The sequence below is a fragment of the Paenibacillus sp. JNUCC 34 genome, assembly GCF_058269055.1.
The window spans coordinates 4257869-4445000 of sequence record NZ_CM177770.1 but is presented as its reverse complement, the minus strand read 5'-3'; the positions used below and the strand labels follow the sequence as shown (position 1 = coordinate 4445000).

Below are 187132 nucleotides of genomic sequence, written 5' to 3'. Positions count from 1 at the left end.
CAGTTCGGTCCCTATCTGTCGTGGGCGTAGGAAATTTGAGAGGAGCTGTCCTTAGTACGAGAGGACCGGGATGGACGTACCGCTGGTGCACCAGTTGTTCCGCCAGGAGCATGGCTGGGTAGCTACGTACGGAAGGGATAAGCGCTGAAAGCATCTAAGCGTGAAGCCCCCCTCAAGATGAGATTTCCCAACTAGTAAGACCCCTTGAAGACGACGAGGTAGATAGGTTGGAGGTGGAAGTGCAGCAATGCATGGAGCTGACCAATACTAATCGGTCGAGGGCTTATCCTAAAAGTTTCACGAAGTGAAGCTTGCATCGAAAGCATACGCTTTGAACTACGGTGTGAGGTACTTCGGAAACACTATTCGCAAATAACGTTTCGTATCTAGTTTTCAAGTGATCAAACACTTGATCCGTTTGGTGGCGATAGCGGAAGGGTTCCACGCGTACCCATCCCGAACACGACCGTTAAGCCTTCCAGCGCCGATGGTACTTGGACCGAAGGGTCCCGGGAGAGTAGGACGTCGCCAAGCGGTTACATATTCCCTGATAGCTCAGTTGGTAGAGCACTCGACTGTTAATCGAGTTGTCACAGGTTCGAGTCCTGTTCGGGGAGCCATTACGGAGAGGTGTCCGAGTTGGCCGAAGGAGCACGATTGGAAATCGTGTAGGCGCCAAAAGCGTCTCGAGGGTTCGAATCCCTCTCTCTCCGCCAGCTAGGATTTATATATAAGGCCCGTTGGTCAAGGGGTTAAGACACCTCCCTTTCACGGAGGTAACAGGGGTTCGAATCCCCTACGGGTCACCACTTTCTTAAATTCATACCAGTATGGAGGCTTAGCTCAGCTGGGAGAGCATCTGCCTTACAAGCAGAGGGTCGGGGGTTCGAACCCCTCAGCCTCCACCATATATACACCTTTTAATGACGCGGGGTGGAGCAGTTCGGTAGCTCGTCGGGCTCATAACCCGAAGGTCGTAGGTTCAAATCCTGCCCCCGCAACCAATTTTATCGCTACATAACAGCGATAGTGCCTCGTGGAACTGTGGTGTAGAGGCCTAACATGCCTGCCTGTCACGCAGGAGATCGCGGGTTCGAATCCCGTCAGTTCCGCCATTTTCATGCTTTGCATGAGCCATTAGCTCAGTTGGTAGAGCACCTGACTTTTAATCAGGGTGTCGAAGGTTCGAGTCCTTCATGGCTCACCATCTTTGCTTAAAATGTTAATTGAATATGTTTTTTTGCGGACGTGGCTCAGCGGTAGAGCATCGCCTTGCCAAGGCGAGGGTCGCGGGTTCGATTCCCGTCGTCCGCTCCATGATTTGCGCCCTTAGCTCAGCTGGATAGAGCGTTTGACTACGAATCAAAAGGCCGGGAGTTCGAATCTCTCAGGGCGCGCCATTTTATTATCAGACGAATAATAGATGGTAACATCCTCTTCCGAAGAGGTTGTTTTTATTTTAAGCCGGTGTGGCGGAATTGGCAGACGCGCGCGACTCAAAATCGTGAGGGAAACCGTGGGGGTTCGAGTCCCTTCACCGGCATATCATTTTGCTAGACAATCTTGTAATTTTGAGTATACAGATGCTATAATATTCTTATCGTATCTATATTAACGGGACGTAGCTCAGCTTGGTAGAGCACCTGGTTTGGGACCAGGGGGTCGCATGTTCAAATCGTGTCGTCCCGATTCATGAAGAATCCATTGATCAGAATTTTTCTGAGCAATGGATTCTTTTCTGTTATCCCTAAGTGCGGTCTGTCTTCTTTGAGGTACATCGATAAGACGTTTTTCTGTTATCCCTATCTAAAAGTCCAAGTTCTTCACGTATGACTCATGAAAAGTTTTGAATAAATGGGTGATGAACAGGTCAAACTATGAAAAACATTGGACAGAAGGGGATTAATTTGAATATTTTCCAGATAAAAAAACAATTCAGGAAACGATGGAGACGATGGAGACGGGCCATATGGACCTGTACTCTCATCTTGATCATAGGGGGCGTTGTCTGGGCTGGTCAGACTTTGCCTGATCAAATGAAAAAGCTTTTAACTCAGATGACGGATGACTCACCTATTGCCTTGGAGACACTCAATTATCTACAAAACGGCGGTGATGGGGACTCAGAGGAACAACGGGTCTTTATGCAGCAGTTGAACGACTCCCAGGGAAAAAGAGTAGTACATTTACGAACTTCATATGTATGTGGTGTGGAGGAACAGATACTTGGCAGCCTTGATACCGACAGTGTATACACACTCCTAAACAACAATCCGTCCTGGAAGGGAAGAATGGATGACAACGGTGAAGTATGGCTAGAAGAAACGGTATCCGACGACTTGTCACCGACTTGCAAGGAACAAGCTTATATGAGTGTCGATGTTAATGGAAACCTGACGCTTTTTGACGGGCCTCCACAAGAGGAAAAGGTGCTGAGAACCTTTTTTCAGCTGGATATCGGTTCGATGGAATCATCTTTGCCAAAAGATGTATTGAAGCAACTTCAGGACGGCATACGAATTCAAGATATCGATGAGTATAACAGCGTGTTGTCGACGTTTAGCGATTATGCAAGGGATATGGCTGAAAATGTAATGAAAGCTCATTGATACGATCTGAGCTTTTTTTGTAGAAAGAGCTGTATGGTAATGAATATACTTTGTAGATAAGGAGACGCCTCAGGTGTCTTCTTATTTTCGTCTACAGAAAATTTGGATGGATGGAAAGGTTCAAAGTTTTTCCTCATCTGATGCCGATCTTTTGTTATAATGGGGAGAACGATACATATGTTCGCTTCAGAGGAGAGATTAGGTTTGCGCATATTGGGAATCGACCCCGGAATCGCGATTGTCGGTTTTGGGTTTGTAGATAAGGTAGGTAGCAAGGTAACACCAGTTCAATACGGATGTATCCAGACAGAAGCACATACTCCGGAGGAAGAGCGGCTGAATCATGTATATGAAGGCATGGTGCAATTGATCGATAAGTACCAACCGGAAGCGGTCGCATTTGAGAAATTGTTTTTTAACAGGAATGTAACGACGGCCATGTCCGTCTCCCAAGCCCGTGGCGTGCTTATTTTAGCTGCAGTACAGCGGGGGCTCCCTATCGCGGAGTATACACCGATGCAGGTTAAGCAGGCGATTGTAGGGTACGGAAAAGCTGAGAAGAAGCAGGTACAGGAAATGGTAAGAATGTTCTTGAAGCTGCAAAGTGTTCCAAAGCCTGATGATGTGGCGGATGCATTGGCGGTAGCGATTTGCCATGCCCATTCGTATACATTGAATTCAAAGTTAAATGAGGTACTGCGAAAATGATAGATTTTTTACGGGGACAGCTTGTCCATATAGAAAATGAATATATTGTTCTAGACGTCCAGGGGGTCGGATATCGAGTTTTTTGCCCGAATCCGTTCGCCTTTGCTAAAGTCGAAGGACCGATTACGGTTTTTACCCACCATCATGTGCGTGAAGATGCTATGCTTTTGTTCGGCTTTCCGACAAGAGAGGAACAGAAGCTTTTTAGAAAGCTCATCGAGGTTTCGGGTATCGGTCCGCGTGTTGCCCTAGGTATTTTGGGAGGCGGATCGCCTGATCATGTCGTGTCGGCTATTTACCAGGAGAACATTTCTTTTCTCGTGAAGCTACCGGGTATCGGTAAAAAGACTGCGCAGCGGATGATTTTAGACCTGAAGGATAAACTCGAGGGTTTTGGAAGTGTTGCATACACCACGGGTCTGTTTGCGGTCAATGACATCGAGTCGGACGATAGCTCGGCATGGGCTGAAGCACGTGAGGGATTGAAGGCTCTCGGTTATACGGATGGTGAGTTGGATAAGGTATGGCTTAAAATTAAGGAAACAACAGCAGGAGAATCCGTGGATGTATTGATGAAACGGGCACTGCAGTTATTATATGCCGGTTAAGATGTCGGTTACAGAAAGGAGTTGTTGAGCAGTGGATGACCGTATCATAACGGCCAACTTGATGATGGAAGATCAGGCTGTAGAACTTAGTCTGCGTCCCCGTTACTTAGCAGAATATATTGGCCAGAATCAGGTCAAAGAAAATTTGCATATATACATTGAAGCAGCCAAAATGCGTAAAGAAGCATTGGACCACGTGCTTTTGTACGGACCACCGGGTCTCGGAAAAACGACTCTTGCGAACATTATTGCTAATGAGCTGGGTGTCAATCTGCGAACCACATCTGGACCTGCGATTGAACGTCCAGGAGATTTAGCAGCCCTTCTTACAAATCTACAGGAGGGGGATGTGCTGTTCATTGATGAAATTCATCGTCTGCACCGTACTGTTGAGGAAGTCATGTACCCGGCGATGGAAGATTTTGCTCTGGATATAATGATTGGGAAAGGTCCGAGTGCACGTTCCGTTCGACTTGACCTACCGCCTTTTACATTAATCGGTGCTACTACCCGCGCAGGACTTCTGTCTGCACCGCTCCGGGACCGCTTCGGTGTGGTAAGCCGCTTGGAATTTTACACGGTGGACGAGCTGAGTTATATCGTATCCCGGGGTGCAGATATTTTTGGAATAGAGATATTGGGGGAGGCCTCCAATGAGATTGCGCTGCGTTCAAGGGGGACACCAAGGATAGCTAACCGTCTTTTAAAGCGTGTGCGTGACTACGCACAGGTACGTGGCGATGGTATGATTACACCGGATATTGCCCAAGAAGCGCTTAAAATGCTTCAGGTGGATCCGATGGGGCTGGATGTGGTCGACCATAAGATGCTTAACGCGATGATTCGCAGCTTTCGAGGCGGGCCGGTTGGACTCGATACGATAGCCGCTACGATTGGTGAAGAGAGCCAGACTATTGAAGACGTGTACGAACCATATCTGCTTCAGATTGGATTCCTCCAACGGACTCCAAGGGGGCGTGTCGTTACTCCAGCTGCATACAGCCATTTAGGCATTCCATATCCGGAAGACCGTCGATAAACATGGACTTCCGTGTGGAAGCCATCATGATAATGAACGATATAAATGACTTTTCCGTCCATTCTTACAACGCAGGAGGAATTAACCAATGACAACAAAGAAATGGAATCGAAGCATCCGCACTTGGTGTGCCAAGGGTTTGCTCGCCGTCGTCGTGGCTGGGAGCGTATGGTATGCACCAGCTGCATCTGCTGCAGCACCTTCTCTGGATAACATAAGGGTGGCAATGTTTCTGGATCTTGGAACTAAATATAAGTCCACGACTCCAGCTGTAACGTTGGAGTCGTCGGAATCTTTTAATGCATCGATAATTACATCTGGAGGATCACAAGGATTGCTCTCGTTTACGGGGTCTCAGAAAGTTCGTTTAAGTGTGGATTCCTACCGTGTAAAAGTGCTCGAGACGAAGGATTGGAAGACCGCATCCGAGGCAGCGAAGAAATTACAGGCGACGGCAGATAAGCCGCTGCTGTTCTTATCCGAGAGTAGTAACGGAAATGTATTTCAGTTATATTCAGGTGTGTACTCCAGTGAACAGGCCGCTAAAGAAGCTGCTACGAGAACAGCTAAGACAGTTGCGGCCTATTTGAATGGCCAGACTCCTGCAGTAAAAGGGTCTTTGCATCTGACAGCTGGACAATTTGATTCTGAGGCTGCCGCCGAGAAGGTTCGGAGAACTTTCGTGGATTCAGGGATCGATGCGGTAAATGTTATTGTGCCGACCGGAAGCGATGTTAAATATGCTGTGTGGGTCGGTGAGGCTGCGAACACAGCTGAATTGGCGGCGCTTAAAAGTTCAGTTCAAGCTGTTTCGGCGGTACCGCTGGATGAAGTCGGCAGAGATGCTGTTGGTCTAATGATAAGACAAGATGTAGGACTTAACCTGGCACAGGCACAGCCAGTCGCTCATTATGTGATGGCAGGAACAGGGGCCAAGCTATGGGTAGAAACCTCTTCAAATGCAGGTATTCAAGTGATGGAGCGCTCTGAACGAAAATATAGAGGCGCATTCGAGATCGGTACGAAGAATGGTCAACTTTATCTTGTAAACGAGCTGCCGTTCGAGCAGTATTTGTATTCCGTAGTTGGTGCAGAAGTGCCTTCTTCATGGGGTAGTGAAGCATTGAAGGCACAATCGGTTGCTGCACGGAGTTATGCTCTGTTCCAGGGAAACAAGTTTGAAGTGGCCCACGTGGTAGATACGACACTCAGTCAGGCTTACAGTGGAATAGGCACAGAACAAGGAAGCATCACCCAAGCGGTTGATGCCACTAAGGGCGAAGTTCTGATGAGCAATAATAAGCTTGTTGAGGCGGTGTTCTCATCCAACAGTGGAGGGATGACAGCGGATCCTTCTGAAGTGTGGAACAGTGCGAATGATTTATTTGCAGCTGTAGAAAGTCCTGGTGATAAATCTTCACAGGCTGCCCTGAAACAGTGGTATCATATCCTTTTGCCAAATGGGGTCACAGGTTACGTGCGTGAAGATAACGTCAAGGAAACAGGTGCAGCAACAGCAGCTGGTCTTCGGATCATGACAGTTACCGCGAAGGATACCAACATTCGGCCGCTGCCTCTCATCCAATCCACTGTAAAGCCGGCTGCTCAGATGAATCCGGGCGATACAGCAGTTATATTGGATAAGGTAAATGAATCGAACAGCTATGAATGGGTAAGAGGTCCCTTCACGTCTTCCGAATTACTTCAGTCCTTGAAGGATAAGACCAGTTCGAGTCTGCCTTCATCGATTAATACGCTGGAAGTTACCCAAAGAGGACCATCGGGCCGAGCTGTACAAGTAACGGCAAACGGACAAATTCTGGATGTTAAATACCCGGATTTGTATCGGTCTGCTTTTAACGGACTTCCGAGCACCATGTTTGATATTGAACCTACCGGAAGTTATACTGTATTGGGCGCTAACGGTGTAGCATCAACCCTTTCAGGCGGTCAGAATGTCTCTGTTATTTCAGCTGATGGAGTACAAAATACTTCTAGCGCCGGTTCTGTTGTGTTGAATGGAGACAGTAAAGCCAGAGTCATTGACAAGACGGCCGGATTCAAATTTACAGGCAAAGGCTTCGGGCACGGGCTGGGTCTTTCTCAATGGGGAGCCAAGGGAATGGCCGATGAAGGGTATGATTATAAGGAGATTTTGCAACACTATTATCGCAACTCAACTATTATTAAGGACTGACCACGATGAATGTAGACTTGTATGACTTTGAATTGCCGGAACATTTAATTGCGCAAACTCCACTGCTTGACCGTAGTTCTTCAAGGTTGTTGACTGTGAGTAAAGAGGATGGTGCGTTATCTCATCAAGTGTTCGGAGATATTGTGAATCATCTGCGGCCTGGCGATACGCTAGTGCTTAACGATACTAAAGTTATTCCTGCCCGGCTTTTTGGCGCTAAGGAAGATACGGGAGCCAAGGCTGAGGTGCTTCTGCTTAAAGCACTAGGTGAGGACCGCTGGGAAGCACTCGTAAAGCCTGGAAAGAGGCTAAAAAAGGGGAGCGTTATCACGTTTGGCGAAGGTAAACTGCGCGCAATCATTGAAGAAGAGGGGGAGTTGGGCGCAAGGGTTTTGTCCTTTTCTTACGATGGAATCTTTCAGGAAATATTAGATTCTCTCGGACAGATGCCACTGCCTCCTTACATTAAAGAGAAGTTGGATGACCGTGATCGATACCAGACCGTATATGCCAAACATGAAGGCTCAGCCGCTGCCCCGACAGCGGGACTTCATTTTACGGAAGAACTGCTTGATCGTATTCGAAAGCAAGGCGTCGATATCGCTTTTATAACACTTCATGTGGGTCTGGGTACTTTTCGTCCCATGTCTGTTGATCAGGTGGAAGACCATGTCATGCATGAAGAATATTATGTTCTGTCTCAAGAAACAGCTGACTTGCTGAATGAGACCAAGCGCAGAGGCGGACGAGTTATTGCTGTTGGAACAACTTCATGCAGAACATTAGAGACCGTAGGAAACCAGTGTCAGGGCGGGCTCCTACGTGAGAGCAGTGGTTGGACGAGCATTTTTATATACCCGGGTTATGAGTTCAAAGTGGTGGATGCATTAATTACAAACTTCCATCTTCCGAAATCTACACTCGTTATGCTTGTAAGTGCTTTAGCTGGCAGGGATCATATTCTTGAAGCTTATAAGGAAGCTGTAGAGCGGGAATACCGTTTCTTTAGCTTTGGAGACGCTATGTTTATTTATTAATTTCGGAGGTTTATTAAAATGGCAGCAGCTATCACCTATGAACATATCAAAACATGTAAGCAGTCGGGCGCAAGACTAGGCCGCGTACACACACCACACGGTGTAATCGAAACACCGACATTCATGCCTGTAGGAACACTGGCAACGGTTAAGACGATGAGCCCGGAAGAACTAAAGGCGATGGATGCACAAATAATTTTGAGCAATACCTACCATTTGTTCCTTCGACCAGGCCACGACATTATTAAAGAAGCAGGCGGTCTGCATAAATTTATGAACTGGGATCGCCCAATTTTGACGGACAGTGGTGGTTTTCAAGTATTTAGTTTGGCTGAGATGCGAAAAATAACTGAAGAAGGCGTTAACTTCCGCTCCCATCTGAACGGAGATAAGCTGTTTATTTCTCCAGAAGTCGCAATGGAAATTCAAAATGCACTTGGTTCAGATATTATGATGGCATTTGATGAATGCCCTCCTTATCCGGCGGAGTATGATTATGTCAAGAAATCTACGGAACGTACTTCACGGTGGGCTGAGCGCTGCTTAAAGAGCCATGCCCGTCCGCATGATCAGGGCCTGTTCGCTATCGTTCAAGGGGGCATGTATGAGGACCTGCGGCGCCAGAGCGCGCGTGATTTGACTTCCATGGATTTCCCGGGTTATGCTATTGGTGGACTTAGTGTGGGAGAATCCAAGCAGCTTATGTATGAAGTGCTGGATTACACGGTACCCCTGCTTCCGGACAATAAACCGCGTTACCTGATGGGGGTCGGCTCGCCTGATGCTTTGCTGGAAGGCTCTATCCGGGGTGTGGACATGTTCGATTGTGTGCTTCCAACGCGGATCGCCCGCAACGGAACGACGATGACAAGTCAAGGCCGTCTTGTCGTTCGGAATGCCCAGTACGCCAGGGATTTTGGACCGCTTGATCCGGAGTGTGATTGCTATACATGCCGTCACTACTCTCGTGCTTATCTGCGCCATTTGATTAAGAGTGATGAAACGTTTGGTCTTCGGCTTACAACGTATCATAATCTCCATTTTCTTCTTAATCTGATGCGCAACGTGCGGCAAAGCATTATGGAAGATCGCTTGCTTGATTTCCGCGATGAGTTTTTTGAAAAGTACGGCCTGCACGATAATGAAAAAGGTTTTTAAGATTAAAGCCATCATGGGAAGTCCATGAAGGGGGGGAAAGATATGTTTGAAATTGCAGCAGCACCGACACAAGGCGGCGGAATAGTGGGTTTAATTCTGCCCTTCGTATTGATGTTCGTCATCTTCTACTTTCTGCTTATCCGTCCACAGCAGAAAAAGCAGAAGACTCGTAATTCTATGCTTGGCGCTTTGAAAAAAGGTGATAAGGTAGTTACAATCGGCGGTCTTCACGGCACAATTATGGAGATTACTGACGATGTAGTGGTGTTGAGAGTGAACGACGTCACGAAACTGACGTTTGATCGTAGCTCGGTCAGCCACAGCGTCAATACCGATTCCGAGGCATAAATGAATCTCTTCCTGAAGCTCCAAGCTTTAGGTAAAGCACGAAAAAGCCTGGTTCCTATTTGGAACCAGGCTTTTCTTGTTAATATAAATGCTATCCCGTCATCTTAGTGTAATAAAGGGACTGAGTTGCTTTTTTGTCTGTGAGCTTTCCTAAATATATCCCTACTGAGGAAGCCAACAAGCCTAGAAGTGTTCCTGCCATCATATCAGACAACCAGTGAATGCCTAAGTAGAAGATGCTAAATATAATGATAACTGCACTTATGCCGGTAATAATCGCCCAACGTCTATTTCCTGAACGGAACGCCAGTACAGCCATGGTCACTGACAAAGAAGTGTGAAGGCTTGGGAAGCAGTTATCTAAACCTGATAATGGGCGATAAACCGACTCAAAGTTCGGAAATACTTCAAGCATATAAAAAGTCACGCCTGCAGGCTGATAGGACCAAGTTTCATTAACTGGAAAGAACAAGAAGAAAGGGATCGCGATCGTGTAATTAATTAGAATCGCATAACAGGTAGCATACACATGAGCTTTGTTATGTTGAATGAGGTATACCCCGATAGATCCGATAATCAGTGCTTGGAATACAAGCAGGTAAAAATAAGCAAGAACCGGTGTGATCCAGGGACTATAAAAGATTTCCTGTACATGTTTCACAAAAAAACCTTCTAACTGGAAAATCATGGGGGTAAAATCATTTGGAGATATAAAATGTTCTTGTTCGAACTGCAGCTCATATTTATTCAACAAAAGAATTGCCGCCATGGCCGCAAAAAGTATGAAAAAGCGCGGGGTTGTGAAGAGTTCTCGAACAAGTGTAAAAAGTGCTTTGAACGGGTTCTGAAGAGTCCCAATCCACAGGAGCACGATCACATTAAGTGTAGTGAACAGAGTTATGGTAGTCATAGATTGATATAACAATGAAACAAAAGCCTCCTCTTTCCTAAATCATTAATGAACAATGTTACCAGTGTAACACAGTTTCGGGAAAGAGGATTAACAATTTATTTACGTAAATTTACACCAAACATGCCACCGATGGAACCTGCAACTACAACCGCGGCAATAAGTGTAAGATCTCCCCATGATATAGAACTGTCTAGAGCGAGAAAACCGATAACAATTAACATAATTCCATATAACAGACCTGTGAGACAGCCGTAATACCAGCCTTTGTTTCCTGCACGCTTACCACTTACACTACCGCCAAATGCAGCGGCAACTCCATGTACGAGAAACGTGTACAAGGATAAGTCATCCTCAGAGAGATTGCTCGCCCAGAGGAGCAATGACAGCCCCAAAGCGCCTAGAAACATCCACATGAATGAATACAGCAATCCGGAAAGAATCGGATTGTTGATCCGTAAAGAGAAAACGCGTCGGATCGGTTCCAATAAATCAGCCCCCTTACTAAACTTCAATTATTAATCATTGTATGGCCAAGCCTCCACAGTTAGTACTATCTATGATGTTCTGAATGATTACCATTAATTAATCATGATATACCGAATGGAAAGTGGGGCCAGGGGCAGAATAGCAGTACCTTGAACATGTCCAATCACTTGGGAGGGAATACCATTGACCACACATATCACACTCCTTATTTTCCGGACAATTTTGATGTACGGGGTTATTTTTATAACCTTGCGTATTATGGGAAAAAGAGAAATCGGAAAGCTATCTATCTTTGACCTGGTTATTTCCATTATGATTGCAGAAATTGCCGTCTTTGTGCTAGAAGATTTGAAAAAGCCGCTTGTTGACGGAATCATACCCATTGCGGTACTTGTTACTATTCAGGTAGGACTTGCTTATTGGGGATTGAAGAGTCGCAAGGTGCGGCTGCTAGCAGACGGAAAGCCCAGCATTATTGTGTCCAAAGGGAAGCTGCATCGTAAAGAAATGAACAAGTTACGTTATAACCTTGATGATTTGATGCAGCAGCTCAGGGGGAAGGATATCACTAGCGTGGCTGACGTTGAATTCGCGATTCTCGAAACGTCTGGTCAATTGACGGTTATACCTAAAGAATCATCGAGCAGTTCAAGCAGCAGCTCCTCTTCTTCTGTTTTGGATAAATCCCTAAACAACAAGTTCAAGAATGTCAAGGATACGGACAGTCGAATCGAGATACCATACAGCAAAATAACATATGAAGGTCTACCAATCCCCTTAATTATGGATGGTAAGGTTCAGGATGAAAACTTGGCACTGATCGATAAGACGAGATTTTGGCTGAAAAATGAAATTCAAAAACATGGAGCCAGAGATTTCAAGGAAGTATTCTTGTGTTCCATGGACCATAAAGGAAAAGTGTATGTTGATCGTAACGACTAAAATTTAATGCAGCCTTCCTGCATTATCGGTTAAACCATTTACCGATTACCGGTATCCGTACCAAGTCCCGGAATGTTATAAGCTTCATCATGAATACGACGATAAGATACAAGATCACTCCTGCAGCAGCGGCCGAAAAAAACTGAAGCCATGGTAATGCGGTAAAGGGAATATGACGATATCCGAACAAAATACCAGCTCCCATAATGAGCATCACGGCTGCTGTTTTAATGATGTCGAGCAGCTTGAATCGAAACCCGATCAACCGGGATATACTGTACCCATGAAGTACCGTTACAGCAATACTGTTTACGATGATGGCAATAACTGCGCCTTTGATGCCGAACTCAGGATTAGAGGATAAATACAGAATGAGTCCCATTTTGATCAAAGCACCGATCAATGTGTTCATCAAAGCTCTGCCCGGCCGGTCCAGCGCCTGTAGTGCAGCCTGGAGCGGTGCCTGTACATAAAGAAACAGTGCGAAAGGAGCCATAATCTTGAGCATGACACTGATTTCCGCATTGCCATACAGTAGCAAACAGAGGGGTTCGGCCAAAATGTACATGATGACGGCAAAAGGTGCTCCAGTTACAAGAGCCAGACGAAGCGCCTGATTCATCCGTTTATGGATGGTTGCCCGGTCTTTTCTGGCCGCTGCCTCTGAAAGGGAAGGGACAAGAGCAACGGCAAGTGACATCGTAATCGCCCCAGGCAACAGTAAGAGCGGGATGACCATACCTTGTAGAGCTCCATATTGTGCTGTTGCTACGGATGTAGCTATACCAGCCAGCGCCAGACTTCGAGCTGTAATAATGGATTCCATCAAATAGGAAATGGACCCAACCATCTTCCCGCCAGTGACTGGAACGGCAATGCCAAGCATGCGTTTAAGGATGTTACGGTTCTGGGTTGGCGTATGAAGATTATGTTGCTCATCGGTGTGTGAATTCTGAACTGCATTTGGTCTGCGCCGTTCATCTCGTGCATATTGCCAAAGCAGAACAAACATGCCGATAAGTTCCCCGACAGCGGTTCCAAGCATAGCTCCTGCAGCTCCGTATGCCAATCCCTTCGGCATCAATAGATGAGCAAACCAGAGCATGCACACGATCCTGACAATCGTTTCAATGATGGATGACGTTGCGGACGGAATCATATTCTGCTTCCCTTGAAAATATCCGCGGTAAACAGCGGAGACGGCTATAATGATAATCATTGGAGTCATACTGATAAAAGTTTGGTAGACCCGTTCATCAGGCAGAATTACACTTGTTACCCATGGAGCCAGCAGGAGACTAATGAACATAAATAGAGTTCCGGCTATCACGGTTAGAGCCAGACTGGTCCGTAGTATTTGCTTAGAGTAGTCGCTCTTTCCAGCACCCTCTGCCTCAGCCACCATTTTTGCAATGGCAAGGGGGACTCCGCCCGTGATGATTGTGACGAGAACGATAAAGAATGGGTAGCCGAGCTGGTAAATGCCGACACCCTCCGATCCGATGATCCGCGGAAGGGCGATACGAGGAATAAATCCGAGAAGCCGGTTTATAATTCCAGCCGCTAACAGAATCATGGTACCTTTAATAAATGATTGTTTGTTCAATGCTCATCCCACTCCCTGGTAAAAAGAATCCTAAACCCTGCCCTACTGATAAGGATATGCCCTACCTGTCCCATCTGATGCTTTACTTTTTTTGATAACCATGGTACGAAAAGAAGGGAAATGATATTTTCAGTCGAATGTAAAGCTAAAGACAACGGGGAGGAGGCGACAAAACATGGGAATGGAATCTATGAGTGATGAAGAATTGGCCAGCATGATTGAAATGATCTGTTCCAGCAAGGCTGAGGAATTCCGTATGATCGGATACGAGTACGTGACTGTTGACGATGTCTGGAATTGTGTAAGCAGCAAATACAAGAAGCAGGGCATGCCTTCTCTTCATAAACTGGTAAATGATGTTCTGTCATTGAAAGCCACCAGTCTCATGAACTATATGACAATATCAGCATATAAGGGATCTTCTTTCGACTAACGAAGGATGATCTCTTTTGTTTTGGAAATCTTCGGTTATTTTCACGAAGTCGACAATTAATGATAAATTGACGGGGTTTTGAGGCATGGCTATAATAGGAATATTGAGAAATAGAAAGGGGAACTAGGGACGGCATGAAGAGAATTATTAGTTTCATCGTTACCGTACTCGTGGTCACCGGTATCATGGTTGTAACGAGCCCAGGATTAATAAAAGACGTTCGTTTAGGTTTGGATCTTAAGGGCGGCTTTGAAATCTTGTATGAGGCACAACCACTGATAGAAGGTCAGCAGGTGACAAAAGAAGCCCTGCAAGAGACCGCTAAGAGTTTACAAAAACGCGCAGACGCATTGGGAACGACTGAACCGGAGGTAACACCGGAAGGGACTAACCGAATTCGTCTAAAGGTCGCAGGCGTAACTGACGAGGCAGAGGTCCGCAAGACGATGAAAGAACCAGCGAACCTTACGTTCCGTAGTAACGACGGTTGTAAAGAGGGAGAAGAGTTTTGTAAAATTGAGCTTCGGGGTAACGATTTTGTAGAAAACGGAGCCTCTGTGGTCTACGATAACTTGAATCAGCCTATGATCGACATTAAGGTAAGAGATAAAGCTCAATTTGCTGAAATTACAGAACGTCTTCTTGGACAAGAACTTGCTATCTTTATGGATGACGAGCTGCTGTCTGCTCCGACGGTACGGAATGTATTAACAGACGGCTCTGCACAAATTACCGGCTCGTACTCGATTGATGAAGCCAAAAAAATTCGTGATACCATTAACCTTGGCGCACTTCCGCTGAAACTGACGGAGAAATACTCTCAAAGTGTAGGCGCTACATTGGGAATGGAATCTCTTACTAAGACCTTAGAAGCGGGGTTAATTGCTTCTGCGTTAATCCTGATCTTTATGATTGGTATGTATCGTATTCCAGGTTTGCTTGCCAGCTTTGCGCTTATTTTGCATACTTGGCTCCTTATTTTGATTTTCGTTTTTGCTAATTTCACACTAACGTTGCCTGGTATTGCTGCATTTATTCTGGGTATCGGGATGGCAGTTGACGCTAACATCATCACTTACGAACGGATTCGCGAAGAAATGCGTACCGGTAAGAGTATCGCATCATCCGTTAAAGTGGGTGGTAAAGCCTCATTCCGTACAATTATGGATTCCAACGTAACGACAATCATCGTTGCAGCGGTTATGTTTGGATTTGGTACAGGTGCTGTCAAAGGCTTTGCGATTGTGCTTATCTTGGAGATTATCGTGAGTATTGCCACGAACGTATACTTCTCCCGTTTCTTGCTCAATCTGCTAGTTAAGATCGGTTGGGCTAGCAAACCGAAGCATTTTGGCGTAAAGGAGAGTGACATACGTGCACTTTAAAAATTTTAACTTTGTAGGTGCCAGCCGGTATTTCTATACATTCTCCATTATTCTTACCATTGTTGGCGCGATTTTCCTTGCTTCGGTTGGTCTGGATTACGGTGTTGATTTCCGTTCCGGCTCTAATGTGGACATTACTACATCCAAGACGCTTACTGTGGAACAACTCGAACCCATTTTGAAGGAAGTGGGTATTGGAGAAGATGCAAGCATTACACCGGGTAACGATCGGGTGAATATCCGATTCAGTCAGGTACTGACTGAATCTCAGGATCTAGCTTTGAAGGCTGGTATTCAAAAACTGGACAAGTCAGCATCAATGGAGATAAATACGGTTGATCCTGAGATGGCGAAAGAATTAGGGCTAAATGCAGTTTATGCAGTGCTGCTGTCTTGTGTCGGGATCATCATTTATGTAAGTATCCGCTTCGAATGGCGTTTTGCCATTGCTGCGATCATAGCACTATTGCATGACGCCTTTGTCGTTATCAGTGTATTCTCGATTTTCCGCTTGGAAGTGAATATAACTTTCATCATCGCTATTTTGACGGTCATCGGTTATTCCATTAACGATACTATCGTTATATTTGACCGGATCCGTGAAAATATGCGTTTTACTAAGCTCAAAAAGCATTCCGATCTCGTTGAGCTGGTAAACCGGAGCTTGTCTCAAACGATTGCCCGCTCCTTGTATACTGCGCTGTCGGTATTTATTGCGGCGTTCTTCATGCTCATACTTGGCGGCGAGTCAATACAGATGTTCTCACTGGCTATCGTTATCGGTCTTCTGTTCGGTGCGTATTCCTCGATCTTTATTGCAAGTCCGCTGTGGCTGCTGCTGAAGGGTAAAAATGTTGGAAAAGCTAAAGCCCCGAAACCATCTAAATCAGGGATCTAAGATTGGCAGTAAGGAATATGTGTTAAAAGGTCAGTTAACATTTTATTAAAAATGAAAGCCGCGTCGTAGGCGACGCGGCTTTCTAAGTTATCGGTGTATGGCTGCAATAGAGCATATCTGAGGGGGGCCTCATGTGAATAACGAACGCTTGTCTCATACAGATACAGCTGTTTGGACCGGAATAATAAGTGATTTTTCTGTGGCTATTGGAAAAGGAGCTGCCGGGTATATCTCTGGAAGCAGAGCTCTTATGGGTGATGCACTGCATTCAGCCGCCAACGCAGCCACATTGCTTGCGGACCGTTTCCCTTGGTCTGGAGGACGGAAGCTATCTAGAGGTAATGGGATGAGGTCTTCGGGACAACAAGCTCAACCTTTTATCTCTATCTTATTTTCGGTAATCATATTAATGAGCGGACTTCAAATTGCCGTCTCTGCCTTAAAGGATCTCTCATCTGGAACACCGGAGGCTCCGGGTCGGCTAGCACTTATAGCTGTATTAGTATCACTCGCTGTGAATCAGGCTGTTTTTCAATACCAGTATCATCAGTCCAAAAAAAACAATGACCGCCGGATTGAAGTCCACTCTGAAAACTATCGATTCGGATTATATTCTTCGTTAATTGTCCTGATCAGCTTGTGCCTCACGATGGCAGGAGCGTATTTTGGGATACAGGCTCTGTTATATATGGATTCTATTGCAGCACTTATCGTATCGGCGTTAGTGCTCAGAAAGGGTTACATTCTTATTGTTCGTTCGGTGTATGGTACTTTATCGGAGGAACCTCGTCACGAGAAGTGCGCCGATTATCTCGATACTATACAGCGCGTCCATGGTGTCATTACAATTGAAGATTTGAAGGCTCAGGAGCACGGACAAGTGCGTCAGATAAGCCTCGATGTGAAGGTTAGTGTGAATCCGCGTATAACTGTCTGGGAAGCTCATGAGATTGCGGACAGGATTCGAAAGCTGCTACTGCACCGATTTATACATGTTACGGAAGCGAACGTGATTGTAGTTCCTTACGAGCCTGGCTATCCATACAAATCGAATTATGATTTGATGGACAACGATCTGCCGACATTACCACAGTAATTGTACATCAGGACAAACTGGCAAAGCGGTATTGAAGCAGGAAGAAAGGTGAACTATTGTGCTGTATTCCAAATATGAATGGCGAACGCTTTCGGCTGATGCAGAGATATCCGGCCAGCTCGCAAAAGAACTGTCGGTCTCTCCGCTCATAGCCTCTTTAATGGCCGCCAGAGGAATCACCTCTCCAGAGGATGGGGAGCTGTTTTTAAACGGAACGTTTGATCTCACACATGATCCGTTTCTGATGCTCGGCATGAACGAAGCGGTCCCCCGAATCCGCAAAGCGCTGGAAGACAAAGAGCATATATTAATTTATGGGGATTATGATGCAGATGGTGTATCCAGCACCTCGCTTATGATTTTTTTAATGCGACACCTGGGTGCCTCATATGATATTTATATACCTCATCGTTCCAACGAGGGTTACGGGCTTCACAATCATGCACTCGATTGGGCGCATCAGCAGGGTGTAAGTCTTGTAATTACCGTGGATACAGGAATAAGTGCGGTTGAACAAATCGCTTATGCGAATGAGCTTGGTATGGATGTCATTGTAACCGACCATCATGAGCCGCCCGAGCAACTTCCCGATGCTTACGCGCTTATCAATCCGAAAATACCGGCCTGTCCTTATCCCTTTAAGGGTTTAGCTGGTGTAGGTGTTGCTTACAAGTTAGCACAGGCTCTTGTGGGAACTCCTCCACAGGAATGGCTTGAAATTGTATCTATTGGGACGATCGCAGATCTTATGCCACTGGAAGGTGAGAATCGTATACTGGTTAAGAACGGACTGTTGTCGATGAGACGGACCCGATACGCTGGTATACGAGCTCTTCTTGAGGTCGGTGGGGTACATGTGGATCAGGTAACTGCCGTTAATGTGGCATTTGCCATGGCTCCAAGAATTAATGCTAGCGGTCGACTCGATCATGCCGGAAGAGCCGTAACTCTTCTAACGACAAATCATCAGGATGAAGCCGAGCAGCTTGCATGGGAACTGGATGCTCTGAATAAGAACCGACAGCAGGTCGTAGAGCAGATTGTACAAGAATCGATGGATATGATTCAAAAACGCTGGGGGTATGATCAGCTGCCGCCAGTCATTGTTCTGGCTGGTGAAGGTTGGAATGTCGGTGTGGTGGGCATTGTAGCTTCCAAAATACTGGAGCGCTTTTACAGACCGGTTGTTATACTCGGGATCGACCCGGATACCGGCAATTGTAAGGGGTCAGCTCGCTCTATTTCAGGATTTGATATCTACGAAGCGCTAAGCTCCTGTAAGGACGTTATGCAACACTTTGGCGGACACCCAGCTGCAGCAGGAATGAGTCTTCACATGGATAGACTGGCAGAATTTGAAGAAGGTCTGTGTTCATTTGCGGATGTCGTGTTAAGGGAAGAACATTTTATCCCAATTTATCATGCGGATCTAGAGTGCTGTATTGCCGATGTTCCGCTTAAGGTCATCGATGAGATCGAGATGCTTGGACCTTTTGGTATGTCCAATGCGGTGCCGAAAATGGTCTTTCGTGGTATGGAAGTGATCGAAGTACGTAAAATGGGCAAAGAGAACAAACATCTAAAGCTGCGTTTTCACCAGAACGGTGACCGACTGGATGCTGTTGCATTTGGATTAGGCCATCTGGCGGATGTGCTCCCGGAAGGGACGAAGGTAGACGTGTTGGGAGAGCTTTCGGTGAATGAATGGAATGGCAGCCGGAAGCCGCAGCTGATGATACAGGACATGAGTGTGCCCTATCAGCAGGTGTTTGACTACCGCGGTGTGAAAGAGCCTATAATCGAGTTGAAGCGGTGGAGAGAGAGTTTAGAGCCTCATTTAAACTGCTCTGCAGCCCGTTCGGCTGTCGTATTTTCACAAGATTCACATGATGCTATAAAAAGTCATTTGTATGATATGTCCCTTTGGGTATATGATAGGAATGCTGGCATTTTGCCGATGAATCCAGTCGCGGAAAAAGGCGGCTGTGAGTCAATTTCTGTGTTGTTTGTGCTCAACGTACCGGAGTCACCGGAACAGCTTGATTCTTTGTTGTCATCGTTCCGCTCCGTGCCTAATATATTTTTGCTGCATCCGGTTCGTAGCAAACGGGATCAACTGCAAATACCGACTCGGGATCAGTTTAAAAAGCTGTATGTCATGCTTGCCGGTCTAGGCTCAAAGCCGATTTCCGAAAACGAAGTAATCACTCGAATGAACAGACAGTCGTCACTTTCTCAGCGGATGCTCCTGAAAGTGCTGGATGTTTTCGAAGAACTGGTATTCATTGAGCGTTCCCAAGGTATGATTACTTTTGTAACGAAGCCGGATAAAAAGCCGCTTGATGCTTCCCGTCATTTTAGGGAACTGAGTGAATTAGCAGAGATGGAGCAGCATTTGCTGCACGCAAGCACCGCGCAATTAACCCATTGGATGATGGCCCGTTCAAAAGGTGCATCGTAAATGACAGTCATCTGACTTAGGAGGAGATTTATTTGGATTTTAAGGATTATATTCGCGTTATTCCGGATTTCCCGCAGCCGGGAATCAGCTTTAAAGACATTACAACGCTGCTTAAGAATGGTGAGGCCTATCGGAGTTCAATCAATGAATTGAAAAAGATGGTGGAACATCTTAAGATCGACGTTATCGCTGGTCCAGAGGCACGCGGTTTTGTAGTTGGAGCCCCGCTAGCTTACGCGTTGGGTGTTGGTTTTACACCGATCCGCAAGAGCGGCAAGCTGCCTTACGAAACGATTGAAGCAGGGTATGACCTCGAGTACGGAAAAGATAAACTGGCTATGCATACCGATGCTATTGAAAAAGGACAGAATGTTCTCATTGCCGATGATCTGCTCGCTACAGGTGGAACAATTGCGACCTCAGTAAACCTGGTTCACCAACTGGGCGGCAATGTTGTTGGAGCGGCGTTTATGATTGAGCTTACAGAGCTTAACGGTCGTGACAAATTGCAAGGGATAGATGTATTTACACTTATGCATTACGAATAAGCACTACCATATTTCAACGGATTTTCCCGGGAAATAATAACAAAGTCTTACAACAAATGAAGAGGGCGTCCCAGGTCAATGGACCTTTTGGGACGCCCTTTTTGTATTGTTATACCAGTACATACAAGCTCAAGAAATATTGATTAATCTTGGATTTTTTCAACGATAGGCTGCTCTTCAGCTTTTTCATTGGAGAGCCCCGAAATTTCAAACAGTTTAAATAAGATAGCCAGGACCATACCCACAAGTGTAGCAAGTGCCATCCCTTTAAGCTCTACGTTACCAAATTTCAATGTAATACCGCTGATTCCGACAACCAAAACGAGTGTAGCCAGGATCATATTACTTGCTTTGGAGAAGTCGACACGCTCTTCAACAAATATACGTAGACCTGAGGCTGCGATTACACCGAACAGAAGCATCGACACGCCTCCCATAACCGGTCTTGGTATGTTAGCGATAACAGCAGAGAATGTACCCGAGAAAGACAGGAAAATAGCGATCACGGCTGCTCCACCAATAACGCGTACGGAGTAAACCTTTGTCAGCGCCATAACGCCGATATTCTCACCATAGGTTGTATTCGGTGTTGATCCAACAAAGCCGGATAGAATCGTGGAAATACCGTTTCCGAGAAGAGAGCGGTGAAGTCCGGGATCCTTGGACAAATCTTTGCCAACGATGTTGCTTGTTACGAGCAGGTGGCCAATATGCTCAACGATTACGACGATTGAAACCGGGATAATTGTGAGAATGGCGGCCAAATCCCACTCTGGAGTTATGATCGTAGGTTTGGAGAAAAAGCTTGCTCCGGTAATTTTTTCGGTTTCAACGATACCCATCGCAAAAGAAAGTGCATAACCTGTAACGATACCGATCAGGATATGGATAATCTTTGGGAAACCACGGAACAGGATAGAGCCGAAAACAGTAACACCTAGTGTTACAAGGGAGATGGTGATGGTGGTCGGGTCCATAGACCAAGTTGCGGCTTCAGCTGGATCGCTTGGAGGAAGAAATCCAGACATGTCAGCTGCGACCGGAACAAGTTCCAGACCGATCATGGCAATGATTGCACCCATTACAGCTGGCGGGAATACAAAGTCAATCCAGCTAGTGCCGGCAAATTTGATGATCAGGGCAATCAGGCAAAAGATAACACCAGTAACGATAAACGCCCCTAGCGCTTTCCCATAGTTCTCGCCTGGATTGCCTTGGAGCACAAGAGCGACCGGTGCGAGGAAGGCAAAGCTGGAACCTAGATAAGCAGGGATCTTCCCTTTACATAACAGAATATAAAGCAGGGTACCGATTCCGTTCATCAACAGGATCATTCCTGGATCCACACCGAAAATATTCGGCACAAGCACGGTGCTCCCAAACATGGCGAACAAATGCTGCAAGCTTAGCAGGAACCCCGGGCCAAACGGAAGCTTCTCATTGACTTGAATTTCGCGTTGCAAACTAATTCACTCCTCAAGGACTTTTTTAATCATTACATACCGTTCTTTCATGATCTTTAATAGATTAAATACAATCGATTTTTTTTTCAACTATATTTTTTCTCGATTCGTCAAAAAATACAGCACCTTACAAATATTGTCGAATCACACTACTGGACATGACTGAAAATAACCATGAACCTTGATATTAAAGCGCAATGACCATGTGCGCAGTGTTGACGTGAACCGCTGTAAGCGTCATAATAATAGGAATAACATTCGATGAGGGAACCTGCACGTTTTGACAAAGGGCGGGTTTTATTTTATATACGAAAGGAAAGAGAAAGGACTCAGAATGGGCATAGAGCGATTACTCGAAAAGGCTGGCGCCTATATTAAAGAACCCGATCTTCTCCGCATCCAGGAAGCATATGAATTTGCGGAGCGAGCCCATCATGGACAGGTGCGGAAATCGGGAGAACCTTATATTCTTCATCCGCTCGCGGTAGCCGACATCGTTGTTAACATGCAAATGGACACGTTGTCTATTATTGCTGCGCTACTGCACGATGTCGTTGAGGATACAACCGTTTCCTTGGAACAGATCCGCGAGAAGTTCAACGATACATGCGCCATGCTGGTAGATGGATTAACGAAGCTGGAACGTATTAAGTTTGGTTCTAAGGAAGAACAGCAGAACGAAAACTATCGTAAAATGTTCATTGCGATGGCCAGGGATATCCGTGTTATCGTTATAAAGTTGGCAGACCGTCTTCATAATATGAGAACACTGAAGTACCAATCTGAGGAAAGCCAGCGGCGTATTTCTCATGAAACGCTTGAGATTTTTTGTCCCATTGCCCACCGTCTCGGTATTTCAGCGATCAAATGGGAGATGGAGGATATAGCGCTCCGTTATCTGAACCCGCAGCAATATTACCGCATTGCCAATCTGATGCATAAGAAACGTGCGGAGCGGGAGCAGTACATTGATAACGTTATTGACCGGATCCAGGAAAAGCTCGATGAGATGGGTATTCAGGCTGATCTATCCGGTAGACCGAAGCACATCTATAGTGTTTTTAATAAAATGTCTGTTAAAAACAAGCAGTTTAACGAGATTTATGATCTTCTTGCCATCCGGATTATTGTAGATAACATTAAGGATTGTTATGCGACATTAGGCATCATTCACACGTTGTGGAAGCCCATGCCGGGTCGGTTTAAAGATTACATTGCTATGCCGAAGGCGAATATGTATCAGTCACTGCATACAACAGTGGTGGGACCGAATGGGGAACCGACTGAGGTACAAATACGAACTGTTGACATGCATCGCACAGCGGAATACGGTATTGCGGCCCACTGGGCATACAAGGAAGGCTCTGGCGGAGCAGGTAACTTTGATAACAAAATGACCTTTTTTCGTGAAATTTTGGAGCTGCAGCATGAAGCGAAAGATGCCTCAGAATTTGTAGAATCGCTTAAAATGGACTTTTTCTCGGACTTGGTATTTGTGTTCACTCCAAAAGGCGAGGTTATCGAGCTTCCTGCGGGATCCGTTCCGCTTGATTTCGCTTATCGGATTCATACAGAGGTTGGTAACCGGACGATCGGAGCTAAAGTGAACGGGCGAATCGTTCCGTTGGATCACCAATTAAAGACCGGTGATATTATCGAAATTCTGACTTCGAAACATTCTTATGGTCCAAGCCAGGACTGGCTGAAAATCGCTCAATCTTCCCACGCGAGAAGTAAGATCAAGCAGTGGTTTAAGAAAGAAAAGCGGGAAGAGAACGTGGAGAAGGGCCGAGACATGCTGGAGCGGGAATTGAAGCGTCTCGGTGTTGAAGTTTCGGAGTGGATGAGTGACGACAAACTGATTGAGGTTGCCAAGAAGTTTGCTTTTAATGATATTGAGGATATGCTATCAGCCGTTGGCTTTGCAGGAATTACAGCAGCCCAGATTTGTACCCGCCTGACCGAAAAGCTTCGCAAGGAGCAGGAGGAAGCAAATTTTCTGGAGCTAACGTCCGAGATAAAAGAAATTAAGGCTGCACCGGAGAGACGGAGCCGTCCGACCAACGGTGTCCGGGTTAAGGGAATCGATAATCTGCTGGTTCGCTTTGCACGGTGCTGCAATCCGGTTCCGGGAGATGACATTGTCGGTTATGTTACTCGTGGCCGCGGTGTCTCCGTGCATCGCTCGGACTGTGCGAACCTGCCTGCTACCGGTGATGGTGAGGAAGCCGCGCGTGTTATTGAGGTGGAGTGGGAATCAACCGTGGAAGCCAATTATAGTGTTGATATTGAGGTGACCGGCCATGACCGTAACGGCCTTCTCAATGAGGTGCTTCAGGCTGTATCGGAGAGTAAAACGAACATATCCGCTGTCACCGGCCGATCGGATAAAAATAAGATGGCCATGATCCATATGACCATTCTGATTCGTAACACCGATCATCTTCATTCGGTTGTAGAGCGAATTAAACGTGTGAAGGACGTTTACACCGTTCACCGTATTATGCAGTAAGTTGATTATATTGAGGTGAAGCGTTGTACGGCCGCATTGCCGTGCTTATAATAACTACGCGGTCTGTCTTCCCTGTAAAGGAGGCTGGCCGCGATTTTTTTTGAAGGAGTCTGATATCCATGAAAGTCGTTATACAGAGATGCAAGAATGCGCAAGTTACAGTTAACGAAGAAGTTGTAGGAAGCATTGGTGAAGGGCTAATGGTCTTGGTGGGTGTAACCCATGAAGATGAGGAGAAGGATGCTAAATACTTGGCCGATAAGGTGTCCGGGTTAAGGATATTTGAGGACGAGCATGAAAAGATGAATTTCAGCGTGCTTGACATCGGTGGAGCGATCCTATCGGTGTCCCAATTCACTCTCTATGGTGATACCCGAAAGGGTAAGCGACCTAATTTCATGGCGGCGGCTAAACCGGACAAGGCTGAAATTTTATATGAGGCATTCAATCAGGAATTGGTGGCAAAGGGGCTTCAGGTGGAGACCGGTGTGTTTGGGGCAATGATGGATGTTGCTCTGACCAACTCGGGCCCTGTTACGATCATCATCGATAGTCGTAATTAATTCGAAGGGACATTGTTTGAACAACGCATAGGTTAAAGATAACTGGACATGCTGTGAAACAGAGATGTTTATGGGAATCACAGTGTAAAGGAGTTTTTAACAATGCGACAATCCCCTAAATCCGCTGGTTGGAGTGCGGTATCACTTCTTGAACCCGGTGCTGTCAGAGAGACAGAGAGCATAAATCGTTCAGTTGTGCTTCCTGCGGATCCGATATGGAAGATGGACGTAAAAGCGAGTGATCGGGTGTTTTTGCCGAGAACGTGAAGGAATGGACTTTATTCTTGTAATCGTACACCGGAGGAATGGACATGTCTAAACAAATTCAAGCATATTTCAGTAATGAGGATAAAGCAGAAGGTGCAAGAACGGCGCTTCTGACTTACAAAACCGAAAATCTGGAAGTTGGACAGCTTCAAGAGGCGGTAGGTAGAGGTACCAACATTTTGGTGCCGATAGTACCGTTAAATGCGGCAGGTATGGGTGGTTCAACTACTGGAACGGGATCGGTCGGTGGTGTGGCTGGAACCTCGGGTGCTATAGTGGGTACGCGTGATGTTACTGATCTCGAGCGATCGGAGGATGCTCCTGCCTCTGACTTTGATGAGTGGGTGGATGCAGCGGATTTAATCGATGCGGATTACAGGGAATTAAAGTATGTGTTGTCGGCCAAGGTTAGTGATACGGACTATGAGGATATTGTTCGGATGCTTCGGTCTAACCATGCGTATGTTGAGCGGTTCGACTAATCGAAAAGATACCGCTTTCACACTTGTAATATAACTGTAATGTTCGTATCATGTTTCCTTAATATAAGCTGTTTATAATAACAGCATGACCCCCTTTTTTATATATGTTTTGGACCTACAACATCGGTTTGTAGGTTTTTTTCTTTTCTACAGGGGATTTCGTTGAGTTTTTTTTCTTGACTTTAATGCGGCGGTTCATTACAATCTAAAAATATAATGTTTTGGGTATATTAAAAATAACGATACTGATTCGATGACGGGACCAAGTACTCCATCCCCACAAGACCAGAGAGGAATCCCCTTGGCTGTAAGGATTCCCTTGATGAGTGGACGAATGACCTCCTCGAGAACAGACGGCGAATGACATACCGGTTGCACCGGTGAATGTTTTCAGTAGCCGTTCTGCGCAGCCGGGCGTTATCCGGTTGAAAGCGGAGTAATCCATACAGTAATTTTTAACATTACTGTTCACGTTGGATGATCCGGAATGTGGGTGGCACCACGGGAGATTTCAGTTTATGACAATCCCTCGTCCCAGTTGTTAATACAACAGCTGGAACGAGGGGTTTTTTAGTTTTTCAAGAGAAATTACATAGATCAGTCGGGAACGTTTACCTTGATGGAATCGGTCCCGGACTAATTGGAGGGATGAACGATGGCAAATATCAGATTTGAGAAACCGACAGGTACACAGGATTTCTTGCCGGGCACGGTCGAGAAATGGCAGTTTGTTGAGGATAAGGCCAGAGATTTATGCCGCCGCTACAACTACAGAGAAATACGTACGCCAATCTTCGAGCAGACAGAGCTGTTTGAGCGTGGAGTTGGTGAGACGACGGATATTGTCGAAAAAGAAATGTACACGTTTATGGACAAGGGTGACCGCAGCATGACACTTCGTCCAGAGGGAACAGCCGGTGTAGTTCGGGCATACGTGCAAAACAAATTGTACGGTGAGCCCGATGTTACCAAGCTGTATTACATCGCTCCGATGTTCCGTTATGAGCGCCCTCAGGCAGGCCGCTACCGTCAGTTCCACCAGTTCGGTGTTGAAGTGTTCGGAACGGCTGATCCTGCCATCGATGCGGAAGTTATTGCATTAGGATATTCTTTCACGAAAGAACTGGGTCTGCAGGGTGTAAAGGTGGAGATTAATTCGGTCGGAACCCCAGAAGTACGGGCAGCTTATCGCGATACTCTGCTTTCCTTCCTTACGCCGATGAGAGAGAATCTGTGTTCAGACTGCCAGTCCCGGATGGAACGGAACCCGCTGCGTGTACTGGACTGCAAGAAGGACCAGGATAAGTTCGCTGGAGCGCCATCGATTTTGGACAGTCTGGATGAAGAGTGCAGCACTCATTTTGAAAAGGTAAGAGAATATTTGGATGCCATGGGCGTTGAGTACGAGATTAATCCACGTCTTGTCCGTGGTCTGGATTACTACACACATACAGCGTTCGAATTCAAAGCTCAAGGCATTGGAGCTATCGATACTGTAGGTGGCGGCGGCCGATTTAACGGTTTGGTAGGGGAAATCGGTGGACCGGATCAGCCGGGAATCGGCTTTGGTATTGGTATGGAGCGGATTTTGCTTATACTTGAAAATCAGAAGATTGATCTGCAAGCTGTAAAGCCGCTTGATGTGTATCTTGTAGCATTGGGTGATGCAGCAGAACAGGAAGTAACGAAGATTACTTATAAACTGCGCAGCGAAGGATTCTCTGCAGAACGTGATTACCTTGGCCGTAAAATGAAAGCACAAATGAAGTCGGCTGACCGTCTACAGGCTCGTTATACAGCGATCCTTGGTGATGACGAGTTGTCCCGCGGTGAAATTGCTCTGAAGTCGATGGAAACCGGCGAGCAGCGTACCGTAAAGCTGGATGAATTGCATAAAGAATTAAGTTAGCCTGCCGTATTCGGCTTAATTATAAATAAAGGGGTATGATGAAACCATGAAAAGGACGCATCATTGCGGTCAGTTAACGACCGCCAACATTGGAGAAACCGTGACGTTAAACGGCTGGGTACAGACCCGTCGTGACTTGGGAGGCGTACTCTTCATCGATCTTCGCGACCGCAGCGGAATTATGCAGGTTGTATTCAATCCGGATTTCTCCGGTGACGCACTGGCTGTTGCGGACAAGGTCCGTAGTGAATATGTACTGGCCGTATCCGGTAAAATCGTGAAACGTGCTGCTGAAACCGTAAACCCTAACCTTCCTACAGGGGAGATTGAAGTTCAGGTTACCGAAATTGAAGTATTAAACGCAGCAAAAACACCTCCGTTCTTCATTGAAGATGGCGTGGAAGTTGATGAGCAGCTTCGTTTAAAGTATCGTTATCTGGACTTACGCCGTCCTGAAATGCAGCAGACATTGATGCTTCGGTCAAAAGCGTCCAAAATATTCCGTGATTTTCTTGATGAGGAAGGCTTTGTTGATGTCGAAACACCGATTTTGACAAAAAGTTCGCCGGAAGGCGCACGTGATTACCTGGTACCAAGCCGAGTGCATGCAGGCGAGTTCTTTGCACTGCCGCAATCCCCGCAACTTTATAAACAGTTGCTCATGGTAAGCGGCGTAGAGCGCTATTACCAGATTGCACGTTGTTTCCGTGACGAAGACCTTCGTGCTGACCGTCAGCCTGAATTTACACAGGTCGACATTGAAACTTCGTTCATGGAACGTGACGACCTGCTGAGCATGATGGAGCAGTTGATGGCCCGTCTGTTTAAGGAAACCATAGGAGTTGAGCTCGCGACACCGTTCCAGCGCATCAGCTACGCTGATGCTATGGGTAAATACGGTTCAGACAAACCGGACCTCCGTTTTGGTCTTGAACTGATCGAGATGAATGATATTGTAGCATCCAGTGGTGTAAAAGTGTTTGCTTCCGTCATTGAAAAAGGCGGAGAAGTGAAATGTTTGAACGCCAAAGGCTGCGGTACTTGGACACGTAAAGAAATCGATGAGCTGGGTCCATATGCCGCACGTTACGGAGCCAAAGGCCTTGCTTGGATTCAAGTGAAGGAGGGCGAATTTAAGGGCCCTATCGTGAAGTTCTTTAGCGAGCAGGAGATTGAAGCGATCAAAGAACGTACTGGAGCAGAAGAGGGTGACCTGTTGCTGTTCTCCGCCGATAACAAGAAAGTTGTGGCTGATGTGCTTGGCGCACTTCGTCTCAAAATCGGACGCCAGCTTGGCTTGATCAACGACAATGAGTTCAAGTTTGCGTGGGTTCTAGACTTCCCGCTCTTGAGTTATGACGAAGATCAAAAGCGTTATGTGGCAGAGCATCATCCATTCACTCGTCCAAGGGATGAAGATCTGGAGCTGCTCGACACAGATCCGCTTGCAGTTCGCGCACAAGCTTATGACATTGTATTGAATGGTTATGAAGTGGGCGGCGGATCTATGCGTATTTACAAGCGGGATATTCAAGAAAAAATGTTCGCTGCGCTGGGCTTGTCTCCTGAGGTAGCCAATGAGAAGTTCGGCTACTTGCTGGACGCTTTCGAATATGGTACTCCTCCGCACGGCGGAATCGCATTCGGCTTGGACCGTTTGGTTATGCTGCTGGCTGGACGAACGAACCTGCGTGAGACGATTGCATTCCCGAAAACAGCAAGCGCTACGGATCTTCTTATGGATTCCCCTTCCATGGTTGATGGAGGACAGTTGGAACAGCTCCATATCAAGCTTGCGAAAAAACCGGGTGAAGATAAGAAGTAATGAATATCAGATCATTATTGGGGGAAACGGCTGCATTCCAGCCGTTTCTTGCCTGTTAGGAGGTTGTTAATATGCTGCATCAGTTTTCCCGGACGGAACTGGCAATCGGGCCTGAAGGCCTTGACGTTATGAAAAATAGTACAGTAGCAGTACTCGGTATTGGCGGGGTCGGCTCTATTGCAGTAGAGGCCCTTGCTCGTACTGGGGTCGGCCGTATTATTCTGATCGATAAAGATGTTGTTGATATTACGAACATTAATCGTCAGATTCATGCGTTGACAACAACGGTTGGCCAAAAAAAGGCGGATCTGATGGTGGATCGTGTGAAGTTGATCAATCCGGAATGTGAAGCGATTGCGCTTAATATGTTTTACACCGACGAAACCTATGAAGAATTGTTTAAATATGATCTGGATTATGTGATCGATGCATCGGACACGATTATATATAAAATCCATCTGATCAAGGAATGTCTGAAGCGCGGTATACCGATGATCTCCAGCATGGGAGCCGCCAACAAAATGGATCCGACCAAGTTTCAGGTTGCTGACATATCCAAAACATCTATGGATCCAATTGCCCGGGTTATCCGCACAAAGCTTCGGAAGGAAGGCATTAAGAAGGGTGTGAAGGTTGTATTCTCTCTAGAAGAGCCGATGAAGCCCCGCCAGGATGTCACGGACAAAATTGTGCCAGAGAATGCGCCAGAAATCCGCAAGGCTAAACAGCCTCCAGCAAGTAATGCATTTGTGCCTCCGGTGGCGGGCCTGATTATGGTCAGTGTTACAGTAAAGGAGCTTCTTGAAAGGGCAGGACTATCTTCATAAATGTTTTAAACCATAATGGACGCAGTCCGCTGTAGAAGCGGATATTGCGTCCTTTTATCGTTTAATATAAGCTGCTGCCTGAAAGGTCTGTAGTATATTGAGAGGAGATGTGCTACAATGAATATCCTTTTTGTGTCACGGATGCCCTAAGTGGCGGCGATGCAGAAAAATAGTTCTTAGGAGGTAACTGAAATTGACGGACTCTTTTCAAAGTGCCTATCAAGAAGAAGAGCAGAGACTAAATGAAGCGATCGCCGAGATTGACAAACAGCTTGAGCGACTGCAGAGCATTCCGGTGTATACCGGGCATGATTTCACAGAGCAGGTACTCGAAGCAGGACGTGAGGATCGACGTCAGGCTCTGAAGAAAAGCCAGCCTGAGCCTTATTTCGGACGGTTGGACTTTCAGGAGAACGGTAAGGAGGAGCAAGCGCCGCTCTATATCGGCAAGGTCGGATTTGACCAGGAGAACGCCGGGGAACATCCGATGGTTATCGATTGGCGGGCACCCGTTGCCAGTTTGTTCTATTCATTTACCGGTGGCAGTGATCTCGCCTCATATGAAGCGCCTGAAGGTCTGGTTGAAGGCTTGGTGTACTTGAAACGAAATGTTGTTATTCGTAAGCAAATTCTGGAGCGTGTATCCGATACATACAACCGTGAAAGCGGTGGGCCCGCCGTGTCGGACGAATTTCTCGTCTACCGCCTTGGAGAAAACAAGGATAACCGGCTTAGGGATATCGTATCTACGATTCAGGCCGAGCAGGACAAAATCATCCGTGCGGCCAAGAACACGGCCCTGATTATCCAAGGGGTAGCAGGAAGCGGAAAGACTACTGTGGCGCTTCACCGGTTGGCCTTTTTGCTGTATCAATATAAGGAGCAGGTGTCGGCGGAGAAGATGATTATTTTTGCTCCGAACCATATGTTCCTGGACTACATATCCGACGTGCTTCCTGAGCTCGGTGTGGGTGATATTCAGCAGCGGACGTTCGCAGATTGGGCATCAGAACTTCTGGATGTAAGCATGACGCCTAGTGATGCATCGGAAACACTTGCCTTCTGGTTCGAGACAGAAACGGGACAGGGAACACCAGATATTAATGATGATGTCCGCGGTCGTTATAAAGGCTCTTTAAGACTGATGAATCTGATTGAACGCTGTGTTGAACAACTTGAACAATCTGCGCTGCCAGAGGGGGACTTTTCCCCATGGGATGGGGCTGTCCTTCGTCGGGAAACGATAGCTGAGTGGTTCAACGAAGAGTATAAACCGTATCCTCTTGCGAAGCGGAAAGAGCGGGTTCTTGCCCGGCTGCACCGCTGGGTTGAGATGGAACTGAAAAAAACACCGTCTCAGGCTGTTTTGAAGGAGCGGAAGAAAAAAGCCGCCCAGCGGGAGAAATCCTATGGGAATAAGTGGCCGAAATTCGAACCGCTAGTGCTGTATAAGCAGTTGTTTGGCGCTGCCAAAATAAACGGACTGTGGCCGGAGGAGTTTGATTCAGAAATCCCGAAGGAAGTGTTGAACTCCACCCGTAAAGATCTGAAGAAAAACGTAGTTCGGGAAGAGGATCTTACACCGCTGCTTTATTTCCACTGTTTGATGAATGAAATTACGGGTGAGCAGAGATTTGACCATATCGTTATTGATGAAGCACAGGATTTCTCGCCGTTCCAGGTTGCACTTTTGGATCGCTTCGTAAGGGGGCATTCCTTTACGATATTAGGAGATCTGTCGCAGGGTATCCATGCCTACCGCGGCGTTCATGCCTGGGAAGAGATGAGTACATTATTTGAACCCGAGAGCAGAGCCTACTTTGCATTGACGCGAAGTTACCGATCTACGATGGAGATTATAGAATTTGTAAATGGCATACTGGAAAAAGGTGTGGGGAGTGATCTGCTTGCCGTGCCTGTCTTCCGAAGCGGAGATGCTGTACGGCTTGTACGCTATAACGGGGCGGCAGGCAGAGAGAAGGATCTCCGCCGTGCACTGCGTCATCTCCTCTCGAAGGGGAACTACCGGACCGTTTCGATCTTGACGCGTACACTCCGGGAAGCGAAGGAGCTCCACGAGTTGCTCGCGGCTGAGTGGCCTGAGCTTCATTTGATAGATGGAAGCAAACAAACCTATCAGGGCGGTATATCTGTGCTTCCGGTTTACCTCTCTAAAGGGCTTGAATTTGATGCCGTTATCGTTGCTGACGCAGACAGCGCTCACTATGCGGAAAAAGCATGGGACGCCAAGCTCATGTATGTTGGGTGTACACGTGCATTGCATGAGTTATGGCTGCTAAATGGAGAACAGCTTCCTTCTTATGTCGTGGCAGATCAACCTGAGATCGCATCTCAGGGATGGCCAGATGGTGTCTAACAGTTAGGTTTAGCTACCTAAAGTAAATATGTTTAGTTGCGCTATATAATAGAACCTGGGGCATAAACAGCCTCAGGTTTCTTTTCGTTGATCAGACCGATTTGTTGATAGGAATAGCCTAAATTGTGCAAAGCGATAAATCGTAAGTGAATGAAAGATTGTGATATGATAAGAAAAGCAGATTACGGATCATGACGCTGTTACGCTGTTATGATTCAAACAAGGAAGTGTAATGATGGATTTATTCTCTTTCGGTCGTGAAGAGGATCGCGATTCCCGGCTTCTGGCTGACCGGATGCGTCCTTCCAACCTGGATGAATATATTGGACAAGAACATATTGTAGGGCCGGGTAAACTGCTTCGGCGTGCAATTGAAGCGGATCAAGTATCTTCAATTTTACTGTATGGTCCGCCCGGCTGCGGTAAAACAACGCTCGCTCATATCATTTCGAAACATACCCAAGGGTCATTCGTACGGCTTAATGCAGTAGAAGCTTCTGTTAAGGATGTACGTGAAGTGATTGAACAGGCGCAAAGTAACAAATCATTGTATGGTACAAAGACGATTCTGTTTCTGGATGAGGTACACCGGTTCAACAGCTCCCGTCAGGACGCTCTTCTGCCCGCGGTTGAAAAGGGAACAATCATCTTTATTGGTGCCACTACGGAAAATCCGTTTCATTATGTGAATGGGGCTCTTATGAGCCGCTCAACCTTGTTTCAGCTGCAGTCGCTGAATAAGGAACATTCCTGCATTGCTATGAAGCGTGCGCTTCAGGATAAGGATAGAGGGCTTGGCTTTATGCAACTTCAAGTGGATGAAGAGGCACTGGATCATATCGCATCCATGGCGAACGGTGATATCCGCCGGGCCTTGAATGCCCTGGAATTGGCGGCAATGACGACACCTCCCCTTTCGGATGGCACCGTTCATATAACACTTGAGGTTGCGGAGGAATCAATCCGGCGTCCAACCGTCCGGGCTGATGAGTCAACCCAATATGACGTCCTATCCGCTTTCCACAAAAGCATTCGCGGCTCCAGCGATGCTGCGCTATTCTGGTTTTTATACGCTGTAGAGAAGCTTGGTATGGATCCGATGGTGTTCATTCGCCGTCTGATTGCGGCTAGTAGTGAGGATATCGGGCTTGCTAATCCGCAGGCGATGGTACAAGCTGTCAGTGCATTGGAGGCTTATCGTAACAATGGTTGGCCTGAGGCCAAACTGAACATTGCACAAGCGATTCTTTTTGCTGTGGAGAGCCCGAAATCCAATGCCGTTTACACCGCTATATCACGTGCCATGTCTACTATGGAGGAATTCAAATCGGCTGAGGTTCCGCTCCATTTACGCGATACTCATTATCAAGGAGCCGTCAAACTTGGACATGCGGGATACAAGTATCCTCATGACTATCCTGGACATTACGTGAAGCAGGATTATTTACCGAAGGAGCTTGCGCATCGGGTGTTTTATCAGGCGACAGAACAGGGAAATGAAGCTAAAATATCCCATAACCAACGTTTGCGCAGAGACGAGTAAAGGAATTCGAAACACTTGATTCATTGAATAAATTTCATGTTGTACATCTTGAATGTTACGGTAAGGAAGGGAAATTGTATGGGAAAGAACCTGCTCTTTGTGGGTGCGGGAGGATTCGGTGGTACATTACTCCGCTATGGTCTGGATGAGATAATACCTGCTCCATTAAATGGATTTCCGGCAGCTATCCTGTTCATTAACCTGGCAGGATGTCTATTTCTAGGCTGGTTTTTGACTTACTGCTTATCTTCCGCACATATTTCAACACAGGTTCGTCTGCTCATCGGTACCGGGTTTACGGGGGCGTTTACGACATTCTCAACCTTTACAGTGGATACAGTCAGGTTAATCGGTAACGGTCAGAACGTAGTCGCCGTGATCTATGTAGTCTTAAGTGTTGTTGGCGGTCTGCTCATGTCCTGTATCGGTGTTTGGCTGGGACGGAAGATGTCTTCGAAGCAAGAAGGTGCGGCAGTGTGATTTTGTGGATAGGATTAGGCGGGATAGCCGGAGCGGTTTCCCGTTATTGCGTTGGTATTTGGCTTGGAAAAAAAGCACAGGGGACATTCCCGTGGGCTACGCTTCTCGTAAATTTGGCCGGTTCCATCATACTTGGACTTCTTGCCGGTTATGCGGACCATCTTCCTGAAGCTGTTTACAGAATGCTCGGAACCGGCTTTTGTGGGGCGTTTACCACATTTTCAACCTTTGGTTATGAAGCGGTCACTTTGGCAGGAAACAAGCAATACATACAAGCATTCTTATATGTGCTCATATCGGTTATGCTGGGTCTTGCAGGGGCATGGACAGGACTCTATATAGCGGCTCAGGTTTAGAACTTGTTGTGTGGCCATTATGGGGAGGAAATAAATAATGTACAAATGTAAATTTACAGTATTGATGCTGTCTGCAGGTCTAGTGCTGGGTGGTTGCGGTGCTGAGAAGGTACAAGAGCCGGAAGAGAGCATGCAAGGAACTGAAACGGTTCACGAACATGATTCACAAAACAAGCTTGCTAATGGAGATCTTCAAGAAGCTAGAGCCTCTGCGAAGGAGCTGCCAACGTTCTTGGATGGTAAAAGCGATGAGATGCGCACTATTTATGCACTCGCAGCCCAGGAAAAAGATGTGCTTACCTGGATTCCATGCTACTGTGGCTGCGGTGAAAGTGCAGGGCACAAGAGTAATCTGAACTGCTTCATTAATGAAGTTAAAGAAGACGGCAGCATTGTGTGGGATGATCACGGCACACGCTGTGGTGTTTGTCTGGAAATCGCAGTAGAATCAGCCAAGATGGACAGTGAAGGAAAAAGCTTGACTGAAATCCGCAACACAATCGATGAAAAGTATAAGACGGGTTACGCGAAACCGACTCCTACCCCAATGCCGACAGAAACCAATTAAAATCTTGTGGCTGACCGCCATGTCACGCTGCACCACGATCTGGGAGTTTCGCCTATGATAAATGTTACAGTTAAAATCTATATGTTGTTATATTCTTTGATATGACAACTATATATAGTGCTTAATGGTCGATCGGATCACTCCGGTCTTAAAAGGGAATCCGGTGAAAATCCGGAGCGGTCCCGCCACTGTAACAGTTTCTTGAGGCGAACATAAGAAACAATCTCGTTAACTCCGCCAGTTCGTGAACTGAAGCCAGATACCTGCCATTATGACAACACGGTGTGCCTACGGTTGATAGGAAGTGTTTCGAATGGAAGGGTTGTCTGGTCCGTTTCTACTTGACTGGATTAAACGGTTCTTTATGAAGCATGTATTCCGCCGATTTGCGGCAGCATGCTTTTTTATTGTCCACTTCGATCGTACCGCACACCGTGAGGGGTTGGTTAATACGCCTGTAAAGGTATTTGCCATAGGAGGAATTCGTAATGAAGGTAATCAAGAGGGATGGAACATGTGTGACGTTTGAAGTTACACGGATTATGAGTGCGGTGAATAAAGCTTTTCAGGCTACTGAAGGAACTTCCAGATATGAGGCATCGTCCCGGATCGGTACATTGGTAGAAGCTGAGACGGTTGGCTTGGAGCAAATGTCTGTGGAAGAAATACAAGACCTTGTCATACATTTTTTGAATGAAACCGGTTATAAGCAAACAGCTGAAGCTTATACAGAGTACCGTGAGGCACGTGACAGAGAACGTATAATGCGCGGAGAGCTGTACAAGATCAGCACCAACGTTATCGGTGTTAAAGATCTGGATCTGCTTCGGGAAAATGCCAATTTGAACGGTGAATCTTTCAGTGGGAAAATGAGCCGGATCGGATCGGAATATGCCAAGTGGATGGCGACCAGTTTTATGCTGCCAAAACCGTTGAACGAGGCTGTAAAAAACGGATATGTATATGTACATGACTTAGATCAATATGCACTCGGAACGACCAATTGCATTTTCATTCCATTTGATCGGCTGCTGGCAAATGGCTTTAATACGGGGAACGGTTCGGTCCGTCCTCCACAAAGCATCATGACCGCTATGGCACTGGTAGCCATCATATTTCAGTCTCAGCAGAACAGTCAGTTCGGCGGGGTATCTGGCAATAAGATAGATTGGGATTTGGCGCCTTACGTGGGTAAGTCCTTCCGTAAGCATTTTCGAAAAGGGCTTTCTTATTTCAGTGAAGGCGACATGAACTTAGGAAAAGACATTTCGGACTTGGAGCTGCATATGGATAACCACTCGCTTGAAGAGATTTATCCTCATACATATAAGTTTGCATATGCAGAGACTATAAACGAGACCAAGCAAGCCGCGGAATCTCTGATCCATAATTTGAACACGATGAGCAGTCGGGCTGGGGGGCAAATTCCGTTTACCTCGTTAAATTACGGGATGTGCACTTCTACAGAGGGAAGATTAGTTTCTCATGCACTTCTTGACGCTACAATGAGAGGACTTGGACGTGGAGAGACACCGATATTCCCGCAGCATATTTTTCAATGTAAAAACGGGATTAATCAGGCGGAAGGTGATCCGAACTACGATCTGTTCCTAAAAGCGGTAGAGTGCTCCAGTCGCCGATTATATCCAAATTTTGTAAATGTAGACGCGTCGTTCAATCTTCCCTATTACCGACCGGAAGATCCAGATACGATCATTGCGACTATGGGGTGCCGTACACGAACAATTTCGGACCGTTTCGGCAGAAATCGGTTGAGTGGGAAAGGGAATTTGTCTTTTAACACGATCAACCTCGTACGGCTTGGGATTGAGCATGGCATAGTAATGGATAAGCGACAAGATCCAGATATGAGCGGGTTTTTCGAAAGTTTGGAACGTTATATGAAGATTGCAGTGGAAGGATTGATCCACCGGTATGAAATTCAAGCCAAGCAGCCGGCAAAGGCTTCGGATTTTATGATGCGCGAGGGGGTCTGGGAAGGTGGGGAGAAGCTTGCCCCAGACGATGCGGTCGCAGAACTTATAAAACACGGATCGTTGGCACTTGGTTTTATTGGTCTTGCGGAGTGTTTGAAAGCTTTAACAGGACAACATCATGGCGAAGACGAGATGGTTAGAAAGATGGCGCTCGATATCGTTGGAAGGATGCGTGCTTACTGTGATGCCATGAGCGAGCAGTATGATTTGAACATCACGCTTTTTGCCACTCCAGCAGAAGGGCTGTCCGGAAAATTCACAAAGCTGGACCGAACCACATTTGGCAGTATACCGGGTGTAACCGATCGGGAGTACTATACGAATTCATTTCATATTCCCGTGTATCATCCAGCCGCTGCTTTTCAGAAGGTTCAATGGGAAGCACCATTCCATAAGCTGTGTAATGCGGGTGCGATCTCGTATGTAGAGCTTGACGGCAACGCACGGCAAAATACGGCTGCATTCCGGAATATAGTCCAATTTGCGCTTAAACAAGACATTGGTTATTTTTCCGTTAATCATCCATTGGATCGGTGTCCTGTCTGTGATTACGAAGGAATTATCGGTGCATCTTGCCCAGAATGCGGGGTCGAGGAGGACAAGGTGCTGTTCCATCGTCTACGCAGAGTAACAGGTTATTTAACGGGCAACTATACGGAGCGATTCAATTCAGCCAAACAGGCTGAAGTTAAGGATCGGGTTAAACACCGATGAACATATGCGGCTATATACCGGAAAGCATTAATGAAGGCCAAGGAGTCCGTGCCGTTCTGTTTGTCAGCGGCTGCCGTCATGCTTGTGCCGGGTGCTTCAATACGGCTTCATGGGATTTTGAAGCTGGGGAACCCTTCACTGATGAGTTGAAAACTCGAATTCTAGAGGAAATTGCATGTAATCCTTTGCTGGAAGGAGTTACGTTGTGCGGTGGAGATCCCTTTTTCTCAGCGGAGGAATGCATTAGTTTTCTGTCTGACTTCCGGGAGTGCTGTCCTGATAAAAATGTATGGGCTTATACAGGTTTTACCTTTGAGGCGGTTATGAGACAGCCGAAGCTAAGGCAGCTGGCGCTTCTGTGTGATGTTATTGTTGACGGTAAGTTTATACAACGGGAGAGAGATACTTCATTATCATTTCGTGGAAGCCGGAATCAGCGTCTGGTAAATGTTGCTTCAAGTGTGGAGAAAGGCTGCGTGGTGGAAGTTTCCCTATGATGAAAAGGTCTGAAAACAATAAAGAGGCATGCCCTTCAGGTTACTAGAACCTGTAAGGGGCATGCCTCTTTCGTATGTTGATGCATTGAAACACCGGGATTACCGGTGTTTTTTTCGGTTATCAATTACTTATGGTCACCGGGTGGTCAATAACTTATGCTCGAAATAGGATAATTTTTATCGTTTTAATTCAATTTGTGAACCAAGTGCAAGGTGATGACAATGTATAGTTGAATGATCATTCGGAAAGGAGAACCTCATTGGATATCGATGAATTCAGCAATCTTGTGGATATGTACGGAAAAGCCGTATACGGGTTTTGTTACCGCTTAGCCGGAAATAAAGCGGATGCGGATGATCTGTATCAGGAAACGTTTCTAAAGGCGATGGAGATGCTCCACAAATTGGATGCCAATCACAATCCGAAGTCATATCTGATCTCTATTGCCATCCGCTTGCACAAAAACCATCGCCGGAAATGGGCCCGGAGACAAAGGATAATGCCCAGCGTTGAGTTCAAAGAGGCTGTGGACAAGTTTTGCGGTGGAGTAGAAGCTGGGAAACCGGAGGAAGCGGCGCTATCCGGCGAGCTCAGCCGCATTATCCGTGCAGCCGCAGACAACCTGAACGATAGGTTGAGAATTCCGCTTTATTTGTACTATACCGCAGACATGTCCGTTGAAGAAATTGCGGAGATGCTGAAGATTCCCAAGGGAACCGTAAAAAGCAGACTATTTTTAGCGCGTAAAGCCATGAAAAAGCAATTGGAGGTTGAATCAGATGAAGGAATCCGAGGAGTGGGACTATCTGCTAAAAAATGCTCTGGCTTCCGAGAAGGAGCCGGAAGAGATTCTGAACCAAGCCATCATCCGTAAATATAAGGAGAGAGGAAGAATGAGACACGCTAAACGAAAAAAGCTTACCGTCGGGATAGTAGTTGCTTCAGTCACGCTCGCCCTGTCCATGACGGCTTTTGCAGCTGCGCAATTATTCAACGCCAACCAAGTAGCAGAGCATTTGAAAGAGACGAAGTTGGCCCAAGCCTTTGATAGCCGTGATGCGATCGAAATCAACCAGTCTGCTGATGCCAAAGACTACCGTTTTACCCTCCATGGAATCGTTTCAGGAGCGGGACTCAAGGAATTGGCGAATGGTGCGGAGGGCTTCAATGCCGACCGAACTTATGCCGTCGTTTCCATCGCGAGACAAGATGGTTCTGCCATGCCGTCGACGGCGGATCCGGAATATGGTAAGGAAGCGTTTTTTGTTTCACCGCTTATTAAAGGTCAGAAGCCTTGGGCAGTTAATATCGTGACGATGAATGGCGGCTACAGTGAATTTGTGGCTGATGGCATTATGTACAGGTTGATCGAATGCGACGATATAGAAATGTTCGCGGACAGAGGAGTGTATCTGGCGATAGCCAGCGGTACAAGTTTCTATAGCAATGATGCCTTTGCTTTTCAAGAAAACACAGGCAGTATTCTTCCCAAAGCTGACTATGAGGGAGCCGCCCTTTTGTTTGATCTGTCTTTGGACCCAACCAAGGCGGACCGTGCCAAGGCGGATGCTTATCTTCGTGAATTGACGGAGGAACCTGCAACATCTTCCGCTATACCCAGTGACAAGACTGAATCGGAATTGGCGGATGAAATCGAAGATATGAAAAGGAAAATACCCGAGGGCACGCTCATTCCCGAATCCGTCATAGAAGTGACGCTGAAGGAAGGAGGCAACATTTTTTATGAGTATAACGATTGGAGCGTGACAATTCCCGTTCAGCAGTTGTTCTTGGAAGGGCAGACAGGATATTCCGAGAGTGTCCATTTCAGCGGGGATGGAGCTGAGTATAGAGCGCTTCAATTCTATAGAGATGAGAAGGGCGTTATTACTGGAAGAATAACGATTTTGCCATAGGTATGCCGGATATACGTCTGTCAACTCAAAAAACGTAAGCATTACACAGGAAGCTCACAAGCTGACACCGGATCTAATCGGGGTCAGCTTGTTGGCTTTCGGATCATGTATGGAAAACCTTGAAGCTTGCGACATTCGCGGCTTTTTTTCTTTTACACTAAATTTGACTATTTTGGAACAAAAGATGGAGGCGATATATGGTAACATGATAACGAATTGTATTCCATTATGGACTAGACAGGATAGAAAGGGCGAAAATTGTGGTCTCAAATGTAATTGCTTTTATCGTAATAACTGGCTGCCGTATAGATTTCACAGAAAAGAAGTCTCCATAGGGAGTTAGTTGAAAATTTCGCAATTTCATCTTGATAATGACAATCATTATCATTAATATTAAATGGTATTGTAATTTATTCTGCCTATGATTCAATACAATATAGATGCCCTAAGGGGAAGGAGCGTAACAACACTGCGTCATGTCCATCATGTTAAGAAAATGTATGTTTAGGAGAGAGGAAAAGAATGCTTAGAAGGTTTTTCTCGTATTATCGTCCGCATCGAAGGTTATTTATTATTGATTTTACTTGCGCCGTCTTTGTCGCGATCCTGGAATTGGCGTTTCCCGTAGCTGTTCAATCTTTTATCGATAAGCTTTTACCCACCGGGAATTGGTCGATGATCATAACGGTCAGTATCAGTCTGCTGCTCTTTTACATACTAAGCACGTTCATGCAGTATGTCGTCAATTATTGGGGGCACAAGCTTGGCATTAATATCGAGACCGATATGAGACAAGAGCTATTTCAGCAGTATCAGCGTCAATCCTTCAAGTTCTATAATGATCGCAAGACAGGGCATCTCATGAGCCGGATTACGAACGATCTGATGGATATCGGCGAATTGGCGCACCATGGTCCGGAGGATTTATTCATTGCCATTATGACATTCTTCGGTTCCTTCTTCATCATGCTGCAAATTAATGTTCAATTGGCTCTGATCTCAATCTTCATCTTCCCGTTCCTGTTAATATTGATTCTGTTCACGAATATGAGGATGAATAAAGCTTGGAAGAGAATGTATGCGGAAGTGGCGGAAGTTAACGCACGCGTGGAAGACAGCGTATCTGGTGTTCGAGTTGTGCAATCTTTTACGAACGAAAAGCACGAGGTTTCACTGTTCACCAAAAACAATCTTAAGTTCAGATCGGCCAAACTTCAAGGTTACAAGGTCATGTCATTCAGTTTGTCAGGCGTCTACATTCTCACGCGTTTAATAACGTTGCTCGTATTGATCTATGGCGCATGGATGGTATACCAAGGAACGCTTACGAATGGGGAACTGGTCGCCTTCATTTTATACGTCAACATTCTCTTTAAGCCCGTCGATAAGATCGCGGCGCTGATGGAGATGTATCCGAAAGGAATGGCCGGCTTCAAACGGTTCACGGAAATGATGGACCTCGAGCCGGACGTGCAAAATGCCAAAAACGCCAAGGCTGTATCCTCCCTACGGGGCGATATCCGGTTCGATAACGTCAGCTTCGCTTACAATGATAAACAGAACGTGCTGGATTCCATATCTTTCGAAGTAAATGCAGGAGAAACCGTAGCCTTCGTCGGACCTTCCGGGGCTGGAAAAACCACGATCTCGCAGCTGATTCCGAGATTCTATGACGTAACTGGGGGAAGCCTCACGATAGACGGGATCGATGTGCGCGAGATGACCAAAGAATCTTTGCGAGCACAGATCGGAATGGTACAGCAGGATGTTTTCTTGTTTACTGGTACGTTAAGGGAGAATATTGCTTATGGCAAGCTAAGCGCGACTGAAGAAGAAATCCTGGAAGCTGCGCATAAAGCCAACTTAACCGAGATGATCAGGCAACTGCCGGATGGACTCGATACTCAGATCGGTGAGAGAGGGTTGAAGCTATCTGGTGGACAGAAACAAAGGATTTCCATCGCCAGAACGTTCTTAAAGAATCCGACGATCTTGATCCTGGATGAAGCCACTTCTGCGCTGGATACCGAGACGGAGATGATCATTCAGGAGGCGTTGTCTGAATTAGCAGTAAATCGGACGACAATCATTATCGCCCATCGTTTATCTACGATTAAAAAAGCGGATCGTATCTATGTCGTAACGAACGAAGGCATCGCAGAAGAAGGCAACCATCAAGAATTAATTAATCAGGACGGGATCTTTGCCAGACTGCATGCTGCACAATTTCATTAATTTATAGCTGAGAATCAGTAAATACTAGAGGCAGTCGATGAATTGAATCGGCTGCCTTTTTTAATGATTAACACGACCTCGCAGTTCGACATGGGCCGGACCGCGGTATCCAAACATCCAATGGGACCTCACATAGTTATTTTCGCTAGTTTTTTAGTCTAGAACATGATTCATAGTTTCTGCATAACATAAACTAACTAACTCTTTGTGCCACGCAGGAGAAGGCTGGTGATAGTGATTGAACAGACGAAATAAGAAGAATAAATGGAGTTCAGTACTCCGAAGTCTCGATCTCATCACAGCAACCTTGCTTCTTAATGGACAAGTTACGATTACAGGAGTTTTTCTTCAAACGGGTGGCGCCTTCTCTTTATCTTTGTCTGGGCCAATAACCGGGGGATTTCATACTGAAAGCAAGACCAAAACAGGGAATCTCGTCATCGATATCCTGGATATTTTGGTAGTCGTTTTTCTGCTCAGTGATTCGATTAATATACAAGGCACTTACTTTACTTCAGGGAGGTTTAGCATCGTGGTGGGGGGACCTTTGTTTGGAGGGGATAAAACAGAAGCAAAAAACGTCCCCGGATATGCATCTGATTTTAGAAAGTTCTTAAAACATAAAAATAAGAAAGGTTGATGGATATGGCATTAACCGAATCATCAACGAGTAAAACACCAAAGGGGATTGCTTTCATTTTGGGTGTGTCCGTAGCAAGCTTTATTTTTCTCTTTACTCAGCCTAAAGAAACAGAATTGTCCGCAACAAAAAAACGGAAGTAAGCTCCGCTTATCCAAGGGCTAAATTGTTTTGAATTAATTTAAAGAAGTATCTCCTAAACATGGAAATACTTCTTTTTTATTGATTTTAATCAAGCTACCAACTACAACTGGTCTACAAAATCCAAACAACTTTGAGCGCTTTTTCGAATACGCTTGTAGGACGGAACACTTTCTACGCCGCAACTATTTACAACAAAACAAGTTTTGTCTATTATATAAATAGACCTACATTTGTTTTGTTTGTGATTTATGCTGTAGTGTTGTTTTGGATTCAATAAATGAAAAGAGGAGAAACTATGAAAATACCTGCTTCTACGAATCATAAACCTGTTATTATTTCGGAAAACTATGGGGATGTGGATGGGCGATTCGCTAACAACACAGATGTAAAAGCTCTATCTTTGGGATTGACCCAGTGGAACGGAGAAGGTAAGGCTAATGTTGCCGCCAAAATATGGAGAAACACAGAGGAACAAGGGTCCGGACAATCGGAAGAGATACCTATCCATCGAATTCTGGATTTGTCCATTCTCTTTTGCAGTGCTTTGACGCATTTTACTGAGGCCTATAGATACGAACATTTATATGATCCGCAGAATCCTGTGCTCGATCGGATTGGACTGCAAGGGAATGCCATGACGGTGGCCGTTTGTACGGATAATGATGAGATTAATGAGGATATCAAGCAGTTCAACGAAGCATTGAGCGATAACGGTGAGATGATTGGAGAGCGTCTGCGAACATTATCAAGAACATTAAAGGATTTGGGATATTAAAATGTTTTCCAATCGGTATGTTCGAACAATTATCCTCTCCCGGGTGCTGTTGCAGTTGGGAATTTGGATCCGGAATTATGCTGTCCTTCTTTATGTTACCGAATTGACAAATAATAATCCGGTTGATGTATCCCTGATTTCGGTTGCGGAATTTGCACCGATCTTTCTATTCGGCCTTATTGGTGGGACCTTTGCCGACCGATGGCGGCCGAAGAGAACAATGGTATGGAGCGATTTGTTATCTGGTTTGTCCGTTGGGGCTGTGCTGCTTGCGGTCATGAATGGTGAATGGATTGCGCTTCTCATCGGATCATTTGTTTCTGCCAGCCTGTCTCAATTTTCTCAGCCTTCGGCTATGAAATTGTACAAACGGCATGTGCCAGCTGAACAACTGCAGGGCGTAATGGCGATGTCCCAGACTCTTGTTGCTGTGTTTATGGTTTTGGGTCCGGTCATCGGCACGTTTATTTTTATACAGTTTGGTATTAACGTATCTCTGATCCTCACAACTTCTATGTTCCTAGGGTCTTCCCTTGTATTATCGTCCCTTCCCCGTGATGCGAAGGAACCGAAGTCAGGGGATACCGGCGGCTTCTTAAAGGAGTTGACGGACGGCCTACGCTATATCGGGTCCAATAAAACCTTAAGAACACTTAGTTTGACTTTCTCGGCTGTTGGATTGGCATCAGGACTGACTCAGCCGCTTCAGATCTTCCTTGTCATTGAGAATTTGGGACAGGACAAACAATTTCTGCAGTGGTTGGTTATGGCAAATGGGGCAGCCATGTTGGTAGGCGGAGCTGCCATAATAGCGATAGCCAAAAAGGTGAAGCCACAGCTGTTGCTCCTGGTAGGTTTGCTTGTCAATGCCGTCTGTACGATTGGAATGGGCGCGTCAACGTTAATTTGGCTGACAATTATTCTTTTGGTGATCAGTGGTTTGTTTTACCCTTGTATTCAAGGCGGGATCCAGACGCTTATTATGCGGAACACAGAAGGGGCATTTATTGGCCGGGTATCCGGAGCGATCATGCCTGTTTTTATGGGAATGATGGTGATTGGCATGTTTATATCCGGCTATTTAAAGGATACATTTTCCCTGCTGGAGGTATTTGTGGTGAGTGGTGTTTTTGTGATTATCGGTGCGCTTTTGCTGCTCCCTATTGTTGTTGAGAAAAGAAGTAAAGCGAAAGAGAGGTCCCAGCATCATGACGGATAAGGAGGAGAAATAAATGACTGAACATGAAGAATATTATTTGACATCTGCAAGACAATTGACGGATGCAGAAAAAAAGCTTGTTTGGAAAAAGCCAATATCTCATAAGGCCAGCGAAGAAGAACGGCGCATTAGTAAAGAAGTAAAGCGCAACTGGAATCGCGGGGAAATGAAAATTGCCAATATTCTGTTAGAAGGTGATGCTGGTTCTGGTAAAACACAATTAGCAAAAGCATTATCATCCAATTTCGGGCTGCCCTATACGAAAGTGACCTGTTTTGCGGATATGGATAAATCGGATATTATTGGCGCTATTTTGCCGGTGATTTCTTCTGAACGATTAGAGAAATTAGAGCCCGTGGAGCAAACAGTTTTTAAAGCATTATATGAAAGCGATGGTTTTCAAAGCACAACTGAAATTTTGATGGACGCATTGGGGATTACACAGGAAATGGCTTCCTCAAAAATGAAACAATTATTGGAACTGGCTGCGGATAACGCTCAGGATGAAGCTGTTGAGTATCGTTTTTACGCTTCCGAGATCGTCAGGGCCTTTCAAAAAGGCTATCTGCTGGAAATTCAGGAACCAAACGTGATTCGAGATGCTGCCGTATTGATGGCACTGAATTCTGCATTGGAGCTGGATGGCAGTCTTAATCTTCCAACGGAAATCGTGCACAGGCATCCGGACTTTATAGCGGTGATTACGGCAAACCGCAGTTATGCGGGTTCTCGACCGCTTAACGAGGCGCTGCGTGACAGGGTTCAGCATACGGAGAAGATGGATCTGCCGACCAAGGAGATTATGATTGAGCGCGCAATGGCCAAAATCGGCTACGGAAATGATGAAATGCTGGACGTTCTGGCAAACATCATTATTCTATTGGACCAAACAGCTCGGGCAAATGCCATTAAAGGTGTGGCCGGTATGCGTTCCTATTTCTATTGGGCGGATGCCGTTGCTCAGGGGGCTTCTGCAAGAGAATCCCTTTATCATAAAGTGATCTACAAGATAACAACCGATTCGGAAGAAATCAAACTGCTGGAAGATGCGTTGAAAGACCAAGGTTTGTTGGAAATTTTAGATGAAGTCCCGGTTGAATTAAAAAAAAACGAAATTTAGACGCAGTGGAGATCACAACAGGGGAAAGTAGTATAGACATGGATTCGATTCATGATAAGCTAGCTGAGGAAGATGGTATCCTGTTAAAAAAGTCCGCTGAAAGCGACGACAGCACATCCATCCATTCAGTTGATTCCGCGGATATGGAGAGTACGGATTCGGGCGAGGATGGATCACCGAGGTATCATATGGCCAATCCTGAACCCATGTCGGAGAAGGAGAAGCAAAAGGAAAGGGACTTCCGTAAAAAGCTGAATCGGGTCTCCAGGGAAATCGTGTCCGATTCTATTCATCAGGCTGTTAAGCTGATTGTTCACCGTCCTGAATACGATCCGAACCATCAGGAGGAATATTTAAGTCTGAGTAGGGGGCTTATGCCCGTCGTACGTGAAATTGCCAGAAAAACGCTACCGCTGTTACAGCATGAGGTAACCGCGGAATTTGCCAGGAACCATTACTATGGTTCTAAATTTCAGGCAGACAGCGTGGCCTACCGTGATTTCAGGTATTTTGCCAAGAAACGTCCCCCGACGGAAACCCCTGGTCTTGTGGTCGGTTTAAGGGTGGATGAATCAGCATCGATGGCTGCTTTCGGAAGATTGGAAGCGGCCAAACGAGCGGTTATAGCGGTTTATGAATTTTGTCAAATTTGCGATATTCCGATTCTAATCTATGGGGATACTGCTGATGTTTCCCGATTGGAACAGATGTCCATCTTCGCTTATGCTGATTATGATAAAACGGATTTCCGTGATCGGTTCAGACTAATGGGCATTCGTGCCAGAAGTAATAATCGAGATGGAATGGCTCTAAGAATTATGGCAGAACGGTTAGCTGCTTCCCCGAAACAAACCAAGCTGTTAATTAGCATAAGCGACGGTCAGCCCAAAGCCATGGAAGACTATACCGGAAGTCTTGCCATTCAAGACATGCAGCAGACGATAGCCGAATACGAAAGAAAAGGTATAAAATTTCTGGCAGCAGCCATCGGTCAAGACAAAGATGTCATTAGTCAGATCTATGGAGGCGAAAGATTTCTGGATATTACCAATCTGAATGAGCTACCTGCGAAATTAGTTCGCATCATTTCTCGATATTTATGATATTCATCAAGTAGAACCGGTGAATTTACAGCCACAGCTCACGTGTCATTATTACACGTGGGCTTTTTCAATGTACGCCCAGCATGGGCGTCATCTTTAGGGTGAAAGTCCCGAAAAGGGGCTGGCGAGCGCCTACCGTAGCTAAGGGCAAAGCTGTCCGTCGTGAGCCGGAATCTGAAGGAAGCCGGATGCGCCGGATTACCGAATAGCTGATCCAATATATTGTGGGATAAACAAAAAAATCGCCCTTCAAATAAGGCGACAATGTGAACTTTATATTTTCAACACGTTTATTATACCATAAATTTACATAAAAATCAAGTCTTATCCTGCTCAATCTTGCTGTGCTACAACGGATAAGAGGTGATCCATGATGGAAAAGAAAAGCCTGACCGCTCTTGTCAGCGCGTTCTCACGGGCGTATCACGCCAAGCATAATCAACTGAAAATTTTTGATGATCCAATCGCCATTCAGCTGCTAACCGATCAGGAATACGAGGAGATAGCCTGCAGCATGTCTCAGGCCATATCCTTCTTCCGACCTTCGTTTGTTGGCTCACAGGAGCAGGCGTTGCGCGAGGTCGTCGATTATCAACTATCTCCTTCTCCACTTGGGAGAGCAGCATTTGCCGAACAATCGCTCGCCGTTGCCGCCAGCTTAGGAGCCGAGCAGTATTTGATCTTTGCCGCTGGCTACGACACCTTCGCCTTTCGCCAGCCGGAGTGGGCTGCGAAGCTGCGAATTTTTGAGATCGATCATCCCGTTACGGTAGCAGATAAAAAAAGGCGTGTATCCGTTCTTCCATTGGCCAAGCCGGCAAATCTGCACTGCGTTACTGCTGATTTTTTTAAAGAGGACTGGGTAAGCCGTTTAACAGCCTGCCCGGAATTTGATCGACAACGAATCAGCTTCAGTAGCTTGCTCGGAATCAGCTATTATTTGCCGAAGCAGGTATTCAAGCAGCTATTGTCGTCCATATCCCTGCTGGTCCCAAGCGGCAGCAGCTTTGTCTTTGATTATCCCGATGAGCTTACGCTCACTTCGCAGGCGGGCGAACGGGCGCAGAAGCAAGTAATGATGGCCATGAGTGCGGGTGAACCCATGCAGGCAGGCTATTCCTACACGGAACTGGAGCAATTGCTGGAAGAGGCCAATCTGCTGATCTACGAGCATCTAACCCCGCCCGAGATTACCGCTCAGCTGTTTCAGGCCTATAACTACAGTCAACCCGCTCATCAAATAACGGCATTCGACAACGTTAACTATTGCTTGGCTGTCAAGCCCTAGCGATCGTTCTCGGCATGCCTCGGTTTTGAGTATCCACAGCAGGAACGCGTAGGTTCGGAGGAATGGACTCAGCAGTATAACAATCCAACCACAGCCCAAATCATCGGGAACGGGAGCCGTCTGTAGCAAGAGTCCTCTTCCAGCAACCGCCAGTGCCAAACGTTGGAACAGCAAAAGCAAGCAGGATTCGGCCCCGGCATGAGTACTCGCCTGGCTTCTCTTGCTTGCTCTTGTTTATTATTCAGTCATTGTCCCTATAAGGAAACACATTTCCTCTCTATTTCCCCGAGATCCGGCAGGCTGCGCCATTTACCCTTAATAGGGGACTTTCTCAGCGTATTCGATCGTTCCACCACCGAGACATTCCTCACCTTGGTAGAACACAACGGCTTGTCCGGGTGTAATAGCTTTTTGTGGTTGATTGAAAGCTACATGAAGCGTTCCGTCTTCTCTTGGAGTAACGGTGACCTGCTGATCCGGCTGACGGTAGCGGAATTTGGCCATGCAGGTGAAGGAATCATTGGGCATAGCTTCTTCACCCGCAATCCAGTTGATTCCAGAGGCGATTAAGCCGGTGGAATAGAGACTCGGATGATCACCCTGTACAACATAGAGTACATTGGATTGCAAATCTTTATCGGCAACAAACCATGGCTCACCGGAACCTGAACCACCTATGCCGAGTCCTTGGCGCTGTCCAAGGGTATAATACATTAAGCCGTCGTGATGGCCTTTGACTTCACCTGTAACAACATCCACCATATCCCCGCCTTGTGCCGGAAGATAGTGGCCTAGGAATTCTTTGAAATTACGCTCGCCGATAAAGCAAACACCGGTGCTATCTTTCTTCTTGGCCGTATAAAGACCGGCTTCCTCAGCAAGACGGCGGACTTCCGGCTTAGGCAGATGCCCGATCGGGAACATCGTCTTGGATAGTTGCTCCTGATTCAGCGCGTTCAGAAAGTAGGTTTGGTCTTTGTTGTTGTCCACACCCCGAAGTAGACGGAATTTGCCGTCTTCCTTCACAACACGGGCATAGTGTCCTGTGGCTACATAATCGGCCCCAAGATCCAGAGCCTTGTTTAAAAATTCACCGAATTTAATTTCCCGGTTGCACATCACATCCGGATTCGGTGTTCTACCAGCCTTATATTCATCAAGAAAATAGGAAAATACTTTATCAAAGTATTCCTTTTCAAAATTGACGGTATAGTAAGGGATATCGAGTTGCTCACATACACGGCGGACATCTTCTGCGTCCGCTTCGGCCGTGCAGTAGCCGAGTTCATCGGTGTCGTCCCAGTTTTTCATAAAGATGCCGATCACTTCATAACCCTGCTGTTTCAGTAGCAGTGCTGTTACGGAGGAATCGACTCCCCCGGACATGCCGACAACGATACGGGTGTTTTGTTTATCTTTTGACATCGTTATCACCATTTTCGTATTGAATTGTGCCCATGGACGTATTTTATCACAACCTGGCTTACTTCACACGCCCGGTTTTGTCCACTCCAGGAGAACATTTTTAAAAAATAGCAATGGATTATTACCCATAGGGGGTGTGGTTATGTTACCATATGCACAGGGGATTGATCGGAATAGAGAGATTATGCGACATATCCGTAATATTACAGCCCAATTTCCGCCTCAAACCAACAAAACAGATGAGAAATATCATATATACTAATTTCGAGAGAGGTGTCACCTTTGAAGATTTCAACTAAAGGAAGGTACGGATTGACTATTATGATGGAGTTGGCCGCCAGATTTGGTGAAGGACCGACTTCCCTTAAAAGCATAGCTGAGAAAAATCAATTGTCAGAGCATTATTTGGAACAGTTAATTGCCCCGCTTCGCAATGCGGGCTTGGTAAAGAGTATTCGTGGAGCCTATGGCGGCTATATTCTGTCACGCGAGCCTGTTAGTATTACGGCGGGTGATGTGATCCGTGTATTGGAGGGGCCGATTTCTCCTGTGGATTTTACGGAAGAAGATGATCCGGCCAAACGTGATCTGTGGCTGCGAATCCGCGATAGCATCGCTGAGGTGCTTGATTCCACTACCCTTGATAATCTGATCAACTACCAGGAACAGTCCGCTGCGGACAATTACATGTTCTACATTTAATTTTAAAATCGGCTGATCGATCAATTAACCCATGTGTATCAAGGGATATCTGATTTTATTTTATGATATCCCTTGATAAAATCACATATAAATCACATTTCTTGCATCTACTCCTGTAAAAAGATGAATTTAAAGATGTCAGCGTAATGATTTTTAATTTTTTGATCTGCGTTCTGTTGCATCTTTTCGGTTACATGAGTATGACGTAGTATATGAGGCGTTATCCACTTATATCCTTGTTGATTATTGGCGGGAATTTTTTTAAAACTTACCATTCTTCCTTCATCTCCTAAAATGCTCCATGAAACTTCATTACTTCCTCGATTTTTTTTATCTGTATCACAAATTTATATGCCGATTGGGTTTCTTTAAAAAGCAAAAAAAGAGCTGCATTCACAGCTCCTTTGATTCGCAAATTATTCTGGCATTATCCAAACGATTTCGGCAATACGGACAAGAAACTTCTTATTTCTTTGTTCAAGAACAACATGGTCTTGTTTGACATCGAGGACACATCCGTCGATTCTACCACGTGTGGTTTCCAGAATAACAACATTTCCAATTAGGGACATTAAAGCTTCAACAACGCAAGGATTTACAGGATGGACCACGATAGCGTGAGGCATGTGATGCATATGTGGCTTGTGATGCATATGTGGCATGTGATGCATATGTGGCTTGTGGTGCATATGAGGCATGTGAGGCATCTGAGGCATCTGAGGCATCTGAGGCATCTGAGGCATCATATAACTATTCAAAAAATTCCCTCCCAATTAATTTATACAGCATTCTATGCTGATGCCTACAAAATGAATTGGGCGAATGCCCAGAAATCGAAAATACAACTAGCCAGAAAGATTAGCGGAGCAGACGGTCAAGCCCCCATTTAGTGGACATAGTAAAAATGCAAAAGCATTATTCTCAAATTGATAATTTCGTTGTAAGAAAGGATATAAAATAATATACTAAAGGATGCAAAGTTTGTACCTATCAGCAGCAGGTTTGCTGTGGGGTGTCTCAACAAAAAATCACGTAAAAAATTACAAAGTCGGCGAATCACGGCGAATGAGCACGTGACTTATATATGATATGGTACGAAAAATCCGCAGAAAATAAGGTGAATGAACAATGATGAAAGTTAGCGAAAATACAAATAAGATGTACTACATTTAGGTGACGAATGATGAAATCTATATATTTAGACCACGCCGCTTCATCACCGGTTCATCCGGAAGTAGCGGAAGAGATGATGCGCGTTATGACAAGCCAATATGGCAATGCTTCTAGTGTTCATTCCTACGGGAGAGAAGCTAAAAGAAAGGTTAGCGGGTCGCGAGATGAAATTGCGGCCCTTTTGGGGGCTTTGCCGGACGAGCTGGTGTTTACGGCTGGCGGGACAGAGAGTGACAATTTGGCAATTTTCGGTACGCTGGAAGCGCTGGGGCTTCAGGGCAAACATGTTATTACATCTGCGATTGAGCATCATGCGGTGCTTCATACTTGTGAGGAGCTTGAGAAGAGAGGCTGTGAGGTCACTTATGTGCCTGTAGACAGTGAAGGCCGCGTTGCCGTGGAGGAGATTGCCGGGGCAATTCGGGACAATACCGTCCTGATTACGATTATGTTTGGCAACAATGAAGTAGGAACCGTTCAACCGATCCGGGAGATTGGTGAGCTTGCCCGCAGCAAAGGAATATTTTTTCATACGGACGCGGTTCAAGCACTGGGCTCCGAGTATATTTCCTGCAAGGAATTTCCTGTGGATCTATGGAGCTTCTCCGCCCATAAGATCAATGGTCCTCAAGGGATCGGTGCTCTTGTTGTGAAGCGGGGCACTCCGTTATCCCCAAGGCTGTTCGGAGGACTGCAGGAGAAAAAACGGCGGGCTGGGACAGAAAATATGGCCGGTATAGCCGGGTTTGCAAAAGCTGTACAATTGGCCGTACAAGGACTGGATGAACGGAGAGCACATTACACCAAGCTACGTGAGACGCTTATTGAAGAACTTCGTCATGAAATCGGACAGGATGCCTTTGTTGTGAATGGACACCCTGAATTTTATATGCCTCAAATTTTAAATATCAGCTTTCCTGAAATCAGTACGGAGACGTTGCTAATGAACTTGGATATGGAAGGAATTGCTGCAGCTAGTGGCTCTGCCTGCACTTCAGGCTCTCTCGAAATATCCCATGTACTTCAGGCAATGAATCTTTCTGAAAATGTTTTACGATCAGCGATTCGTTTTAGTTTTGGTTTGGGTAATACTACTCAAGAAATGGAGTACACAGCTCAAAAAATTGGAACCATCCTAAAACGGCTGCGTAAATAAATCCTAAGGGATTTCTCCTTCATGGATTAGGGGGTATGATTTTTTCCATTTCATCCTTTTGAAGACGGTCACGGTTTAACAGGCAATAGCGCTTTAACCGAAGTCCGTTTTCCAAATGATTATAGGGTGAGGAGGTGTCTGTGCATCATGAAACTCCAAGAAATGATTGGACTGGCTGTATTCGACGTGGAGAGTGGCAAGGAAATTGGCAAAATCCACGATTTTATACTAGATAATAATTGGTTAATCACCGGGCTAGAGCTCGAAGGCAAAGCACTTTTTTCCTCTCATGTGAAAACCGTCTCATGGGAAGATATTGCAGCTTATGGAGAAGACGCTGTAATGATCCGAAGTGAAAAGGCTGTTCAAAAAACGGGTGCCGATGATATACCGTTTACGTACCTTTTGGGCCGGCGGAAATTGAAAGAGATGCAGGTACTGACAGAGGACGGCGTTTTGCTCGGACGCATCTCTGATGTTTATTTTGAGCAAGAACAGGGCAATACAATACTAGGATTGGAAATTTCCGACGGTTTTGTATCAGATTTAATTGAAGGTCGCAAATGGCTGCCTTGTACAACGGAAATGGCGATCGGGGAAAATGCTGTCATGGTACCTCCGATGAGCGAACAGCGTCTGGAAAAAGCCATTAATTCTGTGAACGGATAGGGTGAGGAAAGTATATGAAATGTCCAAATTGTAGTTCTAAGGATATCGGGAAGATTGGTTCCCATCAATTTTACTGTTGGGGCTGCTTTATCGAACTGACAGTCAATGGAGAGAAGATGTCTGTCTACCAGGTTGAGGAAGACGGTACGCTTAGCTCGCTGGATGATTTATTTTTCGGTGAAGAATTCCAGCAAGAATTCCCTCCACATATGCATGCATCGAATTAATTTTGCGTACATATAAGTGAGCAATGGAAGAGACTCTCGCTTCCTGCCAACTGGCAGGACGGGAGTTTTTTGAATTCGGGACGGTATAAGCTGTGTTTAAGCAAGAATGTAAGATTAATTTAGGGAGCTCGTACATATACTTACAGGGTAAGCTAGTCCGAAAGGAGAGATTACCCTGTGGAACAACTGACGGCGAACAAGTGGTTCCGTTTCTTGATCTGGCTGCTGCTCGGACTTATCGCCCTCTACTTTGTGTGGCTCTTGCGGCCGTTGTTTCTGGATATTTACCGTTTCTTGAAGGCAGTGCTGGCCCCGTTTCTGGTTGCTATGATCATATCTTATGTGCTGAATCCTATCGTATGCATGCTGTCAGATCGCAAGGTTCCGAGGAGTATCGCTGTACTTCTAATATATGCTGTCTTCCTGACCTGTTTAGCCGTTATTCTGATCAATATGATTCCGATGTTGATCCGACAGATCGAAGAGCTTAATGAACATCTGCCTGAGTTTACGATGCATGCCCAAAGTTTAATGACGAATCTGGACAGCAAGCTGCTGCCTCCTGGTATCCGAACGGGAATGAACAGTTGGTTTTTTCATATGGAAACACGGTTGGCTGACGGGATATCGGGTTTTATGGACAATATCGGGACTACGATCAACATGCTGTTTAATGCGTTTATCATTCCTTTCCTGATCTTTTACATATTAAAAGATTTTGAGGTGTTCCAGCGGACGGCGGTATCCTATCTGCCCCGCAGCCGGAGGAAAGCTATCGTTACTCTGATTAAGGAAATTGACACCGCACTCGGCAATTATATTCGTGGACAATTTCTGGTCTGCCTCATCATTGGGGTGTTCGCATATATCGGTTATATGGTAATAGGAATGCCGTACGCGCTTCTGTTCGCCAGCATTGTTGCCATATTCAACATTGTGCCTTATCTGGGTCCATTTCTGGGAGCGGCGCCTGCACTCTTGATGGCTTCAACGATTTCTTGGAAAATGGTGCTACTTGTCGCGACGATTAATATGATCTGCCAGCTGCTCGAGAGCAACGTCATTTCTCCTCAGGTGGTCGGACGCAAGCTGCATTTACATCCGCTGTTGATCATTTTTGCCCTCCTTGTTGGCGGTCAGGTTGCCGGTACGGTAGGACTCATTCTGGCGGTCCCTGTTTTCGCGGTAATGAAGGTATTACTGCAGCATTTTTTCGCTTATTACGTAAGACGTAAAAGTGACTGATTTACTTGACCCTGACATGCATTGACAGATAGTTTAGGCATCGATATACTTGAAAATATTAGAGTCCATATGAATTGAAATCGATGAGGAAATAAAGTAGGCTGGTGCTTCTTTCCCAGAGAACAGGTTCCTTCGGAATTACATTTCCGGGTGGCTGTGAGAACCTGAAAGCGTCGCGAGCCGAAAAGCTGATTTCCGAGTGTGAGACAAACTCACCGGGTGGCGCCCGTTATCAAGCTGATACAAGGCGATCACCTGATGAGTCAAGGACGATACATTTTCGTGTTTGACATAAACAGGTGATAACCAGGGTGGTACCGCGAGACAATCGTCCCTGATATTTATTCAGGGGCTTTTTTTGTGTTCGGACTGTACTAACAGTAAGACCGAACAATATTGAAACTGGAGGCTATAATAATGAAAGCTAGTGAAATCCGCTCCAAATGGTTGGAGTTCTTTGCAGAAAAAGGACATAAGATTGAGCCGAGTGCATCCCTTGTTCCACATAATGACCCATCTTTGCTGTGGATCAATGCCGGAATGGCACCACTTAAACCTTATTTCGATGGACGGGTGAAGCCGGACAATCCTCGTCTGGCGAACTCTCAGAAATGTATTCGTACCAATGATATTGAAAATATCGGAAAAACGCGCCGTCACCAAACTTTTTTTGAAATGCTGGGTAACTTCTCGATCGGGGACTACTTTAAGGAAGAAGTCATCACATGGGCTTGGGAGTTCCTGACGGACAAAAAATGGATCGGTTTTGACCCGGAGCGCCTATCGGTGACCGTGTATCCTGAAGATGAAGAAGCCTTCAAACTATGGAATGAGAAAATCGGCCTGCCAGAGAGCCGTATCATTAAGCTGGAAGATAATTTTTGGGATATCGGTGAGGGCCCTTGCGGACCTTGTACGGAAATTTTTTATGACCGCGGCGAAGCTTACGGAAATGATTTTTCTGATCCAGAACTTTACCCAGGTGGAGAGAACGAACGTTATCTTGAAGTATGGAACCTTGTGTTCTCCCAATTTAACCATAACAAAGATGGCAGTTATACGCCGCTGCCGAACAAAAATATTGATACTGGTGCTGGTTTGGAACGGTTTGCATCGATTCTGCAGAACGTGGAGTCAAATTTCGATACCGACCTGTTCCAGCCTTTGATTCAGGAAACGGCTGCGCTTGCCGGGATTAAATATAATGAGAATCCAGAATATGACCTTGCCCTGAAAGTCATTGCTGACCACATTCGTACGGTTGCGTTCGCAGTGGGTGACGGTGTAATGCCTTCCAATGAGGGGCGTGGTTATGTTATTCGCCGTCTGCTCCGCCGTGCTGTTCGCTATGGAAAGGTCATCGGTCTTGATAAGCCGTTTATGTACACATTGACTAAAACGGTTGGCGACATCATGGGCGTGTACTACCCAGAAGTGCTGGAGAAGTGCGAGTTTATTGAAAAGGTAATCGCTACGGAAGAAGAGCAGTTCCACAAGACGTTGTCTGATGGATTGAATATTTTGGCGAATATAAGCTCCCAAGCCAAAGAGCAAGGCAAAACGGAGATCAGCGGTACCGATGCGTTTAAATTGTATGACACATACGGCTTCCCATTCGACCTGACGGAGGATTATGCATCAGAACACGGGCTTACTGTTGACCGTGACGGTTTTGATGCTGCCATGAAAGAACAGCGGGAACGTGCCCGAGAAGCCCGTCATGAAACGGAAAGTATGAAGGTACAGGGCGGAGTGCTCTCCAATTACACGGTTAAAAGTGAATTTGTTGGATATAATGACACCGTTCAACAATCGAAAGTCATGGCAATTGTTGTAGATGGCGGATTTGTTGATCACATTGGAGAGGGCCAGTCGGGCCAGATTGTTTTGGATTCTACTCCTTTCTATGCGGAGAGTGGCGGCCAGGTTAGCGACCAAGGAGTACTTGAGAGTGACCGTGTGCAGGCAAGAGTTGAAGGTCTGTTCAAAGCGCCGCATGGACAGCATGTTCATCTTGTAACGGTGGAATCCGGTGAATTAAAAGTGGACGAAATCGTAAAAGCTGAAGTAGACCGTGAGAAACGTCTTGATATTATCAAGAACCATACGGCTACGCACCTTCTCCATAAGGCACTGAAAGAAGTGCTTGGCGAGCATGTGAATCAGGCAGGCTCTCTTGTTGAGCCTCAGCGTCTGCGGTTTGACTTCTCTCATTTCGGAAGCATTACACCGGAGGAGCTATCCCGGATCGAGAAGCGTGTAAACGAGCAGATTTGGAAAGGGACAGCCGTTGTCATTGAAAACAAATCGATTGATGAAGCAAAAGCTATGGGCGCTATGGCGCTTTTTGGTGAAAAATATGGAGACGTTGTACGGGTCGTTCAGGTCGGAGATTACAGTCTTGAGCTTTGTGGCGGCTGCCATGTGGACAACACTTCTCAGATCGGTATTTTTAAATTGCTCGGCGAGAGCGGCATTGGGTCCGGGGTACGCCGGATTGAGGCTGTGACAGGCCGTTTTGCCTATGAGTTTATGGAAGGCCAACTTGATTTGCTTAGACACTCCGCAGGCCTGCTCAAGAGCAATCTGAACGATGTACCTAAACGGATCGAAGCACTGAACCAACAGGTAAAGGATCTCGGCCGTGAGAATGAATCCCTTCAAGGCAAGCTGAGTGCAATCGAAGCCGGTCAGCTTACAGAGCGTGTCGTAACGGCAGGTAATACACAGCTTTTGGCTGCTGAAGTGCAGGTTGGCAGCATGGACGCTCTTCGTACGGTTGCTGATGAACTTAAAGGAAAGCTGCCTGAAGCTGTTATCGTACTTGGCGCTGCGTCCGGAGATAAAGTGAATTTTGTGGTAGCTGTACCTCAAGACCTTGTGAAAAAAGGGCTGCATGCCGGAAAACTTGTTAAAGAAGTAGCGTCCGTCTGCGGCGGAGGCGGTGGAGGTCGTCCGGATATGGCCCAGGCAGGCGGTAAGGATGCCTCCAAAATCAAGGAGGCACTTAAGCGTGCTGAAGAGCTAGTTTCCCAAAGCGTGTAAGTTTAACGTTTTTGCCTTTAATTATTTGGAATCAGGTTTCCTTACAGGTTGAGGAATATGTTATGATAGAAATAGATCAAGCTGGTAAATATTTATTCGACGAAGCATGGTTTAACATGTTCTTCGAAGAAGCGAGGTGTCACACATGGACTCCATGGATAAGACTGTTAAGTTCAATGTAAAAGGTGATGAGAAGGAGGCTTCCGCCCGGGACATTATTTTATCGGTATACGACTCATTGGTTGAAAAGGAATATAACCCGATCAATCAAATCGTCGGCTATCTGTTGTCCGGGGATCCCGCTTATATACCTCGGCACAACAATGCGAGAAGTTTGATCCGGAAGAAAGAACGAGATGAATTGATTGAAGAACTGGTCCGGTTCTACCTAGCCAGTCACCGTTAGGAGTGCAAGGATGAAGATCATGGGATTGGATTACGGGGACCGTCGAATTGGTGTGGCTCTCAGCGATGTGTTCGGTTGGACAGCTCAAGGGCTGGAAGTTATTGAACGTCGCCGGGAGGGCATTGAATTGGAACGGATCACTGCCCTTGTGAAAGAACATGAGGTCGCTGAGATTGTGGTCGGTCTGCCCAAAAATATGAACGGCACGATCGGTTCCCGAGGAGAAATCTGCATGGAATTCGCAGAAGTACTGCGAGAGTCCCTGTGCTTACCCGTTCACCTTTGGGATGAACGGCTTTCTACAGTATCCGCTGAACGGACCCTGTTGGAAGCCGATGTCAGCCGAAAGAAGCGCAAGCAGGTCGTAGATAAGATGGCTGCAAGCTTGATTTTGCAAAACTACTTGGATTCTAAAAGGTAAAGGTGAGGGTGATAACAGATGACGAATGAGCATATTGGAATGGAAGAGGAACCGGAAATTATTTATATCCCTGATGATGAAGGCAATGAAGAGGAATTCGAAGTCATCATGAAATTTGAGGTTGACGGCTCCGATGCGAAATATATGATGGTGGTTCCCATGGAAACGGAAGATGATGAGACCGATGAGGTTTACGCTTTCCGTTACGAGGAAGACGGTGACGACCTGAAATTGTATATGATTGAGGATGACGAGGAATGGAGCATTGTTGAAGAAACGTTTAACACGCTCGTAGAAGAGCTTGACGGGAGCAATGGAAATGACTGATTTTTCTGCTGAACAAGTGGTATGGACCCAAGCGTTGAAGGAAGCATTCGGTGAAAGTGTTGAACTTCAAGATGAGAAGGGGAGCACAACCGTATATGATGTTGCCGCTGAATTCGAAGTAAATGGTCAAGGATATGCCATTTTGGTACAGCCAGACCGTCAGCATGAGGAGTATGAAGTGCTTCGTATTGTTACGGCACAAGACGGAAGTCTGGAGCTTGCCACCATTGATGATGATGATGAATGGGAGAATGTCTCCGAGCTGTATGATGAACTTACATTCCCGGAAGAAGACGAAGATTGATTCGGATTTCTGCTTCTTCCTCAGGAAGTATTAATTTCAAATGAAGTTCTGGAAAGGGCGGACCAGTCCGCCCTTTTTGGTTGTGAAGGAGATGAACACATGAAAAAACTGGCCGTAACGGCATTGGTGTTGATCATCATTGCCGGCGGGGCATTGTTTTACGCTTGGAACGGCATGAAGCCGGTCGCAAGCTCTGATACACCCGTCGAGTTTACGATTGAATCTGGTATGAGCACAGTTCGAATCGCTGAACTGCTGGAGGAAGAAGGGCTTATTAAAAACGCCCTTCTTTTTAAAGGTTACTTGAAGCTGAAAGATGAAGGCAGTCGGTTTATGGCCGGTATATATGAGACAAAACCTGGGGCAACCTATGATCAGCTGATATCGATGCTAAATAACGGAGAGGTGAAGCCTGAGGAGATGATGCGCTTTACGATTCCGGAAGGTTACACGGTGCTTCAGATGGCGGAGACCATTTCCAGCCAGAGTGGTTTGGACGCGAAGGAATTTGTAAAGCTGGCTGATCAGACTTCGGGTTGGGATGGGACTATCGTAAATGAAATTCCAAAAGATGAGGAATTGAGACATCATTTGGAGGGATATTTGTTTCCGGCAACCTATGAGCTGCCTAAAGACAGTACAGAGCAAGAGATTCTCCAAGTAATGCTTAGCCAGTTGGAGAAGAGACTAGATGAAATACCTGACTGGCAAGAGCTGTTGAAGCAGCGGGGGCTGACGGTTCATGAGCTGCTCACGGTCGCCTCCTTGGTAGAACGTGAGGTCGTAGCGGAGAAGGAACGTGCATTGGTGGCAGGTGTTATATATAACCGTCTTGAGCAGGATATGAAGCTTGAGATTGACGCAACTGTGCAATATCTCTTAGATAAGCCTAAGGAGCGACTGCTGTATAAGGATCTGGAAGTAGACAGCCCTTATAACACTTACCGAAATAAAGGACTTCCGCCGGGACCTATCTCAAATCCGAGCCTGGATTCGATTGAGGCCGCGCTTAAACCGGAGAAGTCGGATTATTTATTTTATGTGACCAAAAAGGATGGCACACAGGAACATCTGTTTGCCAAAACCTACAAGGAACATTTGAATAACATCGAGAAGAGCAAGAAAATGGCACAATAGCATTAGGGGGAAATTGCAATGGGTATTAAACCTGAGCTTCTGGCAGCCGCGGGAACTCTGGAGGATGTGGAAGCTTATCTGCAAGCCGGAGCGGATGCCGTATTGGTTGGAGATGACCGCTTTGGTATGAGATTGCCGGGAAGTATGACACTGGATGAAATTCATAAAGCTGCTGAGATGGTACACGCCGTCAGCGGTAAAATCTATGTGAGTCTGAACAACTTAATGACCAATGATCTGCTTCAGGAGCTTTCAGAATATGTTAAGGCTCTGGGTAAGATCGGGGTGGATGCGGTAGAATTTAATGATCCTTCTGTATTATTGGCAGTCAATTCCTTTGCTCCTGGCGTAAAGCTTCATTGGAATGCTGAAATGACATCAACCAACTATTCGACCTCGAACTATTGGGGACGTAGAGGGGCAGCCCGCGTTATCTTGGCCCGAGAATTAAACATGGATGAAATTACGGAAATGAAGCCGAATCTAGAGATTGAAGCTCAAGTCCAGGTTCACGGAATGACAAACATCTACCATTCCAAGCGTCGGTTGGTCAACAGCTACATGTCCCATCAAGGGCGGCCGGTAACGGAAGGTAGTATGGGCAAGGAACGCGGATTGTTTCTTATTGAAGCAGAGCGTGCCGATGAGAAATTTCCGATTTATGAGGATATGAACGGAACACATATTATGAGCTCGAATGATATTTGTATCTTGGAAGATCTTCATATGCTGATGAAAGCTGGTATGGACAGCTTTAAAGTAGAAACATTGCTCAAACCGCGCCACTATAACGAAGCAGTACTTCGTGCATACCGTAAAGCCATTGATCTGTATGAGGCTGCCCCAGGTTCGTATGCTTTTCACGAGGAATGGATGGACGAGATCAGGACACTTCAAGATCCCGAACGGGAGCTTTCTTTTGGATTCTTTTACAAGGAACAAGTTTATTAATAAGATTTCAGTTAAATAGAATGAACTTCTTTAGTTCAGTCTGTAAAAACAAGGAGTGAACAAAAGATGGCAGCTATGGTTCAGCCAACTTACAAGGGCAAGCGTTATCGTTTGGACAAGCCGGAGCTGCTCGCACCGGCAGGTAATCTGGAAAAATTAAAATTTGCAGTCCACTACGGCGCTGATGCAGTTTATATCGGCGGACAGAAATATGGCCTGCGTTCAAATGCCGATAACTTCAGTTTTGAAGAAATGAAAGAAGGCGTTGAATTCGCTAAAAAGTATGGTGCAAAGGTGTTCGTTGCGACCAACATTTATGTCCATAATGAAGATATCGAAGGAATCGAGGCGTATTTACGCAGCCTGCATGAGGCTGGAATTGCTGCTATTATCGTGGCGGATCCTGCTATCATTGAGGTTGCCCAACGGACTGTGCCGGAGATCGAAGTTCACCTGAGTACACAGCAGTCGACACTGAATTGGCAAGCGGTGAAGTTCTGGAAGGAAGAAGGACTTCCACGTGTAGTTCTTGGCCGAGAAACGAGTCTGGAGGAAATAGCCGAGATTAAAAATCATGTGGATATTGAAATCGAGGCTTTCATTCATGGAGCGATGTGCTCGTCTTTCTCCGGACGCTGTGTTCTATCCAACCACTTTACGGACCGGGACTCCAATCGGGGAGGCTGTTGTCAGTCGTGCCGTTGGAAATATGACTTGTTTGAGGATGGCCGTGAGGATTGGGTATCTGAAGAGCAGGCAGCGTTAGATCAGACAGTTCCTGCACCTCCCTCTTTCAAACCGGGCGTAACACAGATCCCGCTGTTCCAATCGGAGGATAATGCGTTTACGATGGGGTCCAAGGATCTGTGTATGCTGGGGCACATTCCCGACTTGATCGAAGTAGGGATTGACAGCTTCAAGATTGAAGGACGCATGAAGTCGATTCATTATGTAGCAACGGTTGTTAATGTTTATCGACAGGCTATTGATTCGTATATGGCTGATCCAGACAATTATGAGTTGAAACCCGAATGGATAGAGGAGCTTAATAAAGCGGCCAATCGTCCGCTAAATACCGGCTTTTTCTATGATACTCCGGATCATGAGGATCATATCTATGAACCGGAAGAGAAAGCGGCGCCTTATGATTTTGCAGGACTTGTCATGGATTATGATTCAGTGAACGGCACAGCACTGATTCAGCAGCGGAATCATTTTAAACCAGGCCAAGAAATAGAGTTCTTTGGTCCAGAAGGAACCTTCTTTAAACAGGTTGTCGGTACGTTAACCGACGAAGAGGGTAATGAGTTGGATGCAGCACGCCATCCTTTACAGTTGGTACGAATGAAAGTGGATCATCCGGTAAAGGGTTTTGATATGATGCGTAAACGTAAATGATCACTTAGTCAATTTATGAAATAGGTATAAATATCTCACATTAACAGGAATCCGGTACCTCGTCAGGTGTCGGATTCTCTTTTTTGTGACAATAAAACTAGGACGTTTGAATTATTTTTGTGTGAAAAGCCAAAGGAAATGCTCCACAACTGTCGAAATAAGAAGTAGTGTATTATTTTTGCCTCATATTCTAAAATTGATAGCGGTGGTGAACAGCAAATGGGAGAAGTTGAACAGCAAGATAGAAAGCCAAAAAAAGAGAAGAAGGTGAAAGAGCAGAAGAACAATAAAACTGTTACTTCCGGATCGAAGGGGGATCGTTCAGGAGGATCTAAGTTGGCTGGATTGATTCGTACTGTCAAGCAGATGCGGGTTAATCCTGCTAACTCGGTCGGCATACGTTTATTTTTGATTTTCTTTATCGCAATTGTTATGTTTGTTGTAGTCCTCGGCTTATTGTCGTACATGAAAGCTAAGGATACGATTGAAAAAAATGCAGCTAATTCCAACCAGCAGACCATTATTCAGACTTCAGAAAAAATAAACATTATTCTGGAGAAGTATGAGAATCTAGGAAGACAAATTTTTTATGATAAAGAGCTGCAAAAGCTTTTGACGTCTTATAATTCAAATAAATTAAGTGACTATGATATGTTCTCTACCCAGAAAGATATCCGTGACAAATTAACCAACCAGATTACTTCCGATGGATACATAAAGGCGATTTATATTATTCCGCCTAAGAAGAACTCCGTCATCGCTGCAGGAGGTACGAGGAAGGATATAGACGGTATACTTAAAGAGCAATGGGTCGCAGAACTTGAAAAGGGTACAAAGACTCTTTGGTTGCCAACCAGAATAGACGAGGGGGCCCCATATTTCACTATTGCCCGTTCTTTAGGTTCAATGAACAATCTGAATGACTCGTATATTTTTGTAATTGAGCTTGCGGAATCGGTTATCAATGAGCATCTGCAAAACATTAATCTCGGTACAGAAGGACAGTTGCAGCTCGTTTCAAGTGATGGCATGATCGTATCGGCTAACGATGAAAAACTGAGCGGTACGGAGTCCCTTATGACATTTATGAAGAATGAGCCTGAGGACAAGAAGAGCGGGAGTCTTAATGCTCATGATGTTAATGCTAACGACGTATTGGCGGTATACAATACACTGGAAGTCAATGATTGGAGACTCGTCGGTACGATTCAGACCGAAGAGCTTACGAAAGATGCAGCAGGTATCCTGACGATTACGATGTGGGCGGCGCTAGCTGATGCTCTTATAGCCATATTGATTGGGGTATGGATGGTTCGAATGATTGCGCGTCCGCTCGGTAAGCTTAACCTGCTTATGAAAGAAGGCGCCAAGGGTAATCTAAACGTTCGTACGAATCATCGTTCGAATGATGAGATCGGTCAGCTTTCTGCTAGCTTTAATGATATGATGGAGCAAATTACACAACTTGTTCAGCAGACCAACAATACAGCTCAGGACGTGCTGAATACAGCAACAGAACTGACTGATGCTTCCAAGAAGACCGCCCTGTCCGCGAAGGAAATTGCAGTGGCTACTGAGGAGATCGCTAATGGAGCAAGTAGCTTAGCTGTAGAAGCTGAACGCGGAAGCGACCTTACAGGCAACATCTCAAGACAGATGGGAATCGTTGTCTCGGCGAATGACGAGATGGGCAAATCCGCCCGTCATGTTGAAAGCTCAAGTGAACTGGGTACAAAACATCTGAGTGATTTGCTGGAAAAAACACACCAGACAGAAGATATGACCCGTACCATGATGCGCAAGGTTGATGGATTGAAGGAAACGACTTCTTCTGTTGTAAAAGTGCTGGATGTACTGCAGAACATTACGAAGCAGACGAATATTTTATCACTGAATGCTACGATTGAAGCTGCACGCGCAGGCGCTGCCGGCCGTGGATTCATGGTTGTAGCGGATGAAATCCGGCAGCTTGCGGATCAATCCCGGCAATCGATTGATATGGTCAGCCAGATCACGGACCGTATCATGACAGAAATGAACGAAACGGTACAAGCTCTTTTGGATGCTAATCCGTTGTTTAAGGCTCAAATGGATTCGGTTAAGGAAACGAATGATATATTCGTCTCCGTTCAGCAGCAGATGGGTGAGTTCATCGAACGACTCGATTCTGTTACAGATTCCATTGAAGGCCTCAATCAGTCACAAATCGTACTCTCTGAAGCGATGGGCAACGTAAGCGCCGTTGCTGAAGAATCATCAGCAACTTCCGAAGAGGTTGCATCCTTGAGCAATGAGCAGCAGAGTGTGAGCAATCAGCTCGTAAATCTGTCTGGCAAACTTGAGAATGTATCAAACGAACTGAAAGCTACACTCTCCCGATTTACACTGTAATTATGACAAGAACTTGGATCTCTCATGGGAGATCCAAGTTTTTTTGTTTAGGTGCCGCTGCAAACGATTGTGATAATGGTAGAGGGGGAATGATGATATAAAAAGGATCGTCAGGAGGGATAAACATGCGAGTTAACCGGCAAAAACGTATATTTTATGGATGGTTAACACTAGCAGTGCTGATGGTTCTACTGGTTTGTCGGCTGGCATGGGTACAATTCGTCATGAAAAATCAAAAGCATCCTGGCAGTCGGCATACTCTGCTTGAAACATCAATGCTTCAGCGTGAGCGGGGCATAGTGCTGGATACCGGGCGGGGACATTTTACCGACCGGAACGGTCTGCCGTTGACCGGTAAGCTGATCTGGTCTGCCGTCCTTTTTCCTATCAAGAATGAAAATAATGATATATCTGATGATTCATTGCTGAAGCTGGCTCATATACTGAATACAGAAGATAAACATTTAAGAGAAGTATGGTTCGACTTGAAAGAGCCAATACTATGGCATGCTCAAGGGACTTACATTCCTCTTGCTCTGAATTCATCTCAGATTGAAGCCATTAAGGAATTGAAATTATCTACTATTCGGGTACTACCGTATGAACAGAGGTATGGAGATAGGGAGACAGGGATGCAGTGGTTAGGCTTTATATCAGGTCAGCGTAAAGAGAACTTATTTTTCCGCGATTATGAAGGGGTAAAGGGAACAAGCGGGCTGGAAAGGACGCTGGATGCTCTTCTTCAGGGAACAGGACCTACAGTTGTTTATTTCCCCGTAGATGGTCGGAATCAAATCATACAAGAGATGAAGCCAATGGTGAAAGCGGGAGATAACCCCTATTATCCGCTACGGGTTACGACAACGGTTGATGCCAAGCTTCAGAAGGGCATTGAGCAGCTGACAGAACAGGCAGGTATGAAGGAAGGAGCTGTGGTTGTACTGGATGTCCGAAATAGCGATGTTCTGGCGATGGTCTCCAGGCCTTTTTATAATCCGGAACAGATACATCCTGAGCAGGGAGAGTGGGAGAACAAAGCGTTAAAGGGAGCGGTGCCCGGGTCGATCTTCAAAATTGTTACGGCTGCAGCTGCACTGGATTCCGGATTAACCTCGAGTAAAGAAACGTTTCACTGTAATGGTGAATTTGGAAAATACGGCTTATCCTGCTGGAAAGCGGGAGGGCACGGAACCCTCAACCTTCGTCAGGGGTTTGCGGAATCTTGTAATGTCGTATTTGCCGAATTGGCTGAACGCCTGACCTCAGGACAAATACAGAATACGGCATTACAGCTTGGATTAGGCCGGACTGTAGGCTGGCAAGCACAGAGTGTATTGGGCATTCCTCTACTGAAGCCGCTAGACCACGAGGAGAGTGGGACTGTTTTTGCAGCCTCTACAGATCCTGGGAATTCTGGTGCTCGTGTACAGACAGCGATTGGGCAAAGGGATACATTGGTTACCCCGCTGCAGGCTGCTAATCTGGTCGTAACGCTACTGAATGATGGGGACGTGATTTCGCCTCGGATTGTCCATCATATATCATACGCGAACGGTCAGCATCTTCAAACCTTGGAGCCTATGAAGCGGTCTTCCGTTGAAGGAACTATTTCCCGGGAAACCGCCCGAACACTTCTGACTTGGATGGAAGACGTTGTTCGAAATGGAACGGGACACTCGCTTAAACATTCGACTTGGCAGCTAGGGGGCAAGTCCGGCACGGCTGAGACCATAGTAAAGGGCCGTCCCCGGAACAACCAATGGTTCGTGGGATACGGCCCTGTGAAACATCCGCGTTATGCGGTAGCAGTGCTGGTGGAGAATATGAATCCGAACAGCAAGCATCAAGCGACGAAGCTGTTTGGTCAAGTCATGGAATTATTGTCTTCTTTTGAGACTTCTGAAGAATGAGCAGCCTGCGGATTTTTCATCTCAAACGGTGACACATCGAATTCTTCTTTTGGCAGTGTAATCCATTGTTGAAGATAACCTTGTTGCAGCAACTCTTTGAGCAGAATCATCAGGACTGGTGAAAGAATCAGACCCGCCACTCCGAAAATCGAGATCGAAATAATCATGAACGACAGCATCAGAAACGCTGAAGATACACCGAGGGATTGACCGGTTATTTTTGGTTCAAGCAGCTGGCGGGTTATCATCACAATAGCCAAAAGGATAGTCAAACCAACGGCAAGGCCCACATTACCGACAATAAAGAGATAAATAATCCACGGAATGAAAATAACCGGCACGCCTAACAGTGGAAGTATATCAAAAATTGCACTCATAAGCGCTAGTGAAAATGCGTTGCCGGTACCAAGGATAAGCAAGCCTATGTATACGAAAACAAATGTGATCGAAATCAGCTTTAATTGTGCCTTTAAATAAGCTCCAATGGCTGAAAATACATTATCCTTCAAAAAGCGAAAAGCTGTTTTAATAGTCTTTGGTGTCTTTTCTTTTGCAACCTTACGCCAGATGCCAATCTCGGAACTAAGGAAAAAGGCGAGGATAATCGCAACACCGAAGTTGGCAATAAAGGTAGTGAAAGAACCCATAAATCCGACGATATAACGGAGAAATGATTCTGCTGCATTTTGAGCAAAGTTGGTAATATCTTTGAAGTATCCATTCATTCGCGTCACCATGTCTGGTGGAAGAGCATCCAACTTGTTTTGTAAATAAATCATTAGAGATGAGAAGTGCTCTTGAAGAGTTCGGGTATGAAGTGGAAGATTATCCTGCAAATTCATTACTTGCGAAACGATAATTGCTCCTGCGCCGAACAGAATGCCCAATATAATAAGGAGAAACAGAAGTACGGCAATCGCTGCTGCAAATGCCTTGGGCAAACCACGACGATGCAGGAACCGGGCCATCGGCTCAATGAGCAAAAATATCAGGAAGGATAGAAAGATTGGAGCGGCAATCTGGTATAGCTTGCTGAACACGTACATAATAAGGTACACCGTCAGCACGATCATCGCTATATCGAAGAAGGTCCTCCAATATTTTTTGTAGAGGGGAAGCATATAAATTATCGGCTCCTTTATACTTTAATAATTGATTCCATTGTACACGATTTGTGAAAAAAACGCCTATTTCTTTATATGCTATGATAAAATAAGAAATAGTGTATTGCCAAAGTAAAAAGAAAAGAGAAGCGGGGAGTTGGCATGCAGACATTACTGCTTTGGTTGTTTTATATTTCATCTTTTTATGCCTTTATTCCCGGGCTTATTACCCGGACTTTTGGTTTTCGAGTATTTCGCAAGGGTACGGGACAGCATGAGTTTGCTCTGACATTTGATGATGGGCCGGATCCCGTGTATACACCTCAGTTGCTCGAGCTTTTGAAGCGTTATGATATGAAAGCGACCTTTTTTCTGGTTGGTTCCCATGCGGAGAAGCATCTGGATGTGGTAAAACAAATTCATGAAGAAGGCCATCTGATTGGAATTCACAACTATATTCACAAGAGCAATTGGCTAATGCGGCCCAAAACAGTACGGATGCAGCTTAAACGGACGGATGACATCATTTACAGTGCTACGGGTGAGCGTCCGACCTTTTATCGACCGCCGTGGGGTATTGTGAATTTATTTGATTTTGTTAAAAACAGTGGCTATCGGATCGTACTATGGTCGTCCATGTTTGGAGATTGGCGCAGCAAGACCGGATCCAATAAACTGGTGAAGCGTATGCTCCGGAAGTTGAAGCCTGGGGAAGTTATGCTCCTACATGATTGCGGAACTACGATGGGAGCGAATCCAGATGCTCCTGAGCAAATGCTGATTGCGTTAGAGCAGGTGCTGGATGAAGCGAAACGTAGAAATCTGAAAAGTATACGGATTGATACGATGATTAATGACGAGAAGAAATCACAAAGGGCTCAACTGTCGATCATGAAGCGTATGGTGGTTTCACTATGGCTATTGTGGGAAAAAGTATTTCATCTATTGTTCCACCTTGAGACCGTAACGCCGAAAGATCCCATGCTACATTTCCGGTCTACTTCCTATCAAGGCAAGACGGTAACGATGGAGGACGGCACCCGTCTGGAAAAAGGAGATCAGGTGCTAGAGCTTCACTTTGACAACAAGAAGTTGTTTCATATCGGCAGTCGGTCCCGTTCGGAAATGCAGCTTGCAATTCAAATGATCAGAGCGGTGCAGAAGGATCTCCCTGCGCTGGCCAACATGGTGCTGGAACGGCCGGAGTATATGGATATCAAAGGTTTATACGCGGTGACAATGATTTCCCGCGGACCGGAACAGTTTGGTTTTCATGTCCAGGATCTGCCGCAGGGGCTGTTTGCAAGTTCAACGCGCATATATCTTAAAATTTTGCTGAGTGTTATTCATCCTAAAGGGCAATCCCGCCTGAAGGAAGGAAGTCAAAAGATGGAACCCAAGTTGCTCATGATGCCGGTGGATGTGTTAATTAACCGTTATGCAGAAAAGGGAAGCCGTCCGTACCGCTCATCCAAGCAGGACAGCGCTGAGGAACATGAATTAAGTGATCTACCCATAGCCAGTGCATCACAAGGTCTATCATCCTAAATAAAACCCGCCCCTTGATTTTCAAGAGGCGGGTTTTATATGTTAGTTCCCGTAATTATTAGATTTTCAGGACGCCGCCGGAGCTTGCGTTCGTTACGAGCTTGGAATAACGGGCAAGGTAGCCTGTCTTCACTTTAGGCTCAAACTCTTTCCAGTGGGTGCGTCGCTCAGCCATTTCTTCGTCGCTGACCTCAAGCTGAATGACACGATTGTTCAGATCTAGCACAATAATGTCTCCGTCTTCAACGAAAGCGATAGGTCCACCTTCAGCTGCCTCTGGAGAGATATGGCCGATACTGATGCCGCGGGAAGCTCCAGAGAAGCGTCCATCGGTAATGAGACCGACTTTGGCTCCAAGACCCATACCTGCGATCTGTGAGGTCGGTGCAAGCATTTCTGGCATGCCTGGTCCGCCTTTAGGACCTTCGTAGCGAATAACAACGACGTTGCCTTCCTTCACTTTGCCGTTTGCAATACCTTCCAGTGCTTCCTCCTGAGAGTTAAAGCAGATGGCAGGACCTTTGTGGTAGCCGCCAACAGAAGGGTCAACCGCACCGACTTTGATGATGGAGCCTTCTGGAGCAAGGTTACCGTACAAGACAGCAAGGCCTCCACGTTCGGAATAAGGTTGGTCGATCGGATGAATAACATTGGTATCCTGGATTTCACATCCTGCCACATTCTCGGCAAGTGTTTTGCCTGTGACGGTAATGCAGTCGCCAAACAGTGCTCCTGGCTTTTTAAGCAGTTCATGGAGTACTGCACTCACGCCGCCAGCAGTATGCACGTCCTCAATGAAATAATCGGAGGCCGGGGCCAGCTTCGAAATATGAGGTACACGGTCTGCCACTTCGTTTATCCGTTCCAGTGGGTAATCAATGCCTGCTTCGTGGGCAAGGGCAAGCGTGTGGAGAACGGTATTGGTTGAGCCGCCCATCGCCATGTCCAGTGCAAATGCATTGTCGATGGCTTCACGGGTTACGATATCACGCGGTTTGAGATCCAGCTTAATAAGCTCCATCAGTTGGCGAGCCGATTGTCTAACAAACTCTCTACGCTCGTCTGCAACTGCAAGAATTGTTCCATTCCCCGGAAGGGCAAGGCCCAGCGCCTCGGCAAGACAGTTCATGGAGTTAGCCGTGAACATTCCAGAGCATGAACCGCATGTTGGACAACCGTACTGTTCCAGTTCAAGCAACTCGCTATCATTAATTTTGCCGACCTGATGGGCACCTACACCCTCAAATACAGAAGTCAGAGACAGTTTGCGTCCTTTGCTGTCGACACCCGCTTTCATTGGACCGCCGCTGACAACGATGGTTGGGATGTTAACACGCAGTGCACCCATCAGCATGCCTGGCGTGATTTTGTCACAGTTCGGGATACAGACCATACCGTCAAACCAGTGGGCCGAAACGACGGTTTCCAAGGAATCTGCAATAATTTCGCGGCTCGGCAGTGAATAACGCATGCCGATGTGTCCCATAGCGATTCCATCGTCTACCCCGATTGTATTGAACTCGAACGGAACGCCGCCAGCTTCACGGATGGCTTCTTTAACGATCTTACCGAATTCTTGAAGATGCACATGGCCTGGAACAATATCGATATAAGAGTTGCACACGGCGATAAACGGTTTGCCAAAATCTTCTTCCTTCACGCCGGCGGCACGCAGCAGACTGCGATGCGGTGCCCGATCAAAACCTTTTTTAATCATGTCTGAACGCATTTTTTTTGCTGTCATGATGTCGGTCTCCCCCCAGATCTTCCATATTGGATTTTACTAGTGCTTTATCGCGGTTCACCGGCAAAGTAGCCGGGTACCGATAATGAACATTTCAGTTTAAATGAGTCTATCACAAAAAGCTATGTTTTTCTACACGATTTTAGTAGAAAGAAAGGGGGCGTCCCAGGTCAACGGACCTTTTAGGACACCCCCTAATTGATATCGAATATTGGAAAATTTATGGTGTTATCTTACAAAAAAACGTCGCATTGCTACATTTTCTAGACGAAGAATTCCCTCTACCGACGGTTCAATGACGGGATGGAACAAGCGCTTAAAAGCGGGCTGGGCAAGAAGGACCGTGCATAGTATAGCAGCAGCGATAAGCAGCATCGCTCCTCCAAAATGCGAGATGGATTCATGAAGACCGGAGAAGTCCATCAGGCGGATAATGAATCCGTGCAGCAAGAACACATACAACGTGCGGCGGCCAAGGTCGGTAATTCGCCCCATTGTCATGGGAACCCAGGCGAGGAATGCGGCGGAAGCAGTTAGTTGTAAAGCGTAAACCGCAATCCGGAACAAGCCTGCATACCACACGTCATGGCCAAGCTCTGCATAGGTCATGCTCCCATAAAGCCATCCTGCTGGAAGATTGCTTCCCCAAACGCTAAACCCAAAAAGCAGGAGGAGCGAGATCGTGGCTGCGATGCCTTTAATCCATGGTTTAAAGCGCAGAGCGAATGTTTCGAATGAAAAATGATACCCTACTAAAAAGAATGGAAAGAAAACAAACGTACGGCTGACACTCAACCAAACACCATCTACCGGCAAGTATCCAGCAATTACACCGAGTACTGCTGCGATGAGAAGCTGCTGCCCTGCCGTTAATTTGCCCATGGATAGTAGCAACAAACGCCAGCATGCATGGCTGAATAGAAACCACAGCAGGAGGTAAGGTGCAAAGAAGGAGCGATGTATATCATCCACATGGAAGAAGACAGCATCCAGTAAAGAATATAAACTTTGAAAAATAACATATTGTAAAGCGATTTGGAGCAGCACTTTCTGGCCGGTTTTACCCATCATTGAACTTTTTGCAAAGTAACCGGTAACGAGAACAAACAAAGGCATATGGAATGAAAAAATCCACAGGTACAATGTGTGAAGACTACCCATCCGGCTAATTAAAGGTTCAATGGCATTACCGACAAACACAGTGACGATAAGAATAAATCGAAGGTTGAGAAAGAAGGTTTCACCTTTCTGTTCAATGGTGCGGTTCATGGTTTCCCTCCATGGCCCTATCTTTTTGAGTTATGCCGGGCCTTTATATATTGCTTGTTTTTCTTGATAAGTCACGTTAAGCTACAATTTAAAATTACTCCGTTTAAGGTTTTGAATAGGTGATAATAATCACAAGGCATGACGCTGCAGCGTTTTCAAATGTGTCAAAGCATTGAATATCCACATGCAGTAAAGTACGTGTTCGAAAGGAGTAATAGAAAGGAAGAAAAAGGAGACATTTCAATATAGAAAGAGTATCATCGAATGAAAGGGAGGGATTCTGCTTGCCGCTTATTCAGGTGAATGGACACTCATCCCCGTGTCGAGGGGTATTGTTCGACAAGGATGGTACTTTGCTTCATTTTATGGCTCTCTGGGGAGGCTGGGCTGATTATGTTCTAAGGTTCATGGAAGAACGTCTGGAGCTTATGGGAGCCGGTTTTACCGTATCTAAAGAGAAGGTGCTCGGAACGACACATGTTTCCGGAGGCGCTATATCGGATTACGATGTTCAAGGGCCGCTTGCGATGGGAACTGTAGAGGAAACGATCGGCATTCTGGCTTGGCAGCTGTACGCTGCGGGAATGCCTTGGAATGAAGCCATCATGCAAGTAAACCAGATTACGAAAAATGCGATGTACCAAATACGCCAGCATAAACCGGCGTTTCCTATGCCGGGATTGGAGACATTTTTGCAGTCGTGCAGGAACGCTTCCTTAGAAATGGCAGTGGTTACTTCGGATACGACCGCAGCGGCACTGGAGCATTTGGAATGGATGGGAATCCGCTCTTATTTCTCAGTGGTAATCGGCCGGGATCAGGTTGAGAATGGTAAACCACACCCTGAAATGGCAGAAAAGGCATGTAGAATGCTTGGATTAGAGCCAGGTGAAGCCGTTATTATTGGAGACAGTAACGGAGACATGCAGATGGCAAGGCAAGCTGGTGCTGCACTGGCTATCGGGCTTTATCAAGGAGAGGCCGAAGGCAATCATCTCATAGATGCCGAGGTCGTCATCTCCGATTATAATGAAATAAAGGTAGTTTATTAGATTCGTTATTTTATGGCGCTGTACGGAGGTGTATGGATTGGAGAACAGGGAAAAGATCGAAAGGTTGGCGACTTGGATAGAAGCAAGTGATTATATCGTCTTTTTTGGGGGAGCAGGAACATCGACAGAAAGTGGAATTCCGGATTTTAGGTCAGCCGCAGGGCTGTATCAAACAGAGCACCACTCTCCGTATCCTCCGGAGGAAATGCTCAGCCATACGTTTTTTATGAATCATCCCGAGGTGTTTTTTGACTTTTACCGCAGTAAAATGCTGCATCCTGATGCGAAGCCCAACGGCTGCCACAAGCTGCTGGCTAGACTTGAGCAGGAAGGTAAGCTTAAGGCCGTCATTACACAAAATATTGACGGTTTGCATCAGACATCCGGAAGCACGGAAGTGCTCGAGCTGCACGGCTCCATTCACCGAAATTTCTGTATGAACTGCTCACGATTCTACTCATTGGAAGATGTTATGGGCATTCAGGAAACGGTTCCGCTTTGTTCAGATTGCGGCGGTGTGATCAAGCCGGATGTTGTATTATATGAAGAAGAACTGGACCAGAAAATTCTGATGCGCTCCATTCAGGAAATATCCACGGCGGATTTACTTATTATCGGCGGTACATCGCTCACGGTACATCCGGCTGCAGAGCTTGTGACTTATTTTCACGGAAGTAAGACAGCTCTGCTCAATGCAGACCCAACCCCTTACGACCATCGAGCCGGCCTGCTCATCGCAGATCGTATCGGTCAGGTCATGACACAGATCAATGACTTGCTTCGCAATAGTATATAGTTAGCCGCATCAATGAAGAAATTCATCGGAAAACGGAAAATGAAGGATAATTTCAGCATTATCCGAAACTTTACATCCCGCATTTCTACTTCGAGAAAAGCGGGTGTTTTGTCTGTCATGGAGTTATTTTAGATACCGGTCATCTCTTTACGGTAACTGGTGGGGGACGTTCCGCAGAATCGCTTGAACTGCCTTGAGAAATATAGCGGATCGGTTAGGCCGACCGAGGCGGAAATCTGCTCGACTGAGAGCTCAGGGCGCTCGCGAAGCAGCCGTTTGGCTTGATCGATCCTTAATTTTAACAGGTATGTCACAGGTGATATGCCTGTTTCTTTTTTGAAAATTCGGGACAGGTATGCGCGGTTATATCCGAGACTTGCGCACATCTGCTCGATAGAGACAGGATGTGCATACTGGGAAGTCATATAGTTAACCATCTGCTTGACCGTTCGTTGCACCTGCGGCTCTACCACCGTTAGCCGGGAAGGTTGAGTGGCGGTGTTCATGATCTCAGCCCAAATGAGGTGCAGGAAGCCGACCGCGGCTGTTTGCGCGCTTTCTTGTTTCATATGGAAACGTTCTTGGATTTGGTGAATATATTCTGGAACTTTGCTGTTTTCGCTTTCATTGATCGTGTTCAGGACTGGGCAACTTGGGAGGAAACCGGCAGACTCCACCAGAGAATGACCTGTTTCTCCAGTGAAAGCGACCCATCGGTATTTCCATGGATCAGAGTGACATGACACATAACTGACGAGCTGACCGGGGTGGATAAGAAAACAGTCACCGGGTCCAAGCTCATAAACATCGGTTTCCGTGCGGAATGTTCCGCGTCCGGATACAATGGCGTGCAGTAAGTAGTAGTCATAGATTTTCGGGCCTAAGGCATGCTCGGGCTTCGTCTGGCTTTCCCCAGCAAAAAGCACATTCAGCTTGCCAAACTCCGCTTGAACCGGATTGGACGATACGGAATAACTTTCCTTTCTCTTCATGGAGGGACCTTCCTTTTTTCATTGGATAAACGTTATGAGAAAACGGTCACAGCTACTTGTAGTTTACAACGCAAGGTCACATTTATCCATATGTATCACACAAGACTGCATTACTCTCTTTACCATAATCTTTTATACTAGGGATATCGGAACTACCATACGTACAGGATGGAGTGATTAACGGATGAATACACAACAGCTAATAAAGATGTTTTTAGAAAAATACGGTGAGGGCAATCATCCGCTTCGGGTGTTTAATGCACCGGGACGCGTAAACCTGATTGGCGAGCATCTGGATTATAACGGAGGGTATGTGCTTCCAGCAGCTCTCGAATTCGGGACAACGCTGATTATCCGGGATCGTGACGATCAGCAGATTTCATTGGCTTCCACGAATATGTCTTACGAAGCAACTCTCTCCATGAAAGATGCTTTTGGCGGGAAAAGCGGCCAGTGGACCGACTATCCGGTAGGCGTCATTCATGAACTGGATAAACTCGGTTATAAACTGACCAAAGGTTATGACCTGCTGTATCACGGTGATATTCCAAACGGAGCAGGACTTTCCTCTTCGGCTTCTATTGAGGTTGTAACCGCTTATGCTCTGTTGTCGATGGCAGGCTGCGAGACAGACACCGTCGAAATTGCGAAGTTGTCTCAGAAAGCGGAAAATCTGTTTGTTGGCGTCAATTCGGGAATCATGGACCAGTTTGCGGTGGCTAATGGACGTAAAGACCACGCTATCTTGCTGATGTGCGATACGTTGGAATATGAATTGGTGCCTTTTGAGACAGGGGCCTACAAAATTGTGATTGCCAATACGAACAAACGAAGAGGTTTGGTGGACTCTAAGTATAATGAACGCCGTGGCGAGTGCGATCAAGCGCTGGAAATTTTGCAAAAGAAAGTTCCATCCCTTCAATACTTGGCTCAGCTGAATCCTGACCAGTTCGTTACCCTGCAGGACAGCATTCTCGACGAAACCGTAAGACGCCGTGCCAAGCATGTGGTGGAAGAAAATCAGCGGGTGCTTGATTCGGTTGAATCACTGAAGAACAACGATCTTGAGGCATTCGGACAATATATGAATCAGTCTCATGATTCTTTGCGCTATTTGTATGAAGTAACCGGAGATGAACTGGACGCGATGGTGGAAGAATTCCAGCTTCAGGAAGGTACTCTGGGAGCACGGATGACCGGTGCCGGTTTCGGCGGTTGTACCGTGGCATTGGTACATGAGGATCATGTCGAGAAGGTAATCGAGGAAGTCACACACCACTATGAAGTCAGAACGGGGCTCAAACCCGAGTTCTATGTGTGCGGCGTTGGTCAAGGTGTACATGAAGTAAAGGAGGCGTAGTAATATGGCGATTTTAGTTACCGGCGGTGCCGGATATATCGGGTCTCATACTGTAGCTGAGCTGCTTACGCGCGGTGAGGAAGTTGTTGTGATCGACAGTCTGGAAACAGGGCATCGGGAAGCTCTTTTGGGTGGAAAGCTCTATGAGGGGGATTTGCGCGACAAGGCGTTGTTGAAAGCGCTGTTCGCCGAGAATAAAATTGATGCTGTTATTCATTTTGCGGCCAGTTCTCTTGTCGGCGAGAGTATGAAGGACCCCGTGAAATATTATGACAACAACGTTAACGGTGCACTATGCCTGCTGGACGCGATGAATGAGGCCGGTGTACGCAAAATCGTATTTTCGTCCACAGCTGCGACGTATGGTGAGCCGGAGAAGGTGCCTATTGAAGAAAAGGACCGCACCCAGCCGACGAATGTATATGGCGAAACGAAGCTGATGATGGAGAGAATGATGTCCTGGTTTGATAAGGTGCTGGGCATTAAATACGTATCTTTGCGTTATTTCAATGCGGCAGGGTCCCATGCTAGCGGCAAAATTGGCGAGGATCATCGTCCGGAAAGTCATCTGATTCCGCTTGTGCTTCAGACGGCTTTGAAACAGCGTGATCACATTTCCGTATTTGGTGAGGATTATCCTACGGCTGATGGTACCTGCATCCGAGACTATATCCATGTAAGTGACCTGGCTGACGCACATATCCGTGCAGTGGATTACCTGCGCCGCGGTGAGGACAGCAATGTGTTCAATTTGGGTAATGGGCTCGGCTTCTCGGTAAAAGAAGTCATCGATACGTCGAAACAGGTAACCGGACGTGACATTCCGGTTGTGATGGAAGCCCGCCGTGCCGGTGATCCGGCTGTTCTGGTCGCCTCGTCCGAGAAGGCTCGCACTGTTCTTGGATGGAGTCCTTCCTACAACAAGCTGGAGGATATCATTGAAAGCGCCTGGAGATGGCATAATAGCCATCCACAGGGGTATGGTGACAACTAAGGGGGACTAACGATGGAAAACCTGACAGCAAGAACTCCCGAAATGGAAGAGACTCTGCACGCGATAGAACGTCTTGTTCTGTTTGCCTTGCGCAAGGGATTAATCCAGGAAGAAGATTACGATTACAGCCGTAACCTGCTCATGGAAGACTTCGGTTTCAGTGAGCCATACGATGGATCGGTGAACGAGGAGATGCTTGACGGCCCGCAGCCGCTGCTGGATATTTTGATCGATTATGCCGCTGTAAATGGAATGATTCCTGAGAATACGGACACTTACCGTGATTTGCTGAACGCCAAAATTATGGGACGTTTGATGGCTCGTCCTTCCGAGGTGGTTCATGCGTTCAATCAGACGGGGCAGAAGCACGGTATCGAAGCGGCAACGAACGATTTTTACAAACTGTGCATCGACTCTAACTACATCAGGATGGACCGGGTGGCTAAAAATGAGTATTGGAAGCATCCGAGTGCGTATGGGGACATCGAAATAACGATCAATCTGTCCAAACCGGAAAAGAGCCCGAAAGAAATCGCTATGGCGAAGCTGCTTCCTCCACCTGTATATCCGAAATGTCAGCTATGTCGTGAGAATGTTGGTTATGCAGGGCGGGTCAATCATCCGGCCCGGCAAAATCTGAGAGTGATTCCGCTGGAATTGAACAAGGAGAAGTGGTTTTTTCAATACTCTCCTTATGTGTACTATAACGAGCATTGTATAGTGCTCCATCATGATCATATTCCGATGAAATTAACAAAAGATACGCTAGCTCGCTTGCTCTGTTTTGTTAAAACGTATCCTCATTATTTCCTTGGGTCAAACGCGGATCTTCCGATTGTTGGCGGATCGATCCTGACACATGATCATTTCCAAGGCGGACGGCATACATTTCCGATTCAAAATGCTCCAAAAGTAGCCGGATTCAAAAATGAGGTCTATCCGGATGTTTCAGTCAGTATTGTCAACTGGCCAATGTCAGTTATCCGTTTATCCTCGAAGGACTCGGACATGCTGCTTGAATGTGCAAATCATATTTATGAATCATGGAAAAGTTACAGTGATCCCTCTGCGGATATCGAGGCGGGCAGCAAGGTGAATGGTCAATGGGTCCGTCACAACACGGTGACTCCGATTGCGCGCCGGAACGATGAGGGCATATACGAGATGGATCTGGTGCTCCGTAACAATCGGACGAACGATGAGTATCCAGAGGGGATTTTTCACCCACATCGCGAAATGCACCATATCAAGAAAGAAAATATCGGCCTGATTGAAGTCATGGGGCTGGCAATACTGCCTGGACGTCTAAAGGTGGAGCTGGATCAAATCGCGGATATTTTGTCAGGAAATGATGCGCTGTATGAAGCGGTACAGTCGGAAGGTCACGCACTTGCGGTTCACCGTGACTGGATTGACCAGTTGAAAGAGCGAACGGGAGCAACAATAACTAAAAGTGAGGCCGTGGATTTGATCCGAAACGAGGTTGGCGGTATTTTCACGACTATACTTGAACAGGCCGGTGTCTATAAGCATACAGCGGAGGGCCGTGAGGCATTCTGCCGCTTCCTCAAAAGTACGGGATATTCAGCTGAGTAATTGCTGGATAATGAAATAACGAAATAGTGACAGCCGCAGTTCCTGTTCGGAACTGCGGCTGTTTGGTTTTGAAAGAACAGGAGAGTATAATTAAATCGTTGATTTCATTATGAGAATAAGTTATTGGAGGTTGAAATGGCATGGGACCTTTTGAGTTTTATAATCCGACAAAATTGTTCTTTGGTAAAGGAAAGCTAAGTACTCTGAAAACAGAAGTACCGAAATATGGACAAAAAGTACTTCTTGTGTATGGTGGAGGCAGCATTAAACGCAGCGGGTTGTATAACCAAGTGGTATCTCTGCTTGGAGAGTGCGGAGCCGAAGTAACTGAACTAAGCGGAGTTGAACCCAATCCGCGCCTGTCGACAGTTCACCGAGGAGTAGAGTTATGCCGCAAGCATCATATTGATCTGATTCTCGCCGTTGGCGGTGGAAGTGTTCTGGACTGCTCCAAGGCGATTGCTGTTGGCGCAAAATACGAAGGCGATATGTGGGATTTTGTGGAGCGTAAGGCAGTTCCTCAGGATGCTCTTCCTCTTGGTACGGTTCTGACGATGGCAGCAACCGGTTCGGAAATGAACGGTGGGTCAGTCATTACCAATGAAGCAACGAAGGAGAAGATGGGCTGGGGCAGCAAGCTGGCATACCCAGCGTTCTCGATCCTTGACCCGGTACATACATTTACATTGCCAAAAGACCAGACGGTTTACGGTATGGTGGATATCATGTCCCATGTGCTCGAGCACTATTTTCATCTAGATACCAATACTCCGATTCAGGATGGCTTCTGTGAGACGATTCTTCGGACCGTTATCGAAACAGCACCTAAACTTATTGATGATCTGGAGAACTTCGAGCTCCGTGAGACGATTATGTACTGCGGAACGATGGCACTGAACGATATGATCAGCATGGGCCTCAGAGGCGACTGGGCCACTCATAACATCGAGCACGCCGTATCTGCGGTATACGATATTCCACATGGCGGAGGTCTTGCGATTCTGTTCCCGAATTGGATGACTTATAATATCGATGTTAATCCAGAGCGCTTCAAACGTCTGGCTGTAAATGTATTCGGCATTGATGAAGCAGGTAAAACAGATAAGGAGGCGGGTCTCGAGGGAATCCAGGCTCTGCGTGATTTCTGGACATCTATCGGGGCACCAAGCACATTGTCTGATTATGATATCGACGGAAGTGATATTGAAGTGATGGCAGATAAAGCAGTACGCTTTGGTCCGTTTGGAAATTTCCGCAAGCTGCAACGGGAAAATGTGGTAGAGATATACAAAATGTCACTTTAGTATAAAAATATTTGAAAACCTGCTCATTCATCATGAGCAGGTTTCTTGTTGTTAAAAATCGAATATAAATAAGTGAGGATCATGTAGATCGAGGTAATTTTTTGAAACGAAGTAAACTTTATTCCGTATTACTTGTTATATACAGTGAGGGATTCTGAAGGAGGCAGTCAAAATGGAGGCGCTGTTTTGGGGATGTCTGATCGGTGGGGTATTGTTTGCCGTTGTGACGGTGCTACTTGGAGATGTTCTAAGTGGAGCGATGGACGGGGTGCTGGATTTTCTGTCCGTTGATTTCTTTAAGCCAGTAGTACTGGCAGCGGGAGTCACTGTTTTTGGAGGTACAGGCATCATGCTGGTAAAGTACACCGGCCTATCCTCAATGCCGCAGGTGGTAATATCTTTGCTTGTTGCTATTCTGTTATCGATCGCGGTGTATTTCGGTTATGTGCGGCCGATGGAGAACAGTGAAAACTCTACAGGATTTTCCATACGCGAACTGCCTGGAAAAATCGGGGAAGTTACGGTCCCGTTGCCGGCTGAAGGTTATGGTGAAGTTATGGTGAGAGTTGGCGCGGGCAATACACTACATATTGCCTCCAGTTTTGACAAAAAGCCAGTGGCTGCCGGGGTCCGGATAGTTGTCGTGGAAGTGGCCGATGGTGTCCTGAGAGTATCCGAGCTGGAAGAGCGAAAGGGAGATGATTATGAACTTACCTGAGTATTTGGTCATACCATCCATTGTTGTAGGGGTCATTATCGTATTGGGTCTGGCTTTTTGGGCCCGTTACAAAACGGTTAGTCCGGATGAAGCGATGATTGTAACTGGGTCGTTTCTTGGCAGTAAAAATATTTCAGAAGATGAGTCCGGGCGTAGAATCAAAATCGTCCGCGGCGGCGGTGCTTTTATTTTACCGGTATTTCAGAAGTCGGAATTTGTTTCACTTTTATCCCACAAGCTTGATGTCATGACGCCAGAGGTTTATACGGAGCAAGGTGTTCCGGTTTTGGCAGACGGGGTGGCGATCATCAAGATTGGAAGCTCTATTGAAGATGTGGCGACAGCAGCCGAGCAGTTCCTAGGTAAACCGATTGAAGCGCTGAAGGGTGAAGCCCAGGAGGTGCTGGAAGGTCATCTGCGTGCCATCCTCGGTTCGATGACTGTCGAGGAAGTATATCGTAACCGGGATAAATTTGCTCAGGAAGTGCAGGGCGTGGCTGCCCGCGATCTGAAAAAAATGGGCCTGCAAATCGTTTCCTTTACCATTAAAGATGTACGCGATAAGCATGGTTACCTGGAGGCGCTTGGTAAGCCGCGGATCGCAACGGTAAAACGTGATGCGGAAATCGCCGAAGCTGAGGCAGTTCGGGATGCTCGTATTCAAAAAGCACGTGCAGAAGAAGAAGGTCAGAAGGCCGAACTGCTGCGCGATACGAACATTGCCGAGGCGGCTAAAGAGAAAGAACTGAAAGTAGCCTCTTTTAAGAGGGATCAGGATACTGCGAAAGCAGAAGCCGACCAGGCATACCATATTCAAGAAGCCAGAGCCAAACAGACGATGGTGGAAGAGCAAATGAAGGTGGAACTCGTCCGAAAAGAGCGGGAAATCGATCTTCAGGACAAAGAAATTGTGGTTCGTCAGAAGCAGTATGATGCGGAAGTGAAGAAAAAAGCCGACGCTGACCGCTACGCGGTTGAGCAGGCTGCGGAGGCGGATAAAGCACGTAAAATGCGAGAAGCTGATGCCTTACAATATTCTATCGAGACTCAGGCCAGAGCTTCTGCTGAGCAGAAACGGTTGGAAGGTCAAGCAGTGGCAGATGCCGAACGCGCCAAAGGTACAGCGGAAGCAGAAGTTATCCGTCTGCGCGGTTTGGCAGAAGCAGATGCAAAAGAAAAGCTGGCTGAAGCATTCCAAAAATTTGGAGAAGCAGCTGTGCTCGACATTATTGTCAAGATGCTGCCTGAGCTTGCCGGCAAAATCGCCCAGCCAATTGCTTCCATTGATAAACTGACGGTAGTAGATACCGGTAAGGGCGAGGGAGCGGCTCGTGTGAGTAATTATGTAACAGAACTGATGTCCACCGCTCCTGAAATGCTGAAAAGTGTATCGGGAATCGATGTCGAGCAGTTGATTCAAAGCTTGACGAAACGTCCTGCGGCTCCGGCCCAGAAGCCGGTTGCTATTGAACCAGAGCGGGTAACGATGGAAGTGGGCGCAGCTAAAGAAGAACAATAACTATCAGCGGACGGCTCTGACTAAAGAGCCGTCCGTTTTTCGCTCCACCTAATGGAAGATACTTGTCTTTGCTGAATCAGCAGTTATCTGTTAGAATTAGCGAGATATATGTGTTATCAAATGGGGTGCGGATGTGAGCAGCTTACGAGTGGCTAAAGTATTGAATAATAATGTAATCATAGCAAAACATCCTCAACATGATGAGGTTGTCGTGATCGGCAAGGGGATCGGTTTTAACCGTAAGACGAATGATATGATAACGCTCTCAGCCGTAGAGAAGATGTTTATTCTGACCAAACCTGAGGAACAGGAGCAGTATAAACAGCTGGTACCCCAGATTGATGAACAGTTAATTGAAGCCATGAATGATATCATCCTCCATGCCACGAAATCCAGTAGTGGGCCGCTGAACGAGCATATACACATTGCTTTGACCGATCATATTGCATTTGCTATTAAACGTCATGCACAAGGTCTTTTAATACATAATCCTTTTTTGTATGAGACAAAGGAATTATATCCTGAAGAATTTGAGATGGCTGAATATGCGGTACAGACGATAAAGAAGCGGATTGGTGTTGATCTTGGGCAAGATGAAGTCGGCTTCATCGCTCTTCATTTTCACGGGGCACTGACAAACCAACATATTTCAGAAGTTAGGAAGTACTCTGAGCTTGTATCGGATCTCGTAAAGGTGGTTGAAGATAAGCTGGCATACAACATTCCTCGGAATTCTCTTGACTACTCCAGATTGATTACTCATCTGCGTTTTGCTTTGGAGAGAATACGGCGTGGAGAATCTGTCGAAGAAGCGGGTGGGCTCGATAGTCTCCTTAAGCGAGAATATCCTGAAATGTATGCGCTCGCCTGGAAGCTAACCAAGATGATGGAACATCGTCTGAAAAAACCGATCTATCCGGCAGAAGCGGGGTATTTGAGTATCCATCTGCAGAGACTTGCTCAAAGAAAAGAGCAAGGTGAATAATTGGTGAATATTTTGTGAGGTATGTCTAATGGACTTGAAACCTGACATTATGGGTGTTACAATACGGACAGTCAATTAACAGAACTACAAATCAACGTGTAACTGATTCGATCAGGCATGAGTGTATAACAGGTCATTTTTGGTTGTTTCTACTCCTTTATGGGTAATCTAACCCATAAAGAATTAGATTTAACCGAATCCTGGTGTATGCTTATGCCTTTTTTTGGTTTGCAGTTTTGCCTCCACACCTTTGATTCGACGACTAGATGGAAGGAGAAATTTTATGTTTAAACGGTTTTTTGGCGTTTTGCAGAGAGTTGGTAAGGCTCTCATGCTGCCAGTTGCCATTCTGCCAGCGGCGGGGCTGCTGCTAGGGCTGGGCAATATGCTGGTCAATCCAGACTTCCTCCAATATGCGCCATGGCTCGATGCAGTCTGGGTTCAATCCGTTGCAACCGTAATGATGAACGCCGGACAGATCGTATTTACGAACTTGTCACTGCTGTTTGCCGTCGGTGTAGCCATCGGATTGGCTGGGGGTGAAGGGGTTGCCGGTCTTGCCGCAATTATCGGTTATCTTGTCATGAACGTGACCATGGGAACGGTGATCGGTGTTACACCGTCCATGATCGGTACCGACAATGCTTATGCAAGCGTGCTCGGCATTCCAACACTGGCAACCGGAGTATTCGGCGGTATCCTTGTCGGTATATTAGCAGCCAGCATGTACAACAGATTTTTCAAAATCGAACTGCCATCCTACCTGGGCTTCTTTGCGGGTAAACGGTTCGTACCAATCATGACAGCAGCTACTTCGGTATTACTGGGCTTGCTAATGACGGTAATCTGGCCACCAATCCAAACGGGATTGAACTCCGCTTCCCACTTCATGCTGGAGCAGAATTTAACACTGTCTGCGTTTGTGTTCGGCGTTGTGGAACGTGGATTGATTCCGTTCGGGTTACATCACATCTTCTATTCTCCGTTCTGGTTTGAGTTCGGTGAATACGTAAACCAGGCTGGACAATTAGTACGTGGGGACCAGAATATTTTTATGGCCCAGCTCCGAGATGGTGTTGAATTTACTGCAGGTACTTTCATGACTGGTAAGTATCCGTTTATGATGTTCGGTCTTCCGGCTGCGGCACTTGCGATTTACCACGAGGCCAGACCAGAACACAAGAAGTATGTTGCGGGTATTATGGGTTCCGCAGCTCTGACTTCCTTCCTGACAGGGATCACAGAGCCGCTCGAATTTTCATTCCTCTTTTTAGCACCGCTTCTGTTTGCGGTTCACGCTGTGTTTGCGGGTCTGTCTTTTATGACCATGCACATTCTGAACACAAAGATTGGTATGACTTTCTCGGGTGGTTTGATCGACTATATGATCTTTGGGGTTATTCCAAACCGTACACCATGGTGGAATGTTATCATCGTTGGTTTGGTTATGGCCGTGATCTACTACTTCGGCTTCCGTTTTGTTATCCGCAAGTTCAATCTGAAAACACCTGGTCGTGAGGAAGCAACCGAGCAGGAAGAGAACAGTGAATCAGGTGGAGGCAGTAAGGATGAATTGCCTTACAATATCCTGAACGCACTTGGCGGACAACCGAACATTGCGCATCTGGATGCTTGTATCACACGTCTCCGTGTCGAAGTAAAAGATAAGGGGAATGTGGATAAAGCTCGTTTGAAAAAGTTGGGCGCTTCTGGTGTACTGGAAGTAGGTAATAATATTCAAGCGATTTTTGGTACCCGTTCGGATACGATTAAATCGCAAATTCAAGACATCATGTCAGGCATTACGCCTGCGCCTTCTGCGACCACAGCCAAGGAGGAACCAGCTGTTGTAGAACAGCAGGCAGCACAGGATGGCGATGCTGTTATCATGGAAGATATCGTCGCTCCGGTTAACGGGGAGTTGATGGATATTTCCAACGTGCCTGATCCGGTATTCTCTGAACGGATGACGGGTGACGGGTTTGCAGTATTGCCACATGATGGAATGATTTCATCGCCGGTTTACGGTAAAGTATTCAATGTATTCCCGAGCAAACATGCGATTGGCATCATGTCGGACGGCGGTAAAGAAGTGCTTGTTCATATTGGTGTAAATACGGTTAAGTTAAAGGGACAAGGCTTTAAAGTGCTTGTTAACGAGGGCGACCTTGTATCGGCTGGTCAGCCAATTATGGAAGTAGATCTGGAGTATGTGAAAGAGCATGCTAAATCGATTATTTCTCCAGTCATCTTCTCCAATCTTCCTGAGGGAGTGTCGGTGACGCTCAATAAAACAGGTGTCGTCAAATCAGGTGAACCCAATATCATTACGATTAAATAGATTTTTTGGGTAAATATTTAAAAATGAAGAAAGAGGGATGAAAAACATGCAAAAAACTTTCAGAATTATCGACGAGGATGGAATCCACGCACGCCCAGCTACAGCTTTGGTGAACACAGCTAACAAATTTAAGGATACAGAATCTTTTGCTGAGGCTAATGGTAAAAAAGTAACTTTAAAATCAATTCTAGGTGTTCTGTCTCTGGGATTGGAGCAAGGCGATACACTTACGCTGATCTCGGAAGGAGCAAGTGAGAACGACGCGCTGTCCGCACTCTCGGACGTTATGATTAACGAAGGGCTGGGCGAACTCAATGAATAATATTAAGGGAATCGCGGCATCGGCAGGTATTGCTATTGCTCGTGCATTTACCTTGGAGCATCCGGATTACACCATAACAACTCAACATGCGGAGGACGTTAACAGTGAGGTTGCGAAGCTGGATGCCGCGCTGGATAAATCCCGTGCAGAGCTGGAAGCAATCAAGGAACAGACCCGTCAAGAGCTGGGTGAAAAGAAGGCTGAGATTTTCGAATCTCACCTTCTGATCCTGGATGATCCTGAGCTTATCACTCCGGTTAAAGATAAAATTGCCGCTGAATCGGTAACTGCAGAATACGCATTGAATGAAACAGCTGAGCAATTCATCAAGATGTTTGAAAACATGAAGAGTGCTTATCTGCAAGAGCGTGCAGCTGATATGCGTGATGTAACAAAGCGTATACTTAAGCATTTGCTTGGACTGAACTATGTAAGTCCGTCAGAGATTAACGAAGAAGTTATTGTCATTGCTGAAGACTTGACACCATCGGATACTGCACAGCTGAATCGTAAATATGTCAAAGGTTTCACAACGAACATTGGCGGACGCACTTCACACTCGGCTATCATGGCTCGCTCACTCGAGATACCTGCAGTCGTCGGAACGAAAAACGTTCTTTCCTTGGTGAAAAACGGTGATCTGATCATTGTCGACGGTCTTGAGGGGAATGTACTGATTAACCCTTCCGAGGCGACGGTTGCGGAATATCGTAGCAAACAGGAGTCTTATGCAAAGCAGGTTGAAGAATGGAGAAAGCTTCGCAATGAGCCTACGGTTTCGAAAGACGGGGTTCATGTTGAGCTTGCAGCTAACATCGGTACGCCAAATGATGTAGCCGGTGTTCTGGATAACGGTGGCGAAGCTGTAGGTCTCTATCGTACGGAGTTTCTGTATATGGGACGTGACAAATTACCTTCCGAAGAAATTCAGTACAATGCCTACAAGACAGTACTTGAGAGAATGGAAGGGAAGCCTGTAGTTGTCCGTACGCTTGATATCGGCGGCGACAAAGAGCTGCCTTATCTGGATCTGCCGAAAGAGATGAATCCGTTCCTTGGATTCCGGGCTGTACGTCTATGTCTGGAGCGTCAGGATATATTCAGAACCCAGCTTCGGGCACTGCTTCGGGCAAGTGTTCATGGCAATTTGCGGATTATGTTCCCAATGATTGCTACACTGGGTGAATTCCGCGAAGCCAAAGCTCTTCTGGAAGAAGAAAAGAGTAAGCTGATCTCTGAAGGTACGGCTGTATCGGAAAACATTCAGCTGGGCATCATGGTGGAGATTCCATCCACGGCTGTTATGGCTGATCAGTTCGCGAAGGAAGTGGACTTCTTCAGTATCGGAACTAATGATCTGATTCAGTACACCATGGCTGCTGACCGGATGAATGAACGGGTATCCTATCTATACCAACCGTACAATCCGGCTATTCTCCGTCTTGTGAAAATGGTTATTGATGCTGCTCACCGTGAAGGCCGCTGGGCCGGCATGTGCGGTGAGATGGCAGGAGACGCTATTGCGATTCCACTGCTGCTCGGTCTTGGCTTGGATGAATTCAGCATGAGTGCAACATCGATCCTCCCAGCGCGCAGCCAGATTTCCCGCCTGTCCCGTGCAGAAATGCAGGAACTTGCGGTAAAAGCGCTGGATATGCGCACAGCAGAAGAAGTTGTTGAGCTTGTGAAACAAGTAACTGCTGAATAAGCAATGAACAAGTTATATGAATGATCAAGGTTTCTGAAATTTTATCAAGGGTATTTCATAGCATCCGTCTTTTATAGACGGGTGCTTTTTTTAATCGTAGACGGAAACCCAAACCGAATGGCGCCGCCTAGCATAAACTGAAAGTGTAGGCGATTTATCAGCTCAAAGAGGTCTGTACTATGAATCAGGCACCAATACTATTAAATGATTCCACTTTAAAAGTGACGGTGATAATGATGAGTATGGACATGATCAATCCTATTACGGATATAAATCTTGGAGTAACTTATGGAAAGAATCAAAGCTACTTCAGCCTGTGGGCACCAACGGCCCGCGTGGTATACCTTGTATTGTATGAGGATGCAGGGAATTATGATGAATCCGGGGCAGTCACGAATCATGATGGCGGACAAGAAATCCGGATGACCCTTGGAGATGAGGGGATTTGGACTTTCATTATTGCCGGAGATATGCAAGGCAAATATTATCTTTACAAAATAGAACAGGATTACGGTGAATACCGGTTTGCTGTAGATCCGTATGCAACAGCAGTGTCAGCCAATGGGTGCCGTGGAGCGATCGTTGATCCGGAAGTCTGTCGTCCGAAGAACTGGGATCTCGATAAGCGGCTTTCATTGATACAGCCGACAGATGCAGTGCTGTATGAACTGCATGTAAGGGATTTTTCTATGTCACCGGATTCCGGTATGAAATATAAAGGGAAGTACAAGGCGTTTACAGAAACGGGTTTAAGTGATGAGCATGGTAACAGCTTGGGGATTGACCATCTGGCTGAGCTGGGCGTAACTCATGTGCATTTACTGCCCATATTTGATTTTAAGACGGTTAATGAGCTTGAGGGAACAGGCCCTGATTATTCGGGGCAAGAATACAACTGGGGTTATGATCCGCAAAATTATAACGTACCAGAGGGTTCTTATTCAACCGATCCGACAAAGCCGGAGGTTCGTATCCGAGAATGTAAAGAAATGATACAGGCACTTCACAATAAGGGTATTAGAGTCATTATGGATGTGGTGTTCAACCATACCTATACCGTAGATGACGGACCGTTCGAACCGATTGTTCCCGGATACTTCTACCGTCAAGATGGGAACGGTGGCCTGTCCAACGGGTCGGGAGTAGGTAATGAACTGGCGACTGAAAAACCGATGGTACGAAAATATATTAAAGATTCACTGCGCTATTGGGCTGAGGAATATCACATGGACGGCTTCCGGTTTGATCTCATGGCACTAATAGATACGACGACCATTTATGAGATCGTAGAAGAGCTTCGACGTGAGGTAAATCCGTCTATTTTAATTTATGGAGAGCCTTGGACAGCAGGGGACAGCCCGCTGCCAAATAAGACTGTCAAGGGAACACAGCAGGGGAAAGGTTTCGCCGTGTTTAACGATCACTATCGTCATGCGATTAAAGGTGACAATGACGGAAGTGGCAAAGGATTTGCTACTGGGGAACCTTGGTGTGCGGGAGCTGTAGCTGAAGGCATGATGGGATCGATCCACGATTTTACCCAAGATGCCTCTGAGACAATCAACTACGTGACTGTGCATGATAATTTAAATTTGTGGGATAAGGTTCTCACCTCCATGGGGAAGGGGGATGAAGCGGGATTACTTCACATTAATAATGGAGCTCCTGCAGATGGCGGAGACATTTGGGAAAAAGTGTCCGATTGCCGGCCTTATTTCGCTGTTTCGGATCACGATATCATGGATTCGGAGCCAGTGCGCCGGAGTTTGCTCGCCAACAGTATTGTGTTATTATCTCAGGGAATTCCGCTTATTCACGCAGGTGACGAACTGCTGAGAAGTAAGTTTGGCGATCATAACAGCTACCGGAGCGGAGATGTGGTTAACGCCATAAGGTGGATAAATAAAGAGCGTTTTCTTCCTGTTTATCAATATTATAAAGGACTGTTGGATCTGCGTCGGGCACATTCAGCTTTCAGGATGTATAATCGTGAGCAGATTGAAAATCATATGGAGATTATTCACTGCGGCGATCAGACGGTGGCTTACCACCTGAATAACCATGCAAATGGAGATAGTTGGAGTGATATTGTTGTCATCGTTAATGGAGGCTGCAACGAAACGATGTTGGATCTGCCTGCTTCACCATATTGCTGGAATGTGGTGGTGAATGAGAAGAAAGCAGGAGTAGAGACGCTTATGACGGTCGACACCTCCGAGATCGCTGTTCCGGGATTGTCAGTGATGGTACTACGTGCAGATAAGCAGCGGCCGAAAAAAAATCTTGTCACCATTGAACTGGAATATGAGCGTGCAGATGACAAGTATGACGGATGGAACTTATGGGTATGGGGTACAGGTGTAAAGGATGGCAAGATTGGTTTTACACAAAAGGATGATGGAGGAGTTACAGCAATAATTCGTGCGGCATCTGATGTGAATCGAATCGGCTGTATTGTCCGCTTGAACGACTGGGAAGCGAGAGAGTGGGACCAAGACCGTTTTATCGTGCTTCCTCCAGGGGAGAAGTTGTTGAAGATCAAGGTGATTAACGGAAGCGGGGAAGGGAGTTCCCTTTCAGATTTAGCCAGTTAAACTAAGCAAAAGGAGCCTTCCGATAATCGGAAGGCTCCTTTTAAGAGATAAGAAAAGTATAAATATCGGAGTAAACGGCATCCTTATCTCGCAAAAAACTACGACTAAGTGTGTTTTCTTATAAAATCAAAGAAAAAATAATTGTTTCACTACCAAGGAAATAGGGTAATGATTAGTTAGACTTTGTTTTCATAATAAGGAGGATGTAAATCATGTCGTCAAAAGGAAACAATGTTCAACTAGCAGCTGAAATTCGGAATGAATTTACGCGGGCTTCACGCCGCCGCATTCGTCAAAATGGAGGTCTTCTCGGAGTTGTATACGGCTCGGATTCGGAAAGCATTCCGGTGTCCGTTAATCTGAAAGAAACAGCAAGACTGTTTCAGACAGGACGTTCCGAAGTGTTTGATCTTAACATTCCAGGATCTGACCCGGTTCCCGTACTGATTAAAGATGTTCAGAAACGTGGAGAAAAAGTAATACACGTCGATTTCCTGCATATTTCGATGAATAAGTCGGTTCGTGTCTCAATTCCTCTGGAGTATCAGGGAGAAGCTATAGGCACGAAAAGTGGCGGTATTTTGCAAATTCAGGAAATAGTGCTTGAAGTTGAAGGAATGCCAGGAGATCTTCCGGTAACGATTGAAGCAGATGTTTCCGGGCTTGAGATTGGCGATAAACTAACAGTTGCTGATCTTAAACTTCCGTCAGGTATAACATTGATGGCAACTGGTGAAGAGATTCTTGCATCAGTTAATATTCCGCGCGCTGTAGTAGCAGCTCAGGTTGACGATGAGAAGGCGGAAGAAGCAAGCGAGACGAAAAGCTAAAAACGGACTTATAATTCAGCCCTCTGGAATAAACCGGAGGGCTTTTTACTGCTGTGATCTATCTTTCACGATCTATAATTCCTTTGTATGTTGACGGGGAATCACCGAAATATTTCTTCCATATAGTCAAGTAGCTACCATCTGCCTGCATGGTCTCCAATGCGTTATCGACCGCAGCTACAAGGTCAGAGTTTCCCTTCGCAAAGACAGCGCATACCTGGTTAACATAGTCCAGGGAATCAGCCGTCTTCACAGGCAAATCGGGGGTTTGCTGTCGCAGATTCAGTATAGATAAACTATCCGTGAGCACGGCATCCACTTTTCGATTCACAAGCAGGTCAGCTGCCTCTGTAAAATCTTTTGTTACTACAGCTTTGGATTTATATTTGACAGCAATCTGCTGATACTCTCCAACCGATTCAACAGCAGCCGTCTTTCCTTTCAAATCGGTAAAAGTCCGGATTTTCTTCTCATTTGACCGTACCACCAGAACTGGGGTAGAGGTCATATACGGATTAGAGAAATCATATAAGGCGCGTCGATTCCGGTTGTCGGCTACTTCGTTAAAAACGGTGTCATATTTCCCTTCTGTTAAACCCGGTAGCAGGTCCTTCCATTTAGCCTCGACAAAGACGGCCTTCATCTCCATATGTTTGGCAACTTCCTCAGCGATCTCGACATCGAATCCAGTCAATCTCCCGCCAGTTCCATGATAGCTGAACGGAGGATAATTGCCTTCTGTCCCGATGCGAAGTGTGTCTTGAAGTGCTGCATTTTGCAAGAGTCCTCCGGTTTTAACCCGAAGCTGACCTACACCCATATTTGGGTTTGGAACTCTGTCGTAACTTTTCTGACCGCACCCCGGAAGTGCAAGTAATATAATAATCACAATCAGCAATGTTTTTATGGAATAATGTTGTCCACCCATTTAATCCATCCTTTCCAGATTGACTCCGATCCATAGTTAAGGATTAGGTTATCCTAAACATCGCGATGTATTCGTTCTATCGAGGGGGATCCATACCAAAAAAAGCTTAATCTGCGCCGGAAATCCGGGGCAGATTAAGCTTTAAGATGAAGTCACATAACTGATGATGGATTTTTAAAGAATAATGATGATTGTTATTTAAATATTAGGATGCTGGTTCCCGAAATGGTTATCTGGCCATCCAGCCACCATCGACACATAGGACGTGACCGTTTATGTAATCAGATGCGGAAGAAGCCAGGAAGACAGCAGGACCTCCGATATCCTTCGGTGTACCCCATCGACCAGCCGGAATGCGGTCTGTGATTGACTGTGTCCGTTCCGGATCTTGGCGTATAGGCGCTGTGTTATCGGTTTCGATGTAGCCTGGAGCGATACCGTTAACTTGAACACCGCTTGCAGCCCACTCGTTAGCAAAAGCTTTTGTAAGACCTGCAACCCCGTGTTTACTTGCAGTATATCCCGGTACATTGATTCCGCCTTGATAAGATAGCATCGAGCAAATATTAATAATCTTTCCGCTGCCTCGGGCGATCATATGGTTTCCGGCGATTTGTGACAGAAGAAATACGCTGTTTAGATTGAGGTCAATAACATCGAGCCAATCCTGGGCGCTATGATCTTTTGCCGGTGTCCGGCGAATGATGCCAGCGTTATTAACGAGAATATCAATATGTCCTGTAAGCTTAAGTGCCTGATCAAAAGTTTCCTGAAGCTTGGAATGATCACTCAGGTCAACTACAATATCATCACCTTGTCTGCCATGTGACCGGACGATTTGTAAGGTTTCTTCACTTGAACTATAGGATACGGCAACAACATCTGCACCTGCAGCAGCAAGAGCAGTAGCGATACCTTGACCAAGCCCGCGGGCAGCTCCGGTAACCAATGCAGTTTTGCCTGTTAAGTCAAAGCTGTTCATAATGGGAAACACTCCTTTTTATTATACATTGCAAGGTATTGTGTTTAAGCATTAGTTTGGCATTTCAATGGAGATGCCGGCATTGCGGAACAGCTCGGCTGTTTCAGCCGGAAGTCCCTGATTCGTAATGATCGATGTCAACTCATCTAATGCGGCAAAAGTACGTAGCGCCGTTTGTCCGAATTTTTGATGATGCGCCACAGCAAACACCTCTCGCGAAGTACTGACCAACGCTTTTTTGAAATCGATCAAATCTCCTGTATAAATGGAAAGGCCATGTTCCAAATGCACCCCTGTGGCCGATACGAAAGCTTTCTGAATGTTTAACTGCTTTACATAATCTACCGACTCGGGACCGGCAAGCATGTTTCGAACACGGTAACCACCGGGAACGACGAGACGGATATTATTTTTGGGCGCCAACTCGCTGATGATATAAACATCGTTGGTAATTACCGTCAATGGCTCATTAGCCAGCCTGCGTGCAATTTCAAGCGTCGTGCTGCCACCATCGAGAGCAATGATATCATCAGGCTGTATATGAAGCAGTGCCAGTTCGGCAATCTCACTTTTCTCATCTGCGTGTTTGGTTAGCGGTTCTTTTGACGGAAGTATGCCGAATTGATCTTTTTGGGCAAGCATCGCTCCGCCATGAATCCGGACAATCAGCCCTTGTTCCTCCAGCTTCGTCAGATCCTCGCGAATCGTCTTCCCGGTAACCTGCAGCTTCTCGCTTAGTTCCGCCACCGTGACTTCCTTATGGGTCAGCAGCAGCTCCATTATGTTTTCGTATCGTCTTATAGGGTTCATTTCATTTTCAACTCTTCCGTTTGAGGATTACTCTTATTTTAATTCTTTCATGGAGACTGGGTCCATATCATCATACTTTTTGTTATCGCCAGCCATTCCCCAAATAAATGTATAATTGCTAGTTCCGACGCCGCTATGAATAGACCAGCTCGGTGAAATAACCGCTTGCTCATTTCTCATGACGATATGGCGAGTTTCTGAAGGTTCACCCATCAGATGGAATACGACAGCATCTTCCGGCAGATCAAAGTACAGATACGCCTCCATACGACGCGGATGGGTGTGGGCTGGCATTGTGTTCCACATATTACCTGTTTTGAGAAAGGTCATTCCCATTACAAGCTGTGCGCTTTGGATGCCATTCTGATGAATGAAACGGTAAATGACGCGGTCGTTCGAATTTTTAATATCGCCAAGTGCACTGGAATCAACTTCTTCAAGAGTAGCTTTGGATGTTGGAAATTCCTTATGTGCTGGTGCAGAGTTCAAATAGAACTTGGCCGGTTGCTTGGCATCAGTGCTTTTAAAAATAACTTCTTTGGTGCCCATGCTAACATACAGACACTCCTTATTATCCAGCTTATATTCTGTTCCGTCTACAACAACCGATCCTTGTCCACCTACGTTGATAATTCCAAGCTCACGGCGCTCCAGAAAGTAGGAAACACCCAATTCTTTAAGATCCGTTTCGAGCTTAACTTCTTTACTTACAGGAGCAGCACCACCAACAATGAGACGATCCTCATGGGAGAGAACCAGTTCCAGCTTGTCAGGGGTAAATAGAGTAGGGATATGAAATTCTTTACGGAGCCGGTCAGTGTCGAATTGTTTGACCTCATTAGGATGTGAAGCGTAACGTCTTTCCATTTTGTATTATCTCCTTCAACCATGTAGTCATGAACAAATGACGTTCATATAAGTACAAATTACTCCATTTACGTTCATATTGCAAGTCATTAGATATAAAATGAACATAATATTCATTTATTTCATATGTGATCAGAGAATTATCTTATTCCGGATAAATAAATTCATCAGCTAACCTTGTATAATTTTGTTGTTGGTGGATGACATAAGCTCTCATGGAATGCCTGACTTCGGGAAAGCTATAGCCGACTAACAAAGGACCTAAGAGCTATTCCTGACGGAAGGATGAACATCATTGAAAAGAGGATCATGGTCTGTCATTGTGGCAGTGGTCAGCTTAAGTCTAACTGTCTGTAGTGCATATATATCCTTGGAAAAAAAAACACCCAATACATGGTTGATGGAACGGCATAGTGATGTACTCCGAATCGCCCACCGGGGAACATCCGGCTATGCCCCGGAAAACACAATGGCCGCATTCGAACATGCATGCAACATGGGGGTTGATATGATTGAGTTGGATGTGCAGCTGAGCAGTGATCGTCATGTGGTTGTTATTCATGATACTAAAGTGAACCGAACAAGTACTGGTAAGGGTCTGGTGCACAAAATGACGTTGAACCAGCTTCAGAAGTTGGATGCGGGTTCTTGGTATGACTCCAGGTTTAAGGGACAAAGGATACCGACGTTGGACGAAATATTGAGGAGATTTGGCGGAAAAATACCGCTTTTGATCGAGATGAAGTCACCTGCAGCTAATCCAGGCATTGAACAAAAGACAGCTGATCTTATACGAAAGTACGGACTTGATAAATTCTCTGGAAAGCATCCAGAACTTATTGTACAGTCTTTTCATATTGATTCACTTCAGCGATTTCATAAGATTCTTCCTGACATTCCTCTCGCTGTGTTGGTATCCAATCCATTGGAACTGACGAATGAACGAATACGGAAGTTTACCACTTTTGCCAATTATGTAAACCCTTCGATTGCTGCCGCAAATGAAAAGAATATCCGAAGAATTCATAATGCAGGTATGAAAGTGTTCGTCTGGGATGTACAGCATTTGCTGGAAATTCCGCCGCTTCTGCAGGCAGGGGTTGATGGAATAATTACGGATTATCCGGATATTGTACCAACACATATTTATTCCTCGAAAGTTTCTGATACACCCCATGCTCCGTAACCTGACCATTCTAGGAAATGAAAAATCGTAAATTTGTACAAAAATATGGATACGGGAAGTCGTTCTAATTAATCCGAGTAATAAAGAGGCTGACAGGCTGAAATATTTTAGCCTGTCAGCCTCTTTGCCTTTGTCTCCTATCCTTAACATTCTATCTTGCTATTTTTCAAGAGTGAGTATACAATGTGAGTAATACAACTTGTACGTACAATATAGAGGTTATGAAACTATTTTCTTTAAAGGTATGTACAAGATAGTGAGTAAGCATTTATTTTAGGAGGCGTTATATTCATGAACATGAAACCGCATTCTTTTTGGTTTGTTACCGGCAGTCAGCATTTATATGGACCTGAAACATTGGAGCAAGTAGCAGAACATTCCCGTATCGTAGCGGCTGAGCTTGATAAAGATCCGGTATTTAGCTATCCGGTCGTGTTTAAACCGATTGTGACAACTCCGGATGAAATATACAATTTGATTCTCGAAGCAAATAGCGACGAGTCCTGTGCAGGAATTATTACGTGGATGCATACCTTTTCTCCTGCAAAAATGTGGATCGCAGGCTTGTCTCAGCTGCAAAAACCGCTTCTTCATTTCCACACTCAATTCAATCGTGATATCCCTTGGGAAACGATGGACATGGATTTCATGAATTTGAACCAATCCGCTCACGGTGACCGTGAATACGGACATATCGGCGCACGACTCGGCATTGCCCGTAAGATTGTAGTGGGGCATTGGGAAGATAGCGAAGTTCGCGGTTCTATTGCGGGCTGGATGAGAACAGCAGCAGCTTATGCAGAGAGCCGCAAGTTGAAAGTAGCCCGGTTTGGGGATAACATGCGTGAAGTTGCGGTTACGGATGGCGATAAAGTTGAAGCGCAAATCAAATTCGGATGGTCTGTGAACGGCTACGGGATCGGTGACCTGGTGAAGATCATGAACGATGTGAGCGACGCTGAAGTGAAATCACTTCTGGAAGTGTACGCTGACCAGTACACAATTACCAAGGAAGGATTGAGCGATGGTCCGGCTCGTGATTCCATTGCTTATCAGGCGCGGATTGAAATCGCTCTGAAACGTTTCCTTCAAGCAGGTAACTTCGGTGCATTTACAACAACGTTCGAAGATCTGCACGGCATGAAGCAGCTTCCAGGCCTCGCGGTACAGCGTTTGATGGAAGCAGGCTATGGCTTCGGTGGAGAAGGCGACTGGAAGACGGCTGCCCTAACACGCGTACTGAAGGTGCTTGCAGATAACAAGAGCACATCCTTTATGGAAGATTACACGTACCATTTCGAGCCGGGCAACCATATGATTCTGGGTTCGCATATGTTGGAAGTATGTCCGAGTATTGCGGCAACGAAGCCATCGATCCAGGTGCATCCGCTAAGCATTGGGGACAAGGAAGATCCTGCTCGCATCGTGTTTGACGGTCAGGACGGACCTGCAGTCAATGCATCTCTTGTCGACATGGGACACCGATTCCGATTGCTTGTCAATGTGGTGGATGGAGTTAAAGTTGAGAAGCCAATGCCGAAGTTGCCTGTTGCCCGCGTGCTGTGGAAACCGCAGCCTTCCTTGCGTGAATCGGCAGAAGCGTGGATTTTGGCAGGAGGCGCTCATCATACCGTTCTCTCATATGCCATTACAGCTGAAAATCTATCAGACTGGGCTGAAATGGTTGGGATCGAAGCCGTCATCATTGATAAAGATACATCGGTTCAGCGTTTCAAAAATGAACTGCGTTGGAGTGACGCTGCATATCGTCTGCGCTAATTTGATCTGACAGCGTTCGCCCATGCTATGATACAATATCGAATAAAGATAAAGAGAGCGAACGTTGGGGTGAGTGAATGAACAATCGAAAGATTCCAAAATATATGCAGCTGAAACATGAGATGTTATCCTGGTTTGAAACTGGACGGCTTGAGCCTGGTCAGCAGGTTCCTTCCGAGAATGAAATCGCTGAGCAGTTCGGGCTGAGTCGGCAGACGGTTCGGCAAACGTTCGGCGAGCTGGAAAAGGACGGATGGCTGGAGCGGATACAGGGCAAAGGGACGTTTGCAAGAAATCCCCAGCGCCGTGAAAGTGAGCAAGTGAAGACTATCGGCATCATAACAACCTATATTTCAGATTATATATTTCCTCATATTGTCCGGGGAGCAGAAGCGGAGCTGCGGAGTCGCGGCTACCGCCTTCTGCTCTCCAGCACGGACAATAACAAAGAGAAGGAGATGGAGAGTCTTCAGCTCATGACGAGCCAGCCGCTGAGCGGGCTTATTATTGAGCCGACCAAGAGTGCTGAGGGCAATCCGAATCTGGGCTATTTTCTGTCTTTGCAGGAAAAGGGTATACCTTTTCTAATGATTAACGAAAAATACCGGGAAATTGAATGTCCCTGCCTTAAGTTGGATGACGAGCTGGGAGGCTACAAAGCCGCGCGTTATTTATTGGAGAATGGACATAAGGTCATTGCCGGCTTCTTTAAAACAGATGACCTTCAGGGTGTAAACCGCCTTAAGGGCTTCCTGAAAGCCCAGCGGGAATATGGTATTGCTGTTTCCCCGGAGCATGTGGTTACGTATACGACTGAGCAAAAAAAAGATTTGCCTTATCGGCATGCGCTACAGCTTCTAGGCAACGCACCAGAAGGACGCCCTACCGCATTTGTCTGCTACAACGACGAGCTCGCGGTCACCTTGACGGAGGCTGCTGCCCAGTGTGGATTACGGGTTCCGGAGGATGTTTCACTTATTGGATTTGATGATTCCAGTTTAGCTGTTGCATCAGGGACCAAACTGACGACACTAACACATCCAAAGACAGTGATGGGGGAAATGGCTGCCAGACAGCTTATAGGCATGATCGAGAAGGCTGAAGTTTACGAAGAAACTTTGTTTGAACCGGAGCTTGTGGAAAGGGATTCTGTAATTGAACGGTTATAGAGGGTATGGAGATCTCATTAAAGATCTCCTGATAGGTTAACTTGTACGTACATTTGTTGTGTGAGAAAGAGAAAGGAGTGAATGTTTATGTTGGAAGCTTTGAAAGAACAGGTGCTGGAAGGTAATCTGGAGCTGCCGAAACATGGACTTGTCACATTTACCTGGGGAAATGTAAGCGGCATCGACCGGGAGAGAGGGTTGTTTGTGATCAAACCGAGCGGAGTTCCCTATGAACAATTGAAATCCTCGGATATGGTTGTCGTTGATTTGGAAGGCAACGTCGTGGAGGGGGATTTAAAACCTTCGTCGGATACCCCGACACATATGGTGTTATATCGTTCATTTCCGAATATTGGCGGTGTAGTTCACACCCATTCGCCGTGGGGAACAAGCTGGGCGCAAGCCGGGCTTCCGCTTCCTGCTTATGGAACAACACACGCGGATTATTTTTACGATGAAATTCCGGTAACGCGTCCCATGACAAAAGAAGAGATTGAAGGCGCTTACGAACTTGAGACTGGAAATGTCATTGTGGAGCGCTTTGCTAACATCGATCCTAATCAAGTACCGGGGGTACTCGTTCATGCCCATGCACCGTTTGTGTGGGGAAAGGATGCTCATAATGCCGTACACAATGCAGTCGTGCTGGAGGAATGTGCAAAAATAGCAGCGCGTACGCTTCAGTTGAACCCGAATGTGGAGCGGATGGATCAGACTCTATTGGATCGCCACTTTTTGAGAAAGCATGGTGCAAACGCATATTACGGACAGAAATTATAATTTGATTTTCGATATCATTAAGAATAATTCACTTATTACGGGAGGGAATCTCATGGGTAAAAAATATACCATTGGCGTTGATTACGGAACGCAATCCGGACGCGCTGTTCTCGTTGATCTGTCGAACGGTCATGAAGTTGCCGATCATGTTACACCATATCCTCACCATGTCATTGATGAGCGTCTGCCGGTGTCAGGCCTAAACCTTGAATATGACTGGGCGCTGCAGCATCCTGATGATTATTTGGAAGTGCTCCGCAACTCGGTACCGGCCGTTATGAAGGAATCCGGAATTGATCCGTCTGACGTCATCGGCATCGGGATTGATTTTACTGCCTGCACGATGCTACCTGTGGATGCATCGGGTGAACCGCTCTGTTTTGATGCGGAGCTTGTTGATCAGCCTCACAGTTGGGTAAAGCTGTGGAAGCATCATGCTGCTCAGTCTGAGGCCGATAAGATTAACCAAATCGCTGAGGAGCGTGGTGAAGCTTTTCTTCCACGTTATGGCGGTAAAATATCTTCGGAATGGATGATTGCGAAGATCTGGCAGATCCTTGACGAGGCTCCAGAAATTTATAACCGCACTGATATGTTCCTGGAAGCAACGGACTGGGTCGTCTCACAGATGACAGGTCATGTGGCTCGAAACAGCTGTACGGCTGGATATAAAGCGATATGGCACAAGCAGGAAGGATACCCGAGCAAGGAGTATTTCAAGACGCTGGATCCACGGCTTGAGAACTTGACTGAAACGAAGCTGCGCGGGGAAGTGACCCCTCTCGGTTCCAATGCAGGAGGATTGACCGAAAAGATGGCCGAAATGATGGGATTGAAGTCGGGAATCGCGGTTGCGGTCGGCAACGTAGATGCTCACGCGGCAGTTCCGGCAGTTGGTGTAGTGACACCAGGCAAATTGGTCATGGCTATGGGAACTTCGATTTGTCACATGCTGCTTGGCACCGAGGAGAGGCAGGTTGAAGGCATGTGCGGTGTTGTGGAGGACGGCATCATTCCAGGTCTGTACGGTTATGAGGCAGGTCAGTCCGCTGTCGGTGATATTTTTGAATGGTATGTGGAGGAAAGTCTTCCGGCTTATGTCAAAGAAGCAGCAGCAGAGGAAGGAATTGGTGTGCACCAGTGGCTGGAAAGAGAAGCATCGGCTTACAAGCCTGGTCAAACCGGGCTGCTGGCACTCGACTGGTGGAACGGTAACCGTTCGGTTTTAGTAGATACCAATCTGACAGGTTTGATCGTAGGAATGACACTGTTAACCAAACCGCAAGAAATATACCGTACACTGCTTGAAGCTACAGCCTTCGGCACACGAAAAATAGTTGATGCTTTCCACTCGAACGGCGTAAATGTTGACGAACTTTATGCTTGCGGGGGTCTCCCACAGAAAAACCGTCTGCTCATGCAAATTTATGCGGATGTTACGAACCGTGAGATTTTTGTTGCGGATTCCAAGCAGACACCGGCACTTGGTGCAGCTATGTTTGCTGCCGTTGCCGCAGGCAAGGAAAGCGGTGGATACGATACCATCATCGATGCAGCTGAGAAGATGGCCCGGGTGAAAGAAGAAACGTTTAAACCGATCCCAGAGAATGTAAAAGTGTATGCTGAGTTGTATCAGGAATACAGCAAGCTGCATGATTATTTCGGCCGCGGCGAGAATGATGTGATGAAACGGTTGAAATCAATTAAGCAGTCGGCAGAGTAGTCTTTCATATCTCCAACAAACAAGAAAAGGAGCCGCCCATAAGTCTTCTGATGACTTATGGGCAGCTCCTTTCTATCGTTTGCGCCGGTAAGGTGACACGATGATAAAAGCTTCCGGGTCTATTATTCTTATAAGCGATTTCAGCCTGGTCAGTTCCATCAGATGGATCTGGTAAAGCAGCTGATCCTGTTGTTGATCGGGATGTATGTCTTCACCTTCTGTCATATGAAGGGGTAGGGACTTTCTGCCAAGCAACATATCAATACGGTTTCGGATTTCCTGAGTGTGAGAACTATGAATGGTAACTTCTCGCTTCAGAGAATAGCCGGAAGTCGCTAATCGGGCAGCCTCAATGGCCATCAAGCAAGCGATAGCAGAATACATAGCCTGTTCCAAACCGAGCAGCAAACCTGCCAGGGACAGGATAAGAACATTGATGACGATACCTGCACCCGAGAGGCGCATGCTGTTGATTATCGCCATAATGGGTGGCGGTATTTTGGGCATGTGCAACAGCATATCCAGTACTGCCCCATGCTTGATACCGATGCCAATGCCAAGGCCTAGAAAGATTCCGCCAAGCCCCGCTGCCGCCGCTCCGCCTTCGATGAGCGGCGGTAGCGGGTGGAGCAGAAGGGAACAGATCGAGAACACGGTAAGTCCTGCAGCAGCCCTGAGTGCCAGATCCCGGTTAGCTTGGAGGAACAAAAAGATGACCAAGGGCAGGTTGAGCAGAAAAAGAAACATACCCGTCTGCAGGCCGGTTATTTGATAGGCCAAGGCTGATATCCCTGTAAGGCCTCCGGCGATGAAGCCGTTCGGCACAAGAAACATATCCAGGCCAAAGGAAGCGATCATGCTTCCAATGATAACCATAAATAACCGCCTGCGGCGTGAAATAACATGTGAATCGCCATGTGTACCGTCTGGAGCAAGAAACGGTTGGTTTGACATTAGGTTAACCGACTCCTCCTTTCTGATATAAATGGAACATGGAGATGAGAGACGATGTTCCGGGTTAAATCACCCCATTGCACCATTATTTCTACATGCTTATGATGAAGTGGGAAAGTGATTAAACCGAACCATCCTCATGTAAAACTATAGAATCAGGCTTCTTTTTCTGCGCATCCTTAAACTTGAACACCCGGTTCAGCAGATTGTAGACATGTTTGGATTCTTTTGTTAGAAGAGGTCCAAGAATAGCAAGGATTAACACATACAATGCCGCGAACGGTTGAATGATGGTCATCAGACCACCGGCTTTACCTAGATTAGCCAATATTATTGAGAATTCTCCGCGCGATACGATCGTCAAACCGATGTTGTTAGAGGACTTGGAAGATAAACCTGCACTTCGTCCTGCGAGCATACCTGCTACGTAATTACCAATCAGTGTTACGACTACTGCAGCGAGTGACAGCCACACAGCACCGCCAAGCTCCATTGGATTAATCGTTAATCCGAAGCTGAAGAAGAAAATCGCCCCAAAGAAATCACGGAAAGGCAGGATGAGGTGCTCAATTCGTTCTCTATGATCGGTTTCAGCCAGCACCAGTCCTAGGAGGAGTGCTCCAATGGCTTCAGCCACATGAATAGTTTCAGAGAAACCTGCCAGTAGAAATAGTGACGCGAATACGACGAGTAAGAACAATTCGTTGGAACGAATGTTCAGCACGCGATTCAGCAAAGGAACTGCCTTGCGTCCAATGATAAGCACTAGCAGCATGAATCCGAGTGCGATCACTGCTGATAAAAGCACGCCTCCAAGCGAGGAAGATCCGCTTAATACAAGTCCTGAAAGAATGGAAATATATACGGCAAGGAATACATCTTCAAACATAATAATACCAAGTATCATTTCGGTTTCCGGATTCGCAGTCCGTTTAAGATCGACAAGCACTTTGGCTACAATCGCACTGGACGAAATGGTTGTTATACCAGCAATGATAAGCGTTTCAGGCAATGGAAAGCCGGACATAAAACCGATCAGGAGGCCAAGTGTAAAGTTGATACCGATATAAATGCTTCCACCAACGGCAATGGAGCGACCGGATTTAATAAGGCGACCGACCGAAAACTCCAGACCGAGATAAAACAGAAGGAACAGTACGCCAATTCGTCCCATAAATTCGATCAGCGGGGCGCTTTCGATAAATCGGAAGTCAAAATGCCACCACTGCATAGCATGAGGTCCAACCGCCATCCCGATAAGAATATAGAAGGGGACGACGGAGAAACGGAGTTTGGAAGAAAGCAACCCCGATAAAGCGATTAAAGCAATTGCTAATCCTACTTCAAATACAAGATGATCCATCTATTCAACCACTTCCATTCAGCAAAATTTGTTTAAACAACCGCTGCTGTTGACGTTCGCCAACAACAACGAGTGTGGAGTCAGCTTTGATGACTACTCCAGGACCGGGGTTAATCTGTTTCCCCTGGTTTCTTTCCACAATAGCGATGATTGTCGCTCCCGATGCCTGGCGTACGCCAAGCTCTCCGATGGATTTTCCAACTCCATAGTAATGAGGTTCGATCCGGTACCATTCTATAATCAGCTCATCCAGAGCCATGTCGATAGTCTCAAGCGCTTTAGGTTTATAAGTTAGACCGCCCACGATGGCGGCAAGCTGCCGTGCCTCGTCGTCATCCATTGAAATCATGGAGATGCTTTCGTCAGGCTCGTCATGATTATAATGGTATATTTCACGTCGGCCATCATCATGTAGGATGATCACAGCTTTATCTCCTCCGCGGGTTTCAACAACAAACTTTTTTCCGATACCCGGTAGATCACTTTCACGTACATACATGGATTAAATCCTCCTAAAGATACACTTTTTTGGTCAACAAAACGGCGAACTCAAATAAGCCTGCAGTATTCGGCCTTTTTTTAGAAGAAATTTGTTAAATTGAAAAATAACGAAACTCAAAAGGGTAGAAGAAAAGTAAATAGAACGCGAGGTTTAGACCGCGCTGAGGGTAGAAAAAATCACACAAACGTAGAGGTGAATTTTATAGGGGATAATATTAAAAGGCGGAGTCGTAAAAGGATGACTGGCAAGTAAGGCAGTCGAGGTCTAGGGACACGGAGAATAAGAAGGCTTGTAAAACAAAACAAGACAATAATAATTTTACCCGCAGCAATCAGCTTGGATGATGAAGGGGTAGTCTTGTGAACAGCGGATGCTTTCACATGCGTATACGTCTCGTGTACAGACCGACCTTGAATGTTCTCGTTCACGTATTGATCCTGAACCGGGAAGTACAGCACAAACGCAGTCAAAAACATGATTCCAAACATTGTAATTTTTCGTAAAACGTTGTAAATTCGCTCCATTTCGTCCCACCTCCTTTCAATCCAACCTTTCTCAATTCATCATAACACATAACTGGATTGATCTCAAAAAGAGATTGATAAATTTAATAAAATACCAAAATAATTACCACAATCTTCTTGATAAGGAAGAGGTCGTCTTTAAACATACGATATTTATAAATCCATGGGTATGACCTCGCAGCGGAGAAGTTCATAAATATTGGAAACCAACTCTCGTTAATTTGCGTAAAGGAATGGTAGCCTGCAAGGTACAGTGAAATCCCGACTGTACCGGGCTCGTGTTACCTTGGCTGACGTACTCGAATCCGCTCTTGAAAGATTCCCTGTTTCAAAGCAAGTTTGCGGCTTAACACCGCAGACGTAAGAGAAATATCTGATTACGATAAGGAGTGGTAGCAATGCCAGATGTTCATTTTCGAAAAATTGATGAAAATACCGTTCTTGAAATTTGTCAATTAAGCAACACCCTTACAGAGGTTCAACGAATAATGGTTTCTGATAATGCGGTTTCTATTGCCCAAGCTCATTTCTCTAAGAATGCATGGTTCAGAGCCATCTATGCTGATGATAAACCGATCGGTTTTATCATGCTGGATCAGGGATCTGATGATGGGACAGATAATGACGGAGTCTATTTATGGCGTTTTATGATCGCTGGGCCCCATCAAGGGAAAGGTTACGGAAAGCAGGCGATTGGATTATTGATTGAACACTTAAAAGGACAAGGAATCCATGAAGTGGTTGCAAGTTGTGGAGAAGGTGAAGGAAGCCCTTTGGGGTTTTACTTGAGCTTAGGGTTTACACCGAACGGAGAAACCTTTGGTGATGAGATCGGGTTAGAACTCAGATTTTAGAAGTAGAATCCGTCAGGAGGAAAAATATGAGCAAACCTGAAATGAACGTGGCATTGGTTGTTGGTCCTGATTGCGATATGGAATCCCAGGCTATACGCAATACACTTGAGTATTTTGGTGTAAGAGTGTTTACATATTGGATTGGCAGACCAAGTGACTTCACAGATGTATTGTCTGGTAATGACTTGTATCCGGATACGGATATGATCGTTTTAAATTTTCACGGGGATGAAGATGGATTTGTCATGCCGGAACTTGGTGAGGACGTCTATGAGGCAGATGAGCCAAGGGGAAATTTCGGCCCAGACGATGTTAGAATCTTTACGCAATTGGATGGAAAAATCGTTATTGGCAATGGATGCATGCTGGGTGCTCCTACGCTCGCGCAAGCATTCCTGGATCGTGGGTGCAAGACCTATATCGGACCGGATGATTATCCGGATGGGAATGCTGCACTTATGTTTGTTTATCGCTTTTTCTATGAAGTTATTCAAAATAAGAAAAGCGTTAATGAAGCTCATCAAATAGCAAAAACAATGGACGAGGAAATGTTGATGTTCCAAATCTATGAAAATAGTGACTAGAAAAGAGTGAGTATACAATTGAAAACAAGATTAATGGTCACATCAGACCTTGAAGAATGTTCATACTTATTTTTAAAGGTTTTTAACGGCGAACCATGGAATGATCAATGGGAATCAATCCAGCACGCACAAAAATATCTTCTGGAATTTATAAATAATCCTGTATTTATCGGGTTTGTTATCGAGCAGAATGATAAAATCATAGGTGCGAGTTTTGGGCATACCAAGAGCTGGTATGCGGGGGAAGAGTACCACATTCATGAATATTTTATTGATACCGATCTACAGCATAGCGGGGTGGGTTCGCAGCTGATGAATGACATCAAAACAGAGCTGGCATCCAGAAATATTCATTGTATTGTGCTGCTTACAGAAAGAGATCTTCCTGCGGAGAAGTTTTATAAGAGGCATGGGTTCGAAGTGAAAAAAGATATTATTTTTATGTACAATGTTTTCTAGTCTAAAAGGAGTAGAAGACAATATACGTTTCGATTGCACTTGATTGTCTAATCATTTCCATTTATAATTGGTTATAACTTTAAAAAATAGGAGTTGTCTTGATGTCGGCGTTTGTTCTTAACTAACCAAATTTCATATGATTCATCCGTTTACTTTAGCAAAAATCCACTTTTAGAGTGGTATATTTGTTATGGAAACCAATGGATGAATCGAAATTAGTTAAGAACACAACGGCCATCCATATACAATCGACTGCAAACAGCCGTGCTCTTAAGCACGGCTTTTGTTTTTTGCAATAATGTAAAAAACAGGTTTTGTTCATCGTTTTTGTCATTTTGACAAAAGTCGATGGAGCAGTCAGCCAATCCCCAAAAGGGACAGAAGATGGACTATACGTTCATTTTCTGTCCCTTTTTTTATTTGGCATAACAATGAGCGTTTAACTGCTTGGATGGCGTGTGTTCTTTTCTAAGGTAACAGAAGCATAACAAAATCGATAATAAGAGAGGGATTACCATGAAAAATTATATCGCAGAAGCAAATGCAAACGTACATCTTCAAGAGGGCTCGGGGGTCATTGAGCAGCTGTTAGTGGAGTGTTATATACAGCCTGGAATTTCCACAAAAGAACTTGCCAAAAAGACGTTTCTACCTGTTCCAGTTGCTACAGCGATCAAAAAGGAACTCATTAAGGCAGGTGCTCTGACACAGGATAGCGGGGTTCGTTGTACACCCGAAGGCGTTACATTTATTGAAGATGAGTTGGGATATGGTGGATTAGACAAAGCCTTATATCAGAAGCTTATGGCCAATGATTTCGATTGGAAGGCTGAGCTTTCGGATCTGCTACAATCACTCACGGACATATTTCAGCAACGGCCACAAGTTAATGTGCAGATTGATCAGTCCAAATGTACAGTAGAAACGAGCCTGCGTCGGGCCATTCTGTGCCTGAGGGAGCATGCGCTGATCGGAAAGAGAATTTTGTGTGTTGGTGATGACGACCTCGTTAGTATATCGCTTGGTTTTTTAATCAAACGATTATTTCCGAACATAAGGAATCAAAGAGCTTTGATTACCGTCGTCGATGTTGATGAGCGATTTTTACAGTATATTCGTAACACAGCTGAGCAGGAGGGAATAGAGGTGATATGCCGCAGTCTGGATTTGCGCCAGCCACTTCCAAAGAAATTATGTGGACAATACGATTGCTTTTTCACGGATCCGCCTTATACGTTGCAAGGCATGACGTTGTTCGTCTCTCGCGGGATAAGCGCATTGAAGAAAGAAAAGGGCTTGCCGATTTTTTTGTCGTACGCACATAAATCCCCTGACTATAACTTGGCAATATTGCGTGAGCTTGTACGTATGGGTTTGTCATTACGAGAGATTATTCCGCATTTCAATAAGTATGAAGGAGCACAGATGATTGGCAATAGTGGACAAATGATTATTCTCAAGACGACGGAGTTGACAGAGCCCATTGTTACGAGCTCCTTTGAGGATGCGCTCTATACAGGTGAGGTAAAGCGAACATTACGCACATACCAGTGTAAGCAGTGTCACGGATCTCTGCTTGTTGGTATTCAGGGAGACTTTCATACGATCGAGGATTTGAAAAATCAAGGATGCCCCCATTGTGAAAATGATACCTTTACATTGATTGCTAAAAAGAATGCATAGCCTGTTCGCATGATCTTATGATGCGTCGATTGCCTTAGATCGGTGAACACCAGTTGAATCAAGTGCAAAAATGAGCAGGTGCCGCGGCACCTGCTCATTTTTCTCCCTTTTACAGCCCATTTTGCGTGATCGTGCCAAAACAATGCGTGACTCCCTCCATATTCGGCGCCGGATACGGATACCGGGACTTTGATTCCTTGGTATGTTCCTTGTGTGTAAATTACCCCGACTGAGGAGCGTTAATTATGAAAACCGAATGGACTCGTAAAATTGCGGCATTTTTTGTAAAATCGGACCCTGAATACGAGAGCTTTATTCATCAGCATGAGGCGAAAAGCCGCAAGGAGATACTACTGTATTTGTCTTACGCCGTCTTGCCCGGTTTGCTGGTCTATTTGCTCATTTATCCACTTCGTCCCCTGCTTATGTCGCTTACTGGACTATCCAGCCACTACGTACAATTTCTTGTTTTGGCAATTATGGCCAGCGGCTGGCATATTCTTTTCCCGTTATTCATGCTAAAATTTTTGGATAAACTTACCTTTAAGTAGTCTCTGGTTTATCTAGGCTTCAGAAAATGGGATACCAAGGGACTGCTTGTTATTTTACCGATTATCACCGTCTTGTTTACTCTCTTGTCGCTGCCCTATATGAAATGGATTTTTCCGCCTTTATCGACATTTCTGGACCAAATGCCTGTGTTTCATATGGGGGAGTGGCATATTTACCAGCAGGGTTATTATGATTTTCCTTGGCCGCTGCTGGTTATCGGGCTTATTGGGAATTTTATCGGGGAGGAAATATATTTCCGTGGATATTTGCTAAAAAAAATCGGTCGACTTCGTTACGACTGGCTGATTCTCAGCGTGCTGTTCCAGTTCTATCATATGTGGCAAGCGCCGATAAATTGGGCATTTATCCCACTGGCAGTTATTATTCCGTGTGAAATTCTGGTCAAGCTGCGAAAAAACCTTTACGGAGCTATTTTGTTTCATGTCTATATTAACACGGTATGGGGTGCTGTTACGCTCTATCTAGTTGGAGTATAATCCTTTTTTGCAATTGAAAGAGAGAGGAATCTGCGAATGCCTTCCCTAAAAATGAAGCTTCCCTTGTTTGCCGCGGCGTTGCTTGCCGGATTTCTCGTAATGGCCGTGTATATTCACCTGGAGACGATTCGGCATCCTTATATCGGAGCGGTACTTGAACACGATGAAATAGGCTGGAGGGTAAGCAGTGTGGACCCTTCGGGCAAGGCGGCGCAAGGGCAAGTAGACCAGGGAGATCGTGCATTGACAGTTGACGGCATGCCAGCGGAAACATGGTCTGCTGGTAAGACGCAGGCTTCTCTGGTCAGGGCCAGTACAGCGGCATTCATACGTAGTGATGGTTCCGTCTACGAATTGCGGATCGAAACGGAAAGCGACGATGTACGGAAAAGCCTGTTGGCCATGCTGCTAGAAGCGCTGCTACTTGCCATTGGCTTGCTGGCTTTCCGCAAAAATCCCGGCTCGCACACGGTTCGCCGATTCCCCATGATGAATTATGTGATGGCGCTGATCATCCTAACTGTGTATTCTACGGAATTGGCTTTGTCGAATTTGCTTCTAGCACTATCCTCCATCTGGCTCCCTTATTTGTTGCTCTCTTTCTGTGTCGCGTTTGTGCTGCGTGCTGTGCCTCTTATGTGGACAAAGGCACTGTTTGTCTTTCGGCTCCTCTGTGCACTGTTCTCCTGCTATGCTCTTTGGGCGATGGTCCAAAATGAGATTCCCAGCTGGCTTCGAGGGACGCTGCATCTTGTCTTCATGCTGACGTTGCTGTTCATCCTGGTTATGGTCCGATTATATTGGAGGTCGTTGGACTCGGTAGAGAAGAACCATGCCCTGGTACTGGTTACTGGGCTGGGCTTCAGCCTTCTGCCCTATCTGCTCCTATATGCGATCCCGGATTTGTTGGGAGACGGGTACTTTCTGGCTCCCGAATACGCGCTCAGCGGCCTTGTACCGCTGTCTGCCATTTTCTTGTATGTTTTGAACAAACGGAGCATGGTGGATATGCAGATATATCTTCCCCGCCTGGTCATCCATACGCTTTATTACGGAGGCGTATTTCTATTGTTTTCCCTGGCATATCGAACAAAACATCCGCTTTGGGTTGTGGTTATATTTGGCGGATTTGCAGCCGGAACCTGGGCTTACCGGAAACATCTTAACCGGTCGGAAAGGAGCGCGGAGGGGCGGAGGAAATGGTTGGATCAACAGAAACTCAAGCTGTCCATCCAGGTGGCAAAGACCCGGAATATCCAGGATATTCTCAGTTTGATGAGCGAGGCGTTGCACCATATTGTGGATGTGGAAGGAATTTGTGTTATATGGCAAGATGAGGAAGGGACACGACCAGTTGTACACGGCACAGGCAAATATGAGAACACCGGAACCGGAGAAGACGCGCGCTGGATGGAGCGAAGCTTTTGGGAAAGGAACTTTGACTTTGAATATGTCGCTTCCATTGCTAGTCATACGGAAAAGGGAGGCAAAGGGTATCTGTGCATGGGGCCCAAGTGCAATTTGTCCATGTTCTCCGCGGAGGAGAAAGGGTTAATTGACGAAATTTGCGTAGAAGCAGTCCGGCTGCTGACCAATGCCAGGCTGTTGGTCGGACTCCACAAGGAATTTCAACGCACCAAGGAGCAAAACGCAGCTTTTGAACGTCATGTCAGCGATATCCGTCAGACGAATCGCCTACTGCTGGAGGCCCAGCAAGCCGAACGTATCCGCCTCTCTTATGCTTTGCATGACCACCTGCTACAAAATTTGATCTTCTTGTCGCGGGATCTGGAGGAACTTGCGGATCAGGGACGAGTGGATTCCAAGCGGATAGCCGCCTGGCTGAAATGCGTCTATGATTCCCAGCAGGAGATTCGGGTGTTGTGTGATGAGCTGTATCCGCATATTGTAGACAAGGCGGATCTGGAGGAGTCCCTGCGATGGCTGCTACGGACAGCCGGAGAGAAAGGCGGCCTGAACGTATCGCTTCATTATCATTGGCCTGCAGAAGCCCCTCCACCTGACCCGATTTTGAAATCCAATCTGTTCCGGATAATCCGTGAACTGGTCCACAATGTCCTAAAGCATGCTGAAGCCAGTCGGCTTGATATCCGATTAAATTTGGAGTCAAATGGGGTGATATGTTGCATCGTAAGTGATGACGGCAAGGGCTTCGACGCAACCGCCTTTCCTGACCAGATCGCCTCCATAGACGGTGGACATCTCGGACTCATCTCCGTTAACAACCAGATCGGTTATCTTGGCGGTGAGATGGACATCCAGTCCAAACCGGGAAAGGGAGCCCTCATTACGCTGCAGCTGCGGCCCCAGCATCATGAGCAACGGGAGGGGAAAAAACATGAAAGACAGTATCAGAGTGATTTTGCTTGACGATCATCCTCTAGTGATGGATGCGTTGAGAAGCCGTCTGGAGGAAGAAGGGGATATCCGCGTGCTCGGAACCTTTGCAGACCCGCGGCGCTTACTGGAGCAAATCGGCTTATCTAAACCAGATGTGCTTGTACTGGATGTTTCCTTGCCCTATATGGACGGCTTCGAACTGACAAAGCAACTAAAGAAGGAGTACGGCTCTTTACTGAAAATCATTATGCTATCCGGATATACCTACGATGAATTCTATCGTAAGGCTTACGAGCTTGGGGTAAACGCCTATTTATCCAAGCAGGCTTCATATGGACAGATTATAAATGCTGTGCGGCAGAGCATGTCCGGTCATATGCTGGTACCGGAGAGATTATTCACGGCTTCCGGGCAGGACAAGCTTACACCTGCGGAACGGGAGGTGCTGGTTCGAGTTGCTCAGGAAATGAGCAATAAGGAGATCGCCCGGGATCTGGCTGTCAGCCAGCGGACGGTGGAATACCATCTAACGGCGATTCTTCAGAAGCTGGGCGTCAAATCGCGGGTGGGTGCCGTCGCTAAAGGCTATGAGCTAGGAATAATGGGTTCTTCTGTGAACGATTCATGATATAGGAGAAGTATTTGATGATAATTATGATGTATTAGTTGAATATAATCATGGGAGGGAAGACGCTTGGAAAATGTTCAGTTGATTGAATTGGATCATGAACTGCTGGAGGGAACGGGGAGTTACTGCCTCAGAAGCAAAAAAAATTCCGAAGGATATACAAACAAAAATAAATGGTTAATGAATAGATTTGAAGAAGGATTAAAATATGTACAATTGTTTGAAAATCAAAAACAAGTAGGTTTTATTGAATACACGGAAGCAGAGTCTTCGTACAGAGTTGTGTCTGCAGATCATTATCTAGTCATTCATTGCTTATGGGTCAGCGTCACAGGAAAAGGTCATGGCACAACACTTATACATAAATGTCTTGAAGATGCACGAAAGCTGGGGAAACAAGGAGTTGTCGTTGTGACCAATTCCGAAACCTCTTGGACACCAAGTAAGGACATCTTTCTTAGAAATAACTTCAAAATCGTTGACACAGCACCATTTGGCTTTGAGTTACTTGTTCATCAGTTTAATGATGACTCTAGTTCCCCTTACTTTCCAACAAATTGGGAAGAACGTCTTAAACCGTTTAATAAGCTAACCATTTTGCGTTCCTTCCAATGCCCTTATGTAGAGATCGCTACCAACAATGTGCTAGAAGGAGCAAATCATCTTGGTATTGAAGCAGAGATTTACGATTTTAACAATCGGGATGAATTGATGAAGATGTCACCTACTCCATACGGTATTTACTCAGTTATTTATAAAGGGCAGCTGATTGCTTATCATAGATTAACCGTTCATTCCGTAATTAAAAGATTAAAACAAATCAATTCAGCGATCTGAAGAGAGCTTTTCAAACATCCACGATTACCGCAAAAGGAATGATCCTGCTTGACATGCTGATCTTGCTCAGGGAATATGATAGAGAATGGATTATCGAGGGTTTAATGCGGGGGCGGTGAAGATTTAAGATGAAAAAATGGATTACGTTTGATCTTGACGGTACATTAATGCAAAATCCGTTTGATGCCTGGGTTTTTCCAGAGGTCGAGACTTTGTTGTCCGAGGAATTGAAACACAGCTGTGATGCCAAAAAGCGATTGTTTCATGCACACCAACAAATGCTGGGGAATGAGCAAATCGTGGCTGCTTACGACTGGGATGATCTCGTAAGGCAACTCATTCAGGAGTTGGGGCTGACACGAGAGATTGACATCGAGGCGCTGGTGGTCGCTCATTCGGTAGAGCCTAAGGTATATCTATTAGACGACACGGTCATTCCTGCATTACGACGGCTTAAAGAGGAAGGATATGATCTGGCAGCTGTAACGAACGGTTATTACAAGTACCAATATCCGGTGATGAAGGCGCTCGGGTTAACGGATTGGCTTGATGTGATTGTGACGCCGGAGCGTACCGGTTATGCGAAGCCAAGCATACGTATGCTAGACAGCCTATTGTCAGAGGGTGAATTGGTTGCACATGTGGGTGACCGGTTGGACCATGATGTCACAATTGCGAATCGGCTTGGCATTGCGTCGGTTTTAATTCATCGGGATTTACCGGAAAATTTGCTTCAATTATTGCCAAAACAGCGTGCGGATCACATAGCCATGAGGCCCGTTTTGAAGGGGCTTGCGGTCTCGGAAAATCCACAACTTGCTGATGAGCCACTACCACGCACGTATCAACCGAACTACGTCATTCGGGATCTTGAGGAATTACTTCATTGTTTGGACATAAAAAAGAGGTAGGTTAGCGAAACTTGTACTATAGCATGACGGTGTAATGTCAGCTGTAGTGCAGGTTTTTTTGAGGTGAGAATGCTCTTTCATTATAATAGGATGGAACGGATGATCTATAATTCACGTAATAGAACAGCAGGTATGATGAAGTTTAAGATAGAAAGGGAGAGTTCCCATGAGTTTTATGGATAAATTCAAAGCCGGTGTTACAGAGGCCGGCAGCAAAGCAAAAACCATAGTGGAAATCAATCGCTTGAAGCTGCAGAACAACAGCAAAAAAAATGATATTGAACAGCAGTATCAAGAGATCGGCAAGCTTGTTTTTGATTCAATAGAAGAAGGAAGCTGGCCGCTTACGAAGGAGCAGCTGGAACCCCAAATCAATCAAATTTTGCAGTTAAAGTGGGGGATTGAACAAAACTTGCTGCAGATTAAAAATTTGGGAGATGAAAAGACATGTAAATCCTGTGGAAACCAGGTGTCAATCAATGACCGATTCTGTTCAAAATGCGGGTATACGTTTGAAATTGAACTTGAACCGATTCAAGTTATCGAATTGAATGAAGGTTCCAGCCATGATGGGGATACTTTGCTTGTTCCTGACCCGCTGAAAAAGAAGGAAGATCAGTAAGTTATTAATTTTAAAAAACGGCCACCGAATAATCGGTGACCGCTTTTTTCAGTTAATCTAAAGCGCTTTTCAATCTTGGAAAGCATCTGATCATGCTTGAGGCAATTCCCAAAAAAGTACCATTCCCAATCCACAAAATCTCTTAATATAGCAGGGTGGTTGTTGCTGGCACAGGCATACATCACCTTTACTGTAGTCTCCGATATTATCTCAAATTCTTCAATACCACAGAAAACCAATATATAGTATTATGTTGTTTATTAGTGGAGGGAGTGATTGAAGCGTATGAAGAGAAAATCGAGTTTATTATCCGTCATAATTGTAACCGCTTTCTTTATTTCTGGGTGTAGTCTTATTGGAAGCCCTTCGGATAAGCGATCCCCCACAATACACAATTCTCAGACCGTAAATATCGTTATATCGAACCTGGGTATGACATTTCCTTCCGGGATGGACGAGAATGACAACCGCTATCTGAATTATATTAAGGAAGAAACCGGGCTTGAAATTAAGGTCACTACACCACCTCCGGAAGTATATAATGAAAAACTTGACGTGATCATGTCCTCGGGCAATTTACCGGATATGATGCATGCCTATCAGCCGGTCTGGTTTGGCAATTATGCGAAGCAGGGTGCGTTTATGCCGCTAGATGACCTGATTGATCAGTATGGACCCAACCTAAAGGAGAAAATTCCCGCAGAGATATGGGACCGGGTACGGTACGGCGGAAAAATTTATGCGGTTCCAAGTCTGAATGAAGTAAGTGGTGTGGAGCTGGTCTATGCGAGAAAGGATTGGCTTGACCGGCTCGGCCTTAAGCCTCCTGTTACGCTGGATGAGTACTATGAGGTCATTAGGGCGTTTACTCAGGATGACCCGGACGGTAATGGTATTGATGATACTATGGGTCTTATTTTTACTGCTAATCTGGGACGGTCGGCTCCGTTCTTCGGTGCATTCGGAACACAGATCAATTCCTGGTTTGAACGGGATGGGAAGCTAGTGAATGGAAACATTCTTCCAGAAACGAAAGAGGCGCTCGCCTATCTGGCGAAGCTTTATAAGGAGGGGCTTCTGGATCGAGAATTCCCATTAAACCTGCAAAACAATTTGTATGAGAAAATTGAAAATGGAACGGTTGGTCTGTTCTCTGCAGCTTGGTATGATACTCGAGGTCCGATTGCTGATAATATGAAGAAAGATCCGAACGCACAGTGGATCGCCTTGGAATATCCGACAGGACCGAACGGCCTGAAGGGAGTCTATGACAAAGACATCATTCGGGGATATAATGTCATTCCTGCCGGATCACAGAACGCTGAATCGGTTATCAAAATGCTAGATTTCATTGTAAGTAACTATAAAACTTTGAAGTTGGGCTTTGAGAACGAAATATGGCGTTTGGAGAATGGCAGGATGGTCACGGACTTTGAGAAGCACGATGAGCATTTATACCGGGGAATTTATCAATCGCTGGTGGATGTACCGGATCCTGTGTTGTTTAGGGAACGATTGGACTCGCTTGGAGATTTTCAATTATACACCAACTTGGAGATGATTAAGAAAAACGTCATTAAAAATGAGTTTTATGGGATACCGACTCCGGCTATGAACAAGTATGACAAAAAGCTAGGTGAGCTGCAAGACATTTTCACGAGGATCATCATGGGGATTGAGCCGATTGAATCTTTTGACACTTACGTAGAGCGATGGAAACAAGAGGGAGGAGAGGAAATTACGAAAGAAGTTAACGAGTGGTACAGAAATAAAGACCGTATGAGGTTGGAGGATGGTCTGAATGAATAATCTGTTCCGCTGGATTCGGGAGCGATTTTCACAAAATATCCAAACAAGGCTGACCGGGTACTTCCTACTGATTTTGCTGCCTCTCGTCATTATCAGCTTGTTTGCGGTTGAGAGGTCACGTGACATTTTGTATGAACAGGCAGTGGAAAGAACTGAAATGGCGTTGGCTTCAGCCCTGAACCACTTCGATCTGGCATTGCAAAATGTGGAGGAGATTTCTACGTTAATTGCAGCTGACCCTGGTATGAATGAACTGCTCAATAAAAATGACACATCCTTTTCTTCAAAATCCATCGTTGACTTCTCGAATATCCTTAGGCAGTTAGCCAATTCCGTTTCTGTCAACCGTTTTGTGTCTCATATTTCTATATATCATCAAGCATCAAACATGTTCATCTCGACCAGTTTTGGCGGCCGGAAGCTGACCTCTGAGCCTCAGCAGGAATGGTTAGTAGAATCGGCTAGAAGAAATGGAACCGGGATTTCCTATATCATGGCAGATTATCCCGTTACAGATGATTTAACATTCGGAAAAATGACGAGTACGGATACGATTTCTTTAATCCGCTCCATGGACTTGTATAATCCGGAACGCCAGTCGAATTTGCTGATCGTGAATTTTAACAGAAGTAAGCTGCTGAATGTTCTCAAAACACTTCTCCCTACGGAGAACAGCCGGATATCCTTACTGAATGAGAAGGGGGATGTCATTATTGAAACAGGCAGTGCCGGAGAACAAGAAGGGCTGTCTGAGAATGAGATGCTGGTTTCAAAAGACTCCGAATATTCCCAGTGGCGGCTTGCTCTGGTTCAGCCGAAGAAAGAGCTTTACCATGAGACTGACCAACTCCGTCTGTATACCTTTACGATTATTGGCATCAGCATTTTGCTTGCCATCATTATTTCATGGGTTATATACAGTGGGATCGCGGCTCCCGTACTGAAATTGTCCCGCGGGATGAAGAGGCTTAGCCATGGAGAAATGAACGTTCACATTGAAGACAAAAGAAAGGATGAATTTGGCTTTCTTATTCATTCTTTTAATCGGATGGTGTCGGATCAGAAGCATTTGATCGAGGACCATTACGAGCAACAGCTCCGTTTGAAGACAACGGAACTGAAATTTTTACAATCTCAGATTAATCCGCATTTTCTATACAATACACTGGATTCAATCTACTGGACGGCAAAAAATTATGAAGCTGAAGAGATTAGCGAAATGGTTATGAACCTGTCGAAGTTTTTCCGCTTAAGCTTGAATAAGGGCAGACAGGTATTTTCGATCGAAGAGAGTATTGTGCATCTTCATTATTATATCCGGATTCAGCAGCTCCGGTTTTTGGACAATTTCACGGTGGAGTACCGGATTGAAGAGGAGAGCAAGGATATTCCCATTTTGAAGCTGCTGCTTCAGCCATTGGTGGAGAATGCGATCATTCACGGTATGGAAGGCAAATCATCAGGCGGTACTCTTATCGTTTCCAGCAGGATTGATCAGCAGAAATATGTCAATATCAGTGTTCAAGATAATGGTCATGGAATCGGGGAGGAAAGGCTGGAATATATCCGCAATGAGCTAAGCCGTATGGGCTCACGCAATTTTCCGTCTCTTTCGCAAGATGAAGAATACATAAAGGATCTGTTTGGTTTGCGCAACGTGTTCACGAGAATGAGACTGTATTACGGTAAGGAGTCGGACATGACACTTGAAAGTTCACCAGGGATGGGGACAACCGTTACGATCTCCATTCCACTTGATCGCTGCGAAATGGAACGAGAGGGGACAACAGAATGAATTTGATGATTGTGGAAGACGAACCCCGGCTAAGAAATTCGCTTGCCAACAATATTCCTTGGGAAGAACATGATATCGAGATTGTGGGTTTGGCATCCAATGGTGTGGAGGCGCTTCAAATGGCGGAACACAAGATGCCGGATATGATGCTTGTTGATGTTCAAATGCCGGAAATGGATGGATTGACGCTGATCAGTAAGCTCAAAGAACGTCAGGTCGGAAGAGCCCTCATCAAGATGATCATATTGAGCGGTCATGATAATTTTGAATTTGCACAACGAGCGATGGAGCACGGAGTATCGAAATATTTGCTTAAACCTGCAGGAGAGTCGGAAATACTGATGGCCGTCCTAGAGGCGAGAGACCAGCTGCGGTTTGATCTGGAGCAGTGGCAAATGACTTCGGAACTGGAACAGAAGTGGAAAGATAATCTTCCGAACTTGCAAAACAATTTTATGATCAACTGGGTTCGCGGCAGATATACGATCAGGGAAGTGCTAGCCAAGAGCAAAGAGCTGTATATGGATATAAAAGAGGATGATCAGCTCGCGGTGGCGGTTATCGATCTTGATCCGATTCCGGTCGATAATACAAGGTTCGGATCGGGAGATACTGAGCTGCTGCAATTTACAATGTATTGTTTGGCTAAGGAAATATTGCCCCATTCTTTCTGCCGGGTATGCACAGACCCGGATTATGATCTGATGCTTGTTTTTGAGGCTGATCCGCTCCGTAATCCGAAGGATGTTATGCTGCATATCAATAGCACAGTCGTTAAGCTGCTGTCCCAGACGAAGGAAATATTAAAATTGACCGCAAGTGCGGGAATTTGTTCCGGCACAGGCGGACTCGAAGACATGGGACAGATGTATTCGCAAGCCTGCAGGGCATTACAGGAGCGGGTCGTGTACGGCCATGACATCGCTATTCCTTACCGGGAAGAACAGAGTACACACAGACAGGATATGTCAGGACTGCCTTCACTGGAGAAGCAGCTTGAAGTTGCGCTCGAAACGGCGGACGAGGACCATGCGATGAGGGCATTATCTCAATTGTGGGAGGAGGGCTTTTCGCAGACCGAGTCATCTGAGGAGTTCCATGAAGCAGTGTTATACATGAACAGTTTGTTTACCCGGATCATCCTTAGGCAGGGATGGAGGATCAGGCATGTGGTGGAAGAGGATATTGTATATTTTCAAAACATTAAGCTGCTAAACACCAAAATGCAAACATGGTCCTGGCTCGTGAGGACGGTTCAGAAGATTTCAGCTTACGTGAGACAGCAGCGCAAGACAACGAGCCATCAGGTTGTAAAGGAAATCCTCTCTCTGATCGATCAGGAGATTGATCAGGACATCACGCTTCATACGGTAGCTGACCGGATGTACGTTAATTCCTCTTACCTGAGCCGTTTGTTCAAACAGGAGATGGGTACGGCCTTCTCAGCATATGTGCTGGAGCAAAAGATGGAACGGGCAAAGCGGGTTTTGCAGAAAGGTCACAAGGTTTATGATGCGGCACGTTTGGTCGGCTACCGTGATGTAAGTTATTTTACGAAAGTGTTTCGTAAGTATTGGGGGGTGAATCCCGGCGAATTCAAATTGTAATTTAGATCAGATTAAAGAAGAAGTCTGGGGCATTCGAGGTGGACTGTAATTAGCCATCTTGGATGCCTCTTTCTTATATTTCTCGCAGAAACGCTGTCGCTCTTTGAAAAGGACGACAAATTCGTTTCTACTTGCATGTCCCCTTGAAGTGAACATCAAATTACCAGAAACAGTAATGAGTGTCGCCTACCCGAACTTCCTCTGTAAAATTAAAATTTATAGTAACAAAGGTACTCATTTCAACGATAAGAGGGGGAAGTATATGAAGCCTGGAACAGATAAGCTGTCCATTCCCCATCCAAAGCGCGGATATATGTCGCGGCTGTGGTCGGATATATGGAGAGAGTGGGACTTGTATTTGCTGCTTGTGCCCGGGATCCTGTTCATTTTGCTGTTTAAGTACACACCTATGTACGGAATTGTTATCGCTTTCAAAGATTTTAATATTTTCTCAGGGTTTGCCGACAGTCCTTGGGTGGGGTTAAAGCATTTTGAGAAGCTGTTTACCCATCCGGATTTTGCACTTGTCCTTAAAAATACCATTATTATTAGTCTACTGAAAATTGTAATTCTATTTCCTCTGCCGATTATTATTGCGCTTATGCTGAACGAGATCAAAAACATGATTTTTAAGCGCTCTGTGCAGACCGTTGTTTATCTTCCACACTTTTTGTCATGGGTTATCGTCAGCGGTTTGTTTATCGATCTGTTATCTACGAATGGTGGGTTGGTCAATAAGTTGCTTGTTTCGCTTAATCTCGAACCCATTGCCTTCTTCCTTGATAACAGTGTGTTCCGGAGTGTTCTGATCACTTCTGCGGGGTGGAAGGAAACCGGCTGGAGCACCATCGTTTATCTTGCGGCCTTTAGTATGATCGATCCGGTGTTGTATGAAGCCGCCAAAATAGACGGAGCCGGGAAATGGAAGCAGTTATGGCATATTACGCTCCCTGGTATTGCCCCAATCATTATTTTGATGTTCATTTTGCGCTTAGGAAACATCCTTGAAGCGGGAACCGAACAGATTCTGACCATGTACAATCCGGTTGTTTATAAAGTTTCTGATGTTATCGGTACGTATGTGTACAGGCAAGGTCTTGGCAATCAGGATTACAGCTTTACGACGGCCGTCGGCCTGTTCGAGGCAGTTATTTCACTCACACTCGTGATCGTTGGCAATAATTTAAGTAAAAAGTACCTGCAGCGTGGAATTTGGTAATGAGAGGAGGGAGCGAACATGAATCAAGGTCACGCCTTGCCCAAGGGAAGCGGTAATAGACCTAATGGAGGAATCAAATATTCATTTGGTGAAAAATGCTTCGCCGTTTTCAATTATTTCTTCTTTGTCTTGATGGGAATTACTACGCTCATTCCTTTTGTGAATTTGATCGCCAAATCCTTAAGCAGCGAGGAAGCGGTCGTCTCCGGAAGTGTTAGTCTGCTGCCGATAGGCATCCAATTTGAAACCTATAAATATGTGCTACAGGATTCTATGTTTCTAACGTCATTAAGAACTTCAGTGCTCCTCACGGTGATCGGAACGCTTTTGAGTCTGACTATGACAACGCTTACCGCTTATCCGTTATCCAAGGTCAGGCTGCGGGGAAGAAAGTGGCTGCTTCTGATGTTTGTGTTCACGATGCTGTTCAGCGGCGGGCTGATTCCAACGTACCTGCTGATGCACAATCTGAACCTGCTCAATACACTCGCGGTGTTGTTTTTGCCCTCAATGATCAGTGTGTATAACATGCTTATTGTAAAAAATTACTTTGAGGCCTTGCCGGACTCGCTTGAGGAATCCGCGAAGCTGGATGGAGCTGGCAATATCCGGATTTTAATCCATATTATGCTGCCGTTGTCCTTGCCGGTTCTTGCAACGATTGCTCTGTTTTTTGCAGTTGCCTTCTGGAATGATTTCTTTGCCGCCATGATCTATATTACTAGTCCGGAACTGAAGCCGCTGCAGTTGTATCTGAAGGAACTGATCGTTTCCTCTAGCGGGGATTTTCTAAAGAACAATGTGGATGCGGCCATTAACACAACACCGCAGTCGATTCAGGCATCATCGATTATGCTGGCTACCATCCCGATTCTGCTCGTATATCCTTTTTTGCAAAAATACTTTGTTAAAGGTGTGCTTGTAGGCTCGGTTAAAGGTTAAACGTCAACTTATTAAAGGCGGTGATGCCCCGGCTACGTAATGGTTTCGTTTCCAAAGGTATCCATTTCAAAAGGAGGTTATACGATGATTAAAAAATCAGCTGTGCTTGCCGTGCTTCTAGGTTTCAGTCTAGCTATTTCTGGATGCGGCGGCGGAGGCGGAGGGTCTGCAAAGCCGGAAACAGGAACAGATACACCGAAGACAGCTTCTCCTGAAGGTCAAAAGGATGACGCCAAGAAGCCGGAAATACGGATGATCATGCAGTATGGCATGTTTGATCCGAGTAAAGAGTTTACAAGTAAGTTAATTACAGAAAAAACCGGGTACGATGTGAAATATGAAATGCTTCCTGCAGAAAACCCTGATGAGAAGCTGAATCTGTTAGTAGCGAATAAAGAAAGCTTTGACGTGATGAAGCTGAACTCCGCTCAATTTTATAATCTCGCAACAGCTGGCGCTCTTGAGCCGATCGATGAACTGCTCGAAGCTCACGGCAATCATATTAACCAAGCGATCAAGCCTGAATCTTGGGGAAGTGCAACGATTGACGGCAAGAAATATGCGATACCGGAAGTGGGTTCGGGTGTTAGCGTAGGAGAAGAGCTTGTTATTCGCCAGGATTGGATGGATGAGCTTGGACTTCAGATGCCGACTACCGCGGATGAGCTCTATACCGTGCTGAAAACGATCAAGGAAAAGAAAAATGTTATTCCGCTGACGGGCAGCAAGGATTCACTTTATGGAGATATTGCAACAACCTTCGGTTTACTGACGGACTGGAAGGACGTTGATGGTAATCTGGTCCATAAAGCTGAGCTTCCGGAGATGAAAGAGTTCATAGCTTTCATGAATAAGCTCTACACTGAAGGATTGATTGACACGGAAATGCCTATAAATACCGCTCAAAAAGCAATCGAGAAATTTACGAGCGGTAAGGCGGCTGCTTATAAGCTAGCCTGGTGGAATGCCGGGACTACAATTTCAGCGCTTGAGAAAAATTTCCCGGAAGCCAAAGTGTCGATTATCCCTTACCTGAAAGGAAAGGACGGCAAGGCTGTGGCTGGTGTTGATGCTAAAACGAGCTGGTTTATCGCAATTCCGAAAGCGTCCAAAAACAAGGAAGAAGCGATGAAGTTTCTGAATGCAAAGATGGAGCCGGAAACGTTTAGGGAACTCGCTATCGGTAAAGAAGGAGTCCATCATGAATTGAAGGATGGCAAGTACTATCCGATCCTGCCTAAATTCAACGACGATCTGGGCAACGGCAGCTCATTCCTTACCGGCGTTGACGAAGAGAAATATCCGATTTATTGGCAGGCCCGAGTTCGTAAAGATCCTGTATTGCAATCTTACTTTGAATCGTTCCAGAAAAATGCGGAAGGCCTCATTACGCTCGATCCGATGTCAAGTGCACCACCAATTGAAGCCATTTCTAAATACACCTTGAAGCTCAGAACGCTTCTGGATGACAACGTGTTGAAATATATAACAGGCTCGGAGCCGCTGGAAGGTTATGATAAATTCCTTGAACAGTGGAGAGCTGAGGGAGGAGCCGATATGGTCAAGGCGGCGAATGAGTGGTACCAGTCCGCCAAATAATGATGACATGACCCGAAAAGCAGTTGCGTGTGCAGCTGCTTTTTTTTCAAAATCAATAATTGTGTGAAAGGTGGTATCGTAATGAATAAAAATTTCCGGAGACGGCTGGCATCACTGTTGAGTCTAACTCTAATCCTTTCTCTGGTGACCCCATGGGGTTCTGGCGTGTCCGCACAGACTAGCGGAACACCTCAACCCGAAAGTGTATCATTGGTTTCTCAAGATGGACAACAACAGCTAATGCTGACAGATATTAATGCGGATGAGAACATACTGGCACAGAAAAGTGATTATTTGGCAGTATTCACAAGCGGAGCCAGAGTTACGGATGATGTTTATGATGAACAAGTGTTCATTAAGACACATGATGTGGCCATTGTAGTGGATGCCTCTGGAATCGTACAGAAGAAATACGGCCCGGATAGTGATCCACCGGCTAACTGGGACTCTGATGTAGATGTCATGATTCCGGAAGGAGGTTACATTGTCATAGCTGGCGGCAGTTCATGGGATGCCTCCGTTCATCAGAAACCGCTTTTTCTTCACTATGGGGTTGGAGATAAAATCAAGTTGATGCGTGGTGATACGGAAGTTACAGCCCGGGATTTTTTGAAGCCGTCTCCTGAGCCGGAGCCAGAACCAAACCCAGAGCCAAATCCAGGTCCTGAGCCGGGAGTGAAGCCTGAGTTGGTTGTGAATACCCCTGCAGAAATCATTGTTACGATTCCTTTGGTTGAAGTCAGCGGTTATGTGAAGAATTACACGGAGGAGAATGACATGAAGATTACGATTAACGATAAGATAACACCGATTGCAGCCGGCGGAAGCTTTCGGATGAACGTGTATCTAAATCCCGGGCCTAACCCGATTACAGTTCGGCTGTTAGATAACCAAGGGGAACTTGCTACCGTTTCGCTGAATGCTGTTTACGATACTTCGGAGCAAACCGAGGATTATATCGAGGTGGAGGCCGCGCCTGCGGACATCACCATAGGTGTACAGGGACCTCGAAAGAGACTGAGTTACATCGATAAAGACATAACTGGCATTGAGAACATTATCGCATTGTTTACGGGCGACTTCGGTGCATCCATTGTAGTTCCTCAGTTCAATGTGGCGGTACAGGTCGATGTAAACAACCGAGTGCTGCAGGTCATCAATCCGTCCGTGAACGGTAACCCCCCAGTATGGGCCGGGCCGACTGAGCTTGCGATACCTGAGGGCGGATATGTGCTAATGGCACAGGATAACAGTTATGCAGGCAATGATATTAAACGGTTCCTGGCTGAAAAATTTAAAGCCGGTGATATAATCAAACTCCGGAAGAACGGAGAAGTAGTAAATGTTAAAGATTTGATGAGTGGAAACGGCTGGATCGCGAAGCTGGTTTTGGATAACGCGCCGATGTACACGGTCATAGAAAACCAAACTTCGGTAACCGGTAGAATTGAAAATATGGACGATCCGTCAGCGATTAGTCTTATGGTCAATGATACAGAAGTTCCTTTTGGTGAAGACGGGACTTTTACTTATCCTTATTCACTGAAAGCAGGCACGAATTACATTGATGTGAAGGTGCTTAAAAATGGTACCGAGCAGGATAAGCGCAGTATTGTTGTATTTAACAGACCCGGATTCACCTCTGACAAGGAAGTGATCCTGTGGGTTGACCAGGCGGCAAATGCGAAGAAATTCCAAACCAGTGAGGATGTACGTGAGTTTCTTAAGCAAGCCAAAGAGGGAGGAACAACAGCGGTTGTATTCGATGTGAAGGGAGTAGAGGGATACGCCTCGTATAAAAAGAATGATCTGACGGGGCGTCCTTACGTAAGCGAAATTACAGCACCGCAAAAAGCCGGAGCGAGTCCCGATCTGGATCTTTTGCAAGAGTTTATTACGCACGGACACGCACTCGGCTTGAAAATTCATGCGGCGATCAATGTTTTTGCCGAGGGTTCGATTGCGCATCAGGAGTTTGCTGTGCTCGACAATCATCTGGATTGGGAAGAACGGGTTCACTTTGCTGAGAATAACGGGGAGATCAAACGACTTCGGGAGAGTGCCAAGCAAGGTTTGGTAGCCTTTGTTAACCCAGCAAATGATGAGGTCAGGGAGTATGAACTGAAGACATTCAAGGAAATTATTAAAAACTATGACGTTGACGGTGTCGTTCATGACCGGGGACGTTATGATAACGAAGGGGCCGATTTCAGTAATGAAACTCGGTTCAAATTCGAACAGTTTTTGTCCGCAAGAGGCAAGCAGCTTGTCGATTGGCCGAATGATATTTTTTATTACGAGAATAATGTCCGTGTGAATGGACCGCTGATTCAGGATTGGTGGGAATTCCGGTCGGGAACGATTCAAAGCTTTTTTGGAGAGGTAAAAGCGATGGTCGATTCCTATGAAGCTGAGTCCGGCAGAGAAATAAAGGTTTCCTCTTATGTCGGGTCATGGTATGAAACATACTTTTTGAATGGCGTGAACTGGGGCAGTAAAAATTTCCGTTTTGACCCTAGGCTTGGTCTGTTGGATGAGTCTGTGTATACGCCTGAATATTACGAAACAGGATACATTGAATATTTGGATTTTCTCATGATTGGTGCTTATCAGACGACCAGCCAAGAGGTCAAAAAGTACATTACACTCGGCAATATCGTAACCAATGGGGAAATTCCGCTGTATGCGGGTATTGCCTTAACGAATGTGCAGACACCTGCTATGCAGCGTGATGTGTTCCAGGCAGGTCTCAGCACCACCAACGGGCTGATGCTGTTTGATGCTTCTCAGGTCAACTGGCCGATTGTGTCAGCAGCACTTCAGGATCGGGAGTGGGTCAAGGATTATCAGCTTGGCACCAGCCTGCCTGGAAATCCGACAGGATTTATGGAGGGTAGCTTCTATAATGTGAATCGGGTAGAAGGCAATATCAATGTCATGACAGAGGAATTCGGTTATTCGACGGGAACCAATCGCTTCGGCGTTGAGGTGGTCGTTAACGCATCCGGCGAAGTAACCCATGTGGTTAACAGAGATCAGGCTATACATTGGAACTGGGGTGCGCCGGAAGAGAACAACAGTGTTATTCCACCAGGAGGGTTCGTTATTTCTACAGTAGATCCTTCGGGGACCCGGACCAATCGGCAGCTTGTTGCTAATGCATACAATAAGGGAGACCAAGTACGTTCAGCGGTGTTAAGCGGACTTCTGGACGATGAAGGAAAGCAGACGGCGAACAGCTCGGTGACGGTGGAAGGCCTTGTAAAAGTACTCGGACCGGGTAATGTCTCAGTACAGTTTAACGGACAGCCGGCGACGGTGAAACCGAACGGAGATTTTACGGCTTCGATTCCGCTTTCAACGGGTTCTAATAGAATAACCTTTGACGTGTATGTGGATCAATTGAAGACGAACAGTAAATCGATTGATATCGTAAGAACTTCGAATGGTGGGGGAACAGAACCAGAAAATCCCGGTAATCCCGGTAACCCTGGCAGTCCCGGCAGTCCCGACAGTCCCGACAGTCCTGTAAGTTCAACCACGCCTTCGGTTCCAACACCTCCTGCAGTGCCTGAGCGGTTGAAGGTTAAACAGGAGACAGGTAAAGACGGCCGTACAGTGACACGCGCTGACGTCAATCTGGAGCAAATGCTTGAGGAAATCGAACAGTTGGCAAAGGGGGAAGCGACATCGCGTAAACTACAATACACCCTGAAGGATACAGGGGATATTGTCGAGATCAACCTGCCAGTTAGCGGATTAATAACAGCGGTTAAGACACTATCAACAGGGGAGATTGTAATAGATACGCCATATGGACATCTCCAAATACCTCTGAGCACCTTACAGAAAGCAGTGTCGGCAGGAAAAAATGCTACAATGCTGACGGTAAGGATCGGAAAGTTAGAAGATCAGCAGGAAAAACGATTGAATGCCCGTTTGGCTCTGGAAGGAACGTCTAAGCTCGGGCAAACGGTACATTTGGAGTTGGTGTTTAAGCAAGGAGAAGCGGAGTTGAAATTCCCTGGCTTTAGTGGGGGACACGCTAAATTTGCAATGAATTTGTCAGGTGGAAGCGATCTGTCCCGAATCTCGGCGTTTAAATACGATCTGGCATCCGACCGAATCGCTTTTGTTCCGTCACGCATCAAAACGAAGGAAGGACAGTCCTATGCCGAACTTATTCTGTCGGATGGTGGTATATTGTCCATAGGAACACGGGAGAAGAGCTTTAATGATTTAAGCGGCCATTGGGCACAGAAAGATATTATGATGCTTGCTTCTAGAGGATTGATTGAAGGCGTAGATTCGGTCCGGTTCGCACCAAATAAACCTGTTACCCGAGCAGAATTCACATCGCTCCTCGTGCGGTCGCTCGGTCTGAAGAAACAGTCCGATTCGGGCGTCTCCTTCAATGATGTGCAGAAGGATGACTGGTTCGCGGATGCCATAGAAACAGCTGGTGGTCTGGGACTTATCGAAGGTTACGCGTATGGAGAATTCCGACCGAATGAGCAGATTACGCGCGAGCAGATGAGTGCATTACTGTGGCGGGCGCTCAAAATGGCAGGTAAAGAGCTCGACACTACTGGAACGAAAGAGACTTTGCAAAGATTCAAGGATGTGGACGCGATTGGAGCATGGTCTGAATCAGCAGTTGCTGCAGTTGTCAAAGCAGGGCTTATGGAAGGACGTTCTGCCAGCCATTTTGTTCCCCAGGCGCACTCGACCCGGGCGGAAGCTGCTGTGGTGTTGAAAAGAATGCTTCAATTGGCAGGTTTCATTGACGGGTAAAAGCTTGGAAGCGATTCGCTAAATAGAAGAGGAATATGAAAAAAGGTATAAGGGGCTGTCTCAAAAGTAAGTTTTTAGAAAAATAACAGGGACATCTCTCATAAATCAAGCAGGCCACTCTAGGATTCTTCCTTGGGCGGCCTGCTTGGTTTTGTGGTGAATGGTCAATAGTTCTACAGTCACATGAAAGGGATGGATTTACGTATGGCTTGGCTTGGTCATGCATGAAGCAACTACCATGATCAAACATGATGTGATTAGTGATGTTGTATGTATTACAACACTGGATGAGCAGAATGCCTGAACCTACTGATATTGTTGTAGATTCTACAACAATCCCTCCTGGAAAGAGGTAAATAAATGATTCCCTATTCGGATTGTTGTATTGCATGCAACAATCCGTCCTTCTCCGCTATATCTCGGTGTATGGTTGCACTTTATACAACACTGACTGAATCCTGTTGGATGATATGAGTAGCTACATCCCACCGTGTATGGAGGATTATAAGTAGTCACATTCTACACATAAGGAGGTTCAATTCATTCAAGTACTGATGTTGTGTCTTTAATCAATTGGACTGCTACAATGGGCAAGCTCTATGTTTTGAGCAAAGGCCAGGAATAATTCAAAAAGGATTATCCGTTTGTTGTGTCCATGCCAGTCCAGCAAAAAAACGGAGGCAAGAGCAATTGTAGGAACGATTCTTACGCGAAGCGCCTTACAACAGACAAAAAGGGGAGTCCGAGGTCAAAGGATCTTTGATATGCTCCCCTTACAGTAACAGGTTTTACTATTTCACCTGTCTACCGTATGGGGAGCATATTACCTTGTGGGACACCCCTATTATAGTTTTAGTGAATTAATCAAAGACGATCTCTTTGCCCTGCTTGCTAGATTCATAGACGCCGCACAAAATTTTCATCATCTCCACACCGTCGCCAACAGGACTGATCGTGGATTGTTTACCTTGACAAACCTCGATGAAATAATCGATTTCATCCTGAAATCCTTGTATAAAGTCAAAGCTTAGATTGTTAATCTGGGGCGTCGTATTCAGGATCGTATTATGCTTCTCGGTGATGATTGTCAGACGGGGCTCGAGCTCCACGCCGCCGTTCTCACCGTACAGCTTTACGGTTAACTCGTCTTCCTTGGCATGGAGAGTGAAGCTGACGTCAACCAGGAGAGAGGCACCACTATCAAACCGGATTAATGCGTTGGCCATATCCTCTACGGTGTTGTGCTCGGCATTATAGTCTGCTGCTTTATAAAAGTTCAGATTTTGAATGTTCGATCGGTTTCCAAGCTTGTTGTAAGTATTTCCGCTGATCGATTTTACTTTTGGTTTGCCCATAAGGTACCAGCATAAATCGATAACGTGAACCCCGACATCGATCAGAGGCCCGCCGCCGGAGCGTTCAATGTCCGAGAACCAACCGCCGGGGTTGCCCAGCCTGCGGATGCAAGAAGCTTTTGCATAATAAATCGGGCCAATATCACCGCTGTCCATGAACTGTTTGACGATTCGTGTGTTGGAGGCATACCGGCGTACGAATCCAACCTGAAGCGTTTTTCCGGATTGCTCTACCGCTTGTTCAACGGCTAACGCTTCATCTACAGATTTGCAGAGAGGCTTCTCCACAAGCACGTTTTTACCGGCCTGAAGGGCAGCTATACTAATTTCTGCGTGTGAGTTGTTCCAAGTGCAGATGCTTACAGCATCAATATCCGGATTTGCAAGGAGCTCTTTGTAGTCGGAATAGACAAAAGGAATATCGTATTTCTCAGCCTTGGCCTGTGCTCGCTCCACTTTCAAATCACATACCGCGTACAGAATGGCTTGCGGATTCTGCTGATAAGATTTCAGGTGCATTTCAGAGATGCTCCCTGCTCCGATGACACCGATGCGTATGACTTCACTCATTGTTTATTCACCTCTGCTATAGATATAGGATACAGACCACGGATTTTTAAATTAAACGGAATGTATGGTCGGCCACTGAAGCTCGATACCTTCTTGAGTCAGTCTCTTCTGGAATTGGGAAAGCTCGGTTTCATTGTTACGAACGGCAGTAGGAAGCAGATTTCGATCCAAGCAATAGCTCGCACAGTAACCGGCAGCCTCCCCGATGTTCCACTCCACTGGATGCAGTCGGTAGCATCCATTCGTAATGTGGGTAACACCGATGTTTTTGCAAGCGGTGAGTACGTTGGTCACCCGTTTCGGAATCAAGCTGCCGAGCGGGATCTGAAAGGGCAGGGAAGATATATCAATATAGGGCTGGCCAGCTGTGCTCGGATGCAGGTCAATGCGGTAACATCCGATGCCAACGGAATCGTGGAACGTCTCCGCTTTTCCACCTGGACGGCTGTCCATAGCTACATGCTGCTCCAGTACGGTAAACTCCGCTTGAATTCTCCTTGATTCACGTATGTAAGGATACATCGCTAGGCCGTCCTCGGTGCCAACGACATCAGGCCTTAGCCGCAGACCGGGATAACCCTGTTTTCCGTCTGGACGAGGCGCTTCGGTCTGCAGCCAATAGAGCAGAGAAAGGCTAAGCTGCTTAGCGCCATATAAGTGGCGACGGCGCTCCTCCTCACTAACATCGATCACAGAGCCTAGCCAGTAGTCGTTCTGGGGCCAATTGATGAGCGAAATCGGGCTCTGGAATGCTCCTTCCTGAAAAAGCTTCTGATTGAGGATTTGCCGGTACATGAACAAAGAAAACTTTTCCGTGTCCGGGAAAATCTCATATCTTACCGGTTCCATCGTTGCAGGTTTTACACCACTAAGACTCAGCAGGTGATCGGGCCAGAACTCAGGTTTGTAATCACGCCAAAATGAATACTGTTCCGGCTTGTCAATGGTATGATCCTCATTCTCCATATAATCAACCGCGTAACAGTAGGTAAAGCCCTGCATATCCATTGGCATTGCTTCCCCATCTACCGCATGTGGTTCACCGGTCTGTGCCTTGGATTCCGCTCCAGTGACATATTCCACGCCTGCAGCTGGAAGAAGATCACCGCATTCTGTTGCATCCAAGTACATAGGTGCATGTAATATCACACGTACATCCGTGTTGAGGCTCTTGACGGTTACGCTGCTGACCTGATCTCCAGTAACTTCGGCCTGCTCTAACACATACTCATACATAATTTTTAATCTTCCGCTGTGTATATAAGGGGCGAGCATTTCTTGTAACACGGCTAGAGCCGTACGGGGCTCATGACACAACCGGCTTACAATCCCGCCTCCGGGATTCAGGTGGATATCTGCTCTGGCCGCTGCAGTTAAGGGAAAGTGATTGCGATAATACTGCCTTACTCCCTCACGAAACTGACGATAGCTGCGCGTGCAGCCAAACGATTCAATCCATGGATGCTCATCTGGCGGTACAGCTTGGCTTGTGAGCTGGCCACCAATCCAGCGGGTCTCTTCTGTCATAATTACGTTTTTTCCTGATTTGGCAGCTGCAAGTGCGGCAGCCGTACCACCGGTGCCGCCTCCGAGAATAACGATGTCCGCATGCAGTTCTTTTACCATCGGCGCAAACGCTCCTTTTTTGCTTGATAGGATAAAAATGCTATCCCCCTTCCATCCTAAGGCTACACGTTAGCCTGATTATGGAATAACTATACTTATTGTAAAAGTTCATCTGCTGGAAATGTACGGGGGGAAGGTGACCTTTTTTGGTAAAATGATGCTTTCTTAAACAATAAGATGAGGTAGATTTCCCGTACATGCACTTCTGGGCCTCTGCCCACATACAATGAACAGACTATAACCGAGCGCGATAAAGGGCCGGTTGCATTGTATTCTGCAGGAGGTGTCCCCAGTGCCTGGACTGTTTACCGCAATTGCTTTGTTCATTAAAGAATTGAGCCTACTCGTCTCGTATGTGAAAAATAATGCGTTTCCCCAGCCCTTGACCGAGGAAGAGGAAGCGAGGCATCTGCTCCTTATGGGGGAAGGTGACCCCAATTCCCGCAACAAGCTCATTGAGCATAACCTCAGGCTGGTGGCCCACATTGTCAAAAAATTCGATAATACGGGCGAGGATCTGGAAGATCTGATTTCGATCGGAACGATCGGTCTGATTAAGGCAATAGAGAGCTTTCGACCAAACAAAGGGACGAAGCTTGCGACATTTGCCGCGCGTTGTATAGAAAATGAGATACTGATGCATCTTCGTTCCCTGAAGAAGACCCGCAAGGACGTATCTCTTCATGATCCGATTGGAACGGATAAAGAGGGCAATGAAATCACATTGATAGATATCCTTGGCTCAGAGGCTGATGATATTGTGGATGCGGTGCAGTTGAAGATTGAAAAGAGCAAGATTTACCGCAATCTGGACATTTTGGACGACCGGGAGAAGGAAGTGGTCATCGGGCGTTTTGGCCTTGAAGCAGGCGGTGAGGAACGGACGCAGCGGGAGATAGCGAAGGAGCTTGGGATTTCGCGTAGCTATGTATCACGGATTGAGAAGCGGGCATTGATGAAGTTGTATCATGAGTTTTATAAGGCAAAAAGGTAGATTGCGATTTTAATATGATCCTACAAAGAACGCCTAAAGCAACTGCGTCTTAACTGAGCAGATACTTTAGGCGTTTTAAACGGTAATTATAATGGGTGTGCCTTTCCGTCAGTTCTTTCTAACCTTACTGTACTTGCCAATAATACATGTAAGTTATTGGAACGGGCGAAATATTCACCCAGACAACATAAAAAGATATAAATATGGAAAGATGAAGAAAATTATTGTTGACAAATTGGAAGCGCATACAATAGAATATTTCCAATAAGACTTTGTTAATAATTTTAACTAACTTAATTTTAACTAACTTAACAAAAGGGGGGACTACTTATTGATTGACAAAGGCCAAACGGGAAACGCCAAGCTGGTGAAGCATATTAACCGAGAAGGCATCCTTCATCAGTTGAAAGAAAACCCCCGGGTATCAAGAGCTGATTTGGCGAAATTAACGGAGTTAAGCCGTCCGTGCGTATCAGCTCTCGTTGACGAGATGATTACGGAAGGCCTAATTAGCGAAGTCGGCGTGGGAGAATCAAAGGGCGGCAGGAAGCCTATCCTCCTCGAATATAACTTTCAAGCTTATGGTGTTATTGGTGCGGTATTCGAAGGCAGCACTCTGCAGCTGGCTATAGCCAATTTGAAAGGGGAGCTGCTGATTCAACGCACGACCAACTTACCTCATCCGATGAATGGCGAGATGGCCATCCAGAGCATCAGGCAAGGGATTGCGGCCCTGCTATTTGAAAGCGGATTCGATAAAGAACGACTGCTTGGCATGGGCCTGGGCTTGCCGGGCATAACCCAGCGAAGCGCCGGAACGGTAAGCTACGCTCCCAGTACGGGATGGATGGGGCTGCCGGTGCAGCAGGAGATCGAAGAAATCTTAGGGCTGCCCGTGGTCATTGAGAATGACGTGAACCTGATGACGCTTGGTGAATTTCATAAGGGCATCGGCGTCGGGCATACCAATCTGGTATATATGTATGCGGGCACTGGGATTGGCGCCGGAATTATCATCGATGGTCAGCTGTATCGCGGAGCCAATGAGGCGAGCGGGGAGATTGGGTACATGATGGTTGGTCCGGTCGGTAATCAGACCAAGGGAGAATATGGCGTATTCGAGCGCAATTACTCCGTATGGGCCATTTACGACAAAGCCAAAGGCATTCTTCCTTCAATTGATGAGAGATCGAGCATCGTTAAGCAAATTGTTGATCAGGCGAATCGAGGGGGGAAACAAGCTCAGGCACTGCTCGACGATATCTGTCGGCACTGGACCTATGGCATTGCCAATCTAACAAGTGTGATGGATCCAGCGCTATTGATTCTTAGCGGAGAAATGATGCATATCGGGGACGAGGGGATTTATAAAATACAACAATGGTTAAACGACTGGGTTCCTTCCGCTCCTCAGATTAAGATGGCCTCGCTAGGCGATCAGGCTGGACTCATTGGGGCCATTCATTGCACGCTGGAGGCGTTCCCATCCACTCCTAAATATCAAAGATAATTCAATGCTTTTTGCTGCGAGCTGTACAGCGCAAAGCCTTAAGAAATACAAATTTCACCAACAACACCTACTAGATTTTTACTTCGAATGCTTACTCTTCTTCTAAGTGTATACACACCTTCTGAGTTCATAATTCATGACTTCTAAGGTACTTCTAAGTACTTCAGACTGACTTCCAAAATTGACAATCAGCTTCAACGGAATTTCTACTTGCCTGAAGAGTTCAGGATTCTCCAGATTACTTTTGATTCACTTACCAATCAGTCACCCTTGAATAGGAGAACATTTTTTGTTCATAAGCTGTACAGACGCGGCTGTGATATGTCCTATATGTTCATTTGATCAAGTCCCGGCTAAGATTCATTTCGTCTAACGAAGATGAATTCATGCGATACAGCAAGATCAACGAAGAAAATTTTAAATTTAGGGGGTCAATTCATGGAAATGTCGAAGGGAAAGGCAAAAAAGTGGTTGATAGGAACAGTCCTCAGCATTGCAATGCTGACGGTCACAGCCTGTGGTGGAAGCACTTCTGAAGGCGGTAAAAATTCAGGAGATAAGGGTTCCGAGAAGCAGAAGCTGGTCATTTATACAGCTAGAGATAAGAACATCGTGGATGAAATTATTCCGAAGTTCGAAGAGCAAAATCCGGGAATGGAAGTCGAAGTTCTCACCATGGGGGCGCAGCAAATATTGGAGCGCGTTCGTGGGGAGAAGGCGAACCCGCAGGCGGATTTCTGGTGGGGCGGCACGCAATCGGCGCTGATGACGGCTGCGGATGAAGATCTGCTCGAAAGCGCAAAGCCGAGCTTCGCCGATAGCATTCCTGCGATGTACAAAGACAGCCAGGATCGCTGGTATGGTGAGATGCTGCTGCCGGAAGTAATTATGTATAACTCCACAGCGTTGAAAAAGGAAGATGCTCCAAAAGATTGGGATGATCTGCTGGATCCGAAATATAAAGACAAAATTATTATTCGCGGCGTGCTCGCTTCCGGAACGATGAGAACGATTTACTCCTCGATGATTTTCCGTCAAGATGCTAACGATCCTGCCAAAGGATACGACTGGCTGAAGAAGCTCGACGCGAATACGAAGGAATATGCGCAAGACCCGACCAACCTGTACCTGAAGCTGGGACGAGAGGAAGGCACGCTTTCGCTGTGGAACCTACAGGACATTATGCTCCAGAAGGAGCTGCAGAAGCAGCCGTTCGACTTTATTTATCCTGCTAGCGGCGCACCGATTTTGGTTGATGGTGTCGGGGTTGTCAAGGGCGCGAAAAACAAGGATGCGGCAATGAAATTTTACGAGTTCCTCTTCGATTCCAAGCTGCGAGTTGAGCTTGCAGAGAAGCTGTATCAAATCCCGACACGTACAGACATCAGCAAAGATACGCTTCCGGCATGGTTACAAGGGTTGGAACTGAAGCCTCTTGATATCGATTGGGCCTTTATGGCAGAGAAAGAGAAGGAATGGATGCAGCATTGGGACGAGAACATTAAGGGGAAAGGTTCCAAATAATGCATTCAGGCGGAGGAGCTCCTCCGCCTGAACATTTTACTTAAGGGGGAAACCGACTTGATAGAGGTCATACTGGATCAGGTAAATAAACAATTCGGAAACGTCAAGGGTGTTACAGACGTTAACATTCGGATTCAACCGGGGGAATTCTTCACCTTTCTCGGACCGAGCGGCTGTGGCAAAACAACGACGCTGCGGATGATCGCAGGATTCTATTATCCGAGCGAGGGCCGCATCATGTTCGGTGATCAGGATGTCACCACGCTTCCCCCGAACAAGCGAAATACGGGAATGGTATTTCAAAACTATGCGTTATTTCCGCACATGACCGTTTTTGAAAATATCGCATTCGGTCTGCAGGTAAGAAAAATCCCTAAATCCGAAATCGTGCAGCGTGTCGAACGCGCGCAGAAGCAAGTTCATTTGGAAGGCTACGGCAGCCGCCGTATCGATCAACTGTCCGGAGGCCAGCAGCAGCGGGTTGCCCTGGCTCGTGCGCTCGTCATTGAGCCACAAATCCTGCTCTTGGATGAACCGCTATCGAACTTGGATGCGAAGCTTAGAGAAGAAACGAGAATTGAAATTAAGAGACTTCAACTGGAGCTGGGAATTACCACAATCTATGTAACGCACGATCAGGCTGAAGCGATGGCGATGTCTGACCGGATCATGGTTATGCAGGGTGGTGTTGTCCAGCAGATTGGAAGTCCAGAAGAAATATATTATCGCCCGGTCAACCGGTTTGTCGCTTCCTTTATCGGGGAGTCCAATCTGTGGGAAGGAACCGTAGAACGAATCGAAGGCAACGAAGCGGTCGTTCGTATCGCTCCGGGCCTTAGTCTGAGAGGGTTGATTGCGAACGCCTCGCCGAATTACAAGCTAGAAGCGGGCAAAAGCGTGGCTATATCCATACGTCCGGAATCGGTTCGTGAGGCTCTGCAAGGAGAGTCCGGCGACAATGTAGTTAACGGTAACGTGGTAATTTCCGAATTTACGGGCGTAAGCGTGAACTATGTATCGCAGGTGGCAGACCAGCAGCTGAAAGCGATGTTCGTCAATCAAGGGCATCGAGTGCGCGGACGCGGGGAAGAAATCTCCCTGTTCATTCCGAAAGAAAGCATCTATTTCTTGGGATAGAGAGGGGATGAATTATGTTAACCAAAATATCCAAAGCACCCAAAACACCTAAGCTTAGAACAAGTTCATTCACGCAATCGCCCTATTTTGTCTATGTCTTGGTAGCACCGCTGTTTCTAGTGCTCTTGGCTTACGTCGTATATCCGTTGTTCCAAACGTTCATCCAAAGTATCCAGGTAGAGGACAAATTTTCGGTCGCCAACTACTTCCGGTTTTTTAGCTTGGAGCATACGTCCAATCTGGAGGCACTCTGGACCAGTATTTATATTTCTGTCTTAAGCGTAATCACCTGTGCGATCGTTGGTGTTGCGATGGCCTTCCTGTTGGAGCGCTACGAGTTCCCCGGCCGGAAAATACTGGCCGTCCTCGTCCTCGTTCCGATGGCATTGCCGCCGCTTGTCGGTGTATTGTCGTTTACGTTTTTGTACGGCGAAAGCGGCATTATCCCGAGAGCACTGAAAGAGCTGTTTCATCTCGATCAGGTGCCGTTTTACTTGAAGGGCATTTGGGGTGTGCTCGTAGTACATACCTTCACGATGTACACGTACTTTTATATGACGGCTTCCTCTGCGATCCGTGGTCTCGATCCGTCCTTGGAGGAGGCGGCAGCGAGTCTTGGCGCAGGACGACTATATATATGGCGGCGTATCATTTTGCCAATGCTGACACCGGCGCTGGTCGCATCGTCGCTGCTCGTCTTCATGATCGCGATGGCTTCCTATACGGCTCCGCTCATCTTTGGCATCGAGCGGACGATGACGATGCAGATATATTTGTCCCGGACGAACGGAAATCTGGATATGGCTGCGGCGCAGTCCACGATCTTGTCCGTCGTTTCGATTTTGTTCCTGCTTGTGATGCGCTGGTATCAAGGGTTGCGCAATTATCAGAACATGAGTAAAGGGATCAGCGTCCATCGCACGGAAGTGAAAAGCGCCGTAGGCAAGTACGTGGCGATGATCCTGTCTATCATTGGCGTAATCGTTCTGCTGCTTCCTATTTTCGTGCTCGTTCTTATTTCACTTTCGACGAACGGCACGTGGACGACGCAAATCCTTCCGCCAGAATACACGCTTGAGCATTACGTGAAGCTGTTTACCGACAGCAAAACGTGGCGACCAATTGCAAACAGCTTCCAGATGAGCTTCGTGGCGACAATCGGCAATGTCATCTTCGGCGTCGCTGCCGCGTATGCCATGGTTCGCTTGAAATTTAAAGGAAAGACGCTGCTTGACGTGCTCATCATGCTTCCATGGGCTCTGCCGGGAACCGTTGTTGCAGTTAACCTGATTGCCGCCTTCAGCGAGCCTACTATATTCAGCTTCAACCAAGTGCTGATCGGCAGCTTCTGGATTCTTCCTTTGGCGTATTTTGTCCGGCATTTACCACTTGTGTTCCGATCCACTTCGGCGACACTGGTTCAGATGGACGCATCGATCGAGGAGGCAGCTCGCAACTTGGGCGCATCCTGGTGGTACAGCTTCAGGCGGGTTGTGTTTCCAATGGCGCTAAGCGGCATTCTAGCGGGGACGCTGCTCGCGTTCGTACAGGGCATCGGAGAATTCGTATCATCCATCCTGCTCTTCACCGCAAAGAGTACGCCGCTTTCCGTCGAGATTTTCCAGCGGATGTATTCATTTGAATTCGGTACAGCTTGTGCGTACGGTGTGCTGCAAATTACCCTGATCATCATCGTGCTCTTCGTTTCGCGAAAAATAACGGGCGACAGCACGGCCGTGTAAGTGACGGTCATTTCGTGGGAACACCTAGGGGTTCATCATCCACGTCATGATATACAGCGGGGAAACTGGCCATTTCCAGCTGAAAAAAACATTCCACCATTATAGGAGGGATTTGATGATCAAAGGTAAGTCGACTTTAAAGTTGTGTTCCATTGTTATGAGCACGGTTCTGGCAAGCAGTGTGTTGTTGTCCACGCAAGCTCATCCCGCGTATGCGGATCGGGGAGTCGTCGATCTGTGGAAGTCGATTAAACCGCTGACGACGATTGCCAACGCAATGAACACGGGGGCTCATCCGGATGATGAGCACAGCGCGACCTTGGCGTATCTTTCCTTGGGAAGAGGGGTTAACACCTCCAGCGTGATCGCTGTCCGAGGAGAAGGAGGACAGAACGAAATCGGGAGCGAGCTGGGGCAAGCCCTCGGCATTATTCGCACCCACGAACTGCAGGAAGCTTCCAAGATCACGAATGTGACGTTAGGAGTGCTTGGCGAGCAGCTGGATGACCCGATTTTCGATTTCGGGTTCTCTAAGAGCGTGGAAGAGACGCTGGAGAAATGGGGCGAATCGGTCGCTTACGAACGATTGATTAGGAAAATTCGCGAGCTGCGCCCGGATGTAATCATTCCTTCGTTTTTGAATGAAGACTCTACACACGGACATCACCGGACGATCAACGTGCTTACTGTTCGGGCGTTTAAGGATGCGGCGAATCCAGACATTTTTCCTGAACATTTGCAAAAAGGGCTTCAGCCTTGGCAGATCAAGAAGCTGTACCTGCCTGCCAGCTCTAAGGACTATACCGTGAAAGCGCCGGTCGGGGAATACAATGAAACCTATGGGGCTTCTTACCTTCAGCTTGGAGAAGAATCCCGCTTCATGCATAAGAGCCAAGGCATGGGAAGGGTGTATGATGAGGGCACTGTGCAAGGGGACAATTACTACAAGCTCGACTTGAGCACGGTGAAATCGAAGGAGAAAGAGAACGACTTCTTCGACGGCATTGCATTCACCTTCGAGGATTTGGCGGAAGAGATCGATGCGAAGGGCAAAGACAACAAGGTCGTCAAGGATTTGCGCACCTTGCAAAAGGATGCGAATGAAGTCGTTGCCGCTTATCCGAGCTTCTCCAAAGTACTGAAAGAAGTGCATGAAATGAAAGCAGACGTACAGATGGCGCTGGCCGATGTCAAGGCATCCGGCTTAGAGGCGGCGACCAAGGAGGATCTGCTCCACCGGCTTCATGTCAAAGAAGAGCAGTTGAACAAAGCGAGCATGGAATCGGCGTCTGTCGTGGCGAAGGTGAAGCCGGAAGCGAGCGAGCTTGTTGCCGGTCAAACGACGAAGGTCGTCGTATCGGCTTTCAATGGCGGTTCTACAAAATTAGGCAAGATCAACCTGAGCTTGAATGTGCCTGCTGGCTGGACAGCGAAGCCAGCCGGGGCGACTAGCTTCGATCAGTTAGGCAACAACGAGACGGCATCGGCCACCTTCGAGGTGACGATTCCTGCAGACGCGCAGCTGTTTAAGCCATACGATCCTTCAGTATTCAACGCGAAGGTCGAATATCAAGCGTTCAATACGGCAACGACATTGAACGTTACGCCGCAAAATGCAGTAGCGGTATTGCCACCGTACTCGATGTCGCTCAGCCCGAGCGCAACGATTCTGAATACGCTTAAGCCGGGAGAGCCGATTCCGGTGAAGGTTACGGTGCGCAATTATACACCGGGCGCTTCCAAGGCTTCGGTGTCACTGAACGTACCGGAAGGCTGGACGGCCGAGCCGGCTGTTGAAGAATTGAGCTTTGCCGCTAAGGGCGAAACGAAGTCCGTCGCATTCACGGTCAAAGCTGCTTCGAACGTCGTGCCTGGCAAATTTGCCGTGACGGCTGTTGCGAAAAACGGCAATGTACAAAGTACGCAGGGTGCACAGATCATCGAGTATCCGCATATCGGAAAGACGTTCATGGTACAACCGGCCGAGCTCAAAATCCAAGCCTTTGACCTGAAGGTTCCGGACAAATTGAAGGTAGGTTACGTATCCAGCGGCTTCGATAACATCGATCAATATTTGAGTCAAGTGGGCATCGATGTCGTAAAGCTGGAAGCGAAGGACATCCAATCCGGGGATCTTTCGCAATATGACACGATTGTGCTTGGAATTCGCGCATACGCATTCCGTCCGGAATTGATACCGAGCAATCAGCGTCTGCTGAACTATGTCAAAAATGGAGGCAACCTCGTTGTTCAATATCATAAGCCTGAAGACAAATGGTCACCTGATCTTGCCCCGTACCCGATCAAGATCGGATCACCGCTTATTCAGTGGCGCGTAACGGACGAGAATTCCAAAGTGACGATGCTGGCACCAGATCATCCGATGTTCAATGCTCCAAACAAGATTACGGATCAGGATTGGAATAACTGGATTCAAGACCGCTCTGCCTACAATCCGTCGGAATGGGGCAAGGAATATACGGCACTCATTTCGAACGGGGATCCGGGCGAGAAGGAGTTTACGGGCACATTCCTGACGGCGCATTATGGCAAAGGAATCTATACTTACAGTTCATTGGTCTGGTATCGCGAGATTCCAGCTTTAGTTCCAGGCTCCATTCGCATGTTCGTAAATATGATTAGTCAACATCAGTAAATTTCGCTTTTGATCACGAAGAGACCTTTTTAACATGTAAGCTAGCTCAACATCACAACATCGGTAGCGGGGGCCCCATTGGGCCCCCCAATACGATGGAGAAGCGGAGGTTTAAGGAGTATATGGATGTAATCGGAGTACACGGGCGAGAAATCAGTCATGTGACGGAAAGTGCGCAATTCGCGGTCGTGCCCTTGGGGTCAGTGGAATATCATGGGCCGCATTCCCCACTCGGAACCGATACGATCTTGGCGGAAGGATTCGCGAAGCGGGTTAATGCAGCTCTGCGTCCTTTGATCTATCCGACGCTTCCGTTCTCGGCTTGCCCGGGCAAAACCCAGCACTATCCCGGAACAATATCGGTTCGCCCCTCGATTTTTATCGAGTATCTCACCGATGTTGTCGAAGGGATTTGCCGTCTTGGCATCCGCAATATCGTGCTGCTGAACGCTCATGACGCCAATATGGGCCCAGCCAGAGTCGTCGCCGAATCGGTGACTAGCACCTATCCCGACGCCAGCTTCCTTATTATCAACTGGTGGCAGATGGCGAGCGTCGATTTCACGCAGCAGTTAGGACTGTTCCAAGGGACGGCAGGAAGAGGGCATGGCGGTCCGTATGAAATGTCCGCCGTGAAGGCGTTGCGCCCGGAAATGGTAACCGTACAGGAATCGGACTTGGAATTAGATTCGTGTCCTCCTTTATCTTCTTTGCCTTATGTATTAGTGGAAGGAACCCCTCAAGGCTGGGACGGCTACACAGGACATATTCAGCAGTGCTCCTTGGAGGCGGGACAGACAATCGTAGAAGAAGCAAGCCGCAATATGAACTTATTGATACAAGAATGGTTGGATATGAGAAAAAAGACGAACAAGGAGGCTAAATAGAGCTATGGGATATCGTGAACAGTGGTTGGAGACGGAAGGAGCTGCATTTCCCGGCAAAACGTATACAGAGGTTGTGTTGGAGCCGGCATTTAACGAGGCCAAGACTCATTTGCTGGGTTCGATGATGGCGATCAACAAGGCACATCTGATCATGCTGGAAAAGCAGCAATTGGTATCAACCGACGAAGCGAAGCAAATTGCCAAAGCAATCCGGTCGATCGATCCGGAGGCGCTTCGCCAAGCTAGCTATACGGGACAGTTCGAGGATTTGTTCTTTCAGGTAGAGCATCAGATGCTGGAGCATGCGGGCGATATCGCAGGCAATTTGCACCTGGCGCGCAGCCGCAATGACATGGGCATTTCCATTTATCGCATGGTTTTACGGGAGAAGTTGATCGTGACATTGACCTCCGCGCTGAAGCTCAATGAGCAGCTGCTGCTATTCGCTAAAGACCACACAGATACGCTTATGATCGGCTATACTCATACGCAGCAGGCTCAGCCGACGACACTTTCGCACTATTTTATGGCCGTTGTCGATTCGCTCAATCGGGATATTCGCCGGATGATGGCGTCCTTCACGAACTGCAACCGAAGCAGCATGGGAGCAGCGGCGCTCACGACGTCGGGCTTTGCAATCAGTCGGGAGCAGATGATGGAGCTGCTCGCCTTCGACGAGCTTATCGACAATTCGTATGACGCGATCGGCGGTGCTGATTACTTGGGTGAAGTGGCGACGGCCGTGCAGCTTGCGGCAATCAATTTAGGTCGAGTCGTTCAAGATATGCTGCTCTGGTGTACACAGGAATTCGGCGCGTTAAAGGTGGCAGCTCCGTATGTGCAGATCAGCTCGATTATGCCGCAGAAGCGCAATCCCGTCTCCTTCGAGCATATGCGTGCTTTGTTGTCGAGCTGCGTAGGCAATACGAACACGGTGCTGTCGATGATTCACAATACGCCGTTCGGGGATATCGTAGATACGGAAGACGATATGCAGCCTTATGCGTGGAGAAGCCTCGACGTTATGGATAAAATGTATCGTTTGTTCGCTGCCGTCATTGGTACGATGGGAGTGAACAAAGAGGTGCTTCGCGAGCGAACGAAAGGAAGCTTCGCCACGGTAACCGAGCTGGCGGACACGCTTGTCCGCACAGACGGCTTGTCGTTCAGAAAAGCGCATCATATCGTCAGTGACGTGGTAAAGCTGTCCTTGGCGCAAGGCCTGGCGGCTAACGAGATTACGTTGTCCATCGTCAACGAAAGCGCACAGCGCCACATCGGACGGGATTCTTCTCTTAGCGAGGAGACGCTGCGCGAGGCGCTCGACCCTGTGCATTTTGTAGAGATCCGCTCATTGCCGGGAGGGCCGAGCCCGAAGGAAATTAATCGTATGATCGACATTCGGATGAACCAGCATCATGCACATGTTCATTGGCTTGGGCAAGCACAAAGTAAAATTGAGCAGGCGCTGCAGCATTTGGATCAAGTCATCCTAGAGTGGAGTGGTTCTTGATGGATAAGCACACCATCCCTCTGCTTGCTATCGACGGCGGGGGGACGAAGTGCCTTGCGGTCTTTACAGACAGGCAGGGGAATATACTCGGACAAGGAAAGGGAGGTTCCTCCAATTACCAAGGCAGTGGGAAAGATGGGGTCATCCGCGAACTGAAAGTCGGGATTGAAGAAGCGGTCGCGGATTTGTGTGAGAGGAACGGAATTGATGTATCGCATGTAGAGATTGAAGTGGAATGCGCCGTGTTCGCCCTTGCGGGACTAGATACGGAATACGACCGGCACATTATTACTGGATTGGTAGAGGAAGTGCTAAAGCTGCTGCCGATACAGGTCAAGCATCTAATCGTAGAAAACGACGGCTACGCTGCACTCCTCGGGGCAACAGACGGCGATCCGGGGATTCTGGCCATTGCCGGAACGGGGTCGATCATATTCGGCATCAACGATCAAGGACAGACGGCCAGAGCTGGAGGCTGGGGTCATCGGGTCGGTGACGAAGGCAGCGGCTATTGGATCGGCAAGCAGGCAGTGATGGCGATTCTCAAGGCTTATGACGGGCGGAATGAGGGTACTCGGCTCGGTAAATGGGTGCTCCCGCATTTGGGTATGGAAAATGAAGAGGATTTGTTCAACTGGGTATATGGCCCCGAGTATTCCGTCGAAAAAGTAAGTGAGCTCTCCCGTGCGGTTGGCCAAGCAGCCTCTGACGGAGACAAGGAAGCGCATCAAATTCTGGAGGTGGCCGCTCACGAGCTGTTTATCGCTGTCGCAGCGGTTATACGTCATTTGTCGTTCCAGAATAAACCATTTACAATGATACTACTGGGTGGCGTTCTGCAACACGAAGGATACGTTCGGGATATGTTAATGCACAAGATTAAAGCGCACACTCCACATGTTCAATGGGACAAGGCTCGGAAGGAGCCGATTTACGGTGTAACAGCCATGGGACTTTCTTATTTGGAAACGAAGGTATCTACTAAGGTTCAGTAAGATACGAACAGTAGGGGGAGGGAGGGAAATGAAGAAAAGATGGTTATTCGTGTTTGCCCATCCAGATGACGAATCTTTTGCAGCCGGAGGCACGATCGCGAAGCTCAGCAGCACGGGGCACGAGGTTTTTCTGGCGTGCGCTACATCGGGATGCGGGGGGAAGTCGGGAGAATTTCAATTCACTACCCGCGAAGAATTGGCCCGATTTCGTGAGCAGGAGCTGCGGAGCGCATGCTCCGTACTGGGTTTTGCCGACCTCATTCTATATCGTTATCCAGATGGCGAACTAAAGTCACTCGATTTGGAAACGCTGGCCCATCGAATTCAATCGACTATTTTGGATCTGAAGCCGGATGTCATCCTTACGTTTCCACCGGACGGAGTTACCGGACATCCTGATCATATCGCGATTTCCGCAGCAGTAGTTAAGGCGGTCGTGCTGGCAGAAGCGCAATACCCAGAGGGGCAGCAGCCATCATTGTATTTTACCTCAATTCCCCATTACTACGACCATTGCAAGGATTCGGGGCCGAAGCACACATGCCCGATTACAGTGAGAGTCGATATCAGTGACTTTCGTCAGCACAAGGGGGAGGCTTTACAAGCCTACCGGAGCCAGATTTACTCGGTAAACCGCGCCTATCCTGGGGTCATGGACGACGACTATACAGTCATCTGTGACTATGAATATTACACATTGTTTCGCGCCAATGGTCAGCAGATGCAAGAGGAGACGGTACTGGCTTTGAACGAGCTGCCGATATTAGATTTGATGTAATAAGTTGTTTTTGATTGAACATTCTGATTCTCGATACTGTTCCTGCCGTTCCTCTGCGAGTGGCATTTTTTTGATCCATGGAAGCATCTTAAAAAATCTCTAAGCGAATTGGCTTTGAGATTTTTTTATTTAAGATTTATGTAAGGTTTAAATTAAAAAGGTGTAAGGTTCAAGGTTTATTATAACTACTGGAGACAGGAGTAATTTTAAACTTACGATTTAGGAGACACAAATATGAAACCAATCTTACAAGCAAAGAATGTTCAAAAAGTTTTTGGTGCCAAAGGAAATGTGTACACAGCACTACAAGATATTAATGTAGAGATTCAAAAAGGTGAATTTACCGGAATCATGGGCCCATCTGGCGCGGGTAAATCCACGCTTTTAAATATTTTCTCCACAATCGATACACCATCATCAGGAGAAATCATTATCGATGGTCAAAATATCGTCCAAATGAAGGAAGCTCAATTATCGGATTTTCGTCGTAATAAGTTGGGGTTTATTTTCCAAGAATATAATTTACTTGATACCTTAACGGTAAAAGAGAATATTTTACTTCCACTTGCATTATCAAGAGTACCGGTGAAAGAAATCGAAAAACGCGTCAATGAAATCGCGGATACATTTGGTATTCGAGAAATTTTAGATAAATATCCATACCACATATCTGGAGGTCAAAAGCAGCGCGCAGCTGCATCTCGTGCCATTGTTGCAAATCCAAGCTTAATATTAGCTGACGAGCCAACAGGTGCATTAGATTCAAAATCTGCCACTAGTTTACTGGAAAGCTTAAGCACATTAAACGAAAAGAATAAATCAACGATCCTGATGGTAACGCACGATGCGTACGCAGCAAGTTTCTGTAAACGAGTTTTATTTATAAAAGATGGTCAACTCTTTACGGAGCTTCTGAAAGGACAGCAATCCCGCAAGGATTTCTTCCAAAAGGTATTAGATGTCCTGTCTTCTCTTGGAGGTGGGCATAGTGACATTATTTAGTATCGCTAAAAAAAATATAGTGCAAAATTTCAATAACTATTTCTTGTATTTTGCTTCGATGATTTTTAGTATAGTCATTTACTTTACATTCGTTTCATTGAAATTTGATACAACGATTCAAGCCACATCTGATGGGTCACCAAAAATCAGTTCTGTTTTTAGTGGTGCAGCATTTGTTTTAATGATTTTTGTGGCTATTTTCATATGGTATTCTAACTCCTTCTTTACAAGGAAACGTAAAAAAGAAGTCGGTTTATATTCTTTACTGGGTGTACGTAAAAAGCAAATTGGTCGTATGCTTTTCTATGAAAACTTTATTATGGGGATATTAGCACTCGTGATCGGAATTTTAATTGGCTCAGTACTATCAAAGTTTTTCGTGTCCATTTTAATGAAAGTTATGGGATATGAAGCAATCACGAATTTCTCAATTTCATCTGAAGCAGTTATTAACACGGTCTTAGTCTTTGTTGTTATTACACTAATTACCTCATTCCAAGGGTATAGACTTATCTATCGCTTTAAATTAATTGATCTATTTCAGGCCGATAAAGAAGGAGAACAAGAACCCAAAGCGTCTATGATGGTAGCTTTATTATCTCTTATTCTAATTGGTACTGGTTACTGGATAGCGCTTCAAAACTTTATTGAGTCGAATGTTTGGAGATCTTTAGGTTTTGCGATAACTCCAATGGTAATCTTAGTTACGGTTATTCTGGGTACGTATTTGTTATTTAGCACATTAACTGTATACCTATTAAAAATGTCAAGAAAGAATAAAAGAAACTATTGGAAAGGAATTAACATCATAGGGACGTCCCAACTTCTTTACCGAATTAAAGGGAATGCTCGTACACTAACTATCATTGCCGTCCTGAGTGCCACAACATTAACAGCGGTTGGAACGGCATACAGTTTGTATTACAACAACAGAAGTAGTGTGGAGACAATAAATCCCAATAGCATGATGTTTATTGCTACGGATAAGAACTTAACAAAACTTGTTGAAGATATCGTATCAAACAATAAAGATCATAACGTTGTATATCATGAATCGATTCCAACACTTCAACTAGATGCAGATATAACAAACCTAAACGATAAATTTTCTAATAATGAAGAAAAATATACGGTTATTTCAAACAGTCATTTTAACGAATTAGCAAAAGCACAAGATCGTAATGATTTCCTTTCTTTAAAAGCTAACGAATCAGCTGCGTTAGACGCAGTCTACATGGAAGGAATGTCACCAAAATATGTAGGAGCCACGATTTCTTTAAAGCTTAATGGAAGTGATGAGAAGATTACATTTACCAATTTAAAGAAATATAGTGTCCTCAATCTTTATACTGCCTATACTTCTCTTGTTGTCAGTGATGAATTATTTGCGAAATTAGAGAAAGAAGCTAATCCAACATACATGGAAGTGTATAACATCACGAATGAAGATGATGCAGAACAATTAACAAAAGACATTCAATCGATCGTACCAGATGAAGCAGCATTCTCCAGTTTTTATGCAAACTATGCTTCGGGGTTAGAATCATCAGGACTGCTAATATTCATGGGTGGATTTCTGGGATTAGTCTTCCTGGCTGCAACAGGAAGTATCATTTACTTTAAACAATTAACAGAAGCTAACTCAGATAAAGGTCGATATGAGATTCTTAACAAAATAGGAGTGAACAAAAAAGAAGTACGAAAATCTATTGCGAAGCAAGTATTGTTTGTTTTTGCCCTGCCATTACTTGCAGGATCAGCTCATAGTATTGTGGCTTTAACTGCTTTATCAAAATTATTACAAACAAATCTAGTCATTCCAGTAGTTATTTGCATGGGGGTATATACCTGTATTTATATCGTGTACTACTTCTTAACAGTAAATGCTTACTACAAAATAGTGACGAAATCGAATTAAATAAATTATACGAGGAGTAGAACAATGAAAAAAATAATCATATCTGTTTCGGTAATAGCGGTACTTGTAATTGGGTTCTTGATTTTTATTCAGAATGTAAATGTAAACAGGATTGGTGCAGACGAATACTTTGTTCAAATTAAAGGGAAAGGTGAGAAATTAGATGTTAAAGGAGCTAATGGCCAGCATTTTGAAGACTACAAATACACCTTACAAGCGATTAACAAAGAAGGAATAGAAAAAACGATGACATTTACAGCGCAAAAACAACTTCGTGAAGAAGCTTTTCTAAGACTCTATGTTAAAGAAGAGAAAGGAGTAACATCTTGGCAAGAGGTAACAAGAGATGAACTACCGGAAAAAGCAAAAGAGAAATTTGAATAACATAGATAGAAGGAAGATAAAGGATATGGAAGAGGGAGCTGTCCCAGGTCTATGGACCTTTCGGGACACCCCCCATTGACAATGTTATGTTTAGTAACTAAACTAAAATCATGGATAAATCAAATCACTTGTCATCTGACAACAACAAAGGAAGCCGCAATCTTGGCCGATTGATATTGCAGCTCCGGCGGCTAGAACGCCACCCGCATACATTTGGTAAAGCCGGTTCCCTAACCCCAAGTGAAATTCACACGATTGAAGCGATTGGATACGAGGGCGGCGTGCTGATGAGCGAGCTTGCCGGACGTCTTGCTGTTACGAAAGGTGCAGTCACCCAGCTTATCGTTCGTCTGGAAGCGAAAGATCTGGTGACACGTTCGCCACATCCGCATGACTCCAGAGCGATTATTATCTCACTAACTGATACAGGGAAGGAGGCTTTTAAGGCGCACGAGGAAGTGCATATTCAGTTTTACGACCAACTTCGCTCACAGCTTAACGAGCAGGAGATCGAAATTTTTGAGAAGTGCATCGAAACACTAAACGAAATTTTACGCAAATAATTTTTTTTGACTAAATAGTTTAGTATCTATACTATAATGGGTATTCGGAGGACAACCTATTGAGAGACAAGATCGTAGTCATTGGGGGTTATGGTCAAGTAGGCCAAGTGATATGCAGCAGCCTGAGAGATTTGTTTCCCGGAAAAGTTTATGCTGCTGGAAGAAGTTTTGATAAAGCTGCACGTTTTGCTGCAACTACTGGCAATAAAGTGATTCCGATTCAACTGGATGCGTATGATATCAACGCAGTCGACCTTTTGGAGGAGGGAATGATTGTGGTCATGTGTCTGGATCAAGACAACACTAATTTCGTAGAGAGATGTCTCCAAAAGAAAATACACTATATCGATATATCTGCGTCGCATGACTTTTTATCCAAAGTGAGAAGCATTGAGAAACATATGACATCGTTGGAATCGACTTCGGTATTAAGTGTCGGTTTAGCGCCAGGACTCACCAACATGTTGGCAAAACAATGCACTAATACGATGGATCAAGTTCATTCGTCTGATATTTTTATCATGTTAGGTCTGGGAGAGCAGCATGGTCAAGCTGCAATAGAGTGGATGGTTGATAATATAGCTTCGAGCTTCTCCGTGGTTGAGGATGGAATAAATAAACAAGTGAGAAGTTTAGAGGATGGCAAAACAACGGAATTTCCCGGTAAATTTGGTCAAAGAACAGCTTACCGATTTAATTTTTCAGACCAACATGTTTTACCAGAAACATTGGGCATTCCTGCAGTTTCCACACGTATTTGTTTCGACTCGTCGTGGATAACCCGTCTACTCGCTATATCGAAAAAATTAGGCGTATATCGCTCGCTTCAATATCCTGCCGTCCGACGTTCCATGATCAATCTGCTAAGTGAATTTCACTTGGGAACAGAGGTATACGCTGCAAAAGTTAGTGCAATTGGCATACATAACGCTCAATCCGTCTGCTATGAATGTTCGATTCATGGACAGAGTGAGTCGTTTATTACGGGAAAAACCGCAGCATTCATAGCAAAAAAACTGTATCTGCAAGATTACCGCCCTGGTATTTTTCATATTGAGGAGTTATTCGATCCTATGGAGCTCATCGAGGAATTAAAGGAGTGGGCTGCCTTCGAAGAAGGCTGGAAAAGTTAAACAACGCCTAAAGCAGCTGCCTGTTACTTGAGCAGGTGCCTTAGGCGTTGTTTTTACTGCAACTGATAATGGCAGTTGTGGCTTTCCCATCAGTTCTGTTACTTACAGTAATCCGGCTGCTTGAAATACTTTGTCAAAGGCTTGGCGAGACCGGGCAGCAAGTTGATCAGGGGAATCGGTTGGGGTGGATGGGGTCAGAATTTCTTGAGCGACGGGACCATTATACCCGATTTGATGTAGCCCTCTTAAAAATCCTGCCAAATTGATTATACCTTCACCCGGGTAAATACGGTCATTGTCCAGCACATCCTCCACGGGTACGTCTTTCGCATCGTTGATATGTACATGAACAATTTGGTCTGCTCTCAGACGCAATATATCGGATTCGTTCAAGCCGTTCGTGTACCAATGATAGGAGTCGAATAATAGTCCGACATTCGGTTCGTGAATTGCATCAATCCAATCGAGTGTTTCGTCGACTGTCCAGATAAATGGATTCTTCCATTGCGTGCGCAAATGATGAGGACCGACAAACTCCAGGCCAAGCCTGATTCCATAGGCGCCGAGAATATTAGCACATATCCGAAGGCGCTTGGTTGCAACAGCCATGAAATGCGCACTCGGGTAATCCGTCGAGGGAAGAATGTAAGTGCAGCATCGGGTGCAACCCAATGCGGAAGCTGCCGCTGCCGCTGCTGGTAATTGGCTTATTCCTTTTAAAAATTTATGCTCGTCAGCTCTCCATTCAACCGGAAGACCGATGGCTCCGATCGTAAGATTGAGTTCCTGAAGACGTTCGGCAGCCGTCTCGGCTCCGAGACGGTCAACGAGCTCTTTGGCTTCAAGATCTACACTCTGAAAATGGTACTGGGATGCCAGCTCCATGAGTTGCTCATCATTTGCAATTTCACCTAAACCAGCACGTGTTAATCCTTGTAGCATGAAGAAATTCCTCCATATGTGTGTAATCGAGTCTGTTCAGCGTGATTTGTAAGCCTTGTACCTAAGTTACGCTCGCTCCAAAATCGTATTCAATGTCGTACGGTCCAGTCCTTTAACCAGCTTAATGAGCAGTTCTTTGGCAGCCTCGTAGTCATCTGTATGGATGATGGATGAGGAAGTATGGATGTATCTTGAACAAATGCCGATGATCGTGGAAGGAACACCGATCCCACTCAAATGCACCTGTCCTGCATCTGTGCCACCTGGAGATACAAAGTATTGGTATTTGATTTTGTTGGTGTCAGCTGTGTCTTGCACATACTCTACCATCCCGCGGTGCGTCAGCATCGTTGGGTCAAAGATGCGCAGCAGCGCGCCTTGTCCGAGCTGTCCGAACTGACTTTTGTCACCCATCATATCGTTCGCTGCGCTGGCATCAAGTCCGAAGAAAATGTCCGGTTGGATCAGGTTGGCTGATGTCCGCGCACCACGCAAACCGAGCTCTTCCTGAACGGTAGCTCCGGCATATACGGTATTAGGAAGCTTTTCGCCGTGAAGAGCTTTTACAAGTTCAATGGCCAGTCCAACGCCATAGCGGTTATCCCAGGCTTTCGCCATGATTTTTTTAGGGTTCGCAAGAGGAGTGAACTCACAGATCGGAACAATCTGCTGTCCTGGACGGATACCGAACGATTCGGCTTCCGCTTTATTATCCGCACCGATATCTACATACATTGTCTTGATGTCGACCGGCTTGCTACGTTGTGCCTCGTCTAGTAGATGGGTAGGAATGGAGCCAACCACTCCAGTAATCGGGCCTTGATCCGTAATAATCTGCAGCCGCTGTGCGAGCACAGCCTGACTCCACCAACCACCTAAAGGCTGAAAGCGGATCATGCCGGCTTCCGTAATTCCCGTTACCATAAAGCCTACCTCATCCATATGACCGGCCACCATTACCCGAGGACCTTCATCATTCCCGCGCAAGACAGCGAAGATGCTTCCTAAACGATCCTGCAGGAATTCGTCTGTATATGGGGAGAGGGCATCCTTAACCCATGAACGCAGTTCACGTTCAAAGCCCGGAGCCGCCGGGAATTCTGTTAAAGTCCGCAGCAAATCCATTGTCGATTGATTCATAATGTGTTCGCTCCTTTTTCGAAAGTATGTATAAGATTCATGTTCTAGTATGCCCTTCCAGCGTCGAAAAGTCCATGTTATCACATGGACTTATTAACTTCCGTCAATACATAGCACCTATACCGGTGACAACGAGTATATTGTACTGAATTTGGTTTTTACGTATTTGTCTTGGAAGGGAGTTTTATATGAAACAGCATACCCTCGATTTATACAACCCGCATGGCAAAGCCAGTGAGTTTCTGCTGGTGCTGGTGCTCTTTGTTTTGTTGGTGGTTTTGTTGATGTATGTGTTGATCTGAATGATCAATGTTAAGGTCCATACGTAAAACAGCTTTAGGCAAAGTGCTTGAAGCTGTTTTTTATATGGATGATTTACATAAAAGAAGTCAATTTAAACCATAATGATATAGAGCGAAATTTCCATAATATCCAACTTGCAAGAGCAACATATACTTAGCCGGAGGTGTACGAATTGCCTGACTCTAAACAAAAATCCGAATCAAAACTAAATTCGATGAGTCCGGAGGAATACAAGTCGATTGCCAAAAAACACGAACCGCCGAGCAATATACTGAAAAACTGCCTAAAAGCTTTTTTGGTGGGGGGATTGATTTGTGTTATCGGACAAGGTATTCAGCAGTTCTTTATGTCGGTGTTCCATATGAGCACAAAAGCGGCCAGCAACCCGACGGTAGCGGTACTCATATTGATTTCCGTCATTATGACAAGCTTCGGGGTATACGATAAAATCGCCCAGTGGGCGGGAGCCGGCACGGCCGTTCCGGTAACCGGGTTCGCCAACTCTATGTGCTCTGCTGCACTTGAGCATCGTGCGGAAGGACTTGTGCTTGGCGTAGGAGCCAGCATGTTCAAACTTGCGGGTTCCGTTATCGTCTTCGGTACCGTTGCCGCATTTATCATAGGTATTATCTATGCTCTTCTGGGCATAGGAGGAGGCCATTGATTATGAAAGTGACCGGACAAACCTGGAAGTTTGAGAATAAACCAGTCATTTTGGGAGCCTCTTCGATTGTCGGTCCTGAAGAGGGGGAAGGACCACTAGCTCAGGATTTTGATTACATCTACGACAATATAGAAATCAACGAAAAGACCTGGGAGAAAGGTGAGCGCCGTTTACTAGAGGATGCGGCCAAAACGGCACTGGAGAACTCAGGCATTACAGAAGAACAGCTGCAGTTTTATGTAGGTGGAGACCTGATGAACCAGATCATCAGCAGCTCCTTCGCAGCCCGTAAAATGGGTGTGCCATATATTGGTGTGTTCGGAGCCTGCTCTACTTCGATGGAGAGCTTGGCTCTTGCCTCACTTATGGTGGATTCGGGTGCCGCACAATATGCGATGGCCGGTACGGTGAGTCATAACTGTACGGTCGAAAAACAGTTCCGTTATCCTACAGAATATGGCTCTCAGAAGCCGCCGTATGCGCAGTATACAATTACCGGAGCAGGCTGTTCGGTTGTAGCGGCCCAAGGGGGCGGACCGGAAATCACTTACGCTACCATTGGCAAAGTAATGGATCTTGGGATAAAGGATCCTTTCAATATGGGTACAGCTATGGCGCCCGCAGCTGCGGACACCATTTCTGCACACTTTAAGGATTCCGGCCGTTCCCCCGGATACTACGATTTAGTTGTGACAGGGGATTTGGCTGCTGTCGGGTTTCCTATTGCCAAAGAGCTCCTTCAAAAAGAAGGAGTTCGCATGGAGGAGACGGATTTTATGGATTGCGGACTCATGATTTACGACCGTGATAAACAGAAGTATGTGTTATCCGGTGGAAGCGGCTGCGGCTGCTCTGCCGTTGTTACTTATGGCCATATTCTCAAACGGATGCGACGCGGCGAGCTCAAAAAAGTGCTGGTTGTTGCTACAGGTGCATTGCTCTCACCGCTTTCATATCAGCAGGGAGAGAGTATTCCTTGTATCGCACATGCCGTAGCTTTAGAGATGGGGGGTTGAGGAAGCATGCAATTTTTATGGGCTTTTATTATCGGCGGTCTGATCTGTGTCGTTGGACAGATCATGATGGATGCATTCAAGCTTACACCCGCTCATACGATGAGTACACTCGTTGTGGCCGGCGCGATTGCTGACGCTTTTGGCTTATACGAACCACTTATTAAGTTTGCCGGTGCTGGTGCCTCTGTACCCATTACAAGTTTTGGTAACTCTCTTGTTCACGGGGCTTTGACCGAGCTTGAACGTGACGGATGGATTGGTGTTGTTACGGGTATTTTTGAAATAACAAGCGCCGGGATTTCGTCGGCGATCATCTTTTCGTTTCTAGCCGCACTGATCGTACGTCCCAAAGGCTAAAGAAGCGATTCATATAGCTATATACACTGCAGCTCCGGATGTTTTTCCGGGGCTCTTTGCTGTGAGGAAAGACATGAATAGGATAACTCTTTTGCAGGAATGTATTCTTGATTGTATTCTTGAATGTACTCTTGAATGTACTCATCGACCTTCATCATGTACAATAGTAGTTAATCTACTATTTATTCCCTTACAGGAGGTTTTTAATACATGCCCGTAAGTCAAGAATCCATGAATATCATTTCTTCGGTACGTTCCAATCTGGAATCGTGCCTGCTGGGCAAGGAATTCGAAATCCAGCTTCTTCTTACTGCGCTGCTTGCCGGTGGACATGTCCTGATTGAGGATGTTCCGGGAACGGGCAAGACTCAGTTAATTAAAGCACTCGCCAAATCCATGCAAGGAGATTACCGGCGCATACAGTGTAATCCTGACATTCTACCAAGTGATATAACAGGTGTATCGGTGTTTCACCCCCGTGATGAACGGTTCTATTTCCGGCCGGGACCTGTAATGACGAATGTTCTTCTGGCCGACGAGATCAACCGCGCAACGACCAAGACGCAATCGGCCTTGTTAGAAGTTATGGAAGAACGAAGTGTAACCGTAGATGGAGAGACACATGAACTTCCACATCCTTTTATGCTGTGTGCTACGCAAAATCCAATTGATTTTGAAGGTACCTATATGCTTCCCGAAGCTCAGTTAGATCGTTTCATGCTGAAAATCAGCTTGGGCTATCCTGATGCCGCTACCGAAAAAGAGCTGATGTTCCGTTCTAAAAATGGACAGTTAGTGGACAAGCTCAGACCGGTGACACATATGGACAGTATTTCGGCTATTCAGCACGAAATACGGGATGTGTTTATCGGAGACCCGGTAGCCGATTATTTGTTAGGCATAACGCGTGCTACAAGAGAGCATCCGGCTGTCATTCTGGGAGCGAGTCCACGCGCTACACTTTCGTTTATGAATGCCGTAAAGGCTTATGCGTTCTTGCAGCAACGGGATTACGTACTGCCTGATGATGTCAAAACTCTTGCACCTTATGTCTTGTCACACCGGATTATGCTGCGTCCGGAATCCAGACTCGACAATGCGACGACAGAGTCGGTGTTGCAATTTATTTTAAGACAAGTCAAAGTGCCCGTGCAGATGGGGAGATAAGTATGCGTCGTTATCTTTCGATATGGACGAACGGCATAAAACCGTCGAAACTCGCAGCGGTATTGGCGGTTTGGTGTATATGCTTGCTGTATGTTCTATTTCAGGGCGGTAAGACATCCATGATGCTTTTTTCAATGGTCAGTCTATTGTCCGTTTATCTAATTGGTTCGAGTTTCGGCGGAGTCAATCGAGTAAAGGCCTCCCGCTCCGTTACATCAGGTGAGAATAATGGCGATGTTCTACATGCCGGTGACCAGGTTCATGTCAAGATGGAAGTGAACATTCCGGGTCTGCTGCCAATGCCTTACCTTATTGTAAGAGAGGTGCTTCAGCGTCATAACGGGGAAAAGTGGTCATTTGAAGATAGTGTTATTCCGAGCCTGCGCGGATCCGGGGAGCTGGTGTTTCAGACACCTCCGCTGGAAAGAGGTCGCTATGCCTTTTCAAGCACGGAATGCATTAGCGAGGATATATTTGGTCTTATGGAGCATCGTGGGGTATTCGAGGTCCAAACGTCATTCCGGGTGCTGCCGAGAACCATTTATATTCCGAACTGGCATCGGAGCATTCGTAATTTAAGGCTGGGAGGGACGCAGACGACACTTTCGTCCTCCAGACGGGAGACGACCCAGATTAACGGTGTCCGGGATTACGTTTACGGTGACCGGATTTCACGAATACACTGGAATGCAACAGCCAAGACAGGCTCATGGAAATCCAAGGAGTTTGAGCACGAATCATTTCCAAAAACGATGATTGTATTGGATTGCACGGCAAAAGGGTACCAGAATTCCCGACAATTTGAGTTTGCGGTTTCTGCGGCTGCTTCACTTGTTGAATATGGAGCCCGAGAACATGCAGGCACCGGGCTTTTTACTGCAGGGAAAGATTCCCGTGTATTTGCGCCAAGCGATACCCCAAGCGAACGGATGCGGATGATTCAGCATTTGGTGGATGTGGATGCGGACCGGACAGAAAGTCTGCTGACCTCACTGGAGAGAGCATATCGACACTTTCCGAAAGGGGCTTTGTTCCTTCTAGTGAGTCCTTTGGCGGATCAATCGGTTATGGAAGCAATGCGCTGGGCTGAAACCAAAGGAATGAACCCTAGCTTGCTTAGAATACTAAGCTCTGATGGAGTGAACAGTGGCAAAGAGGATTATTCTGCATTTCTCCAGTCACGGGGTATTACGAATTACGCGGCTTCTTCGCTCGATGAGCTTCCTGCTGTTTTGGGAGGTGGTGCGTGATGAGGTCATGGATACAAAAGTTCTCGCTGTCCTTTTTCTATATATTATCGTTATTGTGGATTTGGCTTATATTACTGCAGTGGGTTTCCTACTCAGAGTCCTTATTATATGAAGAAACAACGGCAAGCATTATTGTCGCGCTCGCCATTACGGCGGTTACGGAATCCTTGGTGTTTATCAAGCGCGGATTTCGTATGCTTATTCAGTTGCCGTTGATCATTTATGCGGTATACCGCACGTTAGAGAAATACGGCAACCCTGTACCTTCAAGCTTGCTTAAAGGTATAAGGTCGGGAGAGCTGCTTGAATTTTTGCCTTATTTTTGGTTTGCGGCTGCATCATGGGCGATTTTTCTGTTCCTAGCAGTCTGGGCGACCAACAAAAGAAGGATCTTATTGGTTATAGGGTTGAATATCGTAGCTTTTGCTGTGCTTGACTCCTTTACGACCATTGTTTTATGGGATGAAACCGCATGGATCGTAGCAGTGGGTATGGGCTGGCTTGTTACAGAGCATTTCAACCGGTTTCGCAAAAGATTTCCTTTAGGTTGGCGCAAACTTCGGGAGTATCCCATCAAGATTATCGGAAATATCCTCGTTATCTTTTCATTGATTATTTTGGCCGGCATCAACATGCCGAACATACAACCCGCACTTACAGATCCTTATACCGCTTGGCGGGAATGGAACGGCATACCGTTGTCGGGAAGCGTGAGCGGATTGGGCGGCGGTATTCTCGATGTCTCTACCGAGAGCATGTCCGGATATGGGCGTGAAGATAACGAATTAGGTGGAGGTTTTAATTTCGACTATTCACCGGTCATGTCGGTTGCATCCAAGGAAAGAAGCTACTGGCGTGGTGAGACGAGAACACAATACTCTGGAACAGGCTGGTCTGATAAACAAAGACAGCGCGACTCGGAAGAGGTTGCGCTGGGCGAGGCTCTAAGCGGGGACTTATCAGGGAAGATTGACACCAAGACGGTGCAGCAGACCGTGACGATGCTCAATGACAGTGTATATCCGGTACTGTTTGGAGCCTATTCGATATCTAAAGTGGACAGGTTGGATCCTGACATGGATAACGGAATGCTTCGTTGGAAGGGTGAAAGTTCCGAGCTTCATCTGATTTCCGAGCCGAAACGTCTGAATTATCCGAAGACGTATACAGTCACTTCAGAAATCCCGGTCATCCCGGTAGAAGAGCTTAGCGCTCAAACTTATGATCAATTGTTTACCGGACCTGTAGACGAGGTGTATCTTCAGAAGCCGTCCAATTTCCCGGAACGTGTTGAAATGCTGGCGGAGGAAGTGACTGCCGCAGGAGATACTCCATATGAGAAGGTAATGCTGCTGCAGCAATATTTACAAAACAACTTTACCTACACGAACACGCCTGACTTAACGAGAAGGAAAAGTACAGACTTTGTGGATGGCTTTCTGTTTGAGGTGAAGGAAGGCTACTGCGACTACTTTTCTACGTCTATGGTTATGATGACCCGATCACTTGGTATTCCCGCCAGATGGGTGAAAGGCTATGCGCCTGGAAACATCCCCAGTCAGGAATTTATGTCTCAGAATGGTCAGAACAATTCAGCGTCTGGGAGTTATACGGTTACCAATGCGGACGCACACTCATGGGTTGAAGTATACTTCGGAGACTACGGCTGGATTCCGATTGAGACGACACCAGGCTTTAATATGCCGATTTTGGCCGACATGGACTCGATGAAACCTATTGTTACGGAGAAAGAGGAAGAGAAGGCTAAGGAAGAGGAAGAGCCTGTTTTGTCTTCTGAAGAAACGGGAGGCAGCTCCTCTTTGTACATGGTTCTGGGAATTATTTCAGGAGCGGTTATTCTCGCCTGGATAGGGTATATTCTTTGGAGAATGCGGTTTAATCTCCGATTCTTCTCTGCCCGTCTTCGAGCCGGGAAACCTCTGACACCTGCTGATAAAGTGATTGCCGAGACAGAACGGTGGATACGTTATGCCCATCGTCGCGGCTTGAAACGCGGCACTCATGAAACACTTCGGGAGTCGGTTAACCGTTGGGAGAGCCTTTATCCGTCGCTGTCTCGCTCGCTGACTCCATTGCTTATAAAGTTTGAGGCTGCACGCTATAGTCCAATCCACATTATGGAGGAAGAATGGCGCGCGGTTCAATCTGAAGCGGACCAGTTCAAAAAGAGTATAAAAAGTATTAGGATTTCCTGATCACAACCGCCCGGATTCCGATAGGAATAACGGGCGGCTTTTTCATGAAACCTCAGACACTCATTGGCTTTGGTTGTCTGGTTGACGAGCTGTCGATTATTTTTACTAACCAACCGTAATATGGTATAGTTTTTCCTATGAAATTGAGGTGACGAATTTGTTTGAAATGTTGATTCCAAAACTCCGTGTCAACACGGTGTTTGACATTAAGCTGGAAGAACTGTACGAACAGGGTTACCGGGGAATTATTACAGATTTGGATAATACGCTTGTGGGAGCGAAAGCGCCACTGGCAACCCCTGAATTGGTGGCTTGGTTTAAAAAAGTAAAAGAGATTGGCTTCCAGCTGATCATCGTTTCCAATAACCAACTGGAGCGCGTATCAAAGTTTGCCACTCCGTTAGATATCCAGTATGTACACAAAGCCCGTAAACCTAGCAACATTCCTTTCCGGAAAGCGATGAAAATGATGGATATGACGAATGAGCAGACGATTGTAGTTGGAGATCAAATGCTGACAGACGTTTACGGTGGCAATCGTTTGGGCTTATACACGGTTTTGGTCATGCCGATTGCGATCAATGACGAAGGCTGGACGACGCGCTTTTTCAATCGGCGGGTGGAACGAATCGCTTTGGCACGTCTGCGGAAACAAGGATTATGGATTGAGGAGGACAAGAAATCATGATGGAGCCTTTAGGCGAACAAGTCACCAAGAAATGCAGCGGTTGTGGCATTTCGCTGCAGCATGCTGCTCAGGGTGAGCCTGGCTATCTGCCGGAAAAAGCCTGGGACCGTGAACCGGTCATTTGCCAGCGCTGCTTCCGTATTAAAAATTATAACGAGGTCGCATCTGTTGCAGTCGATCAGGATGAATTTCTGCGTCTGCTCGGGCAAATCGGCGGAAAGAAAGCCCTCGTCATTCATATTGTAGATATTTTTGACTTTGAAGGAAGTTTAATATCAGGTCTTCAGCGGTTTGTCGGTAACAACCCGGTCATCCTGGCTGTCAATAAAATTGACCTGCTTCCGAAAGTCACCAATTGGAACAAACTTCTGAATTGGGTGCAAAAACAGTGTAAAGAACAAGGACTTCGAACAACCGACATCGTGCTATGCAGTGCAAAGAAGAATCAGGGTTTCGACAGACTTCTGGAAACGATGGCTGCTCATCGCGGTGATCGTGATGTTTATGTTGTCGGCGCAACCAATGTTGGCAAGTCGACACTTATCAATCGTTTGATCCGTGATTACAGTGATCTGGAGCAGGAGCTGACCACATCCCGTTATCCGGGAACTACGCTCGATATGGTTAATATTCCACTTGATGACGGACGATATATTGTGGATACACCGGGGATTGTCTATCCATGGAGATACAGTGAGCTTGTAAGCCGCGACGATCTGGGTGTCGTTATGCCCGAGAATCCACTGAAGCCTCTGGTATACCAGCTAAATGAAGGCCAAACGTTGTTCTTTGGGGGAATGGGGCGATTCGACTTCATTAAGGGAGAACATCAGTCCTTCACTTGCTTTATTAGCGGCCGACTGAATATACACCGTACGAAGCTGGAGCGTGCCGATTCACTGTTCGAGGAGCATGCGGGGGAACTGCTGTCGCCTCCAACCAAGGAACGGTTGGAAGAAATGCCTGAATGGACAAGACATGAGATAAGAATTCCCAAAGGCTCCAGCTCGGACATATTTATTTCCGGCTTGGGATGGGTGAAAGTGAACGGAGACATGGGTGCTCTTGTCGCGGTTCATGTGCCGAAAGGGGTCAAAGTACTTCAACGGCCGTCACTGATCTAACCGGGTTTACACGGTCTTTGGGAGAGGGGGATGGAACATGAATTCAATGCAGCAAAAAGATTTTGTTAGGAATAGTGGAGCTTTATTGCTCGGGGTGATGGGGGATCCGATCATTCATTCCAAATCCCCTGTTATGCATAATGCAGCTCTGAAAGCACTCGGTATTCCAGGTGACTATGTTCCTCTTCATATTAAGCCGGATGGGCTAGAGGGAGCGGTTGAAGCCCTTCGTTCACTTGGCTTTCGCGGGGTCAATGTAACGATTCCCCATAAGGTAGAGGTTATGAACTACCTGGATATTATAGACGAAGGGGCTGCAAGGATCGGAGCGATCAACACGATTGTAAACGATAACGGCATTCTCACCGGCTTCAACACGGATGGAATCGGATACGTCCGGTCATTGAAGGAAGAAGCTTGTCCTGATTTGGCCGGTAAAAATATTGTTGTTCTCGGAGCAGGCGGTGCCGCTCGCGGGATTATACACGCCCTGACTTTTGAACAGCCAGGACAAATATCCGTGGTCAATCGAACGGCCTCAAGGGCGAAGGAACTTGCGGAAGAGTGGCGTTCGTTAGCCGATATCCGGGGTTTGGCTGAAGCAGAAGCGAGGGAAGCTGTGGAGTCGGCAGATGTATTAATCAATACGACTTCGGTCGGCATGCATCCGCATATCGGTGATCTTCCGCTATTGGCAGAATGGATTCCGGAAGGAATCGTTGTCAGCGATCTCATATATAACCCGCTTACAACCGAGCTTCTGCGGAGAAGTGAAGAAAAAGGCTGTACCATTCATGGAGGCCTCGGCATGTTTGTGAATCAGGGGGCTTACGCTTTCGAATATTGGACAGGACAGGCTGCCCCGGTTGAGATTATGAAGCAGACTGTACTGAACAGCTTTCAGGAATAAGCAGGTCTCCAATAATAATTGCTTAAAGATACATCAAGCGCTAGAATAAAGGTTTCGGAACAGAGAAAAGCTTGAAATAGATGAAATTAAGGGAGTTATGACGAAGTATGTTAACAGGAAAGCAAAAAAGGTATTTACGGTCAATGGCGCATCACTTGGATCCTTTGTTTCAGGTCGGTAAGGGTGGAAGCAATGATCATCTGATCCGTCATATTTCTGAAGCGATTGAAAAGCGGGAACTGTTAAAGGTATCTGTGCTGAACAATTGTTTGGAAGATCCGCGTGCAATCGCGGCGGAATTGGCTGAAGGTGCTAAAGCAGAGCTTGTACAAGTGATTGGAAAAACGATCGTGCTGTACAAGGAATCGAAGGATAACAAAACGATCGAACTGCCTTAATAAAGGAGGCGAACCGGATGAAGGTTGGCATTATGGGAGGTACATTCGACCCCATCCATATCGGTCATATGCTGGCGGCAGAAGCCGCTCGGGACGTATACGAATTGGACGAAGTGTGGTTTATGCCAAGCCATATTCCTCCACATAAGCTGGAATCCGGTGCGACGGGGCAGATGAGGCTGGAAATGACATCCGAAGCCGTGGCCGGCCATCCGTCTTTTCGGACGCTGGACTTTGAAATCGAACGTGGAGGAGTATCATACACCATGGATACGGTGACGGAACTGCGCCGGGCTTATCCGCATATAGAGTTCACATTCATCATTGGTGCGGACATGGTCAACTACTTGCCCAAATGGCATCGGATTGATGAGCTGGCCGGAATGCTCCATTTTATCGGTGTGAACCGGCCGGGATCCAGTTTGGATGTCAATTTGCTGCCTTCGTTTTTACAGAAAGTTGTCAAAATCGCAGATATGCCTCTTGTTGATATATCCTCGACCCTGATCAGGAAGAGGGTGGCCGCGGGTGAGTCCATCCGTTATATGGTACCCGACCGTGTATATGATTACATTGTAAGGAGCGGAATCTATGGGATACAGCCGGGAACAGCTGATTGAGGCCGTATCATCCCAGATGCCCGAGAAGCGTTGGTTACACACCAAGGGCGTCATGGAAACGGCGGTCAAACTTGCTGAACAGTATGGGGCTAATCCGGAAAAAGCGGATTTGGCGGCTATTCTGCACGACGTCGCTAAATATTGGCCTGTGTTAAAATTAAAAGAGGTCCTAGTGGATAACGGACTTAACGACGAGTTACTGCAGCATGATAAACAGTTGTGGCATGCCGAAGTAGGCGCCTTTGTTGCAGAAAGGGATTACGGCATAACCGATCAAGAAGTATTGGATGCAATACGATATCATACCTCTGGACGTGCCCAAATGACTCTTCTGGAGAAGGTCGTATGTCTGGCAGATTATATGGAGCCGGGAAGGGATTTCCCAGGCGTGAATAATATTCGCGAACTGGCCAACCATAGCCTTGAAGAGGCGCTTGCAGCCGGATTTGATTCGACGATAAGTTTCTTGGTATCTCGCAAGCAGATTATTTATCCACTGACCGTACTGGCTCGAAATGACTTAATAAAGCAACTGGAGGCGAATTCATGACGATGAATCCGAATGAATTGTTAAATGCGGCCGTGGCGGCCGCTGAAGATAAAAAAGCGATGAATATTGTGGCTCTTGATTTGAGAGGAATCTCTCTTGTAGCCGATTACTTTGTTATTTGTCACGGTAACTCCGATACCCAGGTTCAATCGATTGCAACCGAAGTGCGCAAGCGTGCTCAAGAGGGCGGCGTGACGCTTCGTGGTATCGAAGGTATGGACGCTGCCCGCTGGGTGTTGATGGATCTTGGCGATGTAGTCGTTCATATATTCCATCGCGACGAGCGTGAATATTACAACATTGAGCGTCTGTGGTCTGACGCTAAAGTGGTGGAGAACGTATGAGCCTGATCGCCGGTACGATCGTGGAGCTGGAAGTAACCCGTGAAGTATCGCCTTACGGTTATTTTTTGAATGGCGGCGACAGGGATGTGCTTCTCCATTACTCTGAGCTCACCGGGAAGGTTGAGCCTGGTGATACGGTTGAGGTATTTATATTTTTTGATACGGAGGATCGGCTCGCAGCTACAATGAAAAAGCCGTATCTTACACTGGGTGAAACAGCCAAGCTGATGGTAGCTGACGTTCATCCACGCCTTGGCTGCTTCCTCGAGATGGGGCTGGGCCGTCAATTGCTTCTTCCTATCCGTGAATTACCTGAGATGAGAGAGCTTCATCCCCAGGTAGGTGATTATGTGTTTGTCATGATGGAACACGATAAGCAGGGACGGCTCCGTGCCAAGTTGGCCGGAGAACAGGAGCTTGCGCCCCTTGCTTTTCATGCACCCGATGCGTGGCTCAACCAATGGTTTACAGCACTTGTGTACAAGCCTCTCCAGATGGGCACGTTCGTTATTGTAGACGGTGGCGTGCTTGGTTTTGGAGCTATTGGGATGATCCATTCTTCCGAGCGGACGCGATTAATGCGCCTCGGGGAAGAAGTTCGTGTTCGTGTCAGTCATATACGTGAGGACGGCCGTGTCAACTTATCGATGGTACCGCGTAAAGAGATTGGGATGACAGATGATGCCGATCGGCTGCTAGCGTTTCTGAAGGAACGTCCGGGTGGAGCCATGCCATACTCTGACGCAACGCCGCCAGATATTATTAAGCAGCGTTTCGGCATCAGCAAATCAGCCTTTAAACGGGCCCTAGGTAAGCTGATGAAGGATGGGCTGGTCACACAGAAGGAAAGTTGGACCTATCTTGCCAAGGAAAATGAGGAGAACTCGGAATCCGGTGTAGAGGGGAAGAAATAAGGAAGCCTTAAGAAAGTGGTGTCATCATGTTGTCTTACCGCAAATTTGCGTACGTTTACGATCAACTTATGGAGGACATGCCTTACCCCGATTGGCTTCGGTTTGCACGGACAGCTTGGGACAAGCATGGTATGCCGAAAAGTGTGGCGGAGCTCGGATGCGGGACAGGCAGCATCACGATTCCGCTCGTGAATTCGGGATTTGAAGTAACAGGAATAGATCTGTCAGCCGACATGCTATCGATTGCTCGCCGCAAACTGGAGGAGACCCCTCAAGGGAATCGTCTGTTCCGTGAGGGGAGTGTTCGCTGGGTACAGCAGGATATGCGGGTATGGGAACTGCCAGAGCAGGTGGACTCCGTCATTTCGTTTTGTGATTGCATAAATTATTTACTTGAAGAAGACGACATTCGAGCTGTGTTCGCCCGTACCTATAGCGGTCTGAAGGATGGGGGCTCGTTCCTGTTTGATGTGCACCATCCGAACACCTTGATTCGTTACGATGAGGAGCAGCCCTTCGTTCTTGATGATCATAAGGTCTCATATATTTGGACATGTGCTCTGGATGAACCTCGCTGTGAAATTGAACATCATTTATCTATTTTCGCGCGTGATGAGAACGATCGATCGGTATACCGCCGTTTCGAAGAAACGCATACGCAGCGCGGCTATGATCCAGAGTGGATGAAGGTGGAGCTGGCCAAAGCCGGATTCCGTGATGTGAAGTGTTATGCGGATTTTGAGTGGGTTGAAGCTGGAAGCGATGCACAAAGGCTGTTTTATGTAGCTGTCAAATAATAATTACAGACTCAGGACTGTTTCAGCGTAGATATTCTACGAAGGAACAGTCCTTTTTGCTTTGGGGAAGTCGCAGTTTTTCTTGCATGGGAAACTCTTTTTCGGCGGTCTATTTGATTGTGGTTAAGATGCCGTATCAAGGCCGTAGGTTTGCTTGAAAACCTGTGTTAGACTATACCCGCATCAAATTGAAAACGATTACAATCCGTGGTAATCCGGAAGTGAAGTCGAATGATGGTGACGGATAGCTAAACTACAATCAAATAGGTCTGTTTACAGTAACTACTTTCGAGTAAAGAAGGGTGGAAACGACGATGAAATGGTCTGTGTTTACAGTTGCAACCCCTGATTTGAATCCGGAGGAGTTGGCCGCAGCCGCGCATGAGGCTGGAGTTGAAGGAATAGAATGGCGCTTTAAGGAAATTTCGGAGGATGTCCTTCAGGAGAAGCCTTCATTTTGGCGCCACAATCGCTGCTCTATCGATCCAGGAGGTACGGAGGAGGAATGGTTGAGGTTTGACAAGGCAGCCAAGGAGTACAATCTTCGCAGCATAGCCGTTGTTCCTTATCTGACTTGTGGTGACATTGAAGGCACAGAGCGGGTGATGAAAGCAGCCAAGCTGCTTGGAGCTTCCTTTATCCGGGCGGGTATACCTGGCTATGATGGAAGAGAGAACTACCACGATCTTTATATGCAAGCCGTACGTTATCTGGAATCCGTGGAACGGCTGGCTGCGGACTACGGTATCAAAGCGCTTGTAGAAACCCACCACAAAACAATTACGCCTAGCGCTGGCTTGGCTCATAAGCTGGTTAGCCAATTTGATTCTCGACATGTCGGCGTCTTATATGATCCCGGAAATATGGTTCATGAGGGTTATGAAAATTATAGGATGGGCTTAGAACTTCTTGGTCCTTACTTGGCCCATGTTCATGTGAAAAATGCCGGTTATCGAATGACGAAGTCAGAGGACGGCCTTCACACGGAATGGAGTGGTGAGTGGGTACCGCTTTCCCATGGCATCGTTTCATGGCCTCAGGTTATTGCGGATTTGAAATCCGTTGGTTATGACGGATACTTAGGAATTGAAGATTTTAGCGGAACATATCCTTCCAAAGAAATGTTGAAACATTTTGTGCAGCAAATGCAAGAGTGGACCGAGTAAAAAATAGCAAACGGAGAACATATAAATATTTTACGAGAATAATTCACTTTTTTAGCAAAAGGGAGGTACAACAATGGAGGAAGTAAAAATTGGCGTCATCGGCTTAGGTATGGGCTTTAGTCATGCGAGAACCTTGGCAGCGGGAAAAATTCGTGGAGCGTCTCTTGTAGCTATATGCGACCTACAGGCAAGTAAACAAGAGATGGCTAGGGCTGAACTGCCGGGTACAGTAAAAATATGGGACGACGCTGAGGCGATGATGTCATCTGGTGAAATCGACGCTGTCATCATTGCGACTCCCCATTATGGTCACCCGTCGGAAGCTATATTTGCTTTTGAACAAGGTCTTCATGTACTGATTGAGAAGCCTGCAGGAGTTCATACAAAGCAGGTGCGAGAGATGAATAAAGTTGCGGCCGGGAGCGGCAAAGTATTCTCGATCATGTATAACCAGCGCTGTAATCCGCTCTATCAAAAGCTCCGGGAGTTAATTGCTTCGGGTGAGCTGGGCGAAGTCCGTCGTACGAACTGGATTGTTACCCATTGGTACCGTTCGCAAAGCTACTATGATTCGGGAGGCTGGCGCGCGACATGGGCAGGAGAAGGCGGGGGCGTTCTCATTAATCAGTCTCCGCATCAATTGGATTTATGGCAGTGGATTACCGGAATGATGCCTGTCCGAATGAGAGCTTTTTGTTCCTTCGGCAAATATAGAAATATCGAAGTAGAAGATGATGTGACGGCTTATGTGGAATATGAAAACGGTGCGACAGGTGTGTTTATTACGACGACAGGCGAAGCACCGGGAACGAATCGTTTTGAGGTTACAGGAGACCGGGGCAAAATCGTTATAGAAGATGATAAATTAACGTTTTGGCGGCTGCGGGTGTCCGAAACGGAATTCAACCGTGAGTACAAAGGCGGCTTTGGGGAGCCGGAATGCTGGAAGTGTGAGATTCCGGTCTACGGGAACAATCCTCAGCACAGCGGTATTATACAAAATTTCACGGATGCTATATTAAACGGTACTCCGCTTATTGCACCGGGTGAGGAAGGAATTAAAGGTCTGACTTTATCCAATGCGATGCATTTGTCTAGCTGGACCGATGATTGGGTAGATATCCCTATGGATGAAGACTTGTATTACGAGCTCCTGCAGGAGCGTATTAAAAATTCGACCTATCAGAAGACGGTGAAAGAAACAGGACCGGCAGATATGTCAACCACCTTCGGTTAAAGACACGATGATGAATGATGATCACTGACAGCCTTGGGCAGTTATCGAATTCGAGGAGGATGATCAATTGAATCGCAACAACGGTATGCTTTACGCCCCCGCTGGTAAATCTAAGCCGGTCGTCGGGCCGGGAGAATTCGTCATTGCAGCGATGTCTCTAGAACACGGTCATATATATGGAATGTGCAACGGACTGGTGGAGGCGGGGGCTACACTAAAATGGGTATATGATCCGGATCCCCAGAAAATAGAGTTGTTTTGCCAAAAATATCCCCAGGTGCGTGTAGCTTCATCAGAAGCTCAGATTCTGGAAGATTCGGAGGTTCAGCTTGTCGCCGCGGCAGCTATTCCGTCTGAACGTTGCAGTCTGGGACTGAAGGTTATGTCCCGCGGCAAAGATTATTTTACGGACAAAACACCGTTTACGACGCTGGATCAGGTCGCAGCAGCAAGGGCAAAAGCGGAGGAAACGGGTCGGAAATATATGGTGTATTATAGTGAACGTCTCCATGTCGAGAGTGCTATTCACGCCGGAAAGTTAATACAGGATGGCGCTATCGGCCGTGTTATACAGGTGATGGGCACAGGACCCCACCGTCTCAACGCCTCATCTCGTCCTGACTGGTTTTTCCGTTATGAACAATACGGAGGCATTCTGTGTGATATCGGCTCTCATCAAATTGAGCAGTTTCTATTCTATGCAGGATGTAAAGATGCCAAGGTGATGAGCAGCAAAGTGGCCAACTACAACAATCCGTTGTATCCAGAACTTGAGGATTTCGGAGATGCAACGTTAATCGGTGACAACGGGGCAAGTCATTATTTTCGCGTGGACTGGTTTACACCGGACGGCCTTGGCACTTGGGGGGATGGAAGAACATTTATTCTTGGAACGGACGGATATATCGAGATGCGCAAGTATATCGATGTGGCCAGGGATTCGCAGGGAGATCATCTTTACTTGGTCAATCATGAAGGGGAATATCATATGGAGCTCAAGGGAAAGGTCGGATATCCTTTCTTCGGGGAGTTGATTATTGACTGCCTGGAACGGACGGAACGGGCAATGACGCAGGAGCATGCTTTTAAAGCGGGGGAATTATGTATTGTCGCACAGAATGAAGCTGTTCGTATTCAGTAATTGTATCCGTTATAATAAAGGAATACCTAGGATCAGAAGGGGCAGACTCTATGAAACCGGTGTCCTTTATGAATGAATTGAATGGGCAACTCCAGCTCCACCAACCATTCGATTTTCATTACCGCAACGATAAATCGATGGCTGGCGGTGAATTTCACTCACATCCTTTCTATGAAATATTTTATTTCCACGAGGGAAAATGCACATACTTGATCGGGGATAAGATTTATGTTCTGAAGCCTGGTGATCTTCTCCTAATGAATGGTTTAACACTGCATTGTCCTCATGTGGAACCTGGTGCCAAGTATGTCCGAAGTATTGTTCATTTTGATCCCGGTTTTGTGGGCCGGTGGCTTCAACCCGCCGCATTTTCTGCCTTATTAAGCCCGTTTGAAGAGCTGCGAAACTACCGGATTACGCTTGAGGGACCAGAGAGAGATGAATTCGAAGGTATTATGATAGAGCTGGAACGTTTGACATCTAACGGCGCTCCGCAAGAACGAAGAATGCTGAGACTGATTGACATGATGTGTTTTATTGCTGATCTTTGCCGCACTGCAGTGAATCATAAAGAATCTTTTCCGGAAAAAGAGCGTCATATCCAGCAAGTCATCACCTTCGTGGAGCAGAATTATATGAAGGATCTTAGTCTGGAAGAAATTGCTCATGCAGTGCATTTAACAAAGCACTATTTATCATCCTTATTTAAAGAAGTCACTGGAACAACGGTATTCAAATATGTATACAGCCGAAGAATCAATCAGGCTAAAATGCTGTTCTGGCTCCATCCGAATATGACCGTAACCGAAGTGTGTTACACTGCCGGGTTTAAACATTTGGCTCATTTCAGCCGCATGTTTAAGGATATGGTCGGCCTGACACCGGAAGATTATCGTAACAGCAGGTTATCTGCATTGACTTAGCAGCCGATGTTCGATATAATATCGTCATTAAAATCGAATATGATACGATGATGAGGATCAGTAGTTTCTAACCCGATCACATAGAGAGCCGGCGGTTGGTGTAAGCCGGTTGACGAAGGAAATGAACTCACCTCGGAGTAACGATGTTAACTCGGTTCAGACAGCTTACACGGTAAGCGTTAATGTCAAGCCGATGAGTCATCGTCGTCTCACCTGCGATAGAGGTGCAAAGTGAGTTGAAGGCAAAGAATGCCTTTGGCTAACTAGGGTGGTACCACGGGAATCAAACCTCTCGTCCCTAGCGTCGTACGCTATGGATGATGAGGTTTTTTTGTTTGGAGGCGCACGGCTATATACCGCGTGCTTGACTGTGAAGGAGGAGCTGGAAAATATGAGTGAAAATCAACAAACGGGCCACGGCTATCAGCCGCAGGCCATCGAGCCGAAGTGGCAGCAGTATTGGGATGAACATAAAACGTTTAAAACGCATGAAGATCCATCGAAACCGAAATTTTATGCGCTGGATATGTTTCCATATCCGTCAGGTGCAGGTCTGCACGTAGGCCATCCGGAGGGTTACACGGCAACGGATATTGTGGCCCGTTTCAAACGGATGCGCGGATTCAATGTACTCCATCCGATGGGCTGGGATGCATTCGGCCTTCCTGCCGAGCAGTATGCGATGGATACGGGTAAACATCCGCGTGAATTTACAGTACAAAATATCGATACCTTCCGCCGGCAGATCAAGTCACTCGGTTTCTCCTATGACTGGGATCGTGAGATCAGCACGACGGATCCTGAGTACTATAAGTGGACACAATGGATTTTTATCCAATTGTATAAAAAAGGTTTGGCTTATGTTGCGGAGATACCAGTAAACTGGTGCCCGGCGCTGGGCACGGTTCTTGCTAATGAAGAAGTGATTGACGGCAAATCCGAGCGCGGCAACCATCCTGTCATCCGTAGACCGATGCGTCAGTGGATTTTGAGGATTACAGATTATGCCGAGAGATTGCTGGAGGATTTGGAGGAGCTCGATTGGACCGAAAGCATTAAAGATATGCAGCGGAATTGGATCGGTAAATCGACCGGTGCTGAAGTCCGCTTCGACATCGCTGGCCACGATCAGCATCTGACGGTATTTACGACTCGTCCAGACACGCTGTTCGGTGCAAGCTACTGTGTGCTGGCACCGGAGCATGAGCTGGTGGACCGAATTACTACGGAAGAACAGAAGGATGCTGTAAAAGCTTATCAGGAGCAGGCAGCACGTAAGAGCGATCTGGAGCGTACGGATCTGGCAAAAGACAAGAGCGGGGTGTTTACTGGAGCCTATGCAGTGAATCCGGTAAACGGAGCTCAAGTACCGATTTGGATTGCGGATTATGTGCTTGCAGGTTACGGCACGGGTGCTATTATGGCTGTCCCGGGTCATGACAGCCGGGACTGGGAATTTGCGAAGCAGTTCGGTCTGGACATTATTGAAGTTGTTAAGGGAGGAAATGTGGAGGAAGAGGCGTACGCCGGCAACGGAGAACACGTCAATTCTGATTTCCTGAACGGATTGGATAATGAAGCAGCTATCCAAGCCATGAACGAGTGGTTGGAGAAGAACGGCAAAGGTGAGAAAAAGGTAACCTATCGTCTGCGGGATTGGTTGTTCAGCCGTCAGCGTTACTGGGGTGAGCCAATTCCTATTCTTCACCTGGAGGATGGCACCATGAAGACGGTACCGGAGGATCAGCTTCCGTTGCTGCTGCCTGACGTGGATCAGATCAAACCATCTGGTACTGGAGAATCCCCGCTTGCGAATGTGACGGAATGGGTCGAAACGATTGATCCTGAGACGGGCATGAAAGCCCGCCGTGAGACCAATACAATGCCGCAGTGGGCTGGAAGCTGCTGGTATTACCTGCGTTACATTGATCCTGATAACCATGATGAACTGTGCTCCAAAGAGAAGCAGAAGGCATGGTTGCCGGTTGACCTGTATATCGGCGGTGTTGAACACGCGGTACTCCACTTGCTGTATGCCCGTTTCTGGCATAAGGTATTGTACGACCTGGGGGTTGTGGATACGAAAGAGCCGTTCCAAAAGCTCGTTAACCAGGGTATGATTCTGGGTAACAACAATGAGAAAATGAGTAAGTCGCGCGGCAATGTTATCAATCCGGATGATATCGTCAATGAATACGGTGCGGACACACTGCGTGTCTATGAGATGTTTATGGGGCCGCTTGAAGCGACCAAACCGTGGAATACGAATGGTGTCGAAGGAATGCACCGTTTCTTGTCGCGGATCTGGCGTCTATTTATCGGCGAGAACGGCGAGCTGAATTCTAAGATTGTAGACGGCGAAGGAACCGATGAGTTCAAACGTACCTGGCATAAGACGATCAAGAAGGTTACTGACGATATGGAACATCTGCATTTCAACACGGCGATTAGTCAGATGATGATCTTCATTAATGAAGGCTACAAGGTTAATGAATTGCCACGCAAAGCGATGGAGAACTTTGTGCAAATGTTGTCTCCTCTCGCACCACACTTGGCCGAAGAGCTGTGGAGCCGTCTGGGTAACAGTGATAGCGTGACCTACGTGTCATGGCCGGAATTTGATGAAGCTTGGACAGTGGATGCAGAAATCGAAATCGTTATCCAAGTAAGTGGTAAAATCGTAGACCGGGCTAAAATCTCTAAAGATATGGACCAAGAAGCGATGAAAGAATATAGCCTCTCCCTTCCAAATGTCAAGCAGGCGCTGGAAGGAAAGAGTATCCGCAAAGTGATTGCAGTGCCGGGTAAACTGGTCAATATCGTGGCCGGTTAACCGTCTTCCCGAAGGCAATGTCCAGTTTCGCCAGATCCTCCTCATATTTTTCATGTGTGGTGTTGATCAGTTGGTGGAACAGACCGTCCAACCTGTTTCCGAGAAGGGACAGCGCTTGGGCGGTAATGCCTCCGGGAACAGCCACTCTCTCTTGAAGCTGTTCAGGAGAGAAACCTTCCTCCGTAAGCAATTTGCCGGTTCCGAGCAGCATTTCTCCGGCAAGTGCATTGAGCGTAGGACGGTCGGCTCCGGTCATTTCGACGGCGGCATCAATCCATTTTTCCACAAAAAAACTCAAAAATGCAGGCCCGCAGCTGGAAAAATCGGATGTAATCCGTGTGTGTGATTCCAGAACCGGGGTGGGCCTGCTAATCGAAGACAGGAGGCTTTCCAAAAGCAGCCTGTCTTCTTCTTTTATGCGTGATCCATAAATACATAAGGATGCACCGCTTCCGGCTTGGTTAGTAATACTCGGTATAATTTTCGCCACCTTGCAGGGAAGCGTAGATTCCAGATGAGATAGTTGGACGGGACTCGTAATAGATACAGCAATTTGAGAGATGTGGAGTTGATCGTGGATCTCGTCGATGACAGTTTTGAACTCACCGGGTTTAACACATAGAAAAAACAGATCGCTCTTTGACGCAGTTTCCGCATTACTTCTACATACGATAAGGCCAGGGTGACGGTCTGAGAGCTCAAGTGCTTTGTTCAGAGTGCGGTTGCTGATCCGGATCTGCTCAGGCTGTAGAGCGCCCGCTCGTATGAAGGAGTCGATCAATAGACTGCCCATACTTCCCGTACCGATAAAACCGACCTTCATGTGTACGTTCCCTCCTTTCGCGCTTTACTTCAATAGGATACCGTGTTCATATCGTTAATGTATGCGGCTTAGCTGTCAAATGATGACCGTTTTGCGGAGGATTACAGAATGATAGCGCTATAATGTGCGTTTATACTCATCGGACGGGTATTCCGTTCGGGATTGGAGTGATTTTTATGAGACGAATACCATTAGGGTGGAGTGTTACGACGGTTTTGCTTGGATGTGGACTAATCCTGTTTGCCGGAGGCAATCAGGGTGGAATACAAGGATGGAAGCCGCTGAATGCTGAGATCGAAGAGGTGCTTGGGATGCAGGAGCCGGATTCACCAAAGTCCGTTCCCACGAAGTCTACACCCATGAAGGAGTCGGTCGAACAGGGAAATGACGATTCCAATATAGGAGGACAAAGCGGGGTGAAGGAAACAGCTGTACCCGCCTCTGTGGAATCCAAAGATCCGGTTAAGCCAGTTATCGAAGCTGCAAAACCTGCTGCCGAAGAGGTTCAATCTGCGGAGAAAGTGAGTAACATGCCTGCCGCTGAAACGTCCGGTAAAATTAACATCAATACAGCAGACGTGGCAGCGCTTATGGATTTACCGGGAATCGGTGAGAAGAAGGCCCAGGCTATTATTGATTACCGGACTAAGCACGGTCCGTTCCGCACTGCGGCTGATCTTCTAGAAGTGAAAGGCATCGGCCCGAAAATGCTGGAGAAAATGAAGTCTTACGTAGGTTTTTAACCCTGTGATACAATGAAATCAAATACATTTACGAAACAGGTGAGCTATGAAATGAGTACAGATCAACGTAAAGACTGGGACACCTATTTTATGGATATTGCATTTATGGTGTCTACACGTTCGCAGTGCTCCCGGCGTCACGTCGGAGCTGTGCTCGTACAGGGGAAGAAGCTGCTCGGGACTGCCTATAATGGAGCTCCGATGGGCGTTCCGGACTGCTCTGAAGCGGGATGCATGATTGTGGAAGACTATGAACTTGTTATTCATGATGATGGGAAAGAAGAGATGGTCAAAAAACAACGCTGTGTCCGAACAATTCATGCCGAGCAAAATCTGTTGCTGTTCACAGACCGCAATGACCGTGAGGGAAGTACCGTTTATGTGACGGATGAGCCGTGTTGGACCTGCGCTAACATGCTGGCGAACAGCGGAATTACAGAAGTCGTATTTCATAGGTCTTATCCGAAGGATACGGAAAAGGTGAGCCGTATGATGGAACAGAAGGGAATTTTATTCCGTCAATTGTTCCAATATGATCCGCCGAGGGAGACGTTGATGACGGTGTCGGATTAACCCAGTACTATATGAAGTTGGAAAGCTAATTATATAAGAGGTTGTTCAAAAAGTCCGCTTTTGATCACGAAGTGAATCAGGAAGTGGGCTCGGCATCGAATCTTGAATTCAGCCGGTCCTTCCGGTGCTCACGTACCCAAAACGTACGCTTCGCTCCTCAGGCCCTAGCTTCATCCAACCTTCTCGGTGCTGAAAACCGACCTTTTTGAACACGAAACTATTAGTATGATGAGGAAGAACCTCTGGTTGCTTAGTCAGCCAGAGGTTCTTTTTTATGTACGTATGCTATTTATTATGAAGAGGAGATGGGAACGTGATGACACAACGACCGCTGCTGGCTTTTACGTTCTGTTGGGTTCTCGGTAGCGGGGCTGCCTGTATGTATTCAGGCTGGCAGCTGATGCTTATTGTTACAGGAATTGCAATATTGCTAATCGTTCCTTTTTTGCTTGGAGCAGTAGGTCCTTTGTTTATAGGTTGCATGGTCGCATCACTGCTGGTTTCTGCAGGATACTGGGAATGGAACGATACACGCAACGTCAGCAAGCTACAGTCCCTTATGCAAAAATCAACCAATAAGGATGATCCGATCCCCGTATCGGCTGAAGGAGTTATTGTATCCCCCGTAAAAGTTGATGGTGACCGTGCTGATTTTGTGCTGTCTGTTCGTACTGCTAACTCGCATACCGGGATCAAGGAAGAGGTTCAAGTCCAGGTCAAGCTGTTGACAGAGGCGGAGACCAAGACGGCAGTTGAATGGAAACGAGGGGATTCCGTGCAGATAACAGGAGAGCTGAAGAGGCCTGGAACAGCCCGCAATTTTGATGGATTTGATTACCAAGAATACTTACGGACTAAGGAAATACACTGGCTCCTTAAGACAAAAGGAATACAAAATATTGCGGTACAGCAACCGGATGAATGGAAGTTGACTCATGTGCTTCGCTGGAATGATGAAGTTCGTCAATATTTTGGTCATCGGCTTGAGGAATTGTTCAGCGGAATACATGCGGGATATATGAAGGGGCTTATTATTGGTGATCAGGGTGATTTGAATCCGGATACGTTCGCCGAGTTTTCCCGTCTGGGACTTACTCATATTCTCGCCATATCGGGTTTGCATGTCGGGGTATTTGTAGGATCACTGTTGTTTATTTTCTCGTTATGCCGTTTGACCCGGGAGACGTCACTCACCGCTGTAATGGTTTTTTTGCCGTTCTATGTGCTGCTGACAGGGGCCAGTCCGTCAATCGTTCGTGCCGGTATCATGGGAATGATCGGTCTGTATGCTGCGAGGAGAGGGCTGCTGAAGGATGGTATGCATATTTTGTGTATCGCTGCTTTGTTAATGCTTCTTTGGAATCCCTATTTTCTTGTTAACGTCAGTTTTCAGTTGTCCTTTCTAGTCACAGCCGGACTGATGGTTTTTGTCCCGAAACTGATGCCTTTTCTTTCGTTTATGCCGCGTTGGCTGGCGGGCACCTTTGGAGTGACGGTTGCGGCCCAACTGGTATCTTTTCCATTAACGATTTATTATTTCAACCAGTTCTCTCTTCTGTCAATTGTAGCTAATCTGATGATGGTACCTCTAATCAGTATGATTGTTTTACCAATGGGGACGGTTTCGTTGATCCTGGGGTGGGTATGGCTTACGGGTGCGAAATGGATTGCTGGAGTGATAGAGTGGTTGAATACGTTCACTTTTTCTGTTGTGGAATGGATGAACGTTTCACCCGTATTTGTTACGATATGGCCCTCACCGGGTCTGTGGTGGATTATCAGTTATTATATAGTTCTATATTTAACTTTATATGTTTTGGGCCAGAAAAAGAGATTGGATCAGGGTTTCTCTGGAGCTGTAGACGAAACCGTTCCATTATCCGTAGACGAATCTCCCGGAAGATCTCCTGCGCATCGGAATTATGACTGGGGAGGTTCCGGTCATGCAGTGCAATACCGAACAGCCGAATGGCTCAGATCTACAGGTTTGCACCGGCTAGCGGGTGTACTGGAGCATTTCGGCAGTGGCGCAGCGGTAGCAGTACTTACCGGTTTGTTTTTTCTGCTGCTGTACAACGGTTATCATGGGCCGATTAAACAGGGGGTTGGATCGGTTCAGTTCTTGGATGTGGGGCAGGGAGATTCGATTCTGGTGTCTACTCCGGAAGGAAAACATATATTAATCGATGCTGGCGGTACGACAAATTTCATGAAAGAGAAGGATGCATGGAAGGTACGAAGCCGTCCGTTTGAAGTCGGTGCAAACGTCGTTGTACCTTTGTTAAAGAAAAGGGGGATTCATTCGCTTGATATGGTGATGATTTCTCACAATCATCAGGATCATTCGGGAGGACTGCAAGCAGTTCTGGAAGATATTCCGGTGAAGGCAATCATATTTAACGGCACATTGGCTGAATCCAAGGCGTTTGAGAAGCTGCTCAAAACTGCGGTGAAACAAGGTATTCCCGTTTATCAGGCTGATAGCGGTTCTGTCTATCAACCGGATTCCCGTACTGAATTTTTGTTCTTGAACTCCGGTATTCAAGGCAGGGGGCAGAACAAGGAGCAGGATACACTGCCTGTGGTGGAGGATCAGAATCACGAATCTCTTGTATTTGAACTTGTGATGAATGAAGCACGCCTTCTATTCACCGGGGATGCCGATGCTAAAGCTGAACAACGAATATTGATAGAACACGCTGACCGTATTGCAGAGCGGTCGAAAATCCGTCCGCTCGATGTATTAAAGGTAGGTCATCATGGCAGCAAGACATCAACAACCGAGTCATGGCTCAAGGTGTGGAAGCCTGCTTCAGCCGTAATCTCTGCCGGTGTGGACAATATGTACGGTCATCCCCATCCTGATGTCGTACAGCGAATTCAAAGGCATGATTCACTGGTATTTAGGACAGACCTGCATGGAGAAATTCAGATGAAAATTTCACGAAAAGGCGAAATAGACGTTCGTACGAGATTGACGTCTGATGACTAACTTCATTATTTTTGGTATAGTTAGATGAACTTTCCTGAAAATTAATAGGTAACAACTTGCAACAAATTAATATTAACATCCGTCTGTATATATGCAGGGAGAGGGGGATCCACTGTGGTGGAGCAGGGACTCATCAGAGCCGCTCAATCGGGCGATCGCGACGCTCTAATCACCCTATTGCGAGAAATTGAACAACAAGTGTACCGGACTGCTTATTATATTTTAAACAATGAACAGGATGCAATGGATGCTTCCCAGGAAGCATTGATTCGCATTTATACGAAGATCAATTCCTACGAAGAGAAAGCCCAATTCAAAACATGGGTGCAACGAATCGTCACGAACATTTGTATCGATAAGTTTCGGCGGACGAAACCTACGGTTTCCATTGATGAGCATGATCTTGTTTTTCAGGATCGGCAGAACGTGGAGAAAGAAGTGATGACAGGGTATCTGGCTCAGGACATTCAAGAGGCGATCAATCAACTGCCGGATCATCATCGCACCGTTATTGTCTTAAGATATTTGCAGGATTTGTCTTACAACGAAATAGCTGATTGTCTGAATCTGCCACTGAACACAGTGAAATCGTATTTATTCAGGGCAAGACAACAGCTTCAGAACATGCTCCATGAGCATCAGAAGGGTGGTGTATCAGGATGAATTGCCAAGAGGTGGTTGAATATATGCACCGGTATTTGGATCGAGACCTTGATCCGGAAGAGACTGCACAGATGTACCGCCATGTTGCTGTATGTCCGGCTTGCGCGGAAAAATTCAATGTGCTGAAATCCCTGTCAAGGGATTTGGAAGATCTTCCGGCTGTCACACCTCCTTACAGTTTGGTTGATTCTATACTGCCGCAGCTGGATGCTATAGACCTGGCCCGTCAGGAGCAGGTCAAAGTTGACGATAACAAGGGGCCGGCCGTAATGATTCCGGAGCTTAAGCGTTCCAGACGAACAACAAGCTGGTGGGGTTCCATAGCAGGTAGGACGGCGATTGGTACAGCAGCAGCGGCTGTTATTCTCGGAGTTGCCATATTCAATTATGAACCGAAAATGCTCTCCGATGCTGAGCTGTCTGTGGAAGAGGATATGCCGACAAGCATGAGGACTAGCAGCGGCGGGAGTCAGGAGCTGCCTGAGAGTGAAGATCCAAATAAGGACAGTGGCGTAAATAATCAGGATGAACAGCAAGCAGAAATACAGCCATTCGCAGTGGCTATGGATGACTCCGAGAAGGCTGGGGCGGAGAAGAGCAGCCCTGATGAAAGTGTATCGTCCAATATGGACGCAGTGCCGGCAGAAGACAAGAAAAACGATAATAAGAGCCGGACTGCCAGCCCGGACGCAGGAACTTCTGCCCGAGAGAGTTCAACGAAAGGTAAAACGGGGAATACGGAACCTCCACAAGAGGTGCACAAACCAAAGGTTCCACCTTCAGAGCTGCCTGTACCCGATTCCCAGGGATCACAGGATATTCAGGACACCCAAAAGCCTGCTGAAACAGATGTTTCAGTAACGGAAAATCTGGATACTTCTTTAGATAATGCGTATAAACAGGGTATTACTATGGTACCGGAGCAATGGTCTTCTCCAGATGGCCTTTACAGTGCGTCCTTAGAAATTGATCAACTGGTCATGTATCGGCTCCCTGCAGCTGCTGATCAGTTGCCTGAAGTGATACATTCACTTCCGCTAAACGGGGATTGGATTGCTGGAGAATGGTCCGTAGACAGCAAGAACTTCACCTATACGGTGCTCGTCGACCAAAAAGAGGTTAAGCACGTACTTAACGTTCAACAGCCGGTTGAGTCAAACAAGCCAGAAGATGAAAAGACCGAGAAGCCTGAAAATTCGGATCAAACCGAGAAAGCAGACAAAAAAGATAAAGCAGATATACCAGAGAAATCAGATACAACAAAATCAGTAACAAAGCCATAAAAAGACGATAAACCGGTGCACACTTACCAAGAGATATGAATAGGTTATGGTATATAGAAATATGCCGCCAAACCACCGTCGTATGACCGACGGAGGAGTGATTCTAGAGCATTCCGTCCGGCGTTTATATAGATGTTGGGACAAAAGGACCTCGCAGCCAACGCGCCGAGGTTCTTTTGCTATGAGATAAGAAAGTATAAACTGCAAAGTAAACAGCATCCTTATCTCGCAAGAAAAACTATGACTAAGTGCGGTCTGTCTTCTTTGAGTTATGTCGAGATGTTTTTCTTTGATGTAAAAGCAAGCCCGCTTCTCGCTTTAAGGGCAGTTTTTTTGGTATAGTGTACAAAGAAATAGAAGGGGGAACACAGGATGGATGCCAAAGCAGCAGCAAAGGCGGTAAAACAGGGGGAGGTATCCTCCGTTTACTTGCTTTACGGCAGTGAGAAATATCAAATGAATGAATTCGCTGCATTATTGGAATCGCAGCTGTTAACTAAAGAAGACAAGGATTTTGCGCTGATTCATATGGACCTAGGGGAAGTGCCCATACAGGCTGTAGTTGAGGAAGCGGAAACCGTACCTTTTATGGTGCCAAGAAAGCTGATTTTTGTAAGAGATAATTCCCTGTTTACGGCTGGTAAAGATAACAGCAAAATTGAGCATAGAGTAGAGGCGCTGTTGGAATATTTAGATAATCCGGCGGATTACAGTGTTGTTGTGTTTATGGTTCAGCATGAAAAGCTCGATGAGCGCAAAAAAGTAGTGAAGGCTGTTAAGAAGGTAGGAACGGCTCTTGCTTTTATGTCTCTCGGTGGGGATGAATTGTTGAGATGGGTGGACAAGCAGGCCTCGATACAGAACTGCTCATTTGGTCCGGGAGCCGCAGAGGCACTCGTCCGCAACGCAGGCACTGGCCTGCAGACCCTGGCTGGGGAAATTGATAAACTGTGTCTGTACGCTGGAGCTGGCGGAACAGTGGATGAGGCAACTGTGGATCATATGGTGGCCCGAAGCACGGAGCAAAATGTGTTTGCTCTGGTGGAGGATATCGCAAATCTTCGAATCGATAAAGCGTTAGCCATATTCTATGAGCTGCTGAAGCAGCGTGAGGAGCCGATTAAAATAGCCGCTCTCATCACGAGACAGTTTCGGATTATTTTACAGGTGAAGACTTTATCCAAACAGAGTTACTCCCAGCAGCAGATCGCTTCGCAGATTGGTCTGCATCCGTATGCTGTGAAGATTGCCGGGGAGCAGGCACGAAAATTCGAAACTTCCCGGTTGGAAAACATATTGAATCATCTGGGGGATTTGGATTACAAGATGAAGACGGGCGGAGTGGACAAAGTCTTGGGACTGGAGTTGTTTTTACTTCGGTTAGGGGCTTAGAGCCCCTTAACCGCTACATAGAAGAAATTGCCTATCGGCGTACTTCAAAGATGACAGACCGCATTTAGCGGAAGTTTTTCTTGCGATATTAGGGAAGTAGACTCCAGAAAGTATATACTCTCCAAAACTATCAAAAAACCCTGATCAGCTTAGGCTGTCTCAGGGTTTTCCATTTCTTATTCAGAAACGCAATCTTACGCTTGGGCAGTAAGAGCGTTCAGTCTTTTCGCCAGACGGGACTTTTTGCGGGCAGCCGCATTTTTATGGATCAGGCCCTTCGTAACGGCTTTGTCAAGCTTTTGGGAAGCGGCTTGGAAAGCAGCTTTAGCAGTTTCAACCTCCGTACCAGCCAGCGCTACGTCAGCGTTCTTAACTGCTGTGCGAAGTGCGGATTTTTGGGAAATGTTGAGTGCATGGCGTTTGTCGTTCGTTTTGACGCGTTTAACCGCGGATTTAATGTTTGGCATTACATTCACCTCCTGTAAGGCATTTCAATAGAGCGAAATGTTTCACAACTTAAAATATTTTAGCATGGGGGGGTACAAAAAGCAATACCAAGTAGAGACGACTTCAGGCTACTTTCTCAAAAGGTGAAAATGCGCTTCTGCGAAAAATATAAGTCAAGTATAAATGGAATCTTATACTTTCTTTTTTTGAAAAAGACTTTTGCATAATCCTTGTCCAACTCCAGCACACTATCATTATTATGATGCAGGAGAGTGAATCAGCATGGAATTAGATCTGCAGCGTTATTCGGTTCGAACGGATTTGGCGGTTGAATCGAGAGAGCTTGTTTCCGGCTCTGAAGCTCCGCCGATTTCAGGGGTTTTGGAAGACGTTAAGCAGGAGGATGGAATCAAGATTACCCGACTTGATGTTCAAAATGAAGCTGCCTCCCAAAGGATTGGAAGAGTCAAAGGACACTATGTAACACTTGAAGTACCTGATTTGCGAAAAGGAGATACCGGGTTGCAGGAGCAGGTGGCATCGGTGTTCGCCCGCGAGTTCGAGGATTTCATCCATCGTATCGGAATCGGTAAAAATGCTTCCATTCTGATCGTTGGACTCGGCAATTGGAATGTAACCCCGGATTCACTAGGTCCGCTCGTCGTTGAAAATGTCATGGTAACGCGTCATTATTTTGAATTGATGCCGGACCGGGTGTCACCTGGATACCGCCAGGTCAGTGCGGTAGCACCCGGTGTGCTTGGGTTGACTGGAATTGAGTCGAGCGAAATCGTCCACGGCATTGTTGAACGGACACGTCCGGATGCTATTGTAGCGATTGATGCACTGGCTTCCCGATCACTGGAACGGGTAAATACAACGATCCAAATCGCAGATATCGGTATCCATCCGGGGTCTGGCATCGGCAACAAGCGGAAGGGTCTGACTCAAGAAATTCTTGGCGTACCTTGTATAGCTATCGGTGTTCCAACCGTATGTTATGCATCAACGATTGTGAACAATGCGATCGAGCTGATGAAGGATCATTTTGGCAAGGGAGCGCCGGAGACCGGTCAGATTATGGGCATGCTTAATGAGATCCCAGAAAATGAGCGCCTGGCATTAGTGAAAGAGGTGCTGGAGCCACTTGGTCACGACCTCATCGTCACGCCGAAAGAGATTGACGAGTTTATCGAGGATATCGCCAATATCGTAGCAAGCGGTCTGAATGCTGCACTGCACGAAGCGGTTGATCCTGGAAATGTTGGTGCATACACACACTAGGTTTACAACCAATATAAACATATCAAACTATATGGCTGCTCCAAAGTTCTTGAACAGAATCTTAGGGCAGCCTTTTTGCATTCTATTATATTTTGAAAGGAATTTCGTTTATACGTTCTATCGATTCTTCTCCGTTCATAGATTTGAAATATAAGAGATTACAGAGTCGCGGGACAAGCAGTCAAAGCTTGTTGTATTCCCGTTAACGGAGGAGGACATCGATATGAACAATCGAAAATTTCGTATCTGGAATATTGCTAGATTGAAACGAAAGGTTATGGAAGGTTTAAGCATGGGACGAACGTTGGTGTTGCTGATGCTAGGGTCTCTTCTGTTTTTCTTATTGCTGGGACTCGGGGGGATGGCAGAGAAAGGTCTGAACACATCTCCGGTCTCCTCTATGAAGGGATTGGCTGCATCGCTGTCCAGCCGTTTTTTTATCGACATGATTGGAATGGAAATGCCGCATATGGCATTGGAAAAGGAATCGTCCACCCTGTCTGCAGAAAAAATGACTCCGTTCGTATTTGAACTTTTGACTAGCGTAAATCCAAGGGATCCCAAAAGCCTTCTGGCTGGTGAGGTGCCGGGCATGAAGACAAATCAGCCGGTCCCGCTCAGGACCGGTTCAGGTAACGAACAAGGGGAAGCACCGGCGGATTACCGGCCGGATCACTCTCCAACAGAACCTGAGGAGAAGCCGGAAGCCGCCACTGTGCCTGGAAAGACGGAGAAAGATCCGGTGAAACCACCGTCTGAAAGCAGCCCCGGGAGTACTAATAAAAATGGAAAGACTGGAACAGACTCAGCTAAAAAGAACGTACTTATTTACCATTCTCATCCGCAGGAAGCGTTCAATCCACTGCTGGAGAAGCAGAGCAGTAATCCGGGATCTTCTTCACCGAACAAAAATATTATGCTGGTGGGCAGTATGGTAGCAAAAAGGCTTGAAGCGAAAGGCATTGGAACGGTTCACGATAAGAGTGATTACCAGAGCAGCGTACCAGATTATAACTGGAATTATTCCTATAAATATTCACGTCAGACGGTAAAGTCGGCCCTTTCCCAGAACGAAGACCTTTCTTACCTGATAGATATCCATCGGGATTCTCAGCGACACAGCAAGACAACGACAACGATCAACGGAGTCAATTACGCACAGGTGTATTTTATTATCGGGCATGCGAACAAGAACTGGCGTGAAAATGAAGAGTTTGCAAGCAAAATCAATCAACTGCTGGAGAAATCCTATCCGGGAGTATCCCGCGGCGTGTGGGGAAAATCGGCGGACCAAGGTAATGGGGAGTACAATCAATCCCTGTCACCGAACAGTATTTTAATAGAAATCGGCGGTATTGACAGCACGAAGGAAGAATTACAGCGTACAGCCGAATTGCTTGCCGATATGATTGCAGAAGTGTACTGGCAGGATCAGAAAGCTCAAAAAGCAAGTGTAATGAACAAGAAAGATGGGACGAAGGCAACAACCGGGAACGAAACAGCAACCGTTCAGAAGAACAGTAAACAGTCCTGATATATAAACAAATCAAGGGGGAGAAACAATGTCAAGAGCCGGGAAAAAGTTGATCGCTATCGTAATTTGGGCCGGAATCGGTGTACTTATAGGTATGCAGCTGGGCGGGATGGAAGGACCTATGGTTCAGAAAGGA

Annotated in this window: 160 protein-coding genes, 11 tRNA genes, 2 rRNA genes, 1 riboswitch and 1 other annotated feature (2 of these 175 cut by a window edge); of the genes, 149 read left to right on the top strand and 24 right to left on the bottom strand. The window is 46.3% G+C overall.

Annotated elements, in window-relative coordinates; genetic code table 11:
- The 21 genes from AC2TF5_RS20865 to yajC all read left to right on the top strand — a co-directional run.
- A 23S ribosomal RNA gene (locus AC2TF5_RS20865) occupies positions 1–291 on the top strand; it begins 2637 nt to the left of the window's first position.
- A 126-nt stretch (positions 292–417) separates the two neighbouring features.
- Positions 418–534: ribosomal RNA gene (gene rrf, locus AC2TF5_RS20860) — 5S ribosomal RNA — on the top strand.
- Positions 535–544: 10 nt separating this feature from the next.
- Positions 545–620 (top strand) — tRNA-Asn (locus AC2TF5_RS20855).
- A gap of 4 nt (positions 621–624) precedes the next feature.
- Positions 625–716, top strand: a tRNA-Ser gene (locus AC2TF5_RS20850).
- A gap of 18 nt (positions 717–734) precedes the next feature.
- A tRNA-Glu gene (locus AC2TF5_RS20845) sits at positions 735–809 on the top strand.
- A gap of 23 nt (positions 810–832) precedes the next feature.
- Positions 833–908: transfer RNA gene (locus AC2TF5_RS20840), tRNA-Val, on the top strand.
- Between the two features lie 19 nt (positions 909–927).
- Positions 928–1004 (top strand) — tRNA-Met (locus AC2TF5_RS20835).
- 34 nt (positions 1005–1038) lie between these two features.
- Positions 1039–1115, top strand: a tRNA-Asp gene (locus AC2TF5_RS20830).
- A gap of 16 nt (positions 1116–1131) precedes the next feature.
- A tRNA-Lys gene (locus AC2TF5_RS20825) sits at positions 1132–1207 on the top strand.
- A 35-nt stretch (positions 1208–1242) separates the two neighbouring features.
- Positions 1243–1317: transfer RNA gene (locus AC2TF5_RS20820), tRNA-Gly, on the top strand.
- A 6-nt stretch (positions 1318–1323) separates the two neighbouring features.
- Positions 1324–1400 (top strand) — tRNA-Arg (locus AC2TF5_RS20815).
- A gap of 63 nt (positions 1401–1463) precedes the next feature.
- Positions 1464–1543 (top strand) — tRNA-Leu (locus tag AC2TF5_RS20810).
- 72 nt (positions 1544–1615) lie between these two features.
- A tRNA-Pro gene (locus AC2TF5_RS20805) sits at positions 1616–1689 on the top strand.
- A gap of 188 nt (positions 1690–1877) precedes the next feature.
- Positions 1878–2609, top strand: a complete 732-nt coding sequence (locus AC2TF5_RS20800) for a BofC C-terminal domain-containing protein (protein ID WP_491299045.1) — start codon at positions 1878–1880, stop codon at positions 2607–2609.
- Between the two features lie 204 nt (positions 2610–2813).
- Positions 2814–3317, top strand: coding sequence for a crossover junction endodeoxyribonuclease RuvC (gene ruvC / locus AC2TF5_RS20795; protein ID WP_241932627.1), 504 nt, complete (start codon positions 2814–2816; stop codon positions 3315–3317).
- Complete coding sequence (gene ruvA, locus AC2TF5_RS20790; RefSeq protein WP_491299044.1) at positions 3314–3925, top strand: Holliday junction branch migration protein RuvA; 612 nt, start codon at positions 3314–3316, stop codon at positions 3923–3925. Before ruvC ends, ruvA begins: the two co-directional genes overlap by 4 nt.
- Positions 3926–3956: 31 nt before the next feature.
- Positions 3957–4964 (top strand): Holliday junction branch migration DNA helicase RuvB, encoded by a 1008-nt coding sequence (gene ruvB / locus AC2TF5_RS20785; RefSeq protein WP_491299043.1) that lies wholly within the window; start codon positions 3957–3959, stop codon positions 4962–4964.
- Positions 4965–5052: 88 nt separating this feature from the next.
- Complete coding sequence (locus AC2TF5_RS20780) at positions 5053–7161, top strand: SpoIID/LytB domain-containing protein (RefSeq protein ID WP_491299042.1); 2109 nt, start codon at positions 5053–5055, stop codon at positions 7159–7161.
- Positions 7162–7166: 5 nt separating this feature from the next.
- Positions 7167–8198: a tRNA preQ1(34) S-adenosylmethionine ribosyltransferase-isomerase QueA gene (queA, locus tag AC2TF5_RS20775; protein WP_491299041.1), complete on the top strand. Its 1032-nt coding sequence runs from the start codon at positions 7167–7169 to the stop codon at positions 8196–8198.
- Positions 8199–8216: 18 nt separating this feature from the next.
- Positions 8217–9356 (top strand): tRNA guanosine(34) transglycosylase Tgt, encoded by a 1140-nt coding sequence (tgt, locus tag AC2TF5_RS20770; protein WP_208915276.1) that lies wholly within the window; start codon positions 8217–8219, stop codon positions 9354–9356.
- Between the two features lie 42 nt (positions 9357–9398).
- Positions 9399–9704, top strand: coding sequence for a preprotein translocase subunit YajC (yajC, locus tag AC2TF5_RS20765; RefSeq protein ID WP_491299040.1), 306 nt, complete (start codon positions 9399–9401; stop codon positions 9702–9704).
- Positions 9705–9795: 91 nt separating this feature from the next.
- On the opposite strand, the gene AC2TF5_RS20760 is transcribed toward yajC, so the two are convergent.
- Positions 9796–10629 carry a phosphatase PAP2 family protein gene (locus AC2TF5_RS20760; protein ID WP_491299039.1) on the bottom strand — a complete coding sequence of 278 codons (834 nt, stop codon included), beginning with the start codon at positions 10627–10629 and terminating at the stop codon, positions 9796–9798.
- 83 nt (positions 10630–10712) lie between these two features.
- Positions 10713–11102 carry a TIGR04086 family membrane protein gene (locus AC2TF5_RS20755; protein ID WP_491299038.1) on the bottom strand — a complete coding sequence of 130 codons (390 nt, stop codon included), beginning with the start codon at positions 11100–11102 and terminating at the stop codon, positions 10713–10715.
- Positions 11103–11328: 226 nt separating this feature from the next.
- On the opposite strand from AC2TF5_RS20755, the gene AC2TF5_RS20750 reads away from it, so the two are divergent.
- Entirely contained in the window at positions 11329–12045 is a 717-nt protein-coding gene (locus tag AC2TF5_RS20750; RefSeq protein ID WP_491302956.1) for a YetF domain-containing protein, read from the top strand.
- 22 nt (positions 12046–12067) lie between these two features.
- On the opposite strand, the gene spoVB is transcribed toward AC2TF5_RS20750, so the two are convergent.
- Entirely contained in the window at positions 12068–13651 is a 1584-nt protein-coding gene (spoVB, locus tag AC2TF5_RS20745; RefSeq protein ID WP_491299037.1) for a stage V sporulation protein B, read from the bottom strand.
- Positions 13652–13826: 175 nt separating this feature from the next.
- On the opposite strand from spoVB, the gene AC2TF5_RS20740 reads away from it, so the two are divergent.
- The 6 genes from AC2TF5_RS20740 (at position 13827) to AC2TF5_RS20715 (ending at position 20472) form a co-directional block, all read left to right on the top strand.
- On the top strand, positions 13827–14084 hold the full coding sequence (locus tag AC2TF5_RS20740; RefSeq protein WP_491299036.1) for a post-transcriptional regulator: 258 nt from the start codon (positions 13827–13829) through the stop codon (positions 14082–14084).
- 134 nt (positions 14085–14218) lie between these two features.
- Positions 14219–15469, top strand: coding sequence for a protein translocase subunit SecD (gene secD, locus AC2TF5_RS20735; RefSeq protein ID WP_491299035.1), 1251 nt, complete (start codon positions 14219–14221; stop codon positions 15467–15469).
- Positions 15459–16367 carry a protein translocase subunit SecF gene (gene secF, locus AC2TF5_RS20730; RefSeq protein ID WP_491299034.1) on the top strand — a complete coding sequence of 303 codons (909 nt, stop codon included), beginning with the start codon at positions 15459–15461 and terminating at the stop codon, positions 16365–16367. Before secD ends, secF begins: the two co-directional genes overlap by 11 nt.
- A gap of 133 nt (positions 16368–16500) precedes the next feature.
- On the top strand, positions 16501–17463 hold the full coding sequence (locus tag AC2TF5_RS20725) for a cation diffusion facilitator family transporter (RefSeq protein ID WP_491299033.1): 963 nt from the start codon (positions 16501–16503) through the stop codon (positions 17461–17463).
- A 58-nt stretch (positions 17464–17521) separates the two neighbouring features.
- Positions 17522–19924, top strand: a complete 2403-nt coding sequence (recJ, locus tag AC2TF5_RS20720) for a single-stranded-DNA-specific exonuclease RecJ (protein WP_491299032.1) — start codon at positions 17522–17524, stop codon at positions 19922–19924.
- A 32-nt stretch (positions 19925–19956) separates the two neighbouring features.
- On the top strand, positions 19957–20472 hold the full coding sequence (locus tag AC2TF5_RS20715) for an adenine phosphoribosyltransferase (RefSeq protein ID WP_491299031.1): 516 nt from the start codon (positions 19957–19959) through the stop codon (positions 20470–20472).
- A gap of 143 nt (positions 20473–20615) precedes the next feature.
- Here AC2TF5_RS20715 and uraA read toward each other — a convergent pair whose 3' ends face one another.
- Positions 20616–21935 carry a uracil permease gene (gene uraA, locus AC2TF5_RS20710; RefSeq protein ID WP_491299030.1) on the bottom strand — a complete coding sequence of 440 codons (1320 nt, stop codon included), beginning with the start codon at positions 21933–21935 and terminating at the stop codon, positions 20616–20618.
- A gap of 334 nt (positions 21936–22269) precedes the next feature.
- Between uraA and AC2TF5_RS20705 the strand changes: the two genes are divergently transcribed.
- The 24 genes from AC2TF5_RS20705 (at position 22270) to AC2TF5_RS20590 (ending at position 49293) form a co-directional block, all read left to right on the top strand.
- Complete coding sequence (locus AC2TF5_RS20705; protein WP_491299029.1) at positions 22270–24447, top strand: RelA/SpoT family protein; 2178 nt, start codon at positions 22270–22272, stop codon at positions 24445–24447.
- A gap of 119 nt (positions 24448–24566) precedes the next feature.
- On the top strand, positions 24567–25010 hold the full coding sequence (gene dtd, locus AC2TF5_RS20700; RefSeq protein ID WP_491299028.1) for a D-aminoacyl-tRNA deacylase: 444 nt from the start codon (positions 24567–24569) through the stop codon (positions 25008–25010).
- Between the two features lie 102 nt (positions 25011–25112).
- Positions 25113–25277, top strand: coding sequence for a hypothetical protein (locus tag AC2TF5_RS20695; RefSeq protein ID WP_491299027.1), 165 nt, complete (start codon positions 25113–25115; stop codon positions 25275–25277).
- Between the two features lie 44 nt (positions 25278–25321).
- The gene (locus AC2TF5_RS20690; RefSeq protein WP_491299026.1) at positions 25322–25759 is read left to right on the top strand and encodes a hypothetical protein; all 438 of its coding nucleotides are present in this window, start codon (positions 25322–25324) and stop codon (positions 25757–25759) included.
- A gap of 655 nt (positions 25760–26414) precedes the next feature.
- Entirely contained in the window at positions 26415–27668 is a 1254-nt protein-coding gene (gene hisS / locus AC2TF5_RS20685) for a histidine--tRNA ligase (RefSeq protein WP_491299025.1), read from the top strand.
- Between the two features lie 46 nt (positions 27669–27714).
- The gene (gene aspS, locus AC2TF5_RS20680; RefSeq protein ID WP_491299024.1) at positions 27715–29493 is read left to right on the top strand and encodes an aspartate--tRNA ligase; all 1779 of its coding nucleotides are present in this window, start codon (positions 27715–27717) and stop codon (positions 29491–29493) included.
- A gap of 71 nt (positions 29494–29564) precedes the next feature.
- Entirely contained in the window at positions 29565–30320 is a 756-nt protein-coding gene (locus AC2TF5_RS20675; RefSeq protein ID WP_491299023.1) for a tRNA threonylcarbamoyladenosine dehydratase, read from the top strand.
- A 193-nt stretch (positions 30321–30513) separates the two neighbouring features.
- Entirely contained in the window at positions 30514–32697 is a 2184-nt protein-coding gene (locus AC2TF5_RS20670; RefSeq protein ID WP_491299022.1) for a HelD family protein, read from the top strand.
- Between the two features lie 235 nt (positions 32698–32932).
- A complete protein-coding gene (locus tag AC2TF5_RS20665) occupies positions 32933–34240 on the top strand; it encodes a replication-associated recombination protein A (RefSeq protein ID WP_491302955.1) in 1308 nt (435 codons plus the stop codon).
- 78 nt (positions 34241–34318) lie between these two features.
- Positions 34319–34720, top strand: coding sequence for a fluoride efflux transporter CrcB (crcB, locus tag AC2TF5_RS20660; protein WP_491299021.1), 402 nt, complete (start codon positions 34319–34321; stop codon positions 34718–34720).
- Positions 34717–35076: a fluoride efflux transporter CrcB gene (gene crcB, locus AC2TF5_RS20655; RefSeq protein ID WP_491299020.1), complete on the top strand. Its 360-nt coding sequence runs from the start codon at positions 34717–34719 to the stop codon at positions 35074–35076. Before crcB (AC2TF5_RS20660) ends, crcB (AC2TF5_RS20655) begins: the two co-directional genes overlap by 4 nt.
- Before the next feature lie 37 nt (positions 35077–35113).
- A complete protein-coding gene (locus tag AC2TF5_RS20650) occupies positions 35114–35644 on the top strand; it encodes a PCYCGC motif-containing (lipo)protein (protein WP_491299019.1) in 531 nt (176 codons plus the stop codon).
- 109 nt (positions 35645–35753) lie between these two features.
- A riboswitch (cobalamin riboswitch) is annotated at positions 35754–35929 on the top strand.
- A 28-nt stretch (positions 35930–35957) separates the two neighbouring features.
- Positions 35958–36173: a hypothetical protein gene (locus AC2TF5_RS20645; RefSeq protein WP_491299018.1), complete on the top strand. Its 216-nt coding sequence runs from the start codon at positions 35958–35960 to the stop codon at positions 36171–36173.
- Entirely contained in the window at positions 36133–38355 is a 2223-nt protein-coding gene (locus AC2TF5_RS20640; RefSeq protein WP_491299017.1) for an anaerobic ribonucleoside triphosphate reductase, read from the top strand. Before AC2TF5_RS20645 ends, AC2TF5_RS20640 begins: the two co-directional genes overlap by 41 nt.
- Positions 38352–38852, top strand: a complete 501-nt coding sequence (gene nrdG, locus AC2TF5_RS20635; protein WP_241932655.1) for an anaerobic ribonucleoside-triphosphate reductase activating protein — start codon at positions 38352–38354, stop codon at positions 38850–38852. The genes AC2TF5_RS20640 and nrdG overlap by 4 nt, the downstream gene beginning before the upstream one ends.
- A gap of 260 nt (positions 38853–39112) precedes the next feature.
- A complete protein-coding gene (locus AC2TF5_RS20630; protein WP_491299016.1) occupies positions 39113–39727 on the top strand; it encodes an RNA polymerase sigma factor in 615 nt (204 codons plus the stop codon).
- Positions 39633–40769: a hypothetical protein gene (locus AC2TF5_RS20625; protein WP_491299015.1), complete on the top strand. Its 1137-nt coding sequence runs from the start codon at positions 39633–39635 to the stop codon at positions 40767–40769. Before AC2TF5_RS20630 ends, AC2TF5_RS20625 begins: the two co-directional genes overlap by 95 nt.
- Before the next feature lie 522 nt (positions 40770–41291).
- Positions 41292–43004, top strand: a complete 1713-nt coding sequence (locus AC2TF5_RS20620) for an ABC transporter ATP-binding protein (protein ID WP_491299014.1) — start codon at positions 41292–41294, stop codon at positions 43002–43004.
- A 238-nt stretch (positions 43005–43242) separates the two neighbouring features.
- A complete protein-coding gene (locus tag AC2TF5_RS20615; RefSeq protein WP_491299013.1) occupies positions 43243–43644 on the top strand; it encodes a hypothetical protein in 402 nt (133 codons plus the stop codon).
- 439 nt (positions 43645–44083) lie between these two features.
- Positions 44084–44563 (top strand): DUF6530 family protein, encoded by a 480-nt coding sequence (locus tag AC2TF5_RS20610; RefSeq protein ID WP_491299012.1) that lies wholly within the window; start codon positions 44084–44086, stop codon positions 44561–44563.
- 1 nt (position 44564) lies between these two features.
- Entirely contained in the window at positions 44565–45782 is a 1218-nt protein-coding gene (locus AC2TF5_RS20605; protein ID WP_491299011.1) for an MFS transporter, read from the top strand.
- A 13-nt stretch (positions 45783–45795) separates the two neighbouring features.
- Positions 45796–46902 carry an AAA family ATPase gene (locus AC2TF5_RS20600; protein WP_491299010.1) on the top strand — a complete coding sequence of 369 codons (1107 nt, stop codon included), beginning with the start codon at positions 45796–45798 and terminating at the stop codon, positions 46900–46902.
- Between the two features lie 38 nt (positions 46903–46940).
- Entirely contained in the window at positions 46941–48005 is a 1065-nt protein-coding gene (locus AC2TF5_RS20595) for a vWA domain-containing protein (RefSeq protein ID WP_491299009.1), read from the top strand.
- A 370-nt stretch (positions 48006–48375) separates the two neighbouring features.
- Positions 48376–49293 (top strand): class I SAM-dependent methyltransferase, encoded by a 918-nt coding sequence (locus AC2TF5_RS20590; protein WP_491299008.1) that lies wholly within the window; start codon positions 48376–48378, stop codon positions 49291–49293.
- Positions 49294–49608: 315 nt separating this feature from the next.
- Here the strand turns inward: AC2TF5_RS20590 and mnmA are convergent, their stop codons facing one another.
- The gene (gene mnmA, locus AC2TF5_RS20585; protein ID WP_491299007.1) at positions 49609–50718 is read right to left on the bottom strand and encodes a tRNA 2-thiouridine(34) synthase MnmA; all 1110 of its coding nucleotides are present in this window, start codon (positions 50716–50718) and stop codon (positions 49609–49611) included.
- Positions 50719–51000: 282 nt separating this feature from the next.
- Here mnmA and cymR point away from each other — a divergent pair, with 282 nt between their 5' ends.
- A complete protein-coding gene (cymR, locus tag AC2TF5_RS20580; RefSeq protein ID WP_208915246.1) occupies positions 51001–51420 on the top strand; it encodes a cysteine metabolism transcriptional regulator CymR in 420 nt (139 codons plus the stop codon).
- A gap of 416 nt (positions 51421–51836) precedes the next feature.
- On the opposite strand, the gene AC2TF5_RS20575 is transcribed toward cymR, so the two are convergent.
- Positions 51837–52178, bottom strand: coding sequence for a DUF2642 domain-containing protein (locus AC2TF5_RS20575; protein WP_491299006.1), 342 nt, complete (start codon positions 52176–52178; stop codon positions 51837–51839).
- 425 nt (positions 52179–52603) lie between these two features.
- Here AC2TF5_RS20575 and AC2TF5_RS20570 point away from each other — a divergent pair, with 425 nt between their 5' ends.
- The 14 genes from AC2TF5_RS20570 (at position 52604) to AC2TF5_RS20505 (ending at position 68180) form a co-directional block, all read left to right on the top strand.
- Positions 52604–53749 (top strand): cysteine desulfurase family protein, encoded by a 1146-nt coding sequence (locus AC2TF5_RS20570; protein ID WP_491302954.1) that lies wholly within the window; start codon positions 52604–52606, stop codon positions 53747–53749.
- Between the two features lie 147 nt (positions 53750–53896).
- Positions 53897–54418 (top strand): PRC-barrel domain-containing protein, encoded by a 522-nt coding sequence (locus AC2TF5_RS20565; protein WP_491299005.1) that lies wholly within the window; start codon positions 53897–53899, stop codon positions 54416–54418.
- A gap of 14 nt (positions 54419–54432) precedes the next feature.
- Positions 54433–54645 carry a YrzR-like zinc ribbon domain gene (locus tag AC2TF5_RS20560; RefSeq protein ID WP_491299004.1) on the top strand — a complete coding sequence of 71 codons (213 nt, stop codon included), beginning with the start codon at positions 54433–54435 and terminating at the stop codon, positions 54643–54645.
- Between the two features lie 177 nt (positions 54646–54822).
- A complete protein-coding gene (locus tag AC2TF5_RS20555) occupies positions 54823–55890 on the top strand; it encodes an AI-2E family transporter (protein WP_491299003.1) in 1068 nt (355 codons plus the stop codon).
- Between the two features lie 417 nt (positions 55891–56307).
- A complete protein-coding gene (alaS, locus tag AC2TF5_RS20550) occupies positions 56308–58935 on the top strand; it encodes an alanine--tRNA ligase (protein ID WP_491299002.1) in 2628 nt (875 codons plus the stop codon).
- Between the two features lie 145 nt (positions 58936–59080).
- Entirely contained in the window at positions 59081–59341 is a 261-nt protein-coding gene (locus tag AC2TF5_RS20545) for an IreB family regulatory phosphoprotein (protein WP_054958106.1), read from the top strand.
- Between the two features lie 10 nt (positions 59342–59351).
- A complete protein-coding gene (ruvX, locus tag AC2TF5_RS20540) occupies positions 59352–59762 on the top strand; it encodes a Holliday junction resolvase RuvX (RefSeq protein ID WP_491299001.1) in 411 nt (136 codons plus the stop codon).
- Positions 59763–59780: 18 nt separating this feature from the next.
- The gene (locus tag AC2TF5_RS20535; RefSeq protein ID WP_491299000.1) at positions 59781–60089 is read left to right on the top strand and encodes a DUF1292 domain-containing protein; all 309 of its coding nucleotides are present in this window, start codon (positions 59781–59783) and stop codon (positions 60087–60089) included.
- Positions 60082–60393, top strand: a complete 312-nt coding sequence (locus AC2TF5_RS20530; protein WP_491298999.1) for a DUF1292 domain-containing protein — start codon at positions 60082–60084, stop codon at positions 60391–60393. Before AC2TF5_RS20535 ends, AC2TF5_RS20530 begins: the two co-directional genes overlap by 8 nt.
- 99 nt (positions 60394–60492) lie before the next feature.
- Positions 60493–61530: an endolytic transglycosylase MltG gene (gene mltG / locus AC2TF5_RS20525; protein WP_491298998.1), complete on the top strand. Its 1038-nt coding sequence runs from the start codon at positions 60493–60495 to the stop codon at positions 61528–61530.
- An 18-nt stretch (positions 61531–61548) separates the two neighbouring features.
- Positions 61549–62481, top strand: a complete 933-nt coding sequence (locus tag AC2TF5_RS20520) for a peptidase U32 family protein (protein WP_491298997.1) — start codon at positions 61549–61551, stop codon at positions 62479–62481.
- 66 nt (positions 62482–62547) lie between these two features.
- Positions 62548–63879 carry a peptidase U32 family protein gene (locus tag AC2TF5_RS20515; RefSeq protein WP_491298996.1) on the top strand — a complete coding sequence of 444 codons (1332 nt, stop codon included), beginning with the start codon at positions 62548–62550 and terminating at the stop codon, positions 63877–63879.
- Between the two features lie 219 nt (positions 63880–64098).
- Entirely contained in the window at positions 64099–66270 is a 2172-nt protein-coding gene (locus tag AC2TF5_RS20510) for a methyl-accepting chemotaxis protein (protein ID WP_491298995.1), read from the top strand.
- Positions 66271–66395: 125 nt separating this feature from the next.
- Positions 66396–68180: a peptidoglycan D,D-transpeptidase FtsI family protein gene (locus AC2TF5_RS20505; protein ID WP_491298994.1), complete on the top strand. Its 1785-nt coding sequence runs from the start codon at positions 66396–66398 to the stop codon at positions 68178–68180.
- Here AC2TF5_RS20505 and ytvI read toward each other — a convergent pair.
- Complete coding sequence (ytvI, locus tag AC2TF5_RS20500) at positions 68135–69301, bottom strand: sporulation integral membrane protein YtvI (protein ID WP_491298993.1); 1167 nt, start codon at positions 69299–69301, stop codon at positions 68135–68137. The two genes, AC2TF5_RS20505 and ytvI, sit on opposite strands and share 46 nt — an antisense overlap.
- A gap of 144 nt (positions 69302–69445) precedes the next feature.
- On the opposite strand from ytvI, the gene AC2TF5_RS20495 reads away from it, so the two are divergent.
- Positions 69446–70831 (top strand): polysaccharide deacetylase family protein, encoded by a 1386-nt coding sequence (locus AC2TF5_RS20495; protein ID WP_491298992.1) that lies wholly within the window; start codon positions 69446–69448, stop codon positions 70829–70831.
- 58 nt (positions 70832–70889) lie between these two features.
- Here the strand turns inward: AC2TF5_RS20495 and ilvD are convergent, their stop codons facing one another.
- Positions 70890–72575 carry a dihydroxy-acid dehydratase gene (gene ilvD, locus AC2TF5_RS20490; protein ID WP_491298991.1) on the bottom strand — a complete coding sequence of 562 codons (1686 nt, stop codon included), beginning with the start codon at positions 72573–72575 and terminating at the stop codon, positions 70890–70892.
- 228 nt (positions 72576–72803) lie between these two features.
- Positions 72804–73844, bottom strand: coding sequence for an acyltransferase family protein (locus AC2TF5_RS20485; protein ID WP_491298990.1), 1041 nt, complete (start codon positions 73842–73844; stop codon positions 72804–72806).
- A 284-nt stretch (positions 73845–74128) separates the two neighbouring features.
- Between AC2TF5_RS20485 and AC2TF5_RS20480 the strand changes: the two genes are divergently transcribed.
- Both AC2TF5_RS20480 and AC2TF5_RS20475 read left to right on the top strand, forming a co-directional pair.
- Positions 74129–74896, top strand: coding sequence for an HAD family hydrolase (locus tag AC2TF5_RS20480; protein WP_491298989.1), 768 nt, complete (start codon positions 74129–74131; stop codon positions 74894–74896).
- A 37-nt stretch (positions 74897–74933) separates the two neighbouring features.
- Complete coding sequence (locus AC2TF5_RS20475; RefSeq protein WP_491298988.1) at positions 74934–75692, top strand: NAD-dependent protein deacylase; 759 nt, start codon at positions 74934–74936, stop codon at positions 75690–75692.
- Positions 75693–75820: 128 nt separating this feature from the next.
- On the opposite strand, the gene AC2TF5_RS20470 is transcribed toward AC2TF5_RS20475, so the two are convergent.
- Positions 75821–76684 carry an AraC family transcriptional regulator gene (locus tag AC2TF5_RS20470; protein ID WP_491298987.1) on the bottom strand — a complete coding sequence of 288 codons (864 nt, stop codon included), beginning with the start codon at positions 76682–76684 and terminating at the stop codon, positions 75821–75823.
- 184 nt (positions 76685–76868) lie between these two features.
- Between AC2TF5_RS20470 and AC2TF5_RS20465 the strand changes: the two genes are divergently transcribed.
- The 12 genes from AC2TF5_RS20465 to AC2TF5_RS20410 all read left to right on the top strand — a co-directional run bounded on the left by AC2TF5_RS20465 (position 76869) and on the right by AC2TF5_RS20410 (position 92955).
- The gene (locus AC2TF5_RS20465) at positions 76869–78044 is read left to right on the top strand and encodes a galactokinase (RefSeq protein ID WP_491298986.1); all 1176 of its coding nucleotides are present in this window, start codon (positions 76869–76871) and stop codon (positions 78042–78044) included.
- 4 nt (positions 78045–78048) lie between these two features.
- The gene (gene galE / locus AC2TF5_RS20460) at positions 78049–79038 is read left to right on the top strand and encodes a UDP-glucose 4-epimerase GalE (RefSeq protein WP_491298985.1); all 990 of its coding nucleotides are present in this window, start codon (positions 78049–78051) and stop codon (positions 79036–79038) included.
- 12 nt (positions 79039–79050) lie between these two features.
- On the top strand, positions 79051–80634 hold the full coding sequence (locus AC2TF5_RS20455; protein ID WP_491298984.1) for a UDP-glucose--hexose-1-phosphate uridylyltransferase: 1584 nt from the start codon (positions 79051–79053) through the stop codon (positions 80632–80634).
- A gap of 140 nt (positions 80635–80774) precedes the next feature.
- Positions 80775–81938 carry an iron-containing alcohol dehydrogenase gene (locus tag AC2TF5_RS20450; protein ID WP_491298983.1) on the top strand — a complete coding sequence of 388 codons (1164 nt, stop codon included), beginning with the start codon at positions 80775–80777 and terminating at the stop codon, positions 81936–81938.
- A 172-nt stretch (positions 81939–82110) separates the two neighbouring features.
- Complete coding sequence (locus AC2TF5_RS20445) at positions 82111–82656, top strand: NfeD family membrane protein (RefSeq protein ID WP_491298982.1); 546 nt, start codon at positions 82111–82113, stop codon at positions 82654–82656.
- Positions 82643–84175 carry a flotillin lipid rafts scaffold protein FloT gene (gene floT, locus AC2TF5_RS20440; protein WP_491298981.1) on the top strand — a complete coding sequence of 511 codons (1533 nt, stop codon included), beginning with the start codon at positions 82643–82645 and terminating at the stop codon, positions 84173–84175. The genes AC2TF5_RS20445 and floT overlap by 14 nt, the downstream gene beginning before the upstream one ends.
- 133 nt (positions 84176–84308) lie before the next feature.
- The gene (gene glcT, locus AC2TF5_RS20435; protein WP_491298980.1) at positions 84309–85160 is read left to right on the top strand and encodes a glucose PTS transporter transcription antiterminator GlcT; all 852 of its coding nucleotides are present in this window, start codon (positions 84309–84311) and stop codon (positions 85158–85160) included.
- A gap of 283 nt (positions 85161–85443) precedes the next feature.
- Positions 85444–87501: a glucose-specific PTS transporter subunit IIBC gene (ptsG, locus tag AC2TF5_RS20430; protein WP_491298979.1), complete on the top strand. Its 2058-nt coding sequence runs from the start codon at positions 85444–85446 to the stop codon at positions 87499–87501.
- Positions 87502–87547: 46 nt separating this feature from the next.
- Entirely contained in the window at positions 87548–87823 is a 276-nt protein-coding gene (locus tag AC2TF5_RS20425) for an HPr family phosphocarrier protein (RefSeq protein ID WP_208915211.1), read from the top strand.
- A complete protein-coding gene (gene ptsP / locus AC2TF5_RS20420; protein ID WP_491298978.1) occupies positions 87816–89531 on the top strand; it encodes a phosphoenolpyruvate--protein phosphotransferase in 1716 nt (571 codons plus the stop codon). Before AC2TF5_RS20425 ends, ptsP begins: the two co-directional genes overlap by 8 nt.
- A gap of 179 nt (positions 89532–89710) precedes the next feature.
- On the top strand, positions 89711–92125 hold the full coding sequence (gene pulA / locus AC2TF5_RS20415) for a type I pullulanase (RefSeq protein ID WP_491298977.1): 2415 nt from the start codon (positions 89711–89713) through the stop codon (positions 92123–92125).
- Between the two features lie 212 nt (positions 92126–92337).
- Entirely contained in the window at positions 92338–92955 is a 618-nt protein-coding gene (locus tag AC2TF5_RS20410; protein WP_491298976.1) for a 50S ribosomal protein L25, read from the top strand.
- Positions 92956–93013: 58 nt separating this feature from the next.
- On the opposite strand, the gene AC2TF5_RS20405 is transcribed toward AC2TF5_RS20410, so the two are convergent.
- The 4 genes from AC2TF5_RS20405 to kduI form a co-directional block, all read right to left on the bottom strand.
- Entirely contained in the window at positions 93014–93883 is an 870-nt protein-coding gene (locus tag AC2TF5_RS20405) for a transporter substrate-binding domain-containing protein (protein WP_491298975.1), read from the bottom strand.
- Positions 93884–94112: 229 nt separating this feature from the next.
- The gene (kduD, locus tag AC2TF5_RS20400; RefSeq protein WP_491298974.1) at positions 94113–94865 is read right to left on the bottom strand and encodes a 2-dehydro-3-deoxy-D-gluconate 5-dehydrogenase KduD; all 753 of its coding nucleotides are present in this window, start codon (positions 94863–94865) and stop codon (positions 94113–94115) included.
- A 51-nt stretch (positions 94866–94916) separates the two neighbouring features.
- Positions 94917–95675, bottom strand: a complete 759-nt coding sequence (locus tag AC2TF5_RS20395; RefSeq protein ID WP_491298973.1) for a DeoR/GlpR family DNA-binding transcription regulator — start codon at positions 95673–95675, stop codon at positions 94917–94919.
- A gap of 33 nt (positions 95676–95708) precedes the next feature.
- The gene (gene kduI / locus AC2TF5_RS20390) at positions 95709–96542 is read right to left on the bottom strand and encodes a 5-dehydro-4-deoxy-D-glucuronate isomerase (protein ID WP_491298972.1); all 834 of its coding nucleotides are present in this window, start codon (positions 96540–96542) and stop codon (positions 95709–95711) included.
- A gap of 295 nt (positions 96543–96837) precedes the next feature.
- Between kduI and AC2TF5_RS20385 the strand changes: the two genes are divergently transcribed.
- The 5 genes from AC2TF5_RS20385 to AC2TF5_RS20365 all read left to right on the top strand — a co-directional run bounded on the left by AC2TF5_RS20385 (position 96838) and on the right by AC2TF5_RS20365 (position 103179).
- Positions 96838–97728 carry a glycerophosphodiester phosphodiesterase gene (locus AC2TF5_RS20385; protein WP_491298971.1) on the top strand — a complete coding sequence of 297 codons (891 nt, stop codon included), beginning with the start codon at positions 96838–96840 and terminating at the stop codon, positions 97726–97728.
- A gap of 291 nt (positions 97729–98019) precedes the next feature.
- Positions 98020–99507: an L-arabinose isomerase gene (gene araA, locus AC2TF5_RS20380; protein WP_491298970.1), complete on the top strand. Its 1488-nt coding sequence runs from the start codon at positions 98020–98022 to the stop codon at positions 99505–99507.
- Between the two features lie 77 nt (positions 99508–99584).
- A complete protein-coding gene (locus tag AC2TF5_RS20375) occupies positions 99585–100676 on the top strand; it encodes a GntR family transcriptional regulator (protein ID WP_491298969.1) in 1092 nt (363 codons plus the stop codon).
- 87 nt (positions 100677–100763) lie between these two features.
- Positions 100764–101456: an L-ribulose-5-phosphate 4-epimerase gene (gene araD / locus AC2TF5_RS20370; protein WP_491298968.1), complete on the top strand. Its 693-nt coding sequence runs from the start codon at positions 100764–100766 to the stop codon at positions 101454–101456.
- A 52-nt stretch (positions 101457–101508) separates the two neighbouring features.
- Positions 101509–103179 (top strand): ribulokinase, encoded by a 1671-nt coding sequence (locus tag AC2TF5_RS20365; RefSeq protein WP_491298967.1) that lies wholly within the window; start codon positions 101509–101511, stop codon positions 103177–103179.
- A 72-nt stretch (positions 103180–103251) separates the two neighbouring features.
- Here AC2TF5_RS20365 and AC2TF5_RS20360 read toward each other — a convergent pair whose 3' ends face one another.
- The 4 genes from AC2TF5_RS20360 to AC2TF5_RS20345 form a co-directional block, all read right to left on the bottom strand.
- Positions 103252–104133: a YitT family protein gene (locus AC2TF5_RS20360; RefSeq protein WP_491298966.1), complete on the bottom strand. Its 882-nt coding sequence runs from the start codon at positions 104131–104133 to the stop codon at positions 103252–103254.
- A gap of 121 nt (positions 104134–104254) precedes the next feature.
- Positions 104255–105496: a cation:proton antiporter gene (locus AC2TF5_RS20355; RefSeq protein WP_491298965.1), complete on the bottom strand. Its 1242-nt coding sequence runs from the start codon at positions 105494–105496 to the stop codon at positions 104255–104257.
- A gap of 4 nt (positions 105497–105500) precedes the next feature.
- On the bottom strand, positions 105501–105995 hold the full coding sequence (locus AC2TF5_RS20350) for a cation:proton antiporter regulatory subunit (protein ID WP_491298964.1): 495 nt from the start codon (positions 105993–105995) through the stop codon (positions 105501–105503).
- 179 nt (positions 105996–106174) lie between these two features.
- The gene (locus AC2TF5_RS20345; protein ID WP_491298963.1) at positions 106175–106522 is read right to left on the bottom strand and encodes a hypothetical protein; all 348 of its coding nucleotides are present in this window, start codon (positions 106520–106522) and stop codon (positions 106175–106177) included.
- A gap of 398 nt (positions 106523–106920) precedes the next feature.
- Here AC2TF5_RS20345 and AC2TF5_RS20340 point away from each other — a divergent pair, with 398 nt between their 5' ends.
- From AC2TF5_RS20340 to AC2TF5_RS20255, 18 genes are all read left to right on the top strand, one after another.
- The gene (locus tag AC2TF5_RS20340; protein ID WP_491298962.1) at positions 106921–107376 is read left to right on the top strand and encodes a GNAT family N-acetyltransferase; all 456 of its coding nucleotides are present in this window, start codon (positions 106921–106923) and stop codon (positions 107374–107376) included.
- A 26-nt stretch (positions 107377–107402) separates the two neighbouring features.
- Entirely contained in the window at positions 107403–107960 is a 558-nt protein-coding gene (locus AC2TF5_RS20335; protein ID WP_491298961.1) for a delta-aminolevulinic acid dehydratase, read from the top strand.
- A gap of 18 nt (positions 107961–107978) precedes the next feature.
- Positions 107979–108419: a GNAT family N-acetyltransferase gene (locus AC2TF5_RS20330; protein ID WP_491298960.1), complete on the top strand. Its 441-nt coding sequence runs from the start codon at positions 107979–107981 to the stop codon at positions 108417–108419.
- Positions 108420–108935: 516 nt separating this feature from the next.
- Positions 108936–110102, top strand: coding sequence for a bis-aminopropyl spermidine synthase family protein (locus AC2TF5_RS20325; RefSeq protein WP_491298959.1), 1167 nt, complete (start codon positions 108936–108938; stop codon positions 110100–110102).
- 245 nt (positions 110103–110347) lie between these two features.
- Positions 110348–110653 (top strand): hypothetical protein, encoded by a 306-nt coding sequence (locus AC2TF5_RS20320; RefSeq protein ID WP_491298958.1) that lies wholly within the window; start codon positions 110348–110350, stop codon positions 110651–110653.
- A gap of 99 nt (positions 110654–110752) precedes the next feature.
- Entirely contained in the window at positions 110753–111151 is a 399-nt protein-coding gene (locus tag AC2TF5_RS20315) for a CPBP family intramembrane glutamic endopeptidase (protein WP_491298957.1), read from the top strand.
- Between the two features lie 36 nt (positions 111152–111187).
- Complete coding sequence (locus AC2TF5_RS20310) at positions 111188–113542, top strand: ATP-binding protein (RefSeq protein WP_491298956.1); 2355 nt, start codon at positions 111188–111190, stop codon at positions 113540–113542.
- Positions 113511–114140 (top strand): response regulator, encoded by a 630-nt coding sequence (locus tag AC2TF5_RS20305; RefSeq protein ID WP_491298955.1) that lies wholly within the window; start codon positions 113511–113513, stop codon positions 114138–114140. Before AC2TF5_RS20310 ends, AC2TF5_RS20305 begins: the two co-directional genes overlap by 32 nt.
- Positions 114141–114206: 66 nt before the next feature.
- Positions 114207–114977 carry a GNAT family N-acetyltransferase gene (locus AC2TF5_RS20300; protein WP_491298954.1) on the top strand — a complete coding sequence of 257 codons (771 nt, stop codon included), beginning with the start codon at positions 114207–114209 and terminating at the stop codon, positions 114975–114977.
- A gap of 128 nt (positions 114978–115105) precedes the next feature.
- Positions 115106–115888 (top strand): HAD family hydrolase, encoded by a 783-nt coding sequence (locus AC2TF5_RS20295; RefSeq protein ID WP_491298953.1) that lies wholly within the window; start codon positions 115106–115108, stop codon positions 115886–115888.
- Positions 115889–116054: 166 nt separating this feature from the next.
- Positions 116055–116510 (top strand): zinc ribbon domain-containing protein, encoded by a 456-nt coding sequence (locus AC2TF5_RS20290; RefSeq protein WP_491298952.1) that lies wholly within the window; start codon positions 116055–116057, stop codon positions 116508–116510.
- Positions 116511–116795: 285 nt separating this feature from the next.
- The gene (locus AC2TF5_RS20285) at positions 116796–118319 is read left to right on the top strand and encodes an extracellular solute-binding protein (protein ID WP_491298951.1); all 1524 of its coding nucleotides are present in this window, start codon (positions 116796–116798) and stop codon (positions 118317–118319) included.
- On the top strand, positions 118312–120114 hold the full coding sequence (locus tag AC2TF5_RS20280; protein WP_491298950.1) for a sensor histidine kinase: 1803 nt from the start codon (positions 118312–118314) through the stop codon (positions 120112–120114). The genes AC2TF5_RS20285 and AC2TF5_RS20280 overlap by 8 nt, the downstream gene beginning before the upstream one ends.
- Positions 120111–121721 carry a response regulator gene (locus tag AC2TF5_RS20275; protein ID WP_491298949.1) on the top strand — a complete coding sequence of 537 codons (1611 nt, stop codon included), beginning with the start codon at positions 120111–120113 and terminating at the stop codon, positions 121719–121721. The genes AC2TF5_RS20280 and AC2TF5_RS20275 overlap by 4 nt, the downstream gene beginning before the upstream one ends.
- Positions 121722–121983: 262 nt before the next feature.
- The gene (locus AC2TF5_RS20270) at positions 121984–122940 is read left to right on the top strand and encodes an ABC transporter permease (RefSeq protein ID WP_491298948.1); all 957 of its coding nucleotides are present in this window, start codon (positions 121984–121986) and stop codon (positions 122938–122940) included.
- 18 nt (positions 122941–122958) lie between these two features.
- On the top strand, positions 122959–123882 hold the full coding sequence (locus AC2TF5_RS20265) for a carbohydrate ABC transporter permease (protein ID WP_491298947.1): 924 nt from the start codon (positions 122959–122961) through the stop codon (positions 123880–123882).
- A gap of 84 nt (positions 123883–123966) precedes the next feature.
- Positions 123967–125481, top strand: a complete 1515-nt coding sequence (locus tag AC2TF5_RS20260) for an extracellular solute-binding protein (protein WP_491298946.1) — start codon at positions 123967–123969, stop codon at positions 125479–125481.
- Between the two features lie 81 nt (positions 125482–125562).
- Positions 125563–130275 carry an S-layer homology domain-containing protein gene (locus AC2TF5_RS20255; protein WP_491298945.1) on the top strand — a complete coding sequence of 1571 codons (4713 nt, stop codon included), beginning with the start codon at positions 125563–125565 and terminating at the stop codon, positions 130273–130275.
- Positions 130276–131135: 860 nt separating this feature from the next.
- Here the strand turns inward: AC2TF5_RS20255 and AC2TF5_RS20250 are convergent.
- Both AC2TF5_RS20250 and AC2TF5_RS20245 read right to left on the bottom strand, forming a co-directional pair.
- Positions 131136–132200, bottom strand: a complete 1065-nt coding sequence (locus AC2TF5_RS20250; RefSeq protein WP_491298944.1) for a Gfo/Idh/MocA family protein — start codon at positions 132198–132200, stop codon at positions 131136–131138.
- Between the two features lie 51 nt (positions 132201–132251).
- Positions 132252–133826: an FAD-dependent oxidoreductase gene (locus AC2TF5_RS20245; RefSeq protein ID WP_491298943.1), complete on the bottom strand. Its 1575-nt coding sequence runs from the start codon at positions 133824–133826 to the stop codon at positions 132252–132254.
- 292 nt (positions 133827–134118) lie between these two features.
- Here AC2TF5_RS20245 and sigK point away from each other — a divergent pair, with 292 nt between their 5' ends.
- The 15 genes from sigK (at position 134119) to AC2TF5_RS20170 (ending at position 152562) form a co-directional block, all read left to right on the top strand.
- Positions 134119–134820, top strand: coding sequence for an RNA polymerase sporulation sigma factor SigK (sigK, locus tag AC2TF5_RS20240; RefSeq protein WP_491298942.1), 702 nt, complete (start codon positions 134119–134121; stop codon positions 134818–134820).
- A gap of 331 nt (positions 134821–135151) precedes the next feature.
- Positions 135152–136330 (top strand): ROK family transcriptional regulator, encoded by a 1179-nt coding sequence (locus tag AC2TF5_RS20235; RefSeq protein WP_491298941.1) that lies wholly within the window; start codon positions 135152–135154, stop codon positions 136328–136330.
- A gap of 438 nt (positions 136331–136768) precedes the next feature.
- The gene (locus tag AC2TF5_RS20230) at positions 136769–137854 is read left to right on the top strand and encodes an extracellular solute-binding protein (RefSeq protein ID WP_491298940.1); all 1086 of its coding nucleotides are present in this window, start codon (positions 136769–136771) and stop codon (positions 137852–137854) included.
- 57 nt (positions 137855–137911) lie between these two features.
- Positions 137912–138991 carry an ABC transporter ATP-binding protein gene (locus tag AC2TF5_RS20225; protein WP_491298939.1) on the top strand — a complete coding sequence of 360 codons (1080 nt, stop codon included), beginning with the start codon at positions 137912–137914 and terminating at the stop codon, positions 138989–138991.
- A gap of 14 nt (positions 138992–139005) precedes the next feature.
- A complete protein-coding gene (locus AC2TF5_RS20220; RefSeq protein ID WP_491298938.1) occupies positions 139006–140733 on the top strand; it encodes an ABC transporter permease in 1728 nt (575 codons plus the stop codon).
- A 115-nt stretch (positions 140734–140848) separates the two neighbouring features.
- Complete coding sequence (locus AC2TF5_RS20215) at positions 140849–143389, top strand: NEW3 domain-containing protein (RefSeq protein ID WP_491298937.1); 2541 nt, start codon at positions 140849–140851, stop codon at positions 143387–143389.
- Between the two features lie 122 nt (positions 143390–143511).
- Entirely contained in the window at positions 143512–144276 is a 765-nt protein-coding gene (locus tag AC2TF5_RS20210; protein WP_491298936.1) for a creatininase family protein, read from the top strand.
- Positions 144277–144280: 4 nt separating this feature from the next.
- Positions 144281–145789 carry an argininosuccinate lyase gene (gene argH, locus AC2TF5_RS20205; protein ID WP_491298935.1) on the top strand — a complete coding sequence of 503 codons (1509 nt, stop codon included), beginning with the start codon at positions 144281–144283 and terminating at the stop codon, positions 145787–145789.
- The gene (locus AC2TF5_RS20200) at positions 145789–146784 is read left to right on the top strand and encodes an N-acetylglucosamine kinase (protein WP_491298934.1); all 996 of its coding nucleotides are present in this window, start codon (positions 145789–145791) and stop codon (positions 146782–146784) included. The genes argH and AC2TF5_RS20200 overlap by 1 nt, the downstream gene beginning before the upstream one ends.
- A gap of 28 nt (positions 146785–146812) precedes the next feature.
- Entirely contained in the window at positions 146813–147562 is a 750-nt protein-coding gene (locus AC2TF5_RS20195; protein ID WP_491298933.1) for a PIG-L deacetylase family protein, read from the top strand.
- A 234-nt stretch (positions 147563–147796) separates the two neighbouring features.
- Positions 147797–148564, top strand: coding sequence for an ABC transporter ATP-binding protein (locus AC2TF5_RS20190; RefSeq protein WP_491298932.1), 768 nt, complete (start codon positions 147797–147799; stop codon positions 148562–148564).
- On the top strand, positions 148551–150482 hold the full coding sequence (locus tag AC2TF5_RS20185; RefSeq protein WP_491298931.1) for an FtsX-like permease family protein: 1932 nt from the start codon (positions 148551–148553) through the stop codon (positions 150480–150482). Before AC2TF5_RS20190 ends, AC2TF5_RS20185 begins: the two co-directional genes overlap by 14 nt.
- A 24-nt stretch (positions 150483–150506) precedes the next feature.
- A complete protein-coding gene (locus AC2TF5_RS20180; RefSeq protein ID WP_491298930.1) occupies positions 150507–150866 on the top strand; it encodes a YxeA family protein in 360 nt (119 codons plus the stop codon).
- 110 nt (positions 150867–150976) lie between these two features.
- A complete protein-coding gene (locus AC2TF5_RS20175) occupies positions 150977–151429 on the top strand; it encodes a MarR family winged helix-turn-helix transcriptional regulator (protein ID WP_491298929.1) in 453 nt (150 codons plus the stop codon).
- A 59-nt stretch (positions 151430–151488) separates the two neighbouring features.
- Positions 151489–152562, top strand: a complete 1074-nt coding sequence (locus AC2TF5_RS20170; protein ID WP_491298928.1) for a saccharopine dehydrogenase family protein — start codon at positions 151489–151491, stop codon at positions 152560–152562.
- A gap of 102 nt (positions 152563–152664) precedes the next feature.
- Here AC2TF5_RS20170 and AC2TF5_RS20165 read toward each other — a convergent pair whose 3' ends face one another.
- Together AC2TF5_RS20165 and AC2TF5_RS20160 are read right to left on the bottom strand one after the other, a co-directional pair.
- Positions 152665–153504, bottom strand: coding sequence for a sugar phosphate isomerase/epimerase family protein (locus AC2TF5_RS20165; RefSeq protein ID WP_491298927.1), 840 nt, complete (start codon positions 153502–153504; stop codon positions 152665–152667).
- A gap of 66 nt (positions 153505–153570) precedes the next feature.
- On the bottom strand, positions 153571–154644 hold the full coding sequence (locus tag AC2TF5_RS20160) for a M42 family metallopeptidase (protein ID WP_208915151.1): 1074 nt from the start codon (positions 154642–154644) through the stop codon (positions 153571–153573).
- Positions 154645–155161: 517 nt separating this feature from the next.
- Here AC2TF5_RS20160 and spoVAC point away from each other — a divergent pair.
- From spoVAC to leuS, 20 genes are all read left to right on the top strand, one after another.
- On the top strand, positions 155162–155611 hold the full coding sequence (spoVAC, locus tag AC2TF5_RS20155; protein ID WP_491302953.1) for a stage V sporulation protein AC: 450 nt from the start codon (positions 155162–155164) through the stop codon (positions 155609–155611).
- A 2-nt stretch (positions 155612–155613) separates the two neighbouring features.
- Positions 155614–156627, top strand: a complete 1014-nt coding sequence (gene spoVAD, locus AC2TF5_RS20150; protein WP_491298926.1) for a stage V sporulation protein AD — start codon at positions 155614–155616, stop codon at positions 156625–156627.
- Positions 156628–156633: 6 nt separating this feature from the next.
- Positions 156634–156984: a stage V sporulation protein AE gene (gene spoVAE, locus AC2TF5_RS20145; protein ID WP_491298925.1), complete on the top strand. Its 351-nt coding sequence runs from the start codon at positions 156634–156636 to the stop codon at positions 156982–156984.
- 210 nt (positions 156985–157194) lie between these two features.
- Positions 157195–158151, top strand: a complete 957-nt coding sequence (locus tag AC2TF5_RS20140; protein ID WP_491298924.1) for an AAA family ATPase — start codon at positions 157195–157197, stop codon at positions 158149–158151.
- 2 nt (positions 158152–158153) lie between these two features.
- The gene (locus AC2TF5_RS20135; protein ID WP_491298923.1) at positions 158154–159401 is read left to right on the top strand and encodes a DUF58 domain-containing protein; all 1248 of its coding nucleotides are present in this window, start codon (positions 158154–158156) and stop codon (positions 159399–159401) included.
- Entirely contained in the window at positions 159401–161617 is a 2217-nt protein-coding gene (locus AC2TF5_RS20130) for a transglutaminase TgpA family protein (protein ID WP_491298922.1), read from the top strand. Before AC2TF5_RS20135 ends, AC2TF5_RS20130 begins: the two co-directional genes overlap by 1 nt.
- Before the next feature lie 157 nt (positions 161618–161774).
- Positions 161775–162305, top strand: coding sequence for a YqeG family HAD IIIA-type phosphatase (locus AC2TF5_RS20125; protein ID WP_491298921.1), 531 nt, complete (start codon positions 161775–161777; stop codon positions 162303–162305).
- Positions 162302–163429 carry a ribosome biogenesis GTPase YqeH gene (gene yqeH, locus AC2TF5_RS20120; RefSeq protein ID WP_491298920.1) on the top strand — a complete coding sequence of 376 codons (1128 nt, stop codon included), beginning with the start codon at positions 162302–162304 and terminating at the stop codon, positions 163427–163429. The genes AC2TF5_RS20125 and yqeH overlap by 4 nt, the downstream gene beginning before the upstream one ends.
- A gap of 37 nt (positions 163430–163466) precedes the next feature.
- The gene (aroE, locus tag AC2TF5_RS20115) at positions 163467–164339 is read left to right on the top strand and encodes a shikimate dehydrogenase (RefSeq protein ID WP_491298919.1); all 873 of its coding nucleotides are present in this window, start codon (positions 163467–163469) and stop codon (positions 164337–164339) included.
- A gap of 107 nt (positions 164340–164446) precedes the next feature.
- Positions 164447–164737 (top strand): ribosome assembly RNA-binding protein YhbY, encoded by a 291-nt coding sequence (yhbY, locus tag AC2TF5_RS20110; RefSeq protein ID WP_208915143.1) that lies wholly within the window; start codon positions 164447–164449, stop codon positions 164735–164737.
- Between the two features lie 17 nt (positions 164738–164754).
- Positions 164755–165357 carry a nicotinate-nucleotide adenylyltransferase gene (nadD, locus tag AC2TF5_RS20105; protein WP_491298918.1) on the top strand — a complete coding sequence of 201 codons (603 nt, stop codon included), beginning with the start codon at positions 164755–164757 and terminating at the stop codon, positions 165355–165357.
- Entirely contained in the window at positions 165329–165907 is a 579-nt protein-coding gene (yqeK, locus tag AC2TF5_RS20100) for a bis(5'-nucleosyl)-tetraphosphatase (symmetrical) YqeK (RefSeq protein WP_491298917.1), read from the top strand. The genes nadD and yqeK overlap by 29 nt, the downstream gene beginning before the upstream one ends.
- Complete coding sequence (gene rsfS, locus AC2TF5_RS20095; protein ID WP_491298916.1) at positions 165904–166251, top strand: ribosome silencing factor; 348 nt, start codon at positions 165904–165906, stop codon at positions 166249–166251. Before yqeK ends, rsfS begins: the two co-directional genes overlap by 4 nt.
- Positions 166248–167165, top strand: a complete 918-nt coding sequence (locus AC2TF5_RS20090) for a CvfB family protein (RefSeq protein WP_491298915.1) — start codon at positions 166248–166250, stop codon at positions 167163–167165. Before rsfS ends, AC2TF5_RS20090 begins: the two co-directional genes overlap by 4 nt.
- Positions 167166–167191: 26 nt before the next feature.
- Positions 167192–167962 carry a class I SAM-dependent DNA methyltransferase gene (locus tag AC2TF5_RS20085; protein WP_491298914.1) on the top strand — a complete coding sequence of 257 codons (771 nt, stop codon included), beginning with the start codon at positions 167192–167194 and terminating at the stop codon, positions 167960–167962.
- Between the two features lie 314 nt (positions 167963–168276).
- On the top strand, positions 168277–169128 hold the full coding sequence (locus AC2TF5_RS20080; protein ID WP_491298913.1) for a sugar phosphate isomerase/epimerase family protein: 852 nt from the start codon (positions 168277–168279) through the stop codon (positions 169126–169128).
- Positions 169129–169201: 73 nt separating this feature from the next.
- Positions 169202–170365: a Gfo/Idh/MocA family protein gene (locus AC2TF5_RS20075; RefSeq protein WP_491298912.1), complete on the top strand. Its 1164-nt coding sequence runs from the start codon at positions 169202–169204 to the stop codon at positions 170363–170365.
- A gap of 67 nt (positions 170366–170432) precedes the next feature.
- Positions 170433–171506 carry a Gfo/Idh/MocA family protein gene (locus AC2TF5_RS20070; protein WP_491298911.1) on the top strand — a complete coding sequence of 358 codons (1074 nt, stop codon included), beginning with the start codon at positions 170433–170435 and terminating at the stop codon, positions 171504–171506.
- 50 nt (positions 171507–171556) lie between these two features.
- Complete coding sequence (locus AC2TF5_RS20065; protein WP_491298910.1) at positions 171557–172429, top strand: helix-turn-helix transcriptional regulator; 873 nt, start codon at positions 171557–171559, stop codon at positions 172427–172429.
- A gap of 38 nt (positions 172430–172467) precedes the next feature.
- Positions 172468–172732, top strand: a binding site (T-box leader).
- 88 nt (positions 172733–172820) lie between these two features.
- On the top strand, positions 172821–175262 hold the full coding sequence (leuS, locus tag AC2TF5_RS20060) for a leucine--tRNA ligase (RefSeq protein ID WP_491298909.1): 2442 nt from the start codon (positions 172821–172823) through the stop codon (positions 175260–175262).
- On the opposite strand, the gene comER is transcribed toward leuS, so the two are convergent.
- A complete protein-coding gene (gene comER / locus AC2TF5_RS20055; protein ID WP_491298908.1) occupies positions 175243–176085 on the bottom strand; it encodes a late competence protein ComER in 843 nt (280 codons plus the stop codon). The two genes, leuS and comER, sit on opposite strands and share 20 nt — an antisense overlap.
- A gap of 176 nt (positions 176086–176261) precedes the next feature.
- Here comER and AC2TF5_RS20050 point away from each other — a divergent pair, with 176 nt between their 5' ends.
- From AC2TF5_RS20050 to holA, 6 genes are all read left to right on the top strand, one after another.
- Positions 176262–176828: a ComEA family DNA-binding protein gene (locus tag AC2TF5_RS20050; RefSeq protein ID WP_491298907.1), complete on the top strand. Its 567-nt coding sequence runs from the start codon at positions 176262–176264 to the stop codon at positions 176826–176828.
- A gap of 51 nt (positions 176829–176879) precedes the next feature.
- Complete coding sequence (locus tag AC2TF5_RS20045; RefSeq protein ID WP_208915130.1) at positions 176880–177401, top strand: deoxycytidylate deaminase; 522 nt, start codon at positions 176880–176882, stop codon at positions 177399–177401.
- A 316-nt stretch (positions 177402–177717) separates the two neighbouring features.
- Complete coding sequence (locus AC2TF5_RS20040) at positions 177718–180393, top strand: ComEC/Rec2 family competence protein (RefSeq protein ID WP_491302952.1); 2676 nt, start codon at positions 177718–177720, stop codon at positions 180391–180393.
- 114 nt (positions 180394–180507) lie between these two features.
- Positions 180508–181056 (top strand): RNA polymerase sigma factor, encoded by a 549-nt coding sequence (locus tag AC2TF5_RS20035; protein WP_241932768.1) that lies wholly within the window; start codon positions 180508–180510, stop codon positions 181054–181056.
- Entirely contained in the window at positions 181053–182339 is a 1287-nt protein-coding gene (locus AC2TF5_RS20030) for an anti-sigma factor (RefSeq protein ID WP_491298906.1), read from the top strand. Before AC2TF5_RS20035 ends, AC2TF5_RS20030 begins: the two co-directional genes overlap by 4 nt.
- Before the next feature lie 372 nt (positions 182340–182711).
- The gene (holA, locus tag AC2TF5_RS20025) at positions 182712–183731 is read left to right on the top strand and encodes a DNA polymerase III subunit delta (protein ID WP_491298905.1); all 1020 of its coding nucleotides are present in this window, start codon (positions 182712–182714) and stop codon (positions 183729–183731) included.
- A 194-nt stretch (positions 183732–183925) separates the two neighbouring features.
- Here the strand turns inward: holA and rpsT are convergent, their stop codons facing one another.
- Positions 183926–184198: a 30S ribosomal protein S20 gene (gene rpsT, locus AC2TF5_RS20020; protein ID WP_491298904.1), complete on the bottom strand. Its 273-nt coding sequence runs from the start codon at positions 184196–184198 to the stop codon at positions 183926–183928.
- Positions 184199–184460: 262 nt separating this feature from the next.
- On the opposite strand from rpsT, the gene gpr reads away from it, so the two are divergent.
- The 3 genes from gpr to AC2TF5_RS20005 form a co-directional block, all read left to right on the top strand.
- Positions 184461–185462: a GPR endopeptidase gene (gene gpr, locus AC2TF5_RS20015; RefSeq protein ID WP_491298903.1), complete on the top strand. Its 1002-nt coding sequence runs from the start codon at positions 184461–184463 to the stop codon at positions 185460–185462.
- A 223-nt stretch (positions 185463–185685) separates the two neighbouring features.
- Entirely contained in the window at positions 185686–186996 is a 1311-nt protein-coding gene (locus AC2TF5_RS20010; protein WP_491298902.1) for a stage II sporulation protein P, read from the top strand.
- Positions 186997–187024: 28 nt separating this feature from the next.
- On the top strand, positions 187025–187132 hold the beginning of the coding sequence (locus AC2TF5_RS20005) for a hypothetical protein (protein ID WP_491298901.1). The gene runs 300 nt beyond the window's last position; the window shows 108 of its 408 coding nt (coding positions 1–108); its start codon is at positions 187025–187027; its stop codon lies beyond the right edge, outside the window.

What these genes read in the sequence shown, in the direction of transcription:
- AC2TF5_RS20405 (WP_491298975.1), bottom strand. Translation starts at nt 93,883, where the DNA reads ATGGGTGGACAACATTATTCCATAAAAACATTGCTGATTGTGATTATT.
- AC2TF5_RS20215 (WP_491298937.1), top strand. Translation starts at nt 140,849, where the DNA reads ATGATCAAAGGTAAGTCGACTTTAAAGTTGTGTTCCATTGTTATGAGC.
- AC2TF5_RS20605 (WP_491299011.1), top strand. Translation starts at nt 44,565, where the DNA reads ATGTTTTCCAATCGGTATGTTCGAACAATTATCCTCTCCCGGGTGCTG.
- galE (WP_491298985.1), top strand. Translation starts at nt 78,049, where the DNA reads ATGGCGATTTTAGTTACCGGCGGTGCCGGATATATCGGGTCTCATACT.
- AC2TF5_RS20800 (WP_491299045.1), top strand. Translation starts at nt 1,878, where the DNA reads ATGAAAAACATTGGACAGAAGGGGATTAATTTGAATATTTTCCAGATA.
- AC2TF5_RS20075 (WP_491298912.1), top strand. Translation starts at nt 169,202, where the DNA reads ATGGAGGAAGTAAAAATTGGCGTCATCGGCTTAGGTATGGGCTTTAGT.
- AC2TF5_RS20340 (WP_491298962.1), top strand. Translation starts at nt 106,921, where the DNA reads ATGCCAGATGTTCATTTTCGAAAAATTGATGAAAATACCGTTCTTGAA.
- AC2TF5_RS20090 (WP_491298915.1), top strand. Translation starts at nt 166,248, where the DNA reads ATGAGCCTGATCGCCGGTACGATCGTGGAGCTGGAAGTAACCCGTGAA.
- AC2TF5_RS20620 (WP_491299014.1), top strand. Translation starts at nt 41,292, where the DNA reads ATGCTTAGAAGGTTTTTCTCGTATTATCGTCCGCATCGAAGGTTATTT.
- yajC (WP_491299040.1), top strand. Translation starts at nt 9,399, where the DNA reads ATGTTTGAAATTGCAGCAGCACCGACACAAGGCGGCGGAATAGTGGGT.
- AC2TF5_RS20045 (WP_208915130.1), top strand. Translation starts at nt 176,880, where the DNA reads ATGAGTACAGATCAACGTAAAGACTGGGACACCTATTTTATGGATATT.
- AC2TF5_RS20470 (WP_491298987.1), bottom strand. Translation starts at nt 76,684, where the DNA reads ATGAAGAGAAAGGAAAGTTATTCCGTATCGTCCAATCCGGTTCAAGCG.
- ytvI (WP_491298993.1), bottom strand. Translation starts at nt 69,301, where the DNA reads ATGCTTCCCCTCTACAAAAAATATTGGAGGACCTTCTTCGATATAGCG.
- AC2TF5_RS20455 (WP_491298984.1), top strand. Translation starts at nt 79,051, where the DNA reads ATGGAAAACCTGACAGCAAGAACTCCCGAAATGGAAGAGACTCTGCAC.
- hisS (WP_491299025.1), top strand. Translation starts at nt 26,415, where the DNA reads ATGGCAAATATCAGATTTGAGAAACCGACAGGTACACAGGATTTCTTG.
- AC2TF5_RS20510 (WP_491298995.1), top strand. Translation starts at nt 64,099, where the DNA reads ATGGGAGAAGTTGAACAGCAAGATAGAAAGCCAAAAAAAGAGAAGAAG.
- AC2TF5_RS20535 (WP_491299000.1), top strand. Translation starts at nt 59,781, where the DNA reads ATGACGAATGAGCATATTGGAATGGAAGAGGAACCGGAAATTATTTAT.
- AC2TF5_RS20245 (WP_491298943.1), bottom strand. Translation starts at nt 133,826, where the DNA reads ATGGTAAAAGAACTGCATGCGGACATCGTTATTCTCGGAGGCGGCACC.
- nrdG (WP_241932655.1), top strand. Translation starts at nt 38,352, where the DNA reads ATGAACATATGCGGCTATATACCGGAAAGCATTAATGAAGGCCAAGGA.
- AC2TF5_RS20010 (WP_491298902.1), top strand. Translation starts at nt 185,686, where the DNA reads ATGAACAATCGAAAATTTCGTATCTGGAATATTGCTAGATTGAAACGA.
- AC2TF5_RS20135 (WP_491298923.1), top strand. Translation starts at nt 158,154, where the DNA reads ATGCGTCGTTATCTTTCGATATGGACGAACGGCATAAAACCGTCGAAA.
- AC2TF5_RS20690 (WP_491299026.1), top strand. Translation starts at nt 25,322, where the DNA reads ATGTCTAAACAAATTCAAGCATATTTCAGTAATGAGGATAAAGCAGAA.
- leuS (WP_491298909.1), top strand. Translation starts at nt 172,821, where the DNA reads ATGAGTGAAAATCAACAAACGGGCCACGGCTATCAGCCGCAGGCCATC.
- holA (WP_491298905.1), top strand. Translation starts at nt 182,712, where the DNA reads ATGGATGCCAAAGCAGCAGCAAAGGCGGTAAAACAGGGGGAGGTATCC.
- AC2TF5_RS20270 (WP_491298948.1), top strand. Translation starts at nt 121,984, where the DNA reads ATGAAGCCTGGAACAGATAAGCTGTCCATTCCCCATCCAAAGCGCGGA.
- AC2TF5_RS20465 (WP_491298986.1), top strand. Translation starts at nt 76,869, where the DNA reads ATGAATACACAACAGCTAATAAAGATGTTTTTAGAAAAATACGGTGAG.
- AC2TF5_RS20705 (WP_491299029.1), top strand. Translation starts at nt 22,270, where the DNA reads ATGGGCATAGAGCGATTACTCGAAAAGGCTGGCGCCTATATTAAAGAA.
- AC2TF5_RS20260 (WP_491298946.1), top strand. Translation starts at nt 123,967, where the DNA reads ATGATTAAAAAATCAGCTGTGCTTGCCGTGCTTCTAGGTTTCAGTCTA.
- tgt (WP_208915276.1), top strand. Translation starts at nt 8,217, where the DNA reads ATGGCAGCAGCTATCACCTATGAACATATCAAAACATGTAAGCAGTCG.
- AC2TF5_RS20250 (WP_491298944.1), bottom strand. Translation starts at nt 132,200, where the DNA reads ATGAGTGAAGTCATACGCATCGGTGTCATCGGAGCAGGGAGCATCTCT.
- nadD (WP_491298918.1), top strand. Translation starts at nt 164,755, where the DNA reads ATGAAGGTTGGCATTATGGGAGGTACATTCGACCCCATCCATATCGGT.
- AC2TF5_RS20080 (WP_491298913.1), top strand. Translation starts at nt 168,277, where the DNA reads ATGAAATGGTCTGTGTTTACAGTTGCAACCCCTGATTTGAATCCGGAG.
- comER (WP_491298908.1), bottom strand. Translation starts at nt 176,085, where the DNA reads ATGAAGGTCGGTTTTATCGGTACGGGAAGTATGGGCAGTCTATTGATC.
- AC2TF5_RS20220 (WP_491298938.1), top strand. Translation starts at nt 139,006, where the DNA reads ATGTTAACCAAAATATCCAAAGCACCCAAAACACCTAAGCTTAGAACA.
- AC2TF5_RS20275 (WP_491298949.1), top strand. Translation starts at nt 120,111, where the DNA reads ATGAATTTGATGATTGTGGAAGACGAACCCCGGCTAAGAAATTCGCTT.
- spoVAE (WP_491298925.1), top strand. Translation starts at nt 156,634, where the DNA reads ATGCAATTTTTATGGGCTTTTATTATCGGCGGTCTGATCTGTGTCGTT.
- AC2TF5_RS20200 (WP_491298934.1), top strand. Translation starts at nt 145,789, where the DNA reads ATGGATAAGCACACCATCCCTCTGCTTGCTATCGACGGCGGGGGGACG.
- AC2TF5_RS20040 (WP_491302952.1), top strand. Translation starts at nt 177,718, where the DNA reads ATGACACAACGACCGCTGCTGGCTTTTACGTTCTGTTGGGTTCTCGGT.
- ruvX (WP_491299001.1), top strand. Translation starts at nt 59,352, where the DNA reads ATGAAGATCATGGGATTGGATTACGGGGACCGTCGAATTGGTGTGGCT.
- AC2TF5_RS20590 (WP_491299008.1), top strand. Translation starts at nt 48,376, where the DNA reads ATGATGGAAAAGAAAAGCCTGACCGCTCTTGTCAGCGCGTTCTCACGG.
- ruvA (WP_491299044.1), top strand. Translation starts at nt 3,314, where the DNA reads ATGATAGATTTTTTACGGGGACAGCTTGTCCATATAGAAAATGAATAT.
- AC2TF5_RS20085 (WP_491298914.1), top strand. Translation starts at nt 167,192, where the DNA reads ATGTTGTCTTACCGCAAATTTGCGTACGTTTACGATCAACTTATGGAG.
- crcB (WP_491299021.1), top strand. Translation starts at nt 34,319, where the DNA reads ATGGGAAAGAACCTGCTCTTTGTGGGTGCGGGAGGATTCGGTGGTACA.
- AC2TF5_RS20780 (WP_491299042.1), top strand. Translation starts at nt 5,053, where the DNA reads ATGACAACAAAGAAATGGAATCGAAGCATCCGCACTTGGTGTGCCAAG.
- AC2TF5_RS20520 (WP_491298997.1), top strand. Translation starts at nt 61,549, where the DNA reads ATGGGTATTAAACCTGAGCTTCTGGCAGCCGCGGGAACTCTGGAGGAT.
- AC2TF5_RS20600 (WP_491299010.1), top strand. Translation starts at nt 45,796, where the DNA reads ATGACTGAACATGAAGAATATTATTTGACATCTGCAAGACAATTGACG.
- AC2TF5_RS20280 (WP_491298950.1), top strand. Translation starts at nt 118,312, where the DNA reads ATGAATAATCTGTTCCGCTGGATTCGGGAGCGATTTTCACAAAATATC.
- ilvD (WP_491298991.1), bottom strand. Translation starts at nt 72,575, where the DNA reads ATGACAGCAAAAAAAATGCGTTCAGACATGATTAAAAAAGGTTTTGAT.
- mltG (WP_491298998.1), top strand. Translation starts at nt 60,493, where the DNA reads ATGAAAAAACTGGCCGTAACGGCATTGGTGTTGATCATCATTGCCGGC.
- yqeK (WP_491298917.1), top strand. Translation starts at nt 165,329, where the DNA reads ATGGGATACAGCCGGGAACAGCTGATTGAGGCCGTATCATCCCAGATG.
- AC2TF5_RS20645 (WP_491299018.1), top strand. Translation starts at nt 35,958, where the DNA reads ATGGAAGGGTTGTCTGGTCCGTTTCTACTTGACTGGATTAAACGGTTC.
- AC2TF5_RS20315 (WP_491298957.1), top strand. Translation starts at nt 110,753, where the DNA reads ATGAAATGGATTTTTCCGCCTTTATCGACATTTCTGGACCAAATGCCT.
- AC2TF5_RS20650 (WP_491299019.1), top strand. Translation starts at nt 35,114, where the DNA reads ATGTACAAATGTAAATTTACAGTATTGATGCTGTCTGCAGGTCTAGTG.
- AC2TF5_RS20360 (WP_491298966.1), bottom strand. Translation starts at nt 104,133, where the DNA reads ATGTCAAACCAACCGTTTCTTGCTCCAGACGGTACACATGGCGATTCA.
- AC2TF5_RS20285 (WP_491298951.1), top strand. Translation starts at nt 116,796, where the DNA reads ATGAAGAGAAAATCGAGTTTATTATCCGTCATAATTGTAACCGCTTTC.
- AC2TF5_RS20140 (WP_491298924.1), top strand. Translation starts at nt 157,195, where the DNA reads ATGCCCGTAAGTCAAGAATCCATGAATATCATTTCTTCGGTACGTTCC.
- secD (WP_491299035.1), top strand. Translation starts at nt 14,219, where the DNA reads ATGAAGAGAATTATTAGTTTCATCGTTACCGTACTCGTGGTCACCGGT.
- AC2TF5_RS20505 (WP_491298994.1), top strand. Translation starts at nt 66,396, where the DNA reads ATGCGAGTTAACCGGCAAAAACGTATATTTTATGGATGGTTAACACTA.
- AC2TF5_RS20495 (WP_491298992.1), top strand. Translation starts at nt 69,446, where the DNA reads ATGCAGACATTACTGCTTTGGTTGTTTTATATTTCATCTTTTTATGCC.
- AC2TF5_RS20570 (WP_491302954.1), top strand. Translation starts at nt 52,604, where the DNA reads ATGAAATCTATATATTTAGACCACGCCGCTTCATCACCGGTTCATCCG.
- yhbY (WP_208915143.1), top strand. Translation starts at nt 164,447, where the DNA reads ATGTTAACAGGAAAGCAAAAAAGGTATTTACGGTCAATGGCGCATCAC.
- gpr (WP_491298903.1), top strand. Translation starts at nt 184,461, where the DNA reads ATGGAATTAGATCTGCAGCGTTATTCGGTTCGAACGGATTTGGCGGTT.
- AC2TF5_RS20560 (WP_491299004.1), top strand. Translation starts at nt 54,433, where the DNA reads ATGAAATGTCCAAATTGTAGTTCTAAGGATATCGGGAAGATTGGTTCC.
- AC2TF5_RS20335 (WP_491298961.1), top strand. Translation starts at nt 107,403, where the DNA reads ATGAGCAAACCTGAAATGAACGTGGCATTGGTTGTTGGTCCTGATTGC.
- AC2TF5_RS20695 (WP_491299027.1), top strand. Translation starts at nt 25,113, where the DNA reads ATGCGACAATCCCCTAAATCCGCTGGTTGGAGTGCGGTATCACTTCTT.
- AC2TF5_RS20445 (WP_491298982.1), top strand. Translation starts at nt 82,111, where the DNA reads ATGGAGGCGCTGTTTTGGGGATGTCTGATCGGTGGGGTATTGTTTGCC.
- AC2TF5_RS20210 (WP_491298936.1), top strand. Translation starts at nt 143,512, where the DNA reads ATGGATGTAATCGGAGTACACGGGCGAGAAATCAGTCATGTGACGGAA.
- AC2TF5_RS20195 (WP_491298933.1), top strand. Translation starts at nt 146,813, where the DNA reads ATGAAGAAAAGATGGTTATTCGTGTTTGCCCATCCAGATGACGAATCT.
- AC2TF5_RS20050 (WP_491298907.1), top strand. Translation starts at nt 176,262, where the DNA reads ATGAGACGAATACCATTAGGGTGGAGTGTTACGACGGTTTTGCTTGGA.
- AC2TF5_RS20350 (WP_491298964.1), bottom strand. Translation starts at nt 105,995, where the DNA reads ATGTATGTACGTGAAAGTGATCTACCGGGTATCGGAAAAAAGTTTGTT.
- AC2TF5_RS20190 (WP_491298932.1), top strand. Translation starts at nt 147,797, where the DNA reads ATGAAACCAATCTTACAAGCAAAGAATGTTCAAAAAGTTTTTGGTGCC.
- dtd (WP_491299028.1), top strand. Translation starts at nt 24,567, where the DNA reads ATGAAAGTCGTTATACAGAGATGCAAGAATGCGCAAGTTACAGTTAAC.
- aroE (WP_491298919.1), top strand. Translation starts at nt 163,467, where the DNA reads ATGAATTCAATGCAGCAAAAAGATTTTGTTAGGAATAGTGGAGCTTTA.
- AC2TF5_RS20665 (WP_491302955.1), top strand. Translation starts at nt 32,933, where the DNA reads ATGGATTTATTCTCTTTCGGTCGTGAAGAGGATCGCGATTCCCGGCTT.
- AC2TF5_RS20740 (WP_491299036.1), top strand. Translation starts at nt 13,827, where the DNA reads ATGGGAATGGAATCTATGAGTGATGAAGAATTGGCCAGCATGATTGAA.
- AC2TF5_RS20515 (WP_491298996.1), top strand. Translation starts at nt 62,548, where the DNA reads ATGGCAGCTATGGTTCAGCCAACTTACAAGGGCAAGCGTTATCGTTTG.
- spoVAD (WP_491298926.1), top strand. Translation starts at nt 155,614, where the DNA reads ATGAAAGTGACCGGACAAACCTGGAAGTTTGAGAATAAACCAGTCATT.
- araD (WP_491298968.1), top strand. Translation starts at nt 100,764, where the DNA reads ATGTTGGAAGCTTTGAAAGAACAGGTGCTGGAAGGTAATCTGGAGCTG.
- rpsT (WP_491298904.1), bottom strand. Translation starts at nt 184,198, where the DNA reads ATGCCAAACATTAAATCCGCGGTTAAACGCGTCAAAACGAACGACAAA.
- floT (WP_491298981.1), top strand. Translation starts at nt 82,643, where the DNA reads ATGAACTTACCTGAGTATTTGGTCATACCATCCATTGTTGTAGGGGTC.
- AC2TF5_RS20450 (WP_491298983.1), top strand. Translation starts at nt 80,775, where the DNA reads ATGGGACCTTTTGAGTTTTATAATCCGACAAAATTGTTCTTTGGTAAA.
- AC2TF5_RS20305 (WP_491298955.1), top strand. Translation starts at nt 113,511, where the DNA reads ATGAAAGACAGTATCAGAGTGATTTTGCTTGACGATCATCCTCTAGTG.
- AC2TF5_RS20160 (WP_208915151.1), bottom strand. Translation starts at nt 154,644, where the DNA reads ATGAATCAATCGACAATGGATTTGCTGCGGACTTTAACAGAATTCCCG.
- AC2TF5_RS20750 (WP_491302956.1), top strand. Translation starts at nt 11,329, where the DNA reads ATGTACGGGGTTATTTTTATAACCTTGCGTATTATGGGAAAAAGAGAA.
- AC2TF5_RS20265 (WP_491298947.1), top strand. Translation starts at nt 122,959, where the DNA reads ATGAATCAAGGTCACGCCTTGCCCAAGGGAAGCGGTAATAGACCTAAT.
- pulA (WP_491298977.1), top strand. Translation starts at nt 89,711, where the DNA reads ATGAATCAGGCACCAATACTATTAAATGATTCCACTTTAAAAGTGACG.
- argH (WP_491298935.1), top strand. Translation starts at nt 144,281, where the DNA reads ATGGGATATCGTGAACAGTGGTTGGAGACGGAAGGAGCTGCATTTCCC.
- AC2TF5_RS20030 (WP_491298906.1), top strand. Translation starts at nt 181,053, where the DNA reads ATGAATTGCCAAGAGGTGGTTGAATATATGCACCGGTATTTGGATCGA.
- aspS (WP_491299024.1), top strand. Translation starts at nt 27,715, where the DNA reads ATGAAAAGGACGCATCATTGCGGTCAGTTAACGACCGCCAACATTGGA.
- spoVAC (WP_491302953.1), top strand. Translation starts at nt 155,162, where the DNA reads ATGAGTCCGGAGGAATACAAGTCGATTGCCAAAAAACACGAACCGCCG.
- AC2TF5_RS20565 (WP_491299005.1), top strand. Translation starts at nt 53,897, where the DNA reads ATGAAACTCCAAGAAATGATTGGACTGGCTGTATTCGACGTGGAGAGT.
- AC2TF5_RS20290 (WP_491298952.1), top strand. Translation starts at nt 116,055, where the DNA reads ATGAGTTTTATGGATAAATTCAAAGCCGGTGTTACAGAGGCCGGCAGC.
- AC2TF5_RS20130 (WP_491298922.1), top strand. Translation starts at nt 159,401, where the DNA reads ATGAGGTCATGGATACAAAAGTTCTCGCTGTCCTTTTTCTATATATTA.
- AC2TF5_RS20610 (WP_491299012.1), top strand. Translation starts at nt 44,084, where the DNA reads ATGAAAATACCTGCTTCTACGAATCATAAACCTGTTATTATTTCGGAA.
- AC2TF5_RS20530 (WP_491298999.1), top strand. Translation starts at nt 60,082, where the DNA reads ATGACTGATTTTTCTGCTGAACAAGTGGTATGGACCCAAGCGTTGAAG.
- yqeH (WP_491298920.1), top strand. Translation starts at nt 162,302, where the DNA reads ATGATGGAGCCTTTAGGCGAACAAGTCACCAAGAAATGCAGCGGTTGT.
- AC2TF5_RS20320 (WP_491298958.1), top strand. Translation starts at nt 110,348, where the DNA reads ATGAAAACCGAATGGACTCGTAAAATTGCGGCATTTTTTGTAAAATCG.
- AC2TF5_RS20310 (WP_491298956.1), top strand. Translation starts at nt 111,188, where the DNA reads ATGCCTTCCCTAAAAATGAAGCTTCCCTTGTTTGCCGCGGCGTTGCTT.
- AC2TF5_RS20230 (WP_491298940.1), top strand. Translation starts at nt 136,769, where the DNA reads ATGGAAATGTCGAAGGGAAAGGCAAAAAAGTGGTTGATAGGAACAGTC.
- AC2TF5_RS20625 (WP_491299015.1), top strand. Translation starts at nt 39,633, where the DNA reads ATGAAGGAATCCGAGGAGTGGGACTATCTGCTAAAAAATGCTCTGGCT.
- AC2TF5_RS20640 (WP_491299017.1), top strand. Translation starts at nt 36,133, where the DNA reads ATGAAGGTAATCAAGAGGGATGGAACATGTGTGACGTTTGAAGTTACA.
- AC2TF5_RS20165 (WP_491298927.1), bottom strand. Translation starts at nt 153,504, where the DNA reads ATGCTACAAGGATTAACACGTGCTGGTTTAGGTGAAATTGCAAATGAT.
- ptsG (WP_491298979.1), top strand. Translation starts at nt 85,444, where the DNA reads ATGTTTAAACGGTTTTTTGGCGTTTTGCAGAGAGTTGGTAAGGCTCTC.
- AC2TF5_RS20545 (WP_054958106.1), top strand. Translation starts at nt 59,081, where the DNA reads ATGGACTCCATGGATAAGACTGTTAAGTTCAATGTAAAAGGTGATGAG.
- rsfS (WP_491298916.1), top strand. Translation starts at nt 165,904, where the DNA reads ATGACGATGAATCCGAATGAATTGTTAAATGCGGCCGTGGCGGCCGCT.
- AC2TF5_RS20675 (WP_491299023.1), top strand. Translation starts at nt 29,565, where the DNA reads ATGCTGCATCAGTTTTCCCGGACGGAACTGGCAATCGGGCCTGAAGGC.
- AC2TF5_RS20485 (WP_491298990.1), bottom strand. Translation starts at nt 73,844, where the DNA reads ATGAACCGCACCATTGAACAGAAAGGTGAAACCTTCTTTCTCAACCTT.
- AC2TF5_RS20595 (WP_491299009.1), top strand. Translation starts at nt 46,941, where the DNA reads ATGGATTCGATTCATGATAAGCTAGCTGAGGAAGATGGTATCCTGTTA.
- araA (WP_491298970.1), top strand. Translation starts at nt 98,020, where the DNA reads ATGAACATGAAACCGCATTCTTTTTGGTTTGTTACCGGCAGTCAGCAT.
- AC2TF5_RS20355 (WP_491298965.1), bottom strand. Translation starts at nt 105,496, where the DNA reads ATGGATCATCTTGTATTTGAAGTAGGATTAGCAATTGCTTTAATCGCT.
- AC2TF5_RS20295 (WP_491298953.1), top strand. Translation starts at nt 115,106, where the DNA reads ATGAAAAAATGGATTACGTTTGATCTTGACGGTACATTAATGCAAAAT.
- AC2TF5_RS20180 (WP_491298930.1), top strand. Translation starts at nt 150,507, where the DNA reads ATGAAAAAAATAATCATATCTGTTTCGGTAATAGCGGTACTTGTAATT.
- mnmA (WP_491299007.1), bottom strand. Translation starts at nt 50,718, where the DNA reads ATGTCAAAAGATAAACAAAACACCCGTATCGTTGTCGGCATGTCCGGG.
- queA (WP_491299041.1), top strand. Translation starts at nt 7,167, where the DNA reads ATGAATGTAGACTTGTATGACTTTGAATTGCCGGAACATTTAATTGCG.
- AC2TF5_RS20375 (WP_491298969.1), top strand. Translation starts at nt 99,585, where the DNA reads ATGAACAATCGAAAGATTCCAAAATATATGCAGCTGAAACATGAGATG.
- AC2TF5_RS20065 (WP_491298910.1), top strand. Translation starts at nt 171,557, where the DNA reads ATGAAACCGGTGTCCTTTATGAATGAATTGAATGGGCAACTCCAGCTC.
- ptsP (WP_491298978.1), top strand. Translation starts at nt 87,816, where the DNA reads ATGAATAATATTAAGGGAATCGCGGCATCGGCAGGTATTGCTATTGCT.
- AC2TF5_RS20325 (WP_491298959.1), top strand. Translation starts at nt 108,936, where the DNA reads ATGAAAAATTATATCGCAGAAGCAAATGCAAACGTACATCTTCAAGAG.
- AC2TF5_RS20345 (WP_491298963.1), bottom strand. Translation starts at nt 106,522, where the DNA reads ATGGAGCGAATTTACAACGTTTTACGAAAAATTACAATGTTTGGAATC.
- AC2TF5_RS20255 (WP_491298945.1), top strand. Translation starts at nt 125,563, where the DNA reads ATGAATAAAAATTTCCGGAGACGGCTGGCATCACTGTTGAGTCTAACT.
- kduI (WP_491298972.1), bottom strand. Translation starts at nt 96,542, where the DNA reads ATGGAAAGACGTTACGCTTCACATCCTAATGAGGTCAAACAATTCGAC.
- kduD (WP_491298974.1), bottom strand. Translation starts at nt 94,865, where the DNA reads ATGAACAGCTTTGACTTAACAGGCAAAACTGCATTGGTTACCGGAGCT.
- AC2TF5_RS20175 (WP_491298929.1), top strand. Translation starts at nt 150,977, where the DNA reads ATGGATAAATCAAATCACTTGTCATCTGACAACAACAAAGGAAGCCGC.
- AC2TF5_RS20410 (WP_491298976.1), top strand. Translation starts at nt 92,338, where the DNA reads ATGTCGTCAAAAGGAAACAATGTTCAACTAGCAGCTGAAATTCGGAAT.
- alaS (WP_491299002.1), top strand. Translation starts at nt 56,308, where the DNA reads ATGAAAGCTAGTGAAATCCGCTCCAAATGGTTGGAGTTCTTTGCAGAA.
- AC2TF5_RS20365 (WP_491298967.1), top strand. Translation starts at nt 101,509, where the DNA reads ATGGGTAAAAAATATACCATTGGCGTTGATTACGGAACGCAATCCGGA.
- AC2TF5_RS20425 (WP_208915211.1), top strand. Translation starts at nt 87,548, where the DNA reads ATGCAAAAAACTTTCAGAATTATCGACGAGGATGGAATCCACGCACGC.
- AC2TF5_RS20395 (WP_491298973.1), bottom strand. Translation starts at nt 95,675, where the DNA reads ATGAACCCTATAAGACGATACGAAAACATAATGGAGCTGCTGCTGACC.